This is a genomic window from Actinoplanes sp. SE50/110 (assembly GCF_900119315.1).
In the GTDB taxonomy this organism is placed as follows: domain Bacteria; phylum Actinomycetota; class Actinomycetes; order Mycobacteriales; family Micromonosporaceae; genus Actinoplanes.
The window spans coordinates 4968443-5190021 of record NZ_LT827010.1 but is presented as its reverse complement, the minus strand read 5'-3'; the positions used below and the strand labels follow the sequence as shown (position 1 = coordinate 5190021).

The 221579-nt window shown below is 72.1% G+C and carries 228 protein-coding genes, 1 tRNA gene, 7 pseudogenes and 1 riboswitch (2 of these 237 running past the window's edge); of the genes and pseudogenes, 122 read left to right on the top strand and 114 right to left on the bottom strand.

Features of this window, described 5'->3' with window-relative positions; genetic code table 11:
- The 4 genes and pseudogenes from ACSP50_RS45140 to ACSP50_RS23295 form a co-directional block, all read right to left on the bottom strand.
- Window positions 1-163: pseudogene (locus ACSP50_RS45140) on the bottom strand (DUF402 domain-containing protein) (its annotated part extends 179 nt beyond the left edge of the window); the annotation flags it as partial.
- 25 nt (window positions 164-188) lie between these two features.
- The gene (locus ACSP50_RS23305) at window positions 189-1787 is read right to left on the bottom strand and encodes a hypothetical protein (RefSeq protein ID WP_231956696.1); all 1599 of its coding nucleotides are present in this window, start codon (window positions 1785-1787) and stop codon (window positions 189-191) included.
- Window positions 1788-2004: 217 nt separating this feature from the next.
- Entirely contained in the window at window positions 2005-2244 is a 240-nt protein-coding gene (locus ACSP50_RS23300; RefSeq protein WP_014691737.1) for a helix-turn-helix transcriptional regulator, read from the bottom strand.
- Window positions 2244-2747: a hypothetical protein gene (locus tag ACSP50_RS23295; protein ID WP_014691736.1), complete on the bottom strand. Its 504-nt coding sequence runs from the start codon at window positions 2745-2747 to the stop codon at window positions 2244-2246. Before ACSP50_RS23295 ends, ACSP50_RS23300 begins: the two co-directional genes overlap by 1 nt.
- Window positions 2748-2835: 88 nt before the next feature.
- Between ACSP50_RS23295 and ACSP50_RS23290 the strand changes: the two genes are divergently transcribed.
- Window positions 2836-3636: a GNAT family N-acetyltransferase gene (locus ACSP50_RS23290; RefSeq protein WP_014691735.1), complete on the top strand. Its 801-nt coding sequence runs from the start codon at window positions 2836-2838 to the stop codon at window positions 3634-3636.
- A 9-nt stretch (window positions 3637-3645) separates the two neighbouring features.
- The gene (locus ACSP50_RS23285) at window positions 3646-4131 is read left to right on the top strand and encodes a hypothetical protein (protein ID WP_014691734.1); all 486 of its coding nucleotides are present in this window, start codon (window positions 3646-3648) and stop codon (window positions 4129-4131) included.
- A gap of 4 nt (window positions 4132-4135) precedes the next feature.
- On the opposite strand, the gene ACSP50_RS23280 is transcribed toward ACSP50_RS23285, so the two are convergent.
- Entirely contained in the window at window positions 4136-4591 is a 456-nt protein-coding gene (locus ACSP50_RS23280; RefSeq protein WP_014691733.1) for an SRPBCC family protein, read from the bottom strand.
- 65 nt (window positions 4592-4656) lie between these two features.
- Complete coding sequence (locus tag ACSP50_RS23275; protein ID WP_014691732.1) at window positions 4657-6273, bottom strand: xylulokinase; 1617 nt, start codon at window positions 6271-6273, stop codon at window positions 4657-4659.
- 397 nt (window positions 6274-6670) lie between these two features.
- On the opposite strand from ACSP50_RS23275, the gene ACSP50_RS23270 reads away from it, so the two are divergent.
- Window positions 6671-8554, top strand: coding sequence for a VCBS repeat-containing protein (locus tag ACSP50_RS23270; protein WP_014691731.1), 1884 nt, complete (start codon window positions 6671-6673; stop codon window positions 8552-8554).
- A 121-nt stretch (window positions 8555-8675) separates the two neighbouring features.
- Here ACSP50_RS23270 and ACSP50_RS23265 read toward each other — a convergent pair whose 3' ends face one another.
- Entirely contained in the window at window positions 8676-9161 is a 486-nt protein-coding gene (locus ACSP50_RS23265) for a hypothetical protein (RefSeq protein ID WP_014691730.1), read from the bottom strand.
- 164 nt (window positions 9162-9325) lie between these two features.
- On the opposite strand from ACSP50_RS23265, the gene ACSP50_RS23260 reads away from it, so the two are divergent.
- Window positions 9326-10177 carry a helix-turn-helix domain-containing protein gene (locus tag ACSP50_RS23260; RefSeq protein WP_014691729.1) on the top strand — a complete coding sequence of 284 codons (852 nt, stop codon included), beginning with the start codon at window positions 9326-9328 and terminating at the stop codon, window positions 10175-10177.
- A gap of 20 nt (window positions 10178-10197) precedes the next feature.
- Window positions 10198-11241: an NAD(P)-dependent alcohol dehydrogenase gene (locus tag ACSP50_RS23255; protein WP_043515178.1), complete on the top strand. Its 1044-nt coding sequence runs from the start codon at window positions 10198-10200 to the stop codon at window positions 11239-11241.
- A 48-nt stretch (window positions 11242-11289) separates the two neighbouring features.
- Here the strand turns inward: ACSP50_RS23255 and ACSP50_RS23250 are convergent, their stop codons facing one another.
- Window positions 11290-12489: an acyl-CoA dehydrogenase family protein gene (locus ACSP50_RS23250; protein WP_014691727.1), complete on the bottom strand. Its 1200-nt coding sequence runs from the start codon at window positions 12487-12489 to the stop codon at window positions 11290-11292.
- Window positions 12490-12512: 23 nt separating this feature from the next.
- Window positions 12513-13844 carry a PLP-dependent cysteine synthase family protein gene (locus tag ACSP50_RS23245; protein ID WP_014691726.1) on the bottom strand — a complete coding sequence of 444 codons (1332 nt, stop codon included), beginning with the start codon at window positions 13842-13844 and terminating at the stop codon, window positions 12513-12515.
- A gap of 131 nt (window positions 13845-13975) precedes the next feature.
- On the opposite strand from ACSP50_RS23245, the pseudogene ACSP50_RS45135 reads away from it, so the two are divergent.
- Both ACSP50_RS45135 and ACSP50_RS45130 read left to right on the top strand, forming a co-directional pair.
- Window positions 13976-14476 (top strand): annotated as a pseudogene (locus tag ACSP50_RS45135) (ABC transporter substrate-binding protein); the annotation flags it as partial.
- 152 nt (window positions 14477-14628) lie between these two features.
- Window positions 14629-14901, top strand: coding sequence for an NAD(P)H-dependent oxidoreductase (locus tag ACSP50_RS45130; protein ID WP_014691725.1), 273 nt, complete (start codon window positions 14629-14631; stop codon window positions 14899-14901).
- A gap of 312 nt (window positions 14902-15213) precedes the next feature.
- Here ACSP50_RS45130 and ACSP50_RS23235 read toward each other — a convergent pair whose 3' ends face one another.
- Window positions 15214-15792, bottom strand: coding sequence for a redoxin domain-containing protein (locus ACSP50_RS23235; protein ID WP_014691724.1), 579 nt, complete (start codon window positions 15790-15792; stop codon window positions 15214-15216).
- Window positions 15793-15900: 108 nt separating this feature from the next.
- Between ACSP50_RS23235 and ACSP50_RS23230 the strand changes: the two are divergent.
- From ACSP50_RS23230 to ACSP50_RS23205, 6 genes and pseudogenes are all read left to right on the top strand, one after another.
- A pseudogene (locus tag ACSP50_RS23230) lies at window positions 15901-16221 on the top strand (PadR family transcriptional regulator); the annotation flags it as partial.
- A gap of 140 nt (window positions 16222-16361) precedes the next feature.
- Window positions 16362-17378 carry a hypothetical protein gene (locus ACSP50_RS23225; protein WP_014691722.1) on the top strand — a complete coding sequence of 339 codons (1017 nt, stop codon included), beginning with the start codon at window positions 16362-16364 and terminating at the stop codon, window positions 17376-17378.
- Window positions 17379-17632: 254 nt separating this feature from the next.
- Window positions 17633-18772: a glutamate--cysteine ligase gene (locus ACSP50_RS23220; protein ID WP_014691721.1), complete on the top strand. Its 1140-nt coding sequence runs from the start codon at window positions 17633-17635 to the stop codon at window positions 18770-18772.
- A gap of 16 nt (window positions 18773-18788) precedes the next feature.
- A pseudogene (locus ACSP50_RS45125) lies at window positions 18789-19816 on the top strand (M20/M25/M40 family metallo-hydrolase).
- A 34-nt stretch (window positions 19817-19850) separates the two neighbouring features.
- A complete protein-coding gene (locus tag ACSP50_RS23210; RefSeq protein WP_014691718.1) occupies window positions 19851-20549 on the top strand; it encodes a GNAT family N-acetyltransferase in 699 nt (232 codons plus the stop codon).
- 113 nt (window positions 20550-20662) lie between these two features.
- Window positions 20663-22234, top strand: a complete 1572-nt coding sequence (locus tag ACSP50_RS23205; RefSeq protein ID WP_155123597.1) for a hypothetical protein — start codon at window positions 20663-20665, stop codon at window positions 22232-22234.
- Here ACSP50_RS23205 and ACSP50_RS23200 read toward each other — a convergent pair.
- Both ACSP50_RS23200 and ACSP50_RS23195 read right to left on the bottom strand, forming a co-directional pair.
- Window positions 22231-22854: a hypothetical protein gene (locus ACSP50_RS23200; RefSeq protein ID WP_014691716.1), complete on the bottom strand. Its 624-nt coding sequence runs from the start codon at window positions 22852-22854 to the stop codon at window positions 22231-22233. The two genes, ACSP50_RS23205 and ACSP50_RS23200, sit on opposite strands and share 4 nt — an antisense overlap.
- Window positions 22855-22977: 123 nt before the next feature.
- Window positions 22978-23271, bottom strand: a complete 294-nt coding sequence (locus ACSP50_RS23195; RefSeq protein WP_014691715.1) for a DUF1330 domain-containing protein — start codon at window positions 23269-23271, stop codon at window positions 22978-22980.
- 159 nt (window positions 23272-23430) lie between these two features.
- On the opposite strand from ACSP50_RS23195, the gene ACSP50_RS23190 reads away from it, so the two are divergent.
- From ACSP50_RS23190 to ACSP50_RS23175, 4 genes are read left to right on the top strand one after another with little or no spacing between them, the layout of a single operon-like run.
- Window positions 23431-24384, top strand: a complete 954-nt coding sequence (locus ACSP50_RS23190) for a MetQ/NlpA family ABC transporter substrate-binding protein (protein WP_014691714.1) — start codon at window positions 23431-23433, stop codon at window positions 24382-24384.
- Between the two features lie 33 nt (window positions 24385-24417).
- Entirely contained in the window at window positions 24418-25407 is a 990-nt protein-coding gene (locus ACSP50_RS23185) for a methionine ABC transporter ATP-binding protein (RefSeq protein ID WP_014691713.1), read from the top strand.
- 1 nt (window position 25408) lies between these two features.
- Window positions 25409-26068 (top strand): methionine ABC transporter permease, encoded by a 660-nt coding sequence (locus tag ACSP50_RS23180; protein ID WP_014691712.1) that lies wholly within the window; start codon window positions 25409-25411, stop codon window positions 26066-26068.
- Window positions 26069-26106: 38 nt separating this feature from the next.
- Window positions 26107-27687, top strand: coding sequence for an MFS transporter (locus ACSP50_RS23175; RefSeq protein ID WP_014691711.1), 1581 nt, complete (start codon window positions 26107-26109; stop codon window positions 27685-27687).
- Here the strand turns inward: ACSP50_RS23175 and ACSP50_RS23170 are convergent.
- A complete protein-coding gene (locus tag ACSP50_RS23170; protein ID WP_014691710.1) occupies window positions 27684-28364 on the bottom strand; it encodes a DUF6348 family protein in 681 nt (226 codons plus the stop codon). The two genes, ACSP50_RS23175 and ACSP50_RS23170, sit on opposite strands and share 4 nt — an antisense overlap.
- Window positions 28365-29021: 657 nt before the next feature.
- Here ACSP50_RS23170 and ACSP50_RS42180 point away from each other — a divergent pair.
- The 5 genes from ACSP50_RS42180 to ACSP50_RS23150 all read left to right on the top strand — a co-directional run bounded on the left by ACSP50_RS42180 (window position 29022) and on the right by ACSP50_RS23150 (window position 34141).
- A complete protein-coding gene (locus tag ACSP50_RS42180) occupies window positions 29022-29558 on the top strand; it encodes a hypothetical protein (RefSeq protein ID WP_155123596.1) in 537 nt (178 codons plus the stop codon).
- Window positions 29559-29884: 326 nt separating this feature from the next.
- Window positions 29885-30220: a hypothetical protein gene (locus ACSP50_RS42175; RefSeq protein ID WP_155123595.1), complete on the top strand. Its 336-nt coding sequence runs from the start codon at window positions 29885-29887 to the stop codon at window positions 30218-30220.
- Between the two features lie 1034 nt (window positions 30221-31254).
- Window positions 31255-31914, top strand: coding sequence for a YdcF family protein (locus ACSP50_RS23160; protein ID WP_014691707.1), 660 nt, complete (start codon window positions 31255-31257; stop codon window positions 31912-31914).
- Between the two features lie 10 nt (window positions 31915-31924).
- On the top strand, window positions 31925-32647 hold the full coding sequence (locus tag ACSP50_RS23155; RefSeq protein WP_014691706.1) for a glycosyltransferase family 2 protein: 723 nt from the start codon (window positions 31925-31927) through the stop codon (window positions 32645-32647).
- Between the two features lie 147 nt (window positions 32648-32794).
- Window positions 32795-34141, top strand: a complete 1347-nt coding sequence (locus ACSP50_RS23150) for a neutral zinc metallopeptidase (protein WP_014691705.1) — start codon at window positions 32795-32797, stop codon at window positions 34139-34141.
- On the opposite strand, the gene ACSP50_RS23145 is transcribed toward ACSP50_RS23150, so the two are convergent.
- The 4 genes from ACSP50_RS23145 to ACSP50_RS23130 all read right to left on the bottom strand — a co-directional run bounded on the left by ACSP50_RS23145 (window position 34142) and on the right by ACSP50_RS23130 (window position 38763).
- Window positions 34142-35551 (bottom strand): arabinofuranosidase catalytic domain-containing protein, encoded by a 1410-nt coding sequence (locus ACSP50_RS23145; RefSeq protein WP_043512007.1) that lies wholly within the window; start codon window positions 35549-35551, stop codon window positions 34142-34144. It abuts the gene before it with no gap.
- Window positions 35552-35654: 103 nt separating this feature from the next.
- The gene (locus ACSP50_RS23140; RefSeq protein WP_014691703.1) at window positions 35655-37199 is read right to left on the bottom strand and encodes an alpha-L-arabinofuranosidase B; all 1545 of its coding nucleotides are present in this window, start codon (window positions 37197-37199) and stop codon (window positions 35655-35657) included.
- Between the two features lie 169 nt (window positions 37200-37368).
- Complete coding sequence (locus ACSP50_RS23135; protein WP_014691702.1) at window positions 37369-37557, bottom strand: hypothetical protein; 189 nt, start codon at window positions 37555-37557, stop codon at window positions 37369-37371.
- A gap of 81 nt (window positions 37558-37638) precedes the next feature.
- A complete protein-coding gene (locus ACSP50_RS23130; protein ID WP_014691701.1) occupies window positions 37639-38763 on the bottom strand; it encodes a Vms1/Ankzf1 family peptidyl-tRNA hydrolase in 1125 nt (374 codons plus the stop codon).
- 107 nt (window positions 38764-38870) lie between these two features.
- Between ACSP50_RS23130 and pip the strand changes: the two genes are divergently transcribed.
- The 5 genes from pip (at window position 38871) to bluB (ending at window position 43235) form a co-directional block, all read left to right on the top strand.
- Window positions 38871-39872, top strand: coding sequence for a prolyl aminopeptidase (gene pip / locus ACSP50_RS23125; protein WP_014691700.1), 1002 nt, complete (start codon window positions 38871-38873; stop codon window positions 39870-39872).
- A gap of 95 nt (window positions 39873-39967) precedes the next feature.
- Complete coding sequence (locus ACSP50_RS23120; RefSeq protein WP_014691699.1) at window positions 39968-40837, top strand: GNAT family N-acetyltransferase; 870 nt, start codon at window positions 39968-39970, stop codon at window positions 40835-40837.
- A gap of 86 nt (window positions 40838-40923) precedes the next feature.
- Window positions 40924-41676, top strand: a complete 753-nt coding sequence (locus tag ACSP50_RS23115) for an SIMPL domain-containing protein (RefSeq protein WP_014691698.1) — start codon at window positions 40924-40926, stop codon at window positions 41674-41676.
- A 64-nt stretch (window positions 41677-41740) separates the two neighbouring features.
- On the top strand, window positions 41741-42340 hold the full coding sequence (locus ACSP50_RS23110; RefSeq protein WP_043511999.1) for a hypothetical protein: 600 nt from the start codon (window positions 41741-41743) through the stop codon (window positions 42338-42340).
- 10 nt (window positions 42341-42350) lie between these two features.
- Window positions 42351-42554, top strand: a riboswitch (cobalamin riboswitch).
- Window positions 42555-42608: 54 nt separating this feature from the next.
- Entirely contained in the window at window positions 42609-43235 is a 627-nt protein-coding gene (gene bluB, locus ACSP50_RS23105) for a 5,6-dimethylbenzimidazole synthase (protein ID WP_043511996.1), read from the top strand.
- 64 nt (window positions 43236-43299) lie between these two features.
- On the opposite strand, the gene ACSP50_RS23100 is transcribed toward bluB, so the two are convergent.
- Window positions 43300-43728, bottom strand: coding sequence for an MmcQ/YjbR family DNA-binding protein (locus ACSP50_RS23100; RefSeq protein ID WP_014691695.1), 429 nt, complete (start codon window positions 43726-43728; stop codon window positions 43300-43302).
- Between the two features lie 123 nt (window positions 43729-43851).
- Between ACSP50_RS23100 and ACSP50_RS23095 the strand changes: the two genes are divergently transcribed.
- Window positions 43852-44805, top strand: coding sequence for a beta-ketoacyl-ACP synthase 3 (locus ACSP50_RS23095; RefSeq protein ID WP_043515167.1), 954 nt, complete (start codon window positions 43852-43854; stop codon window positions 44803-44805).
- 34 nt (window positions 44806-44839) lie between these two features.
- Here the strand turns inward: ACSP50_RS23095 and ACSP50_RS23090 are convergent, their stop codons facing one another.
- Window positions 44840-45454, bottom strand: a complete 615-nt coding sequence (locus tag ACSP50_RS23090; RefSeq protein ID WP_014691693.1) for a PilZ domain-containing protein — start codon at window positions 45452-45454, stop codon at window positions 44840-44842.
- 167 nt (window positions 45455-45621) lie between these two features.
- Complete coding sequence (locus tag ACSP50_RS23085) at window positions 45622-46032, bottom strand: hypothetical protein (RefSeq protein WP_014691692.1); 411 nt, start codon at window positions 46030-46032, stop codon at window positions 45622-45624.
- 275 nt (window positions 46033-46307) lie between these two features.
- Here ACSP50_RS23085 and ACSP50_RS23080 point away from each other — a divergent pair, with 275 nt between their 5' ends.
- The gene (locus ACSP50_RS23080; protein ID WP_014691691.1) at window positions 46308-47777 is read left to right on the top strand and encodes an arabinofuranosidase catalytic domain-containing protein; all 1470 of its coding nucleotides are present in this window, start codon (window positions 46308-46310) and stop codon (window positions 47775-47777) included.
- 75 nt (window positions 47778-47852) lie between these two features.
- On the top strand, window positions 47853-49301 hold the full coding sequence (locus ACSP50_RS44845) for an aminotransferase class I/II-fold pyridoxal phosphate-dependent enzyme (protein ID WP_014691690.1): 1449 nt from the start codon (window positions 47853-47855) through the stop codon (window positions 49299-49301).
- Here the strand turns inward: ACSP50_RS44845 and ACSP50_RS23070 are convergent.
- The gene (locus ACSP50_RS23070) at window positions 49270-50745 is read right to left on the bottom strand and encodes an ATP-binding protein (protein ID WP_155123594.1); all 1476 of its coding nucleotides are present in this window, start codon (window positions 50743-50745) and stop codon (window positions 49270-49272) included. The two genes, ACSP50_RS44845 and ACSP50_RS23070, sit on opposite strands and share 32 nt — an antisense overlap.
- Window positions 50746-50846: 101 nt before the next feature.
- Between ACSP50_RS23070 and ACSP50_RS23065 the strand changes: the two genes are divergently transcribed.
- From ACSP50_RS23065 to ACSP50_RS23045, 5 genes are all read left to right on the top strand, one after another.
- A complete protein-coding gene (locus ACSP50_RS23065; RefSeq protein ID WP_014691688.1) occupies window positions 50847-52364 on the top strand; it encodes a S8 family serine peptidase in 1518 nt (505 codons plus the stop codon).
- Window positions 52365-52430: 66 nt separating this feature from the next.
- Window positions 52431-54881 (top strand): bifunctional diguanylate cyclase/phosphodiesterase, encoded by a 2451-nt coding sequence (locus ACSP50_RS23060; RefSeq protein ID WP_014691687.1) that lies wholly within the window; start codon window positions 52431-52433, stop codon window positions 54879-54881.
- Window positions 54882-54913: 32 nt separating this feature from the next.
- The gene (locus tag ACSP50_RS23055) at window positions 54914-55447 is read left to right on the top strand and encodes a hypothetical protein (protein WP_014691686.1); all 534 of its coding nucleotides are present in this window, start codon (window positions 54914-54916) and stop codon (window positions 55445-55447) included.
- A gap of 53 nt (window positions 55448-55500) precedes the next feature.
- Complete coding sequence (locus tag ACSP50_RS23050; RefSeq protein ID WP_014691685.1) at window positions 55501-56562, top strand: DUF6183 family protein; 1062 nt, start codon at window positions 55501-55503, stop codon at window positions 56560-56562.
- A 415-nt stretch (window positions 56563-56977) separates the two neighbouring features.
- Window positions 56978-57169, top strand: coding sequence for a hypothetical protein (locus ACSP50_RS23045; RefSeq protein WP_014691684.1), 192 nt, complete (start codon window positions 56978-56980; stop codon window positions 57167-57169).
- On the opposite strand, the gene ACSP50_RS23040 is transcribed toward ACSP50_RS23045, so the two are convergent.
- The 3 genes from ACSP50_RS23040 to ACSP50_RS23030 all read right to left on the bottom strand — a co-directional run bounded on the left by ACSP50_RS23040 (window position 57156) and on the right by ACSP50_RS23030 (window position 58678).
- On the bottom strand, window positions 57156-57356 hold the full coding sequence (locus tag ACSP50_RS23040) for a hypothetical protein (protein ID WP_014691683.1): 201 nt from the start codon (window positions 57354-57356) through the stop codon (window positions 57156-57158). The two genes, ACSP50_RS23045 and ACSP50_RS23040, sit on opposite strands and share 14 nt — an antisense overlap.
- A 93-nt stretch (window positions 57357-57449) precedes the next feature.
- The gene (locus ACSP50_RS23035; protein WP_014691682.1) at window positions 57450-58247 is read right to left on the bottom strand and encodes a cytochrome c oxidase assembly protein; all 798 of its coding nucleotides are present in this window, start codon (window positions 58245-58247) and stop codon (window positions 57450-57452) included.
- A complete protein-coding gene (locus ACSP50_RS23030) occupies window positions 58244-58678 on the bottom strand; it encodes a DUF2243 domain-containing protein (protein ID WP_014691681.1) in 435 nt (144 codons plus the stop codon). The genes ACSP50_RS23035 and ACSP50_RS23030 overlap by 4 nt, the downstream gene beginning before the upstream one ends.
- A 125-nt stretch (window positions 58679-58803) precedes the next feature.
- On the opposite strand from ACSP50_RS23030, the gene ACSP50_RS23025 reads away from it, so the two are divergent.
- On the top strand, window positions 58804-61482 hold the full coding sequence (locus ACSP50_RS23025) for a TIM-barrel domain-containing protein (RefSeq protein WP_014691680.1): 2679 nt from the start codon (window positions 58804-58806) through the stop codon (window positions 61480-61482).
- Here the strand turns inward: ACSP50_RS23025 and ACSP50_RS44645 are convergent.
- Window positions 61469-61666 (bottom strand): hypothetical protein, encoded by a 198-nt coding sequence (locus ACSP50_RS44645; RefSeq protein WP_014691679.1) that lies wholly within the window; start codon window positions 61664-61666, stop codon window positions 61469-61471. The genes ACSP50_RS23025 and ACSP50_RS44645 overlap by 14 nt on opposite strands.
- 175 nt (window positions 61667-61841) lie before the next feature.
- A pseudogene (locus tag ACSP50_RS44840) lies at window positions 61842-61982 on the bottom strand (transcriptional regulator); the annotation flags it as partial.
- Window positions 61983-62062: 80 nt separating this feature from the next.
- Between ACSP50_RS44840 and ACSP50_RS44135 the strand changes: the two are divergent.
- Window positions 62063-62446 (top strand): Ltp family lipoprotein, encoded by a 384-nt coding sequence (locus ACSP50_RS44135; RefSeq protein WP_014691678.1) that lies wholly within the window; start codon window positions 62063-62065, stop codon window positions 62444-62446.
- 128 nt (window positions 62447-62574) lie between these two features.
- Here ACSP50_RS44135 and ACSP50_RS42165 read toward each other — a convergent pair whose 3' ends face one another.
- Both ACSP50_RS42165 and ACSP50_RS44130 read right to left on the bottom strand, forming a co-directional pair.
- Window positions 62575-63474, bottom strand: coding sequence for a hypothetical protein (locus ACSP50_RS42165; protein WP_157432795.1), 900 nt, complete (start codon window positions 63472-63474; stop codon window positions 62575-62577).
- 481 nt (window positions 63475-63955) lie between these two features.
- Window positions 63956-64549 (bottom strand): hypothetical protein, encoded by a 594-nt coding sequence (locus ACSP50_RS44130; RefSeq protein WP_231956694.1) that lies wholly within the window; start codon window positions 64547-64549, stop codon window positions 63956-63958.
- A 128-nt stretch (window positions 64550-64677) separates the two neighbouring features.
- On the opposite strand from ACSP50_RS44130, the gene ACSP50_RS23000 reads away from it, so the two are divergent.
- Window positions 64678-65223 (top strand): DinB family protein, encoded by a 546-nt coding sequence (locus ACSP50_RS23000; protein WP_043515147.1) that lies wholly within the window; start codon window positions 64678-64680, stop codon window positions 65221-65223.
- A 478-nt stretch (window positions 65224-65701) separates the two neighbouring features.
- Here the strand turns inward: ACSP50_RS23000 and ACSP50_RS22995 are convergent, their stop codons facing one another.
- From ACSP50_RS22995 to ACSP50_RS22985, 3 genes are all read right to left on the bottom strand, one after another.
- A complete protein-coding gene (locus ACSP50_RS22995; protein WP_155123593.1) occupies window positions 65702-66301 on the bottom strand; it encodes a hypothetical protein in 600 nt (199 codons plus the stop codon).
- 133 nt (window positions 66302-66434) lie between these two features.
- Window positions 66435-67790, bottom strand: a complete 1356-nt coding sequence (locus ACSP50_RS22990) for a hypothetical protein (RefSeq protein WP_014691673.1) — start codon at window positions 67788-67790, stop codon at window positions 66435-66437.
- On the bottom strand, window positions 67769-68788 hold the full coding sequence (locus ACSP50_RS22985) for an NAD(P)-dependent oxidoreductase (RefSeq protein ID WP_014691672.1): 1020 nt from the start codon (window positions 68786-68788) through the stop codon (window positions 67769-67771). The genes ACSP50_RS22990 and ACSP50_RS22985 overlap by 22 nt, the downstream gene beginning before the upstream one ends.
- A 132-nt stretch (window positions 68789-68920) precedes the next feature.
- On the opposite strand from ACSP50_RS22985, the gene ACSP50_RS22980 reads away from it, so the two are divergent.
- From ACSP50_RS22980 to ACSP50_RS22950, 7 genes and pseudogenes are all read left to right on the top strand, one after another.
- Window positions 68921-69580, top strand: coding sequence for a glycosyltransferase family 2 protein (locus ACSP50_RS22980; RefSeq protein WP_014691671.1), 660 nt, complete (start codon window positions 68921-68923; stop codon window positions 69578-69580).
- Window positions 69577-70182, top strand: a pseudogene (locus ACSP50_RS22975) (TIGR04282 family arsenosugar biosynthesis glycosyltransferase); the annotation flags it as partial. The gene ACSP50_RS22980 and the pseudogene ACSP50_RS22975, both read left to right, overlap by 4 nt.
- Window positions 70183-70376: 194 nt before the next feature.
- Window positions 70377-71057, top strand: a complete 681-nt coding sequence (locus ACSP50_RS22970; RefSeq protein ID WP_231956693.1) for a methyltransferase domain-containing protein — start codon at window positions 70377-70379, stop codon at window positions 71055-71057.
- Window positions 71021-72442 carry a molybdopterin-dependent oxidoreductase gene (locus ACSP50_RS22965; protein ID WP_014691668.1) on the top strand — a complete coding sequence of 474 codons (1422 nt, stop codon included), beginning with the start codon at window positions 71021-71023 and terminating at the stop codon, window positions 72440-72442. Before ACSP50_RS22970 ends, ACSP50_RS22965 begins: the two co-directional genes overlap by 37 nt.
- Window positions 72439-72843: a hypothetical protein gene (locus ACSP50_RS22960; RefSeq protein WP_014691667.1), complete on the top strand. Its 405-nt coding sequence runs from the start codon at window positions 72439-72441 to the stop codon at window positions 72841-72843. Before ACSP50_RS22965 ends, ACSP50_RS22960 begins: the two co-directional genes overlap by 4 nt.
- Before the next feature lie 9 nt (window positions 72844-72852).
- Complete coding sequence (locus tag ACSP50_RS22955; protein WP_043515139.1) at window positions 72853-73548, top strand: response regulator transcription factor; 696 nt, start codon at window positions 72853-72855, stop codon at window positions 73546-73548.
- Complete coding sequence (locus tag ACSP50_RS22950) at window positions 73541-74554, top strand: sensor histidine kinase KdpD (protein ID WP_014691665.1); 1014 nt, start codon at window positions 73541-73543, stop codon at window positions 74552-74554. Before ACSP50_RS22955 ends, ACSP50_RS22950 begins: the two co-directional genes overlap by 8 nt.
- Before the next feature lie 419 nt (window positions 74555-74973).
- On the opposite strand, the gene ACSP50_RS44125 is transcribed toward ACSP50_RS22950, so the two are convergent.
- From ACSP50_RS44125 to ACSP50_RS42155, 3 genes and pseudogenes are all read right to left on the bottom strand, one after another.
- Window positions 74974-75375: a Mov34/MPN/PAD-1 family protein gene (locus ACSP50_RS44125; protein ID WP_043515136.1), complete on the bottom strand. Its 402-nt coding sequence runs from the start codon at window positions 75373-75375 to the stop codon at window positions 74974-74976.
- A gap of 267 nt (window positions 75376-75642) precedes the next feature.
- A pseudogene (locus ACSP50_RS44120) lies at window positions 75643-76182 on the bottom strand (caspase domain-containing protein); the annotation flags it as partial.
- Entirely contained in the window at window positions 76179-76526 is a 348-nt protein-coding gene (locus ACSP50_RS42155; protein WP_014691663.1) for a hypothetical protein, read from the bottom strand. The gene ACSP50_RS42155 and the pseudogene ACSP50_RS44120, both read right to left, overlap by 4 nt.
- A 554-nt stretch (window positions 76527-77080) precedes the next feature.
- Here ACSP50_RS42155 and ACSP50_RS22940 point away from each other — a divergent pair.
- The 4 genes from ACSP50_RS22940 (at window position 77081) to ACSP50_RS22925 (ending at window position 79770) form a co-directional block, all read left to right on the top strand.
- On the top strand, window positions 77081-77719 hold the full coding sequence (locus ACSP50_RS22940; protein WP_014691662.1) for a TetR/AcrR family transcriptional regulator: 639 nt from the start codon (window positions 77081-77083) through the stop codon (window positions 77717-77719).
- A 109-nt stretch (window positions 77720-77828) separates the two neighbouring features.
- Window positions 77829-79016, top strand: coding sequence for a cytochrome P450 (locus tag ACSP50_RS22935; protein WP_014691661.1), 1188 nt, complete (start codon window positions 77829-77831; stop codon window positions 79014-79016).
- Complete coding sequence (locus ACSP50_RS22930; RefSeq protein ID WP_014691660.1) at window positions 79013-79213, top strand: ferredoxin; 201 nt, start codon at window positions 79013-79015, stop codon at window positions 79211-79213. Before ACSP50_RS22935 ends, ACSP50_RS22930 begins: the two co-directional genes overlap by 4 nt.
- Window positions 79214-79335: 122 nt before the next feature.
- The gene (locus ACSP50_RS22925) at window positions 79336-79770 is read left to right on the top strand and encodes an SPW repeat protein (protein WP_043511991.1); all 435 of its coding nucleotides are present in this window, start codon (window positions 79336-79338) and stop codon (window positions 79768-79770) included.
- 242 nt (window positions 79771-80012) lie between these two features.
- Here ACSP50_RS22925 and ACSP50_RS22920 read toward each other — a convergent pair whose 3' ends face one another.
- Complete coding sequence (locus ACSP50_RS22920) at window positions 80013-80267, bottom strand: CDGSH iron-sulfur domain-containing protein (RefSeq protein WP_014691658.1); 255 nt, start codon at window positions 80265-80267, stop codon at window positions 80013-80015.
- Window positions 80268-80318: 51 nt separating this feature from the next.
- Between ACSP50_RS22920 and ACSP50_RS22915 the strand changes: the two genes are divergently transcribed.
- Window positions 80319-81278, top strand: a complete 960-nt coding sequence (locus ACSP50_RS22915; RefSeq protein ID WP_014691657.1) for an iron-containing redox enzyme family protein — start codon at window positions 80319-80321, stop codon at window positions 81276-81278.
- A 59-nt stretch (window positions 81279-81337) separates the two neighbouring features.
- On the opposite strand, the gene ACSP50_RS22910 is transcribed toward ACSP50_RS22915, so the two are convergent.
- The 5 genes from ACSP50_RS22910 to ACSP50_RS43490 are packed head-to-tail and all read right to left on the bottom strand — an operon-like array spanning window position 81338 to window position 85368.
- The gene (locus ACSP50_RS22910) at window positions 81338-82423 is read right to left on the bottom strand and encodes a glutamate--cysteine ligase (protein WP_014691656.1); all 1086 of its coding nucleotides are present in this window, start codon (window positions 82421-82423) and stop codon (window positions 81338-81340) included.
- On the bottom strand, window positions 82417-83340 hold the full coding sequence (locus tag ACSP50_RS22905; protein ID WP_014691655.1) for a class I SAM-dependent methyltransferase: 924 nt from the start codon (window positions 83338-83340) through the stop codon (window positions 82417-82419). The genes ACSP50_RS22910 and ACSP50_RS22905 overlap by 7 nt, the downstream gene beginning before the upstream one ends.
- On the bottom strand, window positions 83337-84122 hold the full coding sequence (locus tag ACSP50_RS22900; RefSeq protein ID WP_014691654.1) for an SDR family oxidoreductase: 786 nt from the start codon (window positions 84120-84122) through the stop codon (window positions 83337-83339). Before ACSP50_RS22900 ends, ACSP50_RS22905 begins: the two co-directional genes overlap by 4 nt.
- The gene (locus tag ACSP50_RS22895) at window positions 84119-85144 is read right to left on the bottom strand and encodes a DJ-1/PfpI family protein (protein ID WP_172898789.1); all 1026 of its coding nucleotides are present in this window, start codon (window positions 85142-85144) and stop codon (window positions 84119-84121) included. The genes ACSP50_RS22900 and ACSP50_RS22895 overlap by 4 nt, the downstream gene beginning before the upstream one ends.
- A complete protein-coding gene (locus tag ACSP50_RS43490) occupies window positions 85144-85368 on the bottom strand; it encodes a helix-turn-helix domain-containing protein (RefSeq protein WP_014691652.1) in 225 nt (74 codons plus the stop codon). The genes ACSP50_RS22895 and ACSP50_RS43490 overlap by 1 nt, the downstream gene beginning before the upstream one ends.
- A 139-nt stretch (window positions 85369-85507) precedes the next feature.
- Between ACSP50_RS43490 and ACSP50_RS22885 the strand changes: the two genes are divergently transcribed.
- Complete coding sequence (locus ACSP50_RS22885; RefSeq protein ID WP_014691651.1) at window positions 85508-85960, top strand: DUF4383 domain-containing protein; 453 nt, start codon at window positions 85508-85510, stop codon at window positions 85958-85960.
- Between the two features lie 154 nt (window positions 85961-86114).
- Window positions 86115-88232 carry a glycogen debranching protein GlgX gene (gene glgX / locus ACSP50_RS22880; protein ID WP_014691650.1) on the top strand — a complete coding sequence of 706 codons (2118 nt, stop codon included), beginning with the start codon at window positions 86115-86117 and terminating at the stop codon, window positions 88230-88232.
- A gap of 61 nt (window positions 88233-88293) precedes the next feature.
- Here the strand turns inward: glgX and ACSP50_RS22875 are convergent, their stop codons facing one another.
- Both ACSP50_RS22875 and ACSP50_RS22870 read right to left on the bottom strand, forming a co-directional pair.
- A complete protein-coding gene (locus ACSP50_RS22875; RefSeq protein ID WP_014691649.1) occupies window positions 88294-88551 on the bottom strand; it encodes a hypothetical protein in 258 nt (85 codons plus the stop codon).
- Between the two features lie 5 nt (window positions 88552-88556).
- Window positions 88557-90818, bottom strand: coding sequence for a bifunctional diguanylate cyclase/phosphodiesterase (locus ACSP50_RS22870; protein WP_014691648.1), 2262 nt, complete (start codon window positions 90816-90818; stop codon window positions 88557-88559).
- 168 nt (window positions 90819-90986) lie between these two features.
- On the opposite strand from ACSP50_RS22870, the gene ACSP50_RS22865 reads away from it, so the two are divergent.
- On the top strand, window positions 90987-92906 hold the full coding sequence (locus ACSP50_RS22865) for a helix-turn-helix domain-containing protein (protein WP_014691647.1): 1920 nt from the start codon (window positions 90987-90989) through the stop codon (window positions 92904-92906).
- Between the two features lie 102 nt (window positions 92907-93008).
- On the top strand, window positions 93009-94391 hold the full coding sequence (locus ACSP50_RS22860; RefSeq protein ID WP_014691646.1) for an MFS transporter: 1383 nt from the start codon (window positions 93009-93011) through the stop codon (window positions 94389-94391).
- Between the two features lie 135 nt (window positions 94392-94526).
- Here the strand turns inward: ACSP50_RS22860 and ACSP50_RS44115 are convergent, their stop codons facing one another.
- Window positions 94527-94868: a hypothetical protein gene (locus tag ACSP50_RS44115; RefSeq protein ID WP_231956692.1), complete on the bottom strand. Its 342-nt coding sequence runs from the start codon at window positions 94866-94868 to the stop codon at window positions 94527-94529.
- Here ACSP50_RS44115 and ACSP50_RS22855 point away from each other — a divergent pair.
- The gene (locus tag ACSP50_RS22855) at window positions 94780-95436 is read left to right on the top strand and encodes an MFS transporter (protein WP_231957049.1); all 657 of its coding nucleotides are present in this window, start codon (window positions 94780-94782) and stop codon (window positions 95434-95436) included. The two genes, ACSP50_RS44115 and ACSP50_RS22855, sit on opposite strands and share 89 nt — an antisense overlap.
- Before the next feature lie 190 nt (window positions 95437-95626).
- Window positions 95627-96712, top strand: coding sequence for an alpha/beta fold hydrolase (locus ACSP50_RS22850; RefSeq protein ID WP_197688079.1), 1086 nt, complete (start codon window positions 95627-95629; stop codon window positions 96710-96712).
- A gap of 48 nt (window positions 96713-96760) precedes the next feature.
- Here the strand turns inward: ACSP50_RS22850 and ACSP50_RS22845 are convergent, their stop codons facing one another.
- The 4 genes from ACSP50_RS22845 to ACSP50_RS22830 all read right to left on the bottom strand — a co-directional run bounded on the left by ACSP50_RS22845 (window position 96761) and on the right by ACSP50_RS22830 (window position 100766).
- Window positions 96761-96991, bottom strand: coding sequence for a hypothetical protein (locus ACSP50_RS22845; protein WP_014691643.1), 231 nt, complete (start codon window positions 96989-96991; stop codon window positions 96761-96763).
- A 105-nt stretch (window positions 96992-97096) separates the two neighbouring features.
- Window positions 97097-97915, bottom strand: coding sequence for a hypothetical protein (locus ACSP50_RS22840; protein ID WP_014691642.1), 819 nt, complete (start codon window positions 97913-97915; stop codon window positions 97097-97099).
- 28 nt (window positions 97916-97943) lie between these two features.
- On the bottom strand, window positions 97944-99869 hold the full coding sequence (locus tag ACSP50_RS22835; protein ID WP_014691641.1) for an acyl-CoA dehydrogenase family protein: 1926 nt from the start codon (window positions 99867-99869) through the stop codon (window positions 97944-97946).
- Window positions 99870-99971: 102 nt separating this feature from the next.
- Window positions 99972-100766 carry a hypothetical protein gene (locus ACSP50_RS22830; RefSeq protein ID WP_085945588.1) on the bottom strand — a complete coding sequence of 265 codons (795 nt, stop codon included), beginning with the start codon at window positions 100764-100766 and terminating at the stop codon, window positions 99972-99974.
- A gap of 160 nt (window positions 100767-100926) precedes the next feature.
- Between ACSP50_RS22830 and ACSP50_RS22825 the strand changes: the two genes are divergently transcribed.
- Both ACSP50_RS22825 and ACSP50_RS22820 read left to right on the top strand, forming a co-directional pair.
- The gene (locus tag ACSP50_RS22825) at window positions 100927-101877 is read left to right on the top strand and encodes a GNAT family N-acetyltransferase (protein WP_172898787.1); all 951 of its coding nucleotides are present in this window, start codon (window positions 100927-100929) and stop codon (window positions 101875-101877) included.
- A 9-nt stretch (window positions 101878-101886) separates the two neighbouring features.
- Window positions 101887-102318: a hypothetical protein gene (locus ACSP50_RS22820; protein ID WP_014691638.1), complete on the top strand. Its 432-nt coding sequence runs from the start codon at window positions 101887-101889 to the stop codon at window positions 102316-102318.
- Between the two features lie 125 nt (window positions 102319-102443).
- Here ACSP50_RS22820 and ACSP50_RS22815 read toward each other — a convergent pair whose 3' ends face one another.
- Window positions 102444-103343, bottom strand: a complete 900-nt coding sequence (locus ACSP50_RS22815) for a LysR family transcriptional regulator (protein ID WP_014691637.1) — start codon at window positions 103341-103343, stop codon at window positions 102444-102446.
- Between the two features lie 115 nt (window positions 103344-103458).
- On the opposite strand from ACSP50_RS22815, the gene ACSP50_RS22810 reads away from it, so the two are divergent.
- Together ACSP50_RS22810 and ACSP50_RS22805 are read left to right on the top strand one after the other, a co-directional pair.
- Window positions 103459-104328, top strand: coding sequence for an NAD(P)H-binding protein (locus ACSP50_RS22810; RefSeq protein ID WP_014691636.1), 870 nt, complete (start codon window positions 103459-103461; stop codon window positions 104326-104328).
- A 42-nt stretch (window positions 104329-104370) separates the two neighbouring features.
- Entirely contained in the window at window positions 104371-105117 is a 747-nt protein-coding gene (locus ACSP50_RS22805) for a Sir2 family NAD-dependent protein deacetylase (protein ID WP_014691635.1), read from the top strand.
- 115 nt (window positions 105118-105232) lie between these two features.
- Here the strand turns inward: ACSP50_RS22805 and ACSP50_RS22800 are convergent, their stop codons facing one another.
- Window positions 105233-105544: a cold-shock protein gene (locus ACSP50_RS22800; RefSeq protein ID WP_014691634.1), complete on the bottom strand. Its 312-nt coding sequence runs from the start codon at window positions 105542-105544 to the stop codon at window positions 105233-105235.
- A gap of 273 nt (window positions 105545-105817) precedes the next feature.
- On the opposite strand from ACSP50_RS22800, the gene ACSP50_RS22790 reads away from it, so the two are divergent.
- Complete coding sequence (locus ACSP50_RS22790) at window positions 105818-106759, top strand: inositol-3-phosphate synthase (RefSeq protein WP_014691633.1); 942 nt, start codon at window positions 105818-105820, stop codon at window positions 106757-106759.
- Here ACSP50_RS22790 and ACSP50_RS22785 read toward each other — a convergent pair.
- A complete protein-coding gene (locus tag ACSP50_RS22785; protein ID WP_014691632.1) occupies window positions 106756-107448 on the bottom strand; it encodes a TetR/AcrR family transcriptional regulator in 693 nt (230 codons plus the stop codon). The genes ACSP50_RS22790 and ACSP50_RS22785 overlap by 4 nt on opposite strands.
- Before the next feature lie 114 nt (window positions 107449-107562).
- Here ACSP50_RS22785 and ACSP50_RS22780 point away from each other — a divergent pair, with 114 nt between their 5' ends.
- The 4 genes from ACSP50_RS22780 to ACSP50_RS22765 all read left to right on the top strand — a co-directional run bounded on the left by ACSP50_RS22780 (window position 107563) and on the right by ACSP50_RS22765 (window position 111063).
- Window positions 107563-108810, top strand: coding sequence for a saccharopine dehydrogenase family protein (locus tag ACSP50_RS22780; RefSeq protein WP_014691631.1), 1248 nt, complete (start codon window positions 107563-107565; stop codon window positions 108808-108810).
- A 45-nt stretch (window positions 108811-108855) separates the two neighbouring features.
- Window positions 108856-110022, top strand: coding sequence for a class I SAM-dependent methyltransferase (locus ACSP50_RS22775; protein WP_014691630.1), 1167 nt, complete (start codon window positions 108856-108858; stop codon window positions 110020-110022).
- 120 nt (window positions 110023-110142) lie between these two features.
- Window positions 110143-110814: a methyltransferase gene (locus tag ACSP50_RS22770; RefSeq protein WP_014691629.1), complete on the top strand. Its 672-nt coding sequence runs from the start codon at window positions 110143-110145 to the stop codon at window positions 110812-110814.
- 45 nt (window positions 110815-110859) lie between these two features.
- Window positions 110860-111063 carry a cold-shock protein gene (locus tag ACSP50_RS22765; RefSeq protein WP_014691628.1) on the top strand — a complete coding sequence of 68 codons (204 nt, stop codon included), beginning with the start codon at window positions 110860-110862 and terminating at the stop codon, window positions 111061-111063.
- A gap of 50 nt (window positions 111064-111113) precedes the next feature.
- On the opposite strand, the gene ACSP50_RS22760 is transcribed toward ACSP50_RS22765, so the two are convergent.
- From ACSP50_RS22760 to ACSP50_RS22750, 3 genes are all read right to left on the bottom strand, one after another.
- The gene (locus ACSP50_RS22760; protein WP_014691627.1) at window positions 111114-112463 is read right to left on the bottom strand and encodes an FAD-dependent oxidoreductase; all 1350 of its coding nucleotides are present in this window, start codon (window positions 112461-112463) and stop codon (window positions 111114-111116) included.
- Between the two features lie 197 nt (window positions 112464-112660).
- Window positions 112661-113110 (bottom strand): response regulator, encoded by a 450-nt coding sequence (locus tag ACSP50_RS22755; protein ID WP_014691626.1) that lies wholly within the window; start codon window positions 113108-113110, stop codon window positions 112661-112663.
- A gap of 48 nt (window positions 113111-113158) precedes the next feature.
- Window positions 113159-113806 (bottom strand): NUDIX domain-containing protein, encoded by a 648-nt coding sequence (locus ACSP50_RS22750; RefSeq protein ID WP_014691625.1) that lies wholly within the window; start codon window positions 113804-113806, stop codon window positions 113159-113161.
- Window positions 113807-113864: 58 nt separating this feature from the next.
- On the opposite strand from ACSP50_RS22750, the gene ACSP50_RS22745 reads away from it, so the two are divergent.
- From ACSP50_RS22745 to ACSP50_RS22735, 3 genes are all read left to right on the top strand, one after another.
- Window positions 113865-114623, top strand: coding sequence for a DeoR/GlpR family DNA-binding transcription regulator (locus ACSP50_RS22745; RefSeq protein ID WP_014691624.1), 759 nt, complete (start codon window positions 113865-113867; stop codon window positions 114621-114623).
- Between the two features lie 232 nt (window positions 114624-114855).
- Window positions 114856-115815, top strand: coding sequence for a LacI family DNA-binding transcriptional regulator (locus ACSP50_RS22740; RefSeq protein ID WP_099343846.1), 960 nt, complete (start codon window positions 114856-114858; stop codon window positions 115813-115815).
- Between the two features lie 71 nt (window positions 115816-115886).
- Window positions 115887-117020: a hypothetical protein gene (locus tag ACSP50_RS22735; RefSeq protein WP_014691622.1), complete on the top strand. Its 1134-nt coding sequence runs from the start codon at window positions 115887-115889 to the stop codon at window positions 117018-117020.
- Between the two features lie 53 nt (window positions 117021-117073).
- Here the strand turns inward: ACSP50_RS22735 and ACSP50_RS22730 are convergent, their stop codons facing one another.
- On the bottom strand, window positions 117074-118528 hold the full coding sequence (locus ACSP50_RS22730; RefSeq protein WP_099343845.1) for a dolichyl-phosphate-mannose--protein mannosyltransferase: 1455 nt from the start codon (window positions 118526-118528) through the stop codon (window positions 117074-117076).
- A gap of 87 nt (window positions 118529-118615) precedes the next feature.
- On the opposite strand from ACSP50_RS22730, the gene ACSP50_RS22725 reads away from it, so the two are divergent.
- On the top strand, window positions 118616-119329 hold the full coding sequence (locus ACSP50_RS22725) for a hypothetical protein (RefSeq protein ID WP_014691620.1): 714 nt from the start codon (window positions 118616-118618) through the stop codon (window positions 119327-119329).
- Between the two features lie 9 nt (window positions 119330-119338).
- Here the strand turns inward: ACSP50_RS22725 and ACSP50_RS22720 are convergent, their stop codons facing one another.
- Window positions 119339-120877: a UxaA family hydrolase gene (locus ACSP50_RS22720; protein WP_014691619.1), complete on the bottom strand. Its 1539-nt coding sequence runs from the start codon at window positions 120875-120877 to the stop codon at window positions 119339-119341.
- Between the two features lie 164 nt (window positions 120878-121041).
- Between ACSP50_RS22720 and ACSP50_RS22715 the strand changes: the two genes are divergently transcribed.
- Together ACSP50_RS22715 and ACSP50_RS22710 are read left to right on the top strand one after the other, a co-directional pair.
- On the top strand, window positions 121042-124797 hold the full coding sequence (locus ACSP50_RS22715) for a HEAT repeat domain-containing protein (protein WP_014691618.1): 3756 nt from the start codon (window positions 121042-121044) through the stop codon (window positions 124795-124797).
- Between the two features lie 55 nt (window positions 124798-124852).
- Window positions 124853-125377: a hypothetical protein gene (locus tag ACSP50_RS22710; RefSeq protein ID WP_155123591.1), complete on the top strand. Its 525-nt coding sequence runs from the start codon at window positions 124853-124855 to the stop codon at window positions 125375-125377.
- A 213-nt stretch (window positions 125378-125590) separates the two neighbouring features.
- On the opposite strand, the gene ACSP50_RS22705 is transcribed toward ACSP50_RS22710, so the two are convergent.
- Both ACSP50_RS22705 and ACSP50_RS22700 read right to left on the bottom strand, forming a co-directional pair.
- On the bottom strand, window positions 125591-126199 hold the full coding sequence (locus ACSP50_RS22705) for a hypothetical protein (RefSeq protein ID WP_014691616.1): 609 nt from the start codon (window positions 126197-126199) through the stop codon (window positions 125591-125593).
- A 66-nt stretch (window positions 126200-126265) separates the two neighbouring features.
- Window positions 126266-126958, bottom strand: coding sequence for a hypothetical protein (locus tag ACSP50_RS22700; protein WP_014691615.1), 693 nt, complete (start codon window positions 126956-126958; stop codon window positions 126266-126268).
- 154 nt (window positions 126959-127112) lie between these two features.
- On the opposite strand from ACSP50_RS22700, the gene ACSP50_RS22695 reads away from it, so the two are divergent.
- A complete protein-coding gene (locus ACSP50_RS22695; protein ID WP_014691614.1) occupies window positions 127113-127292 on the top strand; it encodes an antitoxin in 180 nt (59 codons plus the stop codon).
- 334 nt (window positions 127293-127626) lie between these two features.
- Here ACSP50_RS22695 and ACSP50_RS22690 read toward each other — a convergent pair whose 3' ends face one another.
- The 3 genes from ACSP50_RS22690 to ACSP50_RS22680 form a co-directional block, all read right to left on the bottom strand.
- Window positions 127627-128394: a hypothetical protein gene (locus ACSP50_RS22690; protein ID WP_014691613.1), complete on the bottom strand. Its 768-nt coding sequence runs from the start codon at window positions 128392-128394 to the stop codon at window positions 127627-127629.
- A 274-nt stretch (window positions 128395-128668) separates the two neighbouring features.
- A complete protein-coding gene (locus ACSP50_RS22685) occupies window positions 128669-128968 on the bottom strand; it encodes an STAS domain-containing protein (RefSeq protein ID WP_014691612.1) in 300 nt (99 codons plus the stop codon).
- Window positions 128968-133008, bottom strand: coding sequence for a SpoIIE family protein phosphatase (locus ACSP50_RS22680; RefSeq protein ID WP_014691611.1), 4041 nt, complete (start codon window positions 133006-133008; stop codon window positions 128968-128970). Before ACSP50_RS22680 ends, ACSP50_RS22685 begins: the two co-directional genes overlap by 1 nt.
- A gap of 324 nt (window positions 133009-133332) precedes the next feature.
- Here ACSP50_RS22680 and ACSP50_RS22675 point away from each other — a divergent pair, with 324 nt between their 5' ends.
- Together ACSP50_RS22675 and ACSP50_RS22670 are read left to right on the top strand one after the other, a co-directional pair.
- On the top strand, window positions 133333-134853 hold the full coding sequence (locus tag ACSP50_RS22675; protein WP_014691610.1) for a DUF6345 domain-containing protein: 1521 nt from the start codon (window positions 133333-133335) through the stop codon (window positions 134851-134853).
- 142 nt (window positions 134854-134995) lie between these two features.
- Window positions 134996-137179 (top strand): ricin-type beta-trefoil lectin domain protein, encoded by a 2184-nt coding sequence (locus tag ACSP50_RS22670; RefSeq protein WP_014691609.1) that lies wholly within the window; start codon window positions 134996-134998, stop codon window positions 137177-137179.
- Between the two features lie 17 nt (window positions 137180-137196).
- Here the strand turns inward: ACSP50_RS22670 and ACSP50_RS22665 are convergent, their stop codons facing one another.
- Both ACSP50_RS22665 and ACSP50_RS22660 read right to left on the bottom strand, forming a co-directional pair.
- Window positions 137197-137607: an arsenate reductase ArsC gene (locus tag ACSP50_RS22665; protein WP_014691608.1), complete on the bottom strand. Its 411-nt coding sequence runs from the start codon at window positions 137605-137607 to the stop codon at window positions 137197-137199.
- A 40-nt stretch (window positions 137608-137647) separates the two neighbouring features.
- A complete protein-coding gene (locus tag ACSP50_RS22660) occupies window positions 137648-138379 on the bottom strand; it encodes an MIP/aquaporin family protein (RefSeq protein WP_014691607.1) in 732 nt (243 codons plus the stop codon).
- On the opposite strand from ACSP50_RS22660, the gene ACSP50_RS42150 reads away from it, so the two are divergent.
- On the top strand, window positions 138378-138533 hold the full coding sequence (locus tag ACSP50_RS42150) for a hypothetical protein (RefSeq protein ID WP_155123590.1): 156 nt from the start codon (window positions 138378-138380) through the stop codon (window positions 138531-138533). The genes ACSP50_RS22660 and ACSP50_RS42150 overlap by 2 nt on opposite strands.
- Before the next feature lie 13 nt (window positions 138534-138546).
- On the opposite strand, the gene ACSP50_RS22655 is transcribed toward ACSP50_RS42150, so the two are convergent.
- Window positions 138547-138912, bottom strand: a complete 366-nt coding sequence (locus ACSP50_RS22655; protein WP_043511970.1) for a metalloregulator ArsR/SmtB family transcription factor — start codon at window positions 138910-138912, stop codon at window positions 138547-138549.
- A gap of 138 nt (window positions 138913-139050) precedes the next feature.
- Here ACSP50_RS22655 and ACSP50_RS22650 point away from each other — a divergent pair, with 138 nt between their 5' ends.
- Window positions 139051-140586 carry an FAD-dependent oxidoreductase gene (locus ACSP50_RS22650; protein ID WP_014691605.1) on the top strand — a complete coding sequence of 512 codons (1536 nt, stop codon included), beginning with the start codon at window positions 139051-139053 and terminating at the stop codon, window positions 140584-140586.
- Complete coding sequence (locus ACSP50_RS22645) at window positions 140583-141863, top strand: MFS transporter (RefSeq protein ID WP_014691604.1); 1281 nt, start codon at window positions 140583-140585, stop codon at window positions 141861-141863. The genes ACSP50_RS22650 and ACSP50_RS22645 overlap by 4 nt, the downstream gene beginning before the upstream one ends.
- 21 nt (window positions 141864-141884) lie before the next feature.
- Here the strand turns inward: ACSP50_RS22645 and ACSP50_RS22640 are convergent, their stop codons facing one another.
- From ACSP50_RS22640 to ACSP50_RS22620, 5 genes are all read right to left on the bottom strand, one after another.
- Window positions 141885-142562 (bottom strand): hypothetical protein, encoded by a 678-nt coding sequence (locus ACSP50_RS22640; RefSeq protein WP_014691603.1) that lies wholly within the window; start codon window positions 142560-142562, stop codon window positions 141885-141887.
- A 134-nt stretch (window positions 142563-142696) separates the two neighbouring features.
- Entirely contained in the window at window positions 142697-143746 is a 1050-nt protein-coding gene (locus ACSP50_RS22635) for an LLM class flavin-dependent oxidoreductase (protein WP_014691602.1), read from the bottom strand.
- Window positions 143747-143757: 11 nt separating this feature from the next.
- Window positions 143758-144477: a trans-aconitate 2-methyltransferase gene (locus ACSP50_RS22630; RefSeq protein ID WP_014691601.1), complete on the bottom strand. Its 720-nt coding sequence runs from the start codon at window positions 144475-144477 to the stop codon at window positions 143758-143760.
- Between the two features lie 69 nt (window positions 144478-144546).
- A complete protein-coding gene (locus ACSP50_RS22625; RefSeq protein ID WP_014691600.1) occupies window positions 144547-145326 on the bottom strand; it encodes a hypothetical protein in 780 nt (259 codons plus the stop codon).
- A gap of 48 nt (window positions 145327-145374) precedes the next feature.
- The gene (locus tag ACSP50_RS22620; RefSeq protein ID WP_014691599.1) at window positions 145375-145809 is read right to left on the bottom strand and encodes a PPOX class F420-dependent oxidoreductase; all 435 of its coding nucleotides are present in this window, start codon (window positions 145807-145809) and stop codon (window positions 145375-145377) included.
- 121 nt (window positions 145810-145930) lie between these two features.
- Between ACSP50_RS22620 and ACSP50_RS43090 the strand changes: the two genes are divergently transcribed.
- From ACSP50_RS43090 to ACSP50_RS22595, 6 genes are all read left to right on the top strand, one after another.
- Window positions 145931-146179, top strand: coding sequence for a hypothetical protein (locus ACSP50_RS43090; protein WP_014691598.1), 249 nt, complete (start codon window positions 145931-145933; stop codon window positions 146177-146179).
- Window positions 146176-147540, top strand: coding sequence for a PrsW family intramembrane metalloprotease (locus ACSP50_RS22615; protein ID WP_157432793.1), 1365 nt, complete (start codon window positions 146176-146178; stop codon window positions 147538-147540). The genes ACSP50_RS43090 and ACSP50_RS22615 overlap by 4 nt, the downstream gene beginning before the upstream one ends.
- Entirely contained in the window at window positions 147537-148820 is a 1284-nt protein-coding gene (locus ACSP50_RS22610; RefSeq protein WP_014691596.1) for a hypothetical protein, read from the top strand. Before ACSP50_RS22615 ends, ACSP50_RS22610 begins: the two co-directional genes overlap by 4 nt.
- Complete coding sequence (locus ACSP50_RS22605) at window positions 148817-149332, top strand: DUF6301 family protein (protein ID WP_014691595.1); 516 nt, start codon at window positions 148817-148819, stop codon at window positions 149330-149332. Before ACSP50_RS22610 ends, ACSP50_RS22605 begins: the two co-directional genes overlap by 4 nt.
- A complete protein-coding gene (locus ACSP50_RS22600) occupies window positions 149329-149760 on the top strand; it encodes a hypothetical protein (protein WP_014691594.1) in 432 nt (143 codons plus the stop codon). The genes ACSP50_RS22605 and ACSP50_RS22600 overlap by 4 nt, the downstream gene beginning before the upstream one ends.
- A gap of 155 nt (window positions 149761-149915) precedes the next feature.
- The gene (locus ACSP50_RS22595) at window positions 149916-150236 is read left to right on the top strand and encodes a hypothetical protein (RefSeq protein WP_014691593.1); all 321 of its coding nucleotides are present in this window, start codon (window positions 149916-149918) and stop codon (window positions 150234-150236) included.
- 46 nt (window positions 150237-150282) lie between these two features.
- Here the strand turns inward: ACSP50_RS22595 and ACSP50_RS22590 are convergent, their stop codons facing one another.
- Entirely contained in the window at window positions 150283-151176 is an 894-nt protein-coding gene (locus ACSP50_RS22590; protein WP_052311687.1) for an alpha/beta fold hydrolase, read from the bottom strand.
- Window positions 151177-151216: 40 nt separating this feature from the next.
- Here ACSP50_RS22590 and ACSP50_RS22585 point away from each other — a divergent pair, with 40 nt between their 5' ends.
- From ACSP50_RS22585 to ACSP50_RS22575, 3 genes are all read left to right on the top strand, one after another.
- The gene (locus ACSP50_RS22585; protein ID WP_014691591.1) at window positions 151217-151561 is read left to right on the top strand and encodes a cyclic-phosphate processing receiver domain-containing protein; all 345 of its coding nucleotides are present in this window, start codon (window positions 151217-151219) and stop codon (window positions 151559-151561) included.
- Window positions 151562-151702: 141 nt separating this feature from the next.
- The gene (locus ACSP50_RS22580; RefSeq protein ID WP_014691590.1) at window positions 151703-152197 is read left to right on the top strand and encodes an LURP-one-related/scramblase family protein; all 495 of its coding nucleotides are present in this window, start codon (window positions 151703-151705) and stop codon (window positions 152195-152197) included.
- Between the two features lie 8 nt (window positions 152198-152205).
- A complete protein-coding gene (locus ACSP50_RS22575; protein ID WP_014691589.1) occupies window positions 152206-153858 on the top strand; it encodes a diguanylate cyclase in 1653 nt (550 codons plus the stop codon).
- On the opposite strand, the gene ACSP50_RS22570 is transcribed toward ACSP50_RS22575, so the two are convergent.
- Window positions 153826-155025 (bottom strand): MFS transporter, encoded by a 1200-nt coding sequence (locus ACSP50_RS22570; protein ID WP_014691588.1) that lies wholly within the window; start codon window positions 155023-155025, stop codon window positions 153826-153828. The genes ACSP50_RS22575 and ACSP50_RS22570 overlap by 33 nt on opposite strands.
- A 56-nt stretch (window positions 155026-155081) precedes the next feature.
- Here ACSP50_RS22570 and ACSP50_RS22565 point away from each other — a divergent pair, with 56 nt between their 5' ends.
- Window positions 155082-156041 (top strand): DUF5937 family protein, encoded by a 960-nt coding sequence (locus ACSP50_RS22565; protein ID WP_052311686.1) that lies wholly within the window; start codon window positions 155082-155084, stop codon window positions 156039-156041.
- Here ACSP50_RS22565 and ACSP50_RS22560 read toward each other — a convergent pair.
- Window positions 156027-156710 (bottom strand): alpha/beta fold hydrolase, encoded by a 684-nt coding sequence (locus ACSP50_RS22560; RefSeq protein ID WP_014691586.1) that lies wholly within the window; start codon window positions 156708-156710, stop codon window positions 156027-156029. The two genes, ACSP50_RS22565 and ACSP50_RS22560, sit on opposite strands and share 15 nt — an antisense overlap.
- 63 nt (window positions 156711-156773) lie before the next feature.
- Here ACSP50_RS22560 and ACSP50_RS22555 point away from each other — a divergent pair, with 63 nt between their 5' ends.
- Genes ACSP50_RS22555 through ACSP50_RS22545 form a run of 3 tightly spaced genes read left to right on the top strand, consistent with a single transcriptional unit; the run spans window position 156774 to window position 158660 of the window.
- On the top strand, window positions 156774-157763 hold the full coding sequence (locus tag ACSP50_RS22555; protein WP_014691585.1) for a YafY family protein: 990 nt from the start codon (window positions 156774-156776) through the stop codon (window positions 157761-157763).
- Window positions 157764-157776: 13 nt separating this feature from the next.
- Window positions 157777-158103 (top strand): hypothetical protein, encoded by a 327-nt coding sequence (locus ACSP50_RS22550; protein WP_014691584.1) that lies wholly within the window; start codon window positions 157777-157779, stop codon window positions 158101-158103.
- Window positions 158103-158660: a hypothetical protein gene (locus ACSP50_RS22545; RefSeq protein WP_014691583.1), complete on the top strand. Its 558-nt coding sequence runs from the start codon at window positions 158103-158105 to the stop codon at window positions 158658-158660. The genes ACSP50_RS22550 and ACSP50_RS22545 overlap by 1 nt, the downstream gene beginning before the upstream one ends.
- A 139-nt stretch (window positions 158661-158799) precedes the next feature.
- Here the strand turns inward: ACSP50_RS22545 and ACSP50_RS22540 are convergent, their stop codons facing one another.
- Window positions 158800-159627 (bottom strand): MerR family transcriptional regulator, encoded by an 828-nt coding sequence (locus ACSP50_RS22540; protein WP_052311685.1) that lies wholly within the window; start codon window positions 159625-159627, stop codon window positions 158800-158802.
- 210 nt (window positions 159628-159837) lie between these two features.
- Between ACSP50_RS22540 and ACSP50_RS22535 the strand changes: the two genes are divergently transcribed.
- From ACSP50_RS22535 to ACSP50_RS22525, 3 genes are read left to right on the top strand one after another with little or no spacing between them, the layout of a single operon-like run.
- Window positions 159838-161169: an extracellular solute-binding protein gene (locus tag ACSP50_RS22535; protein ID WP_014691581.1), complete on the top strand. Its 1332-nt coding sequence runs from the start codon at window positions 159838-159840 to the stop codon at window positions 161167-161169.
- Window positions 161166-162146 carry a carbohydrate ABC transporter permease gene (locus ACSP50_RS22530; protein ID WP_014691580.1) on the top strand — a complete coding sequence of 327 codons (981 nt, stop codon included), beginning with the start codon at window positions 161166-161168 and terminating at the stop codon, window positions 162144-162146. The genes ACSP50_RS22535 and ACSP50_RS22530 overlap by 4 nt, the downstream gene beginning before the upstream one ends.
- Entirely contained in the window at window positions 162143-162970 is an 828-nt protein-coding gene (locus tag ACSP50_RS22525) for a carbohydrate ABC transporter permease (protein WP_014691579.1), read from the top strand. Before ACSP50_RS22530 ends, ACSP50_RS22525 begins: the two co-directional genes overlap by 4 nt.
- Before the next feature lie 349 nt (window positions 162971-163319).
- On the opposite strand, the gene ACSP50_RS22520 is transcribed toward ACSP50_RS22525, so the two are convergent.
- Window positions 163320-164912 carry an ATP-binding protein gene (locus ACSP50_RS22520; protein WP_014691578.1) on the bottom strand — a complete coding sequence of 531 codons (1593 nt, stop codon included), beginning with the start codon at window positions 164910-164912 and terminating at the stop codon, window positions 163320-163322.
- Window positions 164913-165081: 169 nt separating this feature from the next.
- Here ACSP50_RS22520 and ACSP50_RS22515 point away from each other — a divergent pair, with 169 nt between their 5' ends.
- On the top strand, window positions 165082-167250 hold the full coding sequence (locus tag ACSP50_RS22515) for an ATP-binding protein (RefSeq protein ID WP_014691577.1): 2169 nt from the start codon (window positions 165082-165084) through the stop codon (window positions 167248-167250).
- Window positions 167251-167280: 30 nt separating this feature from the next.
- Here ACSP50_RS22515 and ACSP50_RS22510 read toward each other — a convergent pair whose 3' ends face one another.
- Window positions 167281-167979 (bottom strand): SDR family NAD(P)-dependent oxidoreductase, encoded by a 699-nt coding sequence (locus ACSP50_RS22510; RefSeq protein WP_014691576.1) that lies wholly within the window; start codon window positions 167977-167979, stop codon window positions 167281-167283.
- 103 nt (window positions 167980-168082) lie between these two features.
- Between ACSP50_RS22510 and ACSP50_RS22505 the strand changes: the two genes are divergently transcribed.
- A complete protein-coding gene (locus tag ACSP50_RS22505) occupies window positions 168083-168952 on the top strand; it encodes a helix-turn-helix domain-containing protein (RefSeq protein WP_043511954.1) in 870 nt (289 codons plus the stop codon).
- 41 nt (window positions 168953-168993) lie between these two features.
- Here the strand turns inward: ACSP50_RS22505 and ACSP50_RS22500 are convergent, their stop codons facing one another.
- The 4 genes from ACSP50_RS22500 to ACSP50_RS22485 all read right to left on the bottom strand — a co-directional run bounded on the left by ACSP50_RS22500 (window position 168994) and on the right by ACSP50_RS22485 (window position 172561).
- On the bottom strand, window positions 168994-169614 hold the full coding sequence (locus tag ACSP50_RS22500) for a hypothetical protein (RefSeq protein ID WP_014691574.1): 621 nt from the start codon (window positions 169612-169614) through the stop codon (window positions 168994-168996).
- 211 nt (window positions 169615-169825) lie between these two features.
- Complete coding sequence (locus tag ACSP50_RS22495; RefSeq protein ID WP_014691573.1) at window positions 169826-170659, bottom strand: alpha/beta fold hydrolase; 834 nt, start codon at window positions 170657-170659, stop codon at window positions 169826-169828.
- Between the two features lie 43 nt (window positions 170660-170702).
- On the bottom strand, window positions 170703-171725 hold the full coding sequence (locus ACSP50_RS22490; RefSeq protein WP_099343844.1) for a 5'-3' exonuclease H3TH domain-containing protein: 1023 nt from the start codon (window positions 171723-171725) through the stop codon (window positions 170703-170705).
- Window positions 171726-171763: 38 nt separating this feature from the next.
- The gene (locus ACSP50_RS22485; protein ID WP_014691571.1) at window positions 171764-172561 is read right to left on the bottom strand and encodes an SDR family oxidoreductase; all 798 of its coding nucleotides are present in this window, start codon (window positions 172559-172561) and stop codon (window positions 171764-171766) included.
- 77 nt (window positions 172562-172638) lie between these two features.
- Between ACSP50_RS22485 and ACSP50_RS22480 the strand changes: the two genes are divergently transcribed.
- Complete coding sequence (locus tag ACSP50_RS22480) at window positions 172639-173358, top strand: hypothetical protein (RefSeq protein ID WP_043511951.1); 720 nt, start codon at window positions 172639-172641, stop codon at window positions 173356-173358.
- A 55-nt stretch (window positions 173359-173413) separates the two neighbouring features.
- On the opposite strand, the gene ACSP50_RS22475 is transcribed toward ACSP50_RS22480, so the two are convergent.
- The 3 genes from ACSP50_RS22475 to ACSP50_RS22465 all read right to left on the bottom strand — a co-directional run bounded on the left by ACSP50_RS22475 (window position 173414) and on the right by ACSP50_RS22465 (window position 180641).
- Window positions 173414-175213 carry a hypothetical protein gene (locus tag ACSP50_RS22475; protein ID WP_014691569.1) on the bottom strand — a complete coding sequence of 600 codons (1800 nt, stop codon included), beginning with the start codon at window positions 175211-175213 and terminating at the stop codon, window positions 173414-173416.
- Between the two features lie 317 nt (window positions 175214-175530).
- Entirely contained in the window at window positions 175531-176391 is an 861-nt protein-coding gene (locus ACSP50_RS22470; protein ID WP_014691568.1) for an aminoglycoside phosphotransferase family protein, read from the bottom strand.
- Window positions 176392-176534: 143 nt separating this feature from the next.
- Window positions 176535-180641, bottom strand: a complete 4107-nt coding sequence (locus ACSP50_RS22465; RefSeq protein WP_014691567.1) for a PAS domain S-box protein — start codon at window positions 180639-180641, stop codon at window positions 176535-176537.
- Window positions 180642-180719: 78 nt separating this feature from the next.
- Here ACSP50_RS22465 and ACSP50_RS22460 point away from each other — a divergent pair, with 78 nt between their 5' ends.
- The 5 genes from ACSP50_RS22460 (at window position 180720) to ACSP50_RS22440 (ending at window position 184219) form a co-directional block, all read left to right on the top strand.
- The gene (locus ACSP50_RS22460; RefSeq protein WP_014691566.1) at window positions 180720-181976 is read left to right on the top strand and encodes an aminotransferase class I/II-fold pyridoxal phosphate-dependent enzyme; all 1257 of its coding nucleotides are present in this window, start codon (window positions 180720-180722) and stop codon (window positions 181974-181976) included.
- A gap of 13 nt (window positions 181977-181989) precedes the next feature.
- The gene (locus ACSP50_RS22455) at window positions 181990-182835 is read left to right on the top strand and encodes a dihydrodipicolinate synthase family protein (protein WP_014691565.1); all 846 of its coding nucleotides are present in this window, start codon (window positions 181990-181992) and stop codon (window positions 182833-182835) included.
- Between the two features lie 103 nt (window positions 182836-182938).
- On the top strand, window positions 182939-183367 hold the full coding sequence (locus ACSP50_RS22450) for a hypothetical protein (protein ID WP_014691564.1): 429 nt from the start codon (window positions 182939-182941) through the stop codon (window positions 183365-183367).
- Between the two features lie 16 nt (window positions 183368-183383).
- On the top strand, window positions 183384-183743 hold the full coding sequence (locus ACSP50_RS22445; RefSeq protein ID WP_014691563.1) for a metalloregulator ArsR/SmtB family transcription factor: 360 nt from the start codon (window positions 183384-183386) through the stop codon (window positions 183741-183743).
- Entirely contained in the window at window positions 183740-184219 is a 480-nt protein-coding gene (locus ACSP50_RS22440) for an SRPBCC family protein (RefSeq protein WP_014691562.1), read from the top strand. The genes ACSP50_RS22445 and ACSP50_RS22440 overlap by 4 nt, the downstream gene beginning before the upstream one ends.
- Here ACSP50_RS22440 and ACSP50_RS22435 read toward each other — a convergent pair.
- The 3 genes from ACSP50_RS22435 to ACSP50_RS22425 form a co-directional block, all read right to left on the bottom strand.
- Entirely contained in the window at window positions 184210-184701 is a 492-nt protein-coding gene (locus tag ACSP50_RS22435; RefSeq protein WP_014691561.1) for a glyoxalase/bleomycin resistance/extradiol dioxygenase family protein, read from the bottom strand. The two genes, ACSP50_RS22440 and ACSP50_RS22435, sit on opposite strands and share 10 nt — an antisense overlap.
- 67 nt (window positions 184702-184768) lie before the next feature.
- On the bottom strand, window positions 184769-185578 hold the full coding sequence (nadE, locus tag ACSP50_RS22430) for an ammonia-dependent NAD(+) synthetase (protein ID WP_014691560.1): 810 nt from the start codon (window positions 185576-185578) through the stop codon (window positions 184769-184771).
- 9 nt (window positions 185579-185587) lie between these two features.
- The gene (locus ACSP50_RS22425) at window positions 185588-186160 is read right to left on the bottom strand and encodes an ABATE domain-containing protein (RefSeq protein ID WP_014691559.1); all 573 of its coding nucleotides are present in this window, start codon (window positions 186158-186160) and stop codon (window positions 185588-185590) included.
- A 72-nt stretch (window positions 186161-186232) separates the two neighbouring features.
- On the opposite strand from ACSP50_RS22425, the gene ACSP50_RS22420 reads away from it, so the two are divergent.
- Entirely contained in the window at window positions 186233-186961 is a 729-nt protein-coding gene (locus tag ACSP50_RS22420; RefSeq protein ID WP_014691558.1) for an MBL fold metallo-hydrolase, read from the top strand.
- A gap of 16 nt (window positions 186962-186977) precedes the next feature.
- On the opposite strand, the gene ACSP50_RS22415 is transcribed toward ACSP50_RS22420, so the two are convergent.
- On the bottom strand, window positions 186978-187259 hold the full coding sequence (locus ACSP50_RS22415; RefSeq protein ID WP_014691557.1) for a hypothetical protein: 282 nt from the start codon (window positions 187257-187259) through the stop codon (window positions 186978-186980).
- A gap of 579 nt (window positions 187260-187838) precedes the next feature.
- Window positions 187839-188906 carry a MerR family transcriptional regulator gene (locus ACSP50_RS22410; protein ID WP_014691556.1) on the bottom strand — a complete coding sequence of 356 codons (1068 nt, stop codon included), beginning with the start codon at window positions 188904-188906 and terminating at the stop codon, window positions 187839-187841.
- 169 nt (window positions 188907-189075) lie between these two features.
- Between ACSP50_RS22410 and ACSP50_RS22405 the strand changes: the two genes are divergently transcribed.
- Window positions 189076-189837 carry a hypothetical protein gene (locus ACSP50_RS22405; protein WP_014691555.1) on the top strand — a complete coding sequence of 254 codons (762 nt, stop codon included), beginning with the start codon at window positions 189076-189078 and terminating at the stop codon, window positions 189835-189837.
- Window positions 189838-189875: 38 nt separating this feature from the next.
- Here the strand turns inward: ACSP50_RS22405 and ACSP50_RS22400 are convergent, their stop codons facing one another.
- Both ACSP50_RS22400 and ACSP50_RS22395 read right to left on the bottom strand, forming a co-directional pair.
- Window positions 189876-190199, bottom strand: coding sequence for a hypothetical protein (locus ACSP50_RS22400; RefSeq protein ID WP_014691554.1), 324 nt, complete (start codon window positions 190197-190199; stop codon window positions 189876-189878).
- Window positions 190200-190208: 9 nt separating this feature from the next.
- Entirely contained in the window at window positions 190209-191132 is a 924-nt protein-coding gene (locus ACSP50_RS22395) for an SPFH domain-containing protein (protein WP_197688077.1), read from the bottom strand.
- 791 nt (window positions 191133-191923) lie between these two features.
- On the opposite strand from ACSP50_RS22395, the gene ACSP50_RS43485 reads away from it, so the two are divergent.
- Window positions 191924-192397: a hypothetical protein gene (locus ACSP50_RS43485; protein ID WP_197688076.1), complete on the top strand. Its 474-nt coding sequence runs from the start codon at window positions 191924-191926 to the stop codon at window positions 192395-192397.
- Between the two features lie 129 nt (window positions 192398-192526).
- On the opposite strand, the gene ACSP50_RS22385 is transcribed toward ACSP50_RS43485, so the two are convergent.
- Window positions 192527-193084 (bottom strand): YbhB/YbcL family Raf kinase inhibitor-like protein, encoded by a 558-nt coding sequence (locus ACSP50_RS22385; protein WP_014691552.1) that lies wholly within the window; start codon window positions 193082-193084, stop codon window positions 192527-192529.
- A gap of 112 nt (window positions 193085-193196) precedes the next feature.
- On the opposite strand from ACSP50_RS22385, the gene ACSP50_RS22380 reads away from it, so the two are divergent.
- The 3 genes from ACSP50_RS22380 to ACSP50_RS22370 all read left to right on the top strand — a co-directional run bounded on the left by ACSP50_RS22380 (window position 193197) and on the right by ACSP50_RS22370 (window position 195055).
- Window positions 193197-194027: a helix-turn-helix transcriptional regulator gene (locus ACSP50_RS22380; protein ID WP_043511949.1), complete on the top strand. Its 831-nt coding sequence runs from the start codon at window positions 193197-193199 to the stop codon at window positions 194025-194027.
- Window positions 194024-194428, top strand: coding sequence for a DUF4279 domain-containing protein (locus ACSP50_RS22375; protein WP_014691550.1), 405 nt, complete (start codon window positions 194024-194026; stop codon window positions 194426-194428). The genes ACSP50_RS22380 and ACSP50_RS22375 overlap by 4 nt, the downstream gene beginning before the upstream one ends.
- Before the next feature lie 147 nt (window positions 194429-194575).
- Window positions 194576-195055, top strand: a complete 480-nt coding sequence (locus tag ACSP50_RS22370) for a hypothetical protein (protein WP_043511947.1) — start codon at window positions 194576-194578, stop codon at window positions 195053-195055.
- A gap of 64 nt (window positions 195056-195119) precedes the next feature.
- On the opposite strand, the gene ACSP50_RS22365 is transcribed toward ACSP50_RS22370, so the two are convergent.
- Entirely contained in the window at window positions 195120-195413 is a 294-nt protein-coding gene (locus ACSP50_RS22365; RefSeq protein ID WP_014691548.1) for a sulfurtransferase TusA family protein, read from the bottom strand.
- A gap of 212 nt (window positions 195414-195625) precedes the next feature.
- On the opposite strand from ACSP50_RS22365, the gene ACSP50_RS22360 reads away from it, so the two are divergent.
- Window positions 195626-196306, top strand: a complete 681-nt coding sequence (locus ACSP50_RS22360) for a VanZ family protein (RefSeq protein WP_231956689.1) — start codon at window positions 195626-195628, stop codon at window positions 196304-196306.
- 12 nt (window positions 196307-196318) lie between these two features.
- On the opposite strand, the gene ACSP50_RS42145 is transcribed toward ACSP50_RS22360, so the two are convergent.
- Complete coding sequence (locus tag ACSP50_RS42145) at window positions 196319-196504, bottom strand: hypothetical protein (RefSeq protein WP_014691546.1); 186 nt, start codon at window positions 196502-196504, stop codon at window positions 196319-196321.
- A gap of 152 nt (window positions 196505-196656) precedes the next feature.
- Here ACSP50_RS42145 and ACSP50_RS22350 point away from each other — a divergent pair, with 152 nt between their 5' ends.
- Window positions 196657-197037, top strand: a complete 381-nt coding sequence (locus ACSP50_RS22350) for a VOC family protein (RefSeq protein WP_014691545.1) — start codon at window positions 196657-196659, stop codon at window positions 197035-197037.
- A gap of 104 nt (window positions 197038-197141) precedes the next feature.
- On the opposite strand, the gene ACSP50_RS22345 is transcribed toward ACSP50_RS22350, so the two are convergent.
- Both ACSP50_RS22345 and ACSP50_RS22335 read right to left on the bottom strand, forming a co-directional pair.
- The gene (locus tag ACSP50_RS22345) at window positions 197142-197726 is read right to left on the bottom strand and encodes a TetR/AcrR family transcriptional regulator (RefSeq protein WP_014691544.1); all 585 of its coding nucleotides are present in this window, start codon (window positions 197724-197726) and stop codon (window positions 197142-197144) included.
- 331 nt (window positions 197727-198057) lie between these two features.
- Entirely contained in the window at window positions 198058-199119 is a 1062-nt protein-coding gene (locus ACSP50_RS22335) for a YafY family protein (protein WP_014691542.1), read from the bottom strand.
- Window positions 199120-199173: 54 nt separating this feature from the next.
- Here ACSP50_RS22335 and ACSP50_RS22330 point away from each other — a divergent pair, with 54 nt between their 5' ends.
- Window positions 199174-199545 carry a VOC family protein gene (locus tag ACSP50_RS22330; RefSeq protein ID WP_014691541.1) on the top strand — a complete coding sequence of 124 codons (372 nt, stop codon included), beginning with the start codon at window positions 199174-199176 and terminating at the stop codon, window positions 199543-199545.
- A gap of 278 nt (window positions 199546-199823) precedes the next feature.
- On the opposite strand, the gene ACSP50_RS42140 is transcribed toward ACSP50_RS22330, so the two are convergent.
- Together ACSP50_RS42140 and ACSP50_RS22325 are read right to left on the bottom strand one after the other, a co-directional pair.
- A tRNA-OTHER gene (locus ACSP50_RS42140) sits at window positions 199824-199918 on the bottom strand.
- Between the two features lie 22 nt (window positions 199919-199940).
- Complete coding sequence (locus ACSP50_RS22325; protein WP_043511938.1) at window positions 199941-200672, bottom strand: hypothetical protein; 732 nt, start codon at window positions 200670-200672, stop codon at window positions 199941-199943.
- A gap of 81 nt (window positions 200673-200753) precedes the next feature.
- Here ACSP50_RS22325 and ACSP50_RS22320 point away from each other — a divergent pair, with 81 nt between their 5' ends.
- Complete coding sequence (locus tag ACSP50_RS22320; RefSeq protein ID WP_043511935.1) at window positions 200754-201359, top strand: hypothetical protein; 606 nt, start codon at window positions 200754-200756, stop codon at window positions 201357-201359.
- Here ACSP50_RS22320 and ACSP50_RS22315 read toward each other — a convergent pair.
- Entirely contained in the window at window positions 201307-202305 is a 999-nt protein-coding gene (locus ACSP50_RS22315; protein ID WP_231956688.1) for an LLM class flavin-dependent oxidoreductase, read from the bottom strand. The genes ACSP50_RS22320 and ACSP50_RS22315 overlap by 53 nt on opposite strands.
- 93 nt (window positions 202306-202398) lie before the next feature.
- On the bottom strand, window positions 202399-202902 hold the full coding sequence (locus ACSP50_RS22310; RefSeq protein ID WP_197688075.1) for a GNAT family N-acetyltransferase: 504 nt from the start codon (window positions 202900-202902) through the stop codon (window positions 202399-202401).
- Here ACSP50_RS22310 and ACSP50_RS43480 point away from each other — a divergent pair.
- On the top strand, window positions 202798-203415 hold the full coding sequence (locus ACSP50_RS43480) for a hypothetical protein (protein ID WP_197688257.1): 618 nt from the start codon (window positions 202798-202800) through the stop codon (window positions 203413-203415). The two genes, ACSP50_RS22310 and ACSP50_RS43480, sit on opposite strands and share 105 nt — an antisense overlap.
- A gap of 7 nt (window positions 203416-203422) precedes the next feature.
- On the opposite strand, the gene ACSP50_RS22300 is transcribed toward ACSP50_RS43480, so the two are convergent.
- Window positions 203423-203632 carry a DUF2283 domain-containing protein gene (locus ACSP50_RS22300; protein ID WP_197688074.1) on the bottom strand — a complete coding sequence of 70 codons (210 nt, stop codon included), beginning with the start codon at window positions 203630-203632 and terminating at the stop codon, window positions 203423-203425.
- Window positions 203633-203644: 12 nt separating this feature from the next.
- A complete protein-coding gene (locus ACSP50_RS22295; protein ID WP_155123588.1) occupies window positions 203645-204013 on the bottom strand; it encodes a hypothetical protein in 369 nt (122 codons plus the stop codon).
- A 107-nt stretch (window positions 204014-204120) separates the two neighbouring features.
- On the opposite strand from ACSP50_RS22295, the gene ACSP50_RS22290 reads away from it, so the two are divergent.
- Window positions 204121-205125, top strand: coding sequence for a zinc-binding dehydrogenase (locus ACSP50_RS22290; RefSeq protein WP_014691534.1), 1005 nt, complete (start codon window positions 204121-204123; stop codon window positions 205123-205125).
- Window positions 205126-205149: 24 nt separating this feature from the next.
- Window positions 205150-205644, top strand: coding sequence for a hypothetical protein (locus ACSP50_RS22285; protein WP_014691533.1), 495 nt, complete (start codon window positions 205150-205152; stop codon window positions 205642-205644).
- Here ACSP50_RS22285 and ACSP50_RS22280 read toward each other — a convergent pair.
- Complete coding sequence (locus ACSP50_RS22280) at window positions 205631-206239, bottom strand: NAD(P)-dependent oxidoreductase (protein ID WP_014691532.1); 609 nt, start codon at window positions 206237-206239, stop codon at window positions 205631-205633. The genes ACSP50_RS22285 and ACSP50_RS22280 overlap by 14 nt on opposite strands.
- A 63-nt stretch (window positions 206240-206302) precedes the next feature.
- Here ACSP50_RS22280 and ACSP50_RS22275 point away from each other — a divergent pair, with 63 nt between their 5' ends.
- On the top strand, window positions 206303-206671 hold the full coding sequence (locus tag ACSP50_RS22275) for a helix-turn-helix domain-containing protein (RefSeq protein WP_014691531.1): 369 nt from the start codon (window positions 206303-206305) through the stop codon (window positions 206669-206671).
- A gap of 452 nt (window positions 206672-207123) precedes the next feature.
- On the opposite strand, the gene ACSP50_RS22270 is transcribed toward ACSP50_RS22275, so the two are convergent.
- Entirely contained in the window at window positions 207124-207600 is a 477-nt protein-coding gene (locus ACSP50_RS22270; protein ID WP_014691530.1) for a GNAT family N-acetyltransferase, read from the bottom strand.
- A 218-nt stretch (window positions 207601-207818) separates the two neighbouring features.
- On the opposite strand from ACSP50_RS22270, the gene ACSP50_RS22265 reads away from it, so the two are divergent.
- The gene (locus ACSP50_RS22265; protein ID WP_155123587.1) at window positions 207819-208166 is read left to right on the top strand and encodes a hypothetical protein; all 348 of its coding nucleotides are present in this window, start codon (window positions 207819-207821) and stop codon (window positions 208164-208166) included.
- 133 nt (window positions 208167-208299) lie between these two features.
- Here ACSP50_RS22265 and ACSP50_RS22260 read toward each other — a convergent pair whose 3' ends face one another.
- Window positions 208300-209169, bottom strand: a complete 870-nt coding sequence (locus tag ACSP50_RS22260) for an SDR family NAD(P)-dependent oxidoreductase (protein WP_014691528.1) — start codon at window positions 209167-209169, stop codon at window positions 208300-208302.
- 14 nt (window positions 209170-209183) lie between these two features.
- Between ACSP50_RS22260 and ACSP50_RS22255 the strand changes: the two genes are divergently transcribed.
- Window positions 209184-209726, top strand: a complete 543-nt coding sequence (locus ACSP50_RS22255) for a MarR family winged helix-turn-helix transcriptional regulator (protein ID WP_014691527.1) — start codon at window positions 209184-209186, stop codon at window positions 209724-209726.
- Here the strand turns inward: ACSP50_RS22255 and ACSP50_RS22250 are convergent.
- Genes ACSP50_RS22250 through ACSP50_RS44110 form a run of 3 tightly spaced genes read right to left on the bottom strand, consistent with a single transcriptional unit; the run spans window position 209693 to window position 211539 of the window.
- A complete protein-coding gene (locus tag ACSP50_RS22250) occupies window positions 209693-210337 on the bottom strand; it encodes a response regulator transcription factor (RefSeq protein ID WP_014691526.1) in 645 nt (214 codons plus the stop codon). The genes ACSP50_RS22255 and ACSP50_RS22250 overlap by 34 nt on opposite strands.
- Window positions 210334-211197 carry a sensor histidine kinase gene (locus tag ACSP50_RS22245; RefSeq protein ID WP_014691525.1) on the bottom strand — a complete coding sequence of 288 codons (864 nt, stop codon included), beginning with the start codon at window positions 211195-211197 and terminating at the stop codon, window positions 210334-210336. The genes ACSP50_RS22250 and ACSP50_RS22245 overlap by 4 nt, the downstream gene beginning before the upstream one ends.
- A gap of 3 nt (window positions 211198-211200) precedes the next feature.
- Complete coding sequence (locus ACSP50_RS44110; RefSeq protein ID WP_014691524.1) at window positions 211201-211539, bottom strand: hypothetical protein; 339 nt, start codon at window positions 211537-211539, stop codon at window positions 211201-211203.
- A gap of 328 nt (window positions 211540-211867) precedes the next feature.
- Between ACSP50_RS44110 and ACSP50_RS22240 the strand changes: the two genes are divergently transcribed.
- Together ACSP50_RS22240 and ACSP50_RS22235 are read left to right on the top strand one after the other, a co-directional pair.
- Window positions 211868-212506 (top strand): tol-pal system YbgF family protein, encoded by a 639-nt coding sequence (locus ACSP50_RS22240; RefSeq protein WP_014691523.1) that lies wholly within the window; start codon window positions 211868-211870, stop codon window positions 212504-212506.
- 139 nt (window positions 212507-212645) lie between these two features.
- The gene (locus ACSP50_RS22235) at window positions 212646-213125 is read left to right on the top strand and encodes a hypothetical protein (RefSeq protein ID WP_014691522.1); all 480 of its coding nucleotides are present in this window, start codon (window positions 212646-212648) and stop codon (window positions 213123-213125) included.
- Between the two features lie 75 nt (window positions 213126-213200).
- On the opposite strand, the gene ACSP50_RS43085 is transcribed toward ACSP50_RS22235, so the two are convergent.
- Window positions 213201-213659, bottom strand: coding sequence for a thioesterase family protein (locus ACSP50_RS43085; RefSeq protein WP_014691521.1), 459 nt, complete (start codon window positions 213657-213659; stop codon window positions 213201-213203).
- A gap of 210 nt (window positions 213660-213869) precedes the next feature.
- Here ACSP50_RS43085 and ACSP50_RS44640 point away from each other — a divergent pair, with 210 nt between their 5' ends.
- Window positions 213870-213992 carry a hypothetical protein gene (locus tag ACSP50_RS44640; protein WP_255344698.1) on the top strand — a complete coding sequence of 41 codons (123 nt, stop codon included), beginning with the start codon at window positions 213870-213872 and terminating at the stop codon, window positions 213990-213992.
- 9 nt (window positions 213993-214001) lie between these two features.
- Here ACSP50_RS44640 and ACSP50_RS22225 read toward each other — a convergent pair whose 3' ends face one another.
- From ACSP50_RS22225 to ACSP50_RS22200, 7 genes are all read right to left on the bottom strand, one after another.
- Window positions 214002-215219 carry a TIGR00374 family protein gene (locus ACSP50_RS22225; RefSeq protein ID WP_014691520.1) on the bottom strand — a complete coding sequence of 406 codons (1218 nt, stop codon included), beginning with the start codon at window positions 215217-215219 and terminating at the stop codon, window positions 214002-214004.
- A 98-nt stretch (window positions 215220-215317) separates the two neighbouring features.
- The gene (locus tag ACSP50_RS22220) at window positions 215318-216103 is read right to left on the bottom strand and encodes an ABC transporter permease (protein WP_014691519.1); all 786 of its coding nucleotides are present in this window, start codon (window positions 216101-216103) and stop codon (window positions 215318-215320) included.
- Entirely contained in the window at window positions 216100-217047 is a 948-nt protein-coding gene (locus ACSP50_RS22215) for an ATP-binding cassette domain-containing protein (protein ID WP_043515071.1), read from the bottom strand. The genes ACSP50_RS22220 and ACSP50_RS22215 overlap by 4 nt, the downstream gene beginning before the upstream one ends.
- A 76-nt stretch (window positions 217048-217123) precedes the next feature.
- Window positions 217124-217969 carry a DUF4097 family beta strand repeat-containing protein gene (locus tag ACSP50_RS22210; protein ID WP_014691517.1) on the bottom strand — a complete coding sequence of 282 codons (846 nt, stop codon included), beginning with the start codon at window positions 217967-217969 and terminating at the stop codon, window positions 217124-217126.
- Between the two features lie 26 nt (window positions 217970-217995).
- A complete protein-coding gene (locus tag ACSP50_RS22205) occupies window positions 217996-218529 on the bottom strand; it encodes a hypothetical protein (protein ID WP_014691516.1) in 534 nt (177 codons plus the stop codon).
- 47 nt (window positions 218530-218576) lie between these two features.
- Window positions 218577-218708, bottom strand: coding sequence for a hypothetical protein (locus ACSP50_RS44635; RefSeq protein WP_014691515.1), 132 nt, complete (start codon window positions 218706-218708; stop codon window positions 218577-218579).
- Window positions 218705-218956 (bottom strand): hypothetical protein, encoded by a 252-nt coding sequence (locus ACSP50_RS22200; RefSeq protein WP_014691514.1) that lies wholly within the window; start codon window positions 218954-218956, stop codon window positions 218705-218707. Before ACSP50_RS22200 ends, ACSP50_RS44635 begins: the two co-directional genes overlap by 4 nt.
- A 60-nt stretch (window positions 218957-219016) precedes the next feature.
- On the opposite strand from ACSP50_RS22200, the gene ACSP50_RS22195 reads away from it, so the two are divergent.
- Window positions 219017-220471 (top strand): GGDEF domain-containing protein, encoded by a 1455-nt coding sequence (locus tag ACSP50_RS22195; protein ID WP_014691513.1) that lies wholly within the window; start codon window positions 219017-219019, stop codon window positions 220469-220471.
- A gap of 648 nt (window positions 220472-221119) precedes the next feature.
- Window positions 221120-221242: a hypothetical protein gene (locus ACSP50_RS44630; protein ID WP_014691512.1), complete on the top strand. Its 123-nt coding sequence runs from the start codon at window positions 221120-221122 to the stop codon at window positions 221240-221242.
- Window positions 221243-221288: 46 nt separating this feature from the next.
- Here the strand turns inward: ACSP50_RS44630 and ACSP50_RS43080 are convergent, their stop codons facing one another.
- On the bottom strand, window positions 221289-221579 hold the 3' portion of the coding sequence (locus tag ACSP50_RS43080; protein ID WP_172898785.1) for an RDD family protein. It continues 489 nt past the right edge of the window; 291 of the gene's 780 nt are visible here — the last part of the coding sequence; its start codon lies beyond the right edge, outside the window — the gene reads right to left on this strand; the stop codon is at window positions 221289-221291.

The following is a 221579-nucleotide window of genomic DNA, read 5'->3' as shown; positions in this document are numbered from 1 at the left end:
AACCGGCCGGCCCTCGCAGCCACGTACCGTCACTGTCCTGCCCGGCCTTCTGAAGGTCGTACCAGAAGACGCCACCAGGACGCTTGATCTTGTTGAGACGGACGCCGTCGGTGGCCACCTGGATCTTCACGGACGCACCGTAGACCGGGTGCCCAGCCACCATGGGCGTGGTCGAGCGGATCCGAGTCTCACCGCGTCAATGCCTCCGTGGTGGGGGTGGTGTGGAGCCAGGTGGCGAGTCTGTCCACGGTGTCGGGCCGGAGGGCCGGCGCGGCGTGGTGGAGCAGGGCGGTGAGTTCGGTGCGCTCGCGGGTCGTGATGACCAGCTCGGGTGTTGCGCCGGCGCGCCAGGCCGATGCGGTGGCGTCGCGGGCGAGGCGCGTGACGTCGGCTCGGGCCCGCGCGGCAAGCTTCGGGTCCGGATCAGCTGCGGCGATGAGTCCGGCTCGCAGGCATGTTGCGACGGTCCCTGCGGTGAGCAGGCGGTAGCCGCCGCGGCGCTGGGCGGTCCCGGCGTCGGTGAGCAGCTGCCAGAGAAGGTCCGCGTCGACCAGCTTCACTATCGGCCGCAACGCGACGACTGCTTCGCGGATCACCTGCGCGGACGGATCGTGCAGCAGCGGTATGACCCGTGCGGCCTCGGTCGCGTCGAGCTGACGCAAAGCCCGTACCGCCGCGGCGCGGATCTTCGCCTCCGGATGGTTCAGGAGGGGGTGGAGCAGCGCCGATTCCCGCGCCGGGGCGGCCTCGGCGAAACCGGCGATCGCCGGTGGCGTCGGTGCGTCGAGCACGGCGGAGCGGTACCACGCGACGGCGTCGACGCCGGCACGGCGGGCCGCGTCGCGTGCCAACGCCCGTGCCAGCGGTGCCGGATCGGCGAGGTGCGACGCCACGTCGGCGTCATTGCCGGTGCGGATCAGTCCGGTCAGCGCCAAGGACCGCACCTCTGGCCGGCGGCTTCGGGCCAGTCGGTGCAATGCGGTCAGGCGGCGCCGCCAGACGGCATCGCGGCAGGCCGCCTCGGCAGCGCGAGCCCGTACCGGCGCGTCCGGGCCCGACTCGGCAAGGTCTAGCAGTTCCGGTGGGGAGAGCAAGCCCCCGTCGAGGGCGAGGTGGCAGGCGAAGCGCCGGGAGGCGAGGGGGGATGACGCCATCAGAAGCCGCCGGTCGGTGGGCGATGCGGCCGAGAAGGCGGCCTTCACCTGGGTCACGACGAACGCACCACGGCAGCGTTGGTCGATCGCTGTCGTCACCGGCAGCACGGCGCCCAGATACCTGGCCGGATCGTCGGCGAGCAGCAATGCCAGACCGGCACGGGCCCGGTCACGCACTGAGCGAACCCAGTCACCGGTCCGCAACACCAGCAACGGCATCAGTTCCACCGACGGTGTGGCCAGCATCGCGGTAACCGCCCGCTCGCGGACCCGTCCGTCACCATGAGTGCTGGCCAGTGCCACCGCGAGCGGAGCCTCGTACGCGCCGGCTATCGCCCGGGTGACCACCCGTTCAGCCGGCGATGCCGGAAGCGGCTGGCGCCACCACGCGCGCCGTGCGTTCTCATCCAGCCGCACCACGACGCGCGGCCACCCGGCGAGGACCGCCAGCGCCGCGCAGCCCGACTCCCGGTCACCGGTGGCGGCAACCTCCGCGAGCAACGTCGTGAGATGGCCGACCGGTTCCCACCCGCCACGAGCGGCTTCCGCAACGGCCGCCCGCACCGGATCGGCCGCCGGTGGATCCGCCGGCGCAGGAACAGACTTCCGGTCTCGCCACCACGACTTGATCACCGCGTCATCGTGCCCCAGCCGCGACGAACGCACCGCATGATTTCACCCGCACTCGCAGCCTGCGCCGTACTCACCAGGCGGCAGAGACCCGCCGGCATCCGCTTCTGCCGCCGATGGTGCCCGGCGGTGACCCTGCACGTACGGCCTCGACCGAAGTGCGCCGCTTCAGATCCTGGCTCTCCCCGTGGGAGCAGGGCATTCAGGTGGCAGGTGACGATCAGGTGTCGCCCCACAGGGCTTCGACGGTGACGCCCAGCGCTTGGGCGATCTTGATGGCCAGGTAGACCGACGGGGCGTAGTCGCCGGTCTCCATCGCGATGATGGTCTGCCGGCTCACCTTCACCTCCGCCGAAAGTCCCTGCTGGGTGAGTCCTGCCTCGCGGCGCGCCAGGCGGATGCGGGCGCCGGCCGCGCCGTCGGTCGCCGCGGCGCGGACCGGGCCGGACGGTGGTGCCATCAGTCCTCGTCCTCATCGGCGGCGAGTGCCTCGGCGGCGGCGAGTGCCTGCCGCCGTCGCGCCCTGCCCAGCATCAGGAGGCATAGCATGGCGCCGAACCCGCTGCCGACGATCGCACCGATCCAGGCGTCACCCGCGGGATCGAAGGCATACATCGCGCCGACGACGAACACGGCGTACGGAGTCACGCTCAGCGTCGCGATCAGGGTCCGTTTCGCACTCCAGCCGCGCGGATCGACGCCCGCCTTGCGCCGAGCCACATAGGCGGAACAGAGCACCATCGGCGCCCAGAGCAGGAACAGGACGACCGCGAGGGGCAGCACGGCCGGCCGGCCGAGCGGCCACACCATGATGCCGGCCGCCCAGGGGATGAGGATCGAGTGCAGCGTGGCGGCGGTGACGATCCCCTCGTAGGAGCGGTAGCGCTCGCGTTCGTCGCCGTACAGCTGGCCGTCGATGTCGAGGTTCCACCGCACGACGCGGTCAACCAGTGAAGCCGTCATACCGCCATCATCATGTTAAGTCCTCTTGACGTCAAGAGGACTTAACATGGGCCCGCGGGCGAGGGGCCCGGCATGACATCGTGTCGCCATGGTCGACACCGATGCGCTGCTGGCCGCCTACGACGCTCACATGCGGTTTCCGACCGGCGCCGTCCCGGCCGGGATGAGACACGAGTACGACGGGGTGCTCCTGCGGATCGTCGGCGGGCATGTCGGGCGCATCCGGGCGCCGCGCGACGTCGGTGTCACCGGCGCCGGGCTCGACCGCCTGATCGCCCGTCAACGGGACTACTTCCGGGCCCGCGGTGAAGGCGTCGAATGGAAGGTTCGCTCCCACGACCGGCCCGCAGATCTTCCGGAACGCCTGGTGGCAGCCGGGTTCGTGGCGGGGGAGCCGGCATCGGTGCTGATCGGCTCCGCCGAGGAGATGGCCGGCGATCCGGTCCTGCCGGACGGTGTCGTGCTGCGCCGGATCAGCGCGGCCGGGGACCTGCGCCGGATGGCCGAGCTGCAGAGCGAGGTGCTGGGCGAGGACTGCTCCTGGGTGGCCGCCCATCTCGCCGCCCGGGTGTCAGCCGATCCCGATCAGCTCACCATCCTGGCCGCCGAAGCCGGTGGCCGGTTCGTCTGCACCGCCCTGGTGGAGTACTGCCCGGGCACCGACTTCGGGGCACTGCTCGGCGGCGCGACCCTGCCGGACTGGCAGGGGCGGGGGCTGTACCGGGCCATGATCGCCGCTCGGGCGCGGGAGGCCGTCGCCCGCGGATTCCGGCTGCTGCATGTCGACGCATCCGCGGCCAGCGCGCCCATCCTGCGTCGGTGCGGCTTCCACGAGATCGCCGTCTCCCGGCACTACCAGTGGACGCCGGAACACCCGGAAGCATCGTAGGATCGATGAATGGACGAGGCTTCGTGGTACGGCCCGCCGCGGGACGTCCTGGGCCGGACGGTGCCGGTCCAGCAATTCGTGGTCCGGACCGGGCACGTGGTCGTCGCGGTGCCGCACCTGGTCGCGTTCCGCGAGGGCTGCCTCATCGTGCTGCTGGTGACCGTGCGCCGCGGGGGGCTCCCGATGGCGGCCTGGGACAACCGGCTGGGCGGTCACCGCGCCGGAATGCCCGACCCGGAGGGCCTGACCTGCGAGATTCACCTTCGCGGCGGTACGTCGGAGCCTTCCCGGCTCGTCGAAGCCGGCGCCGAGTCGTCCAGCGACGACCGGGAGTACCGCGGCGAGCTGAGATTCTGGCTGCGGCCGCTCCCGCCCCCGGCGCCGTTCGACCTGGTCGTCGCCGGGCCGGGCATGGGTGTCGACCGGAGCGTCGTCACGCTCGACGGCGGGGCGGTCGTCCGGGCGGCCGCCCGCGCCGCGCCGTTCTGGACCTGACCGGTCACGCCTGCGCGGCGGCGCGGAGCCGGGCCAGGGTCTCGGTCATGGTGCGGCGGTTGTGGGCGTCGCGGTCGGTGATGCCCAGCGCCGCGATGCCGAACAATTTGAGGGCCGGGCCCCGGCGGTCGGTGTAGGTCTCGGTCACCTCGCAGCCGCCGTCGACCGGGCGGAACGTGTACGTCCACCGCGCCACGGCGAGGAAACCGGCGCCGACCACGTCGAAGCTGAACTCGCGACCGCGGTCGGCCGCCACCACGGTGCACACGGTGCGCCACCGGCGGCCGCGGTGGGCGTTGGCGCCGGTGAACCGGGCCCCCACGCGCGGGCCGGGCGGTTCGGTGAGCCAGCGGCACCGGGTCGTCTCCGGGCTCCACTGGCCCATCCGGGTGATGTCGGCGACGAGATCCCAGACTGCCTCGGGGGCCGCCGCGATGCGGGTGGTGACGGTGACGGGCATGCCGCCATCCTGCCCTACCCCGGCCGGCCCGCGGGTGGGCGGACCGGCCGGGAGCCGCGGGGTGTTCAGCTGTGCTCGACGGCGGCCTGCTGAATCGGGAGAGCCGCCACGTACCGCCGCAGGAAAGCGTCGAATCCGGCGACGTCGGCCGGATCGGGGGTGGCGGTGTCCAGGCGGGCGTCGGCGAAGACCGCGGTGGCCAGATAGTCGTCGAGGGTCTGTCCGTCGGCGCGGCCGGTCAGGAAGGCGGCCAGGATCGCGATGCCCCAGGCGCCGCCCTCGCCGGCCAGGTCACCGACCGAGACCGGGGTGTCGATCGCGGCGGCGAGCAGGTTCTGCGCGACGCCCTCGGTCTTGAACAGACCGCCGTGCGCGAACATCCGGTCGAGCTGGACCGCCTCCGCCTTCTGCAGCACGTCCATGCCGATGCGCAGGGTGGCGAGCGCCGCGTACAACTGGGTCCGCATGAAGGTGGCGAGCGTCAGCGAGCTGCCCGGCTCGCGCAGGAACAGCGGGCGCCCCTCGTGCAGCCTGGTGATCGGCTCGCCGGAGAGATTGTTGAAGGCCATCAGGCCGCCGCCGTCCGGGGCGCCCTTCAGCGCGGCGCGGAACAGGGTCTCGAACACCTTGCCGCTGTCCGCCGGGACGCCGAGGGCGGCGGCGAACTCGGTGAACAGGCCGGCCCACGCGTCGAGCTCACTGGCGCCGTTGTTGCAGTGGACCATGGCGACCAGGTCGCCGGCCGGGGTGGTGACCAGGTCGATCTCGGGGTGCACGCGGCTCAGCGGGCTTTCCAGCACGATCATGGCGAAGATGCTGGTACCGGCGCTGACGTTGCCGGTGCGGCGGGCGACCGAGTTGGTGGCGACCATGCCGGTGCCGGCGTCCCCCTCGGGCGGGCAGAGCGGGATGCCGGGCTGCAGGGCGCCGGTCGGGTCGAGCAGCCGGGCGCCGGCCTCGGTCAGCGTGCCGGCCCGCTCGCCGGCGGGCAGCACGGCGGGCAGCAGGTCGCGCAGGGGCAGCGGCAGGCCGCGGCCGGCGGCCAGGGTGTCGAACTGCTCCAGCATCCGGGCGTCGTACCCGCCGGTGGTGGTGTCGATCGGGAACATGCCGCTGGCGTCGCCGACGCCGAGCACCTTCTCCCCGGTGAGCTTCCAGTGCACGTATCCGGCGAGGGTGGTGAAATGCGCCAGCCGGCCGATGTGCTCCGCACCGTTCAACACCGACTGGTACAGGTGGGCGATGCTCCAGCGGTGCGGGATGTTGTACGAGAAAAGCTCGCTGAGTGCCTCGGCGGCGTCCCCGGTGTCGGTGTTGCGCCAGGTGCGGAACGGGGTGAGCAGCTCCCCGTCGGCGTCGAAGGCGAGGTAGCCGTGCATCATCGCGGACACCCCGAGCGCGCCGGTGGTGCGCAACTCGACGCCGTGGCGCTCGCGGACGTCGCGGGCCAGCGCCGCGAAACAGTCCTGCAGGCCGGCCCAGACGGCCTCCAGCGAGTACGTCCACGTGCGGTCGACGAACTGGTTCTCCCAGTCGTGGCTGCCGGTGGCGATCGCCGCATGGCCGGGGCCGGTCAGCACCGCCTTGATCCGGGTCGACCCCAGCTCGATGCCCAGGGCCGTGCGGCCCTGCTCGATCGCCTCACGCACGCCGGCCAGGGGCCGGTCCACCGTCTCCGTCATGGTGATGTTTGTACCGCAGTCGGTGCGGTCTGCGAAGACCGGAGTCGGTTAACGCTAACTTCCAGATGGCGCTGGGTGCTGAACCGATCAGTTTGTTAACGCTAACCCGGTCGGCGACGCGGCTCTCCGAACCGGGCCGCGGCGCCGCGCGAAGCGGGCACGGGCGGTGCCGGCCAGCGACGGCGGTGGCGATGGTCTATATTCTCCGGAGTCGTTCAGCGGCGTGGTGTCCACGGGGGGATCGCCACGTCACGCCCGCCGTTCCCGCGGGTTTCGACAGCTGTCGCGCGCCGCCGGTTCCCCGATGCGTTCTCGCACCGGTCTGCGCCCATAGTGAACGTCCGTCCATCGGACACGGGGGAGCTGCATAGTGCTGTCAATCAGATCTGGTCGATCCATGGGCGTCGGGGCCCTGGTCGCCGGCCTCACCACCACGATGGTGTTCTGCGCCACGCCGACGGTGCCGGTGCTCGCGGCCGGGTCGGCCGCCACGGCCGCGGCGTCCGCCGTGGATGATCACACCAACGTCGCCACGGACGAGGACAAGGTCAAGGCGGCCGCCGCGATCGGCGTCAACCCGGGCATCGACCTGCTCGTCCTGGACGACCAGGGCTTCGTCTTCGCCATCTACCAGCGCGCCGAGGCCGGGCCGTACGTGAAGGCCGAGGCGCTGCGCACCTACCTGTCGTCGGACCCGCACGCCGCCTACGACTTCATCGTCCGCGGCATCTTCGTCGCGGCCGGCGACGACGCCCAGGCCAAGATCGCCGAGACGGCCGCCCGGGCCCGCCGGAGCTCGGTGGCGGTCACCGTCGGGCTGGACTCGTCCGACATCGCGCTGATCGAGAAGAACGACCGCGACTTCATCTTCGCGGTGTGGCAGCGGGTCACCGCCGGCAGCCACGTCTGGACCGCCGCGCAGACGGCGATCGCCGACGGCACCGGCCAGGCCGAGTGGGACGCCTTCCTGAACACCGGGGCGGCGGCCGCCGCCGAGCAGGATCTGCGCGACGTGATCATCGACGGCGACGAGGCGCAGGCCGCGAAGCTGCGGGCCGCGCGACTCGTCACCGCCAAGAAGGCGCTGCTGCAGCTGTTGCTGTTGCCGGTGACCGACGAGGTCGTCAACGCGCCGGACCGGCAGTACGTGCTGTTCGTCCACAACAACGCCAAGGGCACCGAGGTCTTGCTGGCCTCGCAGGCGGCCCTCAACGCGCCGGACGACAAGCTGGCGCAGGCGCTGACCGACTTCATCTTCACCGGCGGCGCGGCCGCCAACAAGCGGGACGAGGACGCCGCCGCCGCCAAGGAGCTGGCCGGCTACCGCGACCGCGTCACCGCCATCCGGGACGCGGCCAAGGCCGACGGTTTCCAGCCGAACCTGGTCGACGCCGCCAACCGGGCGCTCACCGACGGCACCCTGCTCACCCTGCAGACCTTCCTGCTCAAGGGCCAGGACGAGCCCCGGGCCACGGACGAACAGTGGCGCGCCACCTTCTTCAAGGATTTCAACGGCGACCGTAAGGCCGACCTCGCGGGTATCACCAGCGGCGGCAACCTGTTCCTCTACACCGGCAGCGGTGCCGGCAAGCTGACCGCCGGCGGTGCCATGTGGGCCACCGACGGCAGCTGGGGCCGGATCAAGGCGATCGCCGCGGCCGACTTCAACGGCGACCGCAAGACCGACGTCGCCGCGATCAACAGCGTCGGCAACCTGGTGCTGTACGCCGGTAACGGCGCGGGCAAGCTGACCAACGCGGGTGCCATGTGGGCCGCCGACGGCAGCTGGGGCAACTTCAAGGCGATCGCCGCGGGTGACTTCAACGGCGACCGCAAGACCGACATCGCCGGCATCAGCGGCGGCGGCAACCTGATCCTCTACGCCGGCGACGGCGCCGGCAAGCTGACCAACGCGGGTGCCATGTGGGCCACCGACGGCAGCTGGGGCCGGATCAAGGCGATCGCCGCGGGCGACTTCAACGGCGACCGCAAGACCGACCTCGCCGCGATCAACAGCGTCGGCAACCTGGTGCTGTACGCCGGCGACGGCGCGGGCAAGCTGACCAACGCGGGTGCCATGTGGGCCGCCGACGGCAGCTGGGGCAACATCAAGGCGATCAGCGCCGGCGACTACAACGGCGGCGGGGCCGTCGACCTCGCCGCGATCAACAGCGCCGGCAACCTGGTGCTGTACGCCGGCAACGGCGCGGGCAAGCTGACCAACGCGGGCGCCATGTGGGCCACCGACGGCAGCTGGGGCGGCATGAAGGCGATCAGCTGACCGCCGGGTGAGATGACGCTGCGGGCCGGCCTCGATCGGAACTTTCCGGTCGAGGCCGGCCCGCGGCGCCTTGCCCGGTCCGGAAGCGGGGTTCAGCAGCGCGCCCGCGAACGCCGACCGTTCAGTATGGGCGGCATTCGATGAGCAGCAGGCGCTGCGGCCCCAGCCGGGCGGAGATGGCGGCGGTGGCCGGATCGCCGCACCGGGACCTCTCGGCGGTCCACCCGTTGACGTCGAAGGTGTAGAACCGGGTCGCTCCGGTACCGAGGCTGCAGCTGTCGTAGTCGCAGTCCACGTGCGCGTTGACACCGTCGATGCGCCAGGTGCCCGGGTCGAGCCAGTTGCCGGTGGTCGAGTGGCACCACCAGCGGATGAAGGTGTGCCCGGCGACCGGCATGGGGGGCGACCAGGGCGTGAACGCCTCGCCGGAGCGTTTCAGGTAGATGCCGCCGGCCGGCGGAAACCGGTCGTTGTAGGCGGAGGAGATGTAGACGTCACCGCTGCACCGCTCGACCATCATCTCGTTGCCGGCGTACGCGGGTCGCGTGCCGGCGAACGCGGCCAGGCAGGCCAGGACCGCGGTGACCGGGATCTCGCGCCGTAGCATCGGGTGCCTTCCTCGAGTCGGCCGGGAGGCTGGTGGAACGCCCCGATTCTCCCCGCGGGTGCGGGCCGGTCGGCGGATATGGACGAAGTTCATCGGTGTGGCCCGGGTGACAGGTGTACTCGTAGTGCATCCCAGCGGCCCCGGCGGCGACGTACGGTCGTGGCGTGGACAACCGATCCGAGGTGCGGGACTTCCTGACGTCGCGCCGCGCCAAGATCTCACCGGAGCGGGCCGGCATTCCCGGGGGTGGGCAGCGCCGCGTGCCGGGGCTGCGGCGCAGTGAGGTGGCGGCGCTCGCCGGGATGAGCGTGGAGTATTACGCGAAGCTGGAGCGCGGCCAGCTGGCCGGGGTGTCGGCCGGCGTGCTGGAGGCGATCTCCCGGGCGTTGCAGCTCGACGACGCCGAGCGGGTCCACCTGCTGCGCCTGGCGCAGGCGGCGAACGGCAGCAGCCGGTTGGTCCGGCCGCAGCGCCGGCCGAAGGCGTGGGTGGTGCGGCCGAGCCTGCAGTGGTCGATCGACGCGATCACCGTGCCGGCGACGGTGGCCAACGGGCGGCAGGACGTGCTGGCCGCGAACCATCTGGGCCGGGCGATGTTCAGTGACCTGTTCGCCGATCCGGTCAGCCCGCCGAACTTCGGGCGGTTCATCTTCCTGGACAGCGCGGCCCGGCGGTTCTACCCGGATTGGGATCTGGCCGCGGACATGCTGGTGGCGAACCTGCGGACCGCGGCCGGCAAGGATCCGCACGACGGCGAGCTGCACGAGCTGGTGGGGGAGCTGTCGACCCGCAGTGACGAGTTCCGCCGCCGGTGGGGTGCCCACAACGTGCGCACCCACGGAACCGGCGTCAAGCAGTTTCGGCACCACATCGTGGGGGATCTGAGTCTGGCGTACGAAAGTCTCGACCTGCGCGCCGAGCCGGATCTGACGCTGACCGTCTACTCCGCGGAGCCGGGGTCCACGACCGCGCACGCCCTGACGCTGCTGGCGTCGTGGGCGGCGACATACGTATGAACAGCACACCGGAGGGCATCATTCTCACCGTCAACGCGATCGCCGCGACCTCGGCCACCGACCCGCTCGTGCGCACCACCGTCGAGCGGCGCGACCTGGGGCCGCGCGATGTACTGATCGAAATCCGCTACGCCGGCATCTGCCACTCCGACATCCACACCGTGCGCGGGGAGTGGGGTGACGTCGCGTACCCGCTGACCGTGGGTCACGAGATCGTCGGCCGGGTCGCCGAGGTCGGTGCCGAGGTCAGCCGCCACCGGGTCGATGACCGGGTCGGCGTCGGCTGCATGGTCAACTCCTGCCGGGAGTGCGACAACTGCAAGGCCGGCCAGGAGCAGTACTGCACCGGCGGCAACGTGGGCACGTACGCCAGCGTCGACCGGGACGGCACGATCACCCAGGGCGGCTATTCCACGCACGTGGTGGTCGACGAGGACTTCGTGCTGCGGGTGCCGGAGAGCATCCCCTACGAGGCGGCGGCTCCGCTGCTCTGTGCCGGGATCACCACGTACTCCCCGCTGTCGCACTGGAAGGCCGGGCCGGGCAAGAGGGTCGCGGTCGTCGGCATGGGCGGTCTCGGTCACATGGCCGTGAAGATCGCCGCGGCGATGGGCGCCGAGGTCACCGTGCTCTCACAGACGCTCAGCAAGAAGGACGACGGCTTGCGGTACGGGGCGCAGCACTACTACGCGACCAGCGACCCGGCCACTTTCGAAACGCTCAGCGGAACCTTCGACCTGATCATCAACACCGTCAGCGCGCCGATCGACATGGGCGCGCACCTGCGCCTGCTGCGCCTGGACGGCACCCTGGTCAGCGTCGGGGCCCCGCCGGAGCCGCTGCCGGTGCCGGTGTTCTCGCTGTTCGGCGCGCGGCGTTCGTTCGCCGGGTCGAGCATCGGCGGGATCGCCGAGACCCAGGAGATGCTGGACTTCTGCGCCGAGCGCGGGATCGCCCCGGAGATCGAGCTGATCGGCGCCGACCAGGTCAACGAGGCGTACGAGCGGGTGCTGAAGTCGGACGTCCGCTACCGCTTCGTGATCGACGTCGACACCCTGCGCTGACCGGGCAGGCGGCTCACCGAGCGGGTGAGCCGCCTCTCCCCCCGTACGTCAGGGCAGCGATCCGACCGCGGTGCGCCCGACGACGTCGAGGATCGCGTCGCTGTTCGGCGGGTGCAGGGTGCCGGTGCGCACGTCGCGGTACAGCCGTTCCAGCTCGTTGGTCCGGCTGACCGCGGACGCGCCCGCCACCTGTACCGCGATGTCCACCACCTGCCGTGCCGTGCCGGTGGTGAACTCCTTGGCGGCGAACAGCCGGGACGTCCACCAGTCACCGTGGTCGACGCCGGCGTCCAGGTCGGCGGTGGTCTGCTCGAGCAGCGCCCAGGCCGCGTCGAGCAGGATCTCGGCCTGCCCCAGTTGCCGCTGCACGGCCGGCTTGTCGGCGTGCCGCTGCCCGGGCAGGGCCAGCGACCCGCGCTCCTGGGCGGAGAGTTCGGCCAGGTCCAGGGCCCGCCGCGCGATGCCGAAATAGACGTTGGCCACCAACGGCAGATACCACTGCAGGATGCCGAGGATGTACGGCGGATAGGGCTGACCGATCGCGTGCGCGCCGACGAACTGGGCGGCCGGCACCCGCACGTTCTCCAGGATCGTGTCATCGCTGGCCGTGGCCCGGACGCCGAGCGCGTCCCAGGTCCTCTCGGTGCGCACCCCGGGCGCGTCCCGGTCGACGAACAGGTGCACGATCCGCGGGTGTTCCGGGTCGGAGTCGTCGCGGGCGTGGATGCCCAGCTTGTCCCAGACCGGGGAGAGCGAGGTGAACGTCTTGCGTCCGGTGACCAGCCACGACCCGTCCTCCTGCGGCACCGCGAGGGTGGTCGCGTCGTCGAGTCCCAGGTCGTTGCCGCGCTCGCCGTGCCCGGCCGCCAGCACCTTGCCGTCCGCCACGTCCCGCAGCAGCCAGCCCAGGTCCTCGACACCCGCGGCGGTCACCGCGGTGGCCGGCCCGGTCCAGTACAGGTGCATGGTGACCGCGAGCGCGGTGGCCGGCGCCCAGTAGGCCAGCCGCCGCTGCTCGCGGGCCAGCGCCGCGAAGCCCAGGCCGCCGCCCCCGAGCGCGGCCGGGATCGCGGCCCGCAGATAGCCGCGGGCGCGCAGGTCCTCGAAGTCCTCGGTGAAGAACCGGTTGTCCCGGTCGTATCCGGCGGCCCGTTCGTGGAAGCGCCGGTAGTCGTCGTCGCTGAAGTAGGCGGACGGTTCCGCCTTCTCGAACAGCGGCGAGGTGGAACTCGCGATCCGCTGCGTCATGCGGTGGCTCCGTTCTGCACGGTTTAGGTGGTGGCGGGTGCCGGGACGGGTCGTGGGGTGAGGCCGGTGATCCGGCCGTCGGTGAGCACGGCGAGCCAGCCGGCCTCGGGCGGGGTGCGGCCGATCGCCTCGGCGACCGGCTCACCGGCGCCGACCGTGGGCAGCGGCTGGGCGAAGGCGGCCAGTGGCGCGTCCGGTGCGGCCCCGGCGACCGCGACGGCCGGCACGACGCCGAGCACGTCCCCGGGCGACGGGTGCGGGGTGGTCTGCCCGGGGCGCGGGAGGACCAGCAGCGCGACCGGGGCGCTGCCGAGGTCCCGTACCCGGGAATCGGCCGGTAGGTGAAGCGGGACGGCGAGCGGCAACCCACCGGCCAGCGGGCCGGGTGCGGTCGGCGCCGGGAAGCCGGCCCGGCGCAGCCAGCCGTCGTCGAAGTACTTCGACAGGTAGGCCCGCCCGGAGTCCGGGGCCAGCACCACCACCAGGTCGTCCGGCCCCAGGTCGCGGGCCACCCGCAGGGCCGCGGCGACCGCCGTGCCGGTCGACGCGCCGGCCAGGATGCCCTCTTCGCGGGCCAGGCGGCGGGTGGTCTCGATCGACTCCCGGTCACTGATCCGCTCGATGCGGTGCACGACCTGCCGATGGTACGACTGTGGCCAGACGTCCTCGACCGTGTCCGGGTGCACGTAGTGGCCGATGCTCTCCACGTAGTACGGACTGCCGTCGCCCCCGCCGTAGACCGAGTTCTCCGGGTCGGCGCCGATCACCGTGACCGGGCCGGCCGAGCGCAGGTACGCCCCGGCGCCGCTGATCGTGCCGCCGGTGCCCACCCCGGCCACGAAGTGGGTGATCCGGCCGCCGGTCTGCCGCCAGATCTCCGGGCCGGTGGTGGCCAGGTGCGCACCCGGGTTGGCCGGGTTGTCGTACTGCCCGGCGAGCCAGCCGCCCGGGGTCTGCTCGGCGAGCCGGGCGGCGACCTGCGAGACGTGCCGCGGGTCCTCGCGGGTCACCCCGCCGATGGTGATCACCACCTCGGCGCCGTAGGCGCGCAGCGTCGCGATCTTCTCGGCGCTGCTCTTGTCGGGCACCACAACGACCGCCCGATAGCCGCGCTGCGCGGCGATCATGGCGAGCCCGACCCCGGTGTTGCCGGAGGTGCCCTCGACGATCACCCCGCCCGGGCGTAGCTCGCCGGACGCCTCGGCGGCCCGCACCATGGCCAGCGCGGCCCGGTCCTTGACGCTGCCGCCCGGGTTGAGGAACTCCGCCTTGAGATGGACCTCGGCGGTCAGGCCGGCGGTGATCCGGGTCAGCCGGATCAGCGGGGTGTCGCCGATGGCATCGAGCACACTCATGCCAATAACCTAGCAAACACATAGGGGAACTAGGCTGTTGAGCATATTAAGCCGATAGGCATTCTAGTCCACTTTCGACAGGCGTTACGGTTCGCCGAAAGCGGTCCCCGCCCGGCAAGAAGGTATCCACGATGACCGATAGCCTCAGTTCGCAAGCCCCGACCGGCGAGCCGGGCGACGACGCCCCGGTCGAGGCGAACGTCGACCTCGACGTGCCGGCCGGCCTGTCCCGGCGGCGCCTGTTCACCTCCGCGGCGGTCGGCGCCGGCGTCCTGGCCGCCGGTGGCCTGGCCGGGTGGGCCGTCCTGCGCGGCCGCGACGAACCGCAGCCCGCCGCGGCCGGTGGCCTGACCGTCACCCGGTCCTGGGCCGGGCAGCAGCTCACGCTCACCACCCCCAGCGGCGCGTGCGACGCCCCGCTGGTCGCCGCATACGAGAAGGGCTTCTTCACCAAGGCCGGGCTCGACGTCGTGCTGAAGAAGGCCGGCACCGACGAGGACATCACCGCGGCGGTCGGCTCCGGCAAGTACGTCGCCTCCAACGGCATCTTCTTCAACTACCTGGGCCCGATCTACAACGGCACCCCGGTCAAGCTCAGCGGCGGCCTGCACCTCGGCTGCCTCGACCTCTACGTCCGCAACGACGGCTCGGTGGCCTCGGTCGCCCCGCTCAAGGGCCGGAGGATCGGGTCAGCAACCTGCAGGGCTCGGCCACCTACTTCTTCTCCCTCGACCTGCTCGCCACCAGCGCGGCGCTGCTCGAGGTCCAGGATGCGGCGATCCTCGTGGTCGCCACCCCGGCCGCCCGCGGCGCCTACTCCGGAGCCCTCAAGGTGCTGCTCGACCACCTGCCGGCGAACGCGCTGGCCGGCGTGGTCGCGGTGCCGGTCGTCGCCGCGGAGGCGCAGACCCAGGCGGACGCCGCCGAGGCGGTCCTGGCCCGGCTGCTCAGCGAACTGGGCGCGGACGTCGTCGACTTCGGCCTGACCGCCGTCGGCCCGGAACTCACCGAGCCCGCCTCGGTCGCCGCAACCTACGCCGCGGCCATCATCGGCTGACCAGCCCGCGGCCGCTCCGGACCGTCGGCGGCCGCGCGTTGGGCCGCTCCGGACCGTCGGCGGCCGCGCCCTACCGGCCGTCCCGCGCCCTACCGGCCGTCCCGCGCCCTTGCCGCCTTGCGCCTTTCGGCGGGCTCGCGGTCCGTCCGCGCTCGCGGCCCCATCGCGCCTGCGGCCATCCACACTCCCTGTTTCGACTGCTTCCGTGGCGTCGGCGTCGGCGTCCGTGCGGCCGCGCGCGTCGTTTCGGCGCCCGTCTTCGGCGGTCGGGGTCTCCTGCCGTTCGGGGGATGCGTGGCTGGCGGGTGGTGGTCAGCGGGTGGTCAGGGGTGGGCGAAGCGCTTCGATGATGCGGTGGGGGGCGGTGGGCGTGGACCAGTCGGCGTTGATCTCGGCGAAGCGGATGACGCCGGTGCGGTCGGCGACGACCGTGGCGGCGAACGGCAGGACGGAGCGGCCGGTGCCCAGGATCGGTTGCGCGTCGGGGCTGCGGAAGCCGATGTTGAAGGCGTCGATCAGCGTGTGCCGGGGGTCGGCGGTGACGAAGAAGTCCAGCTCGTGGCGGCGCTTGACGGCCTCCAGGCGGCCGGGCTCCTGCGGGCTGACGGCGACCAGGTGGGCGTCCAGCGGGGTCAGGGCCGGGACGAGCGCGTCGCGGTAGGTGTGCAGGGCGGCGTCGCACTCCGGGGAGCTCGCGTGCCGGAAGAACAGCAGGACGACCGGGCCGGTGTCGCGCAGTCGGTTCAGGTGGATCGGGCCCAGGTCCACTTCGAGCAGTGGCATGTCGGGGAGGCGGTCGCCGGGGGTGACCATCCGGTTCCAGATGGCGTTGCTCTCCAGCTGCAGCCGGAACTGCTGATCGTCGGTGCGACGTCGCACGGTGGTGGTCATGCGCCGATATTACCTACTGCAACCATAGGAATTCTAGTTGACCTCTGTGAATGTCTTGTCACCATAGTACGTTTGACGTTATATGTCGGGGCCCGTAGTCTGCCGATCATGCAGGAACCGACGTTCTTGATCCTCACCGCCCTGGCGGCCGAGCCGGCACACGGCTACGGCGTGATCCGGGCCGTGCGGGAGCTGTCCGAGGGTGAGGTGGTGCTGCGGCCCGGCACCCTCTACGGGGCGCTCGACCGGCTCACCGAGCAGGGCCTGATCGAGGTCGACCGGGAGGAGGCGGTGGACGGCCGGCTGCGCCGCTACTACCGGCTCACCGACAGCGGAACCGCCGCGCTCGCCGGCCAGGTCCGCCGCCTGCGCCGCAACGCCGACGCGGCCGCCGCCCGCCTGCGCCTCGCGCCCGGCGGCGGAACGGGCCCGCAGGTCGCTCCCGGCACCGGCCCGCGACTCGCCTTCGGCGGCGCTGCGTCCGCTGCTTCCGGTCGCCCGCGGCTGGGCTTCGGTGACGGTGGGTCCGCTGCTTCCGGCCGTCCGCGGCTCGCCTTCGGTGGTGGGCTGTGAGTGATCGGCTGGAGGCTCACTATCGGCGGCTGATGTGGGCATATCCGCGGGACTACCGCGAGCGGCACGGCGTCGAGGTGATCACCACGTTGCTGGACATGGCGGCGGACGAACGGCATCGGCCGAGCCCGGGGCAGGCGCTGCACCTGATCCTCTGCGGTCTCCGCCAGCGGTTCCGGCTGCCGGCCCGGCGTCCGCTCGCGCTGGCCGGAGCCCTGCTCGCCGCGGTGATCGTGGGCGGGTTCGGCGGGGTGGCCGGCACCTGGTTGGGCTGGCGGACGGCCGCGGGGATTCCGGCCGAGGCCGCCCTGCGATCCCTCAACACCGCGATGATCGGCACGTCGACGCCGGCCGAGGTCCACCCCGAGGAGTCGGCGATGAAGGGGCCGGGGGTGGCGCTCATCACCCACGGGGGCAGAGACTATTCGCCCGGGCGCATCCGGGCCGCGCTCACCGCCGCCGGGTGGCGGACAACGGCGTACCGGGAGTTTCCCGTCGGCGAGCACGAGCACCTCTTCACCTTCGCCGCCACCAGGGGCCGGCTGAAACTCGACGGCAGCGGCCTGGTGGTCGACAGTGCCGAGGGCGCCTTCCAGAATTCGTACCGGACCGACGTGTGGCCGGTGGAGCCCGCGGTGGTGCGCCCGCTCACCGTTGCCGGCATGGCCGGGGGAGCGGTCGTCGGGTGGCTGGTGGCCGCGGCTCTCGCCTACCGGGTGCGGCGGGGGACCCGGGCCCGGCGGCTGTTGGCGAGCGGCTCCTCGGCGGTCGCGCTCTCGGCGGCGGCGGTGCCCGCGTTCGTGCACGGCTGTGCGACCTGTCAGGTGCTCGTCTATGCCGAGGGCTCGCCGGTTCCGTACATCACCTACGGTCCGGGCGACGGCATCCCGGCCTGGCCCGGGACGATCGTCGCCCTGATCGCCCTGGCGGCCGCCCTGGGCGTGACGTGGCGGCGTCGCGGCGCCGCGGCGTCCGTGGCCGGCCCGGCCGGCATGGAGGAGGCGGCCGGCTGAGGTCCGCTCGGCCGCTGTCGAGGTGGGCCGGCCGCCGCGGGCCACGTGGCGGGATCGGCGATGGGCGGTCAGTCGATCTGCGGGCGGGTGAGCGCGGGGTGAGGCGGCCGGTGAGGCGCTCGGCAGGTGGCTGGCTGCCGGGTGAGGCGCTCGGCAGGTGGCTGGCTGCCGGGTGAGGCGGTCGGTCAGGCGGTCGGCAGGCGGGTGGCTGCCGGGCGAGGCGGGCCGGGTCGGGCGGTCATAGAGTTGGCGGCATGCGTATCGACTTTGCCCGATCGGTCAGGTCGCGTCTAGGGATCGAGTGGGAGATCGCGTGCGTCGACCGCCGCAGTGGCGAGCTGGCCGCCGCGGCCCCCGAGTTGCTCGCCAAGGTCGGTGGAGCGGCCGGTTTTCCGCACGTCACCGGGGAGCTGCTGACGAACACGGTGGAGGTGGTCAGCGCCCCGCACCATCGGGTGGCTCGCGCGGTCGACGATCTGGACCGGCTGGTGGAGCAGCTCGCCGGGGTCGCCGAGCCGATGGGGGTCGACCTGATCTCCTCGGGCACGCACCCGTTCAGCCAGTGGTTCCGGCAACGGGTGACGCCCGGCAAGCCGCGCTACGACACGCTGATCGACCGCACCCAGTGGTGGGGCCGGCAGATGATGATCTGGGGTGTGCACGTGCACGTCGCGGTGGAGGACCGGCGGAAGGTGCTGCCGATCGTGGACGGGCTGCTGACGTACCTGCCGCATTTTCAGGCGTTCAGCGCGTCGAGTCCGTTCTGGGCGGGGGAGACGACGGGGTACGCCTCGAATCGCGCCCTGATGTTCCAGCAGTTGCCGACCGCCGGGCTGCCGCCGCAGCTCGCCGACTGGGCGGCCTACGAGGCACTGGTCGCCGACCTGCGGCACACCGGGGTGATCGAGGAGCTGAACGAGTTGCGCTGGGACATCCGGCCGGCGCCCCGGTGGGGCACGATCGAGGTGCGCACCTTCGACGGTATGCCGACGCTGCGCGAGATCGGTGCGCTCGCGGCGCTCACCCAGTGCCTGGTGGAGTTCTTCTCCCGGGAGCTGGACGCCGGGCGGACGGTGCCCCGGTTGCAGCCGTGGTTCGTGCGGGAGAACAAGTGGCGGGCCGCCCGGTACGGGATGGAGGCCATCGTGATCCGCACCGCGGCCGGGGACGAGCGGCTGGTCACCGAGGATCTGGTGGGTGAGTTGCTGCCGCGGCTGGCGCCGGTGGCCGAGTCGCTGGGGTGTGTGGCGGAGCTGGCCGGGCTGGCGGAGATCGTCGAGCACGGCGCCAGCTACCAGCGGCAGTTGCGGGTGGCGGCGGCGAACGCGGGTAGTTTGAAGGCGGTCGTGTCGTCGCTCGTCCGCGAACTGCGTGACAACCTCCTGCATCAGTAGGGTTTACGGAGGGAAGATGGCGTACGCGTACACCGCCGTGACGGCGGAGAGCGAGGTCGCCGCGCTCACCGGTGACCTGATCCGGTTCGACACCACCAATGCCAGTGACGACGGCGGCCCGGGCACCGAACGTCCGGCCGCGGAGTACGTCGCGGAGAAGCTCGCCGAGGTCGGCTATGAGGTGACGTACGTCGAGTCGGGCGCCCGTGGCCGCGGCAACGTGATCGCCCGGCTGACCGGATCCGATCAGCAGCGAGGGGCGCTGCTGGTGCACGGTCACCTGGACGTGGTACCGGCCGATGCCGCCGAGTAGAGCGTGCACCCGTTCTCCGGGGAGGTCCGCGACGGGTACGTGTGGGGCCGCGGCGCGGTCGACATGAAGGGCAGCCTCGCGGTCAGCCTGGCCGTCGCCCGCCGGCTCAAACGGGAGAACGTGACGCCGCCGCGGGATCTCGTCTTCGCCTATGTCGCCGACGAGGAGGCCGGCGGCTTCCACGGCGCCCGCTGGCTGGCCGAGCATCGCCCGGAGCTGTTCGACGGGGTGACCGAGGCGATCAGCGAGGTCGGCGGCTTCTCGGTGACCGTCGGGGACGGCGCCCGGGCGTACCTGGTGGAGACCGCCGAGAAGGGGGTCGCGTGGATCCGGCTGCTGGCCCGCGGGACGGCCGGGCACGGCTCGCTGCTGCACGACGACAACGCGGTGGCGAAGCTGGCCGCCGCGCCGTGCTCGGCCCGGGGATCGACGTACGGTGGGACAGTCTTCCCGGGGTCGAGACCGATTTCCGCGGTACGTTGGTGGATGCGATGGCCGCGGCGATCGGCGCCGAGGACCCGGGGGCGCGCCTGCTGCCGTACATGCTGTCGGCCAGCACCGATGCCAAGAGCTTCCAGCGTCTGGGCATCCGGCATTTCGGGTTCGCCCCGCTGCGCCTGCCCCCGGAGCTGGATTTCACCGCGCTCTTCCACGGCGTCGACGAACGGGTGCCGGTGGCCGCGCTCACCTTCGGCACCCGGGTGCTGGACCGCCTGCTGCGTAACTCCTAATATCCCGTCGGTTTAATAGGATATACTGCCGGGTGTGCCGAAGAATTCCCATGTGCTCGATCAGGCCTCCTGGGCCTCCTTGACCGGGCCGCACGCCCACTTCGCGCAGGGCGACGGGCGGGCGCTGCGCTACCCGGCCGAGGTCTCCGGGATCACCGCGGCGCCGCCGGTGCAGGACGACCGGGTCTGGGCCGACCTGGCCGCCCTGGTCGGCCCGGCCGGGGTGGCCCGGTTGTCGTGCGACATCGCGCCGCCACCGGCCGGGTGGACCGTCGAATACCGCGGCGAAGGCGGGCAACTGGTGGCCACCGACGCGCTGCGCTCCGAACGCGCCCCGGAGGTGGTGACGCTCGGCGCGGACGACGTACCGGAAATGCTCGACCTGGTCGCCCGAACCCGGCCCGGCCCGTTCGAGCCCGGCACCCACCGTCTGGGCGTCTACCTGGGCATCCGGCGCGGCGGCCGGCTCGTCGCGATGGCCGGCGAACGGGTGCACCCGCCGGGATGGACCGAGATCAGCGCCGTCTGCACCGACCCGCGACACCGCGGGCAGGGCCTGGCCGGCGTGCTGGTGCGGGCGGTGGCGCACGGCATCCGTGAGCGCGGGGAGACGCCGATGCTGCACGCCTCCGGCGGCAACGTCGACGCCATCCGCCTCTACCTGTCCCTCGGTTTCGCACTGCGCCGCACCCGGCAGTTCACGGTGCTGCGCGCCCCGCGGGACGCCGGCTGACGACTGTCCGATCCGGACGATCCGACCACCGGCCGCGGGCGTTGCCCCGGGGATGGCAGCCGTCAGCCGATAGGGTGATGTATTGGCTCATCAGCCGCGGTTAGCCTGCGGTGATGTCGACGACCGGGCTCTGGGGTGTGCCGGGCTGGTGGATTCCTCTCGTGATCACGGTGAGCGTCCTGTCGGCCTCCTCGTCAGGTTTACGAGTGTGGTCTCACCATCGTCCAACGGCTGCCGCTGTCATCGTCGTTGCGGGGTGTGCGGCAGCCGCGGCCGTCATGGTCACCGAAAACGATCCGCGGCGAGCGCTCGTCGCGTATCTCGGCCTCGCTGTGGTCAATGCCGCCGCTGTCATGGTCGTTCGGTTCCGATCGCATGCCGGCTTCGAGCTGAAGGAACTGGTGGCCGGCGCCATTCTGGCCGTCCTTCTCCCCGGCCTGGTCTCCCTCGCCACCCGGGCCTGGCAGGCGAGATGGGATGTCGGTAAAGACAAGACGATCTTGTACATCCTGGTCGGGTCAGCGGCGTTGATCTGTTACGTCGGTAAACCGGCGTATCGGATGATGGCCGCTGCCGAACGATCGGCGAACCCGCGGGCCGGCGTGAGCCTCATGGTTCTGCCCATCGCCCTGTTCTGCGCCTTCCTGCTGACGGGCACGGCGGTGCTGTTGCTTCTCGGCACGAGGATCGGCTTCGAGCCCGCGCACAGCGGAGCGCCGCCGTCGGCGACGTACGCGCGGACCTACGTCTTCGTCGCGTGCGCACTGGTCGCGCTCGTGGCTGTTTCGGCCGCGCGGTTGAGCCAACCGACCGCTACCTGTAGTGACGCCTGGAAACCGAATCCCGCCGCCCTCGCGCTGATGTCGATGGCCGTGGTGTCCGTGATCGTGGCGGTGGCATGCGAGACGGCGGTCGCGCGGACGCCGGTGGCATGGCCGCTTCGCCTGTATTTCTTCGTCCTCTCCGCGGTCATCGGGCTCCTGTACGGCGAGGAGGTGGTCAGCACGCCGGTGCGACTGCACGTCCTTCGGCCCGAATGGCCGAGCTGGGTGCTCGGAAGCGCATGCGGAGCGATGATGGGGTCGTCCTGCTACTGGTTGGCCTGCTATCGGATGTGGACCTCCGGCGGCCACCTGGCCGACATCTCCTCCGCGGTGGGGGCCCTCGGCGTACTGTGGCTCGTGTTCGTGGTCGCCGCCGCGGTGGTCTACGTCTTCGCCTTCGCCTCCGATCCGTCGCATCAGCAACTGACCGCGAAGAGCGCTGCGAGCAACACCTTTCAGGGGCAGGCGCTGTACGCCGGCCTCGTCACCGTCGTGCTGTTCGTGCCCAGTCAGATCGGTGGTCGGCTCGGCGGAGACATGTTGGCCGATCTGCCGGCGATAGCGTCTTTTTGTGGATTCGCGGCACTCCTGTGGGGAGTCTACTCATTCACCACCAAGCGCAACGGGGAACATCTGGCGTCGGAGATGACGCGCACGATTCCCCAGGCCGGCATGAGAACCGGCACTGCCGCGGAGGCGGCGGAGCTGACGGCGAAGTTCCGGCAGCGCTTGGCGGAGCACCTGAACTGGCAGAACCACCTGGGCCGCGCGATTCTGATCCTGTCCCTGGTGGGCATCGGAGCCGCTGTGCACCGCGTCAAGGAGGAGGTCGCCGCGGAGGCGGGACTCGACACGACCTAGCCGCGGGCGTTGCCGGTCCGGTTCCCACTCCGTCGCATCGACACGAGGGCCAGCACGGCGAGCCCCGCGGCGCCCGCCAGGCCTGCCGCTCCGGTGAATCTCGAAGCCGCGGTAGATCTCGTCGCGACGTTGTCGTAGAGGACGAGGCCGGCGAACGCAACGGTTGCCGCACCGGCAGAGATCAGTGACCTGCGCACGGACGGTGCCACGGCCGGCGACCGGATCGCCCTGGTGAGGGCGAGTGCCGACGCGCCGGCGAAAGCGGCCGCCGCGCCCGAGAGAAAAGCCGCGTGGTACCAGCCGGCCGCAGTGAAGTGATGCGGTCGAGGAAGGGTCCAGTTCAGCGCCGGGTGGGGGTCCATCAGCCAGCCGACCTGACTGGCGACCCCGATGGAGAAACCGAATACCGCCCCCATGCCGGCGATCGCCCTTTCGTGCCGTGCGGCGGCCAGGCCGGAGAGCGACAGCGACAGGCAGGCGGCCATCGTCGGGAGCAGCACGGCGTCTCCCCAGGTCGCGGACTCGTAGGTGAACAGGCCGCGAAGCTCGTGGGGGCCGTCCGCGCACAGGTGAAAGCCGTACATGGCACCGAAGCCGGCCAGAAACGTCCCGGCGGCCACGACGGCCGCCCTCCGTACCTCAGGTCTCATGGTCGTCCTTCGTGGCGCGAAGGGGTGGGGGAGCGTCCGCCGTCCCCGCTGGCGATCCTCGCTGCCGGCCTCGACCGAGGCAAGCCTCGATCGTCAGTCGAGGCCCTCGACGATGCGGAAGTCCCGCTCGACGCCGTCCGCGAGGGCGGCCAGCGCCTCCTGGTAGGCCGCGCTCTCGTGGGCGGCGACCGCCTGCTCGTAGCTGTCGAACTCGACCAGGACGGTGCGCTCGGCCACCCCGTCGTCGTGTGCGGCGACCCGGCCGCCGCGGACGAGGGTCCGCCCGCCCGCGGCCCGGACGGCGGGCCCGGCCAGCTGGTTGTAGGCGGCCAGCTTCGCCGGGTCGGCGATGGTGCGGTAGGCGCTGACCCAATAGCCCTTGGCCACGGTTCCTCCTCTGCTCGGCGACGACGCCAACGTACGCCCCGAGCCCGGGCCGAGCCCCGGTGGGGCACCGCGGCTAGACGTACGACACATTTTTCCTATCGAAGTTGTGGGGTATGGTGATGGCCTTCCGCACCTCTCGATCATCATCCGGAGCAACAGATGTCAGACCAGTCCGCCCAGCCGGTTCTGCCCACCCGTAAGCGCAGCCGCTGGCCCTGGATCGCCGCTGCCGCCGTCGTCGTCGTGGCAGCCGGCGTGGTCGTCGGAATCGTCGCCACCAAGGACGACTCCGCCGACGCCACCACCGGGGGCACCAAGGCGCAGACCGTGCGCATCGGTGTCGCCGACGCGTCCGCGCCGTACTGGAAGACCTACACCGACCTGGCGAAGCAGAAGCTGAACGTCACCGTCGAGCTGGTCAACTTCAACGACTACAGCCAGCCGAACCCGGCGCTCAAGCAGAAGCAGCTGGAGCTCAACCAGTTCCAGCACATCCAGTACCTGGCGAACTACAACGTCACCGCCAAGGACGACCTGCAGCCGATCGGCGCCACCGCGGTCTACCCGCTGCCGCTGTACTCGCTGAAGTTCACCAAGCCGGCCGACTTCCCGGCGGACGCCAAGGTGGCCATCCCGAACGACGCGATCAACCAGGCCCGCGGCCTGCTCGTGCTGCAGGCGGCCGGGCTGGTCACGCTGAAGAACGGCGGCAGCGCCTTCTCCAGCACCGCCGACGTCGAGTCCAAGAAGGTCGACGTGGTCACCCTGGACGCCTCGCAGACCGCGGGCGCGCTGCAGAGCGGCTCGGTGGTCGGCGCGATCGTCAACAACAACTACGCCACCAGCGCGAAGCTGCCCCGCACCAACGCGATCTTCCAGGACGACCCGGCCAGTGACAGCGCCGCGCCGTACGTGAACATCTTCACCGCCCGGGCCGCCGACAAGGACAACCCGACCTACCTGAAGCTGGCCGAGCTCTACCACGACCCGTCGGTGGAGAAGGGCGTCCAGGAGGCCAACGGCGGCGTCGCGGTGCTGCGCACCGTCCCCGCCGCCGACCTCCAGGCGCTGCTGAAGAAGGTCCAGGACCAGGCCGTCGCCGCGGGCAAGTAATTCAAGATCGTGACTTATGTACGTCTTCAGCATGTGACCAAGACGTTCACCCGGGGCCGCCGCGGGCCCCGGGTGGCCGCCCTCGACGATGTCAGCCTGGAGGTGGCCAAGGGTGAGGTGTTCGGCGTCATCGGCCACTCCGGGGCCGGCAAGAGCACGCTGATCCGGCTGATCAACGGGCTGGAGACACCGACCAGCGGGCAGGTCTGGGTCGGTGACCACGACATCGCCGCACTGTCCGAGAAGGATCGCCGTGGCGTGCGCCGGGAGATCGGCATGATCTTCCAGCAGTTCAACCTGTTCCGGTCGCGCACGGTGGCCGGCAACGTGGCATACCCGCTGAAGGTCGCCGGGGTCGAGAAGGCCGAACGTGACCGGCGGGTGGCCCGGCTGCTCGACTTCGTGGGCCTGCTGGACCGCGCCCACGACCACCCGGAGCAGCTGTCCGGCGGGCAGAAGCAGCGGGTGGGGATCGCCCGGGCGCTGGCTACCGACCCGGCACTGCTGCTCGCCGACGAGGCGACCAGCGCGCTGGACCCGAAGACCACGGCCGAGGTCCTCGACCTGCTCCGGCGGGTCAACAAGGAGCTCGGCGTGACCATCGTGCTGATCACCCACGAGATGGACGTGATCCGCGCGGTGGCCGACCGGGTCGCGGTGATGGACGCCGGCCGGATCGCCGAAAGCGGGCCGGTGTACGACGTGTTCGCCGAACCCGCCAGCACGACGGCGGCCGACTTCGTGCACGACGCGCTGCGGGACCGTCCTTCGGAGCGGACGCTGGAGCGATTGCGGCGTACCCACCGGGGCCGGATCGTGACCGTGGCGGTCCGTGACCGGACCGCCCTGTCCCGCGTCTTCCTCGACCGTCAGGTCGCCGCGGAGCTGATCTTCGGCGGCATCAGCGAGCTGCAGGAACGGGCGGTGGGCAGCCTCACCTTCGAGCTGACCGGGTCCGCCGACGGGATCGACGGGGCGCTGGCCGACCTGCGCGCCGCCGGCGTCTCGGTGGAGGAGCACTGACGTGGACGAATTCCTCACCAACCTGCCGGTCTTCCGGGAGGCGATCGGGCAGACCTTCTACATCGTGAGCATCTCGGTGGTCGCGGGTGGGCTGCTCGGCCTGGCGCTCGGACTGATCCTGTACGCCACCAGGCCCGGGAGCCTGCTCGCCAACCGGGCGGTCTTCCTGATCGTGAACATCCTGGTCAACATCGTACGACCGATTCCGTTCGTGATCTTTCTGACCGCGATCCAGCCGCTGATGCTCGCCACGATCGGCACGACGATCGGCACCGACGCGGTGACCTTCGCGCTGTCGCTGGCGGCGGCGTTCGCGGTCAGCCGGATCATCGAACAGAACCTGCTCGCCGTGGAACCCGGCGTGATCGAGGCGGCCCGGGCGGCCGGCGCCCGGCCGATCAGCATCCTGCTGACCGTGGTCGTGCCCGAAGCGCTCGGGCCGGTCATCCTCGGCTACACGTTCATCTTCGTCGGGGTGGTCGACATGTCCGCCCAGGCGGGACTGTTCGGCGGCGGCGGGCTCGGTGACTTCGCGGTCACCTACGGGTCGCAGCGGTACAACTGGCCGGTCGTCTACATCACGGTCGCGACGATCATCGTGATCGTGCAGGCCGGGCAGTTCCTCGGGAACTTCCTGGCGCGGCGGGCGCTGCGCCGATAATCCGGTTCAGTCACCCGGGTGGCGGGTAGTCGGGGTCGGTGACCACCGAAGGACCCGCCGCCTGGGCGCCGCTGCGGATCGCCGCCTTCCGCGCGCTCTGGCTCGCGCTGCTGGCCAGCAACATCGGCACCTGGATGCAGACCGTCGGCGCCCAGTGGCTGCTCGTCGAACACTCCGGCTCCGACACGCTGGTCGCCGTCGTGCAGACCGCCAGCACCCTGCCGATCGTGCTGCTCGCCCTGCCGTCCGGGGCGCTCGCCGACACCTTCGACCGGCGCCGGCTGCTGATCTTCGTGCAGATCTTCCTGGCCGCCGTCGGCGTGCTGCTCACCGTGCTCACCCAGGCCGGCCGGATGCCGCCCAGCCTGCTGCTCACCCTGACCTTCGCGCTCGGCGCCGGTCAGGCCATGACCGCGCCCGCCTGGCAGGCGGTCATCCCCGAGATGGTGCCGCGCAGCCAGCTCGCCTCGGCCTCCGCGCTCGGCGCGATCAGCATGAACCTGGCCCGCGCCGTCGGACCCGCGGTCGCCGGCGTGCTGATCGCGCAGACCGGCACCGCGGTCGTCTTCGGGCTCAACACCCTGTCGTACGCGGTCTTCGCCCTGGTCCTCGTGCGCTGGCGCCCGGCCGCACCGGACCCGGCCGCCGTGCCCGAACCGTTCGGCGCGGCGATGCGGTCCGGCAGCCGATACGTGCGCCATTCCCCGGTCGTACGGCGCATCCTGCTCCGTGCCTCGCTGTTCCTGGTGCCCGGCAGCGCGCTGTGGGCGCTGCTGCCGCTGGTCGCCGAACGCCGCCTCGGCCTCGGCTCCGGCGGTTACGGCGTCCTGCTGGCCGCGGTCGGCGCCGGAGCGGTGGTCGGCGCCCTGCTGCTGCCCCGGATGCGGGCCCGCTGGTCGATGAACCGCCTGCTGCTGATCGCCGGTGTCGTCTTCACCGCGATCCTGGCCGTGCTCGGCCTGGCCCGCTCCGAGATCCTGGTGATCATCGTGCTGGTGCCGGCCGGGATCGCCTGGGTGATGGTGCTGTCCAACGTCAACGCGGCGATGCAGCTCTTCCTGCCGAACTGGGTGCGTGCCCGCGGGCTGGCCGTCTACCAGATGGTGTTCGCCGGCGCGCAGGCCGTCGGCGCGCTCGCCTGGGGCGCCCTGTCCGACGTGACCGGGCTGCCCGCGACGCTGGTCGCTTCGGCGGTGCTGATGCTGGCCGGGGTGGCCACGCTGGGCCGCTGGCCGATGCGCGACACCAGCGGCCTCAACCGGGATCCGGCCGTGTACTGGCCGGAGCCGCACCTGGAACTCGACCCCGACGAGCACGACGGACCGGTGCTGGTGATGGCCGGTTACCCGATCAGCCCGGACCGGGAGACCGAGTTCGTGTCGGCGATGCACGACGTGCGGCGCAGCCGCCTGCGCACCGGCGCGGAACGCTGGGGCCTGTTCCGCGACGGCGAACGGCCCGGCCGGTTCGTCGAGGTCTATCTGGTCCCCAGCTGGGACGAGCACCTGCGGCAGCACTCCGGCCGGCTGACCGGCACCGACCAGGCCATCGAGGAGCGGGCGCTGGCCCTGGCGGACGGTCCGCCCGAGGTCAGCCACCTGCTGTCCGAGGACGTCTAGTGCTGCCCCACCAGCAGCAGGAAGGTGCGAGCCAGGCCGAACTGCTCGGTGCGCGGCCAGTCCAGCGCTGCCAGGGCGGCCTCGGCCGGCTCGTGGCGGCGGCCGTTGATCCGGACCTCGCATTCGGTGAAGTCACCGCCCTGACCGATCAGCAGGCGGATGCCGTTCAGGTGCGGCCGGTCCAGCGCCGGCGCGATGATCGGGGCCAGCGCCGACCACGGCATCTCGTCGGCGATCCACTGCTGCTTGACCGGTGAGTCGTCGACGGACCAGCCGGTGATTCCCCCGACGATGGTGTGCCAGCCGGGGAAGGCGCCCTCCTCGTCGGCGGCGATGTGGGTCGCGAGCCGGCCCTGCTGCTCCACCATCTCCAGCACGGTGACCACAGTGGTCGCGATCCACGCGCCGATCGCCTGCCGGGCTCCCTCCACCGGATCCGCGGCGAGACCCAGGGTGCAGTCGGTGATCGTCGGCACGTCCGGGCGGTCGGCGTTCAGCAGGATCTCCAGGTCCAGATGCCTGGGGTCGGCGTTGTCCGCGGGCAGTAGCCGGACACCCATCGACCCGGAGCGCAGCATCGGACCCTCGGCGAGTCGCCAGTTCCCGCCCACCTCGTTGAGCATCGGGGCGGCGATCTCAAGTACACGTTCGGCCGGGAGCGGCTGCGAGTTGATCATCGGGGCAATCTACCGCCCCGCGACCGGCCATCCGGTCACGGACAACGGCTGCGAGAGGCGGGGGCCCATGCCGGAACCGTCGAGGTCCTTCTGGTGCTGATCTGGGCCGGGCATCTCCGGCAGCACTCCGGCCGGCTGACCGGCACCGATCAGGCGATCGTGGAGCGGGCGCTGGCCCTACTTGTTCGGCGTGCGACTGACAATGGGACTCGCCCGGCCGCTAGGGCTATCGCGGAGCGTGGATTCGGCTCAGGTGATTGGTGATGTCGCGGGCAAGCTCAAGCTCGGCCAGCTCCCTTCTCCTTCTATCCGCGGCTATGAGAGTGCGTCGTTGGTCTCTGGTTAGCGTGTGCACGTCTTTCCGGGAGAAACCGCTCGCGAGCATATGGTGCACCAGGTTGCGGGAACCGTTTCGTGGCCCACCGCGGCATAGACGGTTGGATTGGCAGCAGCTGCCAGCTGCGGTGTTCTGGCGAAGTAGCGCACGGTCCAGCGGTCCCGTTCTGCGGGCCATCCGGTGAGTTGTGCTTGAACGGCGACGTCACGGTCATACCACCAAGACTCCGCTGGGCCCGCGGCATCGAGGACCGGCGGTGGCAACGACTCCTCATGCGTTATCGGCAGGACACCCGACGGAGTGCTGCACTCGAAGGTCCTATGGAACCAAACCTCGACCTCGGCCAGGAGCGCGTGTCGCTCAATCCTCTGATCGACGCTTCGGTCGATGACACGGTATGGCCACTGACCGGGCTCCATCGCGGTGCGCCCATCGAGAAGAACGTCGAGATCCCAAGTCCAGTCGCCGTCCAGGACCCCGGTGAAAGCCAGCCCGAGCGGGCCGTGACGGACTATCGGAAGGCCGTCCAGACCGTACTCCATGTGGTTGCCACCGAGGACGCGGTAACGCAGGCCGCCATAGCGTTGTTCAAACCTGACCATCGCCTCGAGGAGTTCTTCGGGAGCCGGTCCTTCGTAGGTTCTAATCCAGGCCGGGGCCGACGACCGGATCGCCGACTCGGTCATATGCCGGCCGCGGTGCGAACGGTCCCGCAGGAATCCGTGTACACGGTCTGTCAGGCCAAGATCATCAGCGATGTATATACGATCAACTTAGCATCGTTCACCGGCCGCTCGGTGATGGGCGCCTACCGAATCAGCGCACAACTCGGCAGATCAAGGCGTCAACGTGGGTAAGTCACGGAGCGTGACGCCTCCCGGTTGGCCAACGCGCACGATCGGCGGCAGAAGAGTGGCCCGGGCTGAGATGGAGTTCGTATAGCAAGAGGAGCACTTTGGTCGAATCAGTTCGACATCCCGGGTTCGACTCAGGTACTCAACACGCGTAGTGAAGAATCAGCGGGTCCACCGATCAGGGCGCGCGGACTAGGAGAAACGAGATGGCGCACCAGGGATTATTTCCCGCACACCGCTGGATACTCGCTGCTTCCTGTTGCCTGGCCTGGGCCGCTCTCGGTGGTTGTACCGGCGACGACAAATCAGTCTCCGCGCCAGCACCTTCGGTGACCACCGTCCCGGTGGAAGCTACGTTGCCCAGCCTGGCGCCGGCTGGCCTGAAGCAGCAGGCCATCGGTCATGACAACGTCACCGGCGGCTGGACCGCCGACTTGGCCGGGGACGGCCCTGTCGACATCACCATTGTCTGTATCGGCGGTGGTGACCTAGCCGTCAACTATCACAACCCGTCACGCCCTCTAGGGTCATTCAAACTGCCCTGCGACGGAACGACGTCGAAAAACTACGATGATGCCGCACCGTCGGGCCCCATCACCGTGACGATCAAACCTGATGGCGACCAGCGTTGGTCGGCGCGCCTCGCCAGAGGGCCGAGATCGTGACGAACCTTTTTCGGGCGGAACAGGCGGCCTCGTGCGAGCACACTCCCGACTCGCTGGTCTCGGCATGTCTGGGCGTCGGCTGACCGACAGAGACGCTACCAAGCGTGACAGCTCGTCCACGGCCGGCGCGGTGGCCGTTGCGGCGGGCGCGACCGGCGGTTCCGGCCGGTCCAGGCGACCGGGTTCTGCTTGACCGGCGTCCTGATAATGGGGGTGCTTTGCGGCATGGGCGCCAAACTCGGGGCTCGCGCCGCCGACCGCGCCGACGGATGACCTATGTGGAGTGGCCCAGAAGCCAGATCCAGACAGTGATCGGCACACTGGCCGCCGCCACGGAAACGAACGGACCATGACGTCATCAAACCGAACTGAGAGCGGTTCACTACGCATCACGGTGCGAGGACACTGGGTTAACCGTTGGTGGTTGGTAGCCTTCACCAGGCCGTACGTTCGCGTGGACGGGCATGAGCACCAGGTCGCCTGGGGACGCGAGCAGACGTTACCGCTATCGGTAGGCGCGCATTCCCTGGAAACATTCATCCGCTACCGGGGAATACGCGCCGACCTGGGCGCCGGGCGACTCGACTTCACCGTGACACCCGGGCAGGAGGTCTGTGTCGAAGCAATCAACGGGGTGACCAATGGCACGCCCTTCACCCCGCGGATGCTGCCTCGAAGTTAGCCACACTCCCTCTGGCGACCCGTTCCGAACCAGATCGCTGCTGGCGGCGCTTGCCTGGTTTCGTCTGCTGCCCTGATCGACTGGCCGCAACGTCGACGCCGGCCAACGTCCGACCCACGGCCAGATCCGTGCACTCGACGGGCTCGTCTCCCACTCGCTGGCTTGTGACTGAGGCGGGTGCCCGAGCGCCCACATCTCCGGCGCGGGCATGGGTGCGGCAGGCGGGCGAGCAATACCGCTTGCGCCGGCCCGGCAGGTTCGGCCGGGAGCGGCTGCGAGTTGATCATCTGGGAGTCCACCGCCCGTCGGCCGGCCATCGGGTCGCGGACAATGGCTGCTACAGGAGGTGACCATGCCGGAACCGGCCAGGGTGCTGTTGGTGTTCGGGCGCGGGGTGGTGCGTACCGCGAGCGGTTACACCCTCACCCCGGGCGGGGACGCGCGGGTGCGCGCGGCCACCGCCTACGTGGCGGCCCACCGCGCGGCGCTGCCCGGTGGCGACCGGATCCGGGTCGTCTTCACCGGCGGCTGGCCGGAGGCGAGCGCCGGAGCCGCACCACCGCCGGTCGGCGCGCGCGAGGGGGATCTCATGCTGCGGGCCGCCCGCGCGGCCGGCCTGGACGAGCACGCTGAGCTGTACGCGGAGACGCGCTCGCGCAGCACCCTGGAGAACCTGCTGCACACCGTGGAGGACGGGCTGCTGAGTGGATACGCCTTCGACGCCCGGGCTCCGCTCGGTCTGGTGACGCACGCCTGGCACCTGCCGCGCGTCCGCTTCCTGGCCGGCCGGGTGCTGGGACTGACCGGCCCGGCGCTGCGCGACGTCCCGGCGCACGGCGGCGAGGTGCACGACGACCGGGGCGCGCTGCTGCTGGCCCGGCTGGGCTTCGCCGGCGCCCGCGCCGACCGGCTGTTGCGCCGCGAACGGGGGATGGTCGCGGTCGGCCGTCTGGCCCGGCGGGTGATCAATGGCCGGCCTGGGTATAGACGCCGCACCGTCGGACAGCAGTGAAGGAGACCCGGTGCCGTACGTCGTTCTACTCCCGGTGTTCAAGCCGGGACCGCACCTGTCCGAACTGGTCACCGCGCTGCTGGCCGACGGCCCGCGGCCGGCGGAGGTGGTGATCGTCGACGACGGGACCGGTCCGGCCGCCGACGCCCGGCTCGCGGAGCTGGCGGCGCGGGGCTGCACGGTGCTGCGGCTTCCGGCGAACCGGGGCAAGGGCGTCGCCCTCAAGACCGGGTTCCGGCACATCCGCTCCCGGTTTCCCGAAGCGGATGTGGTCTGCGCCGACGGCGACGGCCAGCACAGCGTCGCCGAGATCCGCGAGGTGGCCGACCGCTGCCGGCCCGGCCGCGTCGTCCTGGGCGTGCGCCGCTTCGACCGGATGCCGCCGCGCAGCCGGTTCGGCAACACCGTGACCCAGGCCGTCTTCCGGGCGGCGACCGGCCGGACCGTCTCGGACACCCAGACCGGCCTGCGGGCCTACCCCGCCGACCTGATCGGGGACCTGTGCGCCGTGCCGGGGGAGCGCTTCGAGTACGAGATGAACGTGCTGCTGCACTGCGCGGCGACCGATCACCCGATCGACGAGGTGCCGATTCCCGCCACGTACCTCGACGACAACGCCGGCTCGCATTTCAGCGGGCTGGCCGACTCGGCGCGGATCTATGTCCCGCTGCTGCGTTATGCCCTGCTCAGCCGGGTGGCCCCGGCGAGCACGGTGCCGGCCGAGCGCCGGTAGCAGCGGCGGGGCCACGACCCACACCCGCGTGGCGTCCCGAACGGTCGCCCGTCCATAATGGCAGCCCGCCGGGGGGCGACCCGACGCATAACCGCCGGCCGGTGGGGGTAGACCGGCATCGAGGCAGTCACATGGATGGAGGCGGCGATGGTGGATGCGCAGTGGCCGGGGATCCGGCGCAGCCGTGCGGCCGTTCCGTTGCTGGTGTTACTGCTGGCCGTGCTCAGCGGGTGTGTGGCGGTGCGGGTGTCGAGCGGGCAGGACGACAGCGGTGCGGCGCCGGCTGCCGGGTCCGCCGATGCGGACGCGCTGGTGACCAAGGCGGTCAAGGACGTCGAGCGGTTCTGGACGGCCAAGTACCCGTCGCTGCGCCGCGGCAGGGCGTTCGAGCCGATCACGGGTGGGCTGCACCCGTACACCCGATCGGATCCGCCGCCGCCCTGCGGCGGTGCGCAAACGGCGTATCAGCCGAACGCCTTCTACTGCCCGGACGGCGATTTCATCGCCTGGGACGCGCAGACGCTGATCCCGCGGCTGCTGCAGCAGTTCGGGCCGCTGCTGGTCGCGGTGGTCTTCGCGCACGAGTACGGGCATGCCGTGCAGAGCCGGCTGGGTGTCACCGGGCAGCCGACCGTCGTGCTGGAACAGCAGGCGGACTGTTTCGCCGGGGCGTGGACGGCGGACGCGCTGGCCGGCCGGTCGCCGGCGTTCACCGGGATCACCCCCGAGCAGTTGGACAACACGGTGGCCGGGCTGCTGCTGCTCCGCGACCAGCCGGGGACCTCGGCGGCGGCCGAGCAGGCGCACGGCAACGCGTTCGACCGGATCCGTGCCTTCCAGGACGGGGTGGAGAAGGGCGTGGCCACCTGCGCGGGATACGACGCCGACACCATTCCGGTGACCGAGGTGCCGTTCAAGAGCCGGCGCGATGCCGCCAACGGCGGTGATCTGCCGTACGCCGATGCCGTCGCCGACCTGGCCGACGACGCCCAGCAGTACTGGTCGCGGACCTTCCCGCAGCTCGCCCAGGCGCAGTGGCAGGCGGTGCGGGTGGAGCCGTTCGAGGGCACGCCGCCGCAGTGCGCCACGCCGGACAGCACCGCGGGCGGGTCGGCCTTCTACTGCCAGGACGGGGACTTCGTGGCTTTCGACAACGCCCGGCTGGGGCCGCAGCTGTACCGGAACATCGGCGACAACGCGATCGGCATGCTGCTCGGTGACCTGTTCGCCCGGGCCGCCCAGGATCGGCGGGGGCGCAGCACCACCGACCGGGCCGGGCAGCTGGCGGTGGACTGCCTGGCCGGGTCGTGGACCAACGACCTGCTCAGGCGCCCGGAGGGAGCGAGTCTGACCCTCTCCCCGGGTGACCTGGATGAGGCGGTGGCGGCGTTGCTGGCCCTCGGCCGAGCCGGTGGGAAGTCCGGGACCAGCGCCTTCGACCGGATCGCGGCGTACCGCAGCGGGGTGCTGCAGGGGGTGTCCGCCTGTAGCTGATCATCGGTAGCCGGCGGTGACGATGCCGGCCTGGACCGCGTTGTCGGTGGCGTCGCTCGGGTATCCGGCGACGATGGCGCCCTCGTAGAAGGTGCCCGCGCTCTGGTTGGTGTTGTCGATGCAGCAGTCACCGCCGCTGCCGAGGATGATCGCGCCCTGTTTGCGCATCGGGCTGTAGCCCGCGGGCAGGGCGCCGTCCCAGAGCGTGGTGAGCGCGCCGGACTGGGCGTTGCTGCCCTTGATGGCGAACCGGGAGGTCCCGTTGTTCTTCAGCATCGCGGTGACGAATCTGCTCGGGAAGGCCCGCTGATGGGGATTCCAGGTCCGGCTGCCACCGGGGTACAACCCGTATTCGAGGTCGGCCTGGACCCACGGCCCGGTGCCGGAGCAGCCACCGAACCAGCAGCTCGTACCGAAGTAGATGGCGTCCATCGCGCCGGCGCCGTCGGCCCGCCGGGTGGTCTCGCTGTTGCCGTAGTCGAAGCAGCAGCCCCCGTTGACGTGCGTGCCGCTGGTGACCAGGTAGATGCCCTCGGGGGCGCTGCCGGTCGGGATCCCGGACGCCGACCCGTTGCGCCAGTAGCTGTTGCCCGCGTTGATGTAGAGCGAGTAGACCCTGCTGCCGCCGACCGTGACCGCCTCCCGGGTGGCGCCGGCCGCGGTGTCCGCGCCGCCGATTCCGCCGGTCCCCTGGTAGCCCAGGTTGTTGCCGTGCCCCGACTGGTCGTAGAGGACGGTGATCACGCAGGACGTGCCCGCGCAGAAGGTGTCCTGCGCCGCCGCGTCGGCCGGGCCGCCCCGGCTGACCACACCGATGTCCCGGGTGGCGTGGTCCGACGCGCGCCGGACCTGATAGAGCGCGCCGTTGTAGGTGCTGAGCAGGGCGCGGGTGGTGCTGTGCGCCGCCACGCAGGGGGTGCCGCCCGCGGCGTACAGGTCACAGGGCAGCCCGCCGGGTGACGTCGGGGGCGAGGCCGACGGTGACGCCGAAGGTGAGGTCGAGATCGACGGGACGGTCCCGGTGCAGGTCGTGCCGTTGAGGGCGAACGACGCCGGCGCCGGGTTGCTGCCGCTCCAGGCGCCGTTGAACCCGAACGACGCGGTTCCGCCGGTGGCGATCGTGCCGTTGTAGCTCGCGTTGGTGACGGTGACCTGGGCGCCGGACTGGCTGACCGTGCCGTTCCAGAGCTGGGTGACGCTCTGCCCGGCCGGGAAGGTCCAGGTCAGCTGCCAGGCGGTGACCGGGTCGCCGAGGTCGGTGACGGTCACCGAGGCCCCGAAGCCGCCCTGCCACGAGTTGGTGACCTGATAGTCGGCGCGGCACCCGGCCGCCGCCCGCGCCGGCGTCGCCGCCGTCACCGCGACGGCGCCGGCCGCGCCGGCCAGGATGATGCCGAGGAGAACGGGCATGCCCTTCACCGGGCCTCCTTTTTAGAGAATGGCGGGGTACGGGGTGGGAGCCCGGTCCGTCCCCTCGGTTTCCGGGCTCCCACGCCGTGGGCGAACCGCCGGGTCAGGGAGTCCAGGGGGTGCTGACCACCCAGCTGACGTCGTCGGTCCACGAGGTGGCGGAATCGAACGCGTTCGTGCCGCCGTTGCTGGCGATGTAGACGTTGTTCGCGTAGTGCCGGATGAACCGGTCCGGGTAGTTGACCGAGGCGAACGAGTTGCCCTGCCCGTTGCGGCCGGCCTGCGGGCAGAACGTGGCGTCCTGGCTGAACAGCGCGCTGCCGTCGTTGGCGGCCAGTGTCAGCTGGTAGTTGCGGTGCCGCAGGTAGTTCCCCGAGGTGTTGCGCGACTCGAACGAGACGCAGGAGCTGTTGGCCAGGCCGGCCCGGACGATCCAGGAGGCGTTGGCCTTGTCGGCCGCGGCGCTGCCGGAGGTCACCACGGCGGTGTTGACCGTGCTGCCGCTGTGCGAGATGTAGCGGGTCGTGCAGCACGCGGTGGTGGCGCGCAGCGAGATGGTCGAACCCGGGGTGATCACCGGGCCACCCCCGGAGCCGGAGGTCGCGTACCCGGCCGCGGCGATGTTGGCCTGGACCGCGTTCTCGGTGGCGTCCGACGGGTAGCCGGAGGTCATCACGCCCTCGTAGAAGGTGCCGGCCGCGCCGTGGCTGTTGTCCCCGCCGATGCCCAGGATGATGGCGCCCTCCTTCTTCATCGGGTTGTAGCCGGACGCGTTCGGCCGGCTCCCGTTGTAGTAGGTGGACAGGCCGCCGGACTGCGCGTTGCCGGCGCGGATCGCCCAGTGGTTGGGCTCGCCTTTGATGATCGCGGTCAGGAAGCGGTGGCTGACGCTCGGGTCGTTCGCGTTGTAGCCGGGGTTGGCGCCGGAGAACAAGCCGTTCTCCAGGTCGGCCATCACCCACGGGCCGGTGCCGGTGCCGTAGCCCCAGACCTTGATGTTGCCGAAGTAGATGGCCTCCATCGTGCCGTTGCCGTTGTCCCGGCTGTTGCGCTCGGCGTTGCCGTAGTCGAAGCAGCAGCCGCCGTTGTAATGGGTGCCGTCGAAGATGGCGTACATGCCTTCCGGCTGATCGCCGGTGGCCACCCCATTGGTGGTGTTGTTGCGGTATCCGGTGCCGGGGGCGACGAACACGCCGTACGCCTTGTGCCCACCCACCGAGATCGGCGCGGTGGTCGCATTGGCGAGATTGTCGTAACCGCCGGCCGCCGGCCCCTGGAAACTACCGGGCGGGGCCTGGGTGAGCCGGTTGTTGCGCCCGGTCTGGTCGTAGATGACGGTGATCAGGCAGGTGCTGCCGGCGCAGAAGGAGTCCTGGGCGGCGGCGTCGGCCACCCCGCCCGCGGTGAGCGGCGCGATGTCGCGGGTGGCGTTGTCCGACGATCGGCGTACCTGATAGAGCGGCCCGGTGTAGGCGCCGTAGAGGGCCCGGGTGGTGCTGTGCGCGGCGACGCAGGGGGTGCCGCCGGAGGCGTAGATGTCGCACGGCCCGGTGGTGGCGGCCTGCGCCGGGGCGATGCCGGTGATCATCGCCGCGAGCAGGCCGCCGACGGCGGGCAGAATGCCTCGCAGACGCGGTCGTGATGCCATGACCTCTCCTTTACGGGGTGCCGGGGAATGGCGGTGGGGAACGCGTGTGAACGCTAACACGCGCGCAACATCGTCGATATATTCCAGCGCCGCGGTGACGGAGAATGGCTTTTCACATGCCGTGGAAAATTGGCGTCGGCGAATTGTTACTTCGCCCGGCCCCGCCGGGTCACGAGCCGTCGTCGGCCGTCTTCCCGGACGGTCCGTACGGCGAGGTCTGCCCCGCGGGCGTCGCCCGGTTCCCGGATTTGTCGTGGCTGCCGTGCGGAGCCTCGGTCGGGTGCGCGTCCTCGGTGCGCTGCTTGGTGGTCGGGGACTCGCCGCTGCGCCGCAACTCCGGCTGCTGAACGTTGGTCATCGCAGTGTCCTTCCTCTGGCGAATGGTCCGAAGCGCCGCATACCCAGGCACTCGCCGGATATGTCCACCCGGGCGGCCGGGTCATCGCGCGGCGCTGCCGGCATCCGCGTACCGCAGCACCGCACCGATGCCGTGCTCCAGCGCCACCTCCTCCGGCGCCACCAGCACCAGGTCCGCGCCGGTCGCCGCGATCGCACGCAGCAGCCCGGCGTCGGCCCGCACCCGCTGCGGGCTCGGCACTCCCGCCTCCCGCAACGGGTGGTCGTCGACCGAGATCAGCGTCGGATCGTCCGGCGAAACCCACACCGTGTCGGTCGACGAGGCGTCGTCGACCAGCAGCACGGTGTCCACCTGCCCGCGCTGCAGCCGGGTCACCACGTCGGTGAGGCCGGCGCCGGCCGTGCCGTCGCCCCGCTGGGCCAGGTACCGGTCGACCGCCTCCCGGGTGTGCCGGTCGGCGACCTCGGCGATCGCCTGGATCGTCACGTCGTCCAGCGGAGACTCGTCCGCCCCGGCGTGCCGCGACCCGGCGTCGGTCCGCACCACCCGGTCCTGCCAGCGCCGGGGCAGCCGCCCCGCGAACGTCTGCACCGCGCGCACGTCACCACCGACGACGATCACCTCGGCGCCCGCGCTGTCCGCCAGATCGGCCGCCGCGGCCGCCACGTCACCGGCGTTACGCTTCCAGGACTCCTCGGCGGCCTGGTGGTAACGCCGGTGCGACCAGCCGCCGGCCTGCACCTTGCGCAGCGGGAAGGTGGCGCCGCCGGTCACCTCGCGGTGCCGTGTGGCCCCGCCGACCGACAGCGCGTCCAGGTCGGCGCCGGTGCGGTCGGTCAGCACCCGGACGTACGGGATCTGTTCACCGCGCTGCGCGATCAGCGGCATCAGGTGCGGCAGCGCACCGGTGACCGCCTCGTCGACGGGCGGCGGAGCCGGCGTCGTCTCCACCATCGCCACCTCGCCGTCGCGGGCGAACACCGCCAGACCGTACCGGCCCGGCTGGTACGGATGATCCTTGACGGCCGCCTCCACGGCGTCCAGGGTGGCGCTGTCGGCGCCGTCCCCGGTCAGCCGCTCGCGCAGGGCGCGCCAGCGCAGCCCGACCTCGTGATCGGCGTTCTCCCCGGCGCGGGTCGCGTCCAGATAGACCGACACCCATGAGCCGGTACGGTCGACGAGCGGACGGACGAAGTCGAGTTTCATGATGGGCACACCTTCCGGTGATCGTGGTGCGGGGCAGGGTCGTGGCCGCATACCCGTGATCACGGTGCGTACGCTCGTCAGTCGACCGTCACGACCGAGGAGACGCCATGGCACATCCGCCGATCGAGCCGTACGCGACCGGAATGCTCGACACCGGGGACGGCAACGCCGTGTACTGGGAGACCTGCGGCAACCCGGACGGCCTGCCCGCGCTGGTGGTGCACGGCGGGCCCGGGTCGGGATGCTCGGTGGGCATGCGCCGGTCGTTCGACCCGCAGCGGCACCGGATCATCCTGTTCGACCAGCGCAACTGCGGGCGCAGCACGCCGCACGCCAGCGACCCCGCGGCGGACCTGAGCCGGAACACCACCGAGCATCTGATCGCCGACATGGAGCGGCTGCGGGAGCACCTCGGGGTGCAGAAGTGGCTGGTGTCCGGCGGCTCGTGGGGGGTCACGCTGTCCCTGGCGTACGCGCAGCGGCACCCCGACCGGGTCAGCGGGCTGCAACTGGTCAGCGTCACCACCGGGCGGCGGTCCGAACTGAACTGGCTCTACCGGGGAATCGGGCGGGTCTTCCCGGAGGCGTGGGCGCGTTTCCGCGACTTCGCCGGGGCTGCGGAATACCGGCTGCCGACCGACACCGAGCCGCCGATCGAGGGGCTGCTCGCGTCGTACGCGCACCTGCTCGAAGATCCTGATCCGCACGTGCGCCAGCGGGCCGCGACCGAGTGGCTGGCCTGGGAGGACGCGGTCATCTCGATGGAGCACAACGGCAAGCCCGGCCAATACAGCAACCGGCTCGACGACGCGAAGGTCGCCTTCGTCCGGATCTGCTCGCACTATTTCGCCAACGGCTGCTTCCTCGACGACGATGTCATCCTGCGTGACGCAGGCAGACTCGCCGGCATCCCCGGTGTCCTGATCCACGGCCGTGCCGACCTCGGCAGCCCGGTGCTGACCGCGTGGGAGCTCGCCCGGGCCTGGCCCGACGCGGAACTGATCGTCATCGAGGACTCCGGGCACACCGGCAGCACCGGCATGCAGGAGGCGCTGCACGCCGCCGCCGACCGGTTGCACGAGCGGATCACCACGCCGGTGCGGGCATAGCGCGGGCGAGCCCCGGGCCGCCGGCCTGCGGTACGGTGTGGGGGTACCGCTCGGTCGCGGATCGCCCCCTTCGTCATGCGCCGGGAAGGTCCGCCATGCAGATCCGTCCGTTCGCCCGCGGTGATCGCGAGCAGGTCACCGCCCTGGTCAACGCCCACGTCGCCGCCGTCGTGCCGGGGCTGTCGGTGTCCGTGCAGACCCTGCTCAGCCAGCTGGAACGCGAGCCCGGCGAGACCGTGGTCGATCCGTGGGTGACGGCGCGGGTCACGATCGTCGCCGAGGAACGGCAGCGGGTGGTCGCGGCCGCTCATCTGCTGCGGTACGACGGCGCCGGCGACTACCGGGACGCCGGTGAGATCCGCTGGCTGGTGTGTCGTCCGGAGCACGTGGACGCGGGGGACGCCCTCGCGCTGGCCGGGCACGCGCTGTTCCGGCGGTGGGGGGTGGCGCGGCGTCTGGCCGACGGTGGGTTGCCCGCCCCGGGGGTGTACGGCGTACCGGCGCAATGGCCTCATGTGCGGGGAATCTATGAGCGGGCCGGTTTCCGGCAGACCGGCCGCACCGAGACCGTGCACCTGGCGCGGGTCGCGGACCTGGCCCGGCAGGCCGTGCCGCTGCCCGGCCTGACCACCCGACGCACGGTCGGCGGGACCGGCACCCGGATCGCCGCGCTGCGCGGTGCGGAGCAGATCGGCTACATCGAGGTGGACACCGACCTGGACGGCGGACCGCGGATGTCCCGGGCCGGCTGCTGGGCCGACGTCGGGAACCTGTGGATCGAGCCCGCCTGCCGCCGTCGGGGGGTCGGCAGCTGGTTGCTCGGGCAGGCCGCCGACTGGCTGGACCTGGGCGGGACGACCCGGCTGCTCGACTACGCCGACGAGGGGGAGGACGGGTACGCCGGCTTCCTGACCGCCGTTGGGTTCACCGTCCTGACCAGCACCGGCCGGCGCTTCACGGCTTGACGCAGCCGGCGACCCGCCTGCCTTCGATTGGGTGAAGACCGTTCGATCGGCGTACGACCGGTGCCGTCCGCCTGAAGAGTGGCGAGATGATCAAGTCCCGCTTCGTGATCCCGGCCACCGTCCTGGCGCTCACCGGCATGCTGCCGGCCGCCCCGGCGTTCGCCTCGGCATCCGATCCGTCCTGGGAGAGTGTCCAGGTCACCGGCGTCGGTGAGGTGTACGGAGAGCCCGACCTGCTGACCGCCAACTTCGGTGTCGAGACCACCGCGCCCACGGTCGCCGCCGCGCTGGACCGGGCCGACACCGCCGCCACCCGGATGCGCGACGCGCTCCTGCGTGCCGGACTGACCCGCACCGACCTGCTGACCTCCAGCGTTGACGTCAACCAGGCGCGCGACAACGACGGCAAGGCCACCGGCTACACCGTGGACCAGGGGATCACCGCGGAAATCCGCGACCTGCCGAAAGCCGGGGCGATCCTGTCCGCGACCATCGCCGCCGGCGGTGACGCGGCCCGGCTCAACGGCGTCTCGTTCAGCATCGAGAACGACAGCGCGCTGCTCGCCACCGCGCGCAGCAGGGCGTTCGCCGACGCGAAGGGGAAGGCGGAGGCGTACGCGAAGCAGGCCGGCCGGCCCCTGGGCCGCGTCGTCAAGGTCACCGAGTCGGCCCCGGACCTGCCGGCCCCCGGCGACCAGATCCGGGCGGTCAGTTCCGCCATGTTCCCCGCCGACTCACCGGTCCCGATCGAACCCGGCCGCCAGCGGCTGTCGGCCACCGTGACGGTCGAGTGGCTCTTCGCCAGGACCCCGGCCCCGAAGGTCGCCGCCCGAGGGTGACAGCCCGGTCGGACCCACGGCAAGCCGGCACCGGCCGCGAAGTCGTCAGTCGACGGCGCGGCCGGTGACACGCGATCCGATCACGACCACCGCTGTCCTTGACCGGCACCAGGGTCTGCACCGGGGGATGCGCCGGGCCCGGCGGCACCGCGCCGACGGTGACCGGGAAGGCGACGCCGGGTCGGGGAAAGTGCGGTGGCCGGTCGGCGGTCAACGCCGTCCGGGCGTCCTGACCGAGGTGTGGGACCGGGACGACGTGCTCAGCAGGATCGGGTACCCGCTGCCGGTCGCCGTCCGGCAGCCGGTCACCGCCGACTGGTCCGTCGAGCGCACCGCGGGCCTGCGGGTTCAGGCGGCCGACGTCCTGCGCTTCGTCGGGCCGGGCCGGACGGTGCAGGTGGAGCCGTTCACCCTGCCGGCCGGGCTCGCCCCGGACACCGGCATCGCCGAGATGAGCGGGATGCTGCCGGACGAGCGTGCGGGTGAGCTCACCGAGCGGGACGGTGAGGTGGTCCGTCGCGCGTTCTGCCTGGATGCCGGCGAGCAGCACGAGTTCTACGGTTACGTGGCGAAGCCCGGTCATCTCATCGCCGTCACCTGCAGGTATGACGACCCGGCCGACCGGGACTGGGCCGAGCGCGTCTGGCGGTCGGTGGGACGGTAGCGTCTCGGGTGGCACGAACTTGTTGCGAGGTGCCCCACCGGCGACGGCGGGGAGAATCTGGGAAGCCGGTGTGAATCCGGCACGGGCCCGCCGCGGTGACCGGGGAGCCGCCGCCCACGCGCGTGAGCGCAGCCACTGGCCGGCCGGCCGGGAAGGCGGGCGGTGAGGCGTCGATCCGGGAGTCCGAAGACCGGCCTCGCGCCCATCGGCCCCCTCCGGGCCTGAGCAGCGGGAGCCTGCCCACATGCACGATCAAGATCAACTTCCGATGGCGCTGTACGACGTGATCCACCGCCGCCGCGACGTCCGCGCCGAGTTCACCGGTGACCCGGTGCCGCCGCCCGTGCTCGACCGCATCCTGACCGCCGCACACGCCGCCCCCAGTGTCGGCCTGTCCCAGCCGTGGGATTTCCTGATCGTCCGCGACCGCGCCCTGCGCGAGGCGTTCCACGAACACGTGTGTCACGAGCGTGAGGTGTTCGCCGCCACCCTCGACGGCGCGGCCGCCACCCGCTTCGCCCGGATCAGGATCGACGGGATCCTGGAGTCCACCCTGTCCGTCGTCGTCACCTACGACCCGCGGCGCGGTGGCCCGGCCGTCCTGGGCCGCCACGCGATCGCCGACGCCGGCCTCTACTCGGTCTGCCTGGCCATCCAGAACCTGTGGCTGGCCGCCACCGCCGAGAACCTGGGCGTCGGCTGGGTCTCCTTCTACCGCGAGCCGTTCCTGCGGGATCTGCTCGGGATCCCGCCCGCCGTCCGCCCGGTCGCCTGGCTCTGCCTCGGCCCGGTCAGCCGCCTGCAGGAGACCCCCGACCTGGAACGCCACGGCTGGCGCCACCGCCGCCCGCTGGCCGACGCCCGCCACGAGAACCGCTGGCGCGCCTGCTCCTGAAGTCGCGGGCAGTGGATCCGTCGCCGGCCTCAGGCGCGCGGCCCAAACCAGGGGGACCGCCTGCTCACACCGCCGGGCGGGGCGCCCCGCCCGGCGTGACCCGGGCGGCCAGGAACTTCGGGGCCTGCTCGCCGTAGCTGTCGGTGAGCAACTCGGCGATCTCGTCCCAGTCGGTGTGCTCCCCGAGGACCGCGGCCGCGACGTTGGCCCCCCAGGGGGCGCGCAAGTACGGAAAGCCCGCCGCGGTCAGGCCGAGCAGATCCGCGGCGGGCACCCGGAACGTGATCACGGTCGGCGCCTCGCCGCCGACGGCATGCCGCGCATAGGCCGGGTTGCGCTCCAGGTCGGGCACGTAGACGTGCGCGACCGTCCGGCTGCGGACCCGCCAGCGGACCCCGATCCAGGCCGGCTCCTCATACGTCTCGGGCAGCCCCCGGCAGATCGCCCGCAGCCGCCCGAGAATCTCCGGTGGCACGTCTGCGGGCTCGGACATGGACCCGACCCTATCCGAGCCCGGCACCGGTCTGCGCGCACCGCGCCTGCTGGAACGCCTGGTTACCGGCGAGGAACTTCTCAACCGGAGGGCACCCAGCCGGACATGCTTGGATTGCTGGTCATGGCCCCACCTTTGCAGCGCCGTGCCGGAAATCCCGGATCGCGCATCCTGAGCGTCGCCTCGTATCGCCCGCGCACCGAGGTGGGCAACGAGGCGATCGCCGCCCTGATCGACTCGAGCGACGAGTGGATCCGCCGCCGCTGTGGCATCGAGTCGCGCCGCCGCGCCGCTCCCGACGAGGACCTGGTCATGATGGCCGCGGCGGCCGCTTCCAAGGCCCTGGCCGGCGCGGGCGTCGATCCGTGCGACGTGTCGGCCGTCCTGGTGGCGACGATGTCCCACCGCGGCCGCGCGGCCACCGTGGCACCCCTGGTCGCCGACGCGCTGGGAGCCACCCCGGCGGCCGCGATGGATCTGGCAGCGGCCTGCGCCGGATTCCCGTACGCGCTGGCGACCGCCGACGCGCTCGTCCGCAGCGGCTCCGCCGGCTACGTGGTCCTGGTCGGCGCCGAACGCATGACCGACATCGTCGACGAGCATGACCGCGGCACGGCGTTCCTCTTCGGCGACGGCGCGGGCGCGGTGGTCATCGGTCCGGCGCAGACGTGCGGGATCGGCCCGGTGGTGTGGGGCGCCGACGGCTCCGGAAGCGCGTTGCTGCAGTACGACGAGGCAGGCATCCTGCGCATGGCCGGGCCCGAGGTCTTCCGCTGGGCGACCGCCGTCGTTCCCGACCTGGCCCGGCGCGCCCTGGACGCGGCGGGCATCTCGGCGGACGACCTTGCGGCGTTCATCCCGCACCAGGCGAACCTGCGCATCATCTCGGCCACCGCCAAGGCACTGGAACTCGGCCCGCACGTGCGGGTGGCCACCGACATCACGACCAACGGCAACACCGGCGCGGCCTCCATCCCGCAGGCCATGGCGGCACTGCCGGACACGACGGGTCCCGCCCTGCTCGTCGGCTTCGGCGCCGGCCTCTCGTACGCCGCGCAGGTCGTCACCCTGCCCTGACCCGCGGTCGCGAGTCCACCGGCGTCCGCCGGAGTCACTGGGTCTTCTGGAAGGCGTCGAGCCGGCGGTGCACCTCGGCGTCCACGTCCACGAACACCAGGCGGACGTCGCCGGGTTCGTCGCTGCCGCGCACGTGACAGTTGATGTCCGCGGGGCCGTCCGGCAGCAGCATCTCCAGGGTGACCGACTGGCCGGGGGCCAGCCCGTCCACCATGTCGATCAGCGCTTCCTCGCCGAGGTCGTCGACGTCGAGATCGACGATGACGCGTGCCCCGCCCAGGGACAGGTCGATCGCCAGACCGGGGAACATCTGACCCGACGGCAGGATCAGCACGACCGGGACCTGCACCGAGACGCGCCGGGAGCGGCGCCGGTCGACAGCGCCCATGTTCGTGTCCACCCGCATGTACACGCCGGGCACGGCGCCGGCGGGCGGGGGCACCACCGTGCCGATGATGCTGAAGCCGGCACCGTTCTGTGTCCAGAGCAGGGCCACGTCGACACCGATCATGGCGAACCCGGTGAGGCTCAGCCGGAGCGTGCCGTCGCTTTCCCGCGAGACCCGGCAGGTCCGGGCCGGGCCGCCGCCGAGCGACGCGCTGGCGGTCGCGGCGGTCCACGGCTGTGGTTCCTCGGTGGTCTTGACCATCGTTGTCGGATCTTTCTGGGCGTGCCGGTCGCGTTCCGTCGAATCGTCTCCACAGCGACAGTACCGTCGCGATCGGCCCTTCAGGTGCAGGTCAGCACGTCAGGCCGGGCAGCGGGGAGAGCAGCCGACCGGCCCGGCACCTCGCCGGCGCCGATGCGGCGGACGGGCTAGCCGGTTCCGCCAGGGATCGACAGGTCGTCGCCGCTCACGATGAGGCAGCCGAGGATCCCGGCCAGGACGCTGCGCTGGCGGTGCGTCAGGGTGTTCACGAAGACCGCGGCGTCGATGTCCGCCTCCGCGCACGCCCGGGCGATCTCGCGGACCTTGCCGTGGGTCAGCAGGGTACGGCGGGAGAACGGCTGGGACATGCGCCGCGACCCGCCGGGACGCCGCTTCCACCGGTCGGAGGCGCCCCGGCGCTGGACGTACCGGGCCACCACCCGGCCACCGCGGGCCTCGACCAGGGCGGCGATCTCGTCGAGCGTGGTCTCGTACCGTTTCTCCCTGGCCGAGAACAGACCGATGAGGACGACGTCGGCTCCGTCGAGAGGGTCGCCGAGGTCCCGGTACTGCTTCACGCTGTCATGATCGCTTCGGGTGCGCCGGCGGGCCACAGGTTTTCATCGGTGCCCGCCGCGGCGATCGCAGCACCCTCGTCGTCGACGATCTCCGGCCGCGGAAGCGCTCTCTGCCGTTAACGCTCACATTCGTACCGAGTCCAGCCGGAAAAATGCCCCTTGACATCGCCGTAACACCCATGAAAATCGATGTTAACTTTCACAACCCCGTGATCCCCGGCGACAGTGGCAGGTGACTGGCCGCTGCCGTCCACGTACGCGAAAGGTCCGTCCTCATGCTCCGAAGACTGCTGACCGTCATGGCTGCGGCCGTTCTCACCGCGACCGCGCTGGTCGCCGGCCCCGGCACGGCCAGTGCCGCCGGCACCCTCCCCTGTGACATCTACGCCGGCGGCGGAACCCCCTGTGTCGCCGCGCACAGCACCACCCGCGCGCTGTTCGGCGCCTACAGCGGCCCGCTCTACCAGGTGAAGCGCTGGTCCGACGGGGCGACCGGCACCATCGGTGTGCTCGGCGCCGGCGGCTACGCGAACGCCGCCGCGCAGGACTCGTTCTGCTCCGGCACGTACTGCACGATCGTCAAGATCTACGACCAGACGTCGAAGCACAACGATCTGACCATCGCCCCCGGCGGCGGTGCGAACCCGACCGCCGACCAGGGCGCGAACGCGGCCGCGCTGCCGATCACCGCGGGCGGCCACCAGGTGTACGGCATCTACCTCTCGGCCGGCAACGGCTACCGCAACAACGCCACCAGCGGCGTCGCCACCGGCAGCCAGCCGGAGGGGATGTACATGGTCACCGAGGGCACCCACGTCAACGATCGGTGCTGCTTCGACTACGGCAACGCCGAGACGAACAACAGGGACACCGGCAACGGTGACATGGACGCGATCAACTTCGGCACCGAGTGCTGGTTCACGCCGTGTGCCGGTGGCCCGCGGGTCCAGGCCGACCTGGAGAACGGCCTCTTCGCCGGCGGCAACGGTGTCAACACGACCAACACCGGGCGCGGCAGCGCGTTCGTGACGGCGATGCTGAAGAACAACGGCACCACGACGTACGCGATCAAGGACGGCAACGCGCAGTCGGGCAGCCTGGCGACCCGATACAACGGCTCGCTGCCCACCCAGGCGGGCTACCAGCCGATGACCAAGCAGGGCGCGATCATCCTGGGCATCGGCGGCGACAACAGCAACGGCTCGGTCGGCTCGTTCTTCGAGGGCGTGATGACCAGCGGTTACCCGAGTGACGCCACGGAGAACGCGGTCCAGGCGAACATCGTCGCGGTGGGCTACACCAAGAGCGTGACCTTCCCGGTGAGCGGCTCCAGCTACCGGCTGACCAACGTGACCAGCGGCAAGGTGCTGGACGCGACCAACTGCGGCACCGCGAACGGCACCCCCGTGCGGCAGTGGACCTCGCTGGGCAACACCTGCCAGCAGTGGCGGTTCACCAGCGTCGGCGCCAACCGGTGGACCATCACCAACGTCAACGCCGGCAGGACCCTGGACGCGGTCAACTGCGGCCAGGCACTGGGCACCGCGGTCGACCTGTGGCAGTCGCTGGGCAACACCTGCCAGCAGTGGGCGGTCATCCCGGCCGGCAACGGGAAGTACGAACTGGTCGTCGAGAACAGCGGCATGGTGCTCGACAACCAGAACTGCGGCACCGCCGACGGCACCCCGGCCCGGCTGTGGATGTGGCTGAACAACACCTGCCAGCTCTGGTCGATCACCTCCTGAGCACCGCGACGGGCCGGTCACGGGTTTCCGCGGCCGGCCCGTTTCACCCGCTCACGGCATGGTATCCGGGATGCCATGGATCAGGACGAAGCACCGGTTCTCGCGGCGATCGAGCAGTACCGGGACGCCGGCGACATCACCTTCGCGCTGCCCGGCCACCGGCTCGGCCGCGGCATCGACGAACGGACCGCGGGGGTGCTGTCCCGCGGGGCCTTCGCGGCCGATGTGATCACCGCGAAGGAGGCGGCCGGCGCGGCCGAGACGTTGTACGCCGACGCGGCCGGCGCCCGCGACGCGGTCTTCACCACCTGCGGGTCGAGCATCTCCATGCACACCGCGGTGCTCGCCATGACCGGCCCCGGCCGCAAGGTCCTCACCGACCGCAACGTGCACAAGTCGGTGGCGGCCTCGTTGATCCTGGCCGGTGCCGAACCGGTCTGGCTGCGCCCGCGCTGGGATCACCGGCGGCAGATCGCGCACCCGGCCACCACCGGGGACGTCCGGGCCGCCCTCGACGCCGACCCGGAGATCGGTGCCGTACTGATCATCACGCCGACCGAGTACGGGTGCGGGGCCGACGTCGGCGGCATCGCCGCACTCTGCCGCGAGCGGGGCATCCCGCTGCTGGTCGACGAGGCCTGGGGCGCCCACTTCGCCTACCACGACGGCCTGCCGACAGCGGCCGTGCGGGCCGGCGCCGACCTCGTCGTGCAGAGCCTGCACAAGGCCGGCGGCGGCCTCTGCCAGGCCTCGGTGATCCTGCTCGGCGGCGACCTGGTCGACCCGGTCGACGTGCGGCTGCGCCTCGACCTGATCACCACGACCAGCCCGTCCGCGCTGCTCTACGGCTCGATCGACGGTTTCCGCCGGCACATGGTGGCCAGCGGGGAGCGGATCCTCGACGCCGCCCTCGACCGGGCCGACCGGCTGCGCGAACGGTTGCGGCAGACGCCCGGCCTGACCGTGATGGACGCCTCGATCGTGCACGAGGACGGGGTGGCCGAGTGGGATCCGCTCAAGCTGAGCGTGGACGTGTCCGGGCTCGGCATCACCGGATACCAGGCGCGGGACTGGTTGCAGGCGGAGAAGCGGCTGACCGTGCAGCTCGGGGATGCCCGCCGGGTGGTCTGCTCGCTGACGTACGCCGACGACGACGCCGCGATCGACCGTCTCACCGAGGCGCTGGAAGAGCTGGCGGCCAAGCCACCGGCCGCGGATCGGCCCGCCCCGCACCTCCCCGACCTGGAGAAGCTGAACCTGGAGCAGGCGATGGGCCCGCGGGAGGCCTATTTCGCCCGCACCGAGCAGGTCGCCGACCCGGCCGGGCGGATCAGCGCCGAGATGATCAGCCCCTATCCGCCGGGCGTCCCGGCGGTCCTGCCGGGCGAGCGCTTCACCCCGGAGGTGGTCGACTATCTGCGGGCCGGCCTGGCCGCCGGGATGACCCTGCCCGACGCCGCCGACCCGACGCTGGCGACCTTCCGCGTCGTGGTCACTCCCCGGCCCGGTCCCGGCGCAGCGTGACCACGAACCGGGCGCCGTCGCGGTGCTCCGGGTCCAGGGCGATCGTGCCGCCGTGGAACTCCGTCACCTTCTTGCAGATGGCCAGGCCGATGCCGGTGCCCGGATAGGCGTCGCGCTGATGCAGCCGCTGAAAGATCACAAAGATCTTGTCGGCGTACGACGCGTCGATCCCGATCCCGTTGTCGGTGACGGTGAACGCCCACAGGTCGCCGTCCGGCTCGACGGTGATCTCCACCCGCGGCGTCCGGTCCGGGTGCCGGAACTTCACCGCGTTGCTGATCAGGTTCTGCCACAGCATGCTCAGCAACGTGCTGTCGCCGGGCACGGTCGGCAGCTGTGGCCGGACGATCTGCGCCCCGGTCTCGCCGATGGTGATCGCCAGCGCGTCCTCGGCCCGGTCCAGCACCGTGTTCAGGTCGATCGGCTCCCACCCGTCGTAGACCCGGCCGATCCGGGAGAAGGTCAGCAGGTCGTTGATCAGTCGCTGCATCCGGGTGGCGCCGTCGACCGCGAACTCGACGTACCTGCGGCCACGCTCGTCCAGGATCTCCCCGTACCGCCGCTGCAGCATCTGGCAGAAGGAGGCCACCTTGCGCAGCGGCTCCTGCAGGTCGTGCGAGGCGACGTAGGCGAACTGCTCCAGGTCGGCGTTCACCCGGCTGAGCGTGACCTGCTGCTGCCGGCTCTCGGCGAGCGCGTCGGCCAGCCGCTCCCGCATCGCCTCCACGTCGTGCCCGAGCGCGACCACGTCGGCCGGCCCGCGCGGGGTCACCCGGTGCTCGAAGTCGCCGCCGGCCACCCGGCGCACCTCGCCGCCGAGCCGGGCCAGCGGGCCCAGCACGATCAGCCGCAGCAGCACCCCGATCGCCACGATGAACAGCAGGAGCCCGCCGATCAGGGTGAGGAAGACGTCGTCGCGGATCCGGCGCGACTCGCTCAGCGCGTCCCGCCCGGCGGCGCGCGCCCCGACCAGGCGGTTGTCCAGGTCGGTGAGGCGGGTCCGGACCGAGGTGAACGCCGCCCGGGCCCGCACGGCGTCGCCGGTGCCGGTCGTGGCCGCCTGCATCAGCGGCTCGGCGACCGTGGCGCGCCAGGTGGCGGCCTGCTCCTCGACCGCGGTCAGGTCGGCCAGCGCGGCCGGCTGGTCGTCGATCAGCTCCCGCAGCCGCGCCTCGTCCTGCCGTTCGGCACCGACCGCCTGCTGATACGAGTCGGCGAAGTCGGTGACGCCGCTGAGCAGGAAACCGTGCACGGCCGCCTCCTGCTCGCGCAACGCCCCGTCGAGCTGCACCACCGCGGTGCGGGCCGGCGAGATCCGGTCACTGAGCCGGTTGGAGACCGCGGCGGTCCGGTTCAGCAGGTGCGCGCCGACCACCGAGGCGCCCAGCACCAGCACGACCATGGCGACCAGGACGGAGGCGAACCAGCGCTGCGTATTCCACACACCGGCACGGTAGATCACATTCGATTTTCGGGAAAATCGTCAGGTTCGCCCGGCACCCGCCGATGCACCCCGACGCGTCATCGGAGGGAAGGAACTCAATCGTGGAGATTGCACAGCCCGGCCGCGGTGCCCGGCGACTCGGTTTCGGGATCGCGGCGGCACTGCTCACGACCGGGCTCATGGGAACCGGGCCGGCACACGCCGCCACGCCGGTGCCGCCACCCGGCCCCGGTTGGCTCGACGCCGGCGGTGCGAACGTCGCCGTCCCGGTGATCAAGGACGCGGCCGGCGCCAAGCTGAAGACCACCAAGGTCGACACGGCAAGCCTGACCGGTGCCGGGATCGGCGTTGCGCTGATCGACTCCGGAGTCGCGCCGGTGCCCGGACTGAGCCAGCCCGGCAAGGTCATCAACGGGCCGGACCTCTCGTTCGAGTCGCAGACCCCGGGCCTGGAGCACCTGGACACCTACGGCCACGGCACCCACATGGCCGGGATCATCGCCGGTTCGGACCCGGCCAACGGGTTCGAGGGCATCGCCCCCGGGTCGCACCTGATCAGCCTCAAGACCGCGGCCGCCGACGGTGCGGTCGACGTCTCGCAGGTGATCGCGGCGATCGACTGGGTGGTCACGCACCGCAACGACCCCGGCATGAACATCCGGGTGATCAACCTGTCCTTCGGCACCGACTCGGTCCAGCCCGAGCTCGTCGACCCGCTGTCCTACGCGGTGGAGTCCGCCTGGCGGCAGGGCATCGTCGTGGTGACCAGCAGCGGCAACGACGGCGCGGCCCGGATGACCATGCCGGCCGCCAACCCGTACGTGATCTCGGTCGGCGCCGCGGACACCAACGGCACCGCCGACCGGTCCGACGACACCGTCGCCTCGTTCAGCAACCGCGGCACCGCCACCCGGCACCCGGACCTGGTGGCCACCGGCCGTTCAGTCGTGTCGCTGCGCGATCCCGGCTCGTACATCGACACCACGTACCCGACGGCCCGCGTCGGCGACCGATTCTTCCGCGGCAGCGGCACCTCGCAGGCCGCCGCGGTGGTCTCCGGTTCGGTCGCCCTGCTTCTGCAGCAGCGCCCGGCGCTCACCCCGGACCAGGTCAAGCGCCTGCTCATGCAGACCGCCGACCCGCTGGCGGTGGCCGACCCGATCGGCGGCGGCGCCGGTCAGCTGGACGTCGCCGGAGCGGCCGCCGCCGACGTGCCGCGCACCGCGGACGTCACCCAGGCCTGGCCGGCCGCGACCGGGCTGGGCTCGCTGGAAGCCTCCCGGGGCACCGCCCACGTCGTGGACGGCGTCACCGGCCTCGCGCTCACCGGCGAGCGGGACATCTTCGGCATGCCCTGGGTACCGGCGACCTGGGCGGCGACCGCCCGGATCGGTAGGGCGTGGACCGGCGGCACCTGGAACGGCGCGGTCTGGACCGGCACCGGCTTCGTCGGTAGCACCTGGCCGGTGACCACCTGGACCGGGCGGTCCTGGGCGGGCCGCTCCTGGGCCGGCTCGGACTGGGCCGGGCGCTCCTGGGCCGGCGGCACCTGGACCGGCCGTTCGTGGGCCGGCGGCACCTGGGCCGGACGGTCCTGGGCCGGTCGCAGCTGGGCCTGATGCCCGACTTGTCTCAACCTTCCGGGCGGACGGCCGACTGGTAGGACGACGGCGAGAGGAGGACCGATGGCGAAAAGGCGGCGACTGACGCCGAACGCTGCGGTCCTCACCCTCGTCGCGGTCCTCACCATCGTGGTCGCCTTCGGAGAGGCCGCCGCCTGGCTGCTGTTCGGCCCACCCACCCCCGGCGGCCTGCACGTCCCGCTGCTGATCACCCTGACCGTGCTGTTCGCCCTGGTGGAACGCTTCACCGTCACCTTCCCGGTGCGCCGCGGCGCGCACGCGATGACGCTGAGCGAAATCCCCCTGGTGCTCGGCCTGTTCCTGGTCCCGCCGGTGCTGTTGATCCCGATCCGGCTGGTCGGGGCGCTCGCCGGTCTGATCCTGCTGCGCGGGCACCGGGGCGGCAAGCTCGCCTTCAACACCGCGCTGTACCTCACCCAGGCCACCGTGGCCGGCGTCGTGTTCCACCTGATCCGGGCCGGCACCGCACCGTACGGCCCGGTCGCCTGGGGCGCCGCCTTCGCCGCCGCCTTCGCCGCCGACGTGGTGTCGATCGTGCTGGTCACCGCGGTCATCGCGGTGCACGACGACAGCCAGGAGTGGCGCCGGCTGCTGACCGCCGACGTCAAACAGGTCTTCCAGATGCCACTGGTCGCGGTCACCACCACCCTCGCGCTGGTCACCGTGCTGCTGGTGCGCGAGCAGGTCCTGGCCGTGCTGCTGCTCGGCGTGCTCGCCTTCGCCGCCCAACGGGTCTTCCACCGGTACGCCCAGCAGAGCCGCACCCACCAGCAGGTGGAGGACCTCTACCGGTTCGCCCAGTCACTGGACGGCCTGACCGGCGCCGACGAGGTGGCCCGCGCCGTCCTCGGGCAGGTCCGTGACCTGGTCCGGGCCGAGGAGGCGGTCCTGATCGTGCCCGGCCCGCAGTCCGAGGTCTGGACGAGCATGCGGTTGTACGGGCGGGACCGCTACCGGGTCGAGGCGACCCCCGCCGACGCATGGTGGCTGCCCGCCCGCTCCGGCACCCCGGTGGTCCGGGACACCGCGATCGCGGTGCCGCTGCGCCTCGACGAATCCACCGGCGTGCTGCTGGTCACCGGCCACATGTCGGAGATCCCCGCGTTCACCGCCGACCACGTGCTGCTGCTGCAGGCGATGTCCTCGCACGCCGGCGCCGCCCTGTCCGCCGTCCGCCTGCTGGACCGGCTCACCCACCTCGCCTCCCACGACGCGCTCACCGACCTGCCCAACCGCCAGCGATTCCAGGCCGACCTGCAGGCCGCCACCGAAGCGGCCGGCGCGACCGGCGGCACGGTCGGCGTCCTGCTGATGGATCTCGATCGGTTCAAGGACGTCAACGACGCGCTCGGCCACGACATCGGCGACGACCTGCTGCGCCGGATCGGCCGGCGGCTGCGCGACTCGTTCGCCGGGCTCGGCGTCGTCTCCCGGTTCGGCGGGGACGAGTTCGCGCTGCTGGTGCGCGACGCCGGCAGCGAGGCGGAACTCGTCGCGCTGGCCGAGGAGGTACGCCGTACCGTCGAGAAGCCCGCGGCCGTCGGCGATCTGATCCTCGCGGCGCAGGTCAGCATCGGCGTCTGTCTCGCGCCCGAGCACGGCCGGGACGCGGCCCGCCTGCTGCGCCGCGCCGACCTGGCGATGTACGCCGCGAAAGCGGCGCAGGCCGGCGTGCGCGTCTACCGCCCCGACGACGACCGGGACACCGCCCGCCGTCTCACCCTGATGGCCGGCCTGCGCACCGCCGTCGACAACCACGAACTGTCCGTCGTCTACCAGCCGAAGGTCGACCCGCGCACCGGCCGGGTGCTGGGCGCCGAGGCGCTCACCCGCTGGCAGCACGACGGCCGCCCGGTCCCGCCTGACGAGTTCATCCCGCTCGCCGAACGCTGCGGCCTGATCGGCCCGCTCACCCGGCACGTCCTGGAAACCGCGCTGACCGAATGCGCCACCTGGCGCGCCGCCGGCCACGACCTCAGCGTCGCCGTCAACCTGGCCCCCGGCCTGCTGTCGGTCCCCGACCTGACCGACCGCGTCGACCAGGCCCTGCGCCGGCACGGGCTGCCACCGTCCGCGCTCACCCTCGAGATCACCGAGAACGGCATCATGTCCGAACCCGAACACGCCCGCCGCGCCCTGGACGCCCTGGACCGTCTCGGCGTCAAGCTCTCCATCGACGACTTCGGCACCGGCCACTCGTCCCTGGGCCGCCTCGCCCACCTGCCGATCCACGAGGTGAAGATCGACAAGAGCTTCATCCGCCACATCGACACCGACCGCAACCGTCGCGCCGTCACCGACGCGGCCCTGCAACTGGCCCGCGCCCTGGATCTGCAGGTCGTCGCCGAAGGCGTCGAGGTGGAGGCGGAACTGGACTATCTGCGCCGCAACGGCTGCGACGCGATCCAGGGTTACCTGATCTCCAAGCCGATCTCGGCCCCGGCCTTCCTCGACTGGCTCACCGTCACGGTCCCGACCTCGCTGGCGGTCTGACCGTTCTTGACACCGTCGGGCAGAATCCCACCATGGATCTCGGCGTCAGCAGGCGTGGCTACGGCTACGACAGAGGCGCGGCGACCCTCTACATGTTCGGCATCATCCTGGTGCCGTTCCTGATCTTCATGACCCTCGCCGGCGCCGTCGTCGCCTTCGTCCCCGCCGAGCAACGCCAGGACGGCGGCGGCGCCATCCGCTTCCTGCTCCTGCTGCTGTGCTTCGGCAGCCTGCTGGTCGGCGGTTACTCCGTGTGGTTCCTGCGCGTCGCCGGCACCGACCGGGTCGCGCTGTTCACGGTCTTCGACAACGGCCTCGCCTACGGCCACGTCGCCGACCCCTTCACCATGCGCCTGGCCGCCCCGCACAGCGTCCTGATCCCGTGGTTCGACATCACCGAACTCCGCGAACGCGGCCCCGGTTCCAGCGTGCTCCGCGCCCTGCTGCCCCCGGGCCGCCGCTACCGCCTCGACATCGTCACCCGAGACCACCGGGTGCTGACCCTCACCGGTGCCATCCAGAACGCTCGCGAACTCGCCACCGTCCTGCGCTCCCACGTCGGCTGAGCCACCGGGAAACCCGGCTGCATGGAGCACCGTCCCCTGGCTAAAGTGCGCCGGTGAACGGTGACATCGACAGCATGGTGGCCGAGCTTCCGCGGATGGACAGCGTGACGCCGATCTTGCGGGTCGCCGCGGCGCGTCTCGACGACGGCGACGCGGCTTTCGTCGCCGACCTCGGCATCGCGCTGTGGCTCCGGTACCGGTGGGAGACCGCCCCGCCGCAGGTCACGGAGGCCTTCGAGCAGCTGCTCCGCCTGCTGCTCGGGCGGCCGGGCGTCCTCGACCAGGCCGTCCGCCTGCTGTGCGTCGCGGGGGACCGCCGCACGGAGCGGGTTGCCGCGTCAATGATCGCCGCCCGGCAGCCCACCGCGGACCTGGGCGTGGTGTTCCGCGCCGATGCGCCGGCGGAGTTGCGCGCCTGCCTCGCGCAGGAGCTGGTGCTGCGCGGAGCCGAGATCGACCCTCGATGGGTCGACCCCACCCACCCGCTCGGATGGCTTCCGCCGTCCTTGACATCTCTCGACGCGTCTCCTGCTCTTCCGGTGCACCAGGACGGCCGCGTTCACCTCGAAACGCCCGAACTGGAGGGCGAGCGCGTGCACGGGCACGGTGGGGTGCCGGAGTGGCGGGAGACGACGACCTCCGACCGGTCGGCCCTGCTCGGCGCGGCGGTGGCCGGCTGGGTGCGGCGATCCAACGGCCGCATCGAGGCGCGGACGTTCGCCTTCGACCGGGCCCTGTCGCCGGACGCGGCCGCCGGCGCGCTGGTGAGCATCGGCTTGCACAGCACCGAGGGAATGACGGCGGGCCTGCTCACCTGCTCGCCGTCGCAGGCCTGGGAGCGGTTGTTCATCGCCGCCGCGTACGGCGCCGCCTACGAACCCGGCGAGGCGGGAGCGTACGGCCGGCTGTACGCCTGGCGGTCGGTCGCCGGCCTGGTCGGCGCACCGGCTGACACGCCGGTCCACGAGGTCGCGGCGGTGGCGCACGGCTGCTCCTGGTATTCGTTCGCCGGCGCGACCCGCTGGTTCGAGGACGTCGTCGGGGACCTCGGCCTGGCGGCGGTGGCACCGGACCGTCGGGGCCTGGCGGTGCTCGCCGCCACCGACACCGACTGACGGTGCTGATCGACCACCCCGCGCCACCGGGGTGCCGTGCCCGATGCCCTGTACCCGGTAGAGCGAGACCGCCGCCCGGCCGGTCCCGTCGTCGTAGTACTCCACGGTGGCCCCGTCAGCCGCCGGCCGCATCGCCCCGCGGTCGGCCGATCCCGGCCGGCGGGCGGCGGGGCATGCGTGATCCCGCAGTAGACCCTGCTGAGCGTCATCCCGCCCGTTTCCACTCCACCGTCTCACCAGCGCACCGGACCGCGAAAACCCCGCCGGGTCACCATGATCGGCTCACGCGGATTTCGCTGGCAGATCTCCGAAACGGCCGGATCGGTGCTGATCACTCGCCGGCCCGGCTCTTCCGCTCGGCGGCGCCGACCCCTCACGATGGACGGTGACGTGACTCGACATCCCGGAGGCGGGCATGACCCCGATCGGCGGCGACATCCCCAAGTTCCTTTCGGTGGTGGAATCCGCCGACGACCGGGTCCGGGTGGAGGTGACCAACCCGCACCTGGTCACCATCGGCGAGCTGACCGCCGAGATCCGCGACGGCAAGATCGTCATCACCACCGCGTCGGCCGATCACCTGGAGTTCGTGGTCATCCGGCCGTGATCCGCGGCCGCCGGGTCGCGACCGCGATCACGCCCAGCGCCGTCGCGGTCCGGGCCGCGAGGACGATGACCGGGATGTACGGGTCGATGACCTCGTGCCGGCTCGCGGTGACCCGGTGGCCGGGCAGTGCGTGCGGCGTGAGATCCGGGATGAGGGTGTCCGGCCCCCAGCGCGCCAGCGCCACCACCCCGGCGAAGGTCAGGGTCAGCGTGGTGACGGTCGCGATCCGCCGAGCGTCGCGAGCTCACCGCGAGCGCACCGATCAGGAGGCCGGCGCCGATCACCCCGAACGGGAGCTAGCTAGACTTCGGCTCGGCATCGGCCGTTCAGCCGGGAGCCGCCACGCCGCCGGCGCCGGCGGCCGCGGCCACCGGCGTCCACTGTCGCCGGCGCGATACCACTGCCACCAGAAGATGACGATCAACGCCAGGTCGATCAGGTCCCCGCCGTAATACATCACCTCGGCGCCGGTGCGGGCCTCCCGCAGGAGCACCCCGGCCGGCGGATGCGCGTACAGGAACTTGGCGAGAATCGCGTGCGCGGTGAGGAACCCGATCAGGGCGGCCGCCCGCACCGCGCGCCCCGGCCGGTGCGGCGCCGGGTCCACCCCGACGACAGCCGCCGCGAACAGGTAGCCGGCGCCCAGAATGTGGAGCTGCACCAGCCCGGGATGGCGACCCGCCAGGAGCCCGGTGCCGTAGAGCAGCCACAGGCCGCCGGCGTCCAGCACCGCCGCGGTCACCGGATGGGTGACCACCCGGACCGGCCGGCTCCGCAGTGCCCGGGCCAGCCGTCGCGCCCACCGCGCCGGCAGTGCCCGGAACGCCAGCGTGACCGGTGCGGCCAGCACCAGCAGCAGCGGCGCCGCCATCCCGAGTAGCAGGTGCCCGGCCGCGTGCGCGGCGAAGTCGTGATGCCCGGCCGCGGCGACCGGCCCGATCAGCGCGATGCCCGCCGCGGTCAGCCCGGCCAGCCAGCAGGCGGTCCGCTCGTCCGCCCAGCCCCGGCCGCGCCGCCGACCGGCCCGGACCGCGGCCAGGTAGGCGACCGCGGCGGCGACGAGCAGCGCCGCCGTCATGCCGGGACGACCCGGCGGCGGGAGCGCGCCAGCAGCACCACGCCGGCCGCGAGCAGCAGGACCGCGATGATGTTCCAGGCCCAGTCGTACGGCGTCAGGTTCACGTCGTAGCGGATCTGGTGCAGGCGCATGAGCTTGTGCTGCACCGTGCCGTCGTACAGCTGGAAGGCCCCCGTCCCGGTGAGCAGCCCGCCCCACCACGATCGCCGGTCGAACGCCGCGCGCCGACGCAGGTCGGCGAGCAGGAACAGCGCCGCCACGGTGCAGAACCAGCTGGCCGCGTGGAACAGCCCGTCGGACACCAGCCCGACCGCCGGCGTCGACCGGTCGTAGAAGTGGTGCCAGTGCAGCAGCTGGTGAAACACCGTCTCGTCGGCGAATCCGGCGACACCCAGTCCGAGCAGCGCCCCGGAGAGCACGGTGCGGGACATTCAGAACCTCCAGTGGTAAGGGGATTCCCGCATTCCCCCCGGCCCGCCGGCTAATCGTGAGGTTTATTGACGAATGTCACTGGCCTGTGAGAGCGTTCTCTCCAGTCGTCCCCAGGAGCGTGATCATGCCGCTGCGCAGCGTCGCCGTCCTTGCCGCCACCATCCTCTCGCTGCCCGGCGCGCTCCCGGCTCACGCCGCTGCCGCCGCCGCGCCCACCACGATCACCGTCGGGAACGCACGCTTCCAGGTGCTGTCGCCGACACTGATCCGCACCGAATACTCCGCCGACGGCCGCTTCACCGACGCGGCCACCTTCACCGTCGTCGGCCGCGGCGCGTTCCCGCGGGCCGCCACCGTCGTCCGCAGGTCGCTCGCGGACGGCTGGCTGACCGTCGACACGGGCGCTGCCACGCTGCGATACCTGGTCGGTTCCGGGCCGTTCTCGCAGGACAACCTGGTGGTCCGCCTCAAGTCCGGCCAGCAGCAGGTCGACGCGGCGCCGTGGGCCGGCCCGTCGTGCGCGCTCGGCGTGCTGTGTGAGGCGGAGACCCTGCGGGCGCCGGCCACCGCGACCGACCACGGCGGGTACACCGGAACCGGGTTCGCGGCCGGTTTCGGCGCCGTCGGGGACGGGCTCGCGTTCACCACCGCGGCGACCACGGCCGGGACCTACCAACTGGACCTGCGCTACGCCAACGCACAGGGCGCCGACGGCCAGAACACCACCCGCACGCTCAGCGTGATCGTCGACAACGGCGCCGCCCAGCGGGTCACCCTGCCGCCGACCGGTTCCTGGGACACCTGGCAGGTCGCCACCGCCGCGATCACCCTCGGCGCCGGGCACCACCAGATCGCCATCGCGCACACCGCGGCCGACTCCGGCCAGGTCAACATCGACAGCGTCGCGATCGTCCGGCCCGGCGACGCGTACCCTCCGGTGCCGACGGCCACCGCCTCACCGTGCGCCTACGGCAGCCTGTGCGAAGCGGACACCGGGGTGCTGACCGGTGGCGCGAAGCATGCCGCCGACCACAACGGGTACTCCGGCGCGGGTTTCCTGGCCGGGCTGGAGCACGCCGGAGCGGGCGCCGCCTACACGATCACCGGGATCCCGGCGGCCGGCGACTACACGGTGCAGCTGCGGTACGCCAACTTCGAGGCCGGCAGCCAGCCGGTCCAGTCGCGGACGGTGACCGTCAACGGGACGTCGGCGACCCTGCCGGCGACCAGCGGCTGGGACTACTGGCGCACGGTGGCCATCCCGGTGCGCCTCAAGGCGGGCACCGACACGGTGACGCTGGGCTGCCCGACCGACGCCAGCTGCAACATCAACGTGGACACGATCGCGGTGGCCGCGACGGGCACGCCGCTGAAGGCCCCGCACGCGCCGCTCGGCGGATACCGTCGCGGTCTCGACGGGGTGGACGGCGGCGCGCTGACCGCGGCGGGACTGCTGTACGCCGACGGTTGGGCGCTGCTCGACGACAGCGCCTCGGCGCGCGCGGTGCCCGAACAGGACGGCTACGTCTTCGCGTACGGCAAGGACTTCGCCCGTGGTCTTCGCGAACTGGGCACCCTCACCGGACCGACCGCGCTGCTCCCGGAATGGGCGTACGGCGTGTGGTACTCGGAGTACTACGACCGGACCGCGGCCGACTTCCAGCAGCGGATCGTGCCGCGCTTCAGGTCCGAGGGCGTGCCGCTGGACGTGCTGATCGTCGACACCGATTTCAAGTCGCCGGACACCTGGAACGGGTGGGAGATCGACCCGGCCAAGTTCCCCGACCCGCAGGGCTTCCTCGATTGGGTGCACGGGCAGGGCCTGCACCTGTCGTACAACATCCACCCGAGCATCAAGGACACCGACCCGAAGTACGCCCAGGCGCAGGCGATCGCCCAGAACAAGATCAAGAACGGGGTGTTCGACTGGGGTGACCCGGACCAGCTGGCCGCGTACCTGTGGCTGCACAACGACCTGAAGCAGGACTTCGCCTGGCTCGACTGGTGCTGCGACGGCTCGTACTCGTCCAAGGCGGGCGTCACCCCGGACTCGTGGATCAACCAGCAGTACGCCGGCCGCTACGGTTTCGCGTTCTCCCGCGGTTACGGCTCGCTGCAGTCCGGCGGTTACAGCAACCCGGCCGCGGTGCCCACCGGACCCTGGGCCGAGAAGCGCACCACCCTGCACTTCACCGGCGACGCCATCTCCGACTGGCAGACGCTGCGCTTCGAGGTCGGTTACACCCCGGGCGAGTCGGCGGCGACCGGGCTGGCCGCGGTCAGCCACGACATCGGCGGCCACACCGGCGGCCTGCAGCAGCCGGGCAGCGAACCGGGCAGCACCAGACTGCCCGACGACCTGTACGCCCGATGGGTGCAACTGGGCACCTTCCAGCCGATCGACCGGCTGCACTCCAACCACAGCGACCGGCTGCCCTGGCAGTACGGGCCGGACGCGGCGGCCTCCGCGAAGAAGTTCCTGCAGCTGCGGGAACAACTGCGCCCCTACACCTACGCCGCGGCGCAGACGGCCAACCGGACCGGGATGCCGATCAACCGGGCGCTCTACCTCGCCTATCCGGACAGCGCGGAGGCGTACGCGTACGCCGGCTCGGAATATCTCTTCGGCTCCGACTACCTGGTCGCGCCGGTGACGACGGCCGGCACCACCGCGACCACCACGGTCTGGTTCCCGCCCGGCAACACCTGGACCGATTACTTCACCCATCAGACGTACGCGGGGGGAACGACCGCGCAGATCACCACCACCCTGTCCACCATGCCGGTCTTCACGCGCGGCTGAACGGCTCGGTGCCAAGCACGGTCAACAGTCTCAGCCTGCTCTCGTCCTCACTGCGCGGCGCCGCGGTGAGGACGAGCAGCGACTGCGACCCGTCCTCGGTCAGCAACACCTGACAGTCGACCTCGATCGCCCCGATCCGCGGATGCAGCAGCACCTTGTGCTCCTCGAACCGGCGGCCGACCACCTGTGCCTCCCACAACCGGGCGAACTCGGGACTGCGGGACAGCAGGTCGCACCATCTCGCCGGCCCGCGACGCCGGACCCGGCAACCCGTGGGCGGCCCGCAATGACGCCACCTGCTCCGGATAGACCGGGCGCTCCCGCTCCGGATGCCCAAACCAGCGCCAGATCCCGCTGCGCTCCATCCCGGTGAACTCCGCCGCATCACCGAACAGGGCCCGGGCCGGCTCGTTCTGCACCAGGGTCTCGCCGAGCGCGTTCAGCACCAGGGCCGGCGTGTCCGCCAACCGGTCGAAGATCCGCAGCAGGCCGGGGGCCATGTCTCTTAAGTCCGGCGACGCTGTGCCGATCACTGGGGCCGGAAAGATGTCCCGCAGCTCGGGTCCCGAAGGATGCGCCGATGAAGAAGGTCCTTGTCGCCGTCTCCTCCTCGCTGATCTCCTTCGGCACCGCCGCGCCGGCCGAGGCCCGGCAGGTCGCCCGGCCCGCCGTCGCCGCGGAGTCCCGCTCCGCGGCGGGTACCCGGGCGGCGGCATACCTGCGGTCCCAGGCCTTCTCCCGCTCCGGCCTCATCGAACAGCTGAAGGACGACGGCTTCAGCACCGGCCTCGCCGTCCACGGCGTGGACGAGCAGCACACCGACTGGAACCAGCAGGCCGCCTGGATGGCCATGGAATACCTGGAAACGGAGGCCTTCTCCCGGTCGGCCCTCGTCGAGCAGCTGGAATACGAGGGCTTCACCTCGGCCCAGACCGCGTACGGTGTCAGGGCGGCGGGACTGTAGCCGGCCCGCGGGCCGCCGAGCACGCCTGCACCCGCCGCGACGCCGGTTCAAGCCGGGGATCGGGGCCGATCCGGATACCGACGGCGATGGCGGTGGCCGCTTCGCACGTCGCGACTCCGGACCGTGGATCATCGCTCCTGTTCCAGCGGGCTGCCGGGGGCGAACTCGGCCACCAGGTGATCCCACGTGGGGCGCCCGCCCAGCATCGGCCATGCTCGCGTGCGTCCCTCGGTCAGGGCGATGCGGCTCAGGTTCGCGGCGAGGCGGTGACCTGCGTGCGCGATGCCGTCGCCGGTGAAAGGATCGGTGGGGCCGTTCCGCAGATGTGCGATGCGCTGCTCATATTCCCGGATGGGGTGGCGTTGAACGGCCGAGACCCATCGTGGATCAGCGGTGGGCGCGAGGACGACAACATCGGGAACGGCGCCTTCGGCCAGCGCCGCGGTGAGCCGGTCGTGGCCGTCGACGACCAGGAGCGTGGCCAGCCCGCTGACCCACCACAACAGGACCGGCGGCAGGATTCCCTCGCGGTGCTGCCGCCGGTATGCCTTCACCCGGTCGGCGTCAACGGCGGACAGGCGTCGCAGCGGCAGGATGTCTCGAGCGTCCTCCGACGGATCGCCGTAGCCGAACCAGGTAATGTGGCCCTGGTCCGGGTCGACATCGTGCAGACGGCTCCAGTGTCCCGGGACCGTCCACTCCGGCATGCCCCAGGCGAGTGTCCAGGAGCCGGCATGCAGCGGGCCGTAGAACGCGGTCCGTAACCAAGCTGCGTACCGGTAGGTCCAGCGTGCTGCCCACCAGCCCGATTCATTGCCGGCCTGCCACCGCCCGCGGGCCTGCCGAGCGGTGATCGGCGGCAGCGGCGACTCGTACCGCCCTGTTCGGCAATAGTGCACGCCGCGATGGTGTGCCCGCTGGCGGCCGAGAAGGACCACCCGATCGCCCTGGCGCAGGAGAAGACGCCGTCCTGCCGTCACCTCGACCCGCAGCCCGGGCCGGCGGGGTTCCGCGACATGGAGGTTCATGGCGACCCGATCGTTGCTCCGGGTGAGCGGGTGGGGGTGCACCCCGCCATGATCCAACGGCACCGTTCGCGGAGCAAACGATCTCCGGGAGACGGACGACAGCTCGCGGAATCAGGGCAAGGGAAGCGGGAGACTCACCCCCCTGAAGGCCGCCGCCCCGCAATCCCTGATCGCCGCCCGCTGACCCGGCCCGGCGCCGGCGGACCTGAATCTGGAGCAGGCGATCAACCCGCGCGACGCGTTCTTCGCCGACACCGAGCAGGTCGCCGACCCGGTCGGCCGCATCTCCGCGGAAATGATCAGCCCTACCCGCCGGGCGTCCCGGCCGTGCTGCCGGGCGACCGCTTCACCGAGGCCGTCGTAACCTATCTGCGCGTCGGCAAGGACTCCGGCATGACCCTCCCGGACGCCGCGGACCCGGAGCTGAAAACCTTCCGGGTGGTACGCGGTCGGCCTGCGCGTCGATCCCCGCGGCGGGGCTTCACCCGTGGTCGGCCGGCGCGTCGTTGTCGACGAGTGAGGACAGGCGCTCTTCCTCCTGCTCGTCAGCGGTCGCGACGCGGAATCCGGGTATCCCTCGCTCTTCCGGCCAGCGCAGCTCCTGAGAAAGGCCGTTCAGCGACGCGGCCACCCTTTCGCCGATCAGTCGTGCGCGGCTCTTCAACGGAGTCCACGAATCCGCCGTGTCGGGAGAGTGGACGATATCCGCGATATCGTCGTCCTGCAGTCGCATCTCCTGATTCCGGAAGTGATCCTCGTCGAACTGCGGCGGAGTAGCGTGACGACAGAGACCGTCGAGATTCGACCAGGGATTCAGAGTCGAGAACAGGATTCCACGTGCACTCAACGGACGTGACGGCTCGTCTCCGCCGATCGTCAGGGCGATTTCGACGGTGATGCTCTGATAATACTTGATCAGCGTGATGTCATCGCCGAACAGGAATCTCCTGGCACGCATCAGGCACTCGCGATCATCAGGACTTCCGCGGCGTTCGTCGAACAGTCCGTCAAGGTACCGGTCGAGCGACTCCCGATACGGGAAATCGCCGAGTGCCGCCACCTCTGCCAGGCGCACTACGCAGAGCGCTCCATACATCCGGAGCTGCCGCGTATTTCGCATGCTGTCCAGCCGGGGCAATATCATCGCAGTTTCACCATAGCTGCAAGAATGGCCATGTGGACGGTCGCCGCTACAGTCACGCCGTGGATGTTGACTGGAATGCGGAGCTGGTCGACCAACTGGAGTCGCACTGGCATGCTCAGCTTCGGCCCCGGCTGAACGGACTGACCGATGATGAGTACTTCTGGCAACCCGTTCCCGGTTGCTGGACGCTCAGTCGCCGCGGCTCCGAGGAGTTCGTCCTGGACTATGCCCACCCGCTGAACGGCCCCGCGCCGGTTACCACCATCGCCTGGCGGCTCGCGCACCTCCTCGACGTGTTCGGGCCGCCGGCCACGCCTCACTTCGAGGGCTCACCTGGGGGCCAGACTGCCATGACCTACCCAGGGACGGCCGCGGCAGCGCTACGCCAACTCGACGGGGGGCACGATGCGTGGGTCCGCGACCTGCGCAGTCTCGGAGCGACGGGCATCATCCGGGCGCAAGGCGCAATCTCACCGCCTGAGTACGCGGAGGCGCCGATGGCAAAACTCATCCTGCACACCCATCGCGAGGTCATCCACCACGGCGCCGAAATCTGCCTGCTGCGAGATCTCTACCTTGGGAAAGGTGGCCTGAGCGGTCTATGACCGCAGTTCTGCTGCTTCGATCCAACGGCCCCGCGCACGGGCGGCCAGCAGAGCCAGATCGCGACCGTTTCACGTCCGCGCCGGCCTCACGCTCGCGGTCGGCACTGTCTCGATCGCATAGCGGCGGAGGAGCATTCCGGAGACTGATGGCGGCGATCGGTTCCGCTGTCGCCGGGGCTCCGGATCCGGTCCAAGCGCGGCGATGCGTTCCCGGGCTCGCGCCGCCACCGTCGCGCGGTCTGCGCAGCTCAGGGCACGGTGCGTCATCTCGTGGACCACGACAATGCCGGTCTGCTCGGCCGGCTACCGGGCGGCCTCGGGACCCCACCGGCCGGTCATGTCGTCCTCGTGGTCGCCGGTCTGTTCCCTGCCGGTCGCGCCGGCCGTCGGCCCGGTCACTGAACGTCCGCTCTCCCGAAGCAGCGCAGCGCGGGCCCGCCCGGCGGTGGGGCAGGGCGTACGCTCGCCGGATCCGCGGTCAGGGCTGGTAGACCTCGTCGGCCTTGGTGATGTCGCCGTTGGTGACGGTGAAGACGAACAGGCCTCCGTTCGCCTTGAGCGATGTCTGGAACTTGCCGAGGTCGGCGGTCACCAGATGAACGGGGCCGTGGCTCATGTCGATCACCCTCAGCGGCGCGCCGGACTTGACGTGCAGGGTCCGGAGCTTGTGGCTGTTGTTGCGGTAGTAGTACCCCACGCACCAGTCGTTGGCGGTCTCCGTCACTCCGTCCTGCTTGCATGCCGACTTCGCGGCGGCGCCCTCGAACCAGTCGACGAGATCGAAGGTGATCGTGTGTTTGGCGGGATCGACCGCGGTCAGGAACGCGTGGTGGGTGCCGGTGAGCGCCGCGGTGGTGGTGCCGCCCGCTTGCGCCGAGCCGGCGGAACCATGACCGGAGGCCGGCTGCGTCTTCGCGGCCGGGATCACCTTCGTCGCGGTGGCCGCGCTCGACGAAGCACCCGGCTCCGGTGTCGCTGCCGCGCCGGTCACCTGTCCACATGCCGCCAGCGGGGCGAGCACCAGGGGGATGAGGAGGAAACGTCGGAACACAGGGCTCTCCAGGTCGGTCGTCGTCACGTGGACGACCTCATGCTGCGGCCCCGGCGAGCCCGCGGCGGGCGGCGCGGGCCGGAAGTGGCACGAAGGCGGGACCAGGCACCGCGACACCGCGGGGCGACCTCGCGCATCGACCGAACGGGCGCCCACCGGGTCACCACGTGGTGAGGATCAGATGGTTGACCAGGAGGGCGGTGGCGGCCTGCAGGCACATCCAGAAGCGACGGTCGCGCAGGGGCAGCAGGACGGCGGCGGCCGGGAGCCAGACGGCGAACGGCAGCCAGATGCGTTCGGTTTCGGCCTTGCTCAGGCCGGAGATGTCGGCGGCCAGGGCGGCCGCCAGCCCGCCCAGGCACAGCCACGCCGCCGGCCCCCGGGCGGCACGGAGCGCAAGGGCGGCGCGGCGCAGCATGGGTGCCGCGGCCGGGCCGGCGACGCAGGCCAGGGAGGCCAGGTTCGCCCAGATCCAGTAGGCGTACGGGCGGGCGGTCGCGATCCCCTGGTAGTAGCGGATCTTGACCAGGTGGTAGCCCTCCCACCAGGCGAAACCGTAACCGGTCAGGGCGGCGACGACCGCGGCCGCGCCGAGGATCGGCCAGATCAGCAGCGGCCACCTGCGGTGGCGGCCCACGAGCAGGGTCGCGGCCGGCAGGACCAGCAGGACGAGGCCGTACGACAGGTAGGCGCACCAGGCGAGCAACGCCCCGCCCAGCAGCAGACGCCGGCGGGACGGCCGGGCGAGGCCGGCCGCGAGCAGCGCCACGGCGGTGGCCCCGATCCCGGCGAACATGCCGTCGGCGGAAACGCCGATCCACACCGCGCCCGGGAACAGCACCAGGAAGGGGACCGCGGCCCGGGCAGCGGTTTCCGCACCGTCGGAGTCGAGGGAGCGCAGCGTGCTCGGGACGGCCACCGTGATCAGGCAACCGACCAGGATGCACACCGTGGCCGCCCAGGCACCCCCGCCCAGCCCGATCCGGTCCAGCCAGACGAAGGTCAGCAGCACACCCGGCGGGTGCCCGGACACGTGCTCGGCCCAGTGGTCCGGCGAGTTGAGCAGGATGTGGCTGGTGAAGCCGCGCAGCATGGCCGGGATGTCGGTGACCCGCGGCACCTCGCTCAGGTATTCGAACTGCGTGGTCAACCGCCCGGCCACCCCCCGCTGCCAGCCGTCGATCAGCGCGAGGGAGAACGTCCAGGCGACCGCGGCCAGCCAGGCGCCGACCAGCAGCCGCCGCCACGGCAGGGTCGCCGCCAGGGCCGGCCCCCAGCGGATCACCGCGATCGCGACGGCCAGGGCGAGCGGCGTTCCCGGCCCGATGTGCGGCCGCACGTGCCCGAAGATCGGCGCGGCCGGCGCGAGCACGGGATGCCCCGCCCCGCCGAGTGCCGCCCCGACCACCGCGGCCGCCGCGACCAGGCCGAGCACCCCGGCGAGCGCCCACCGATCGCCCCGCGGAAGACCATGGAGACGGACCGGCCCGGAAGTCAGCCGCGCAGCGGGGCGCACGCGAACTCCTTCAAGCCGACAGACGGCAGGACGGCCGCCCGGAAGTCCAGCTCCGCAGCCGCCCGGGCCGGCGACGCCACCACATGGCGCACGTCCCCGAGCCGGAACTCGCCGGTCACCACCGGCCCCGGCCCGCCGAAGGCCTCGGACAGCGCGGCAGCCACCGCGCCGATGGTGATCGGATGCCCCGAGGCGATGTTGTACGCCCGGAATCCCGGCCGCTCCGCCCGCAACGCCGCCACGTTCGCCGCCGCCACGTCACCGACGTGGACGAAGTCGCGCCGCTGCCCGCCGTCCTCGAACACCCGCGGCGCCCGGCCGCCCTCCAGCGCCGACCGGAACATCGCCGCCACCCCGCTGTACGGCGTGTCCTTCGGCATCCCCGGCCCGTATACGTTGTGATACCGCAGCGCCGCCACCGAAGCGCCGCACTCCCGCGCCCACACCCCGGCCAGCAGTTCCTGGCTGAGTTTGGTCACCGCGTACACGCTGCGCGGATCCATCACGGCGTCCTCGCCGACCAGCCCGTCCAGCAGCGGCCGGCCGCATCGCGGGCAGGACGGCTCGAACCGGCCGGCGGCCAGATCCCCGGCCGCCCGCGGTGCGGGGCTCACCGGTCCGTGCGTCGTGCACGAGTAGGCGCCCTCCCCGTACACCACCATGGAGCTGGCCAGCACCAGCCGCCGGACCCCGGCCGCCGCCATCGCCGCGAGCAGCACCGCGGTGCCCAGGTCGTTGCTGCCCACGTAGTCCGGCAGGTCCTGCGGCCCGACCCCGAGCCCGACCAGCGCCGCATGGTGCACCACGGCGTCCACCCCGCGCAGTGCGGCCCGCACCGCTTCCGGGTCCCGGACGTCGGCCCGGTGCAGCCGCACCCCGGCCGGCACCTCGCCGGGACCACTGTCCAGCACGGATACGTCATGGTCTGCCGCCAGCAGCGCTGCGGTCACGTGGGAGCCGATGAACCCGGCCCCGCCGGTCACGAGAATGTGCGTCACGGCAGCGACGCTAGGTCCGCGAGCCGCCGTTGACACCGGCCCGCGCCGATCCGTCAGCGGTTCGTAAGAACTGTCGGCGACGTCCGCACTTCGTAAGATTTCCGGGCCCTGACCAGCGCTAACTTTCCGGCCATGACCGATGTGGTGCTGCCCTGCCTGAACGAGGCCCCGGCCCTGCCGTGGCTGCTGGACCGGATGCCGCCCGGCTTCCGCGCGATCGTCGCCGACAACGGGTCGACCGACGGCTCCGCGGACGTGGCCCGCCGGCTCGGCGCCCGGGTGATCGACGTGCCGCACCCCGGCTACGGCGCGGCCGTGCACGCCGGGCTGCTCGCCGCCGACCCGGCCGACGGGGTGGTGTGCGTGATCGACGCGGACGGTTCGCTGGATCCGGCCGAGCTGCCGCTGCTCGCCGACCGGGTCCGCGCCGGCGAGCTGGACCTGGCCTGCGGACGCCGCCGGCCGACCGTGCCCGGCGCGTGGCCGGCCCACGCCCGGCTGGCGAACGCGGTCCTGGCCCACCGGATCCGCCGGGACACCGGCCTGCCGGTGCACGACATCGCCCCGGCCCGGGCCGCCCGCCGTGACGCGCTGCTCGCGCTCGACCTGCGCGACCGGCGGTTCGGCTACCCGCTGGAACTGCTGATCGGCGCGGCCCGGGCCGGCTGGCGGGTGGCCGAGACGGACGTCTCCTACCGGCCGCGGGCGGCCGGCACCCGCTCGAAGGTGACCGGCTCGGTCCGCGGCACGCTGCGCGCGGTGCACGACATGCGGGCGGTGCTGGCCCGATGATCCAGCTGCTGGTGATGGCGAAAGCCCCGGTGCCCGGCCGGGTCAAGACCCGGCTCTGCCCGCCGTGCACCCCGGAGCAGGCGGCGGCGATCGCGGCCGCCGCGCTGGCCGACACCCTGGCCACGGCGTCCACGCTGCCGGCCCGGCGGCACACGCTGGTGCTCGACGGGGAATACCCGGTCCCGCCGGGCTGGGCGTGTGTCCGGCAGCGCGGCGACGGCCTGGGGGAGCGGCTGGCGAACGCGTTCGCCGACACCGCGCTGCCCGGCGTCCCGGCCCTGTTGATCGGCATGGACACCCCGCAACTGACCGCTGCCCTGCTGCGGGCCGCGGCCACGAGGTTGCGCAACGAGGGCGCGGTGCTCGGCCCGGCCCGCGACGGCGGCTGGTGGGCCCTCGGCTTACCGATTGCGGCGTACGCCACGGTCCTGCCCGCCGTGCCCATGTCCACCGCCGAGACCGGCGAGCTGACCCTGGCCGCCCTGCGCGCCCGCGGCGTCGAACCCACCCTGCTCCCGACGCTGCGCGATGTCGACACCGCCGCGGACGCCACCCTGGTCGCCGCCCTGTGCCCGCCCGGCAGCCGCTTCCCCGCCGCCGTCACCACGGCGGGCCTCACCGCGGTGGGCCTCACCGCGGCGGGCCTCACCAACGCGGGCCTCACCGCGGCCCCCGGCCGGGCCGCGGCCTCCCCCGCCGGCGTCGGGGCGGACGACGAACTCGGCGGAAGCCGGATCGCGGACGGTGCGGGATCCGGCGGGGACCGGGCTTGCGCTGCTACGACTGGGGTGCCGGCGTGACCGCCCCCGCGATCGCCTGTCCACCGGCCGCCCTGGACATCTACGACCGGGCGCTGGCCCGGGCCGCGACCGGCGCCGGGACCACGCTGCTGGTGCGCGACCCGGCCGGCCGGACGACCAGGTTCGACGCCGCCGACTGGTGCCGTGACCACCGGCCCGGCGACACCCGCCTGCTCGACCGTTGCACCGGCGCGACCCTGGACGTCGGTTGCGGGCCGGGCCGGCTCACCGGCGCCCTGCTGCGCCGCGGCCGGGCCGCCCTGGGCATCGACGTCAGCGCGGCCGCGGTCCGCCTGGCCCGCGCCCGGGGCGCCCTGGCGCTGCGCCGTGACGTGTTCGCCCCGCTGCCCGGCCACGGCCGCTGGGACCACCTGCTGCTCGCCGACGGCAACATCGGCATCGGCGGCGACCCGGTCGCCCTGCTGCGCCGCTGTCACGAGCTGCTCGCCCCGGCCGGCCGGGTGCACGCCGAACTCGCGGCTCCGGGGACCGGCAGCTGGTCCGGCGCGGCCACCCTGCACACCCCGGGCGAGCCGGCCGGCGCCCCGCTGCGCTGGGCCCAGGTCGCCGCCGACGACCTGGCCGCCGTCGCCCGCGAGGCCGGCCTGACAGTCCTCAGCACCTGGACCGAGGAGGGACGATGGTTCGCCTCACTGACCGGTCGGGGCGCCCGGTGAACCGGTTGCCGCGCCCGCCGGAGCCGCTGCGACGTGCCGTGGCCTGGCTCCTGGCGCCACCTGCCAGCCTGCGCCGCGGCCCTTTCCGCCCGGACGCCTTCTCCGGCGATCGGCGTTCCACCAGGCTGACCGGCCAGCTCGGGCTGCTGCTCGGCGCCGCGTTCGCCATCTGCTTCGTGACCGGCCTGCTCAGCCACCTGGCCCAGCATCCGAACCGGTGGTTGCCGTGGCCGCCCGGCCCCGCCGGGCTCTACCGCTGCACGCAGGGCCTGCACGTCGCGACCGGGCTCGCCACCGTCCCGTTGCTCGGCCTCAAACTGTGGTCGGTCTATCCGCGGCTGTTCCAGTGGCCGCCGGTCCGCGGCCTCGGCCACGCCGCGGAGCGCGCCTCGGTCGCCGTCCTGGTCGTCGCCGCGCTGTTCCAGGTGCTCAGCGGTGTCCTGAACATCGCGCACTGGTACGCCCCGATGCCGTTTTTCTTCACCACCGCCCACTACTGGATGGCCTGGCTGGCCGCCGGCGCCCTGCTCACCCACATCGGCGTGCAACTCCCGATCACCCGCGAAGCGCTCCGCCGTCGCCGCAGCGACCCGGCGATCCCCGTCGGCGCCGCCGACTCCGGCAGCCCCGTCGACTCCGTCGACTCCGGCAGCCCCGTTGACGCGGCCATCCCCGGTGGCGCCGCCGGCCCTGTCCACCCCGCCGGCCCTGTCCACCCCGCCGGCCCTGTCCACCCCGCCGGCCCCGTCGACTCCGCCAGCCCCGCCGGCCGCACCGACGCCGCCGGGCGCCGTGAGGTTCTGGTGGCCGGTGCCGTCGCGGCCGGCGTGATCACGGTCGCCACCCTGGGGCAGACGGTCCGGCCGCTCGCCGGGATCTCGCTGCTCGCGCCACGGCGCCCGGGCACCGGCCCCCAGGGACTGCCGGTGAACAGCACCGCCCTCGGCGCCGGGGTTCGCGACGCCGCCCTGGACCCCGGATACCGGCTGACCGTGACCGGTTTCGATCGCACGGTCTCGCTGAGTCTGCCCGACCTGCATGCCCTCGAACTGCACACCTCGGTCCTGCCGATCGCCTGCGTGGAGGGCTGGAGCTCCACGGGCACCTGGACCGGCGTACCGCTGATTGATCTTCTTGCAATGATCGCCGTGACTCCGGACGGGTGCGAGGCCGTCGTCGAGTCCCTGCAGAGCGGTGGCCGCTATCGGACATCGATCGTGCAGGAGGGGCATCTCGCCGACCGCCGGACCCTGCTCGCGCTCCGCCTCGGCGGCGAACCTCTCGCCCCGGATCACGGCTTCCCGGCCCGGCTGATCGCCCCGAACCGGCCCGGCGTGCTGCAGACCAAATGGGTCAACCGGATCACCGTGCGGAGGGCCGGATGAGACGTGTGCTGATCGCTGGCGGTCTGATTCTCATGGCGTACGCGGTGGGCGGCGCACTCCTGGACGACCAGGTGGACCTGGCCGGCATCGCGGTGTTCGGCCTGGCGGTTCTCATCCTGCACGACGTGGTCTTCCTGCCACTGGTGCTGCTGGCCGGCCGGCTGCTGCCCCGGCTCACCCCGACGCTGCGGATCATCACGACCGCCTGGCTGGCCGTGACGATCGTCGCGCTGCCGCTCGTGCTCGGATTCGGACGCGACCCCGGAAATCCGACGATCCTGCCCAGGTCGTACGGCACCGATCTGATCGGGATCCTGATCGGGACGGCCGTGACCGTCCTCGCCTGCCGTAAGGGAATCGAAAGACTCTCGGACGGGCGCCGCCGGCGTCCGCCTGGGTAGCCTGCGGTGGTGACCCACCAGGTGCTGGTCGTCGACGACGACCCGACGGTCAGCGACGTCGTGCGCCGCTACCTCGAACAGGACGGCTGCCACGTGCGACTGGCCGCCGACGGACTGTCCGCGCTCGCCGCCGTCGACGCCCAACGCCCCGATCTGGTCGTGCTCGACCTGATGCTCGGCGGCCTCGACGGCCTCGAAGTGTGCCGCCGCCTGCAGCATGACCAGCCCGGACTCCCGGTCGTCATGCTCACCGCGCTCGGCGAGGAGAGCGACCGGGTGCTCGGCCTCGAGGTCGGCGCCGACGACTACGTGACCAAACCGTTCAGCCCGCGCGAACTCACCCTGCGGGTCCGGTCGGTGCTGCGCCGCACCGCCCCGGCCGCCGCCCCGGCCCCGGCCCTGCTGCGCGACGGCGACCTGGTGGCCGACACCGGCCGGCGCACCGCGCACCGCGCCGGGCAGCCGCTCGCGCTCACCGTCCGCGAATTCGACCTGCTCGAATTCCTGCTGCGCCACCCGGCCCAGGCGTTCTCCCGGGCGCAACTGCTCGACCGGGTGTGGGGCTGGCAGTTCGGCGACCAGTCCACGGTCACCGTGCACGTCCGGCGGCTCCGGGAGAAGGTCGAAGCCGACCCGGCCCGCCCGGCGCGGCTGGTCACCGTGTGGGGCGTCGGCTACCGCTGGGAGCCGGCCGCCGATGCGTGACATCCTGCTGATCGGCCTCTACTCGCTGGCCGCCGGCACCGCCGTCGGCGTGTGCGGCGCCGGCCTGCTCCGGCTGCTCCGCGGCCGATCGATCGCCGTGCACGTCTGCGTGCTGCTCGGCATCACCATCACCGCGGTCGTCGCCGGGGTCACCACGGTCGCCCGGGCGATGTTCCTGTCCGCCCACGACATGCAGGTCGTGCTGCTCACCGTCGCCGCCTCGGCCCTGGTCAGCCTGGCTTTGGGCATCGTCTTCGGCCGGCGCCTGGCGGCCGCCGCGGTGTGGGCCGCCGAAGCCCGCGAACGGGAACGCCGGATGGAAGCCGGCCGCCGCGAACTCGTCGCCTGGGTCTCCCACGACCTGCGCACCCCGCTCGCCGGCCTGCGCGCGATGACCGAGGCCCTGCAGGACGGTGTCGTCGCCGACCGGGCCGGCGTCGCCGAATACCACCGCCGGATCGCGGCCGAAACCGATCGGATGAGCGGCCTGGTCGACGACCTGTTCGAACTGTCCCGCATCCACGCCGGCACGCTCCGGCTGACCCCGGCCAGCCTGCCCCTGCGGGACGTGGTCTCGGACGCGGTCGCCGCGGTCGGCCCGCTCGCCGCCGGCCGCGGCATCCGGGTCGTCGCCGCCTGCGACAGCTGGCCCACGGTGACCGGGGGAGTGGCCGAACTCAACCGGATCGTCAGCAACCTGCTCACCAATTCGGTCCGCTACACCCCGGCGAACGGCATCATCGAGATCTCCGCCGGCGGCGACACCCGCGAGGTGTGGTTCGCCGTCTCGGACAGCTGCGGCGGCATCCCCGAGGAGGACCTGCCCCGCCTCTTCGACGTCGCCTTCCGCGGCAGCCGCGCCCGCACCCCGGACGACGGCGCGACCGGCGCCGGCGGCGGCCTCGGCCTGGCCATCGTCCGCGGCCTGGTCGAAGCCCACGGCGGCCGGGTCGGCGCCCACAACATCACCGGCGGTTGCCGCTTCGAGGTCCGCCTGCCCGCCTGACGGCTCTCGGCAGCCACACAGCCCGACCCGGCGACCGGGCTCCTAGATGCCCGGGAAGCCGGTAACTTTTTCAGGTGCCTCACGGTCGATCGTGTCCACGCCGCCGGCCGGCGGCGGTGACCGGTGCGTTCGGGGGTCAGCTCACGATCGCGCGGCTGCTCCTGGGCATGATGGCGGCGACCATGACCGCTCTGGTCCTGGCGGGGCAACCGGTCGACGATGTGGTGTCCGCTTCCGTCGGCCCGGCCGGAGTGTTGCTCGTCCTCGCCGTCCGGCTCGCGGCCTGCGCGTTCGGGTTGCGCCGCGGCAGTCGCATCGCCTACCGGCCGAGCCTACCCGGGACGCTCTGCGCGGCAACTGACATGCCTCACGCCCGAACCGTCGAGTCACTTCCGACACGCACTACTGGAGTGCCGAGATTAGATCACCTCGACAGGCTCCTCGGTTACCTCACCGTCCCGGATCAAAAACGATCGGAATTGGACGGCGTCGGGATCGCGGGTCGACACGATAATGTAGTGCGCGTTCTTCTCGCCGGCGAACGCGACAGTGGTTCGTGATGGGAAGGCTTCCGTAGCGGTGTGAGAGTAGTAGATCGCTACCGGCTCCTCATCGTTGGCATCCATCTCTCGCCAGACGGCAAGCTGCTGGTGCGGATCGAACTCGTAGAATGTCATCGATGCGGCGGCGTTCCACATCGGAATGAAACGTTCCGGCCGGTTCGAACCGATCGGGCCCGCGACCAGGCCGCACGCTGTGATGGGATGAACCGCCAGGCAATGCGCCACGATGCCGTCGAATACTGCCCGGCGGATTCGCAGTCCGCCTGCGCCTGTCTTGTACGGATGGGCCGGCCTCGAGCCGATGGCCGGGCCGGCAGCGCGGTCCTGCCATGCATTCTGGGTCAGCGCAAGCTGGTCGATGGTGCCGGTTCCCCGCTGGCCCGGGACCGGAAGCCCCCGGGCCAGCATGGCTGTCAGCAGGTGCCGAAAGATTTCGGCGAACGTGAGTAGGCGGGGGGCCTCCGGCACGCCGTTGACGAGCAGCCGCAACAGTTCACCTGTGAAGGCCGTGTATCGCGCACCGGGCGGGGCGAGCGCCGGGGCATTTCGTTCGGTGGAGGTGAGAATGTAGGTGCCTTCGATGCCGACCTGGCCGAGGACCGTCGCTGCCGGGTTGCCCGCCATGTCCTGCACGGCGAGCCCGGAGAAGCAGGTGTCGAGCACGACGACCCGGTTGCGGGCTGGGCTTTCCCTGACCAGTTGGCGGACCACGTCGTAGGCGATAGCGCTCACCGGCAACTCGTCTGGATGTGTTTCGCTCAGACTCAGGTAAAGCTCGTTACGGTCGCCGGTGAAGCCGTGGCCCGCGAAGTAGAACAGCAGGGTGTCTTCGGCGCGGGCGGCGTATTGCCGCAGTTTCCGGAAAACTCCGCGCGCGTCGCGCGGGTTACGGACGGTGATGCAGTGTTCCGCGGGCAGCCCCGTCCGGTCGGGATCGGTCAAAACCCTTCGCAGCGCAGAAAGGTTGTTCTCCACCGCGGGTAGGTCGAGGATCTCATCCGCGTCGTAGGACCAGACGCCGACCAGGACGGCATAGGAGCGCTGGGGATCCGGTAGACGGATCACTGCGATTCCGCGCTCGCGTCGAGCACTTGGCGGACAAGTGCCTCCGGGTCCTTGGTGCGCTTCGCGTTGACCTGTATCTTGCGGCCACCCGGACCGGTTATCGTGATCGTCACATCGGAGCGTCGCTGCAGGAGCCAGACGGAGAGTGTCCTGGCCAGGGTGGCCCACACGGCGCCGGCGCTGACAGCGGCGCTGACCACGTATTCAATTTGGCCGCCCATCTCGCCCACTCGGGAAATGGCTTCCCGCCTCACCCTGCCGCGCAGTTCACGTTCATTGAGCAGCCAGTCCCAGAGGGCAATTCGGTCGTTATCCGAGCCATTGATCGCGATGCGGGCATCCACAGGCGTCCTTCCCTGCCGCAGAACTCCGGCCAAGGATCGTAGCAAATTGCAGCACGGACGGGAACCGGCTCCACCCTGGCGTGAAAGCCGTATGGAGGCTGCCGGAAGCGCTGCTGCACCATGCGGCACCGGTGCCGGCTCGCACCCCGTCCGCACAAGTCGGCGGCAGAACAGTGACCCCGGGCGGGCGCATCCCGTCACTTCGCCGTTCCCCAACCATGATGCCTTTGGTGAGACAGGCCTTGAAGTCGAAGAAATGCGGCCCGTCCACCGAGACACCTGGTTGGATTTCCTGCAACGTCCAGGCGTGATCGATGTAATCGTCGAACACCCTTCATCGGTAGATCCGAGTACGCGCATCGCCCTCGGGACACCGATGGTGACCGCCTGGGCATCGAGAGGACGACATGATGCCGGCGCTGGGGACCGGTAGGCCGCCGGTGACGGTGATGGGGTGGGCAACAATCCTGCCCGAATGCCGCCGGCTGCGGACGGGCAGCCGGTGGCCGGCACGACCGCGCCCGGCTAATCTGCCGGGAACGCGGGAGGATTCGATGAGGGCCGAGACAACACGACTGCGGGCCGACGCCCAGCGCAACCGCGACCAGATCGTCGCCGTGGCCCGCGTCGTGTTCGCCGAGATCGGCCCGGGGGCGCCGATGGACGAGATCGCCCGGCGGGCCGGGGTCGGCGTCGGCACACTCTACCGCCGCTTCCCTGACCGGGGGGCTCTGCTGCGCGCCGTGGCCCTGGAGAGCCTCGCGGCGGTCCTGGCCGACGCCCACGCCGCGATCGAGGAGGAGCCGACCGCCTGGGACGCCCTCACGCGGATCGTCCGCCGGGCCGTCGACCTGCGGTTCAGCACACACGTCACCATGATGGACGAGCACACGCGGCAGGCCCTGCGAGAGGCACCCGACTTCCGGCACACCCGCGCCGCGGTGCTCGGCGTGGTGGAGCACCTGGTCGAGCGGGCCCAGGCCGAGGGCTCGATGCGCTCCGACGTCGGCGCCGGTGACGTGTTCGCGGTGGTGTCTCTCCTGCTCAAACCGCCACCGAGCCGGTCCGCGGAGATGTCCGACCTGCTGATGCGGCGCTGCATGACGCTCATCCTGGACGGCCTGCACTCCGGCGGGCAGAGCGTGCTTCCCGGCGACCCGATCAGCGTGACCGACCTCCACCTGGATTCCTGACGACCTCGAAGCCGACTCTGGACGAATGTCCGGATTCGGAGCTATTCTCGGCCAGGAAACGGAGGATTTTATTCCGCTTAAGGTCGACTGTGACCGATGGAGGTTCTCGGTGACTGCTCCCGCCCTGCAGACCACCCGACGCTGCCCGTATGCGCCCCCGGACGAGCACACCCGCATCCGGGACACCGGATCCGGAATCTCCCGACTCACTCTGCCCAGCGGCCAGGTCGCCTGGGCGCTGAGCCGGCTCGAACACATCCGCGCCATGCTCACCGATCCGCGGTTCAGCTCGGACCGTCAGCATCCGAACTTCCCCCGGTTCACCCGCGAGCAACCCGGCTTCGACCTCATGCGCCCATCGATCATCCAGCTGGACCCGCCCCAGCACGGTCCCGCCCGCAAGGCCGTGGTCGGCGAGTTCACCGTGCGTCGCATGGCCGCCCTGCGCCCCCGCATCCAGCAGATCGTCGACGACCACATCGACGCCATGCTGGCGGGTCCGCGTCCCGCCGACCTCGTACCGGCCCTCGCTCTGCCGGTGCCGTCGCTGGTCATCTGCGAGCAGCTCGGCGTTCCGTACCGTGACCACGAGTTCTTCCAGAGCCACAGTTCGGCCCTGCTGAGCCGCGCCGTCACGGCCGAGTACCGGCGGCAGGCGGCCACGGAGCTGCGCGACTATCTCAAAGACCTGATCGCCGAGAAGGCCGCCGACCCGCCCGACGACCTGCTGGGCCGTCAGCTCGCCCAGGGCAACGACCCCGAGGACGTGCTGTCGCTGGCCTTCCTGCTGCTGATCGCCGGCCACGAGACCACCGCCAACATGATCTCGCTCGGCGTGGTGACACTGCTGGAGCGCCCGGCGGACCTGGCGGCACTGCGCGAGGACCCGGCGCGTACGCTCCCCGCGATCGAGGAGTTGCTGCGGGTCTACACCATCGCCGAGTTCGCCAACTCCCGCGTCGCGGTCGAGGACGTACCGATCGGCGGCGTGACCATCCGGGCCGGCGACCCCGTCCTGGCCCTGAGCAACGCCGCCAACCACGATCCCTCGGCCTTCGACGAGGCCGAAGAGATCAAGCTCGACCGGGGCGCCCGCAACCACGTCGCCTTCGGCTTCGGCATCCACCAGTGCCTGGGCCAGAACCTGGCTCGCATGGAGTTGCAGATCGTCTTCGACACCCTCCTGCGCCGGATCCCGACGCTGCGGCTCGCCCAACCCGCCGACCGGCTGCCCTACAAGGACGACGCCTTCATCTACGGCATCCACGAGGTGCCGGTGACCTGGGAGGACGCATGACCACGATCGTGGCGGACCTCGACCGCTGCGTCGGAGCGGGCCAGTGCGTCCTGACCGACCCCGACGCCTTCGACCAGAGCGAGCAGGACGGCACCGTCGTCGTCCTGCGGGACACCCCGGCGGACGACGAGGCCGTCGAGCGGGCACGGACAGCCGTCGACATCTGCCCGAGCCGGGCCCTGTCCCTGACGAATTAGCCGCCGGCACGCCACGCGGCCGAGATCGCTCACCCGGCCGCGGCCCGCCGGACGCCGGGCCGCGGCCTCCGCGTCCGGCGAAACGGCCTGGCGGGCCGGTGGGGCGTGGGATCCTCGACCCCATGCATCTGAGCCCACCCCTGCGGCACTGGCATCCGGCCCGCGACAGCAAACGGTTGATCTCCGAGTTCCTGCACACCCCCAGCGAGCTGATGGTGCTGGCCGGGGTCTGGCTGACCGCCGCGCCGCTGCTTTTCGACCATCAGGCGGCGGTGGTGGCGTACGCCGGTTGGAGTGATGTCCTGTCGGGCCTTGCCCTGGTCGTCCTGGCCTATGTGCGCGCCGTGGATCCGTTCGGCACCGACTGGGTCAATGCGGTGACCGGGCTGGTCGCGGTCTGGGTGATGGTCTCGCCGTTCGTGCGGGGGTACACCGGTTCGACGACGGCGACCTGGAACGATCTGATCACCGGCGCCGTGGTGATCGGGTTGAGTGCCGCGAGCTGGCACTTCCGGCGCAGCGAAGCCCGTCGTCAGGGGATGGAGCCGCCGGAATGAAGCGCCGTGTCGCGGGTGACCGCGCCGGATGGCTGACAGCGTTCACGAGTTCATCACCGCGCACACCGGCGAGCTGGTCCGGGAGCTGACCGACTGGCAACGCCGGCAGCGGCCCGGCCGACCTGCTCGCCGGTCGGCTCGGTGCCCCGTTGCTGTTCTTCGGTACCGGGCTGCCCGAGGACCGCTGGCACGACAGCGACGAGCGGGTCGCGGTCAGCATGCTGACCGGGGGAGCGGCCGCCCTAGCGCCCTTCTGGAGCCGGCTGGCCGCCCTGGGTCAGCAGCGCCGGCGGGTCGTTGTCGCGTCCGGTTCCGGCCCGGAACCGGAACGTCTTGTGGGTGCCGTCGCAGAACGGCTTGTCCGCCGACTTGCCGCACCGGCACAGCGCGATCGTGGCGCGCGCCGGGTCGATCACGTCGCCGTCCGGGGTGCGCAGCTCGAAGTCGCCGCGCACGATCAGCGGGCCGTCCTCGTACGGGGTGATGGTCGATGTCATGGCGTGCGTGATCCCCGTTTCGGCCCGCCGCAAACGGGAATTCGAGCGCCCATGAAACTGCCGTCCCCACGCGGATCCCTGTCCAGCGCCCTGATCGACACCCTCGGCGGCGTCACCCGGGACCTGACCGCCGAACCGGACAGCGACGAGGACCTGCAGCTGTCGCTGTTCGTCTGCTACGAGCTCGCCTACCGCGGCTGGGACGGCGTCGACGACGCCTGGGAGCACGACCCGGACCTGCTCCGGCTGCGCACCGATCTGGAGAGCCGCTACGCGGACACCCTGCACGCCCTGGTCGGCGCCCCGGAACCGGCCGACCCGTCGACGGTTCCGGCGCAGCTGGCGGCGATCGTCGCGGCCGACGACGGCCCGTCGCTCTCCGGCTATCTGCGCGGCCGGGCCACCCGCGAGCAGTTCCGCGAGTTCGTCGTGCACCGCTCGATCTACCACCTGCGGGAGGCGGACCCGCACAGCTGGGCGATCCCGCGGCTGGGCGGCCGGGCCAAGGCGGCGCTGATCGAGATCCAGCTCGACGAGTACGGCGGCGGCGTCACCGGCCGGATGCACCAGGAGCTGTTCAAGCAGACGATGAGCTGGTTCGGCCTGGACCTGGGCTACCACGCCTACCTGGACGCGGTGCCGGCCGCGACGCTCGCGGTGAACAATCTGATGTCGTATTTCGGCCTGCACCGGGCCCGCCGCGGCGCGGTCCTCGGCCACCTGGCCGCCTACGAGATGACCTCGTCGCTGCCGAACCGGTCGTACGGCAACGGCCTGCGCCGGCTGGGCGGCGACCCGGCCGCGACCGCCTTCTACGACGAGCACGTGGAAGCGGACGCGGTGCACGAGCAGATCGCCGCCCACGACATGTGCGGCACGTTCGCCCTGGCCGAGCCGGAGCTGGCCGGGCAGGTGCTGTGGGGCGCCCGCTGCGCGCTGGCCGTCGACAACCTCTGGGCCACCGCGGTGCTCGACGCCTGGGCGGCGGGCCACACCTCGCTGCGCGAGTGAACTCCCACAGCTCGACGACGACCCTCAGGGCGAGGGCCGCGGCAGCCTGACCCGGCCGGTCAGGCCGTCGCCGGACGGTCTCCGGGCGACACGCTGAACGCCCGCAGCATCGCCGGGATCGTCGTGCCCGGTGCCGCGAGCAGACGCCGTTGCCGGTCCGCCCCGGTCCCCTCACGCCGGATCCGGTCCAGCCCGGCGACGACCGCGTCGAGATCCCCCGCCTTGCGCAGGGCCGGCGCGATCCGGTCCACCATCTCGCCCACCAGGTCCCACGCCGGGCGCGCCCGCCCGGTGCGCAGACAGAGCAGCGTGCCTCCCATCCCGCTGCGCGCCGCGTTCCCGTGCGCCGCGGTCAGCAGCAGATCGCTGACCATCGGCCCCTCGGTGGACGTCTCCACCAGCCCGCGGACCAGCATGGCGAGCAGCACCGCGTCGGCCGGTGCCGGGCCCACGTCCGCCACCCGCACCTCGACCGTCGGAAACGTCCGGGACGGCCGTGCCCACCACAGCTCCATGCTGGCGTCCATCATCTCGCCGGCCGCGACCAGCGCCGCCACCGTCTCCTCGACCTCCGCTACCGACCCCGCGTGCGGCCACGGGCCGAGTGCCGGCCAGCGCCGCAACTGGACGCTGCGCCAGCTGGCGTACCCGGTGTCGGCTCCCTCACAGAGCGGCGAGTTCGCCGACAGGGCCTGGATCAGCGGCAGGTCGGGGCGCAGTCGGTTGCACACCTCGACGGCGTGCTCCGGATCGTCGACGCCGACGTGCACGTGGCAGCCGCACAGCGCCGGGTCCCGGGCGACCGGGCCGTAGAAGTCGGTGATCGCCCGGAACCGCGGGTCGTCGTCCGGTTCCCGGTCCGGCTCGGCGACCGGGCTGGCGCCGACCGCGACCAGCAGGACCCCCGCGGTGGCGGCCGCCGCGCCGGCCGCGCCCCGGTTCTGGGCCAGTTGCCGGGCCAGGTCGTCGGCCTCGACGCAGACGTCCGAGACCATCTCCAGCATGCTGGGCCGGAATTCGCGGCGGCTGCGCCGACGCAGCGACTCCGGCAGCGCGGCCACCACCCGACCGGCCACCGGCAGGTTGACCCCGGTGGCCGGGTCGAGCAGGAGGAACTCCTCCTCGACCCCGACCGTCCTCACCATGGGCGGGTGGCGGTCAGCAGCACCACCGCGATCCGTTCGGCGTGCGCGTAGGCCGGGCCGTCCAGCTCCTCGCCGTACACGTCCGGATCGACCTCCCGGTACGTCCAGGTCAGGTCGGTTCCGGACAGCCGTTCGGCGGCGGCGGTGTGCAGCGGGTCCCGGCCGCCGACGATCCCGGTGCCGCTGAACAGCACCAGCGCGCCGCCCGGGGCGAGCCGTTTGGCGGCCGCGTCGACGATCCGCAGGCTCAGGTCGTTGCCGTCGGCGCCACCACCGTCGCGGTAGGTGCGCCCGGCCGGGTCGACCATGAACGGCGGGTTCGACACGATCAGGTCGAGGTCGCCGTCGACGTGGTCGAGCAGGTCGCTGCGCCGCGGCGTGACCCCGGGGGTGCCGGCGAGGCGGGCGTTGATCTGCGCGTACCGCAGCGCCGTGTCGTTGATGTCGACCGCCAGGACCTCGGCCCCGGGCGCCCGCTTCGCGATCGTGATCGCGCCCGCGCCGGTGCCGCAACCGATGTCCACCGCCCTGGCCACCGGTTCCGCCCGGCTTTCCAGGTGGGCGGCGACGGCGTCCGCCATGCGGTAGGTGTCCGGGCCGAAGAACACCGAGTCCGCCGCGTCGGTCGGAAAGGCGGAGTGCAGGAACAGATCGCCGTCGTACGTCGAGAACCGCACCCGGCTGCGCAGCAGTTCCCCATCCGCCTCGACGGCGTCGGCCGCCCGCAGCAGCTCCAGCAGGCCGGCCGGCAGCACCGCGGGCCGGAACGGCCGGCTCCAGCCGAACACGTCCCGCAGGTCGTGCGCCTCCGCGTTGGCCGGCCGCGCGTTGACCCGCGCGTGGGTGGCCGGCGTGACCGTGGTGAACTCGTAGCCGGCCGCTTTCAGCGCCTGCCCGAGTTCCAGCAGTGCGGTCACGATCCGGAGCCCGGCTCGGCCATCCGCCGGTGCATCTCGGCCTTGGCGCTGTCCGGCATCACCTTGCTGGCCACCGCCTGCGCCCGGGTCTTCAGCGAGCCGGCGTTCACCTTCTCCCGACCCTCCAGCAGCGCCCGGATGCCCTGTTCGGCGACCTGTGCCGGGTCGTCCTTCGGGCTGGATCCGACCCGGGTGTCGTCCATCTCGGCCCGGTGGAAGAAGTTTGTCTCGGTCGGCCCGGGCATCAGCGCGGTGACCGTCACCCCGGTGTCCTTGAGTTCGGCGCGCACCGCCTCGGCGAACGACTGCACGAACGACTTCGACGCGTTGTACACCGCCTGGTAGGTGCCCGGCATCATGGACGCGATCGACGAGGTGAACAGCACCCGGCCGGAGCCGCGGGCGACCATCCCGGGCAGTGCCAGTTTGGCCAGGTGCACGGTGGAGGTGACGTTCACGTCGATCACGTTCAGCTCATCGGCCAGCTCGGTGCCGCCGACGAACTCTCCGCCGATGCCCCGGCCGGCGTTGAGGGCCAGCACCTCGACGTCCCGGCCGGTCGCCTCGACCGCCGCCCACGCCTGCGCCACGCCGGCCCGGTCGGCAAGGTCGGCGCGGACCGCGGTGACCTGGTTACGCCCGTCCCGGCGCAGGTCGGCCGCGGCCTCCTCGATGCCCTCATCCTCGGCGATGATCAGCAGGTCGTAGCCGTGTTCGGCGAGTTGCCGGGCCAGTTCGTAGCCGATTCCACTGGACGCTCCGGTCACCACTGCGAAAGTCATGCGGCCCGGATGCCCTGCGTCGCCCGCTTTATGCGCCATCGACCGGCCGCAATCGCGATCACGACGGTGACCAGCGCGAACGTGAGCAGGATGAGCCGCCACGGGCGGCCGGAGGCGGGCAGGTCGGGCACCGGGTATTCGATGTACTTGGCGGCCGTGACGGCGGTCGCCCGGCCGTCGGTGCGGGCGATGTCGCGCAGGACCGGGTCGAACGCCGAGTCGCCGGGCCGGGCCGCGGTCCGCGGCAGGAAGGTGGGGGCGCCGGTCAGCGTCGTCGCGGTCACGCCCGGCACGATCAGCCGGTCCAGGTGGGGCGCGTCGCCGATCGGGGTGGCGACCAGCCGCAGGCCGTGTGCGGTGGTGACGATGCGGTGGTCGCCGACCGGGACGACGCGGGCGGTGAAGCCGACGCCGCCGTACAGCTCGGCCGCCGCGGCGGTGTCTGTTTCGGGCACGCCGTCGGTGAGGCCCAGGCCGTAGGTGGGCTGGAACCAGGGCAGCACCGCGTGCAGGCCGTACGGGTAGTCGGCGAGCGAGAGGTGGCGTCCGGGAACCGGGGCGTCCGGGTAGTGGAGGCGGGCGGTGATCCGGGCAGCCTCGGCGGGACCGGCGTACCGGTCGACCAGGTGCAGGGCGCCGAGGATGCCGGAGCTGACGCCGGCCGTGGTCAGCACGCTGCCGTCCTCGACCCAGCGGGTGCCGGCGAGCCAGGTGGTGGCCGGGTGGTCGTGGCGCAGGCCGGGCAGGTCGGCCCAGAAGGATGTGGCCCGGCGGCCGTCGAGGAGGCCGGTCGCGGCCAGGACCTTGGCGCCGGAGCAGACGCTCATGACCAGACCACCACGACGGTGTACGCGGTTCACCAGCTCCCGCAGGGGGGCCTCCGCCGCCGCGGCGGGATCGGTGAACGCCGGGACGACCACGATCTGTGGCTCCGGAGCCGTGGCCACGGCGTAGTCCGGGATCGCGATGAGGCCGCCGGAGAGGGCGACCAGAGCGAGCACGATCCGCAGCAGGCGCCGCATCATGCCACCGCCGCCCGGAACGCCCGCGGCGACACCCCGTACCGATGGGTGAAAAGCCGCCGAAAATGCCGCGGATCCGCATATCCGCAGTCCCGCGCCACCTGCTCCACCGCCCGGTCCGTGGTGGCCAGCGGCAGCTCGGCGTGCCCCATCCGTAGATCCTGTTGGTACTGCAGCGGTGTCACCCCGGTCGCCGCCACGAAGGCACCGGTCAGGGTCCGCACCGAGACGTGCGCCAGGCGGGCGTCCGCCAGGGGCAGGAGCGCTCCCCGAGGTTGCGGGCGGTAGCGACGGAGTTCGATCGGCGGGTTTACCGGGATCCGCGTCGGGCATGCGGGCCGTCCCCTTCCGGAAGGATCTCCCATGGTCACCCACCGCAGCGGCGCCGGCGATGCCCTGGCGGCCCGCAGTCCGCTTCGTACCGCGGCCCTCGTCGTCTCCGTCGTCTTTCTGCTCGTCGGCGTGCTCGGCTTCGTCCCGGGCGTCACCACCGACTACGGCGACATGACGTTCGCCGGGCACCACTCGGACGCGCACCTGCTCGGCGTCTTCCAGGTGTCGGTCCTGCACAACATCGTCCACCTGCTGTTCGGGCTGGCCGGTCTGGCGCTGGCCCGCACCGTCCCCGGCGCGCGCCGGTTCCTGATCGGCGGCGGCGCGATCTACCTGGTCCTCTGGGTGTACGGGCTGGTCGTCGGCGACGACGCCGCGGCCAACGTCGTGCCGCTCAACAACGCCGACGACTGGCTGCACCTCGGCCTCGGGGTCGGCATGATCGCTCTCGGCCTGCTGCTGTCCCGCCGCGCCGAGCGCTGACCGGGCTGCCCGGGACCCCGCGGGGTCCCGGGCTCGCATTTCCCTCGTTTCGGACATATCGCACCGGGTATCTCCCCTCTCCGCAGCGCCGGGCGCTGCATCGGGGGAGTGGTCCGGGCGTCCAGGCGGCGTCCGGCGTCGACGGGGGCGTCACGTGGTGCAAGAGATCTGGCCGGGCAACAGCTATCCGCTGGGCGCCTCCTACGACGGGACGGGCACCAACTTCGCGGTGTTCAGTGAGGTCGCCGACGGGGTGGAGCTCTGCCTGTTCGACGACGCCGGCACCGAGACACGGCACCGGCTGTGCTCGGTGGACGGCTTCGTCTGGCACGGGTACCTGCCCGGCGTCGCCGCCGGCACGCGGTACGGATACCGGGTGCACGGCCCGTACGACCCGGCCGCGGGGCTGCGCTGCAACCCGGCGAAGCTGCTGCTCGACCCGTACGCCAAGGCCATCGACTCGGACATCGACTGGGACGAGTCACTGTTCGGATACCGCTTCGACGATCCCGAGGCGCGCAACGACCTCGACAGCGGCCGGCACATGATGAAGGCGGTGGTGGTCAACCCGTACTTCGACTGGCGCAACGACCGGCCGCCGCGCATCCCGTACCACCAGACGGTGATCTACGAGGCGCACGTCAAGGGACTCACCCGGCTGCATCCGGGGGTACCCGAACACCTGCGCGGCACCTACGCCGGGCTCGGCCACCCGGCGGTGATCGAACACCTGACCCGGCTGGGCGTCACCGCGGTCGAGCTGATGCCGGTGCACCAGTTCGTGCAGGACCACCACCTGGCCGAGCGGGGCCTGAGCAACTACTGGGGCTACAACAGCATCGGCTTCTTCGCTCCGCACAACGCGTACGCCGCCTGGGGCCAGCGCGGCGAGCAGGTCCAGGAGTTCCGGGCGATGGTGCGCGAGCTGCACGCGGCCGGCATCGAGGTGATCCTCGACGTGGTCTACAACCACACCGCCGAGGGCAACCACATGGGCCCGACGCTGAGCTTCCGCGGCCTGGACAACGGCGCCTACTACCGGCTCGTCGACGACGATCCGCGCTATTACATGGACACCACGGGCACCGGCAACAGCCTGCTGATGCGCAACCCGCACACGCTGCAGCTGATCATGGACTCGCTGCGGTACTGGGTGACCGAGATGCACGTCGACGGCTTCCGCTTCGACCTGGCCGCCACGCTGGCCCGGCAGTTCCACGAGGTCGACAAACTGTCGGCGTTCTTCGACCTGATCCAGCAGGACCCGGTCGTCTCCCAGGTGAAGCTGATCGCCGAACCCTGGGACATCGGCGACGGCGGCTACCAGGTGGGCAACTTCCCACCTGCCTGGACCGAATGGAACGGCAAGTTCCGGGACACGGTCCGCGACTTCTGGCGCGGCGAACCGGCCACCCTGGCGGACTTCACCTCCCGGCTGACCGGGTCGGCCGACCTGTACCAGGACGACGGCCGCCGGCCGGTCGCGTCGATCAACTTCATCACCGCGCACGACGGGTTCACGCTGCACGACCTGGTGTCGTACAACGACAAGCACAACGAGGCCAACGGCGAGGACAACAACGACGGCGAGAGCCACAACCGGTCCTGGAACTGCGGCGTCGAAGGACCGGCCGACGACCCGGACGTGGTGGCCCTGCGGGCACGCCAGCAGCGCAACCTGCTGGTCACCCTGATGCTGTCGCAGGGGGTGCCGATGCTGCTGGCCGGCGACGAGTTCGGCCGCACCCAGGGCGGCAACAACAACGCCTACTGCCAGGACAACGAGATCTCCTGGGTCGACTGGTCGCTGGCCGAGTCGAACGCGTCCCTGCTGACCTTCACCCGCCGGCTGATCATGCTGCAACGCCGGCACCCGGTCTTCCGCCGCCGCCGGTTCCTGCGCGGCGCCCCGGTGCACGAGGCCGGCGAGGCGCTGCCGGACATCGCCTGGTTCACCCCCGACGGTACCGAGATGGCCGACGAGCACTGGGAGGCCGGCCACGCCCGGACCGTCACGGTGTTCCTCAACGGCGACGCGATCACCGAGCAGGGCCGGCGCGGCGAACGGATCGTGGACGACTCGTTCCTGCTGATGTTCAACGCCCACCACGAACCGCTGCGCTTCACCGCCCCCGACCCCGGGTTCGGCAAGGAGTGGGCCGTCGAGGTCGACACCGCCGACCCGGCCGCGGACCACGACGAGACGCTGACGGCCGCCGAGGGCGTCGACCTGCCCGGCCGCAGCATCAAGGTCCTGCGCCGCCGCGTCTGAGCCCCGGGCCGGGACCCGTGGCCGCGCGGGGACAGCGCCCCGATGAGCTCAAGCGTCTCGATCACGGTCGCCGGCTCTGCCACCCGCCCACCGGATCCCGCGGCCGGTGATCGTGCGGCGCGGCCTCCTGCTCGGCGGTGAACCGGGCGCCGGTCCAGCACTGGACGATCAGGTCGTAGGCGACCGGGTCGCGATAAGCGTCCAGGGTGTCGGCGACGCGTACGTCACAGCCGTGGTCGTGCAGGAGATCCAGGAACGAGTCGGTGGTGGCGGCCGGCTCGTGGCCCGCCCAGCCGCCCCGGACGATCAGCGTGCGCACACCGCTCAGCCTACGGCCGCCAGCAGGGACGCGTCGATGTCGGCGGCCGGCGCCGGCCGGGCGAAGTGGAAGCCCTGCGCGTAGCGGTAGCCGAGGTCGAGCAGCCGGTCGGCCTGCTCCTGCGTCTCCACGCCCTCGGCCACCGCGCCCAGCCCGAGGGTGGTCGCGATGCCGCTCAGCGACGCGGCGATCGCCTCCTGCTGCGGGCTGCCGTTGAGCTCGTCGATGAACGACTTGTCGACCTTGAGGGTGGTCACCGGGCAGGTGCGCAGCAGGGTCAGCGACGAGTGCCCGGTGCCGAAGTCGTCCAGGGCGATGCCGACGCCCAGGCCGCGCAGCGCGGTGACGGTGTGCAGGGCCGGGCCGCCGGCGAACACCGCGGTCTCGGTGATCTCGCAGGTGACCTGGTCCGGAGCGAGGCCGTGCCGGTCGAGCACGGCGGCGACCAGGGCCGGCAGTTCCGGGTCCAGCAGCTGGCGGGCGGAGACGTTGACGCTGATCCGCGGTGCGGCGGCGCCGTACCGGCGCTGCCAGACGGCCGCGTCGGCGCAGGCCGTGTCGAGGATCCAGGCGCCGAGTTCGACGATCATGCCGGTCTGCTCGGCGACCGGGATGAACTCGGCCGGCGACACCGGCTTGCCGCCGTCCGGGTGCCAGCGGACCAGCGCCTCGACCGCCCGCAGGGTGCCCAGCGGCAACTCCACGATCGGCTGGTAGACCAGCCGGAACTCGCCGCGTTCCAGGCCGCGACGCAGCGCGGCGGCCAGGTCGGCGTGGTGCTGGGCGGAGGCGTCCAGGTCGGGCGTGTGGTGCTGGTGCCGGTTGGCGCCGACCCGCTGCGCGGCCTGCAGGGCGAGCTCGGCCCGGCGCAGCAGGTCGGGGACGGCGGCACCGCGGCCGCCGGCCGACCCGACGGTCACCGTGACCAGCAGGTCGTGCAGCGGCGCCTGGAAGGCGTGCAGCAGCGCGGTGGCCAGGTCGTCGCCGTCCGCGAGCGGGTGGCCGGCCGGCAGCAGCACCCCGAACTCGTCGCCGAGCAGCCGGGCGACCAGCGCCGTACCGCCCACGGTCAGGGTGATCCGCTCGGCGGCCTGCCGCAGGATCGCGTCGCCGGTGGCGTCACCGAGCCGGTCGTTGAGGGCGGCGAAGGCGTCCAGGTCGCAGACCGCGACGGTGGTGTCGCCGGTGCGCCCCTGCAGGGCGTCGACGAACGCCCGGCGGTTCGGCAGTCCGGTGAGGTCGTCGAGCCTGGCCTGGTCGGCCAGCCGGACGGCGAGCACACTGTTGTCGCGCAGCGCCGCGTGCTGACGGACGAGGACCAGCACGATCAGCACCACCGCGCCGGCGGCCAGCCCGGCCGGCAGGTAGCCGGTGCGCAGCGTCACCGCGAGCAGCATGATCACGGTGGCGCCGACCGCAACGTACGGGACCCGGCTGATCCCGGCGCGGCGGGCGACCTCGCCCGGCGCCTCCCAGGTGTCGGGGGTGTCGGAGCACGTCAGGTTGGCCCGGGTCTGTGCCGCGGCGGACAGGGTGATCAGCACGCCCAGCGGCAGCACCGCGGCGACCGTGCTGTTCAGGTGCGGCCAGGACCGGAACGCGGCGGCGAGCACCAGCGAGACCGGCCCGAGCAGGCCGGCCGGGGTGAGGAACCAGAGTGCCGCCCGGGGCACCGCGCCGGCGCCGGTCAGCCCGGCTTTGACGATGGCCAGCACCGCGGCGCTGGCCACCGCGGCCACGATCACCCGCAGCGTGGTGGCCAGCGGCCCGTCCGGCACCGGGGACGGCAGAACGATCAGGCCCTGCACCACGATCATCCCGGCGGCGGCCGAGACGATCGCGATGTCCAGCCAGACGGCGACCGACGCGCGCCGGCTACGGACCGGGCCGGGCAGCCGGACCAGGGCGACCACGGCGAGACACACCGCGGCGGAGTACAGCGCCCCGGTCAGCGGACCCATCGCGATCACCTGCCCGGGGTGCTGCACCGCGTCGCGGGTCTGGCTGATGACAGCCAGCCCGAGCAGGGTGAACGCGATCGACAGCCGGCGCCAGAAGAGGCGGCACGCCCCGACCCCGGTGGCCGCGGCGAGCAGCGCGGCGACGACCTGGGTGGCCACCGAGGCGACCCCGATCGGCCACAGCCCCCAGACCGGCACCGGCATGCAGACCCCGGCGACCCCGAACACCACACCGGCGAGCAACCACAGCCCCGCGGCGGCGACGAGCAGCCGCGCCGCGCGGGTGGAGCGGGACTTCAGGCGCATCGGGCGTGCCGTTCTTCTCGCAGGGCGGGTCCGGAAGTCACCATCGGCCTCGCCCGGGGTGGCGTGAGGAAAACTCCGACCGATGTGTCGGACCTCCACCCGCGGCGCTCGCGGCATGGGAAGAACACCCATGTGACAGGTCACCACCCGGGCCATAGGGTGGCGCACATGTCGCGGGGACTTGCATATCTGGATCTGCTCGCCCGCGAGGCCGCCCTCGTCGAGTTCGAGCGGCCGCTGATCGCCGCCCGGGCCGCCGGTGCCCCCGCCGCCGAGCTCGACGACCTGGAGCAGGCGAAACTGCTCGCGCTGCGGGTGCGGGCACTGCTCGAACGCCGCCGCCGGCGCGAGGAGGAGCTGTCCGCGCTGTACGACACGGCCGGCGACCTGGCCGGGCTGCGCGACGTCGACGCGGTGTTGCGGGCCATCGTGCACCGGGCCCGCACCCTGCTGAACGTCGACGTGTCCTACATGACGCTCAACGACCAAGAGCGCGGCGACACGTACATGCGGATCACCGACGGGTCGGTCGCCGCCAGCTTCCAGAACCTCCGGCTGCCGCCCGGCGCCGGCCTGGGCGGGCTGGTCGCGCTGACCGGCACCCCGTACGCGACGGCGAACTACCCGACCGACGCCCGGTTCGCGCACACCACCGACATCGACATGGGGGTCGGCGACGAGGGCCTGGTCGCCATCCTCGGCGTGCCGATGCGGCTGGGCTCCACGGTGATCGGCGTGCTGTTCGCCGCCAACCGGGCGGAGCGGCCGTTCGCCCGCGAGGAGGTCGCGCTGCTGCTCTCGCTGGCCGCGCACGCCTCGGTGGCGCTGGACACCGCCCGGCTGCTCAGCGAGACGCAGACCGCGTTGGCCGAACTGTCCGCGGCCAACGCCACCATCCAGGCGCACAGCGCGTCGGTGGAACGGGCGGCCGCCGCGCACGACCGGATGACCGCCCTGGTGCTGCGCGGCGGCGGGGTCGACGACGTGGCCGCCGACCTGGTCGACGTACTCAGCGGCGCGCTGCTGGTGATCGACGCGCACGGCCGCACGCTGGCCACCGCGCGCACCCGGGGGGTCGCGGCGACCCTGCCCGAGCCGGACGGGAGCACGGTGGACGAGGCGGTGGCGGCGTCGCGCGGGGAGGGCCGCAGCGTACGCCGCCATGATCTGGTCATCGCGGCGGTCGTGGCCGGCGCCGACAACCTGGGCGCCCTGGTCTTCCGCCCCGACCCGGGCCCGCTCGCCGCCGCCGACCAGCGGATCCTGGAACGCGCCGCGCAGGTCACCGCGCTGCTGCTGCTGTTTCGCCGGACCGTCGCGGAGGCCGAGGCGCAGGTCCGCGGCGACCTGCTGGACGACCTGATCAGCCGGCCGGTGCGCGACCCGGACGCGGTGCGCGACCGAGCCGGACGGCTCGGGCTCGACGTCGACGCGCCGTACGTGGTGGTGGTGGCCGGCGAGGACACCGGCGACGGGCTGCGGCAGCGCGCGGTCTCCTGGGCGCGCACCTTCGCCGCGGGGCGGCGCGGGCTCGCGATGAGCCGTGACGCCCGGGTGACGCTGATGCTGCCGGGGGAGGATCCGGCCGGCACCGCCCGGCAGGTGGCCCGCGAGCTGAGCCGGGCGCTGGGGCGGCCGGTCACCGCGGGCGGGGCCGGCCCGGTCCGCGGCGCCACGGCGGTGGCGCCCGCGTACCGCGAGGCCGATCAATGCCTGAGCGCGCTGATCACCCTCGGCCGGTCCGGGACCGGCGCGGGCACCGAGGAGCTGGGGTACGTCGGTCTGCTACTCGGCGAGCGCCGCGACGTGACCGGCTTCGTGCACACGGTGCTCGGCCCCGTCGTCGAGTACGACGAGCGCCGCGGCACCGCGCTGACCACCACGCTGGAGGTCTACTTCGACTGCGGTGGCGGGCTGGCCCGGGCGGCCGACGCGCTGCACGTGCACGTCAACACGGTCACGCAGCGGCTGGACCGGGTGGCGCAGCTGCTCGGCGACGACTGGCAGCATCCCCGCCGCGTACTCGATCTGCAATTGGCTCTTCGTCTGCATCGCCTGCGCGCGCCGCTGGCGGTCGACCACACCTAGCCGCAGGTGGATGTGTGGATCGCTGCCATGGGCTCGGTGACGTGCGAGGACGTAGCGTCCCGTTACCTACGTCACACACCCTCGCGCTGGGAAAGGATGCACATGTCGACCACCACACGTGCCCCGATCGTCAAGGTCGTCTTCGCTTCGCTGGTCGGCACGGCCGTGGAGTGGTACGACTTCTTCCTCTACGGATCCGCCGCCGCCCTGGTCTTCGGCACCCTGTTCTTCCCCAAATCCGACCCGGTCACCGGCACCCTGCTCGCCTTCGGCACCTACGCCCTGGGCTTCGCGGCCCGCCCGCTCGGCGGGGTCGTCTTCGGACACTTCGGCGACCGGGTCGGCCGCAAGAGGATGCTGATCGTCTCGCTGATGCTGATGGGCGCCGCCACCGTCGCGATCGGTCTGTTGCCCACTTACCCTCGCATCGGCGTCGGCGCCCCGATCCTGCTGCTCATCTGCCGGCTCGCGCAGGGTTTCGCGGTCGGCGGCGAATGGGGCGGCGCGGTGCTGATGGCCGCCGAACACGGCGACGACGCCCGCCGCGGCTTCTGGTCCTCGTGGCCACAGGCCGGTGTGGCGCTCGGCAACCTGCTCGCCACCGGCGTGCTGTGGCTGCTCGCCCTGGTCCAGTCCGACGAGGCCTTCAAGAGCTGGGGCTGGCGCATCCCGTTCCTGCTCAGCGCGGTGCTCGTACTGGTCGGCCTGTGGGTGCGGCTGAGCATCGAGGAGTCCCCGGTCTTCCGGGAGGCGCTCGCCGCCCGGGCGGACCGACCACACCGGCCGCTGCTCGAAGTGGTCCGGAGATACCCGCGGGAGATCCTGCTCGCGATGGGCATGCGGCTCGCCGAGAACATCGGGTACTACCTGGTCACCGTCATCTCGATCACCTACCTGACCACGTTCGCCGGGACCTCCGCGGACAAGGGCAAGATCCTCACCGCGCTGCTGATCGGCTCGGCCGTCCAGTTCGTGCTGGTGCCGCTGCTCGGCGCGCTCTCCGACCGGATCGGGCGCCGCCCGCTCTACCTGGCCGGCGCGATCGGCATGGCGATCTGGTCGTACGTCTTCTTCGGGCTGGTCGGCAGCCGCAGCGAACCGCGGATCGTGCTGGCGATCCTGGTCGGCCTGATCCTGCACAGCCTGATGTACGCCCCGCAGGCCGCCTTCTTCGCCGAGCTGTTCGGCACGTCGGTCCGCTACACCGGCGCGTCCGTCGGCTACCAGCTCGCCTCCATCCTGGCCGGCGCGCTGGCCCCGATCATCGCCCTCACCCTCCTCGGCGACGTGCACCACCCGAACACCACGGCGGTGGCCGTCTACATGACCGTCGCCTCGGTGCTCACCGTGATCGCGGTCCTCGCCGCCAAGGAGACCGCCCGCAGTTCGCTGAGCCACGATCGCGGTTTCGAGGAGGCGCCGGCGCCGGCCTCCCCGGGGGTGCCGGCCGGCAGCACGGTACGGGGGTCCGGCAGCCGGTGGTAGCGTCGCCCAGTGCGTGACCCGGACCTCCGCGGCCTCCTCATCGGATACGCGGTGAGTTCGGCGGGCAGCGGGATCGGCGCCGGGGCACTGCCCGTCGTCGCCATGCTCGTCCTGCACGCGTCACCGCTGCGGGTGTCACTGCTGGCCGGGCTCGCGAGCCTCACCGCGGCGGCGATCATGCTGCCGCTCGGCGCCCGCATCGAGTACCGGCGCAAACGACCCGTCATGATCGGGGCGGACGTGGTCCGGCTCGTCGCGCTCGCCAGCGTGCCGATCGCCGACGCGGCGCACCTGCTCACCTACCCGCAGCTGGTGGCGGTCGGCGTCCTCACGACGGCCGCGACGATCGCCTTCACCGCCGCCACCGGCACGCTCGACGGACTCCGGGATCCGGGCGGGGTGGCGATACATCCTCACCCATCGCGGACTGCGGGCCCTGTTCGGCAACGCGATGCTCTTCGGCGGCCCGGTCGTCATGGCCGGGCCGCTGCTCGCGGTGCTGATCGTCGACGGGCTCGGGCTGCCGCCGCCGGCCTACGGGCTGGCCCTGGGGGTGCCGTGCGTCGGCGGGATCGTCGGATCCCGGCTGGCACCGGTGCTGGTGCGCCGATTCGGGCAGCGGCGGGTGTTGCTCGCCGCCGGGGTGCTGCGCACCCCGTGGATGCTGCTGTATCCGCTCGCGCGGCACGGGACCGCCGGTCTCGCGATCGTCATGGTCGCCGACACGCTGACGCTCACCTGCGCGGGAGTCTTCAATCCGGTGTTCGCCACCTATCGGATGAACGTGACCGCCGACGCGTACATGACGCGGGTACGGACGGCATGGGGGGTCAGCGCCAAGACCGTGCAGCCGCTGTGCGTCCTGGCCGGCGGTGGGCTGGCCGCACTCGTCGGTGTGCGGACCACGCTGTTCCTCGCCGGGCTGGCCTGCCTGGCGAGCGGCGTGCTGCTGCCGTTCCGTTCACTCGCCGACGACGGGGATCACCGGGCCGGCGGCGCCGGTCTCTCGGTCCCGCGGAGGTGTCGTACCCCCGGGGCAGGATGACTTCCCGCCGGGCTCGCCGGCCGGCTGGACGGGTTGCTCAGCAGCGGCGCTGGTCATCCGGGCTGATGTCGGCCCGACCGGGCTCTCCGCCTTCATCGCCTGGCCGGGCACCACGACGAAGGGACCGAAGCAGGGTCCGGAATCAGCCGTTAGCCCACTTCCGGGGCTGAACCCTCCTATCTTTCAGGGCATGAGGATGCACCGGCGACACCCGACGACGGCTGCCGGCCTGATCGCCGCCGCCATCGTCAGTGCCATCGTGTCGGCGCCGACCCGGGCGGCGGCCGCGGACCCGCTGGTGCCGGCCACCGACCGGCAGGTGACGTTCGTCGTCGACGGCACCACGACCTACGGCACCGTGCACGTTCCGGCGCACCATGCCGGGAAACGCCTGCCGGCCGCCCTGCTGCTGCCCGGCAGCGGACCGACGGACCGTAACGGTGACCAGCTGCCGGCTTTCCCCGTGCACACCCTGACCCGGATCGCGGATGTGCTGGACACCCAGGGCGTCATGTCGTTGCGGTTCGACAAGTACGGGACCGGGCAGACCGGTCTGGGCGCCTTCACCGGCCGTCTCGGAGAGCTCGACTACCCGGCGCAGCTCCGCCAGGCCGCGGCCGCGTACGCACTGTTGCACGGTCAGCCGGAGGCGGACCGGCATGCGATGCTGCTGTTCGGTCACAGCGAAGGCGGCCTGTCGGCGCTCCTGCTCGCCGCAACGGTGCGTCCGCGGCCGAGCGGTCTGGCCTTACTGGAGCCGCTGGACCAACGCTTCCTCGACCGGGTACGCGGTCAGCAGTGGTGGAGGATCGACCAGGCTCGCGCCGCCGGCGAGATCACGCCCGAGCAGGCGAGGCAGGACAAGGCCGGGGTCGCTCGCGTCATCTCCCAGTTTCGGGCCGGCCGGCCCGTCGACTTCGGCGGCCTGGATCCCGGCCTGGCCGCTGAACTGAAACTGTTCGTGACCGGGTATGTCGAGCGGTACATGCGGTCCATAGACGCCATCGATCCCGCCCAGGTCGCCGGCGACCTGCCGCACCACCTGCGCACCCTGATCACCTGTGGCACCGACGACGTGAACGTGCCGTGCGAGTCCACCGGTGCCCTGGTCGCCACCCTGCACAAGATCGGCAGCACCGGGCCGGGCCTGGTTACCCTCCCCTCCGTGGATCATGAGCTGCACACCCCGGGCGCTGCCGTGGACGGGCCGCTGGCACCTGCCGCGGTAGCGGCGATCACCACCTTCACCGCCCGGTGGTCGCACCAGGAGTGCTGACCGGCGGGTCGCGTCACGAGCTTGGTGAGCGGGCGCCGCCGGGCGGGCTCAATGCTGCGCGTCGGCCAGCAGCAAGCCGACCAGGATGGCCGCGGCCGCCAGCGCGAGTAGCCCGACGCCGATGGTGACCACCGCCTTGCGCCAGCCGTGCCTCGGCACCTTCAACCCGGCGGCGATCTTCGTCGCCTGCTCGATCTCGCCCAACGGCGTCAGCCCGCTGTGCAGGGTCTGGGGAAGGCCAGCCGTCATCCGGGAGGTGGCTCTACCGTCGAAATCCATCCCGACAGTATGTCCCTCGAAGCCGGCGGCCGCTGGCGAATCGGCGAGACCGCGGCGCCGGCCGGTGCGGCCTCCCGGATCAACCGGTGGCGTCCGCGCCCTGCCCTACAGGCAGCTGAAATAGCGCAGCGTCAGGTCGCTCTTGGTGTGCTGCGGCTCGACCGGGGTGATGCCGTGCGCCGCGAGGACGTCGGTGAGCCGGGCCGCCACCTCGGGCGCCTTGCCGACCGGGCAGCGCGTGGACAGCTCCAAAATCGTGGAGCCGTCCGGGAAGGCCCACCGCTCCGCGCACAGTTGACGGTCGAAACCGGCCGGCTGGAACTTCTGCTTGCGGACCTCGACCGGACCGAGGACGACCAGGTCGCCGAGGGACACCCCGTCCGGCCCGCAGGCCGACAGCAGCCGCCGCTGCGGCTGCGCCAGCAGCTTGGCCAGGGGACGCCCGGCGGCGACGGTGCGGCTGACCACGTCGCGGCCCAGCCGGACCTTGAGCGAGCCGGAGCAGACCCGCCGACCCGGCATCGCGTCGATCTCGACCTCGAGACGGTTGGTGCGGCGCAGCCATTTCGGCAGCGTGTGCGCGCCCATCGGGCGCAGTTTGACCACCGCGTCGTCCGGCCGGCCGCCGAGGTCGCGGATCCGGACGATCAGGCCGTGCCGGTCGAGGGCCAGGTCGGGCGTGTCCAGGAAGTAGACCCGGCGGGTCTGGCCGGCGTGGCGTTCCAGGTCCAGCCTGCGGCAGGCGCGCTCGGTGGCGACCACCTTCAGTTCAACGCGTTCCGCGTCGAGGGCGACCTTGACGGTACGACCGGAGCGGTCCACCGGCGGCGTCCAGAGACCCCACGTGCCGGGCGGGCGGGCATGCTGGCGGCCGGGTGGGCGGAGCCGCCGGGTGTAGGACGCAGACTGTTCCGACTTTCCCACCCCGGCCGACTCCCCGTTCCGCTGCGCGCTATGCCTCCTGAACATTACCTGAGGTCGCGGGCGGGATCCGGCGTCGCACGTCATCGACGGTGGCGGCGCCGGGCTGCCACGGAGCGACCCAGGCCGCGTCCGAGGCCGGGTTGACCACACCCTCCTCCAGGAACGCGTAGCGTCCGTCGAGCACCCGCCGGGCGGCCTTCACGTCCAGCGTGTCGGTGTTGTCCCACAAAGCGGCGAACAGCGCCTCGGCGCGCAGCCGCGCCTGCCGGCAGAAGAGGTCGGCCAATTCCAGCCCGGCCGGCTGCCGGTCCTTTTCCGCGTGGGCCCGCACGCAGGTCGCCGACATCGCGAACAATTCGGCGCCGATGTCCACGATCCGGCCCAGGAAGCCCTGTTTACGCTCCAGTTTCCCCTGCCACCGGGACATTGCGTAGAACGTGGACCGGGCGAGTTTGCGCGATGCCCGCTCCACGTATCTCAGGTGCGCGGCGAGCGGGCCGTAATCCGCGTACTCCATCGGATTCTGCCCCCGGCCGACCGCCAGAGTCGGCAGCCACCGGGCGTAGAACCTGCCGGCGCGCGCCCCGGCGCGGGCCTTGCGGGTCAGGCCGGCGTCCGGGTCGATGATGTCCCCGGCGACCGACAGGTGCGCGTCGACCGCCTCCCGCGCGATCAGCAGGTGCATGATTTCGGTCGAACCCTCGAAGATGCGGTTGATCCGCAGATCACGCAGGATCTGCTCGGCTTCCGCGCCGCGCTCGCCGCGGGCCCGCAGCGAATCGCCCGTCTCGTAACCGCGCCCGCCGCGAATCTGGATGAGCTCGTCGGCGATCTGCCAGGCCATCTCGCTGGCGAACAGTTTGACCAGCGCTGCCTCGATCCGGATGTCGTTGCGCGCGTCGTCGGCGATCAGACAGCAGAGATCCAACATCGATTCCATGGCGTACGTCGTTGCCGCGATGAACGCGATCTTCTTCGCCACCGCCTCGTGGGTGCCGACGGCCCGGCCCCACTGCACCCGGTCCGCGGACCATTCCCGGCTGATCGCCAGCGCCCGTTTCCCGGCGCCGACACACATCGCCGGAAGCGACAGCCGCCCGGTGTTCAGCGTGGTCAGGGCGATCCGCAGTCCCTTGCCGAGGCCGCCGATCACGTTCTCCTCCGGCACGAACACGTCGTGGAACCGGGTGACGCTGTTCTCCAGGCCGCGCAATCCGAGGAACGCGTTGCGGCGTTCGACGGTGATCCCCGGCGCATCGCCCTCCACGACGAAAGCGGTGATGCCCTTCTCCGGCACGCGGGCCATCACCACCAGCAGGGTCGCGACCGTGCCGTTGGTGGCCCACAATTTCACCCCGTTGAGCCGGAAGCCGCCGTCCACCGGGGTGGCGGTGGTGCCCAGCCGGGCCGGGTCGGAGCCGACATCCGGCTCGGTGAGCAGGAACGCCGACACCTCGCCCGCCGCCAGCCGGGGCAGGAACGCCTTCTTCTGCGCGGCCGAGCCGAACAGTTTCAGCGGCTGCGGCACGCCGATCGACTGGTGCGCGGACAGCAGCGCGGCGGTCGCCCCGTTCACCGAACCGACCAGGGTCAGCGCTTTGCAGTAATGCAGGTTGGACAGCCCGAGCCCGCCGTAATCCTTGTCGATCTTCATGCCGAACGCGCCCAGCCGCCCCAATTCCTGGAACACCTCGTCGGGAATGCGCGCGTCCCGTTCGATCTGCCCGCCGTCCATGTCGTGGCGGACGTAGGCGTCGAGTTTACGGAGGAATTCGTCGGCGTCGGGCCGGTCCGGCGCGGCCGGCCACGGATCGATCAGGTCCAGCTGGAAGCGGCCGAGAAACAGTTCCTTACCGAAACTGGGCTTGCGCCACTCGGATTCGCGGGCGGCCTCGGCCACCTGCCGCGCCTGCTTCTCCGAAACCTCTGCCGGTTTCCCATCCGTCGTGGTCATCAGAATCCCACCCCTCCGACGTCGGACGCGCTCAGCCGTCACGCTACGCCGCGGTTATTACCCAGCGGTAGGCCTCGGTAATGATCGACATCAATGGTCGATCTAGTGGTCGCCGGCCCGAATCGCCGCGGCGAACGGCTCCAGCCCGGCGATCAGCTCGTCCAGCTCGTCCGCGTCGAGAACGTCGTACGCCGGTGCCGCCAGCTCGTCGGTGACGATCTCGATCCGGTCCCGGAGCTGACGCCCCGCGTCGGTGAACCCGCCGGCCGCGGTCACCAGGCCACGCTCGCGCAGCCCGTCGACCACCGCGGCGAGCTGCGCGCCGGGCAGGTGGTGGAGCCGGCCGAACTCCCCGGCCCGCATGCCGAGGGTCAGCGCGAGCAGCACGTGCGCCTCGGTGCCGCCGATCCCGTGGGCCAGCAGGGCGGCGTTGTGGCCGTCGCCGCGATGCTCGCGCAGCAGCGTCCCGAGATGCCACAGCCGGGCGACCGGCTCCCGCGGCACGGCGAGCGCCCTGAGCCCGGCGTACAGCGGCCGGCCGGCGACCGGCGCGCTCAACGCCGCCCGCTCGGCCAGCTCGTTGACCCGCGGCAGCGCGGGGGAGTGGGCGAGCTCCCCGATCAGTCCCCGCAGCGCGGCGGCACTGCCCCGTTCCCGCAGGACCAACGCCTCCTCCGGGCTGACCTTCCCCCACACCCACGGAATGTGCCGCGCCACCTCGCCCTCGGCGAAGTTGTAGAAGACGGCGTGCACCACCTCGGCCGGCGCCCGCCCCAGCGGCGCGGCCCGGCCGGCGAAGTAGCCGTCCCAGTAGTTGCGCATGCCGACGGCCAGGAACTCCTCGTTCGGGATCGCCGAGAAGGTCACCGTCCCGATCGGCTCGACGAGCTCGGACATGCGGCGGATCATGCTCAACGGGTGTGGCATCGGTCAGCTCTCCTACGGTCCCGGCGGTGCCGTCCGGCCCGCCTCTCGCCCCCGCTACGAATGCTCCGCCCCGCATCCGACAACCGCCGGCCACTTCTTTGTCCGACCACCCCCGGGTAGCCTGCGGTCGATGGCCGGATCTGATCGTCCAGGGCGGGAAACGCAACCGCTGACGCTGCGGGTGATGACGCCGGAGTCGTTCCGGCGGCGCCGCGCCGAAATGGTCATGCGGTATGCCGTGGCGGGCGGCGAAGCAGCGGAGGCGGCCGCCGCCCGCCAGATCGACGCGGCGCTCCCGGGCGGTCCGGACACCCCCGGGGAGTTGCTGCGGTCAGCCTGGTCCGGGCCGCACGAGGTCGGCTGGATCTGGGCCTCGATGCCGGGCCGGGTGGTGCCGGACCTGGCCTGGATCGACGAACTGGTCGTCGACGAGGGCTTCCGCCGGCGCGGATTCGGCGAGGCGATCATGCGGGCGACGGAGGCCGCGCTGGCGGCCGGCGGCGCCACCCGGGCCGCCCTGAACGTCTTCGGCGGCAACGACGGCGCCCGGCGGCTGTACGAGCGGCTCGGCTACACGGTCACCCTCCAGGAGCTCACCGCCGTCCCGTACGCGTCGCCGCCCGGCCCGGTCACGCTCGTCCCACTGGCCGGCCCGGCCGCCCGGATCGAGGCGTCCGTCGCCGCGACAGCGGCGGAGTTCGGCCTCGGCCCGGTCCAGGCCCGGGAGCGGGTCATGGCCCGGCAGACACCGGCGACGGTCAACGCCGCGGTGGTGGCCGGCGGGCGGGCGGTCGGCTGGGTCTCGTACAGTCCGCGACACTTCTCCCGGCCCCGGTCCGGCGGCATCTACCGGCTCGACATCGACCCGCCGTACCGATCCGTCGGCTACGGGACGGCCGCCGTCCGGGCCGTCCTGACGGAACTCGCCGGCCTGCCCGGGGTCCTGACGAGCGTGCCGCGGCCCGCCGTCTGGCTGCACCGGCTCGGATTCCGGCTGTCGGCCCAGCACATGGCCCACGAGCTGCCGACGGGCGGAAAGCGGCGACGCCGGGCCGGGTCGGCGGGTGAATCGTGCACATAGGGTGTCGGCATGTCGCTGAGCCAGATCATCCTCTCGTGCGGACGGGCGATTCAGCTCACCGAGCTGCGGATGTCTTCCACCTACGCAACGATGCTGGAGGGCTATCCGTGCCGGCCCGTCAACGACATGAGAGTGAGCGGCCTCCGGCAACAGGCCGAACGTGCGTTTCCCGCCACGCCGGTCCACCTGGTTCCACCCTCCCGCGACTACCCGGATCAGGCAGCCGGCGCCTTCGGCCCCGTCGAGGTGTTGCCTTCCGTGGCCTGTCTCGGCGCGTTCCGCTCGACGGCGATCGCCGCCGAGCTCGACCCCGCGCTGCACCGGTCCGCCCTCATCGTGGTCTGGTTCCAGGCCGTCCCGGATGTCCCGTCCGGAGAGGACGCCGACCCTGCGCTTCGCGGCATCCGCTGGGCGGAGGTGGCTGAGGACTACGAGCTCTAGGCCGCAGTCGTCGGGGTGAGTGACCGCTGGCGAGGCCTGTGGCGCGAAGGTGAACCCCGAACATCTGCGCCGCCGTGGTGTCGCCGCCATCGACGCGTGGCTCTGAGCGACCCACGAAGAACGGTCTAATAGCGGTCCCGGCGGACCACGTGGGCGGCGACCAGGTCGAGGAAGGCGCGCAGGGCCGGGGTCGCAGTGGGGTTGCCGAGGCTGGCCGCGGCCAGGGTCCAGGGCGCGGCCGGTGGGTCCAGGTCGATCGCGGCGACCCGGCGGCCGACCTCGGCGGCCAGCGGCGGCACCAGGGCGACGCCGATGCCGGCCTCGACGTACCCCGGAATGGTCGTTATGTCGCTGACCTCGACGGCGATCGTGCGGGCGATGCCGGCCCGGCGGAAGTCGTGGTCGGTGCGGATGCGGTTGCAGAAGCCGGGTGGCAGGTCGATGAACGGCTCGTCGGCGAGCCCGGCCGGGGTGACCGTGCCCGCCCCGGCCAGCGGGTGCCCGGCCGGGACGAGGACCCGCGGCTGGAAGGTGGCGATCGGGTCGAGCTGCAGGTCGGGGACGCTCGCCGTCTGCACGCCGACGAACGCGACGTCGAGGTCGCGGGCGCGGACCGCGGCGAGCAGCCCGTCGGTGCCGCCGGCGGCCATGCTCAGGCTCAGCCGCACGCCGGGATGCCGGGTGCGGAAGTCGCTGACCAGGGCCGGCAGGTCGATGGCGGTCAGGCCGGACAGGGTGCCGACGCGCAGGCTGCCGGTCAGCCCCGCGCGCAGGCCGGTAACCGTGGCGCGGGCCTGGTCGAGGGCGTCGAGCGCCCGCCGGGCCTCGGGCAGCAGCGCCTTGCCGGCCGCGGTGAGGGCGACGCGGGTGGTGCTGCGGTCGAACAGGGGCGCGCCGAGATGACGTTCGAGCGCGCGGACGCTGGCCGAGACCGTCGACTGGACGGCGTGGGTGCGCTGGGCGGCCCGGGTGAAGTTGAGTTCCTCGGCGACGGCCACGAAGTATTCCAGTTGGCGCTGTTCCACCCGGCCAGAGTAATCGCCTTTGGCGATGGAACGAATCGGAACTGTTCGTTGGTGGCGAACGCTGAGGCGCGGCAGGCTGTGGGGCGAGACATCGGATCGACTGAGGAGCTCCACCATGAAGGTCTTCCTGACCGGCGCCACCGGGCACATCGGCTCGGCGGTCCTGCCCGCCCTGCTCGCCGCCGGCCACACCGTCACCGCGCTGGTCCGTTCGCCGGAGAAGGCCGCCCCCGGCGCCGAGGTGGTCGTCGGTGAGATTCAGGACCACGAGGGGGTACGTCGTTGGGCGGCCGCCGCGGACGCCGTGATCGCCACCGCGTCGCCGGGTGACGCGTCGAGCAGCACGGTGGAGACGGCGTTCGCCGAGGCGGTCCTCGACGGTCTGCGGCCCGGCGCCACGTTCCTGCGCACCGGCGGCGTCTGGGTGCACGGCTCGGCGCCGGACATCACCGAGGACACCCCGCGCAACGCGCCGGACCTGGTCGCCTGGCGGGAGAAGCTCGACTCCCGGGTGCTGGCCGCGCCCGGCATCCGGTCGATCCTGATCGAGCCGGGTCTGGTCTACGGCAACCACGCCGGCATCCCGAACGTGGTGTTCGCCGGTGAGCGCGCCGGCGACCCGCCCGCGCTGCGCCTGGTCGGCCCCGGCACCCAGCACTGGACCAGCATCCACGTCGACGACCTGGCCGAGCTGTACGTGGCGGCCCTCGACCGGGCGGCGAGCGGCTCGGTGTATCTCGGCGTCAGCGGTGACAACCCGACGGTCCGTGAGCTGGGCGAGGCCGCGTCCCGGCGGCTGGGCCTCGACGGCCGGGTGGTCGCCGAGGAGCCGGCCGCGCTGGTCGAGCGGCTCGGCGGATTCGGCGCGGCGCTGCTGCTGGACCAGCAGGCCACCGGTGCGAAAGCGCGTCGCGAGCTGGGCTGGAAGCCGTCGCGCCGGACCCTGCTCGAGGAGATCGCGGCCGGCGGGTACGACCCGGCGTAATCGGCTCGCCGGCCTGCCGCCACCCGCCTACCATCGACGACCATGATCGGGAACTGGGTCGACGGCGTGGAACGGGTGGCGGTGCTCACCGGTGCGGGGATCTCGACGGATTCCGGGATCCCCGACTACCGGGGGCCGGCCGGCGTCTGGACCCTCGATCCGGCGCTGGAGAAGGCGTTCACCTACCGGTCGTTCCTGGCCGATCCGGCCGCCCGGGCCGCGTTCTGGCGGGCCTACCGCGGGCACCCGGCCTGGCGGGCCCGGCCGAACGTGGCACACCGCGCGCTCGCCGGCCTGGAACGCTGCGGTGTCGCGGTGCGCGTGCTCACCCAGAACATCGACGGCCTGCAGCAGCGTGCCGGATCCAGCCCGCGCAAGGTGCTCGAGCTGCACGGCAGCATGCACGAGGTGGTCTGTACCGGCTGCGGCGTGCGCACCCCGAGCGGGCCGACGATGGCCCGGGTGGAGGCCGGTGACACCGATCCGCGGTGCACCGCCTGCGGGGCGGTGCTGAAACTGGCGATCGTGTTCTTCGGCGAACACCTCGACCCGGACACCACCGGGCTCGCCGAGCGGATCGCCGCGAACGCCCAGCTGATGCTGGTCGTGGGCAGTTCGCTGCGGGTCGAGCCGGTCGCCTCGCTGTGCGCGGTCGCCGCCAACGCCGGCCACCGGGTGGTGATCGTCAACCGCGATCCGACCCCGTACGACGACCTGGCCGTCGAGGTCATCCGCGAACCGATCGGCACCGCCCTGCCGGAGATCTGCGCCGCCCTCCGCGGGGCCTAGGATCTCCCGATGCCGGGCTCGCTCGCCGGATACGAGATCGCCCGGGTTCCGTTCCCCGGATGACCGGGCGACCCGGAGCGGGTGATCATCGTGCGTGATCGGCGGCGCACCGCGGTCAGCGCGGGTCGGCGGGCGGGTCGAAAGTCAGGGTCAGCCGGCTGCTGTAGGCGGCCGACCCGCCCGGGGCCGGCTCGGCGTCGGCCGGCTCGGCGCCGTCGAGCCAGACCTTCACCGCGCGGAACGCGAAGCCGTCCTGATCGGCCGCCTCGGCCCGGAAGCGGACCTGCCGGCCGGGCACCAGCACGCGCTCGCCGTCCATGGCGAGGGCGGAGAAATGTACCCAGCACCCGCCCGGCACATCCGGACCGTCGATGACCCCCCAGCCTTCGTCCGCGTCGAAACCGCGCACCGAACCCACACTTGTCATGAGGCCACTGTCCCACCGGCGCCGCACCGGGGTGACCGGTTCGGTGCCGGGCCGACCACCCTGTCGTGGGCTGCCGCCCGGCGCCGGGCTTCCCGGGCACGGGTCTCCCGCCGATCGGATCTCCGGCCGATCGCGTCTTCTCGCCGATCGCGGCGAAGAGCTCAGCCGCGGGTCACCGGGCGGGGATCGCCGCCGCCGGGTCGCCGTCGGCCACCTCGGCGTCGGCCGGCGCCGCAATCGACGGTCATTGACGGCTCTGGCTAGGCTGCGAGCGTGATCGAGCGGGTGCGGGTTGCGGTGGTCGGGGTGGGGAACAACACCTCGGCGCTGGTGCAGGGGATCAACTTCTATCGGGCGACCGGGAGCCTGACCGGTCTCTGCCGCCCGCACATCGAGGGGCTCGGTGTCGGGGATGTCGAGGTGGTCGCCGCCTTCGCGATGTCCGACGCCAAGGTGGGCGCCGACCTGCACGACGCGATCTTCGCGCCGCCGAACAACTTCCCGCGGATCGGTGGGGAGCTGCCGCCGTCCGGGGTGACCGTCCAGCGGGGGCTCACCGGTGCGGACGGGATCGAGCGGATCGCCGAGGCGGTGCGGGGCGCCGAGGTGGTGCTCTATTCGGCGCCGAGTGGCCGGGCGGGGGTGGCCCTCGCGTACGCCGAGGCCGCGCTGGCCGCGAAAGCGGCGTTCGTCAACACGACCGCGGATCCGGTGGCCCGCCACCCGGAGCTGCTGCACCGGTTCAGCGCGGCCGGTGTGCCGCTGATCGGGGACGACCTGGCCAGCCAGTTCGGCACCTCGGTGCTGCACCACGCGCTGCTGCGGCTGCTGGACGAGCGCGGGTTGACGTTGGACAGCTCCTATCAGGTGAATCTGGGCGGCACCGAGGACTTCCGCAACCTGGTGGACAACCCGGAGAGCAAGCTGCGGTCGAAGACGAACGGCATCGGCACCGGCCGGGTGGCGATCGCGCCCCTGGGATACCTGCCGCACCTGGGGGCGGAGAAGGTCGCCCACCTCAACATCGAGGCGCGGGGGTGGGCGGGGACTTCGGTGAGTGTCGACGTACGGCTGAAGGTCAATGATCCGAGCGGCGCCGCCGGTGTCAACATCGACCTGGTGCGGCTGGCGGCCCTGGTCTCGCGGCGGGGCCGCGGGGGTTTCCCGGCGGAGGCGGCCGGGCTGCTGAAGTCGCCGCCCGGGACGGCCGTCTAGAGGCGGGCTTCGACGGCGTCCAGCAGCAGGTCCAACGCGGACGGATAGGCGCTGGTCACCATCTCGGTGGCCAGTAGCGGACCGGCCTCGGCCAGGTGCGGGTGGCTGGCCGCGGGCACGTGACCGTAGGTGGAGCGCCACACCTCGTCCTCGGCGCGCAATGCGGCGTTGGGCAGGGCCAGCGACGCGGCGTCGAGGGCGGCGAAAGCCAGCGTCTGGTCGATGAAGACGTGATAGGCCCGGACCGCTTCGGGCACCGGGAGGCCGGCGGTCCGCAACACGCCGAGCACCGCCTCGTCGGCGGCGAGCTCGTTGGCCCGGCCGGTGACCCGGCTGGTGGTCAGCACGGCGGCCTGCGGGTGGGCGACATAGGCGGCGTGGATGCGCAGGCCGAGCCGGCGCAGGTCGGGGCGCCACTGTCCGGTGGGACGCCAGCCCTCCAGGGCCTGCCCGATGAGGGTGTCGCCGATCGCCAGGGTGAGGTCGTCCATGCCGCGGAAATACCGGTACAGCGTGCTGGGGTCGCAGTCCAGGGCCAGGCCCAGCCGGCGGGCGCTCAGGGCGGCGCTGCCGTGCTCTCTGAGCAGGCGTAACGCCGTATCGATGATCAGTTGTTCGGACAGAACGCGACCACTGCGGGTGGGCCGCCGGCGACGCCGCCGATCCTCGCTGACCACCGCTTTCGGCATCACTCACCCCGGATCTCTTATGCCAACACGGTTGACCTTACGGCACGGGAACACGTTTGATCTGTCCCAGGGGCCCCTGAACCTCATTCGTGAAAGGCAAGGAAGGAGCAGGTCATGCGTGTCCTGCTGGTGGGAGCAGGCGGCGTCGGCACGGCGATCACCCGGATCGCGGCGCGGCGCACGTTCTTCGACGAGATGGTGGTCGCCGACTACGACCTGGGCCGCGCGGAGGCCGCGGTCGGTTCGGTGGGTGACCCGCGGTTCCGGGCGGCGCGGGTGGACGCGTCCGACCGGGCGGCCGTCGTCGAGCTGCTCGACCGGACCGGTTGTGACGTCCTGCTCAACGCCACCGACCCGCGGTTCGTGCTGTCGCTGTTCGAGGCGGCGCAGGACGCCGGCATCACCTATCTGGACATGGCGATGTCGCTGTCCCGGCCGCACCCGGAAGCGCCGTACTCCAAGACCGGTGTCAAGCTCGGCGACGCGCAGTTCGCCGAGCACCCGACGTGGGCCAGCAAGGGTGCGCTGGCCCTGGTCGGGATGGGTGTCGAGCCGGGACTGTCGGACGTGTTCGCCCGGTATGCGGCCGACGAGCTGTTCGACGAGATCGATGAGATCGGCGTCCGTGACGGGGGCAACCTGACCGTCGACGGCTACGATTTCGCGCCCTCGTTCAACATCTGGACGACCATCGAGGAGTGCCTCAACCCGCCGGTGGTGTGGGAGGCCGGCCGCGGCTGGTTCACCACGCCCCCGTTCAGCGAGCCGGAGGTGTTCGACTTCCCCGAGGGGATCGGCCCGGTGCAGTGCGTCAACGTGGAGCACGAGGAGGTGCTGCTGATCCCGCGCTGGGTCGGCGCCCGCCGGGTGACCTTCAAGTACGGCCTGGGCGAGGACTTCATCCGGACCCTGCGCACGCTGCACCAGATCGGGCTGGACTCCACCGACGGCGTGATCGTGCCCGGCCCGAACGGCCCGGTCACCGTCTCCCCGCGCGACGTGGTGGCGGCCAGTCTGCCCGACCCGGCCACGCTGGGCGACCGGATGCGCGGCAAGACCTGCGCCGGCACCTGGGTGCGCGGGGTCAAGGACGGCGAGCCGCGCGAGGTCTACCTGTACCACGTGGTCGACAACGAGTGGTCGATGGCCGAGTACGGCAGTCAGGCCGTGGTCTGGCAGACCGCGATCAACCCGGTGGTGGCCTGCGAGCTGCTGGCCACCGGCGCGTGGACCGGCGCCGGCGTGCTCGGGCCGGAGGCGTTCCCGCCTCGCCCGTTCCTCGACCTGCTCACCGAGTACGGCTCCCCGTGGGGTCTGCGTGAGCAGGCGGTGTCCGCACCGGTGGGCGCCACGGTCCACTAGAGATCGACGGGTGTGCGGCGCGGCGTTTGGTGGGAGGATCACCCCATGAGGCGGCGTTCCCTCGCCGACGTCTTCAGCCGGCGTTACGACGAGTTCTTCCGTGACCGCACCCCGATTCCCTTCGAGATCCTGACCCGCGACGGCGCCACCCTCGCCTACGGCGCCGGCGGGTCCACTCCGGCCGAGTTCCGCATCGTGGTCCGTGACGACACGGGCCACGATGCGCTGGCCTCCCTGGACCAGTTGCAGGTCGCTCTGGCCTACCTGCGCGGAGACATCGACATCGAGGGCGACCTCGCGGCGGCGCTGACCATGCGCCGGTTCTTCTCCGACATCCATCCGGTCGCCTTCGTGGGCCGGTGGGCCCCCTCGCTGTGGCACGGCAAGGCCGGCCACGACCGGCGGGCCATCTCGCAGCACTACGACGAGGAGTCGGACTTCTTCCTCACCTTCCTCGACGAACGGCACCGCTGTTACACGCAGGGCGTCTTCCACGGCGACGACGAGCCCTTGGAGGACGCGGTCACCCGCAAGCTGGACATCGCCCTCGACGACATCGGGGTGAAACCGGGCGACCGGGTCCTCGAGGTCGGCGGCGGGTGGGGCGCGTTCTCCGAGCACGCCGCCCGTCGCGGCATCGACGTCACCACGGTCACCCTGGCCGTGGAGTCCGAGCGGTTCCTCAAGGACCTCTTCGAGCGGGAACGTCTTCCGGTCACCGTCGTCCGGGAGCACATTCTGCAGTTCCGATCCGATCAGCGGTACGACGCGATCGTGAACATGGGTGTCACCGAGCACCTGCCCGACTACGGCGCCACCCTGAAGACGTACGCCCGGCTGCTGAAACCCGGTGGCCGGGTCTACCTGGACGCGTTGGCGATGCGCCGCAAGCACACCGCCTCCACCTTCTTCAAGCAGTACGTCTATCCGGGCCGGTCCGCCCCGCTGCTGTTGCACCAGTATCTGCAGCAGGTGGCCCGGTCCCCGTTCGACCTGCTCAGCGTGCAGGACGATCGGCACAACTACTATCTGACCTGCCGGGAGTGGGCGAAACGCCTGGACGCCCGGCGGGAGGAGATCGTCGCCCGCTGGGGTGAGGAGCTCTACCGCCGGTTCCGGATCTTCCTGTGGGGCTCGGCGTCCGGGTTCGACACCCGGCTGGTGCAGGCCTACCGGTGGACGCTGCAGTACAACCCGTCGGCGACCGCCTGACCACTTTCGGGCGACGGTGGCTCGCGTCACCCTGAGCGAGCCACCGCGCCGATCCGTCCGGTCGCGTAGTGTCGGACGAGCCGTTGTCGCGTTCACGGCCCTCGACGATCGGAGAGCGCCGTGCCCGGAGCCACTGGACTGCCGCTCGCCCCCTTCCTGGCGTCCCGCGCCGACAACTACGACGGGTTGCGCCTGGTCCGCCCGTCCTTCGTGCCGGAGCTGGTGCTGCACCTGGCCGACGACGCGATCGTGCTGGAGGCCCGGCTCGAGGCGCAGGCCGGTACGTCGTACCACCCGTTCTGGACCAACGCCTGGGCCGGCGGTCAGGCGCTGGCCCGCTACGTCCTGGACCATCCGCGCCTGGTCGCCGGCCGGCGGGTGCTCGACGTCGCCTGCGGCGGCGGCGTCGCGGCGATCGCCGCGGCCAAGGCCGGCGCGGCGAGCGTGACCGGCAACGACATCGACCCGTACGCGTGTGCCGCGGCCGCGATGAACGCCGACGCGAACCGGGTGCGGCTGGCCACGGTCGAGGGTGATCTGCTCGGCGGGGACGCCGGTGACGCCGAGGTCGTGCTGGTCGGGGACGCCTTCTACGACAGCGCCCTGGCCGACCGGATGGGCGCCTTCCTGCGCCGGGCGGCCGATCGCGGCGCGGAGATCCTGGTCGGCGATCCCGGCCGGGGGCACGTGCCGGCGTGGCTGCGGGAGCTGACCACGTACCGGATCAGTGGGCTGGGCGCCGCGCAGGACGCCGCGATCACCGAGGTTTCGGTGCTCGGCGTGTTACGGTGACGCTGCGCCCACCGGGCGTATTATTTTTGCGGCAAGGAGATTCCGATGGCCACCGGCACCGTCAAATGGTTCAACAGCGACAAGGGCTTCGGCTTCATCACCCAGGATGACGGCGGCCCGGACGTGTTCGCGCACTTCTCCGCGATCGCCACCTCCGGCTTCCGCAGCCTGGAGGAGAACCAGCGGGTGGAGTTCCAGGTCACCCAGGGCACCAAGGGACTGCAGGCGGAGAACATCCGCCCGCTCTGACCCCTGCTCAGTGGGTGGCCGGCCGCACCATGTCCGGCCGGCCCCCGCTCTCAGGAGTTGTTGCAGATCCCGGTCATCTCGTCGCGCGCGACGACCTTGATCCGCTTGCGGCCGTGCGGCTCGCCCAGCGCGATCTCATGCGCGTCCAGCCTCTGCCAGCCGGCCCACGTGGTGTACGGCAGCCCGCGCTGCTCCAGGTAGGCGACGACCTCGGCCGGATCGTGCTGCGGCGCCGCCGGCAGCGAGTCGAGGTCCGCCAGGAGGCTGGCCACGGTCTCGCCGGCGTCACCCTTGGTGTGGCCGATCAGGCCGACCGGGCCGCGCTTGATCCAGCCGGTCACGTACATGCCCGGGATGTGGTCGCCGTCGAGGTCCAGCACCCGGCCGGCGGCGTGCGGGATGGTGCCGGTCTTGGTGTCGAACGGCAGGTCCGGCAGCGCGCTGCTGAGGTAGCCGACCGCCCGGTACACCGCCTGGACGTTCCAGTCGGTGAACTCGCCGGTGCCGCGGACCCAGCCGTCGCCGGTCAGCTCCTGCGTCTCGGTGCGCAGGCCGACCACCCTGCCGTCCTCGCCGAGCACCTCGACCGGGGCCTGCAGGAAGTACAGGTGCAGGCGGCGCGGCCGGTCCCGCGGGTCGCGGACCGCCCAGTTCTGCAGGATGTCGACGCACATCTTGACGTGCCGGGTCTGGCGCATCGCCTCGAGGCTGCCCTCGTCGAACTCGATGCCCTCCGGGTGGACGATCACCTCGACGTTCGGCGAGTGGTCGAGCTCGCGCAGCTCCTGCGGGGTGAACTTGACCTGGGCCGGGCCGCGCCGGGAGAACAGGTGCACGTCGGTGACCGGGCTGCGCTCGAGCGCCTGGTACACGTTGTCCGGGATCTCGGTGACCAGCAGTTCGTCGGCGGTCTTGGCGAGGATCCGGGCCACGTCGATGGCGACGTTGCCGGCGCCGATCACCGCGACCTCCCTGGCCTCCAGCGGCCAGTCGCGCGGTACGTCCGGGTGGCCGTTGTACCAGCTCGCGAAGTCCGCGGCACCGTAGCTGCCCTGCAGGTCGATGCCCGGGATGTCGAGTGACCGGTCCTTCTCCGCGCCGGTCGCGATGATCGTCGCGTCGTAGAAGCGGTTGAGTTCCTCGGGCTTGACGTCGATGCCGTACGCCACGTTGCCGATGAACCGGATGCGCGGGTTGTCCATGATCCGGAACAGCGCGGTGATGATCTCCTTGATCCGCGGGTGGTCCGGCGCGACGCCGTAGCGGATCAGCCCGTACGGCGTGGGCAGCTTGTCGAGGATGTCGACGGTGACGTCCGGGTTGGCTTTGATGAGGTGGTCGGCGGCGTAGATGCCGGCCGGGCCGGCTCCGATGACGGCAACCCTCAGGGGGCGGTCCATGGTCGCGTTCCCTCGCTCACTCGTAGCAACGAATCCCGCCCCAGCCAAGATCGACCTCCGGGCGAACAGGAACTCTAAAACTTCAACCTAGGTTGAGATCAAGTTTCGGGTTCCTGGCCCGGAGGTGACCTGACGGATGTTTTCGCAGCTCAGAGCGGCGGTTAGGGGAACCTAACCAAGACGCGGAGTGAGGTGTTTCACGATTCCTTGTCCCCCGGAAGGACCGCGGTCTCGCCGTAGAACTTCCTGATCTTGCGAACCGCGGCCTCGAAACCGTCGAGATCCATCGGCTTGGTGACGAACGCGTTCGCGTGCCGGGCATAGCTCGCGGTGATGTCCGGCAGTGCGTTCGACGTGGTCAGCACCACCACCGGGATGCTCTTGAGCGCCTCGTCGTTCTTCACCTCGGCGAGCACCTCGTGCCCGCCCATCCGCGGCATGTTGAGATCCAGCAGGATCAGGTCGGGGCGGCGGGCGTCCGCATAGGGCCCCTGGCGGCGCAGGTAGTCGATCGCCTCGCTGCCGTCGGAGACCCGGTGCACGGCCGGGGCCGGCTCCACGTCGAGCAGCGCCTCCTCGATCATCAGGGTGTCGGCGTCATCGTCATCGACGATCAGGACATCCAGGACGCGCTCGGTGTTTGCCATGCGGCAAATACTATGGGACCCCGCACCGTGTCGGTCGATCACGGTAGCCTATCGTTTCCGCAGCGCGAACCACTGCAACAGCAAGATCGTCTTCGCGTCGGCGATCTCGCCGGTCCCGATCATCTCCAGCGCCTGTCCGAGGGCGAGCTCCACCGCCGCGATGTCCTCCCCGTCGTCGGCCAGCCCGCCACCCGGCCCCACCCGGGACGCCGCGGTGTACGGCGCGGCGAAACAGTGCAGCCGCTCGGTCACCGACCCCGGGCTCGTCCACACCGCGAACACCCGCTCCAGCTCACCGATCGCCACTCCCAGCTCCTCGGCCGCCTCCCGCCGGATCGCCGCCGCCGGATCGTCCCCGTCGAGCAGCCCGGCCGCGGTCTCCAGGAACATCCCGTCCGGGTGGCCGCTCACGTACACCGGATAGCGGAACTGCCGGGTCAGCAGCACCGTCTCCCGCTCGTCGTCGTAGAGCAGCACGGTCGCGCCGTCCCCGCGGTCGTACGTCTCCCGCTGCTCCCGGCTCCACGTGCCATCCGAGCGACGGTAGTCGTAGGTGGTGCGACGCAGCACGTGCCAGGCGGTCGCCAACACCTCCACGTCCCGCACCACCACGTCGGGGTTGCCGGTCAGGTCGCGCCCGATCCGGTCGAGGCCGGTGCGGCCGCGGGCGTCCGGGATGTCGATGCCGGGTCTCATGGACGGTAAGCTACCCGGCGAAACGCGCAACAGTCGACAAGAATGAGGAGAAACACGGATGCTGGCGGCGGAGCGACGCGACGTCCTGCTGCACCGGCTGCGGACCGACGGCAAGGTGGTGGCCAAGGAGGTCGCGGCCGCCCTCGGCGTCCCCGAGGACACGATCCGGCGCGACCTGCGGGAGCTGGCCGCGGCCGGTCTCTGCCAGCGGGTGTACGGGGGAGCCCTGCCCGTGTCGCCCGCCCTGGCCGACTACGCGACCCGCACCACCCTGGCCACCTTGAGCAAACAGCGGGTGGCGGCCGCCGCGGCCGCGCTGATCCGACCCGGTTCCACGATCCTGCTCGACGGCGGCACGACGGCGCTGGCGGTGACCGCGGCCCTGCCCGCCGACCTGCGCGCGACGATCGTGACCCACAGCCCGACCGTGGCGGCCGCCCTGGTCGCGCACCCGGCGGTCGACGTCCACGTGCTGGGCGGGCGGCTGTTCAAGCACTCCGCGGTGACCTGCGGCGCGGCCACCGTGGCGGCGGCACTCGCGGTGACCGCCGACATCTTCCTCCTCGGCGTCACCGGGGTCCACGAGGCGGCCGGGCTGACCACCGGCGACCCGGACGAGGCGGCACTGAAACGGATCCTGGCGTCGCGGGCCGCCGAGACGTACGTGCTGGCCAGCTCGGAGAAGATCGGTGCCGCCTCGCCGTTCACGGTGCTGCCCACGTCGGCGGTCGGCGGCATCATCACCGACGCCGCGGCGTCCCACCCCACCCTGCAGGCCCTCCGGGCCGCCGAGGTGGCCATCCTCGCCGCACCGTGAGGCGATCCTCCCCACGCGACGTCCGAGGCGCCATCGGAATGGCCTCGACGCCGATCCGTCCCCCGACTGTGGGACCTCTTGCCGCCGACTCGAAAATGCCGTTCACGGGGCCCGTGAAGCTGTTTCCGGCCGGGGGGGTGGACGGTCGGCGTGCCGGGACGCGGCGCGGTGCGGGCGGGAGGTGGTGACCGGTCCGGGGAACAGGCCGACGCTATGCTGGCGCGGGCCGATGATGGGGGCGGGATTGGCGCGGACGACGGTGCAGGATGTGGCGCGCGCGGCCGGGGTCTCCGTGTCGACGGTGTCGCGGGCGCTGAGCGGTGGGACGGTCAGCGCGGAAACGCGGGAGAACGTCATCGAGGTGGCGGCGCGGCTCGACTACCGGGTGAATCGGGCCGCCCGGGGGCTGATCACCGGTCGTACCGGCAATATCGGGTTGATCGTCCCCGACCTTCGGAACCCGTTCTTCGCGGATGTGGCCAAAGGGGTCAGTGCGCGGGCCCGGGCCGCCGACTGCGGAGTGTTCATCACCGACACCGACGAGGACCCGGTGGCCGAGCTGGAGGCGATCGCGACGCTCGGGCGCAACACCGACGGCCTGCTGCTCTGCTCGCCGCGGGCGGCCGACGCGGATGTTCTCGCCGGCGCCGACCCGGCGACGACCGTGGTGCTGCACCGGCGGATCGCCGGGATGAACGCGGTGGTCGCGGACATCGGCGACGGCATCCGGCAGGCGCTGGTGCACCTGCAGGCTCTGGGACATCGGCACATCGCGTACGCGGAGGGACCCGCCGGTTCCTGGGCCGCCCGCGAAAGGGTTGCCGCGCTCAGCGGAGCGAAGTCCCTCGGCCGGGTGGCGCCCACCTTCGAGGGCGGTCTGCTCGCCGCGGACCTGCTGCTCGCCACCACCGCCACCGCGGTGATCGCCTACAACGACCTGGTCGCGCTCGGTGTCCTGCACCGGCTCGCGGCTCGCGGGGTGAGCGTTCCCGGGCAGCTCAGCGTGGTCGGCTTCGACGACGTGAGCCTGGCCACGATGAGCCACCCGCCACTGACCAGTGTGGCCGTGCCGAAGGACCGGGCCGGCGCGATCGGTCTCGATCTGCTGCTCGGGCGCAGCGGGGTCGGCGGCGACGTGGTCCTGCCGACCAGCCTGGTGGTGCGGGCCTCGTCCGGCGTCGTTCCCACTTGATCTCCACTTGCCGTTAGCATGCCCGGGTGCGACGTAGACGGGGTCTTCTGGCCGGGGCGCTGAGCCTGCTCATGGTGGGTGCGTGCTCATCACACCCGGACCCGGCGCCGCCCGCCTTCGTGGCCGCGCCGGGCGCCTCCGGCTCCGCGCTGCCCGAGTCGGCGCCGGTGTTGGTGGCGCCGTCGGCGGCGGTGTCGCCGTCCCCGTCCACCGCGGTCAAGGGATCGACGCTGCCGAAACCCGGGAATCCCGCCGGCCGGGCCGCCGTTCCGGCAGCGGCCAAGGCGGTCGACACGAGCCGGCCGGACCGTACGATCGGCTCGGGCACCCCGGCGAGCTGCACCTCCGCCGCGGTCGTCGCCGCCGTCGCGGCCGGCGGGATCGTCACCTTCAACTGCGGTCCGGCGCCGGTCACCATCACCATGACCGCCACCGCCAAGGTGAAGAACGCGCACACCGCCCTGGTGCTCGACGGCGGCGACAAGGTCACCCTCAGCGGCGGCGGCAAGCGGCGGATCCTCTACATGAACACGTGCGACCGGGCGCAGGGCTGGACCACCTCGCACTGCCAGGATCAGGACACGCCGCGCCTGACCGTGCAGAACATGGCGTTCACCGGCGGGAACAGCACCGGGGACCGGACCGAGGGCGGCGGCGGGGGAGCGATCTTCGTCCGCGGCGGGCACCTGAAGGTGGTCAACTCGCGGTTCACCGGCAACAGGTGCGACCGGACCGGGCCCGACCTGGGCGGCGCCGCGATCCGGGTGCTCGACCAGGGCGGTGACACCCCGGTGTACGTGGTGGGCAGCACGTTCACCGGCGGCGTCTGCTCCAACGGGTCGGCGCTGAGCAGCATCGGCGTCTCCTGGACCGTGCTGAACAGCTGGTTCTCCGGCAACGCGGCGGTCGGCAAGGGCGCCAACCCGGCCCGCTCCGGCACCCCGGGCGGCGGCAGCGGCGGCGCCATCTACAACGACGGCGACCGGATGACGCTGACCATCGACGGCACCGTCATCGAGAACAACCGGGCCGCCGAGGGCGGTGGCGCCGTCTTCTTCGTCAGCAACGACCGCACCGGCACGGTGGTCATCCGCAACTCCCGGTTGCACGGCAACCCGAGCGCCGGCTTCGAGACCACCGGCCTGCCCGGCATCTTCTACCTCGGCTCCGGCAACCCGAAGATCTCCGGCTCGAAGCTGTCCTGACCGGCTACCGCCGGCTCGACTTCTGGTTGTCGGCCGCCCGGCACGCGCCCGGGTCAGATCCAGCGGTTGCCGAGCCACATGCGGTCGGACCAGCTGTCGTACGGGATGGGCTGGTCGGTGAAGATCGGCCAGAAGTAGGCGAAGCAGACCGCGACCAGCACCACGTACGCCGCGGCCAGCGCGATTCCTGCGGCCCGCTGCGCCGCGACGATGGCGCCGAGGACGTAGACGACCGCGAGGATCAGGAACGGCAGGGCGGGCATCACGTAGAACGAGAACATCGTGCGGTGGTCGGTGGCGGCGAACCAGAACCACGGCAGGAGGCCGGCCGCGGTGACGGCCAGGATGGCGTACGCCCGCCAGTCGCGCCGGGCGACGGCCAGCCAGATCAGGGCGATCAGGGCCGGTAGGAACGACCACCAGAGCAGCGGGGTGCCCAGCAGCAGGATCTCGCGGGCGCAGCTGGGGGCGCCGCAGCCGGCCGGGGTGGTCCAGTCGAAGGCGACCGGGCGGCCCAGCAGCAGCCACTGCCACGGCCAGGACTGGTACGGGTGCGGGGTGGTCAGGTTGCTGTGGAAGCCGTACGCCTCCGAGTGGTAGTGCCACAGGTTGAGCAGGGCGCCGAGGAACGGCGGCTCGCCCATGCCGTTGGCGGCCCGCCAGTGCCGGTAGAAGCCGTCGTCGGTGACCAGCCAGCCGGTCCAGCTGGCCAGGTAGGTGCCGAACGCCAGCGCGAAGCTGAACACCCCCCAGCCGAGATCGCCGGCGATGCCGCGGCGGATCGGGCTGGTGCGGCCGGCGGAACGGCGGGCCTGGACCCGCCAGACGACGATCAGCAGCGCGAACGCCGGCAGGAAGAACAGGGCGCTCCACTTGACGGCGCAGGCCAGGCCGTACAGGACGCCGGTGGCCAGCAGCCACCACGGCGTGTACCGGAACGAGCCGGTCTCCAGCGCGCGCAGCTGGGCGCGGCGGTAGTGGTCCCGGTCGATCACCATGGCGCCGAACGTGGCCAGGATGAACAGGCCGAGGAAGATGTCGAGCAGCGACGTGCGGGACAGCACCAGCTGGAAGCCGTCCAGGGTCATCAGCAGCCCGGCGGCGCCGGCCAGCACCATCGAGTGGAACATCCGGTAGGCGATCCGGATCAGCAGCAGGACCATCAGGGTGCCGGCCAGCGCGGTCGGCAGCCGCCAGCCGAGCTCGGTGTTGCCGAGCACCTTCTCGCCCGCGGCGATCAGCCATTTGCCCAGGGGCGGATGAACGACGTACCCCGCGCTGTCGCTCTTCTCGTCCCATTCGACACCGTGGGTGAGCATGTCCCAGGCGTCGGTCGGATAGTAGATCTCGTCGAAGACGAGCTTGCGCGGCTGGGTGATCCCGGTCAGGCGCAGAATCCCGGCGACCACCGTGATCACCCCGGTGACCAGCCAGGAGTACGGGTCGATCCGGGTGTCCAGGGTGGACAGCCGCCGCCGGACGATATCGGGCACCATCGCCGTGATCATCCGGCGATCTTAGGGTACGGGCGACCGGTTGATCCGACCTGGCGCACCATCCGTTCCTTGGGGAGGAGGCCTGCGGAAGGAGATCGGGTGCCGGGAACGACGGTTCGGTGGGTCGTGGTGTGCACGGCGGGGTTGACGGTTCTGTCCGGGTGCAGTCCTTCCGGGGACGCGCCGCCGCGGCCGGTCTCCGGCGGGGCCACGGCCGGTAGCTCGGCGGCCGGTGGGTCGGCGGCCGCGAAGGCCGTCGACGCGGCCTGTACCCGGGCGGCGAAGGTCCTGATCGTGCGGACGGCCGCCGGGGAGGCGTTCAGCCCGGCCCGGCTGACCATCAGGCGCGGGGCCTTCCTGGCCTTCGTGAACCGGACGACGGCCGCGCATCCGCTGCGGTCCGCGCCGGATGCCGGGATGGTCACCAGCGTCGTCGACGCCGACGAGCGGCAGGTCGTGCAGTTCCCCAAGGCCGGCACCTTCACGGTGCACGGCGGGGGCGCGGCGCTGCGGCTCACGGTGGCGGGGGAGAGCGGGTGCGGCGCCCCGGAGCCGGCCCTCACGATCACCGCCGCCGGGCGGTTCACGCCGGCGGCAGCGGAGGTCGCCGCGACCGGGAACTTCGCGGTGGTGAACCGGTCCGGTGCGCCGCAGGCCTTGCGCTGCACGCCGGGGGCGAACAACGACCACACCCGGCTGGAGGCCGGCGAGACGCAGATCCTGGCGTTGGACGAGCCGGGGCGGTACCGCTGCGCCAGCGTGGAGCACCCGGCGGCGTCGGTGACGATCACCGTGACGGCCCCGGCCCGCTGAGCGACCCGGTCAGGTCACCGCCCCGAGCTGCCAGGGGACGAACTCGTCGCGACCCAGGTCCAGGTCCTCGCCGGCGGTCGGGCGGCCGGAGGCGACCGCCAGGATCGTCTCGAAGATCTCGGCGCCGGCCGCCTCGATGCTGGTGGTCCCGGTGACGATGCCGCCGGTGTCGAGATCCATGTCGTCGCGCATCCGCTCGAACGTCTCGCTGTTCGTCGCGATCTTGATGACCGGCGCCGGTTTGCCGCCGAGGACCGACCCGCGTCCGGTGGTGAAGCAGACCACCGTGGCGCCGCCGGCGACCAGCCCGGTCACCGAGACCGGGTCGTAGCCGGGGGTGTCCATGAAGGCGAAGCCCGGCCCGCTGATCCGCTCGGCGTACTCGTAGACCGCGGACAGCGGCGCCGCGCCGCCCTTCGCGACCGCGCCCAGCGACTTCTCCAGGATCGTGGTCAGCCCGCCGGCCTTGTTGCCCGGTGACGGGTTGTTGTCCAGGGTGCCGCCGCCGGCCTCGACATACGTGTGCCACCAGGCGATCCGGTCCAGCAGCCGCTGCCCCACCGCGCGGCTGACCGCGCGCCGGGTGAGCAGGTGCTCCGCGCCGAACACCTCCGGTGTCTCGGCCAGCACCGACGTCGCGCCCTGGGCCACGAGCAGGTCCGAGGCGTGCCCGAGCGCCGGGTTGGCGGTGATCCCGGAGTAGCCGTCGGAGCCGCCGCAGTTCAGGCCCAGGATCAGCTTCGACGCCGGCACGGTCGTGCGTCGCCGCTGGTCGAGGCGGTCGAGCATTTCCCGGACGACGCCGGCCCCGGCCCGCACGGTCGCCCGGATCCCGCCGGTCTCCTGAATGGTCAGCCGCTCGATCAGTGTGTCGGCCGGCGCGTCCAGCTCGCTCAGCAGCGTCTCGACGCCGAGCATCTCGCAGCCGAGACCGAGGACGATCAGCCCGCCGATGTTCGGATGGGTCGCGTAGCCGCGCAGCGTCCGCCGCAGGATCCGGCCGCCCTCACTGGCCGGCACCATCCCGCACCCGGAGTCGTGGGACAGCGCCACCACGCCGTCCACGTGCGGCCACGCGTCCATCACCGGCCCGCGGAACTGGTCGGCGATCATCCGCGCCGTCGACGCCGAACAGTTCACCGAGGTCACGATGCCGACGAAGTTCCGCGTCCCGACGGTACCGCCGGCCCGCTCGAACCCCTCGAAGGTGCGCACCGAGGACGCGCCGGGAAGGGCCGCCACCGCCGTCGCGAACTCGTAGTCGTGCTCGACCGCGTCCATGCCCAGGTTGTGCGCGTGTACGTGCTCCCCGGCCCGGATCGCTTCCGTCGCCCGTCCGATGACCTGGCCGTACTTGTGCACCTGTGTCCCGGCCGCCAGCCCGCGCAGGGCGATCTTGTGGCCGCGGGGAACGGCGGTGACGGCGATCAGTGCGGCGCCGGCGTGGTGGAACGTCTCGCCGGCGGTCAGGTCGCGGGTGGCCACCGCCACGTCGTCGCCCGCCCGCAGCAGCAGCGCCACCTCGTGCAGCGCGACAGCCTCCGCCATCGACGACCTCCCGACTCGGTACTGAAGATTGCTGGAAACGTTTGCATCGACATCCTGGCATGCTCGTCGCGGTCCCGTCGAGCGATCCGGGGACACGTCCCTTGCGCCGCGCGGGCGGCCCGCGCTTACCTGGTGGTGCCGGATCCGCGTGCGGAGGGAGCACCATGTCGGGTGTGCTGATCGGGATCGGTCTCAGCGCGTTGAGCAACGCGATCGCGGACGCCTTCGCGGCCACCGGCGCCTATCAGCACAACCGGCGTGATCCGGAACGGGTGGCGCTCAGCGCGGTCGCCGCCCGGGCGCTGTCCGCGGCGTTCGCCGACGCCCGACGCGCCGACCTGACCGCCTCCCCCGAGTGGATCTCCGCGGTGGCCGCCGAGTGGCGACCGGCGTTCTCGCCCGACGTCGTGGCCCGGTTGATGTCGGTGATCGCCACGCCGTCGGCCGCGAACCAGCACCGCTTCACCGAGGTCATCCGGACCGCCCTGACCGATGTCGGCTTCGACCTGGCCCTGCTGGAGCAGACGCTGTCGGTGGAGAGGTTCGCCGAGGCGCTTCCCCGGCATCTGTGGCCGGAGCTCAAGCGGGCCGCGATCGCCGGCGCCGCGCTGCGCGACCTCGTGCAGCAGTTGCTGAGCCAGCGGGCCGAGTATCGGGAGTCGGCGCAGGACGCGTCCGAGCCACGCGAGCACCGGCACGACATGCTGACCTATCTGCGGGAGACGCTGCGGGACGCGCGGGGAGCGGTTCCCGCGTTCCTGCCGGACGACCGCTCGGCAAACCTGCACCAGCGGGTCCGCGTGCGGCTCAAGACCCGGGTCGCCGGCCGGAACGCCGATCCGGACGGCGACCGCGCCTATCAGCCACCGGTGGAGTACGCCGGCCTCGACGAGCACGCTCCCGCGGCCGAACGGTCCTGGGACGAGGTGCGCACCTGCGCCGACCGGATCGTGGTGCTCGCCGACCCGGGACTCGGCAAGTCGTGGCTGGTGCGCACCGAGACGATCCGGCTGGCCATGGCGGCCCTCGCCGCCCTCGACGAGGACCACGCGGCGGTCATTCCGGTGCCGATCCGTGCGGACGCGCTGGCGGAGGGTCTCCGGTGGTCGATCGGGGAGGCGGCCGCCCGGCACTTCGCCGCCCGGGGACGGCTCGCCGAGCGGTCCCGGGCGTACTTCGCCGAGCAGGTCGACGCCGGCACCGTGCACCTGCTGATCGACGGGCTGGACGAACTGCCCGACGCGGCCACCCGGCAGCGGTTGCGCGCCGCGCTCAGCGACTGGTCCCGCCGTCCCGGCGTCCGGCGGTGGCTGGTGACGAGCCGGATCGCGGGCTACACCGGCCTCGACACGCGCGACACCGAGGAGATCGAACTGCTGGGGCTGACCACCGGTCAGGTCGAGACGTACGTGCGCGCCTGGGGCCTGCCCGAGGCACTCCGCGACCGGCTGCTCAAGGCCGTCGCCGATCCGGCGGTGTCCGGCATGGCGCGGATCCCGCTGCTGCTGGCCCTGCTGTGTTCGCTGGCCGGCGCGGACCAGGACATCCCGCGAACCAGGGTGGAACTCTACGGCCGGATCCTGCGGTGGTTCCTGCAGCGCCCGCACCGCGGCGCCGACCGGTCCGACCGGGAGAACCAGACCCTGTTGGACCTCGTGCAGGAGGTGGCCACCCACTTCGCGAATCGGGACGCGGGCTGGGCCGACCTGATGCCGCACGATGCGCTCACCAGGGTGATCCGGCAGTCGCCGAGACTCGGCGATCTCGCCTGCACGCCGGACCGGCTGATCGAGCAGCTGTCGGTGGAGCTGGGGCTGATCGTGCCGGAGGGCGACACCTCCCGGGGCCGCCGCGCCCGCTACCTGTTCGCGCACCGGACCTTCGCCGAGTACCTGGTGGCCTGCCACCTGGCCACCCTGGACGAGCAGGACCGATGGGCGATCATCGAACGGCACCTCTGGTTCGACCCGGAGTGGCTGCAGGTGATCTCGATGCTCGGGGGCCTGCTGGACGACGGTGGGACGCGCCGGCTGGTGGAGCGGTTGTGCCGGGTGGACGACGACGTCCTGCGACAGGGGTGGCTGATGGCGGTCCGGGTGGTCTCCGAACACCCGGAGGCCGACGGCGTTCTCACCGCGGAGAGCCGGCGGTCGTTGCGGCGCACGCTGGCCGCGGTGGTGCGCCATCCCTACCTGCGATGGTCGGCGGTGACCGCGCTGCGCGGCGTTCCGGTGCTCACGCCGGCCGCGGCGGCCGAACTGCTGGCGCTCACCGAGGCGGACGACCCGGATGTCCGGCACGCCGCCGTGCAGAGTGTCGCGAGCGTCGAGGATCCGTCACCGGTCGCGCATCTGCTCGCCCGACTCGACGACGAGGACGAGCATGTCGCCGCGGAGGCCGCCAAGTCCCTGGCCGGACGGCACTCGCCGGGGGTCCTCGACGCGCTGCTCGCCCGGGCCGGCGCCGACCGGCGCCGGGTCGCCCTGGCGTGCACGGAGTCGCTGCGGGCGCTGCCGGAGGCGGTGCGCATCGCCGCCGTCCGGCCGCTGCTGGCCGCGGGCCGGCCGACGGCCGTCCGGGCCGCCGGCTGTGCCGTTCTCCGTGGCGCCGGGCCGGCGGCCGCGGACCTGATCCTCGCGGGTCTCGCGGACGAGGACATCGACGTCCGGGCCGCCGCGGCGCAGGCGGTGACCGGCCCGCTGGATCCCCGGGTCGAAGCGGCCCTGCTGCGCCGCCTGGAGGCCTACCTGACCGAGTCCGCGGCGGGCGCCGACCTGACCGTGTGGACCGGCGACACCGGCTACCGCTCGGACCTGGACGCGCAGGCCGCCCGCGCCGCGCTCGACCGCTGCGCCTCACAGGCCCCCGGCTTCACCGCGGCCTTCCTCCGGCAGGTCGTCGACCGCGGCGACAGCGTCGACCGGTTCGGTCGGGACACCGGGCCCACCGCGCCCACGGCCGACCTGGTCGACGAGCTGGTGCTGCGCCTGAGCGACGGCGGCGCGCGGGCCGGGAGGGCGGCACGGCTGCTGCGGGCCATGCGGCCGGACGGCATCGACGACGCGCTGCTGCGCCTGCTCGACACCGGAAGTCCGGCGGTCGTCGCGGAGGTGCTGACGGCGGCGCGCGGCCGCCGCGACGAGCGCCTGCCGCACCGGGCCGCCGAGCTGCTCGCCCACCCGGACGAGACCGTCCGGCGCGCGGCGCTGGAGCTGGTCATCGACGCGGATCCGCCGGGCCTGGAGGACCTGCTGCTGCGTGGCCTGCGGGACGAGAGCCTCCGCATCCGGCACCTCGCCGCCGGCGGCTGCGCCGGCCGCCACGACGATCGACTGGTGTCCGCACTCCTGGAACGCGTGCGGGATCCCGACGAGGGGGCGGACGTCGTCGGGCCGGCGATCAGCGCACTGGGCGATCGGGAGGAGCCGGGCGTACGGGAGGCCCTGCTCGCCTGCCTGCGTGGGGAGACCGGGGGCGAACCCCGGCCTCGTCCGATGCTGTACCCCGGGCGGGCGGTCGACGTGACCGCGGCCGCCGTCCTCGCGGTGGCCGAGCCGGAGACCGTCCTGAGCGAGATGACGGCGCGCGCCGGGATCACCGACGGCTACCGGGGACGCGAGGTCGCCGGGGCCCTCCGGCGGTGTCCGGCGCCCGGCACCGTGGAGTTCCTGGTGCGGATGCGCCGCGAAGGGGCGCGGAAGACCCGGATCGCGGCGCACAACGCGCTGCTCGCGCGCCCCTACCCCGAGGACCTGGTGACGCTCGTCGACCTGTTGGACGGCATGCCGCCGGAGATGCGGCAGGACATGGTCGTGGTCGCGGCGGCGCTCGCCGCCCGGCACTACCGCAAGCTCGCCGACGCCGACCGGCGACGGGTGCGCGGGCGGTTGACGGCGGCCGTCGCGGCGGCCGCAGGATAGCCGTCGCTCCCGTCTATGATCAGCGCCGCCGGTGATCGGAACGGGGGAGAAGCACGTGAGGATGCCCAGGGCTCTGCTGACCTACGGCGGTCCGGCCGTGGTGGTCGGCCTGGTCGCGGCAGCTGTCGGCAGTGCGTTGCTGGTGCGTGACGACCGGGACCGCCACCCCGCGGAGTGCGGGCCGGACCCGGCCACCGTGCAGGCGATCGGCGGCGAGTCGATCCTGCGGCACCATCCGGAGGCCAGCCATCTCAACGAGCTCAGTCCGGACGGCTATCAGTGCGGGGACAGCCCGATGGCCGCGGTCAGCCGCAGCCTGATCGGTCCGCTCTCGCGGTCCGAGGTGGTCCGCTACTACGGACGGCTGGCGGAGGCGTCCGGCTGGAGACGTTTCGACGGGAGCCGGCAGATCTACTCGGCGTCCAAGACGACCGCCGGCGGCTGCCCGTGGTGGTTCGTGATCTCCCCGGGCCAGAACGAGTACCACCTCCAGGTGTTCTATCTGCCGGCCGGGATCCCGCAGGACAGGTGCGTGTGGAAGTCGCAGGAGCCGCTGCTGCTCGGCCTCCCGCCGAAGTAGGCGCCGCGGAACCGGCCGGGGCCGGCGGGGCACCGGTGCCCGACCGGTTCCTCGGCGCCACCGGCCGTATGGGATCGGGATGACCGCGCCCGGGGCGGCCCGGCCCGTGGGCTGACATGGCGCGACGGCCGCCGGCTGAGGCCGGCGGCCGATCGTTGCAGAGCACCGGTGGAGCGGGCCGCACCGTACGAGCAACAGCCGATCGTGACCTTCTCAGTGGGCCGCCATCATCGGGGCGGGAGCGAGTCGTGCCCACTCGACGGTCGCGCGGTGCGCGTAACGGTAGATGTCCCCCTCGGTCACCGAGCGGCCGTACGCGTGCTCGTGCGCGTGCTGCTCGGCGGTCGCCACCAGCCGGATCAGGTCGGCCACCGAGCCTGGGTGCTCCCGGCAGAGCCGCGCCGCGACCGCCACCTGCCGGTCCGAGACCTTGTTGAGGAACTCCGGCATGCCGGCGCGCCACGCCGCCGGGTACACCAGGTAGCCGGCCGGCAGGTTGCCCGGGCCGCCGAGCACGTCGAGGATCCGGATCGGGTCGACCTTCGGCGCCGGGGCGTTCATCCCCGCGTACATCAGGCCGCTGCCGGCCAGCAGCACCACCACGACGATCGCCAGCAGCGGGTTGCCGGTGCCCGTCGACATGATCACCCCGAGGATGATCAACACGATGACGCCGCCGAAGAACGCGGCCATGCTGCCGGTCTCGGCGTTGCGACGGTACGCCTGCTCGATGCACTTGTGGATCAGGCCGTTCAGCACCTCATCCTGAGGCCGCCAGGCATCGGCACGAGCCGGCACCCGGCGGGGCGCAACCTGCGACATGTTCCCTCCCTCCGTGGACTGCCGCGAACATCGGCTCACGGCCGTCCCGGTTGAGGAAACTCCGCCTCACGCCAGCAGGCACTCGCGCATCTGCTTGCCGGGGTTCCACTGCCCGACGATCCGGCTCACCGTGGGATCGAGCACGTTCACACTCCGGTTGCTGCGCATCTGCGTCCGGGCCGGCTGCGGCAGCGGCGGCGGATCGGACATCTCCCCACGGATCGCCGTCGCACCCTGGATCAGGTTGACCGCCAGGGTGGCGCCGTCGACATCGACCAGCACCCGGCCGAACTCCCAGCCGGCCAGCGTCAGATCGAGGACCTCGAACATGTGGGTCAGCAGCGGCAGGGGATCGACCAGTCGGACCGTCTGCGCGGCCTGCCCGCCGACCACGCTCACCGCGGCGGCGACGTGCACATAAGGGTGAAAACCGGCCAGGCCGGTGAACAACGGCGACCTCAACCGCTTCCCGGCGGCCTCCCACACCGGCCGGTAGTTGCGCCGATCCGGCGTCAGCCCCAGCGCCGCGGCCTGCTGAGCCACGTCGGCGAACGCCGCGTCGGCGAACTCGCGCAACACCGTCGCCGCCACCACCAGCCCGTCCGGCCCGGCCAGCAACGCGGCCGCCTGCTCCGACTGGGCCGCGAACCGGCGCCCCGCATGCGGGCCGAACCGCTGCCGCAACTCCCGCAGCATCACCTGCTGCTGGGCGGGATCCTGCGGAATCCGTCGTTTCCCGATCCCTCGGAGCCAGCGCATGTCGCCTCGTTTCCACCCGCGTGCCGAACCGCCGCAATGCTAGAGGGCGGCGGCACCGGCGTTTCTGTCACCCTTGTTATTGCGTACGCCATCAACGGCGCGTCCGGTCGCCGCCACGCGGCGTGCACGGTGGAACAGCTGAGGGGGATGCACGATGAGTTTCCTGGACAAGGCGAAGGACTTCCTCGACAAGCACGACGAGCAGGTCGACAAACTGCTGGACAAGGCCGGGGAACAGGTGGACCGGCGGACCGGCGGCAAATACAGCGACCAGATCGACAAGGCGGTCGACGAGGCCCAGCGCCGCACCGGCGCCGGCGACACCCAGCCCTGAGCACCCCGGGCCCACCCCGTGGCCCGGGGTGGGCCCGGGCCGCCGGCCCGGGTGCGCGACGGCAGGAACCTCAACGGCAGGGTCACTGGGCTGCTGCCCGGATCGGTGGTCAAGGGCGCGCTGGGCAAGGCGCTGCACAGCACGGTCAAGGCCGATCGAGGCGCGGTACGTCACGGCGGGCTGCAACCGCGCCGCGTCGGCGGGTGTGGCGGTGCGGGTGTCAGCGGGTGTGGCGGTGCGCGGTCCGTGGGTGTTGCGCCGTGCGCGTCGGCGGGTGTGGCAGTGCGCGGTCCGTGGGTGTTGCGCCGTGCGCGCCGGTGGGTGTGGCGCCGCGTCAGTGGGTGTCGCGGCGGCGGGTCAGGGCGCGGCCCCGGGCCTTGCGGGTCGGGGTGGCACGGGAGTGGTCGCCATGGCAGCGATGCGGGCGGGCGACCGACGGGCCGGCCAGCGCGTTCAGGCCGAGGCCGGCCAACGCGTCCGGGGGAGGCCCGGGCGGGGCGATGACCAGCGCGTAGCGGAAGGCGATCGTGCGGTCGACGCCGACGACGACGCCGGTGGCACCGAACGGGGCCGGGCTCAGACCGGCCGACCAGCGTGGCGGATGCTGCAGGTTGGCGGCGTCGTCGACGGCCACCAGGGTGAAGTCGTCGCCGTGGGCGGCATGCCAGGCGGTCGGCGCCGCGGCGGGCGCGGCGAGGGTGGGCATGGCCAGGGAGCGGCCGTCGAGGAGCAGGCGGCGGCCGGAGACGTTGGTGACGGTGTTCTCGAAGAGCAGCGTCCAGGCGCCGGCGCCGGACAGCGAGGCGGTCAGTGAACGCCACTCGTCGAAGGCCGGCCAGCGCAGGTGGTGGGCGACCGTCGCGCTGTCGTCGGAGGACGACAGGTCGGTGATCGCGACGTGGGTGGCGGCGCCCGGGGCGGCGTGCGGCGGCGTCCAGGTGACCGCCGAGGGGAGCGCGGCGCCGTCGAGGGTGCGCAGGTCGCGCAGCTCGGGCTGGGCGGCGCCGTAGGAGTAGGTGAACAGCGGCACGTCCCCGGCGGAGAGGGTGACCGATCGGCCGGCCGTGAGGGCTGCGCGCAGCCGGTCGGCGAGGGGGTGCATGCATCTCCTCCAAGCGAGTTCGAGCGCACAAATTCCGACGGAATCGCTCATGAACAGGCAGAGTCAACCCGGCCCGCAGAGGTCCCGTCAAGCCGAGGCAGGTTAACGGGTCCATAACGGGGGCGGCGTCACCCATGGTGAGCATGCGAATTCGCACACATGTGAACACGCGCCGGTGTCCACCTCCGAACCGCCCGGCAGCGCGGTCGCTGTGGCCGGAGGCGGTGTCGGTGGCCCGGGACTGTGCCGGGGGTCGCTGTGGCCGGAGAGGGCGTCAGCGGCTGTGGACCGTGGTGAGGTCGCCGAGGCCGGAGACGGCGAGCAGCGGGGCCAGCAGCGGGCCGGTGACGACCTCGATCCGGTCGGCGTGGCGGAACAGGGCGGCCAGGCCGGCACTGTCCAGATATTCGACCGCGGTCAAATCCACCAGCAGCGGACGGCCGGCCGCCGGGGCCGAGGCGCTCAGGGCCGCGGCGAAGGTGTCCGCGTTGCTCATGTCGATCTCACCGGCCGCGGCGAGCAGCGGCGCGCCGTCGGGTTGCTGCCCGGTGGTCAGCGTCAGCGCGGTGGTCATCACACGATCCTTGTCTGCATGTCGATGATGGTCCCGGCGGTGCCGGTGGTGATGGTGACCTCGCCCATGAAAGCGCGCATAAGCATGATGCCGCGGCCCCGGTGGGGATTGTCGTCCGGCTGGGGGACCCGCCAGCGACCGGTGTCCGACACGATCAGGCGCAGCGCGTCGGCGGTGACCGCGGCGCGCAACCGGATCAGGCCGCCGGTCAGGTCGCGGTGGCCGTGCTCGATCGCGTTGGCGCACGCTTCCCCGGCGGCGACCAGCACGTTCTGCGCAGTGACCGGGTCGATGCCGCAGCGGTCCAGCCAACCGCGCAGAGCGCTGCGGATCGGGGCGAGCCGGGACGACTCGGCCGGAAACTCGATCTCCAGCGGGCCGGGCTGGCGGTACAGCAGCAGGGCCACGTCGTCGTCGTAGCCGCCGGCCGGGGCGAGGCGTTCCATCACCTCGGTGGCCAGCTCCTCGACCGGAGTACGCCGACCGGTCCGGACCGCGTCGGCGACCCGTTCGATGCCGGCGGTCAGCGGCTGCCGGCGGCGCTCGACCAGGCCGTCGGTGTAGAGCAGCAGGGTGGAGCGGGGCGTCATCGCGTATTCGGCCTCGCGCCGCTCGTCCTGCGGGCGGATCCCGATCGGCCGGGCCCGGCCGCCGTCGAGCAGCTCGACGGTGCCGTCGGCCAGCGCCACGATGGGCGGGGGGTGGCCGGCCGCCGAGTAGGTCAGGTGCCCGTTCGCCGGGTCGAGCACCCCGCAGAACACGGTGGCGCAGCTGGCGCCGGGCAGCAGGGCGGCGAACCGGTCCAGAGCCTCCAGGGCGCGGGCCGGGCGGGAGTCCTGCAGCAGCAGGGCACGGCAGGCGGAGCGGAGCTGGCCCATCACGGTGGCGGCGCGCAACCCGTGGCCGACGCAGTCACCGACGACGATGCCGATCCGGCCGTCGGGCAGCGGGACGGTGTCGTACCAGTCGCCGCCGACCTTGAGCGGCCGGGTGGCCGGCTCGTAGCGGACCGCGAAGCCGGCGGGCAGTTGCGCCGGGCCGAGGATGGCGCGCTGCAGGGCGAGCGCGGTCTCCCGTTGCTGGTCGATCTGGTGCACCCGGCGCAGACCCTGACCGAGGTGCCCGGCGAGCAGCGCGAGCAGGGTCTCGTCCTGCTCGGTGAACGGGCGTCGCGGGCCGAGCCCGATCCAGACGACCAGGGTGCCGTCCGGGTGCTCCAGGGCGATCCCGGCGCCTTCGGTGGGGGTGGCGACCGCGGTCAGCGGCGGCCCGTCGCGCAGCGCGACGATCCGGTCCTGCGGGGCGCCCGCCCAGGTGACCGCCGGGTCGGTGGTGGTCAGCGCGGGGGTGGCGTCGCCGGTGAAGACGGCGCCGAGCACGACCGACGCCTGCCACAGCCCGCGCAGTTCGTCGAGGGCGCCGGTGAGCGCGTCGGACAGGTCGTCGGCGCCGGAGAGCCGCATGCTCAGCGCGGCCAGCGCGGTCTCCCGCTGGATCGCGTAGTGCTCGTCGGTGACGTCCCGGAAGGTGCCGACGATGACCCGCCGCCCGCTTTCCGGGTCGCGCACGTGGTTGAACGAGGCGGCCACCCACAACCGGTGGCCGTCACGGTGCTTGACCGGGACCGTGTATTCCCCCTGGTGAGCCTGCATGAGCAGGTGGAAGGCGTCGGCGACCTCGGCGTACGCCTCCGGATCGGACTCCCGGTCGGGCCACCACGGGTGGACCGGCGCGTACGGCAGATCCTCCGGACCGAAACCGATCATGTCGGTGAAGGCCGTGTTGATCTCGATGACCGCGCCGTCCTCGTCGCAGACGAAGAACGCCTCCTGCAGCGAGTCGACCAGCGCGGTGCGCCAGCGGGCGTGGTGGTTGCGCAGCCGGGCCAGCTCCACGTTGGCGCGGACCCGGGCCAGCAGCTCGGCCGCCGAGAACGGTTTGAACAGGTAGTCGTCGGCGCCGGCCTCGAGACCCTCGATCGAGGCCTCCTCGCCGGCCCGGGCGGAGAGCAGCAGGACCGGCACCCCGGCGGTACGGTTGTCCGCCCGCAGCGCCGTGACCAGCTCCAGTCCGGTCATCCGGGGCATCATCACGTCGCTGACCACCAGGTCGGGCGCGTCGGTGCGGATCGCGTCGAGCGCCTGGCGGCCGTCGCCGACCGCGGTGACCCGGTGCCCGGCCGAGCGCAGCAGCCGGGTCAGGTAGTCGCGCATGTCGGCGTTGTCGTCGGCGACCAGGACGTCGGCGGTGGCCCCGTCGAGCCGGGTGATCGGCGTCTCCTCGGGTGGCGGGTCACCGGGCAGCCAGCGGTTCGCCTCCTGCAGGAAGGGCTCGACCGTGGTGGACGGCGCGGCCGCCGAGCCGGACGCGACCACGGCGTCGGCCGGCAGGTGCGCGGCGCCGAACGGCAGCCGGATGGTGAAGGTGGTGCCCCCGCCCGGTTCGCTGTCCGCGGTGACGGTGCCCCGGTGCAGTCCGACCAGCTCCTTGACCAGGGCCAGGCCGATACCGCTGCCCTCGTTGGACCGGGACCGCGCGGTGCCGATCCGGTGGAAGCGTTCGAACAGCCGGGGCATCTCCTCGGGTGCCACCCCGATGCCGGTGTCGGCCACGGTGATCACGGCCGCGTCGTCGCCGGCGGCGACCGTCACCCGGATGGCGCCCTCGAAGGTGAACTTGAGGGCGTTGCTCAGCAGGTTGAGGATCACCTTCTCCCACATGCCGCGGTCGAGAAGGACCGGCTCGGGCAGGGGCGGGCAGTCCACCTCGAAACGCAGCCCGGCGCGTTCGATCGCGGACCGGAAGACGCTGGCCAGTTCGCCGGTGGTGGCGGCGAGGTCGACCGGCTCGAAACGGGCCTGCATCCGGCCGGCTTCCAGCCGGGAGAAGTCGAGCAGCGCGGTGACCAGTTTGCCGAGCCGCAGCCCGTTGCGGTGGATCACGTCGAGTTCGTCGCGGATCGGCTGATCGGCGCCGGCCAGCCGGGTGCGCAGCTCGTCGACCGGGCCCATGATCAGGGTGAGCGGGGTGCGGAACTCGTGGCTGATGTTGGAGAAGAACGTGGTCTTCGCCCGGTCCAGCTCGGCCAGTTCCTCGGCGCGCCGCTGCTGGGCCTGGTAGCTGCGGGCGCTGCCGATCCCGGCCGCCACGTGCCCGGCGGCCAGCTCGACGAAGCCGCGGTAGGGCTCGTCGATCGGCCGGTAGCGGTTCAGCGCGGTGACCATGAACCCGAACGGCTGCAGCGGCACCACCAGGGCCTGCTCGGGTGGGGCGGTCCAATCGCCGGTGGGCAGGCCGGCCCCGGTCAGCGGGACCAGCCGCGACTCGGTGGCACCGGCGTACGGGTGGTCCGCCTCGACGGTTTCCGGCGCGGCCGGGTGGCCCGGCTCGATCCCGGTGGCCGCGCGCAGGTGGGCGCGGCCGGCCTCGTCGTACAGGTAGGTGAGGGTGAACGGCAGGTCGCGGCGGTTGCGGTCGAGCTGGCGGGCGGCGAAGGCCAGGGTCTCCTGCTCGGTGCGGATCACACTCGGGTCGGAGCCGAGGTCGCGCAGCGTCGCCATCCGCCGCTCGGCGATCACCCGGTCGGTCTCCTCGCTGACCACGCAGAGCATGCCGACCAGCGCGCCGGCGTCGTCGCGCAGCGGGCTGTAGGAGAACGTGTGGTAACTCTCCTCCGGGTAGCCGGAGCGTTCCAGGAACAGCAGCAGGTCCTCGTCCCAGGTGGCCTGACCGGTGTCGAGCACGTTCTGGATGCGCGGGCCGATGTCGGGCCAGATCTCGGCCCAGACCTCCCGCGCGGACCGGCCCAGCGCCCACGGATACTTGCGGGCCAGGGTGTCGCGGCGGTAGGCCGCGTTGCAGAAGAAGGTCAGCTCGGGACCCCAGGCCATCCACATCGAGAAGCGCGACGACAGCAGGATGCTGACCGCGGTGCGCAGGCTCTGTGGCCAGGCATCCGGCGGCCCGAGCGGGGTGGCCGCCCAGTCGACTGCGGCAAGATCCCGGCCGACCTCGGCGTCCGCTGCGAAGACGTCGCTCACCGTACGAAGTTCCCCTCACCCGCACAGAACGGTTCTCAAAGTACGCGTCCGCTCTACCCACATGGCGCGCGGTCTACCCCGGTGGGCCGTGGTGCCGCGCGCCACCGGGCGCGGTGCGACGATCACCGCACGCTCGATGACCGGCGACGGTCGAGCAGTCGGCGAGCAGCCGCGTGACGTACCAAATCATGTTTTAAAGGGGTGTGCCTTTCTCGTGGGGTAGGCCGATCGGCCGGTCGTCCGCACCGATCGTGCCACCGCGGTATCTGCCCGCCGGAAAACGGCTCCTTCCTGTGTGTCCGACCGCAGAACAGGAGCTACGGAATGAGCGAGCTGATCGACGCCCGGCTGGTCTCCGGGACCGACCCGAACGGCGGCTCCGGCGAGGCCACCAAGGGGACCCAGCAGGACATCTATTTCTTCACCTCGATCGAGGATTTCCCGCCCGGCGTCGGTGATCTGAGCCTGACGCACGACGATGCGCAGGGATTCTACGACTACGTGAAACAGTTCAACACGCCCAACGGCTGGTACAGGGACGCCAGCGTGGGGCAGTGGATCTACGAGGAGACCTACGACAACTACCTGGACGACTACGGCTTCGACGCGGCCAAGGTGGTCTATCACTCCGGGCACGGCGGAATGGCGAGCAACGGGGTGTTCTCCATTCCGGTCGGCAACGACTGGGGCGGCGACCACTGGACCAGTTCCAATGACATGCGGCTGGGCAACGAATACGCCCGTTACGTGTTCTGGTCGACCTGCGAATCGGTGCGGGTCAAGGGCGGGCAGTCGCCGATACGGACCTGGCAGACCGCCAACCTCGGGCTGCGGATGATTTTCGGATACGAGACGGTCAGCGTCGACAACGGCGACTACGGCCGTTTCTTCTTCCAGGAGTGGAACAAGAACAAGTCGTTCAGCACCGCGTTCCTCGACGCGTCCTGGCGGATCAGCCACGGCCAGGAGCCGGCGGTGACCGCGTGCGGCGCGACCCAGGCCGAGGCCACCGATCGGCTGTTCAACGAACGGCTCTTCGACGCCGGCCGGGCCAGCACCACCTGGTGGTGGTGGCGCTGGTACGACCGGGCCAGCCTGCGTGCCCGCAGCCTGGACGTGCCGGCCGGGGTCCGCTCGGCGAAGTTCGCCGCGGCCAGCGCGCGTGACCTGGCCGGCGCCTGGACCGACCGGTTCGGCGGCGAGGCCCGGCTGGTGCTCGGCGCGAACGGCGCCCGCGAGGTCACCCTGGCCGGCACCGCCGTCAGCGACGCGCGGCTCACCGACGAGCAGGCGGTCGCGGCCGCCCGGCAGGCGATCGAGCGGTACCGGCTGGCCGAGCATGCCGACCTGGCGCTCGACCACATCCGTTACGACCGGCACGCCGGGGCCAGCGCCGACGAGCAGGTCGACGAACAGGTGCGCGAGCGGAGCGTGGGCTTCGTGCAGCTGATCGACGGGGTGCCGGTGGTCAGCCCGGACGGCGGGCGGCTGCACGTGCGGGTCGACAACGAGGGCACGGTCACCGGGATCGCCGACTCCACCCGGCCGGTCGCCGACCTGCGGGACGCCTCCGCGGCGCCGCCGCGGCCGGTGCCCCGGCAGCGGACCGGCGTCGACGCGGTGTCGAACCTCGACGAACTCTTCGGCGAGTCGCTGCAGCGGCGCCTGCGCCGGGCCGCGGCCGGCGGGCGGGTGCCCAGCGCGGTGCGGGTGGTGCCGGACTCGACCGAGGTCGGCTACGCGGTGCACGGCGACGGCGCGGTGCTGGTGGCGCGGCGCGAGGTCGAGGTCGACTTCGGCGGCGGGCTGGCCAAGCGGTACGTGCTGGAGGAGCCCGTCAGCTGATCTCCGGGCCGCTGTGGGGCGGGGCCGGGCACCGATGAGTTGCCCGGCCCTTTCATCGATGCTTGACACGTTCCGTTCACAAGGAAACACTGAGGAAACATTTGTGAGAGCGCTCTCTCGTCTTCCCCCGTAAGGACGGCCCATGAGACTCGTCCCCCGCCTGCTGTACGCAACCCTGGCCACCGTCGTGCTCGCCGTCATCGGCACCCCCGGCACCGCCTCCGCGGCCATCACCGGCACCACCATCGCCGCACCCGGCGGCACCTGCGTCGACGTCAGCGGTGACGACACCGGCGTCAACGGCACCGCCGTCCAGCTCTGGGCCTGCCAGAGCACCAGCGCCGACCAGCACTGGACGTGGAGCGGCACCGCGCTCACCACGATCGGCCGCTGCCTCGACATCACCGGCGGCGGCACCGCCAACGGCACCGCACTCCAGCTGTGGGACTGCAACGGCACCGGCGCGCAGCAGTGGACCCCGCAGGCCGACGGCAGCCTGAAGAACCCGCAGTCCGGCCGCTGCATGGACGCGCCCGGCGGGGCCACCGCCAACGGCACCCGGCTGCAGATCTGGGACTGCAACGGCACCGGCGCGCAGAAGTTCACCGTCGGCACCCCCAATCCGGGCACCTGCCCGACCTACTCCGACACCCCGGACCTCGGCGCCAACGTGCACATCTACGACCACTCGATGACCGACGCCGCCATCCAGGCGTCGCTGGACAGCGTGTTCAACGCGCAGAAGGACACCAACACCGCGCAGTTCGGCACCCGGCGCGACGCGCTGGTCTTCAAGCCGAGCACCACGCCGTACAACGTCGGTGCGAACATCGGCTTCAACACCTCGATCCTCGGCCTCGGGCAGAACCCGGACGACGTGCGGATCAACGGCGCGGTGACGGTCGACGCGTTCAACGCCGGCGACGCCGGCAACGCCACCCAGAACTTCTGGCGCTCGGCCGAGAACCTGTCGGTCAACACCAACGGCGGCACCAACCGGTGGGCCGTCGCGCAGGCCGCGCCGTACCGCCGGATGCACGTGATCGGCGGACTCAACCTGTTCCCGGCCAGCTACGGCTGGGCCAGCGGCGGCTACATCTCCGACACCAAGGTCGACGGCACCGTCGAATCCGCCTCCCAGCAGCAGTGGTACACCAAGGACAGCACGCTCGGCTCGTGGAGCGGCTCGAACTGGAACATGGTGTTCTCCGGTACCAACGGGGCGCCCGCGACCCACTTCACCACCGACCCGGCGTCCGGCCCGCGCTACACCACCCTGGCCACCACGCCGGTCTCCCGCGACGTGCCCTACCTGTATCTCGACGCGGCCGGGAGATACCGGGTCTTCCTGCCCTCGCTGCGCACCAACGCCAGCGGGCCCAGCTGGGCCGGCGGCAGCACCCCGGGCAGCTCACTGCCGATGAGCAACTTCTACGTCGCCAAGCCCACCGACTCGGCTGCGACGATCAACGCGGCGCTCGCCAACGGCTGCAACCTGTTCTTCACGCCCGGCGTCTACCACGTCAACCAGACGCTGCACGTGACCAGGGCCGGCACCGTGGTGCTGGGCATCGGCTACCCGACGATCATCCCGGACAACGGCGTCACCGCGATGGACGTCGCCGACGTCGACGGGGTCCGCCTCAAGGGTCTGCTCTTCGACGCCGGCACCACCACCAGCGACACCCTGCTCAAGGTCGGCCCGGCCAAGTCGGGGGTCGCGCACGCCGGCAACCCCACCACGGTCCAGGACGTGTTCTTCCGGATCGGCGGGATGGCCGCCGGCAAGGCCACCAACAGCCTGGTCGTCAACACCAACGACACCATCGTCGACCACACCTGGGCCTGGCGCGCCGACCACGGCCAGGGCATCGGCTGGACGGTCAACACCGCCGACAGCGGCCTCCTCGTCAACGGTGACAACGTCCTGGCCACCGGCCTGTTCGTCGAGCATTACCAGAAGAACGAGGTGGTCTGGAACGGCGCCAACGGCAAGATCGTCTTCTTCCAGAACGAGATGCCGTACGACCCGCCGAACCAGGCCGCGTGGATGAACGGCAGCCAGAACGGCTACCCGGCGATCAAGGTGGCGAACGGCGTCACCACGTTCGAGGCGTGGGGCCTGGGCAGCTACTGCTTCTTCAACGTCAACAACGCGGTGGCGTCCGCACACTCCTTCGAGGTGCCCGCGGTCGCCGGCGTGCGGTTCCACGACATGGCGGCGGTCTCGCTCGGCGGGGTCGGCACCATCTCGCACATCATCAACAACACCGGGGCGGCCGCGAACTCCGCCAACAACAACTCGTACCTGGTCAGCTTCCCGTAACGACGGGCGGGCCTCCCTCAAGCGGCCGGGAACAGGTCTGTCAGCAGGGCTTCGACGCGGGTCTTGATCTCGTCGCGGATCGGGCGGACAGCGGTGACGCCCTTGCCGGCCGGGTCGTCGAGCTTCCAGTCCTCGTAGCGCTTGCCGGGGAAGACCGGGCAGGCGTCGCCGCAGCCCATGGTCACGATGACGTCGGACTCCCGGGCGGCGTCCCAGGTCAGCTTGGTCGGGGTCTGGTCGGTGATGTCGATACCGACCTCGTTCATCGCTTCGACGGCGGCCGGGTTGATCGTCCCGGCGGGGGCGGAGCCGGCGGAGCGGACCTCGACGCGGTCGCCGGCGAGGTGGCGTAGCCAGCCGGCGGCCATCTGGGAGCGGCCGGCGTTGTGGACGCAGACGAACAGGACGGTGGGCTTGGTGTCGCTCATGATGTCCTCGCGGTGGTGGAGGGGAGGGGTGGAAGCCGGCTCAGGGCGCGGTGGCGGGGTGGTCGACGACGATGTCGTCCGCCGCCCTGCCGGCGTCGGGGTACAGGGCGAGCAGCAGGCCGACGCCGACGAGCAGGCCGACGAGTTGGAAGGTGACGAACCCGGGCACGGAGGCCGGGGCGATGCCGGCGAACGTGTCGGTGAAGGCGCGGCCGATGGTGACGGCCGGGTTGGCGAAGCTCGTCGACGAGGTGAACCAGTAGGCGGCGCCGATGTACGCGCCGACCGCGGCGGGGGCCACGGCGGCTCTGCCGGACCGGCCGAGCGCGAAGATCAACAGTAGCAGGCCGGTGGTGGCGACGACCTCGCCGAGCCACAGGTGCCCGGCGGCGCGGCTTCTGGCGGAGAAGGTGACCGGGGCGAGGTCGAACATCAGGTTCGCCAGGATGGAGCCGCCGATCGCACCGAGGATCTGAGCGATGGTGTAGCCGGCCAGATCGGCGCCACTGATCCCGGTGCGGGTGCGCCGTCCCAGCCACCAGTCGGCCGCGGATACGACCGGGTTGAAGTGGGCGCCGGAGATCGGGCCGAAGGTGAGGATCAGCGCGGCGAGCGCGAACGCGGTGGCGACCGAGTTCTCGAGAAGCTGCAGGCCGACGTCGCCTGGCGAGAGCCGGGACGCCATGATGCCGGAGCCGACGATGGCGGTGACCAGCAGCGCGGTGCCGAGGAACTCGGCCAGCAGCCGCCGCCAGGGTGCGAGAGAAGGCATGACAGTGCAGCTCCGGGTGTGGTGGGTGGTCAGCCCTGCATCGATCCTGCGGGTTCCGGGTCGTGGGTGTGCGGGAGGCATCGGCCGGCACGCGGCGCAGGGTGGTCGGTGGCGCGACGTCGTCTTCATCGAGCGCCGCAGCGCCCGCCTGTGACGGGTGGTCGGGATCAGGCCGGCACGGATTCGTCGACCGAGAGCAGGGTCGACAGCTGTCGCATCAGCTCCGGGCGGGGGCGGTAGTAGACCCAGCTGGCGCGGCGTTCGCCGTCGATCAGCCCGGCTTCGCGCAGCACCTTCAGGTGGTGCGAGATGGTGGTCCCGGAGATCGTGAAGGCCGGGGTGAGGTCGCAGACGCAGATCTCCCCGCCCGGCGCCGAGGCGATCATCGACATCAGCTGCAGCCGGATCGGGTCGCCCAGCGCCTTGAATGCCTGCGCGAGGGTGGCGGCGGCGGGGGCGGGGATCCGCTGTTGCGCCATCGGCGTGCAGCAGGGCGTCTGTGGGGCGACGGACACGACCGGTGGTTTCGACATGGGTCGAGGTTGACAGATATCGAAGCCGCGTGCAACCTTGGCTTCGACAGTCATCGGATTCGACACGTTTCGAATCCGTGTGATGAGCTCGACGAAACCGCCATCCGACTCGGCCTTCATTCACCAGGAGTACCCGCGATGAGTAGCGACACTTCCGACACCGCCCCGACTGCCACCGGGCAGGACCCATGCTGTGGCACCGTCGAACAGGCCGCAGCCGCCGACGCCTGCTGCGCCCCGGACGCCAAGGCGGAGGCGGTCGCCGACGGCGCCGGCTGCTGCGGTCCGGCCGCACAGGCCGCACCTGTGCAGGCCGACCCCGCGGCCGGTTGCTGCGGGCCGGCCGCCACGGTCAGCGCGGTGGACCTGGCCCTCATCCCGGCAGCGCCACCGGCCGGCGTAACCGCGCGGAAGCCGGGGGATCTGCCGGTCGTGGTGATCGGCGCCGGACCGGTCGGTCTGGCCGCCGCCGCCCACCTGCACGAGCAGGGCCTCCCGTTCCTGGTGCTGGAAGCCGGTGACCAGGTCGGCGCCTCGATACAGCAGTGGGGCCACGTCGGGGTGTTCAGCCCCTGGCGTTACGACATCGACCCGGCCGCGCGCCGGCTGCTGGACGCCGCCGGCTGGGCCGCGCCGGACGACGACGGCCTGCCCACCGGAGCCGAACTGGTCGAGACCTACCTGCAGCCCCTCGCCAAGCTGCCGGCGATCGCCCCACACCTGCACCTCGGCGCCCGGGTCACCGCGATCAGCCGCCTCGGCGTCGACCGCGTACGCACCGCCGGCCGCGCCGACCTGCCCTTCGTCGTGCGGCTCGCCGACGGCACCGAGATCACCGCCAGCGCGATCATCGACGCGTCCGGCACCTGGCGCACCCCCAACCCCCTAGGAGTGAACGGGCTGCCCGCCCACGGCGAGCCCGACGCCGCCGACCTGATCGAGCACGCCCTGCCCGACGTGCTCGGCACCGACCGGCGGCAGCATGCCGGCAAGCACACCATCGTGGTCGGGTCCGGGCACTCGGCCGCCGATACCCTGCTCGACCTGGCGCGGCTGGCCGAGACCGAGCCCGGCACCCGGATCACCTGGGCCGTGCGCGGCGGCTCCGCGCAGCGGGCTTTCGGCGGCGAGGGCGCCGATGAGCTGCCGGCCCGCGGCGCGCTCGGCTCCGGCCTGCATGCCCTGGTCGACACCGGCAGACTCACCCTGGTCACCGGGTTCGGCGTGCAGACCGTGCGCCGTGATGCCGCCGGCATCACCCTGGTCGCCGCCGACGGGCGCACCCTGAGCGCCGACCGGGTCGTGTCCGCGACGGGCTTCCGCCCGGACCACAGCTTCGCGAGCGAGCTGCGTCTGGACCTGGACCCGATCCTGGGCTGCACCCGCACCCTGGCCGACCTGATCGACCCGAACCGGCACTCCTGCGGCACCGTCGCCCCGCACGGCTACCGCGAGCTCGGCCAGCCCGAGCCGGACTACTACGCCGTCGGCATGAAGTCCTACGGCCGGGCGCCGACCTTCCTGATGGCCACCGGCTACGAGCAGGTCCGCTCCATCGCCGCCGCCCTCGCGGGCGACTTCGCCGCCGCCGACGACGTGCAGCTCGACCTGCCCGAGACCGGGGTGTGCAGCTCCAGCCGGGTCGCCGGGAACGCCGCCCGCTTCGGCTCGTGAAGCACCCCGCCGGCTCATCGGTGCCCGCCGACCGGCGCGCCGGCGGGCACCGACGGTCGTCACCGCCCGGTAACCGGACCCTGGTCCCGGCATTGGCGATCACCCAGACCATCGGCTACGGCACCCTCTACTACGCCTTCGTCGTGTTCCTCGTCCCGATCGCTGCCGACCTGCACACCTCCACCACCGCCGTGACCGGCGCGTTCACCGCCTCCGTGCTCACCTCCGCGGTGCTGGCCGTGCCGCTCGGCCGCCGGCTGGACCGCCACGGCGGCCGCACGCTGATGACCTGCGGTTCCCTGCTCGGGACCATGCTGCTGGTGGGGTGGTCGCACGTCGGCCAGGTGTGGCAGCTGTACGCCGTGCAGATCGGCATCGGCGTCGCGTCGGCGGCCAGCCTCTACGAAGCCGCCTTCGCCGTGATCATCGCCTGGTGCCGGCCGGAGCGCCGCTCGCGGGCGCTGCTTACGCTGACCGCGGTCGCCGGATTCGCCAGCACCATCTTCCTGCCCCTGACCGGTTGGCTCACCGACCAGCACGGCTGGCGCACCACCCTGCTGATCCTCGCCGGCATCCACGCCATCACCGCGCCACTGCACGCCGCCACCGTCCGACGGCCACCAGCAGCCACGAACCTGGTCACCCGGCACCGCGACGTCGATGCCTCAGTCGTTCGGGCCGCGCTGGCCGATCGCGCATTCTGGGTGCTGACGGCCGGATTCACCACGCATGCCATGGCGATCAGTGCCTACACCGTACTGCTGGTCGCCGCCCTCACCACGTGGGGCCACCCACCCGCCTTCGCCGCCACCATCGCCGGACTCCTCGGCGTCCTGTCCGTCACCGGACGGCTGATCACCACCAGCCTGCAAAGCCGCTACCGGACCACCACCATCACCGCCGGCATCTTCGCGATCCAGGCCGCCGCGGCCCTGCTACTGCCCGCAGTCGGCGCCAGCACCGGTGGCGCCATCGTGGCGGTGGTCGGGTTCGGCCTCGGCTTCGGCGTGGCCACCATCGCCAAACCCGTCATCCTCGCCGAGCGCTACGACACCCGTCGCTACGCCACTCTCGCCGGCGTCCTGGTCGCGCCGATGACCCTCGCCAAAGCCGGCGCACCGCTGGGCGCGGCCACCCTGCACCGCACCACAGGCGGGTACACGTCCGTGTTCACGGCCATCGCCGTCTGCTGTGCCGTGGCGGCTGCCGCAATCGGAGTCTGCTTCCCGGGTCCCCGCGATCATGACATCGGCGGGGACGGCGTCCACGACGAATAGCGCCCACCGCCCGGCCGGGCGTCACCCGATGCTGATCCTCGCCCGGGTCAGCGTGATGTACCAGTCGGAGCCGGTGAAACCCGCGCCGGTCTCCGGGCCGATGTAGGCGTCGATGTGCTTCGACCCGCCCAGCCCCGGCGTGAACTCGTCGGTGACCTCCCAGGCGCCGTCCCGGAGCGCGGCGCAGACCGCCTCCTGCGGGGCGGAACCGTCATCCTGCGAGCCGCAGTCCTCGATCGTGAAGCGGGTGCCGTGCGGCAGCACGTTCGGATCGGCGGCCGCCGACACGAACGGTCGCAGCCGGTCCCCGTCGGTGTCGCGCGGTTCGCTGTCCAGCCAATAGCCGACGTCGTACGACCAGTTCAGGTAGTGACCGTCGGCGGTCTGGCCGGTGCCCTCGTCCTTGACCGCCTGCACGAAGTCGGCCGGGTAGGAACCCAGGTCGTCCTTGCCGTTCGAGCAGTCCAGCCGGTCGCAGCCGGTTACCCGGGTGGGCGCGCCGGTGTGGAAACGCTGCACCGCGGTGTAGTAGACGGTGATCTCCCACCCGGTGCTCACCCCCGGCGACACCGGTACCGACGTGCTCACCCGGGGGCTGGCCGCCGGTGTCAGCCCGGCCGGCTTCACCGCGCCGGGCGCGGTGCCGCACCCGCCCACCACGACCAGGATCGAGGCGGTGGTCAGCAGGCGGGCGCGCATCTTCCGAGCATTCCAACCAACGCCGTGTCGCGGCGGGGAAATCGGGCTATGCGGCGAGCGCCGACCCCGCGTCGCGGCGGGGACATCGGGCTATGCGGCGAGCGCCGGTCCCGCGTCGCGGCGGGGACATCGGGCTATGTGGCGAGCGGCCCGGACCCGGTGAGCATGTCCCGGACCATCGGGATCACCTTGGCGCCGAACAGCTCGACGGCGCGCAGCCGGGCGCCGACCGGCTGGGCGCCGACCGTGTAGACCAGGTCGAAGCGGCCCACGTCCAGCGCCCGGATCGCGCGGCTGATCTTCCGGGCGACGGTGTCCGGGCTACCGACGTACAGGGAACCGTCCTCGATCTCCGCCTCGAATTCCGCGCGGCGCAGCGGCGGCCAGCCGCGGGACGCGCCGATCCGGTCGCGCTGCACCCTGTAGTGCGGGTAGAACAGCTCGCGGGCCTGCTCGTCGGTGTCGGCCAAGAAGCCCGGCGAGTGCATGCCGACGGGGTGTGCGACCGTGCCGAGCTGCGCGGTGGCCCGCCGATAGAGGTCGACGAACGGCGCGAACCGGTCCGGCGGCCCGCCGATGATCGCGAGCATCAGCGGCAGTCCGTGCCGGGCGGTGCGGACCACCGACTGCGGGGAGCCGCCGACCCCGACCCAGGTGTCCAGGCGGCCCGACTCGGTCCGCGGGAACACGTCCGCGTCGACGAGCGGCGCGCGGGTCGTCCCGCTCCAGGTCACCGGCTTCTCGTCGAGCAACTGGACGAACAGCTCGAGTTTCTCCTCGAAGAGCACGTCGTAGTCGCTCAGGTCGTACCCGAAGAGCGGGAAGGACTCGGTGAACGAGCCGCGGCCCAGGATCGCCTGGGCCCGTCCGCCGGAGACCGCGTCGAGCGTGGCGAAGCGCTGGAAGACCCGGACCGGGTCGTCGGAGCTGAGCACGGTGACCCCGGAAGCCAGCCGGATCCGTTCGGTGCGGCCGGCGATCGCGGCGAGCACGGTCTCCGGGCTGGTGATCGAATACTCCGGGCGGTGGTGCTCGCCGAGCGCGATCACGTCGACGCCGAGCTGGTCGGCGAGCACCGCCTCGTCGACGACCCGGCGGAGGGCGGCGGCCTGCGAGAGCGGTGCGCCCGCGTCGTCCTGCGGCACGTCACCGAAGGTGTCCAAGCCGAAGATCACGTCTGTCATTGCCACGTCAACTATCCCGTCGACACGTTTATGCCCGTCGGTCCGCGCCCGGCGAACCGGTAGTACGAGTCCACCGCCGGCTGCCCGGTGTAGTTGGCCCCGGCCCGGTCGTCGGCACCCAGATACTCGCCGGGAATCTCCCACTTGCGCGGCCCGGTGCAGCTGATCCGTCGGCGGCGGCCGTCGTAGTCGAAGCCGGCCTGCCGCAGCCGCCCGACGAGCCGGCGCCCGGCCGGCCGCCCGTCCGCCAGCCGCACGCCGCCCAGATCGAGATCGGCGACGAACCGCCCACCCGGCGCCAGCCAGCGGGCCACCCGGACCAGCATGCCCAGCTTGTCGCCCACGTAATGCAGCCCGTGCACACAGGTGATCAGGTCGAACGCCCGGTCCGGCGCCCAGTCCTCCAGCGGCGCCGCCACGAACGTCACCCCGTCGGCGGCCCCGGCGAAGGCGTCCACCAGATCCACGCCGATCAGCGTCGCCGCGCCCCGGAGCCGGCCGGCGGCCTGCAGCAGCGCCCGGCCGCTGCCGCAGCACAGGTCCAGCCAGGCGGGGTCCGGCCCGGTCAGGTGGCCCACCGGATCGAAGCCGAGCACCCGGGCGTAGCTGTTGACGCCGGTGAGCCGACGGTCCCGGTTCATCGCGTTGTTCGCCCCCACCGAGGAGGCGTGCAGCGCCCGCTGATCGAGCAGTCGCGCCCTCGCGGTGTCACCGGCCGGGAACTCGCTCATGTACCGATCATGACGCAGGGATCGGCGGGGCCGGCATCGGCGTACCGCCGCCATCGGGTGGTGATCCGGTCAGACGGCGGCGAAGCGGGCGGCGAAGGCGACCGCCTTCATGTCGCCCTGCCGCAGCCGGGCGGCGATCTCCGTCTCGCCGATCGTCTCCAGGGTGCGGGCCGCGGTGGTGATCGCCGCCGGTTCGCCGCGCAGCAGGCTGCGGGCGAAGCGGGCCTGGGTGGAGCGCAGCGTGGCGAACGCGCACATGTCCAGGGCGGCGACGAAGTCGTCGTTCAGCGTGCCGGCCAGCGCGTGCTCGACCACCAGGTCCCGCAGCCACTCCGGCCAGTAGCCGTAGCGGCCGAGCAGCCGGCCGGCGTGGATCGCCTCGGTCGGGGTGCGGCCGGCGTTCAGCAGATTCGCGGTGACGTTGACGTCCAGCTGCGCGACCCGCAACGCGGACACGAAGATGCGCAGCAGGACGACCGCGCCGACCCGGGGTTCGATCTCGGCGGCCGCGCGCGCGTAGTCGCCGCCGATCACCCAGGACACCGCCTCGGCCTCGAGCAGGGTGGCCCGGTCGACGTCCCGGTCCGCGAGCCGCTCGATGGTCTCGCGGAGCCGGGCCGCCGCCTTGTCGTAGCGGTCGCGAAGGCCCTCGCTGCCCGGTCTGTTGCGGTACGCGATGGCGATGTCGGAGGCGATGTCCGCCTCCCGCTGCAGCAGCTGCGACACGATCTTGGGCAGCAACAGCTCGGTCAGGCCGGTGGTCAGGATGGCCTCGTCGAACCGCTCGGTAGCGGTCTGGAACTGCTGCCACCACTCGACCGGATGCGTCGCGGACTGCTCGATGGGCATGACCGCTCCATCGGCCGCCACCCGGGCGTCCCAAGCGTTTCCCGGGGCTCAATCCGCGGTGATCGCCTGTCCGTAGACGTGCGTCACCCTCAGCGCGAGCAGCACCCGCCGGTCGTCGACCATTACCCGCCGGTACTGCGCCCAGTCCGGGTGCTCGCCGGCCGCCCGGCGGAAGTAGTCGACCAGCGCCTCCACCTCCGGGCCGTGCGGGTCGGTGCCCGGGCCGATCAGCGTGGCGACCCCGTCGGCGGTCGCCCAGGACCGGCCGTCGGCGCTGGTCACCGAGATCGACCCGCGCGGGTCGCGGCGCAGGTTGGCGGTCTTGGCCCGGCCCTCGGTCATCGACACGAAGATCGTTCCGGCGTCCCGGTCGTAGAAGGGCAGGATCGGCGACAGCTGCGGGCGGCCGTCCCTGCGCAGGGTGGCGAGAATCCCGAGGCGGCTTCCCGCGATCAGCGCGTGCGGATCGAAATCGGTGGTCATGTCTGTCGCCAAGTCGCGGCGCCGGGCCGGTATTCCGGCATGGGACAACGTGATGCGTCGATGTCCGGTATGGTCCGGGACCTGTGTTCCGGTCTCGGGCAGAAGGGGACTGTGTGGCGCGATGGACATCGACAACCGCAAATCCTGGCGCACGCTGCTGGTAGCGGGCGTCGTCGGCCTGGTGGCCGCCGCGATCGGGGTGGGCGTCGGGGTCGGCGTCGAGCCGCACCGGCCGACCGCGGACGACCTGTCCCGCATCCCGGGCCTGCCGTCGTTCCCGGCGCTGCCCAGCGGATTCCCCACCGACTTCCCGAATCTGCCCGACCTCCCGAATCTGCCCGACCTCCCGAACCTCCCAGGTGGATCATGAGGATGCTCCCGTTGCGCTTCCTGCAGGCGGTGGCCGTTCTCAACGGCATCTACGCCGTGCACGTGCTGATCGACGCGCTCTCCCCGCACGCCGACGGCGACCCGGCCATCGGCATCCTCGGCGACCTGTGGCCCACCCTGCTCAAAGCCACCTTCTGGGCGGCCGTCACCGGCTGGGTCGTCGCGGGTGGCATCCTCGTCTGGGCGCGCTCACGCGGCCCGGTCGGCCCCCGCGAGCAGTGGATCGCCGCCGGCGCGCTGATCCTGCCGTTCGCCGTTTACACGCTCGGCATCGTCGCGCCGCACCCGGGTACGCTGCTGCTCTGCCTGCCGAGCACCGCGTTCGGGCTGTGGACCGCGGTCCGCTTCCAGCGCTGGCGGCGGCTGCCGCTGCGCCTCGTGCTCGCCTGCTTCGCCTGGGGTGCGGTGATCGCCTCCGGGTTCGCCGCGGCGTGCAACACCCTGGTGATGGAGTACCTGGTCGACTACGTCGGCGGCCTCGACATGATCAAGACGATGCACGACGTCTATTTCGGGCTGTTCCTCAACGCCGGCTTCGGCGAGGAGTTCGGCAAGGGATGCGCGCTGTTCCTGGCGTATGTGCTGTTCCGCAGCCGCTTCGACGGGCCGGTCACCGGGGTGGTGCTCGGTGCCGCGGTCGGGCTCGGCTTCAACCTGTCCGAGACCGTGGAGTACATGACCCACCAGGGCGGCGCCGGATACCAGTACTTCGTCCGGCAGTCGGTCGGGCTGATGGCCGCGCACACCGCGTTCTCCGCGCTGCTCGGCGCCGGCTTCGGGGTGGCCGCGCTGCTCCCCGAACGCCGTGACCGCGCGCTCGCCATCGCCGGCGGCTACCTCGGCGCCGCCGGCTCCCACTTCATGAACAACGTGGTCTTCAGCGCGCTGTCCCGCGGCGACATCACCCTGCCGTTCACACCCGGCCCGACGGTGGCCCTGCTCCTGCTCACCCCGCTGTACCTGGCCGTACTGCAGGGGCCGGCCGTCGTGCTCTATCTGACCCTGATGCGGCAGGGGGTGCGCGGGCAGGGCAACCGGCTGCGCGGCCGGATCAGGGACGAGGCGCGGCAGCCGTACGGCGTGATCAGCGACCGGGAGCTGACCCTGCTGCTCGACCCGCGCAAACGGGGCTGGCTGCGGCTGACCACCCTCCGGCGGTACGGGTGGGCGGCGTACCGGGCGCTCGGGCAGTTGCAGGCCGCGCAGTACGAGGTGGCCGCCCTGCGCGACGAGCATCCCGGCGAAGCGAAGGAGCACCGGGCCCGGGCCCGCCGATTCCGGTCCGACCTGCGTGCCGCCACCGCGGTGCGGCGCGCCGAGCCCGCGGGAGCGCCGGCATGACGACACGGTTGCGGCGACGCCTGATGTGGTGTGCCGGGACGCTCGGCGTGTCCGGCTTCCTGCTGCTGATCGCGCCGACACCGGCGTACGCGGCCTGCGCGCCCTCGTATCAGGAGGTGCCGGGACAGCCGCCGGCCGGCGATGCGAGCTGCGGTGGCGACGCGGCCGCGGCGGCCGGCGTGGTGCTCCTGCTGGCCGGGGCGGTCGGCTCGGTCGCCGTGCCGCTCGCCCGGGCCGCGGGTCTGCAGGCCGGGGGTGATCCGCCGATGAGCGGCCCGGAGACCGCTTCCGAGCTGGCCCATGTGCTCGAAGGCACGGCCGAGCCGCCGCCGACCGTGCAGCTCAATAGGAGCGGTGACCCGTACGACAGCAGGACCGGCCGGTTCGTCACGAAAGAGACCGACGGCCGGCTGCGCAAGGCGGCTCCGGTCCGGGTGACGGCGTATCCGCGCCCCGCCGATTTCCCGATGATGGACCGGGCGGTCGACCGGTACGCCGTGGCCGACGGCGCCCGGACGGCGACCTACACCCGGCCGCTGCCGGCCGCCAACGGGGAGACGCTGGAGGGGCTCGGCCCGAAACTCGAGGCGATCCTCCGAGCCGCCGAGCCGGATTTCAAGGTCGACAAGACGGCCTACAGCAGCGGCCGGCGGTACGAGATGCTGAAGCAGGCGGCACGACAGCTGTTCAACAACGGCGACTACCGCACCCCCAACCGGGCCTTCGCCGCATTCCTGGAGGCCGCCGACCTGTTCCGCGAACAGCTGCAGCCCCTTTCCGAGGCCGGCACCGCGCTCGGCGTCGCCGGCGAGGAGTGGGTGGTGGCACAGGTGCTGAAGGTTCCGCCGATCACCGTCTCCGGCACCGGGACCGCGAAGTCACGGGAGTTCGACAGCGTCATCGTGAGTGACTGGCCCGAGGAGTGGGGTGCCACCTCGGCGGGGCCGGTCCTCATCCTGTGTGAGTCCAAGGGACCCACCCCCGGTCTCGGGGCGGCGAAGGTCCGACTGCCCGACGGTACGTGGACGCGTGCCCAGCAGGGCGAGGTGCACTATCTGGGTCGCACGCTGGCAGTCGACGCCAAGCTCGCGACCGCCCTGGACGCCGTCCCGGGCCGCCGGGAGCTGATCCAGCGGCTGGTCGACGCCCGCGCCATCCGGTACATCAAGGTGCGCACGCTGGAAACCGGCCGGATCGTCGTCCACGAGTTCACTCTCGATCCGGATGTTCTGCGATCCTTGGTGCTCAAGCTTCCCGAGACAGCGGAGTCCCCGTCATGAGTTTCACCCGGACCGACGATGCGGCCGTACGCGACCTGCTGACCGCCCTGCGTGACGTCCCCTGGCACTGGCGGCTCGACGAGCTCGACGACCTGGCCGCCCGACTCGGCTGGCAGATCACCGACCGCTGGGACAAGGGCGCCGAGTTCACCGTCGGCTGGCCGCTGCCCAGCCGGGGCGCGCTGCTCACCTTCTGGAAGGGCGGCGGCCGGCAGATGGACTTCGACCTGACCGCCCGCACCGACGACACCCCGGAGACCGACGCCGCCGCCGACGACGCCTTCGCCGACTTCGCCGCGATCGCCACCGACGTCCTGGGCCGTCCCGACCGGACCACTCCCGGCATCCACCCCAGCGTGGCGTGGCGCACCGCGGACTCCACCTTCGAGCTCGCCGTCTTCCTCGGCACCGTCACGCTGACCTGGTCGTCGAACGCCTACCAGCAGTTCCTCCGGGACACCACGGTGGCCGACCCGGCCGACGACGGGGACGGGGACGGGGACGACGAGTGACCGCCGACCCGTGGACCGCCCTGGCCGACCGCCTGGCCCGGCTCCTCACCCGCCGGGAAGCCGACGACTTCCTGATCCTGCACGCCGGCCCGTACTACGTGCAGTGCTATCAGGGGCCGGCCGAGTTGTACGCCGAGGCCCTCGCCAACCGCTCCGACTTCCCGCCGGTCCGCCTCCCTGCGGCCGCCGAGCAACGGCTGCGTGACCTCGGCTGGCAGCCCCCGGACGGCCCCGACGAGAACTGGACGACCCGCCTGCCGTTCCCGGCCTCGCACCGCCAGGCCCGCGCCCTCGCCGACCGGATGCTCACCACCCTGCGGGAGGTCTATCAGGTCGGCACCATCACCGACCTGCGGTACGAGGCCACCAATGCCCGCGCCGGGACACCGTGGAACGCCGCGCCCCTCGGCCTGCTCCCCGCCGGGTGATCACCGCGGCGCCCCGCACCGGAACTCTGACCGGCATCCGGCGCCGGGTGCCGGACCACCGTGCCCCGGACGTGCCTTCTCCGCGGCATTCGCCAGCAGGCCTGCGGATCGCCGATCTAGCGTGGGACTGTCAGTCGGCCTGCGTTGGAGGATCCGTGGAGTCGCTTCTGAGGACAGGGTCGCGCTTCCTTCTCGGCCTGCTGGAGGCCGCGACAGCGTACATCCTGGTATGGGCTGCGCTGGCAGCGCTGCACCGAGACGAGATAGGGCTGCCGGAATTCGGCGCCCGCCTGGAAATCCCCCTGGTGGCGCTCCTCAGTGCCGCCATCGCCGTGTTCGTCGGGCGGCGGCATGAGGACCGCGGGCATCGCAAACAGGCTGCGGGTGTGTTCTGGGGGGCCGCGCTGTTTCCTCTCGTCGTCATCCTGGTGGTCGTTCTACGCTGGTGGACGGCGTGGTCCCGAGGCGGGATCTGAACGGCGGACAGGCGCGGCCGGGGCACCGGCACCGCCCGGTGAGGGGTCACGTGGCCCGCAGGAAGTCGCGGATCCCGGCCAGCCACACCCCGGGGTTGTCGAAGTGTGCCATGTGCGCGGCCTCCGGCACCTCGACGAGGGTGCTGGCCGGCAGCGCGGCGTGCAACCGGCGGGCGACGCCGACCGGGAAGCCCATCTCCCGGGCGCCGTGCAGGATCAGCACCGGGCCGCCCCAGTCGCGCAGGACCGCCTCGGCGTCGTCGGGGCCGCCGGGCAGCAGCGCGCCCGAGGTGTACAGCCGGTTGTAGTCGCTGGTGAACCGGACCGCCGCGAGCACCCGGTGCCAGTCGTCGAGCCGGTCGAGCCGCCACACCTGCAGCGGGGCGTCGCCGTAGGCCATCGCGCGGCTCAGCGCGCCGTCCGGTCCGGTGACCAGCGGGTCGTCGAAGCCCACCGCGGTGCACAGCCGGCGCCGCGCCCGGTAGTCGGCGGACGCCGCCAACTCGTCGTCGAAGTCGGTGTACGCCGTGGTCGAGGCCAGCACGAGCCGGCGGACGACGCCGGGATGCTGCTCGACCACGCGCATCGCGATCCGGCCGCCCCAGGAGAAGCCGAGCACGTCGGCGGGACCGCTGCCGAGCGCCTCGATGAGCGCGGCGACGTCGTCGGCGAGCCGGGGCGGCTGCAGTGCGCCGTCGGGCAGGTCGCCGATCGGGGCGGTGCGCTGGCTGCGTCCGCAGCCGCGCAGGTCGAACAGGACGACGTGAGCCGTGTCGGCCAGGTCGGCGGCGGCCGGCAAAAGATAGCTGTGGTCCCAGGTGGGGCCGCCGTGGATGACCACCAGCGGCGGCAGGTCGCGGTCGCCGAACCGACGGACGAACAGGTCGACGCCGTTGAGGCGGACGACGGAACCCCGGTCGGTGACATCAGCCAGATTCACCACCGTGATCTTTCCACATCGGCCGCCGGATAATGACCGCATGATCGTGCTGATCGACGACCTGCGGTCGTTCGTGGACGGCCGGGCCGCCGAGGTGGCCCGCAGCAGCGCGGCCGGGGTGGCACTGCTCGACCGGCTCCGGGAACATCGCCTGGACGAGCTGTGGCTCGACCACGACCTGGGCGGGGAGGACACCATCTGGCCGGTGGTGGCGGTGCTGGAGCGGGCCGCCTTCGAGGAGCGGCCGTTCGACGTCGGCCTGATCCTGATCCACTCGGCGAATCCGTCCGGGGCGGCGAAGATGGGCCAGGCGCTGCGCCGCTGGGGCTATCCGGTGCGGCTGGCGGCCGGCTCCGCCGCGGTCGGCTACCGGGGCCACACGTGACGGAGGCCCTCACCCGGGGGTGGGGCCTTCGTCAGAACTCGACCGGGAACGCGGATCTCTGCCTGACGAACCCGGGCGGCTACTGCACTCGACAGTGCCCCGACGACCCCGGGGGTTAAACCCGGGGAGCACAATCGCGGGATGTATGTGATCAGGGAACGCTTCTTCGCCATCGGCGACGACTTCGACGTGCTGGACGAGAACGGCGCGAAGGTCTACCGGGTGGACGGCAAGGTGCTCAGCCTGCGCAACAAGGTGGTCATCGAGGATCCGGCCGGGGACGAGGTGGCCACGGTGCATCGGCACCTGGTGTCGCTGCGACCGACGTACGAGATCCGGATCGGCGGCGAGAAGGCCGCCGAGGTCCGCAAGAAGCTCTTCACCCCGTTCCGGGACAGATTCACCATCGACGTGCCCGGGCCGGACGACCTGGAGATGAAGGGTGACCTGCTCGATCACGAGTATGTGATCGAGCAGGGCGGCGAGGAGGTGGCCGCGGTCTCCAAGCGCTGGCTCACCATCCGGGACACCTATGCGGTCCGGGTGGCCGCGGGCATCGATCCGCTGCTTATCATCGGCAGTGCGCTGGCGCTCGATCTCGCGCTGGAGCGCGGTGTGCAGGACGACGAGGACTGAGCTCAAGGATGGCGGTCGCCCGGTCGATGAGCCAGGGCATGGAGGCCAGCGCAACGCCCGCCGGCGCCGCGGCGCGCGGCGCGGCGCTGGACCGCGCCCTGACCACGCTCGAGGAACAACCGCGGTACGGGATGAACCTCGACGAGTGGATCTCCCGGGCGATCGACCTGGAGGCCGCCGCCGACCGGCTGGGCCGCGCTGACCTGGCGTTGCGCGCGCAGCTGGTGCGGGCCGACATCGTCGGCCGGCGCGGCGACGTGATCAGCAGCGGACGGATCTGCCGGCACGTGCACCGATGGGCGGTCGAGCACGGCGACCAGCGTCTGCTCGCGCTCAGCCACCTGCGGCTGTCGCCGTATTTCGGGCAGCTCGGCGACTATCCGACCGCCCTGGAGCACGCGCTCGGCGCGAACCGGGCGACGTCCGCGCTGGGCGGGGCGGCCTCGGCGTACCTGCGATGGCGGTGTGCCATGGCGCTCGCCGACGCGCTGGCCGACGTCGGTGACCTGGACGGCGCCCGGGCGCGGTATGCCGAGGCGGCCCGGGTGTCGGTGATCCTGGGCGACATCCGGGCGCGGATCCGGGTGTTCAACAACCTGGCGTACACCGAGTTCCAGGCCGGTGGGACCGACGCCGCGCAGGAGGCGGTGGAGCGGCTGCTGCGGCTGGCCGCCGACCACGAGTTGACCCTGGACTACAACACGCTGGACACGGTCGCGTCGGTGCAGCTGGCCGCCGGTCGGTACGCGGACGCGATCGCCACCCTGCAGCCGGCGCTGGACGACGCCTTCGCCGCGGCGTACGAGGAGGCCGGCTCCCGCGCCCAGGGACTGGTCACGCTCTGCCAGGTGTATCGGCTGGCCGGGGATCTGACCAGCGCGCAGGACGCCATCGACCGGTGCCGGGCGCTGTGCGAGAGCCGCGGCCTGTCCGGGGTGGCCGTCGACGTGCGCCGCGAGCAGGCGGAGATCTGGGCGGCGGCCGGCCGGTTCGCCGAAGCCCTCGACGAGTACAAGCTGTTCCACGCCGCGGCGATGGCGTTGAACTCCGGGGAGCGGGACGCCCGGGCGCAGACCCTGCACGCGATGTACGAGGCGGACGAGGCCCGCCGGGCCGGTGCCCGGGCCCGGGAGCTGTCCCTGCGCGACCCGCTGACCGGCCTGTTCAACCGGCGGTTCGTCGACGCGGAACTCCCGGTGCTGCTCGCCCAGGCGATCGAGACGCGGACCCCGCTGTCGGTCGCGTTGATCGACCTGGACCACTTCAAACGGATCAACGACACCTGTTCGCACGAGGCCGGTGACCGGGTCCTGCGGATGGTCGCCGATCTGCTCACCGGGGTGGCCGGGCTGGCCCGGGAGGCGTTCGCGGCCCGGCTCGGCGGCGAGGAGTTCCTGCTGGTGTTGCCCGGCGCGGCGGCGGGCAGCGCGTTCGCCTGGGCGGAACGGCTGCGCGAGGCGGTCCGCGGGCACGACTGGGCGCCGGTCACCGGGGACCTGCCGGTGACCGCGAGCATCGGGGTGGCCACGGTCGCGCCCGATCGGGACACCCAGGAGGCGCTGCTGCGCCAGGCCGACGTGCATCTGTACGCCGCCAAGGAGGCGGGCCGCGACCGGACCGCCGACGGCTCAGCCACGATGCCGGCCCGCCAGGCGTCCTGAGGCCACGCCCGCCAGCCGGTCGGTGCCGACGCCCGCGGTCAGGAACATCGCGGCGAGCAGCAGCCAGCCCGGTGCGCCGTGCGCGATCCCGGTACCGGTCACCACCAGCGGCGCGAGCATCGTCCCGGCCGCGAAACCGGTCTGGCTGACACCCTGGTAGCCACCCGGACTGGCCGGATCGGCGAGCTCGAACGCCAGCGACCAGGCACCCGCCTCGGAGAGCACCTCCGCAGCGCTCGCCGTCAGCACCGCCAGGATCAGCACGCCGACCGCGGCCGCCGCCGGCAACGGGCCCGCCGCGGCATAGAAGACGCAGGTCAGGACCAGGAGAACCGACGAGCACAGGACGGTACGCCCGGCCGTGCGCACGTCCGTGACCAGACGAGCCGCCGGTACCTGGAAGACCGCGACCAGGACCGTGTTGAGCACGAGCAGCAGCGCGACCGTGGCGGCCGGGGCGCGCGTGTGACCGGTCACCCAGAGTGGCATCCCGACGGTGAGCAGGCCGAACTGGACGGTCAGGAGCCCGTAGAGGGCGGCGATGACGACGTACCGTCCATCCTTGAGCGGTGTCCGCATCGACGGCCGGGAGGTGCTCGCGGCCCGACGTGGCGGCAGGCCGCGCAGCGGCATGATCGAAGCCAGCACCAGCGCGGACGCCGCGAGCATGGCGATCCGGTAGCCGGTGGCGGTGCCGTCGGCGAGCGCGGCGGTGGCGGCGGCCGAGCCGAGCCCGACGAAGACGTTGGTGACCACCCGCAGACGCGCCCGCACGGTGATCCTTTCCGGACCGGTGCAGTGCAGCGCGACGAGCGTCGCCTGCGCGGTCCGCTGTGCGCCCTGCGCGCCGACCGCGGCCGCGGCGACCACGAAGAAGGACATCGGGTTACCGGCTCGGCAGTACGCGGCGAGCGCCACGCCCTGCACCAGGGTGGCCGCCGCGAGGACCCGATGGGCGCCGGCCCGGTCGGCCAGCCAGCCGGCGCCGAACGCGGCGGCCATGCCGCACCCGCCGGCGAGGGTCAGGCCGAGGCCGACGGTGGCCGGGGACAGGCCGAGCACGGAGGTGAAGAACAGCGCGCTGACGGCGAACAACACCCCCTTGGCCAGCGAGGAAGCGGCGATCGAGAGGGTGAGGGCACGGACGATGGGAGAAGCGGGAGTCACGCACCGGTTGTCTCAGGCCCCGGCGGGTGGCCGCGAACGATGTAGCGTTCCGCTTCATGGTGGTGCGGTATCAGCTCGGCGGACGGGATCTCGGGCGGGTGCGGTTCGCGGTGTCGCCCCTGCACGAGCTGGTGCTGTCGCTGCACGCGTGGCGCGATCCGGGGCGGTATCCGCTGCAGCTGCCGTGGATCCGGGAGATGCGTGGGGCGATCGACGGGCTCGACGCGGAGCTCCTGATCCAGCTCGTCAATGATGAATTGTGGACACCGGATTTCCTCACGCCGCGTCCCTGGTCGCCCCTGACCCGGCTGGAGGACGAGTGGGAGGTGGTACGTCGTACGCCCGCCGTCGTTGTTGATCGTGAATTGCGCGCACTGCACGGAGGGTTGCCCGCGGCGTTGCGCGGAGACGACGTGCTCGCCCGGATCGTGGACGCGCTGACCGGATACTGGGAGATCTGCTTTGCGCCGCACTGGCCGCGGATGCGGGCGCTGCTGGAGGCGGACGTGACCTACCGCGGCCGGGAGATCGCGCAGCACGGGCTGGCCCGGATGCTCGGCGGGCTCGCCGGGCGGGTCCGGCTCACCGGCGACACCGTCGAGGTGTTCCCGCGCGCGGCGCTCGATTACACGGCGCCCGCGACCGACGGTCTGACGCTGGTGCCGACGATGTGGACGACCAGCGCCGCCGTGCCGTTGCGGGCCGACCGGCCACCGATGATCAGCTATTTGGCGCGGGGACTCGGCACCCTGTGGGAGCCGCAGCCGCTGCCCGCGCCCGGAGCACTCGCCGGGCTGATCGGGGTGCCCCGTGCCGGGCTGCTGGTCCAGCTCGCGGTACCCGCGTCGTCGACCGAGCTGGCGGCGCGGCTCGGCGTGACGGTGCCCGCGGCCAACCAGCATCTGCGGGCGTTGCGGGCAGCCGGGTTGCTGGTCAGCGCCCGGCACGGGCGGTCGGTGCTGTATCGGCGGTCGGACCTCGGGGACCGGCTGGTGGCGTCCTCAGCCGCCGGCTAGGAGGGCGGCCAGCTCGGCCGGCCGGGTCAGCATCGGCCAGTGCCCGGAATCGATGTCGACCAGCTCGACGTGCTTGGCCCGGGCCAGCTCCGGCACCTCACCGGCGGCGATCCACTCCCGGGCCTGATCGGCGGTGAACTCGGGGCAGACCACGACCACCGGGACGTCGAAGCGGCGGTCGTCGGTGAGCCGGACCACGCCCCCGGCCACCGCCTCCGGGACCGGGATCGCGGCGGCCGCGAACGCCTGCCGGGCCGACTCGTCGAGGTCGGCGGAGTCCGGACCGTCGAACGCGGTCCAGCCGGGAAACGGCATGACCCCGTCGACGATCGGGAAGAAGTCGGCGTACGGCCGGTTGTCGGCGCAGGGGAAACCGCCGATCAGCACCACCCGGGACACCCGGCCGGGGCGGGCGTCGGCGGCCATCCAGGCCAGGGTGCAGGCCGCGGAATGGCCCACCACCACCGAACGGCCGGGTGCCGCGTCGACCGTGGCCAGGACCGCGGCCAGCTGATCGGCGAGGGTCGCCGAGCTGTTGCCGTCGCCCTGACCCGGCAGGGTGACCGGCACCGGGTGACGGCCCCGGGCCGTCAGGCCGGCGGCGACACCGGTCCACGCCGTCGGGTCGAGCCAGAGACCACCGAGAAGCACGATCTGATCCGCATTCATGGAGGCACCGTAGAGGGGATTCCGGACGATCCGCTTCCGGTACCGTCCTCTACTGTTCTCGTTGTGCCGACCGGACCCGGCCCCACCGCGCGGGCCCTGCGCACCCTGGAGATCCTGCAGGCACGTCCGGGGATCACCGCCGGCCGACTGGCCGCGCTGCTGGGGGTGACCGATCGGGCGGCGCGGCGCTACGTCGAGATCCTGCGCGAGGCGGGCATACCGGTCACCTCCGTGCGCGGGCCCTACGGCGGGTACCGGCTCGGCCGCGGGACCCGGCTGCCGCCGGTCGTGTTCACCCAGGAACAGGCACTGGGGCTGGTGATGGCGGTGCTGGACGGGCAGCCGGCGGCCATCGACGCGGACGACCTCGTGGGGGAGGCGCTGAGCAGGGTGATCCGGGCGCTGCCCGGGCGTGTGGGGGAGCAGGCGGCGGCGTTGCGGGCCTACGCCTCGGCGACGCCGGACCGGAACGCGGTGCGGGCTGACCCGGCGATCACCGGCGAGCTGGTCGCCGCGGTGGCCGAGCGACGGCGGGTGCTGGTGGGCTACCGGAGTGAGCGTGGGCGGGAGCAGGAGACCGAGGTCGACCCCTGGGCGGTGGTGGTCCGGTACGGGCGCTGGTATCTGCTGTGCCACTCGCACCGGGCCGCGGCCACCCGAACATTGCGGATCGACCGGTTGTTCGCGGTCGAGCGGTTGGAGCGGGGATTCATCCCGCCGGAGGGGTTGGATCCGGTCGCGGCGCTGGAGGCGAACCTGGGGGCCGGGTGGAAATATCCGACATGTGTGCGGTTCCATGCGTCGCTCGCGGAGGTCGCCCCGTGGATCCGGGGGCCGATGGGACGCCTGGAAGCGGACGGGGACCGGTGCGTGCTGATCGGGACCACCCGGAATCCCGCGATGTACGCACAGGAGTGGCTGGCGGCCATTCCCTTCGACTTCACCGTGGAGGGTGGTCCTGAGCTGCAGGCCGCGGTGGCCGCGGTCGCCGCGCGGTTCGGTGCGGCCGTCTCGCCGGCCGCCGCGCCCGGCGAAAATGTCGGGGGGTCCTGAGAGGATTTCTCACGTGCAGACACCAGCGATGGTCGGCGCGGCGCGGGAGCGTGCGCGCGCGGCCGGATTCACGATGTCGTCCGAGGACGGCTGCGGGCGGTTGCTCGCCGGGGCGGTGCGGCGCGGCGGGAGATGGATCGATCTGGACAACACCGTCGCGGCGTCGACGCCCGGCGGTGTGCTGCTGGTCGACGACCTGCAGCCGGAGCAGTGGGGGAGTGCGGATCATGAGCGGTTCACCGGTGAGGTGGCGGCGGCGTTGCGCGGGCATCCGGGGCTGACCGCGGTGGAGATCTCCTGGAGCAGTGGTGTGATCCTGTGCTCGCGGCGGGGTGCGTGATGGTCGGGTTCGAGATGGACGCGGGTGCGCTCAGTGAGGACGAGCGGGCTTTCGTGGCGACGACGCGGTCGGCGCTGTCTGCCGACGTGTCCGGATTCGTCGGGCGGGTCGGTGGGCGGCTGCTCGTGGGGGTGTCGGTCGTCGACCGGATCCCCGGGCGGCATCCGGTGACCGTGCTGATGATCGGCGTGCACTACGGCGACGGGCAGGTGCTCGGCGGTCGGCTGGATCACGAGGACTACGCACTGCTCGGCGAGGCGCGCTTCGAGGCGGGCGGTCCGGCCGGTGAGCTGGGGCGCGCGGCGGGCGAGTGGTTGGCTGACGTGCTGGGCCGGCCGGTGGCTCTGTACTGCTGGATGCGGGACGGGCAGGCGGTCGCCTGTCAGTACCGGTTCGCGGACACCGGCGAGGTGCTGCTGCGGTCGGGGACGCCGCGGCCGGGGGCGCCCGACATCGTGGTGCCGATCCGCGGCGATGTCTCGGGCATTCCGCTGCCGGTGGGTGCCGTGCTGTCCGGGGAGCGGCCGGCCGTCACCGGGGTCTGGCGGGAGGGGTGATCGCCCGGCATTGACCCGGCCTGGCCGCGCGGGAGGGAGCCGGGATCGCCGCCCGGCCCGCTCACGACTTCGGTCTGGTCGGCGCCGTCGCCTGCCTCCACGCCGAGGCGGTCGACGGGCGCGGCGGGTGTCGGGTCGGTCAAGGGATGGGCAGGGTGTCGACGTCGGCCATGACGACCTTGCGATCTTCCGGGTCGCTGATCCTGTCGACCAGGGCGAGGGCCCGGGCGCGGGAGTCGCGGGCGGCCGGCAGGTCCCCGGCGATCGCCTGGGCGCGGGCAAGAGCCTCGTGGGCGCTCGCCTGCAGCCACATCTCGGCGCCCGGGCGGTCGGCGTAGGTCAGGCACCGCTGGGCGTGGTAGAGGGCGGGCTCGGCCCGCCCGAGAGTCGCGTAGACCCGGGAGCACTGCCATTCGCCGATCGCCCGGTTCTGGTCGTCGCCGGCGTTGTCCCAGTGGAAGCGGGAGGCGTGCGCCATGTGGATCATGCGGTCGTCCTCGGCGGGGGAGCGGGACTCCTTCTCGATCAACGACCAGGTGTCGTTGAACAGGGTGCGCGCCAGCTCCCGCTCCTCGGTGACGGTCGGCGGCTGGGGTGCGGTCATCGCCATGGTGATTCCTCGTTCGTCGTCGAGCAGGTGGTCGAGGGAGTGCAGGGATCGGCGGATCCGGTCGGCACGGGCCTGCAGCGCCGCGCGGTGCCGGGTGAGCAGGCGCCGGGCCTCCTGCTCGCCGGCCCCGGTCAGCAGGGCCCGGATCGCCTGCAGCGGGACGTCGAGCGCGCGCAGCCGGGCGATGGTGACGGCGGTCGCCACCTGGCTCTCGGCGTACCACCGATAGCCGTCGGCGGAGACCATCCGCGGCACGAACAGGCCCAGCCGGTCGTAGTTGCGCAGCACCTTCGTGGTCAGCCCGGCGCGGCGGGCGACCTCGCCCACCGACAGCATCCCGGCGTCCCGCGTTCCCATGCCGATCACGCTACGAGGTTGCCCCGGGGCAAGGTCAACACCGCCCCGCACACCCCGCGGGCGCGTCGGCGTATCGAAACATGCAAAGACTTGTTGACGCGAGCGGGCGGCGGTCGTAATTTTCATCAACAACGACCGACAATGAAAAGGATGACCGGCCGCAGGGCGGGCTCCTTCGCTCCTGATCGATGAGTACCCGAGGGGTAAGCCATGGATGAACGCCGCTATCTCGCCGCCGCCGCCGTGTGCGCCGCGACGCTGCTCGCCGTCACCGCCTGCGGTGGCGGCGGCAGGTCGGCCACCGGCGACGACGGCAAGCCGAAGACCGTGCCGACCACCCGCGGGGAGGGTGCGACCCTCACCGTGTGGGTGATGGACGGCGACTACACCGACGCCACCCTCAAGGCGATCAACAACCAATTCACCCAGGCGACCGGGGCCCGGGTGGACCTCCAGATCCAGCAGTGGGAGGGGGTCACCACCAAGATCAGCACGGCGCTCTCCACCACCGGCACCCCGGACGTGCTCGACCTCGGCAACACCCAGGTGCCCGGGTTCGCGGCCAACGGCGGCCTGCTCGACCTGACCCCGTACGCCGCCGACCTCAAGCAGGGCCACCGGTGGCTGGCCGGGCTGGAGGAGCCGGCCACCGTCGACGATCACCTGTACGCCGTGCCGGGCTTCGCCGGGGCACGCGCGGTGATCTACAACAAGAAGACCTGGGCGGCCGCCGGCGTCACCGCGGCGCCCACCACGTACGCGGAGCTCACCGCTGCGCTCGACAAACTCGGGGCGGCCAACCCGGCGGCCGACTTCTCGCCGTTCTACCTGCCCGGGCAGTACTGGTACGCGGGCATGCAGTTCATCTGGGACGCCGGCGGCGACATCGCCGGCGACGAGGGCGGCACCTGGAAGGGCGGCTTCTCCAGCCCGGCCGGGCAGAAGGGCCTGGCCGACTTCAAGACCTTCCAGAACACCTACTCCAGCAAGGCTTCACAGGCCCTGGACACGATCACCCCGGACCAGAACCAGGTGTTCGCCGACGGCAAGACCGCGACCATCCTCTCCACGGCCGGCTCGATCGGTCTGATCCAGAAGGACAACCCCAAGATCAAAGCCGAGGATCTGGGTACGTTCCCCCTGCCCGGCGTCTCGGGCCGAGCGCAGCCGGTGATGCTGGGCGGCTCCGACTGGGGCATCGCCACCAAGAGCGACGCCGCGGATCTCGCCCTGCAGTGGGTGAAGATCGCGTCCAGCCCGTCGGTGCAGGACAGGTACGTGTTCGGCAACGACGGCTGGATCCCGAACAGCACCGAGGGCATCCAGGCCGCCCAGCCCGGCCTCAAGGAGCAGCAGAAGGGCTTCTTCACCGCGGCGCTGACCTCCAAGGCCACCCCGGCCGCCGCCCAGTGGCCCACCCTGGAGGGCGACAAGAGCATCAACCAGGTGTTCGCCACGGTGGTCTCGGGCGCCAGGTCGCCGGCCGACGCCGGCCGGGAGTTCGACGCCCACCTGGAGTCCACCCTCGCCGGCGGCAAGTGACCGTCGTGCCCGTCACCACCGTGCTCCAGGACGCGGCCGGCGCCACGCCGGCCGCACCACCCCCGCTCGCCGCGCGCCCGGCCCGACGGCGGCGCACCCTGGCCCCGTTCTGGCTGCTCAGCCCGGCCGGCCTGGTGCTGGCCGCGGTCACCCTCGCGCCGCTCGGCTTCCTGATCTTCACCTCGTTCACCGACTACGACCAGCGCACCCTGTTCACCGGCACCTACCACTTCGTCGGCGCGGACCAGTACGCCGAGCTGCTGGCCGACCCGGCGTTCTGGACCTCGCTGGTGCGCACCGTGCTGTTCACCGTCGCGATGGTGGCCGGCAGCGTGCTGATCGGGATGGGCGTCTCGCACCTGCTGACCCGGCTCGACCGCGGCTGGCGCCACACCGTGACCGTGGTGCTGATCGTCGCCTGGGCGATGCCGAACGTGGCCTCCGCACTGGTCTGGAACTGGCTCTTCCAGCCCGGCTACGGCGTGCTCAACTGGGCGCTCGGCCAGGCGCGGGTCTTCGGCGACACCACCGATCTCAACTGGGCACAGGACCCCGCGTTGGCGTACACCGCGATCTGGCTCTTGATCGTCTGGCAGGCGGTGCCGTTCATCGCGCTCACCGTGAACGCCGCGGAGACCCAGGTGCCCCAGGAGCATCTCGAGGCGGCCCGGCTCGACGGTGCGGGTGAACTCGCGGTGTACCGGATCGTCACCCTCAACCACCTGCGGCCCACCCTGCTGCTGGTCACCATCCTGTCGGTGATCTGGGACTACAACGTGTTCAACCAGATCTGGCTGTTCTCCCGCGGCGGACCCGGCGACGACACCGCCACGCTCGGCGTCTTCACCTACAAGACGGCGTTCGTCGGCTTCCACATCGGTCAGGGCGCGGCCATCTCGGTGGTCACCACGGCGCTGCTGCTCGCGCTGACCGCCGTCTACATCCGTGGCCTGCTCCGCTCGGGGGAGGACCTGTGAGCCACCGCGGACGCCGGATCGTCACCACCCTCGCGGCGGTCTTCTGCCTGGTCTGGATCTTCCCGGTCTACTGGATGGTCAACACCGCGTTCAAGCCGCGCTCCGAGGTGAGCACGACCACCCCGCACTTCGTGCCGATGCACCCGACCCTGGCCAACTTCAGCCGCGCGCTGGGTCAGGACCAGTTTCTCACCAACCTGCGCAACAGCGTCATCGTGGTCGCGGTGACCGTGCTGCTCTCGGTCGTGCTGGGCACCTTCGCCGCGGCCGCGCTGTCCCGGTTCCGGTTCGCCGGCCGGCGAACCGTCATGGTGGTCATCCTGGCCGTGCAGATGCTGCCCGGCACCGCGCTGCTGATCCCGATGTTCGCCATGTTCAACAGCGTCGACCTGCTCGGCACGTATCTGGCGCTGATCCTCGCCTACGTGGCCACCGTGCTGCCGTTCTCGATCTGGGTGATGCGCGGCTTCTTCGTCGCCGTCCCGGCCGAGGTCGAGGAGGCCGCCCACCTCGACGGCGCGTCCACCTGGCGGACCCTGGTCAGCGTGCTGTTCCCGCTGGTCGCCCCGGGCGTCATCGCGAGCAGCATCTTCGCGTTCATCGCCGCCTGGAACGACTACCTGTTCGCCTACACGTTCATGCAGGACCAGAGCCGGTACACGCTGCCGGTCTGGCTGGCGTCGTTCAGCAATCCGCACACCGGCACCGACTTCGGCGGGCAGATGGCCGCCTCGGCGGTGTTCTCCGTGCCGGTCGTCGTGTTCTTCCTGTTCATCCAGCGCAACCTGGTCGCCGGAATGTCCGCCGGCGCCGTGAAGGGCTAGGTCCCCGCCTTGCTGATCCCACGCCCCCTCGCCCTGACCGCCTCGCCGGGAGAGTTCGTCCTGGACCGGACCACGACCGTCGCGGCGCCCGAGCAGCTCGGCGGGGTGCTCGCCGCGCTGTGGCAGGCGCTGCGCGCGGCCACCGGCCTGCCCCTGCGCGAAGCGCGGCGGGGTCCCGGAGATCGAGTCGCCCGGCCACGCGCAGGCCGCGCCGGCCGGCTACCCCCACCTCGGGGTCACCGGACGGTCGCTGGAGCTGCACACCCGTCCACAACGCACAGACGATCAAGCGGTGGCCGTCCTCGTTCCCGCGGGATCGGAGGTCACCTCACGAATGGCGGCTGCCGTACTAGCCGGGGGCCGGTTTGACCGGCAGCTCGATGGCGAAGGTGGTGCCCGGGCCGCTGTGGTCCGCGAGGGTGATGGTGCCGCGGTGACGTTCGACGATCGCCCGGGCGATGACCAGGCCCAGGCCGGTGCCCGGGATGCGGCGGTCCAGGGCGGTGGAGGCGCGGTAGAAGCGGCGGAACAACCGGGGCCGCTCGGCCGACGGGATGCCGATGCCGGTGTCGGCGACGGTCCAGGTGACCGTCTCCGCACTGTCGTCCATCGCGGCGGTCACGGTGACCGTCCCGCCCTCGGGGGTGTATTTGACGGCGTTCGACAGCAGGTTGTCGGCGACCTGGCGGAGCCGGCCCGGGTCGGCGTACAGGTCCAGGCGTTCCGGCAGCCGGGCGACGATCGTCAGGTCCTTGTCCGCGGGGGTGACCGCCTGCAACGACTGCCGGATGATCTCGCACAGGTCGGTGCCGACGGGGCTGATGCCCAGGCTCCCGGACTCCAGCCGGGCCAGATCCAGCAGGTCCTCGGCCATCACCGACAGGCGCTCGGCGTTCCGGGTGATCATCCGCAGGTAGTGGTGCCGCTCGTCGGGGCTCAGGTCGTCGATCTCGTCGTCGAGCAGGCTGGCGGTGCCGGTGATGGCCGCCAGCGGGCTGCGCAGCTCGTGGGTGACCATGGCGAGGAACTCGTCCTTGGTACGGGCCAGCTCGATGGTCAGCTCCTCGGCGCGGCGCCGCTGCACGTACTGCCCGATCTGGGCGGCGAGGCCGCTGAGCAGGGCGATCAGGGTGTCCTCGGGATCCTCGACCCGGTTGCCGTAGACGCAGAGGGCGCCGAACACGTGCTGGCCGGTGCAGAGCGGGACGCCGACGGCCACCCGCAACCCGATGCGGGCGCCGGCGCGGCTGCGCAGCGAACCGGTGTCGGCGGTCAGGTCGGGGATCCACTGCGGAGTGCCCTCGGCGCAGACCCGGCCGGGCAGCGCGACGCCGAGCTCCAGCGTGTCGACGGCGAAGTTGTGCAGCCGCCGGCCCGGCTCGACGTGCCGGGCCAGACAGTTCAGCAGCTGCCTGTCGTCGTCGACCACCCACAGCTCGGTCACCGGCCAGCCCATCTTCACGCCGAGGGCCTCGACCACCCGCTCGGCGGCCGTGTCGCTGGAGTCCGCCTCGGCGAGCCCGCGGGCGACGGCGGCCTCCACCGCGGTGAACCGGCCGGCCCGATGCTCGGCGGTGATGTCATGGGCGAAGATGTGGAACAACCGGCCGGTGGCCGAGTCGGTGGCGGTCAGCGTCATCTCGATCGGAATCTCGTGGCCGTCGGCGTGCCAGGCGGACCATTGCCGCCGCCGGTTACGGGTCTGCCCCGGCTGGCCGCTGGTCAGCAACGCGAGCTCCGCCCGGCCGGCCTCGCGCGCCCCGGGGGCCACGATCAGCTCCTCGATCGAGCGGCCGACCGCCTGCGCCCGCGGGTAGCCGAACGTCGTCTCGGCGGCCGGATTCCAGGCCACCACCCGGCCGGTGGCGTCGAAGGCCAGGTAGGCGTCCAGGGCGGCGGCCAGCACGGCCTGGGAGTCGGGTATTTCCGTGTCCGCTGACATCAGTCACCCCCGGTGGTTTTGGCGGACGCCGATCCGGGGGAAACGGGCGGTGCGGCTCTCTCCAGGCTAACCGGGTCCGCTGCCCGCGCGGCGTGTTGCAGAACTTTTCCGGGTACGGGCTCTACGATCGCACAAATTGTCCGGTAAGTCCTAATTTTTGGTGGTAAAAGTGCCGGAACTCGACGTCGCGGTGCTGACTTCGCCGCAACGGCTGCGAGCCGTGGCGAGCGCACGCCGGGAGTTGCCGGTCCTGCCGGTGCCGCTGGACGGCATGGCCCGGATGGCGGCGCGGATGCTGCGGACGCCGATGGCGGTCGTCACCCTGGTGCAGGGCGGCGAGGAGGAGTTCCTCGGCCTGTTCGGACTGCCGGAGCCGTTCGCCGCCACGCGGCGCGCCGCACTGCAGTTCTCCCTCTGCGCGTTCGTGGTCTGCGCCGACGACGTGGTCGCGGTGGACGACACGCTCGCCGAGGAAAGGTTGCGCGAGCATCCGGTGGTCCGGCAGTGGGGGGTCCGGTCCTTCGCCGGGATCCCGCTGCACGACACCGACGGCCAGCCGGTCGGTGCGATCACCGTCATCGACATCGCGCACCGCTCCTGGACCGCGCCGGACCTGACCCGGCTCACGTACATCGCCGACATGCTCGGCCCGATCCCGGCGGGCACCCCGTCCGCCGAGGCGGCCATGGACCTGCTGTGCACCGACCACCGCGGCACCGGCCCGCAGCCGGCCGCCGGCGTCGCGGCCCAGGCCCAGGTGCAGCAGGCGTTCATCGAGGCGCTGCTCGACAGCCTGCAGGTCGGCGTGGTGGCCTGCGACCGCGATCGCCGCCCGGTCGTGGTCAACCGGATGATGCGGCACCTGTTCGGCCTGCACGACGGCATCTCCCGGGAGGAGGCACTGACCGCCGGCCTGGCCCGCGTGCACCACCTCGACGGCACTCCGATCGCCCCCGACGAACTGGTGGTGACCCGGGCGCTCAACGGCGAGACGGTGCGGGACGCCGCATCGATGCTGTGCACCCCCGGCGCACCGGACCGCTACCTGTTGGTCAACGGGCAACCCCTGCACGACCACGACGGCAACCGTCTCGGCGCGGTCTCCACCGTCCTGGACATCACCGGCCGGCGCCGCAACGAACGCTTCCGCGACTGTCAGCTGCGGGTGGCGCGCATCCTCAACAGCAGCGACACGGTGGAGCAGGCGGCACCGCGGCTGCTGTCGGCCGTCGGCGAGGCGCTGGGCTGGCAGCACGTCGGACTCTGGCTCATCGACGACGTCGCCGACGTCGCCCGCCCGGCCGGCCACTGGGAGGCCCCCGGCGTACACATCGAGGATCTGATCCCGCAACGGCTCACCCGCAACGACCCCGGCCTGGTCGGCACCGCCTGGGCCACCGGCCGGCCGATCTGGATCGCCGACCTCGCCACGACCACCTCCACCGACCCGCGGCTGCGTGACTTCATCGCCGCCGCCGTCCACCGCGACCTGCGGACCGCGGTGGCGATCCCGATCTGCGAGAACGACACCGCCCTAGCCGTGCTCGTCTGCCTGAGCGCCCTCGGCGAGCACGACGACGCGCCGCTGATCGGCCTGCTCACCGACATCGCCGAACAGATCGGCCGGCTCCTGGCCCGCCGCCGGGCCGCCGAACTCGACCTGCAGCTGGCCAGCGCCAAGGACGACTTCCTCACCCTGATCAGTCACGAGCTGCGCACCCCGCTGACCACGGTGCTGGCCTGCACCAGCATGCTCGCCGACGACCCGCAGGTCGACCCGGACACCCGGCAGATGCTGGCCACGGTCACCCGCAGCACCACCGCGGTGCAACGCATCATCGACGAACTGATCGACCTGGCCGGCATCGAATCCGGCCACCACCCGCTCCACAAACGCGCCACCGACCTGGTCACCGTCGTCACCGGCGCGCTCGCCGCCGCCCCACACCCCGACGACATCGAGATCCACACCGATCTGCCGCCGTCCCTGGTCGTCGACGGCGACCCCGGCCGGCTGCGCCAGATCGTCGACCATCTGCTGTCCAACGCGATCAAGTACAGCCCCCGCGGCGGCGACGTGCGGATCTCCCTGTCCGCCGACCGCGGCGACGTCGCCGAACTCGCGATCACCGACACCGGCATCGGCATCCCCGAAGCGGACCGCGCCGGCCTGTTCACCCGCTTCCACCGGGCCGGCAACGCCCGGCACACCGCCGTCACCGGGACCGGGCTCGGCCTGGCCCTGGTCCGGGCGCTCGTCGAAGCCCACGGCGGCACCGTCACCCACGACCCGGCGCACCACCCCGGCACCCGGATCACCGTGCGTCTGCCCCGCTGAGCCGGCCGGTGCTCGCGGTCCCGCCGAAGGTCAGGACCAGGTGATCTCACCGTGCCGGTCGACGAACCGACCGGAACCGTGCCCCGGACCCTCGGTGGCCAGCGCGACGATCGCGTCCGTGCCCTCGGTGACCGTCTGCGGGCCGCTGTTGCCGTTGAGGTCGGTGGCCGTGTAGCCGGGATCGGCGGCGTTGATCCGGATGCCGGGCAGGCCCTTGGCGTACTGGGTGGTCAGCATGGTGAGCGCCGCCTTCGCGGACGTGTACGCGGGAGCCACCACACCCGCCTCCGGTCGTGCCGGGTCGTGGGTGGCGGCCAGCGAGCCCATCGCGCTGCTGACATTGACGATCACCGGGTCCGGCGAGCGGCGCAGCAGGGGAAGGAACGCGGTCGTGGTGCGGACCACGCCGAACAGGTTGACGTCGAAGACGCCCAGCATGTCGGCGGCGGTCAGGGCGCCGGGATCGCCGACCGGCCCGTGCACCCCGGCGTTGTTGATCAGGACGTCGATCGAGCCCTCGTGCTGTTCGACGGCCGCCACCGCGGCGGCCACCGACGCGTCATCGGTGACGTCGATCTGGACGAACCGGGCGCCCAGTGCCGCGGCGGTCGCGGCGCCGAGCAGTGGATCACGGGCGCCGACGATGACGGTGTGTCCGAGTTCGAGCAGGCGGCGGGCGGTCTCGCGGCCGAGGCCCCGGTTGGCCCCGGTGATGAAGGTGATCGTCATGGCGTCGATGATTCGCCGGGCGGCCCGACGGCAGCCAGGGACGTCGCGACGGTAGGACGATCAGTACCACCCTCGTGGCGGTGCGGTGCGCGACGATGGGCACATGACGACGGAGGGGGCAGGGCTCGGCGCGACGATCCGCGCCTGGCGGAACCGGCTGTCGCCGGCCGCGGCGGGGCTGCCGGCCCGGCGGGCGCGCCGGACCGCCGGGTTGCGCCGCGAGGAGCTGGCCGAGCTGGCCGGCCTGTCGGTGGACTATGTCGTCCGGCTGGAGCAGGGTCGGGCGACCACGCCGTCGTCCCAGGTCGCCGCGGCCCTGGCCCGGGCGCTGCAGCTCAGCGTCGCGGAGCGGGACCATCTGTTCCGGCTGTCGCGCCTGGCGCCGCCGGCGGACGACCGGATCAGCGACCACATCCCGCCGGGCGTGCAGCGGGTCGCCACCCGGCTCGGCGATGCCGCCACCGCCATCTTCGCCGCCGACTGGCAGCTGATCTGGTGGAACCGCGGCTGGGCCGCCCTGTTGGGCGATCCGGCGGCGGTGCCGCCGGCCCTGCGCAACTTCGCGCTCGACACGTTCCCCACGGCGCCCGGCGCGACGCCACGGCTGTCCCGATGGCCCGTCCTCTCCCGCGACGGCGACGCCACGAAAGCGGCGATCGTGGCCGACCTGCGCGGAGCCACCGGCCGTTTCCCGCGTGACCGGAGGCTGGCGCATCTGATCCGGGACCTCACCGGCGGCAACCCGGAATTCGCCGAGCTGTGGGCGTCCGGCGCGGTCGGCGCCCATCGGGAGGACCGCAAGACCGTTCACCATCCCACGGTCGGCCCGGTCACGGTCGACTGTGATGTTCTCAGCGGCGGGGGGACCGGCCTGAAGATCGTCATCATGACCGCCACGCCGGGCAGTCCGGACGAGACGAAACTTCGCTTGGCCGCGGTTGCCGGCTCGCAGCTGGAGGACTCGCACCGGTAGCAACGGCCGAACCCCCACCGGGGCGCCCGGCCGGACGCCGGTCAGGCCGCGGAGGAGGAGGTGGCGCAGGAACCGATCTCCGCCTTGAGGGACTTGATCGAGGCCGTGGCACTCCTGACCTTCGCCGTCCCCTCCTCGATGAGCGGTGTCGCCGTGTCGTAGTCGCCGTCGATCAGGTAGGACATCGCCTCGGCCGTCAGCTTCCCCGCCTCCGCCAGGGTCTGGCCCGCCGTCAGGAGGCCGGTCACCGCGTGCTGGCAGTCGCCGATCTGACTGGATGCCGAGCTCAGCTTGGCCTGGGCGGATTTCAGCTCACTCCTGGTCGATGCCAGGTCGTCATTGGCGGTCTGCAGATCGTCCTTCGTGCTCGTCAACTGCGTCTGGGTACTCGCGAGCTCCTGCTCGGTCGCGTGCTTCTGCTGGGCGAGCACGGTGCTCTGCGCGACGAGACCGTTGTTCTGGTCCGAGAGCCTGCCGTTGTCGCCCAGGGCGCCCGTGTACAGAACGGACAGCGTGACAACGGCTGCCAGCGCCACGCTGCCGAGGCCGATCAGGAACGGCCGCTTCTGATACACCTTGAGCGGCTCGGCGCTGACCGGTGTGCGGTAGGGCGCAGCGGGGGCAGGCGACTCATCGACGACCGAGTCCAGATACGTGTACACGACAGTGGTGCCTCTCTAGCGACTGATGACTGCCTGCCCGCTTACCGTTGCGACCAGCCGGCGTTCCGGCAGCACCTCCAGTCGGCGGCGCGAACCGCCAGTTGAGGCTTCCCCCGAGGACTCGATCAGGGGACCGCCGGCGCCGAGGCGCCCGAGCCGCGGCAGACGCTGACCGCCGGGACGAGACCGGGCACGCGCCGCGGCACGGATCTCAGGTGGTGGCGACGAACTCACGCAGGTGGGCGGCGCACCGGGTGGGCTGGTCCTCCGGGATGAGGGTGAACGCGTCCGGGACCTCGACCAGCCGGCCCCGCGGCAGGATCTCGGCGAGGCGGGCGCCGTTGGCCGCGCGCATCATCCGGGACTCCGGCGCCCACAGGACCAGGGCCGGATGGTCGACAGTGGACAGCAGCGCGGCCGCGTCGAGATACTCGGCGGCCCTCGTCGTACGCAGGTATCTGTGAAGATCGCGCCGGATCGGCCGGGAGGTGCGGGACGGCCGCAACCAATCGTCCATGATGTCGGCCGGGACCGGGCGTTTCGACATGAGGCCGAAGTTCATCGGGGAGCGGCGCAGGCCGCGGATCCGCAGCGTCTGCAGGGCCAGGAAGGTCGCGCCGGGGATCCTCGACGACTGGTGGAGGGCCTTGCCGGGCAGGCCGGGCGGGAAATTGTCGAACGACTCCTGCGGCAGCAGCACCAGCCGGGCCAGGCGGCTGCTCAAACCGTACCCGGCGACCAGCTGCGCGCCGCCCCAGTCGCAGCCGATCAGGGTCACCCCGCGCAGGTCGAGGGCGTCCAGGAACTCGGCGACCAGGCCGGCCAGGCCGCGGGAGCTGAGGTCGGCGTCCGGGTTCATCGGCAGGCGGTGGGCGCCCAGCGGCACCTCCAGGACGACACAGCGGTGATCGGCGCGCAGGTCGGCGACGACATGCCGCCAGAGGGTCGCTCCGACCAGGATGCCGGTGAGGAAGACCAGAACCGGGCCGGCGCCACCGCTGTCGTCGTACTCGACGGTGCCGGAGCGGAGAGGGACGGTACGCATCGGCGAGCCCCCGTTCGTCACCGCCGACGGTAACCCGCCCGGCTCAGAAAAGCGCGGTCTGGCCCGGGATGGGGTCGCGGCGGCCGGACATCGAGCCGTGCAGAACCCGCGGCTTGAGGGTGGCGGCCCAGGCGGGCGGCGGCTCGGGCGGCTCCTGCTCCAGCAGCGACGGCGCCGGGGCGTCGCCGCCCACCAGGGCCCACAGCGACGGGCCCAGGTTGATGCCGTGCTCGCGCAGGGCGCGGCGGATCACCAGGTAGTCCAGCGGCAGCCGGGCTGTCTCCAGGCTGGGCACCGGCAGGTCGTGGCGCATCCGCATCAGTCGCCTGTTCCGGTCGACGGCCTCCCGGGCGGCCGGCTCCAGCAACGCCGTCGCGGCCAGCTCGCCGACCGCCTCGCGGAGCGCCGCGACGTCGGCCTGCCACGCCGCGTCGACCGAACCGAACGCGGTGAGCAGGCGGGCCGCGGTGCGAGCCCCGAAACGGCGTACGCCGGGAAGGTTGTCCGAAGGGTCGCCGCGGAGGGCGGCGAAGTCGGTGTACTGCCACGGGTGCACGCCGTACGCCGCGGCCAGCGACGCCGCGTCGACCAGGACCGACCGGTCGAAGCCGCCGTTGCGGATGCGCAACACCGAGGTGGTGTCGTCGATCAGCGCGAACGCGTCCCGGTCGCTGGTCATCAGCACCGACTGCCAGCCCAGCGAGCGGGCCAGGGCGGCGCTGCTGGCCAGGACGTCGTCCGCCTCGTAGGCCGGCGGCACGACCGTGCCGACTCCCGCGGCCCGCAGCAGGTCGGGGGCGATCTGCAGCTGGCGGGTCAGCTCGGCCGGTTTGGCCGGGCGGTGCGCCTTGTAATCCGGGTGGTCGGTGCGCCGGGCCGAATCGTGCGGGCAGTCGAAGCCGACCAGGACCGCGTCCGGCCGAAGCTGGGCGGCGGCCCGCGCGAGATAGCCGACCAGGCCGCGCAGCGCCGGCGCCGGCTCCGGCGAACCGTCACTGGCGTGGTAGGCCCGGTGCACCAGGCTGTTCCCGTCCAGCACCAGCAGCAACCCACCCGTCCGCGACACCCTGGAAGTCTGCCACCCGGCGGGGCGGAATCCAAAGGTCAGCGGCGCAGGTCGTGCCTACGGTGGGTGATGGTCTCGACCAGGCGGGCGGGCACCAGGCGGCGCAGCGCGAAGACCAGCGGGGCGTTGCTGCCCACCGCGTACCGCTGCCGGGGTCTCTCCGCCTCGATCGCGGTGAGGATGGTCGCGGCGACCGTCTCCGCGGAGATGCCGGCCTTCTCGTTGCGATCCAGCGCGGTCAGCATCCGGTCGAAGTCCGCCCGGTGCGGCGAACCGTCCGCCACGTGCCTGGTGCGCCGCTCGCTGATCCCGGTGTTGATCGAGCCGGGTTCGACGGTGGTCAGCCACACCCCGAACGGCGAATACTCGTGCCGGGCCGCGGTCGCGAAACCTTTCACGGCGGCCTTGGTCGCCACATACGACGACCGGTAGGCCAGCGGGAACGAGGCCAGCATCGATCCGACCATCACCACCCGGCCGTAGCCGCGCCCGCGCATCCCGGGCAGCGCCAGCTGCGCCAGCCGCACCGGGCCGAGCACGTTCACCTGGAACAGCCGGCGCAGCGCGTCCATCGGCAGCTCCTCGAACGGGCCGGACTGGCTCTCCCCGGCGTTGTTCACCAGGACGTCGACGCCGCCCAGCAGATCGGCGAGCGCTGCGATCGAGGCGTCCGAGGTGAGATCGAGGGCGACATATTCGACACCGGCCGCGGGCTGGGTCACCGTGGCCGGGTCGCGGCTCGTGCCGAGCACTCGGTAACCGCGCTTGACCAGGGCGGATGCGGTGGCGAGGCCGATGCCGGAGGAGGCTCCGGTGACCAGGGCGGTGCGCTGCACCGAAACACGATAGCGGCCAAGATCTGCCGAACGCTACAGTGCGCGTGCCCTATCGCCTGAAACGGGGAAGAATCACTGTGAAGCTCATCAAGACGACCACCGTCGCGGTGGCCGCCGGCATGCTCCTGCTCGGAGGGTGCGGCGACAAGAAGACCGACGCGCCGAAGGCGGACGCCACCACCACGGCCTCCGCTGCCACCGACCTCACCGCGCTGTCCGCCGACGAGATCCTGACCCGAGCCACCAAGGCGGTTCACGACGCCAAGTCGTTGCACATCAAGGGCATCGAGAACGGCGAGGGCGGCGAGAAGATCGCGATCGACATGAAGCAGTCCGGGAAGAACGTGCTGTCTCGGTTGACCGTCAACGGCATGAACGTCGAGTTCCTGGTAGTCGACGGTGTGCAGTACGTTCGTCCCGATGCGAAGATGTACAAGACGCTGAACCTCAAGTTGCCGGCGGCCGTCACCGCCAGACTGGCCACGATGTGGATGAAGCCGACCGCCGGGGACAGGGTCTTCGCCCCGATGGCCGAGGGCATGACCATGGACAATATGCTCAAGCCGGACGGCACGGTCACCAAGGGCGAGACCACCACGGTGGACGGCAAACCTGCGATCGCCCTCAAGTCGGCCGACGGCGATCTGCTGGTCGCGACCACCGGCGAGCCGCTGCCGCTGAAACTGATGGGCGGCAAGGACGGCGGTGCCATCACCTTCAGCGAGTACGGCGCGGACTTCCCGGAGATCAAGGCGCCGGCCGCGAGCGAGGTCTACAACCTCCCGAAGACGAGCTGACCACATGGTCCGGTGCGGGTGGTGCCCGCACCGGACCGCGATTGCCGTTGTACGTTCAGAGCGTGACCGTCCTCCCCCCGATGGTCACCAGGAGCCCCCCGGTCGCGCTGAACGACCAGGCCAGCGCCCCGCTGTAGGTCGCGCACCGGGAGCCGTTCGTCCCCGACCAGAACTGGTTCGAGCTGTCCGAGTCGCCGATGATCCGGTCGTTCGTGCCACTGCTGAACCGGCACGACGTGTTGTTGCGGAACACCGACGTACCGCCGTCGAAGTTGAAGTTGCGTGCGCCGTTGTCGATGCTCAGGTTGTTCGAGATGGCCAGCGAACCGGGGTTGCTGTTGAACGTGAATCCGTGCTTGCCGTTGTGGTAGGCGATGCTGCGCCGCACGATGTGGTCGACCGCGATGCTCTCGCCGCCCAGCTTGTAACCGTTGCGGTCACCGGCGGCAGCCTGGGTGCCGTCGGTCAGCGTGCCGTTGTCGTACGACAGTGAATTCTCGATGGTGACCGGGCCGATCGGGCCGGTGGCGGTCTTGGTGAACAGATCCCAGCCGTCGTCGATGTTGTTGTGCGACACCGCGTAGCGGAACACGTTGCCGGTGCCGACGGTCAGTTTCGCCGCGAAACCGTCGGCGTTCTCACCACCGGCGTCCACGTTGTCGTGCGATTCGGAGCTGAGCACCAGATTGTTCGACGGCCACTGGGCGGCCGGCGTGTCCGATGCGATCCGGGAGATCTGCAGCCCGCTGTCCCGGTTGAACCGGGTCACCACCCGCTCGATGGTGTTGTTGCTGCCGCCGACGAAGACGCCGTTGTCGCCGGCCCGTTCCACCACTATTCCGTACAGGTGCCAGTAATTGCCGTTCAGCGTCAGCCCGCGATTCGCCGGATTCTCGGTCTGCGCCGAGAAATTCAACACCGGAACCTCACCGGGGTACGCCGAGAGCGTTTTCGCCGCGGCCGCCGTACCGTTGTTGCCGGGCGGGATCACGACCGTCTGCGCATAGCTGTAGGTGCCGCCGCGCAGATAGATCGTGCCGCCCGCGCCGATCCGTCCGATCGCCGAGGTGAGCGTGGTCGGCGAGGACACCGTGCCGGCCGCCCCGTCGGTCCCGTTCGGGGCGACGTACAGCGCCCCGGTCACCGGCGGCGTGCTGGTGCCCGGGCTCGGCGCGGGACTGCTGCCGGACGGGGCCGGGCCGCCGCTCGACGGCGTCGAGGACCCGCTGTCGTCGACCACGATGTCGTCGAACCGGCCGGCCGCGTGCTCGGTGAGCAGTCCGATCCGCCCGCCGGCGATCGACGGGTCGGTGACGCTGCCGACGCTGGTGCCGTTCACCGTGCCGCTGATCGTGGTCCCGCTGACCGTCAGCCGCAGCGTGTAGAAGGTGCTGGTCGAGATGGTCTGGGCGAGGCTGGCCAGGACCGTGACGGCACCGCCGTTCATCGCTTCCAGCTGCACCCGGTTCGACCCGGTCAGCGACAGCCGGTACATCCTGGTGGCGCCGGCCGCCCGCGCGGTCAGCGCGACCACGCCGGCACCGGTGCCGAACGCGGTCGCCTTGACCCGCGCCTGCACCGCATAGTCGGTCCACGAGCCGGTGCCGCCGAACTCGCGGGCCCGCTCGCTGGTGGTGTCGGACTGCTGCAGCACCTTCGACCCGTCGGTGACGATCGACCAGGTGCCGCCCGACTTCGACCAGCCGCCGGTCGACCCGGACTCGAAATCGGCGCTGAACAGTGTCGCCGCCTGCGCGGTGGCGACCGTGACGGCGAGCCCGGCGATCACCGCCGCGGCCAGCGCGCCGGCGCCGGCCAGGCGGCGGGCCCGGCGAGCGCGTGGGGATGGGGACATACGGATTTCTCCCTGTCGAGAATGAGCTCCCGCCGGCAATTCCTCGCGCAGCACAATGCAATGCGCGGCCTGGGCCCGGGGATGGGAACGCCGGCCGGTATCGGGGAACGAACTGTTACCGCAACCGAATCTCCCACCGGCGTGAGAGCCGCGTCAACGATTCTCATTTGCAGGTTTGTTGCAGAAACGCGGGCGCCGGGCCTTCCCCCGATGGCGGGCGACACCACCGGGGTCGCCCCGCTCAGGACGCCGAAGCCCAGCGGCGGACGCTCCGGCTCGTTCTCCCACCGGCGCCGGCTGGCCCGCTGGTGCGACCGTCAGCGGTCACGGCACCGGCCGGGGTCCTCAAGCCAGGCGATGACGGACCGGACGAAGCCGTCGACGTTCGACAGGGGTCGGCCGCGGAGGATCGCGTGGAGGTGCCCGGCTCCGACGGCTGCGTCCCACGCCCCGGCGCGCCGGTAGATCTGCTCGTCGGTCGCCGCGCGGAGCATGTGCCAGCCGTGCCAGGTCGCGACCAGCGCCGCGTCGATCGCCGGGTCGGACAGGATCGCCATGTCCCAGTCGAGGACCCCGGTCAGTGTGCCGTCCGCGCCGAAATGGACGTTGCCGCCGCCGAGGTCGCCGTGGACGAGGCTGGCCGGGACCTCCTCGATCGCCAGAAGTTCGTCTGATCGCTGCCGGACCCTGTCCCGCCACCTCGCCGGCAGCCGTGGTATGACCTGGTTGTTCAGGATGTCGGCCCAGCCTGAACCGTCATCGGCGCGCCGGCGTGGCCGGTGGAGCGCGGCTTCGAGCTCCGGCGAGATCCTCACCTCGCGGAGCGCGTCCAGTAGCGGACCGAACACCGTCGGATCTCCGGTGCCTTCCGGCAGGGACGCGCCGTCGATCCAGGAGACCGCGACGGCCGCCCGTTCGCCGAAGGTGGTGACCGCGGTCATCGGCTCCGGCACGGCGAACGGCATGCCGGCCGCCGCGACAGCGTGAAGTATGCCGACCCGGCGCGGCAACTCGGCGGCAGCACCGGCCCGCTTACTGACGCGCACAGCGGCGATGCCGGGAAGCAGCACCACGTGGTGCATGTTCCCGTGCTCGGCGAGGCGTGCGGAGTCGAGCGGGGCGCCGGGGAGCAGCGCATCGGTGATTTCCAGTAGGTCGGCGGGGACCGGTCGGGACATCCGGCAATTCTGTCGGACGCCGCATCCGGGAGCGGGTCAGGCCACCGATCCGGGCAGCAGGTACCGGTAGTCGCAGCCGGCGAGGTCGGGTGGGAAAGGGCGCATTCAGCCGCCGGCCCTTCCGGATCGCCGGACGCCACCTTTCACGCAGCGGTCGCAGACTCCAGGGACAGGATGAAGCGGGAACCGCCGGACGGGTTCGGTTCGTGGCGGATGTCGCCGTGGTTGGCCTGGGCCAGGCCGCGGACGATGTAGAGACCCAGCCCGGTCCCCTTCACCGTGGTCGCGTCGCGGTCCGCCCGGGCCAGGCGTTCGAAGAGCCGCGACCGGAATTCGCCGGGCACCCCCGGCCCGTCGTCCTCGACGGTGATCTCCACCTGGCCGCCGGTCTCGGCGACGCGGACGGCGGTGGCCCCACCGCCGTACTTGCGGGCGTTGGACAGCAGGTTCACCAGGATCTGCTGCAGGTGCCCGGGGTGGCAGAGCACGACGGCGTCCGGTCCGGACACCGGCACCGGTTCGCTGCCCTGCGCCGCCCACTGGGCGCGGTCGATCTCCTCGCGGGCCCGCAGCGCCCGGCGATCGGCGCGGATCTTGCCGGACTCGATGGTGACCATGGCCAGGACCTCCTGGACGATCTCGTCCAGTGCGCCAGCCTGCCGGGCGATCGCCTCGATGGCCCGGCCGCGGCGGTCGTCGGTGAGCGCCGGCCAGTCGTCGGTCAGGATTTCCGCGTTGCCGCGGATCGAGGTCAGCGGGTTGCCGATCTCGTGACCGAGCATGCCGATGATGTCGAGTTTCAGCTGGTTGGCGGCTTCGAGTTCGGTGTTGCGTTCGGCCAGGGCGGCGGAGGCGGCGTCGCGGGCCTGTTCGGCGGCGCGGCGGGCGGTGATGTCGGCGAGCACCCCGACGATCAGTTTCGGGTGCCCGGCCGGGTCGCGGACCAGGGAGATGGTCGCCTCGACCGGCACCCAGTGTCCGTCGGCGTGGGCCAGCCGGGCCTCGGTGGTGTAGGACTCGCTGTCGCCGGCGAACAGGCCGGCCAGCAGGCTCCGGTGGGTGACCAGGTCGTCCGGGTACAGCAGCTCGTCGTACTGGGCGGGGAGCTCGTCGTCGGTGCGGCCGAGCATGGTGGCGTACGCCCGGTTGGCGCGGATCAGCGCGCCGTCCAGGGCGACGATGATCTGGCCGACGCCGGTGTTGGCGAACTGGGCGCGAAGCCGCTGCTCGCTTTCGGCCAGGGCCTGTTCGGCGGCCCGGGCGGCGGTCACGTCCGAGCTGACCTCGAGCACCTGCGCGTGATCCGGGTCGAGGTGGTGCAGGACCTGACGGCTGAGCACGGTGACCGTCCGGCCGTCCGCGGTGATGTGGTCCAGCTGGCCGTTCCAGTAACCGTCGCGGCTGAGCGCCTCCTGCTGCTCGGCCACGCTGCCCCCGTACGGGAAGGTGGTGTGCAGCAACCGGTGGGCCCGCTTCCCGGCGGCGGCGGGCAGCGGCCAGCCGTAGAGACGCGTCGCGCCGTCGTTCCACCAGCGGATCGTGCCGTCCGGGTCGCGGACGACCACGGCGGCCGGAATCAACTCGAAGAGCCGGGCCGAGCGGCGCAGCTGCGCGTCGACCTCACGGGCCGCGGTCACGTCCTCGACCTGGATGACGACGTAGCGGGCGTGGTCGTCGTCGTTGACGATCAGCGCGACCCGCAGCGCCACCCAGACGGTGTGGCCGTCGCGGTGCACGTAGCGCCGCTCCATGCCGGCCGATTCGATCTCACCGGCGATGAACCGCCGCGCGTAGTCGCGGGTGCTCGCCACGTCGTCCGGGTGGGTCAGCTCGGCGAACGTCATCTGCCGCAGCTCGTCCTGGGTGTATCCGGTGATCGCGGTCATCGCCGGGTTGGCCTGCAGGTACCGCCCGAAGTCCTCGGTGCGCAGGCTGCACAGGGTGAGGCCGAGCGGCGAGTTGTCGAAGATCAGCCGGAACCGCCGCTCGCTGATCTCCACCCGGCGCAGCGCCTCGGCATTGCGGGTGGCGTCGTCGGCGTGCCGCAGCGCCGCGCTCAGGCTGTCGGCGAGCAGGGCCAGCTGCTGCTCGTCGGTGTCGTCGAAGACGTGCGCGGCCGCGGCCGACACCTTGAGGACGCCGATCACCTCGTGTTCGGCGTGCAGCGGCGCGATCAGCATGCTGCCGATACCCAGTTTGGCGCACATCGCCTGGTTGACCCGCGGGTCGGTGGTGGTGTCCGGGCAGTGCGCGGGCGCGTCGGTGCTCAGCGCGATGCCGCTGAGCGACCCGGACCGCGGGATCCGGGTGCCGGTGAACGGGGTCAGCGTGCCGGCGGTGGCCACGTACGCCAGCTGGTCGCCGTCGATCAGCTCGACCGCGGCCCCGTCGGCGGCCGGGAACAGTTCGACGGCCCGATCGGCGACGACCCGTACCGCCGCCGCCCGGTCGGTGGCCGCCTCGGTCACCGCGCGTTGCACGGCCAGGGTGGCCCGCAGCCGGCGGACCTCGCGTTCGGTGCTGCGTCCGGCGGCCCGTTCCGCGGTGACGTCGAGCAGCTGGATCACCACGGTGGCCGGGCCGTTCTCGTCGGTGATCACCGACGAGTGCGCGGTGACCACCAGCGGGGTGCCGTCCTTGCGGTGCAGCACCAGTTCGCGGGCGCCGCGCGGATAGTCGCCGGCGGCCATGATGTCGAGGCTGCGCTCCAGGTCGGCGTCCGGGCCGCCGAGCAGCACCTCGAAGTGCATGCCCAGCGCCTCCGCGTCGGGATAGCCGAAGAGCAGGCAGAACGCCGGGTTGGTGAGCAGGATCCGGCCGCGTCTGCCGGCGCGCAGGCCGAGCACGATCCGGGCGATCGGGCTGTTGTCGGCGACCTCGGCGAACTGGCGTTCGCTGCGGGCCAGGCGTTGCTGCTCACGTTCCAGGGCGGCCAGCGTCGCGGCCCGCGCCGCGGTGTTCTCGGCGTGCCGCAGCGCGCTGCCGATCGAATCCGCCACCAGGGTCAGTTGCCGCTCGTCGCCGTCGTCGAACGCGTACGGCCGGTCGCTGCCGACCATCAGCACGCCGAACGGTCCGGCGCCGGGTGCCCGCAGCGGCGCGATCACCAGCGAGCCCATCCCGGTGGCCCGGGCGATCACCGGGTTGACCCGCGGGTCGCCGGCGGTGTCGTCGCTGCGCACGGTGCCGCCGGAGGTGAGCGCCACGCCGGCCAGCGACTCGGTGACCGGCACCGCGGGCAGCGTCATGCCGGCGTCGGCCACCGGGCGCAGCATCCCCGAATCGTCCTCCAGCAGGTGCACCGAGGCGCTGCGGCCGGCCGGGATGACCTGCAGGATCCGGTCGGCGATCAGCCGGACCAGGGCGTCCCGGTTCTCGGCCACCGCGTTGATCTCCCGCTGCACGGTGATCGTGGTGCGCAGCCGGCCGGCCTCACGCGCGGCGGCCTGCTCCGCCTCGACCAGCAGTTCCTGGCTGCGCCGCTCGGCGGTCACGTCGGCGAGCTGGGCGAGCAGTTCCAGCGGGGCACCGGACTCGGCGTGCAACGGGGTGACCGTCAGCCGGCACCAGAGGACCCGGCCGTCCTTGCCGACGTACCGGAAATGGCCCTCGAAACCCGGTCGCGCGCCGCGGGCCAGGTCCCGCAGCATCGCCGCGCAGTCCGCCCGCTCGTCCGGGTGGGTGAGCCCGCCCAGGGTGAGCCCGGCCAGCTCGGCGCCGGTGTAGCCGAGGATCGCGGAGACCGCCGGGTTGACCCGCAGCCACGCGCCGTCCGGGTCGAGTACCGCCATCCCGATCGGTGACGAGTCGACCAGCGTGCGGAACCGGGCCTCACTGCCGGCCAGCGCCGGTCGGCTGCTGCTCTCGACGATCTCGGCGACCAGGCGGGGGTGGTCGTCCCGATCGTGGACCAGCACGTTCTGGCTGACGATCCACACCCGCGAGCCGTCGCGGCGGATCAGCACCCGCTCCATCGCCATCACGCTCAGCTCGCCGCGCACCATCGCGGCGAACAGTTCGGTGACCGGGCCCAGGCCGTCCTGGTCGAGAAGCATCAGGCAGGACTGGCCGAGCAGCTCCTCACGCGGGTAGCCGACCAGCTCGCAGAAGGCGTCGTTGACCGCGCTGAACTGCCCGTACTCGGCCTCGGTGAGGCTGAGCACCAGCTTCGGGACCGGACTGCGGTCGAAGGCGCGGGCGAGCAGCTCCGTCGGCTGGTCGTCCAGCCGCGCCCGGTGCCCGACATTCATACCGTCATGATCGGCCGATGGTGCGGAACAATGAGCGCCCGTATTTTGTCCTAGGACATAACTGGTAGGGTGCGCGGTGTGATCGAGGGGAACACCGCCGCGGAGATCGCCGGCTCGGTGCGCGCGCTGATCCAGACCGGGGCGCTCAGCGAGGGCGACGCGCTGCCCGCCATCCGCGACCTGGCCGCCCGCGCCGGCGTCAACCGGAACACCGTCGCGGCCGCCTATGCCCAGCTCGCGGCCGCCGGGGTGGTGCAGACGCGGCGTCGCGGCGGCACCGTCGTGCTGGGCGTGCCGCGGTCCGCGGGGGAGGGGCACGCCGCCTCCGACGCCGCGATCAATCTGGCGAGCGGCAATCCGGACCGCGCACTGCTGCCCTCGCCCGCGGCGGCGATCGCGGGGTACGCGGCGCCGCTCTACGGCGAGCCGGAGGTCGACCCGGCACTGGACCCGCTGGCCGCCGACGGCATTCCCGCCGGCCATCGCCTGGTGCTCACCCACGGCGCGGCCGACGGGATGGAACGACTGCTCCACCTCTACCTGGCGCGCGGCGACCGGGTCGCGGTGGAGGACCCGGGATACCTGGCCGCGATCGGCATGCTGCGGGTCAACGGATACCGGGCCGCCCCGGTGCCGGTCGACGCGGCCGGGATGTCGGCGGCCGGGCTGCGGGCGGCCCTCGACGCCGGCGCACGGGCGGTGATCTGCACCCCCCGCGCCCACAACCCGACCGGTGGTGGCGTCACCCGGGAGCGGGCTGCCGAGCTGCGGGCGGTGCTCACCGCGTACCCGGCAGTCACGGTCATCGAAGATGATCATTTTTCGATGATCTCGGCGCGGCGGTATCACCGGATCACCCCCGAGGGTCACCCGCGCTGGGCGGTGGTCCGGTCGGTCGCCAAGTTCCTCGGGCCCGACCTGCGACTCGCCCTGGTCCGCGCCGACCCGGTGACCGCGGATCGGCTCGCCGCCCGCCTGGCGGCCGGCTCCGGTTGGGTCAGCCACCTGCTCCAGCACTGCGTCGCCCGGCTGTGGGACGCGGTGCCGTTCGACCGGGTGCGCGACACCTATGCGGGGCGGATCCGACTGCTCACCGACGCGCTGGGCGAGCGCGGCATCGGTGTGGACCCGCGCACCGACGGGCTCAACGTGTGGATCCCGGTGCCGTCCGAGGCCGAGGTGGTCGCCGGGCTGGCCGCCCGTGGCTGGGTGGTCCGGCCCGGCCGGGACTTCGCGGCCGGCGGCGCCGTCGCGCCGGCCATCCGGGTCACCACCTCGACCATCACCGCGGCGCAGGCCACCGGTTTCGCGGCCGGCCTCGCCACCCTCCTCTGAAAGGCTCGCCACCATGTTCCACGGGCTCAGCGCCTTCCCGCTCACGCCGATCGCCGACGACCGGGTCGACGCCGACGCGTACACCGGGCTGGTCGCCCGGCTCGCCGCCGCGCGCGTCGACTCGATCACCGCGCTCGGCTCGACCGGCAGCTACCCGTACCTGACCCGGGCGGAACGCGCCGCGACGGTGCGGCTCGCGGTAGCGGCCGCGGCGGACATCCCGGTCTTCGCCGGGATCGGAGCACTGCGTACGTCGCAGGTGCTGGCCGCCGCGGCCGACGCCCAGCAGGCCGGCGCGGCGGCGGTGCTGCTGGCGCCGATGAGCTACCAGCCGCTGACCCCGGACGACGTGTACGGGCTGTTCGAGGCGGTCGTCGCGGAACTGTCGGTGCCGCTGATCGTCTACGACAACCCGGGAACGACCCACTTCACCTTCACCGATCAGCTGTACGCGGACATCGCCGCCCTGCCGCGGGTGGCCTCGATCAAGATTCCGGGGCCGGCCTCCGCCGCGCGGGTGGCCACCCTGCGCGGGCTGCTGCCGCCGCACGTGGCGATCGGGATCTCCGGGGACGCGCACGCGGCGGCCGGGATCGGGAACGGGTGCGACGTCTGGTACTCGGTGCTCGGCGGGACGCTTCCCCGGGCGGCGCAGTCGGTGCTCGCCGGCGGATCGGACCGGCTGGCGCCGCTGTGGGACCTGTTCGCGGCGCACGGAAGTCTGCGGGTGATGGCGGCGATCGCCGAACAGCTGGGGCTCGCCCGGCGCTCCTGCCTGCCCCACCCGCTGCGCGGGCTCGACGACGCGGCCCGCACCCGCGTCGCCGCCGTGGTGGACGCATTGGACCTCGCCGGGTGACCGGTCCCTCGCCCGGTGGCGTGCTCGCCCGGCGCGGCGGTCTCGCCCGCTACGTCCTGGCCGCCACCATGGCCCGGTCGGCCGACGGGGGCCGGGCGGCACGGTGGGGCCGACCGTCGTGGCCGCGGTCTCGGCGTGGTCCGGCCCGGCCGCGGCGGCACTGCTGCTGGCCGGGGCGACCGCGCTGGCCGCGGTGCTGGTGCGGATGCTGCTGTACGCGCCGCCCGCCGGGACGCCGTCCGAGGTGCCCCGGCCCGGGCGGACACTGACCCTGATGGTCCGGTCGGGCACCCTGCGACGCACCCTGTACCTGACCGTGACGGTCGCCTTCGCCCTGGCCGCGCTGCCGGTCACCGCGGTCGCGGCGGCGCCGATGTACCGGGTCGCCGCGGCGGCGGCCGGGGTGCTGACCGCCGCCTACGGGCTCGGCAATCTCGCCGGGTCGGCGGCCGGGGTGCTGACCGCCGCCTACGGGCTCGGCAATCTCGCCGGGTCGGCGGCGGACCGCAGGCTTGCCAGACGCGTAACCTGATGGTTACGCTTCCGGTGTGGACGAGGTGGCCGGGGCGATCGCGGATCCGGTGCGGCGGGAGATCCTGCTGATGCTGCGCGCCACCCCGCTGACCGCCGGGCAGGTCGCCGACCGGTTTGCGATCAGCAGGCCGGCCGTGAGCCGGCACCTGCGGGTCCTGCGGGAGGCGGGACTGGTCCGCGACACCGTCGAGGGCCGCCGGCGGGTCTACACGCTGGTCACCGAGCCGCTCGACGAGCTCGCCGGCTGGCTCGCCCGGCTGACCCGCCCGTCCGGCTGGCAGCACCGGCTCGACGCCCTGGAGACCGAGGTGCACCGCACCCGGCGCGAGCGGCGCGCCGCCACACCCGACCGTTCCGCGAAGGAGTCCGCATGAGCCCGACCCCGACCGGCCGTCTCCTCGGCGACGACCTGGTGCTGACCCGCACGTTCCGGGCGCCGATCGACGACGTCTGGGCCAGCATGACCGAATCCGATCGCACCGCCCGATGGTTCGGCCCGTGGCGGGGTGAGCCCGGCCCGGGCCGTGTCATCAAGGTGCAGATGGCTCACGAGGAGGGCCGGCCGTGGATGGACATGACCATCGACGCCTGCGAGCCGCCCCGCCGCCTCGCCGTCTGCGCCGGCGAGGAGACCGACCGCTGGCGCCTGGAAATGACCCTGGCCGAGGCCGCCGGCGTCACCACCCTCACCTTCACCCAGCACCTCACCACGCTGGACGGTGTCGGCGAGGTCGGCCCCGGCTGGGAGTACTACCTGGACGCCCTGGTCGCCGCCCGTGCCGACGCGCCGATGCCGAGCTTCGACGACTACTACCCGTCCCTGAAGGAGCACTACGAGTCTCAGCGCTGACCGAGCCCCTTCAGGGCACGGTCCAGGGTCCTGAAGACCGTGCCCGGGCCGCCCGCCCAGGCCGGCGTGGGGTCGGGCTGCCCGGGTGCCGGCTCGTACAGCCACCAGAGGTTCTGCCAGGGATCGAGCATCCGGGCCAGGGTCCGCTCACCGTAGAACGGCGTCGGCGGCGTGACGGCTTCGGCGCCGCGGGCCGCACCGCGGCGCAGGACCGCGGCGGCGTCCCGCACCCACAGCTGGAAGAGCCCGGGCCGGGCCGGCCAGCCGTCGAGCCGGTCCGCCACCATCAGGTCGACCACCCCGAGGCGCACCTCGGCGTGGATCAGCCTCCCGTCCGGCATCCCGGTCCGGGCCGCCACCGTCTCGCGCACCCCGAAGGTCGCCACGACGAACGCGACGAACCCGGCCGCGTCGTCCACGATCACGAACGGGTTGAGTGCCGCGCCGCCGCCCGGCGCCGCCGCCAGGATCTCACTGTCCATACCGCCAGCCTGGCAGCCATTGCGGTCAGTTTCCGGCCGCAGCATCGAGCCGGACGGGCCGGCGGTGTCAGGCCGGGGCGGCGGGGAGCCGGCGCTTGTGGGCGGTGAGGTGGAAGCGGGTGGTGATCGCGTCGGCGATCTCCGGCTTGACCTCGGCCCCTTCCAGGAAGTCGTCGATGTCGTCGTAGGTGAATCCGAGTGCGTCCTCGTCGGCCAGCCCGGGGCGCAGCGTCTCCAGATCGGCCGTCGGGACCTTGCGCACCAGCGTGTCGGGCGCGCCGAGCGCCGCCGCCAGGGCACGGACCCGGCGTTTGGTCAGGCCGGTCAGCGGCACCAGGTCGGCGGCGCCGTCACCGTGTTTGGTGAAGAAGCCGGTGACCGCCTCCGCCGCGTGGTCGGTGCCGACGACCAGCCCGCCGACCGCCGACGCCACCGCGTACTGCGCGATCATCCGCTCGCGGGCCTTGATGTTGCCGTGCACGAAATCCTGCTGGGCGTGGTCCCGGGTGGTCATCCCGCCGGCCAGCAGGGCCTGCAGGGCGGCGTCGGCGGCCGGGCGCACGTCGACGGTCAGGACCCGGTCGGGGCGGATGAAGGCGAGCGCGGTCTGGGCGTCGGCCTCGTCGAACTGCACACCGTAGGGCAGCCGCATCGCGATGAACTCGGCGTCGTGGCCGGCGGCCCGGGACTGCTCGACGGCGAGCTGGCAGAGCCGCCCCGCGGTGGACGAGTCGACGCCCCCGCTGATCCCCAGCACCAGGGCGCGGGTGCCGCTGGCGGCGAGCGCACCGGCGAGGAACGACACCCGGCGGGTGATCTCCGCGGTGGCGTCGAAGGTGGGGGTGACCCCCAGTTCGCGAGCGATGTCCTGACTCATGCCGGCAGCCTACCGACCGGCGCGGCGGGCGTAGGCGCGAGCGGCGCGCGCCCGGTCCCCGCAGCGCACCGAGCACCACTGCCGCCGCCCGCTGCGCAGCAGGTAACGCTGGCAGGGGCTGGAGTCGCAGGCGGTCAACCGGTCCGCGTCCGGGCCGGTCAGCAGGTCGGCGGCGTCCGCGGCCAGGATCCCCAACGCGTGGTCCACCACCTGGTCCGTCGGGTGCGGCGCCGACCGGTGGAGCCCCCGGGCGGAGCTCCACCGCAGCTCCTCCGCGGTCGGCACCCGGGTGATCGCCGCGTTGATCGCGTCGAGGGCGGCGCGGGGCGGCTCGCCGCCGCGCACGGATGCGTCCAGCAGCTCCCGGACGGCCCCGCGCAACGCGCGCAGCCGGCCCGCGCACACCTCCTGCAGTCGTGCCCCGGCCGGCGCCAGCCCGCGCGCGATCAGCCAGTCGCCCGCCTCCGCCGGCGTGGCCAGCAGATCGGTGACCACCCCGCCCGGGGCCACGAGCCGGCTGTTGGCCAGGTCGAGCCCGGGATGCAGGTCGGCCCCGGGCGCAGTGTCGATCACGTTTCTCACGGTACCTCTTGCGTCTATCCGTGACAAACTCTAGCCTCACGGATATCACTACTGTTATCCGTGAGGTGCGACATGATCAACGTCCAGACGGCCGGCGGCCCGACCGCGCTCTTCGAGTACGCCGGGCTCCGCCTGCTCACCGACCCCACCTTCGACGAGCCGAAGAGCTACCTCTCGCCGAGCGGCACCCGACTCACCAAACTCGCCCCGGCCAGGATCCGGCCCGCCGCCCTCGGCCGGATCGACGCCGTGCTGCTCTCCCACGACCAGCACGCCGACAACCTCGACGACTCCGGTCGCGCCCTGCTCGCCGACGTCCCGGTCACGCTCACCACCACCGATGGCGCCCGGCGGCTCGGCGGCACCGCGCGCGGCCTCACCCCGTGGGAGTCGGTGACCATCGGCGACGTCACGATCACGGCGGTCCCGGCCCGGCACGGCCCGGAGGGCTGCGAGCCGGTCACCGGCCCGGTCATCGGCTTCGTGCTGACCGCGGAGGATCAGCCCAGCGTGTACGTCAGCGGCGACAACGCGGCCCTGGAAATCGTCGAGCAGGTCGCCGACCGGCTCGGCCCGATCGACGCCGCGATCCTGTTCGCCGGCGCGGTCCGCACCGACCTGTTCGGCGGCGCCCTGCTCACCCTGGACAGCGAGCAGGCCGCCGAGGCGGCCCGCATCCTCGACGCCCGGCAGGTCGTGCTGGTGCACCACGACAGCTGGGCGCACTTCACCGAGGGTCGCGACGCCCTGGAGAAGGCGTTCACCGCCGCCGGCCTGCGCGACCGGGTGCAGTTCGGCTGACCGGCCGGCATGCCGGTCAGACCCCCTTGACCCGCCAGGCGCCGTTCAGCAGCGGCAGCAGGACATGGCGGTCCGGGGCGGCGGCGGTCGCGCGGTGCAGCTCCGCGATCGACCGCGCCGACTCCTCCGGGGTGGTGATGCCGTGCGCACACGCGACCGGCAGCAGGCTGCGGTAGACGCTCTCCAGGATCGGCGTGTCCTGCCCGACCGGGAGCCGCCGGCCGGCCACGTCGGTGCCGTCCGGCGCGCCGATCCCGGCCTTCGCCATCAGGTACGGCAACCGGCTGCCGGCCCGCACGTCGCAGCCGGCCGCCCGAACGCGTCCACCACCACCCGGGTCATCGCGTCCACCACGTCGAGCGGCGGCAGCACGCCGACCGTACCCAGGTCGTAGTCCTGCAGGAGCAGACAGCCGTCCGGTGCCTGCCCGGGTGTCTGCGGTCCGCGTTCGGTGCCGCGCGGTCCAGCTACTCGCGGTATCCATGCAGGCGGCGTTCCTCGGCGCGCCGGGCCTGGCGGGCGATGTCTCGTGCGCTACGCGGTGCTCGGTCGCGCCGACGTTCGTGGCTGCGGACAGGCCATGGAGTCGGTGCGGTCAGTCGGTCAGGCTCGTGGCTCATGGATCACTTCCCTGAGTGCGGGGTGCGGAGGGATCGATGTCGTGGTCAGTGCCGCCACCCCGGGACCCGACGTCGAAGGCCCGGGTTTCCGGTGGTGGGCGTGTGGAACCGTCGTGCGGGAGGCGGAGCAGCGCGTGGACGGGACGGTCCGGCCGCCCGGGCCGTGCCGCCGGTGGGGTGAGGTGGTGGCGGCCCGGGCTGACCTGCCGGGGGTACCGGCGCTGCCGTGGTTGCCGGCCAGGAACCGGCCCGAGCCGTCAGGTGGTGATGACGTCGGCGATGAGGCAGGCGATGTTGTCCGGGGCGCCCGCCGCGTGGGCGAGGTCGATGAGGCGGTCGACGGCCGGTTCAGGGGTGGCGGTTTCGGTCAGTGTGGTGTGCAGGTCGTCGTGGCCGATGACGGCGGACAGGCCGTCGGAGCAGAGCAGGTAGCGGTCGCCGGCCTGGACGGTGCGCAGGGCGAGGTCGGCTTCGACCGGCTGGGGGCCGCCGCCGAGCGCCCGGGTGAGCAGCGCGCGTTGCGGGTGGGTGGCGGCCTGGGCGGGGCTGAGTCTGCCGGCCGCGACCTGGCTCTGCACCCAGGTGTGGTCCTGGGTGAGCTGCGTGAGTTCACCGCCGCGCAGCAGGTAGGCCCTGGTGTCACCGATGTGCACGAGGGCGAGTCGGGGGCCGGCGAACAGCAACGCGGTCAGGGTGGTGGCGGGCCGGTCGTCGGCGGTGCCGGTGGCGCGGATCGCGCGGTCGACGCCGTCCACGGTTGCGGCCAGCAGCGCGAGCAGTTCGGCGGCGGGCCGGCCGGCCGGGTCGAGGCTCTTCAGCGCGTCGACGGCGGCGGCACTGGCGGCGGCGCCGGAGCCGCGGGTGCCGTCGGCGACGGCGAGCAGCCGGTCGTCGGCGTGGGCGACGTCCTCGTTGGTGTCCCGGACGTGGCCCTGGTCGCAGCGTACGGCGTAGCGGATGGCCGGCGTGGAATGGGTGTTCGGCATGGTGACGCCCTCCTGGGACAGGTGCTGGACGAGGCGGGCGACGTGGTGCGCGCGGGCCGCGGTGTCCGCGGTGACCTGTCGCCAGTAGGCGGTGACCGCGTCGGCCGCCGCCCCGGGTTCCAGGTCGGACACCGTCCGGATGCCGGCCAGGGGCATCCCGATGCGGCGCAGCCGGGCGATCAGCCGGGCCCGGTCCAGCTGGTCCGGGTGGTAGAACCGGTAGCCGGATTCGGGATCGACCGCCCTGGGTGGCAGCAGGCCGACCTCGTCGTACAGCCGCAGGGCCTTGGGTGTCAGCCGCGCCGCCCGGGCGAACGCGCCGATCGTCAGCAGCTCCACGGTGTCATCCTCCTCGTGCCGGCCCGGTGGCCGGCACGGACCACGGTGGGCCTTGCCCCAGGGGCAAGGTCAACAGCCACGACGCCGCGGGGTGACCGGAAGTCTCCCGCGGAACCGACCGATCATGCCGAATCCGACGCGCCTCCGACGGCTGCGACATAATCCGGCGATGCGGGAAAGATCGAAGTGGATCGTCGTCGGTGCGGTGTTGGTGGTCCTGGGTGGCGCGGCGGCCGGCACCTGGCGATACCGGCAGCACGTCCAGCGTCAGCCGGACTGGCAGATCCACCACACGGCGGTGCCCGACGCGGCGAAGAAGGTCGACGACGTGCTCGCCGGGTTCGACCGCGACCACCTCTACCAGGCCGCCGACTACCTGCACTCGGCCGGCCGGCACCCCGGCGTGCAGGTCCTGTCGGTCACCGGGCAGACCCACTGGCAGACCGGTGTCACCCTGACCCTGCGGGTCACCGGCCACGGCGTGGCCCGCGGCTTCGACCAGGTCATCCTCCAGCAGCGCGACGTGCCGATCTGCTTCCGCCTGACGATGGGCCCGAAGGACGACAGCCGGGACGACGACATCGACTGCCCGACCGGACCGCCGCTGGCAGTGCCGCGGGACCCGACCCTGGACGGCGTCGACCCGCGCCTGCAGGCGGCGCTGAACCCGGTCGGCCCGGACGAGCCCGCCGTCCGGGCCGCGGTCGCCGGCCTGAAACTGGACCCGGGCATCCGGCAGGACTTCGCCGCCCACGACGGCGTCGTGGGGGTGGCGCTGCGCGCCGGCCGGTACGACTGCGTCGTCGCCCGGGTGGTCGCCCGGGGCGACGTCACCCTCTGGCGACCGTCGCCCACGCAGCTGGCGCCGGGGGAGCTGGACTGCTCGGCCGGGCTCGCCATGACCAGCGGGTTCAACACCTCCCCGCACTGAGTGACCCGCCGCCGGCGCGGCCGGACGGTGGGTGCCGGCTACCGCCGGCCGGTATCGGCGCTGTTGAGGTGGAACGCGCGTTCCTCCGCCACCTGGTGAGCGCGGAGGAACCGGTCGGTCCAGTCGGGTTCCGCGGCCGCGATGCGCTCCACGACGTACTCGTCGAGTATCCGCCCGTCGAGAGCCACCAGGCTGACGGTGACCACCGTGGTGCCGTCCCGGCCGAAGTGGCGCGGCCGCCACCGGGCGGCGCGGACCGCCCGGCGACGGGCCGCGCGCCCGATCGCGGCCACCAGTGCGAACGTGAGACCGGCCACCAGCACGGCGACGGCCAGAGCCAGTAGCAGCGCGAAGCCTCGCACGGCGGCCGGCTACTTCAGCGGTACCGCGGCGCCCGCGCCGGGCGCATAGGTCGTGACGCCCGGCGGCAGCGCCTTGATGATGTCGATCTGGGCGCACGCCGAACACGCGTTGTAGCCGAGTTGGCGGGTCTTGTTGGCGTCGGCGTCGGCCTTCGCCTGAGCGACCCTCGCCTGAGCCTCGCTCACCGCGGCGTACGCGGCCTGCGCCTTGTTGACCGCGTCCTGCACGGCGGCCGGCAGGGTCACCCGGGCCAGGTTGAACTTGATGTCCTCGAAGAAGGCGCCGCCCAGCATGTCCGCCAGATCCTTCGCCAGGCTGCTGTTGACCGCGTCCTGCACCTTGGCGATGTTCGAGTTGTTGTTCTGCCCCGTGGCGGCCGCCGGCGGCGTCCCGACGTTCGCGGTGCCCTGAGCGCCGTTCTGCACCAGCGCGCAACTGGAGACCAGTTCGGCGCATCGGAAGCCGCTGATCTGGATCCGCAGGTCGTTGTCGATCACCGGCCGCACGATGGCGTCGAGGAAGCTGCTCCAGCCCTCGTCACCGTCGTACGCGTACCGCAGGGTGCCGTCGGTGCCGCGGAACTGCCGGGTGCCGAACTTGTTGTCGAAGGTGGTCATCGTCGTCGGGTCCAGGTTCAGGGTGAAATAGACGGTGCCCTCGATGCCCATGTCCACGCCGTCGCCGGACGGGGTGTTCACCACGTCGACCCCGGTGCGGTCGCCGCGCCGGGCGTCCGAGGTGATCGTGTAGAAGCGCTGCTGAGCCGGGTACTTGTGGGTGGTCGAGTACAACCCGGTCCAGGTCAGACCCGAAGCGGGCTGGATGACCTGACGTACCCGGTTGTTGTCGAACCAGCCGCCGTTGCGGACGACCCCGACCTCGCCCCCGGTGGTCTTGTCGAATCCGCCGAAGGCGGCCGTGAGAGCCACCACCAGCACCACCATTCCGACCACTCCGGCGCTGACGAGCGGCGCGATGCGCCTCGCCGGCTGGCCGTGTCCCCGCTGTGTTGCCATGGCTTCGCTCCCGAGATCCCGACGGTCGAACCGGCTGTCAGGATCCAGGCTCGCACGCCTGGTCCACCCGCCTCCGCTGCCCTCCGGCCGGCCGCCCGTGAGCGGCTGAAGCGGGGTTCGAAGACAGCTTCTCGATTCGTTCGACCTCCCGGCTGAGATGCAGAGCCGCTGCGGTTCAGGCCGGTACGTGCAACGCGGATCGTGGCTACGTCGGCTTTTCGAACGTCAGTCCCAGAAGTTGAACACCGTTTCGCCCACACTTGCCGGTCGCCACGAAGCAATCCGGCTCCCGGACGGTCCGGCACCTTGGTGGAGCGGAAACCCGTCGCTCCTCGTTCCAGCCGAAACACCACATCATTCTGTTCGCGCCCGATGCGACGATACGACGGCCCGAAAGGACCGGCTCGACGCCTCTCCTCGGCAGCAGTACGAATGTGAACACCAGCTCGTGGACACGGTTAATGGCCACGGCGCTGGTCGACGCGCGCAGTCTGCGGCAGGAGGATGCACCGAGCGACCCATCATGCTTACGTTTCAGCTGCCACATTTGGACCACTATTCGTCTATCTCGTGGCGGTATATCTCCGTGGATCTCGTACATCTCGCAATAGGATGACGGCGTGGCGACATGGGATGTGCTGACGGACCCTGAGCGGATTTCGTGGGAAGGGTCGCCGCTCAGGTCAGTCGGGCCCTTGGTGTTCGGCATGACCCCCGAAGAGACTGAATCAGCAGTTCGAGGGAAACTTCGGCGCACCGCCACGATGCACGCGGCAGACGTGGGGATCGGCGCCATGCATTTCTGCCTCGACGTGTCCGGCGGCGCGCGTTTCCCCGGCAGCGCGGTCGCCGCATATTTCAGCAGTACGGCCGGGCTGAGCGGGGTCGCCGTCGATGCACGATGGGGACCCCAGGTGGCGCTGGCGGGAATCCCACTCGTAGGTCGAACCCCGTCACTATTGGCGGCTCAATTCATTGGCTACCTGACAACGCTCGACCATCAGATACGCTATTCCGGTGAGGGTGAACCATGCTCACCGGACCTCGGAGTGGGCCTGCGGGTGCAACGAGCCGGTGATGTGGTGATCAGTCGACCGATCATGGTGGCAGAGGTCTGGACCGATCGGTGCTGGGACGGCCACGAAGGCCACCTTCCGAAAGAGGAGTGGTGCACCTTTTAGAGGCATGCCGCGAGGCACTCTTCTCGGAGGCGTTGTGGTGCGTCGAGAAGCCGGGTCAAGACGCCCGTCGGGTTGTCAGTGGCGCCGGGGCACCACCGCCGCCACGGTGCCATGTGCCGACCGGCGAGCTCAGCGCCTCGCGGTGACGGTGATGGCGCCACTGGCGAGGATGTGGCTGCTCATGGTGAACATGGCGACCGCCGGCGGCGTGGTGGCGGGCAGGGACAGGGTGGGGACGTCCAACGCGTACACCGTCAGGCGGTAGTGGTGCGGGATGTCGCCGGTGGGCGGGCACGGACCCAGGTATCCGGTCCTGCCGGCGTCGTTGGTGCCGGTGACCGCGGCGGAGGGGAGCGTGCTGCCGGCGGTGTCGGTGGTGGCCGGCAGATCCCATGCCAGCCAGTGCCAGAAGCCGCTGCCGGTCGGGGCGTCCGGGTCGTACATGGTGACGGCGAAGCTGCGGGTCGCGGCCGGGGCGGCGGACCAGGTGAGGCGCGGCTGCACGTTGTCGCCGGCGCAGCCGAAGGCGTCGGCCAGGTAGGCAGGCGGGAAGCTGCCGTGGACGTCGGGGCTGGCGACCGGGAAGTGGCCGGCCCGGTGCGGAACGGCGTCGCGGACCTGGTGGTAGCCGTAGGCGCCGGTGGCCACGGCGATGGTGCAGGCTGCCGCTGCGATGTGTCGGATCATGCCGATGACGATCTCTGGTGCGGGCGGCGGCAGGGAGGCCGCCGCGAGCCTGGTATCCACAGTGCCAGGATTCGGCATCGACACCCGGCGGGCGGCTCGCCATGATGGGGCGGTGACGGGTGAGCGGCGGGTCGAGCTGGCCGGTTTCCTGCGCGCCCGGCGGGGCGGGCTGACCCCGGCCGACGTGGGCCTGCCGGCCGGGCCGCGCAGGCGCACGCCGGGGCTGCGCCGGCAGGAGGTGGCTCAGCTGGCCGCGGTCAGTGTGGAGTGGTACACGCGGCTGGAGCAGGGCCGGGTCGGGATGCCCGGCGCGGCGGTGCTCGATGCGCTGGCCGGTGCGTTGCGGCTCGGCGAGGCACAGCGACGACACCTGCACCTGATCGCCCGCGGCGAGGCGCCGGTGCAGCGGCACGAGGCGGCTCCGGTCAGTCGCTCACTGCGGGTGGTGCTCGACGGGATGCCGCTGCTACCCGCGTACATCATCGATTTCCGTTTTGATGTTCTGGCCTGTAACGCCGCGGCGAGGGCACTGTTCGGCGACCGGTTCGGGGCGGAGAACGTGGCGCGCCAGGTCTTCCTCGACGCCGGGCTGCGCACGTCGCAGCTGGACTGGGCGCAGATCGCCCGGGAGATGGTCGGCAACCTGCGGGCCAACCAGGCGCGGCACCCGCGGGATGCCCGGCTGCGCGAGGTGATCGACGGCCTGCGGCGGGAGAGCGCCGAGTTCGCCGGCTGGTGGGGTGATCAGACGGTGGTCGAGCGATCACACGGGCGCAAACGGATCCGGCATCCGGTCGCCGGGGTGATCACGGTCGACTACGACGCGCTGGCGACCCGGGACGGCAGCGGCCATTCGCTGTTCACGGTGACCCCGGCCGGCCCGGCCGACGAGCGGGCACTGCGCCTGGTGATCGGGCAGCACAGCCGGGCGTTGCTGGCGTGACCTCGGCGTATGTGTGCTTTGCGCTGATCTCGGCGAGCGTGCCGGCGGCCCGGATGACCGCGCGGCTGGGTGTCGAGCCGGATGAGGTGCGGGTGCGGGGCAGTGAGCAGACCGCGCCGATGGTGGTGCCGGTCGCGCACAGCTGGGAGGTGCACTGCCGCAAGCCCGATCTGACCGTGGACGAGCAGATCGGGCTGATCGTCGACCGGCTGTCCGATCATGCCGCCCGGATCGGTGACCTCGCGGCCGAGCTGGCTGAGCGGGACGGTGACGAGGGCGGGAGCCTGCTGCAGGTGGTGCGGTGCGTGACCGGCGGTGATCCGCTCGGCTGGCATCTGGATGCGCGGCTGCTGGAGTTCCTTCGTCTCACCCGGGCCGAGTTGGACGTCGACGAGTCATAACCAGGCTTCACTACTGGGAGTGACCGAATGAACGGGTTATCACTATGCAGTGGCCTGGTTTACGAGGACAGATCGGACGTTCGGTATGTCACAGTCCGCTACCCCGGACAGCGTGACGGCTACTCGCGGCCGGTAGCCTCCCGCACCATGCGTGGATCCACCATCGCAGCTGTCGCCACGTTCACCCTTCTGGCGATCACCGGCTGCGCGAACAGTGACAACACCCCCACCACCGCCACCGCGGCCGGGGCGGCGAACACCGCGGGCCTGGACAAGGGCTCCGCGGGCGCGTGCACGGTGGCCGATCAGGCCACCCGCGGCGAGAACGGGCGCGACCTCGACCTGGCCACCGCCAAGGACATCGTCGCCTTCGGCCGCACGTCGCGCAGCACCATCGTGACCGCGGCCACCGACGTGCTCAGCGCCGCGCTCGACAAGGCGCAGGCCGCTGCCGGTGAGCCGGACGAGCTGGTGCTCAAGGCCGAGGTGGGCAACGCGATCCTCAAGGTGCAGACGGTCTGCAAGGACCCCGACGCGGTCAAGGCGAGCATCACCACGCCCAGCACCGGCGGCGCGGGCGGCTCCAACGAGCCGACCAGGTCGGTCAAGGACGGCCAGATCAAATAGGTTCGCGGTAGCCGCTTCGGGCCGGGACGCTTCGACGCTCCCGGCCTCTTTCCTTTCTCGGGAGCTACCCCGCCTCCGGGTGCCAGGGACGGGTGGCGTCGGTGGACGTGGCGTGGGCGGCGACCTCGACGGCGTAGGTGGGGCGGTCGCCGGGGACCGGGCCGAGGTAGGGGTGACCGGTCAGGTGACACCAGGCCGGCAGGTCGAGCGGGGCGGCCGGGTCGGTGGCGATCAGGTGCACGACGGCGCCCGCCGGCAGGGTCGCGATCAGCCGCCGCAACTCGATCAACAACAGCACGCAGCGGCGGTCGCCGCCGTCGAGCACGACCGGGGTCACCTCAGTCTCCACGGGAACCATCCTCCCCCTCCCGGACGGTGATCCGCGGGCGGCCCCGCCGCCGGCCGGGCGGGAGCTCCGGTGGTCGTGGCCGGCGGCTGGACGGGTCCGCGTCGAGCAGGCCGGCGACGACCGGACCGCTCGGGCCGCCGGGGGCACCGCCGCCCAGCCGACGCGGACCGAGCTGGACGGCCTTTATGCCGCCGCTACTCCCGATCGGCTTCACTGACCGCGTGGACAACCAGCAATCCGGCACCCGGATCACCAGCATGGACAGCGAAGTCGGCCGGAGCGGACGCGTCCGCGTCGCGGTCCTCGCCGGCGCGGCGATCCTGGCCCTGGCCGGCGCCCTCTACGTGCTGCGCCGCCCGCTGATGATGGTCGTCCCGGCATGCACCGGCGGCCAGTGGACCATCTGCCTCACCACGGTGAACGGCGACCTGCTGCTCACCGTGGCCGCCCTGCCGGTGGCCCTGCTGCTGGTCGCCGCGCTCGCCCACCGCCGCCGGCTCGCCGGCACTCCGGCCGCCTGGCGGCTGTCGCTGGCCGAGGTCGGCCTCGTCTACTGGACCGTGCCGTGGGTGTGGCTCACCCTGCAGCCCGGCCCGGGTGCCGGCGTCGTCCCCGGCCGGGTCAGCCTGGTGCCGCTGCGTGACCTGCTCACGATGGACACCGGTCAGATCGTCGGCAACCTGCTGATCCTGGCCGGCCTGGGCTTCTTCGCCCCGATCCGGTTCCGGGCGCTGGCCTCGGCGCCGCGGATGCTGGCGCTGGGCGCGGCCTGCTCGGCGCTGATCGAGACCGCCCAGTACGCGTTCCAGCTGGACCGGGTCTCGTCGATCGACGACGTGCTGCTCAACGCGACCGGCGCCGCCCTGGCCGCGCTGGCGTCCCGGCGCTGGTGGCGCGCCTGAGCGGGCGGCCGGTCAGACCACCACCACCTCGGTCCCGGCCCGGCGGATCATCGTGGCGTTGGTGTTCGCCTCGATCTCGTCGTGCGTGGTCAGCCCGCCGCGGGCGCTGATCCCGTCGACGCCGACCACCGCGACCGCCATGAACCGCTCGCCCAGCTGCTGCCGGCACAGCGGTTCGCCGTCGCCCTGGCCGCCCACCGCGGCCTCGATCCGGACCCTTCCCGGCTGCTCACCGGTCCGTGGTCCGCACCTGAGGGGGAGCTGGCAGGTCGGCCGCCACGGTGGTTCCGTCGACTCGGGCGTGTCCGCCGGCTGTCCCGGGAGCGGGATCGGGCATAGGGTCATGATCCATGACGAGCCGCATCGGGGACATCATCGTCGACTGCCGGGATCCTGAGCTGCTCGCCGGTTTCTGGTGCGGCGTGCTGGGCTACCGGATCTTCGCCCGCGATGCGACCGGCGTGGCGATCCGCGGGGCGACGAGCAGCCCGGACATCCTGTTCCTCCACGTCGGCGACCGGAAGGCGACGAAGAACCGCCTGCACTTCGACGTCTGTCCCACGGACCGCGGTCAGGACGAGGAACTCACCCGGTTGCTCGCGCTCGGCGCCCGGCGGTCGAGCATCATCGGCAGCGGCTCCTGGGTGGTCCTGGAAGATCCGGAAGGCAACGAGTTCTGCCTGATGGCCAAACGGATCGCCGCCGAGCCTGCTCCCTTCCACGACGCCTAGCCGACGCTCGACCTCGGACACCCGGTGGGGCCGGGCCGGCATCCTCCCGGCGATGGTGCCCGTCGCGATTCCGGCCGCCCCGCTGCGGGGAGTGTCGACCGGGCTCAGGCCACGGTCGCGACCATCGCGGTGACCTTGCGGAAAGTTTCCGGCAGCGAGGTCTCCGGATGCTCCATCCAGTACTGCACGCTGGACCGGAACGCCGTCATGAACTGGGCGACCAGGACCCGGGCGCGCAGGTCGGCGTCCGGCCCGGTCACCCGGTCGGCGATCAGGGCGGCGAGCTCCTTCTCGATCGCCGTGTACGCGGCGATCTGGTGGGCCAGGTGGTGCGGGTCCCGGTGCAGTTCGCGGCGCTGTTTCAGCCACAGGTCGGAGGGGTCCGTGGCGGCCTCGGTCATCAGCTCCAGGGCGGCGCCGGTCAGCACGGTCCACGGGTCGCCGGTGGGCTGGGCGCTGATCGAGGCGCACAGCCGGCGCATCCGGTGGGCCTCGCGGTAGTAGAAGACCTCCTCCTTGTTCGCGAAGTAGTTCGTGAACGTTCGCCGGGAGACCCCTGCCGATTCCGCGATGGCGTCGATGGTGACGTTGTCCGCGCCGCGCTCGGCGGCCAGCCGGACGGCGGCTTCGTGCAGCGCCATCCGGGTGGCCATCTTCTTGCGTTCGCGCAGCCCGAGGTTCTCGTCCACCCCGCAACTTTAATGCGGATCTCTCACTTCGCGAACGGCAAATTTGCCTAAAGTGCAGCGCCCGAGGGCGGCTGGATGAGCGTGTCGCGTTTCCGGAACGGCGTCCCTGTCGCGGTCGCGGCGGTCGCCGTGTGGCTCACCGTCCGCGGCCGGCTTCCGGATCCGGCCTCGATCGGGACGATGCTGCGTACGTCGGATGGCCGCCGGGCCGTGGCCGCCCAGGGTCTTTCGCCATGCGCGTTCGCCCCGCGGCGGCGCCGCCTGCTCGGTCCCGCCGGAGTGTCGATCACGCGGGGCGTGGCGACCGCGGTGACCGTGGCCCGGTCGGCGATCAGTCCGGCCCTGCCGGCCGGGGCCGCGATGCCGGGCTGGTGGAGCCCGCGGCCCACCCCGGCAGCGGAGACGAGACGCCCGACCCGGTCTGATCGGCGGCGTCTGACCGGGGCCGGCGTCGGGCCGGCGTGACCGGACGTGGATGCTCCGGCCGGCGGGAGGCGGCGGCCAGCCGGTCGGCCAGCTCGGCGACCAGGATGCGCAGCTCCGGCGGCTGCTCGATGATGAACGGGCGGTCCACGGCGGCCAGCAGCGCCGGGACCCAGTCGAGGCGCTCGGCGTGCAGGTCGACCCGTACCCAGTCGGCGCCGTCGTCGTGGATCACCGCGAGGCCGGCCGGCAACCGGGAGCGCAGATGGTCCGCGGTGGCCTGGACGCGCACGCGGACCGCGTGCCGGTAAGCGGCCGTGGCGAAGCCGGCCAGCAACCGCGCGGCCGGGTCGAAATCGGAGGGTGGCGGGAAGGTGCCGGGCAGCGGGCGGGCCGCCTCGACCCGATCCAGCCGGAAGGTGCGCTCCGCGCCGATCTCCGGGTCGAGGCCGCTGACATACCAGCGGTCATGGTGCCGGACCAGGCCGTACGGGTGCAGCGTGCGCTCCCGGCCGCCGTAGGTGATCCGGATCGGCTGGTGGTCGCGCAGCGCCGCCGACACGGTCAGCAGGATGGTGCCGTCCGGGGCGGCCGCGGCCGGCGTGGTGACGGTCAGTGACTCGCGGACCGCGTCGAGCTTGCGCTGCAGTGGCGCGGGCAGCACCCGGCGCAGCTTGGCGGCCGCGGTGGCGCTGCTCGTCGAGTCGCCGGACAGGCCCAGCAGCACGGCGAGTGCCTCTTCCTCGGTGAACATCAGCGGCGGCAGCCGGTGCCCGCGGGCCAGCCGGTAGCCGCCATGCCGCCCGCGCACCGACTCGACCGGGATGTCCAGGTCGACCAGGTGCTGGACGTAGCGCCGGACGGTGCGCGCGTCGACGCCCAGGCGCTCGGACAGGTCGGCGAGGGTGCGCAGGCCGCCGGACTGCAGCAGCTCCAGCAGGGTCAGCACGCGGGCGGTGGGCCTGGTCACGCCCTTGACAATAGTGGGCGGAAGCTGTCCAGTATCGGCCCTAGCCTGCTCGGCATGAACCTCGTTTCGCAACGCGTGATCACCGCCGACGTCGCCCGGCTCATCGACTTCTACGAGAAGGTCACCGGCCTGCCCGCGCACCGGATCACCGCGGACTTCGCCGAGATCGTCACCGGCAGCGGCACCCTCGCGATCGCCGGCGCCGCGACCGTGCCACCGTCCATCCGGGCGGGGGAGCGGATCACCGAATTCCTGGTCGACGACGTCGACGCCGTCCCCGCCGCCGGCGAGGTGCTGCTGGCGCCGACCACCATGCCGTGGGGCAACCGGTCCACCCTGCTGCGCGACCCGAGCGGCGGCCTGGTCAACCTGTTCACCCCGGTGACCCCGGCCGCGATCGAGAAGTTCGCCCGGTTCCGCGGCTGACATGTGGCGGGTCCCGGCGGAATGGCCATCCACCGGGACCCTCTTTACCACTGAATTGCACACACCAGCACGTTTAAGAGCGGGATCAGTCTGAAGACAACGTGTTTTGCCTTTAAACTACCGCCGTTCGAAGCACGGCGGACTGGAGTTGAACCAGCATCCGCAGTCGTGGTCCCGGCCCCCTCGATCTGGTGATCAGTGGTGAATGCTGACCTTGGAGCGAGAATCTGAGTGTGATACCGGCTGCCTCTGCCAGGCTTGGGCTACCCCCGCGCGCCTGGTGCGGGGGGCAGGATTTGAACCTGCACTGTGACCGGTGGTGTCAGCTTCAACTTCAGGTGTCAGCTTCACGCCGTCGCCGGCGCATCCCCGCGCTCCCACGGGGAGTCTGTGTGTTACCCGAACAGGTATCCGAACACGGCCGCGCCGACCCGCTGGTCGACGGCCTCGGTGTTGTTCGCCTCCTCGCGGGCGAACTTGACCGCGGTCTGCAGGGCCAGGACCCGGTCGAGGATCTCGTTGACCCGCTTCGCCGGCAGCGCCCCGGAGAACTTCACCGTCGTCCAGTAGCCGACGGTCACATCCTCGTAGTACACCTCGACCTGGGCCGGGTGCTTGTCGGTGGCCTCCGCCTTGACGTGGTTGCGCGGCACCTTCTTGGTCCGGTTGGTCCGCACCGGCTCGGTCCGCCAGCTGTCCGTGGAGTCGTCGCGCAGCCACGACTCGGCGGCGTCCAGCACCGGCAGCTTCTTGACGAACGTGTGCAGGTCGACCAGCTGCTTCTCGAGGAACAGCAGATAGGTCACCGGGACCTGGGCGGCGATCGTCCGGCCGTCGACGACCACGTCGGCGCGGGCCACGCCGTTCGTCCAGTCCTTGGTGGCGGTCACGTCGAAGAGCCGGGTCAGCGTGGCGCCGACGTCGCGCAGGATCTCCTCGGCCTTGATCTGCACCCGGGTCGACTCGGCGGGCAGCTGCTCGCCCTCCTCGTCCTTCGGCTGATAGGTGCGCGAGATGCCGGCCAGCGGCCCGGTCTTCTGCACGGCGTGGTGCGCGTCGCTGAGATCGGCGAAAGCCTTGCTCTTGACGCCCTTCTCCACCGCGATGATCTGATTCAGCTTCGGCACTGGACTCCCCCTTAAGCGCCGGAACCCTAACATCCACCGGCCACCGCGAACGATCCATTAACCGCCTGTAGTCTCTCGGCCATGCGACGAGGACGGCTTCTCACCTGGATCGGTCCGGCGGTCGTCATCGTGATCGTCGCTGTCTATGCCGGTGGCATGCTGCTCGGCCGCTGGCGCAGCCCGGCCGATGCGCACGCGGCCGGCAGCCGCCAGGCGTGTCCGGAGTCGACCGACCCGGGGCACCGCAAAGCGGAGACCGAGCTGTGCCCGCTGATCAACCGGCCCGAGATCCTCACCCTCGTCGACGCGTCGGGGACGGTCAAAGGCATCAGCACGTCGTACGACCCGCACGGCGAGTGGTACGAGTGCACGGTGACACTGCCGAGCGGCTCGCTGCGCCTGAACGTCTGGAAGGGTCGCACCCGGCTCGCGGACTACCGGAAACTGATCCCGGAGGCGCAGCCCCGCACCGTGCTCGGCCGCCCCGCCGCCTGGTGGCCCGACTCCGCGGCCATCCAGGCCATCCCGGTGAAGGAGTCGTCGGTGCTGGTGGCCTGGGACCGCGCCGACACCGGCGGGATGGTGGAGATCTCCACCATCCGGACCGAGCTCGATCCCGCCGACCAGGCCCCGCTCACCCGGATCGCCGAGCGTCAACTCCCCGGCCTGCCGGGCTGGCCGGCCTGACCGGCATCGCGGCCCGGATCGTCGCCTCCATCCGCGGCCACGGCAGGCCCGGCGGCAGCACCACCACCGTCACGTCGGAGATCTCGTCCCAGCGGGCCAGGTCCGCGGCCACGGTCTCGGCCGTGCCGTAGGAGGTGAACTCGTCGAGCAGCGGCTGCGCCTGCGCCGGGACGACCCGGGTGGCGCGGACCGCGGCGACCTCGGCGGCCAGACCCTGCCCGGCGACCAGGCGGGGATAGATGTCGCCCATCGCGCCCAGATACAGCGCGGTGCAGGCCGCGGCGGCGGCGCGGGCGGCGTCCACATCGGGGTCGACGACGGCGAACGGCCCGGCCGTGACGGTCACCGGGCGGCTCGCGGTGATCGCCGGGCGCAGCTCGCGGATCCGGTCCCGGCGCAGATACAGCGGGAACCAGCCGTCGGCCAGCTCGGCGGTGGCGCGCAGGGTCCGCTCGCCGGTCGCCGCCAGCCAGATCGGCAGATCCGGCACGGGCGGCTGGCCCAACCGCAGCGGCCGGGCGCCGCAAGTCACGGCCCGCTCGCCCCGGAGCAGATCCCGGACCCGCGTCGTGACCTCGCGCAGCCGCGCGGCCGGATGCGTGTAGGGCAGGTCGTGCCAGCCCTCGACCAGCTGCGGGCTGCTCGCGCCGAGGCCGAGCACGAACCGGCCGCCGGACAGCTGGTGCAGCGTGGCGGCGGCCATGGCCAGCGTGGCCGGGGTCCGGTTCCAGACCGACAGGACCCCGGCGACCAGGGTGATCCGGCGGGTGACGGTGGCCAGCTCGGCCAGCACCGCGACCGCGTCGAGACCCCAGCCCTCGGCCACCGAGAACAGCTCGAAGCCCAACTCGTCGGCGAGCGTCGCGGCCCGCACGATGACGTCCCGGCGCGTCTCCATCGGGGTGATCCCGAGACCGCGCCGCATCGGTGGATCGGTGTTCGACATGCCTCGACGCTAGGTGCGCGGCCGGCTGGGCGAAGCGGTGTTTCTACCTAAGCCCGGCAGCCGGGCGGCGGTGCCGAACGGGGCCGGCGGCGGTCAGGCGGTGAGGTCGGCCGGGATCAGCGAATAGATCGCCAGGTCCACCCTGGCCCCGTGGACCATGCCGGCGTTGCGGGCGACGCCCTCGAAGGTGAAACCGGCCTTCTCGGCGACCCGGACGGAGGCCGCGTTGGCGGGCGCGATCCGCAGGACCACCCGCTCGAAGGCGGCCCCGGTCAACACCCAGCGGGACAGCGCGGCCGTCGCCTCGGTGATGACACCCTGGCCGCGGGCCGCGGGTGTCGCCCAGTAGCCGATCTCCGTCGCCCGGTGCCGCCAGTCGGTCTTCTTCAGATCGATGACGCCGGCCAGGACGCCGTCGCATTCGACCGCGCGCACCAGGCCCGCGCCGCTCGCCCGCGCCGCCGGCACGGTCTCGGCCACGAAGGTGACCGCGTGGCCGCGTTCGTACGGAAACGGAAGCGGCAGCCAGCGCTGCGTTTCCTGATCCGAGGCGGCGGCCGCGATCGCGTCGACATCACCCTCGTGCGGCGGGCGCAACGTCAGGCGGGCCGTCTGCAGGATGGCATCGGGGAACACGTTTCCGCTCACCCGTCGATCTTCACCCATGCAGACAAGCCGGCGGCCGACGCGCTGATCCGGCTCTGCCACGACGAGGACGACGAAACCCGCTACTACACCCTGTACGCGGCCACCCGCGAGCTTACGGGCCTGGACGTTCAGGCGGTCACCGACCTGACGGCACAGCTTGCCGACGATCCCGACGAGCAGGTCCGCGCGATGGCTGTCGACCACCACGAAGCCATCCATGAAATTCGCAGGCTACTCACCGACGCCTTCGGGTCCGGCGATACCGTCGGCTGCCACGACCATCTGATCGGACCCGTCCTGGTCACCCTCGCCGGGGCCGGCGCTGCCGACGACGCCCGGCTGTGGCTCGATGCCGAGATCCGCCGGCATCTCGGCGAGACCGCGGGACGGCTCGACACCGCAGACGTCGCGGGCCGGCTTGTCACCTGGTGGGCCGACCGGGAGAGCCGCAGGTGGGGCTGAACGGGCGTCACAGCCGGTCGGCGGCGTCCAGAACCGGTGCGCGGAGAAGTTCCGTGGCGCCGATGACCTCCAGGCCCAGCACGCGTCCGTCGGCATCGAAGTCGAGAACGATGTCGCCCCGGCCGGGGCGCTCCACGACGACGTTCTCGACGGCGGCGCCGTCGGCGATCTCATCGACCTCGAGGTAGGCGGCGTTCGCTTCGCTGTCGTACGTCACGCGCATGCGGACCTACCGATCTCGTGGTGGGTGGACGGTCGCGGGGTCCAGCGGTTCCGCGGCGGGTGGCGGTGGCGCGTACGCCGCGATCATGGGGTGGAGGAAGGCCGTCAGGCGGGCCGGGATCGTCTCCGGGGCGTTGCGGTCCGGGGCGTTGTGGTCGAGGCCGGGCAGGATCTCGTAGCCGGCGCCCGGGATGAGCCGGGCCAGCGGTGGCAGGATGTCGCGCAGGTAGGGCGGAGTGCGGCTGCCGGCCGGCAGCGCGGCCAGCCGGTCGTAGTGGTGGGCGCGGCGGTTGCTGCCGGGGACGACCAGCCCGGGGCCGGTACCGACGGTCCGGAAGGTGATCACGGTGCCGTCGTCCGAGATGCCGGAATCCATGGTGGGGAGCGTGACCCGCGCCTCTGGCATACCGCTGGTATCACCCTGACGCGGCCGATCCGTGATAGGCCTGATCATGAGATCCCCGACCTGAGGAGTGTTGCAGCATGCTCGCTGGCCGTCTGAACGTGTCGACCGGGACGTTCGCCGTGGAGGAGGTGGACGAGCCGCACGCCGGACCCGGGCAGGTGCGGATCGCGGTGCGGGCCGCCGGGGTGTGCCTGTCCGACGTGCACCTCATCCAGGGCATGCTCAAGCCGCTGCACCTGCGCGGGGACAGCGTCACGCTGGGGCACGAGACGGCCGGGGTGATCGACGAGGTGGGCGCGGGCGTCACCGGGCTGACCGTGGGGGAGCGGGTGCTGCTGCAGGCCGGCGAGTACGCCCCGGACGGCAGCGTGCTCACCCGCGGCGTCGACTACGACGGCGGCTGGGCGCAGTACGCGGTCGCCACGGCCGGCACCGTCGTGCCGATTCCGGACACCCTGTCGTACGAGCAGGCCTGCTTCATCCCCGACGCGGTGTCGACACCGTGGGCGGCGATCACCGCCACCGCCGCGGTCCAGCCGGCCCGATCGGTCGGCGTGTGGGGGGTCGGCGGGCTCGGCGCGCACGCGGTGCAGCTGCTGCGGGCGATCGGGGCGGCGCCGATCGTCGCGGTCGACCCGCTCGAAGCGGCCCGGGAGCGGGCCGTGCAGTTCGGCGCCGACCTGGCCCTGGACCCGAACGATCCGGCGTTCGCGGCCGCGATGGGCACCGCGACCGGCGGGGCGGGCCTGGCGTACGCATTCGACTTCGCCGGCGTCGCCCCGGTACGCGTGCAGGCCGCCCGGTCCCTCACCAAGGGCGGCAAACTGACCCTGGTCGGGCTGACCGACCAGCCGCTGACCATTCCGGACGGCACCCGGTTCAGCTACCTCTCGCAGGAGATCCGGGGGCACTACGGGTCCGGGCCGGAACACGTGCTGGAGTTGTTGTCGCTGGTCGCGCTCGGCCGGCTGGAATTCTCCCGGTCGGTGAGCGGTACCGTGCCGCTGGCCGACGCGGCCGAGGCCGTCCGGCGCCTCGACCAGAAGGAGGACAATCCGATCCGGTTGATCCTCGTGCCCTGAGCGGGAATACGCGACCATGGATCGGTGAGCAAAACCCGGTCGATCGGCTGCTACGGGGCACCGCCGCCGGATCATCCCGACCCCAGGCGGGAGATCTGGGCGTACGACGGTGCCCTCGCCATCCTGCTCGCCCAGCTGCTCCGCGACGTCGAGGGGATCCCGCCCGACCACCGTCCGCCGTGGTGGGATTCCCGCGTCGAGGAGCTGCGCACGCAGGCCATGTTCAGTGACCTGTTCTTCGACGTGGCCCTGGGCCTCGAACCCGGGCAGCGCGAGGAGCTGGCCGAGCTGTTCGAGGACAGCGCGGACCGGCTGGCCGAGCGCCAGCCCCGCACCCCGGGCCAGGTCGACGACTGGCACCTGGTGTTCCGCGGCGACCACGCCTACGACGTGGGGCCGATCGCCGAGCTCGGACGCGCGCTCGGCGAGCTGCTGCGCGGGACGCTGCCGGCGCCGCCGCCCGGCACCCTCTGGTTGTACGGGACGCCGGGCGGGCGGACCACGATCAGCCCGCGCTGACCACCGTGACCCGGGCGCCGTCCACGGTGGGACGCTCGATCTCGTCGAGCACGGCGATGGCGAGATCGGCGTACGACAGTCGGCCTTCGCTGATCGTCTCACCGCCCAGCCGGTAACCGCCCAGGCGGGGCAGTTCCGCCGACAGCAGCGCCGGCGGGGTCAGCATGACCCAGCCGCGGTCCGCCTCGCGCAGCCGCCGCAGGCCGGCGGCGTGCGCGTCGGCGAACGCCCGGAACTGCTCGGGCAGCGGATCGGCACCGTCCAGGTTGCTGACCAGTCCGATCGCGACGACCCGGGGGACGCCGGAATCGAGGAGCGCGCCGGCGGCCGTGGCGAAGAAGTCCGGATCCAGGTCGAGTGTCGCCAACTCCTCCGGGCCGGACGCGGGGCTCACCGCGTTCACCGCGGAGTCGTGCCCACGGACGATCGCGGCGACGCCCGCGGCGTCCGTGACGTCACCGGTCACGGCGGGAAGGTCGGGATGGCGGGCGGGGTCACGGACGACGGCGGTCACGGCCACCCCGCGGCGCCGGGCCTCGGCGGTGACGGCGCGGCCGGCGCGGCCACCCGCTCCGAAGACTACGATGCTGGTCATGTCGGGCACGGTAGGCGGCGCACCCCCGGTTACCGCAACGAAACCGGCGGTACGCTCGGGGTCATGACGGCCAGCCTCAGCCCGGACATGTTCGACCCGGCCTGCCCGACGACCGCGATGCCGCTGCAGATCGGTGACAAGTGGACGGCCATGGTCGTGCTGTGCCTGGAGCACGGCCCGCGCCGCTTCACCGAGCTCCGTGTCCCGCTGCGCCGCGTCACCCCGAAGGTCCTCGCCGAAACCCTGCGCGCGATGGAACGCGACGGCCTGCTCAACCGTACCGCCTACGACGAGAACCCGCCCCGGGTGGAGTACGCGCTGACCCCGCTCGGCCGCAGCCTGCTCACCCTGGTCGACGCCGCCCGCGCCTGGTGCACCGACCACTTCGACGACCTGCTCGCCGCCCGCACGGCCTCCGCGGCCGGTGCCTGACCGCCAACGCCGCCGAAGTTCGACCGCCAACGCCGCCGGTGCCTGACCGGCTCGCCCTCCGCCGTCGGTGTCTGGCGGGCTCGCCCTCCGCCGTCGGTGCCTGACCGCGGCACTCGCCCGCCGCCGAGGCCCCGCCGCGATGGCCCATCAGACGCCAGGCGATCCCCCGGCGGTCAGGGCCGGAGCTTGCCGGGCACCGGTCTGCCGTCCACCAGGGCGATCGTCACCATCCGCTGAGGGCGGCCGGTGGTGTCGGTGCCCTCGTCGAAGACGACCAGGTGCAGGCTGGTCGCTGGTCCCTGGTCCCTGGTCCCTGGGGCATGGCGGCGCGGCCGATGGTGACGACGCGGTCGCCGCCCGGCGGGTCCGTTGCGGGTGGTCTCGTCGAAGGCGGCGGAATCCGCGCGGCCGGTCGGCTCATGCCGCTCCTACGCCGGAGAGGGCGCTTGCGCTTACCGATCGAGTCGCAGCAGGGTCTCCTCGATCTCGGCGCCGCGCGCGTTCGCGTAGCCCCTCGCGCTGCCGACGATGTGGAAGCCGGCGCGTTGCAGGACCCGGAGGGAGGCGGCGTTGTCGCCGGCCACGCTGGCGTGCAGCGGGCGGGTGGGGACCAGGTCGAGGAGCTGGGCGAGCGCACGGCCGGCGACGCCCTGCCCCCAGACCGCACGGTCGATCCAGTAGGTGATCTCGGTGTCGCCCTCCATCGGGAAGCTGGAGATGCTGCCGACCAGGCGGCCGTCGAGGGTGACCGCGCGCAGGGTGACGCCCGGGGCGGTGCGGATTCTCGCCATGTGCGCGTCGAACGCGGCCCGGTCGTCCGGATCCTTCGCCGTGAAGGCGGCCATCCGCACCGCCTCCGGGTCGCGCATCATCGTGAACAGCGCGTCCAGGTCGGCGTCCGCGAGCGGCCGCAGTGCCACGACACCCATGTGAAGCCTCCTCCGATTGCCGGGTAGGGCGCGAACCTACCAACCACCCCCGACACTTTTCCGCTCGGCGACGACCGCGGCGGACCGGTCCGCACGGCCGCGACGACTCCGACGGGAGCATCCGGCGGGTGGCGATGCCGGTCAGAATGAGCAGGGCGGCCGCGGCGCAGAAGGCGTCGCGTACGCCGTAGCCGGCAGTTGACTGTCGCAGGTAGATCGTGCCGAGCACAGCGGTGCCCAGGGTGGCGCCCAGCTGCTGGACCGTGTGGAGCAGGCCGGTCGCCGAACCCGTCTCGGCCGGGCCGACCCGGTGCAGCGCGGTCGTGAAGAACGGCACCGCGAAACCGCCCGGCCCGGCGCCGAGGGCGGCGGTCGCGCCCTGCGCCACGCGGGCGGCGATCAGCAGGCCGGCCCAGGGGGCCACGGCGCACGCCACAATCCATCATCGCGGCCCGGCGGCGAGCCTCCAGCCGGGGCAGAGCGATGACCCGCAGCGCGACCCGGCGGCGAGCCTCCAGCCGGGGCAGAGCGACGACCCGCAGCGCGACCCGGCGCGCAGCCGCTGAATAGCGCCGGGCGACCGTCTGCGGCAACACGCCCGGCACCGCGCCGACCCGGCGCAACGCCACCCGGCCGTCCCGATGCGGCGCGTGCACCGGACCGCGGTCGACGTCATCCAGCACGACGGCGCCCCCCCGTTCAGCGACCCAGGACAGCGCCGCCGTTGAGGCCGATGATCTGGCCGGTCAGGTAGCCGGCCTCGGCGGAGGCCAGATAGCCGATCGCCGCGGCGACGTCGGCCGGGGTGCCCGGGCGGCCGACCAGGGTGTCGGCGATCTTGGCGGTGACGAAGTCGGGGGTGTCCCGGCCGTGGAAGATGCCGGTGTCCTCGATGTAGCCGGGTGCCAGCACGTTGACCGTGATGCCGTCCGGACCGAGCTGCCGGGCCAGGCCGAGCGCCCACCCGTGCAGGGCGGCCTTGGCGGCGGCGTACGACCCGGCGGAGTGCGGGCCGGAACCGCCGCGCTGGGCGGCGGCCGAGCTGATCATGATGAGCCGGCCGCCGGGCCGGGCCAGCCGCTCCAGCAGCGCGGAGGTGAGCAGAACCGCGGTGATCAGGTTGACGTCCAGGTCGTGGCGCCAGGCGGCGGCCAGCGCGCCGAGGCCGTCGCCGGCCGGCGGGGTGATGATCGCGCCGGCGTTGTTGACCAGGACGTCGACCGGGCCCAGCCGGCCGATCTCGCCCGCGACGCGCTCGACCTGATCGGGATCGGTCAGGTCGGCGCTGATCGGCAGCACGGCGCCGCTGTCTCCCGCGGCGGCCGGGCGCCGTACCGCGCCGCCGTTCTCTGCGGCGGCCGGAAGCCGCAGCGTTCCGCTGTCTTCGGTGGCGGCCGGGCGCCGCACCTCGGCGTTGATGGCGGCGGCGGTCCGGTGCAGCACCTCGGCGCGCCGCCCGATGATCACCACCCGGTCGCCCTGCGCGGCGAGGCGTCGGGCGACGGCCCGGCCGATGCCGGTGCCGCCGCCGGAGACGACCGCCAGCCGGGCGGGACTCGATGGATCCACGCCCGTCAGGATAGGTGCTGGGTGAGGAACAGGGCGGCCCGGTCGAGCGCCACGTCCGCTTCCGGCAGGTGCCCGGCGAAGGCCTGGAAAACGTGCGGCACCCCGGCGACCGGCGGCGCGCCGCCGACGGGGTCTCATTGGGGCAGTTCGAGTTGCTGCGCTACCTGCGCGAACACCCCCGGTCCCGGGTGGCCGACCTGGCCGGCTGGTTCGCCATCGGGGTCGGCGCGACCAGCAAGGGGGTCGACCGGTTGGAGGCGCGCGGCTGGATCCGGCGTCTGCCCAACCCGGCGGACCGTCGCTCGTCGTTGCCGGAGCTGACCGAGGCCGGCGCCGGGGCGCTCACCGCGGCGGAGCGGACCTTCGAGGCCGAGGCCGCGCAACTGCTCGGCCTGGTGCTCACCCGGCGGCTCTGGCCGCGGCGGCCGCTGCCGTCGGCGTACTCCGCAAGGCTCTTGGGGAGCGAAATCTGGGTGCCCCGGTGGGCTGACCGCGAGCTCGCGCTTGTCGCTGACCTGCGGCGTCAGGCCGGCGCGCTCAGCAACCCCCGGTTGTAGCCGGCCGCCACCGCCGCCGCCCGGTCCTTCACGTTGAGCTTGGCGTAGATGTTGAGCAGGTGCGTCTTCACCGTCGCCTCGGTGATGAACAGCCGTGCCGCCGCCTCCCGGTTGGTGTTGCCGTCCGCTATCAGCCGCAGCACCTCCAGCTCGCGCGGGCTGAGCGGCCCGGTCGTCGGCGCCGGCGTCCGCACCCGGCTCATCAGCCGCGCCGCCACCGACGCGGAGAGCGCCACCTCACCCCGGGCCGCCGCCCGCACCGCCCGCAGCAGCTCCTCGCGGGGCGCGTCCTTCAGCAGATATCCGGTCGCGCCCGCCTCGATCGCCGGCAGCACGTGCGCGTCGGTGTCGTAGGTGGTCAGCACCAGCACGCGGGCCGGCACCCCGCGCCGGGACAGCTCGGTGATCGCGGTGACCCCGTCCATCCCGGCCATCCGCAGATCCATCAGGATCACGTCCGGCCCGACCGCCTCGGCGATCCGGACCGCCTCCGCGCCGTCGGCCGCCTCACCGACCACGGCGAACTCCGGGTCGCGGTCGAACATGGCGGTCAGCCCGTCCCGGACGACCGGGTGGTCGTCGACGACCAGCAGCTTGATCGGGTCACTCACGGGTGGACCTCCGCGGTCGTCAGGGGCAGGCAGGCGGCGATCCCGACGCCGGCGCCGGGGGCGGACTCGATCTGCAGTGTGCCGGACAGGGCCTCGATCCGTTGTCGCATGGCGACCAGTCCGAAACCCCCGCCCCGATGGTCCGGCGCCTGGTCCCGGTCGAAACCGGGCCCGTCATCGCGGACATCGAGAGCCACTTCGCGATCCATGTACGACAGGGTGAGACCCACCCGGGTCGCCCCGCCCGCGTGTCTGGCCACGTTGGCCAGCGCCTCCTGCGCGGTGCGCAGCAGCGCCACCTCCGCCTCGGGCCGCAGCACCATCGCCTGCCCGGTCACGGTCACCCGTGCCGGGATGCCCTGCCGCGCCGACCAGCGGGCCGCCACCTCGGTCACCGCGTCGACCAGCCGCCCGGTCTCCAGCGGCTCCGGCCGCAGCTCGTGCACCGACCGCCGGGCCTCGGCCAGACTCTCCCGGGCCAGCGCGGTCGCCGCCGCGTGATGCCGTCGCCACGCCGCCGGATCCTGCGCGGCGTGCTCGGCCGCCTGCAGCTGGGTGATGATCCCGGTGAGCCCCTGGGCGAGGGTGTCATGGATCTCCCGCGCCATCCGGGCCCGCTCGTCGAGCACCCCGGCCGCCCGGGCCTGCTCGACGAGCCGGTCCTGCAGGGCGGCGATCTCGGCCACCGCGGCCTCCCGGGCCCGGTGGTGTTGCGCGCTGATCTCCCCGATCCAGGACACCAGGATCATCGGCACGATGTTGGCGGCCACGACGGCGAGCCAGGTCAGCCAGCCGGTCACGGTGCCGTACTCAACGCCGGTGGCCTGCGCCGTCCCGGCCACCGTCGCGGCGCCGGCCACGAACTACAGCTCCTGCGGCCAGCCGATGATCCGGAAGGCGTAGAAGTACAGCGCCGGGGTGTAGAACCCCCACCACGGGTAGCGGGCCACCATGACCAGGCCGAAGAGGATCAGCCCGGCGAGGAACACCCCCATGATCACCGGACGCCGCCGCCAGCCGGGCCGCAGGGTGAACAGCACCAGAGTCCAGACCGCGGCCCCCGCGCCGAGCAGGAGATCGACCCGGACGTCCCGACCCAGCGCCACGGTCATCGCGGCCAGCACCGCCAGCAGCCCGTAGGGCACCACGGTGACCAGCGGCTCGAACCGCCGCTCCCAGGGTGGCGAATCCTGCGGCTCCACGCTCACTCCCCACGGTCGGCACTCGACACAGTCTCGCAAGCCGCCGCGCGTCCCGGGCTCCCTCATCCTCCCGACCCGGCGGCTGACCGCGCTCCACCGATCGGTGGAGCGATCAAGCCGCTACCCGCCCCCGCACCGCCTTTCCACCAGGGCGCCGATCCGCGCCGCCACCTCCTGCGTCACGTCGGTCAGGGCGAAGCCGGCGGCCCGCGAAGATGGACGTGTGCTGCGGGAAACTGAACCGGTCACCGCGGTCGTGCCGCCGAATCGCGCCCGCCAGCCGCGCCGGCGCCCGTAGGGTCGACACGGCCACGGCGAGAGGAGCGACATGCCGACCGACTGGTACCGGACGACGGAGTGGCACGAGTCGGCCCAAGCCGAATTCGAACGGCGTCTCGCGAGGGCGCGTCCGTCGAGCCGCGGCCAATACCTTCGGATCAAAGCCGTCAGCCTGGCCGAGGCCGGCATCGTCGACGGAGCGCGGGACCTCTATCGCCGCGTCGTGAAGGTCGACCCCGACGGCTCCTCGGCGGCGTCAGCCACCGAGCTGCTCGGCGACCTGGAACGTGCGCAAGGTAACGCTGCCGTGGCCGAACAGCACTACCGGACACTGCTCGACCGTTGGCCGACCCTGAACGGCACGAGCCGTCTGGCGGAACTTTCGCTTGCCGAGCTACTCACCGAACACGGCGACGCGCACCACTTGGCGGAAGCGGACAGGCTGCTGATCGCGTGCGCGGACCGTGGCCTGGCGTTCGACGACGCCATCTTCCGCTGGAACGTCGCACGTGCACGACTCGCCGACCGACTCGGCGACGACCAGTCCCGGGCAGCGGCTGCGACGACGGCGCTGGCCCTGGTCGGGAAAGGACCGCAGCTACCTCGCCATCCTGATGTCGGCCTGGTCCGGACCGACGAAGCCACGCTGCGTTGGCTGAAGCGACTGACGAACCGTCCCGGCGGGTAGCCCGACCGCCACGACCGCGGATCGCCATCCTCTGCTGGACCACCTGTCGCGCGTCACCCGAGCGACGCGCGCGGGTTCGTCATCCACATCACTGGTTTCGGGATGATCAGGCGTGCCCGCGCTCTCTAGGCTCACGGGCATGGCATCCCCTGTCGGAGCTTGTTGGAGCTCACCTCGGCGCTCGATCGCGGACGCGTCATCGTGCGTCTGGCTGTCCCTGCACCTGTTGCTCTATTTCATGCTCGACGTCGCCACGCTCACGGCTTTGAGCGCGCCGGAAGTCGGTGGCGGGCTTCACTTCGCATCGAAAGCCCTCTACCTCTTCGGTCTGGTCCTCACTTCTGTTCTCTGGCCGCTACCGTTGCAGAGCGCTGCGCTCCTGCTGGCCGTGGGCGCGTTGGCGATTCTGCGATCCGGTGCGGGTCTGCCGAGGCCCTGGTTCCGGATTGCGGCCGTCTCGGTGTTCCTGATACTCCCTCTGCTGCTGGCCCTTCTGCTGTCCCCGGGCGACTCCGCCCCCTTCCTGCAGGTGCTCCCGATGCACATCCTGATGGGCCTGTTGGTGGTGCAACCGCGATGGCCGAACATGGTCCCCTCCCGGGACCGGCATCGATGGTGACCTGCGTGCCGAAGTTTCGGGGGCCAGCGGTCTGAAGGGGGGTCAAGGACATGGTTCGGCCGAGGAGAGTGCGCGTCAAGAGGCCGGCGTTCCGGCATGCCGGCGTGCGGCCCGCAGCGGGCTTTCCGCACCGAGCGCCTTCACCAACGGATCGGGCAACTTCACGGTGCCGTGCCCCTGGGTGGAGACGGTGGCATAGACGATGCCGCCGCTGCAAACGGTTCGACCCTCTCGGCGGAAGGCAAAGTCCAGCGTAAAGCTTGTGGACCCGATCCGGGACGTACTGATCAGGACCTCGGTGCGCTCGTGGCGTCGGACTCCCGCGGCGAAGTCCATATCGACGTGTACGACATGCACGTCGAAACCCAGACCGTGCCATTGCTGGTACGGCAAGCCCCGGCCCTCGAAGAACACATCGACGGCCTCGTCGACATGACTCAGGTACCACATGTTGAACATGACGCCCTGGCCATCGATCTCATGGAAGCGAGGGCTGAAGGAGTAGACCGGTGCGACCGCATCCTGTGTCGTCATGACTTCCTCCCGGGTTCGCAACTGTCGCCATCCGGGACCGCACCGGCTGCGATCCGCCCGCACCGCCGCCGGACGATGACTCCTCGTCCGGCGCCTGTCAACAGTACGGGGCCGAGCCTTGAACCGGGCTCCCGCCTCGTGCGGGCCGAGGTGTGACCATGACGGTTGCCGCCCCTGGCCTGCGACCGTCGACGCCTGACGACGGTAACCGTGCAGGGCCGGATCCATCGGCTGCCGAACGGCGCCCGGCTGGTCGTGCTCCTCGACGAACCGGCCACCGTTGACGGGCGGATCTGTGCCGGCGTTCACGCCCGGTGGCTGCGCGCGACGTGAGGCTCGGGGTCAGGGGGTGCCGCTGGGGCGGGGCGTAGAGGGGCGACGCGGGTGGTTGCCGGTCCACCGGGAGGGGCGGCGGCGCCGCGGTGGGACGCAGCGCTCGGGGTGCGTGCGGTCGGCGGCCGTCCGATCGGGGTGTGCGCGGTCGGCGGCCGTGGGGGTGGCCAGCCGGCGGAGGCGGAGCCAGGAGAGCCAGCCCAGGCCGATGATGAAGCCGAAGCTGACGATGCGGTAGAGGACGACGGCGGCCACCGCGGCGGGGGTGGCGACGCCGCCGGTGATCAGGCCGAGGATCAGCGCGCTGTCGATGATGCCGAAGCCGCCGGGGACGATGGTGACGCCGCCGGCCGCCATGGCGGCGCAGAAGGCGAGCAGGGTGGCGGTGATCGACGGCGGGGGCTCGCCGATGGCGCGGAAGCAGAGCCACAGGCCGAGCGCGTCGAGCAGCCAGTTGAGCACGGCGAGCAGGGACGCGGCGAAACCCATCGAGGGGCGCAGCTGCGCGGTGCGCAGCTGACCCAGGAAGGCGGAGACACGGTCGTGGCCGTCGGTGGTGGGGCGGCGGCGCAGGCGGTTGAAGGCGGCCAGCGGCGTACGCACGATGTCGGGTTTGTGAGCCAACCGCCGGGCGCCGAGGATGAGCAGCACCGTGGCCATCAGCAGGCCGAGCAGGTGGCGCCAGTCGGCGTCGCCGCCGGCGGCGAGGGCGCTGCCGGCGGTGATCGCGGCGAGCGCGCAGGAGGACAAAATGCCGCTGAGCGCGATCACCCAGGAGGCGACCGCCGGGCTGGCGCCGAAGCGGCGCATCTGCTGGTAGTTGAGCCGGGTGGAGAAGGCGGCGCCGCCCGGCAGGGTCTCGTTGAGCGAGTGCGCGGCGAAGGCGAGCCGGACGGTGTCGACGATCCGGGCCCGGACGCCGGCGGAGCGCAGCAGGTGGCGTTGCATCCGGGCGTACGCGTTCATCGAGACGACCTCGGCGAGCACCGCGAGGGTGAGCCAGCCGGGGTGTGGCCGGCGCAGGTGGTGCAGTGCGCCGGCCAGCGAGCTCCAGCCGAGGAGGAGTTCGGTGCCGAACAGGGCGACCAGGGCGAGGACCGCGGCGATCCGTAGCCGGTGGCGGCGCTGCCCGGCGACCCGTGGGGGAGTGGCGTGGACCGCCCGGACCGGTACGCGGCGGGGACTGGCCGGGCTGGGCGCCGGGGCCGCGTAGGTGGGTGCGCTCACGGGCCGCAACCTCTCGGGAGAATGCTTGGTACAGCCAAGTATCGGCACAGGCTTTCCCATAGTGCAAGTTTTCCGGGGTGGAAGAGATCTACGCCAAATCACTTGCCAGCAGCGCGCTGGTTGTACTTACGTTTGGCCCACACGTATGACAGTGCGGAGATCACCGCGCACCAGCCCAGCGCGATCAGAGCGCTGTTCCCGATCCCGGAGCCGAGCAGCAGGCCGCGCAGCGTCTCGATGACCGGGGTGAACGGCTGATACTCGGCGAACGCGCGCAGCCCCGGCGGCATCGTCGCGGTGGGGACGAAGCCGCTGCCCAGAAACGGCAGCAGGCTCAGGAACATCGGGGTGTTGCTGGCCGTCTCCACGCTGTCGGCGGCCATCCCGAGCGCCACCGCCAGCCAGATCAGTGCGAACGCGGTGGCGAGCAGGACGCCCAGCACGGCCAGCCACTCGACCGGGGTGGCGGTCGGGCGGAAGCCGATCAGCAGGGCCACGCCGAGCACCGCCACCAGGGCGATGAAGATCTGCACCAGGCTGCCCAGCACGTGCCCGGTCAGCACCGACGCCCGGGCGATCGCCATGCTGCGGAACCGGTCGACGATTCCCTCGCTCATGTCCATGGCCACCGAGATCGCGGTGCCGGCCACCGCCCCGGCCACGGTGAACAGCAGGATGCCCGGGGTCAGGTAGTCGACGTACTCGGCGCGGCCGCCGCCCAGACCGGCGCCCAGGGTGCCGCCGAAGACGTACACGAAGAGCAGTAGGAAGATCACCGGCAGCCCGATCAGCATGATCGTCAGCGAGGGGTAGCGGCGCAGGTGCAGCAGCTGCCGGCGGAACATCGTGGCGGAATCGGCGAAGGTGGTGGCGAGGGTCGTCATCGGGACTCCTGGTGGCCGGTCACGGCGAAGAAGACGTCATCGAGATCCGGGGTGTGGATGGTGAGGCTTTCCGGTTCGGCGCCGGCCGCGTCCAGCCGGGCCAGCACGGTCCGCAGCGAGCCGACGCCGCCGTCGCTGGGCACCTGCAGGGTCAGCGCGTCGTCGTCGCGGTGCACGGTGGCCAGCACCGACGCCGCCGCCGCGAGCCCGGCCGGGTCGGCGAACCGCAGCAGCAGGTGCCCGCCGGGGATCTGCCGTTTCAGCTCCGCCGGGGTGCCCTCGACGACGATCCGGCCGTGGTCGAGCACCGCGATCCGGTCGGCGAGCTGGTCCGCCTCGTCGAGGTACTGCGTGGTCAGCAGGACGGTGACGCCCTCGCCGACCAGCTCGCGGACGATCTGCCACATGGCGTGCCGGCTGCGCGGGTCCAGGCCGGTGGTCGGCTCGTCCAGAAAGATCAGTCGTGGGCTGCCGACCAGCGTCATCGCCAGGTCCAGGCGGCGCTGCTGGCCGCCGGAGAGCAGCTGCACCGGCTTGCCCGCCGACTCGCCGAGGTCGAACCGCTCGATCAGCCCGGCCACCCGGCGGCCGCCCGCGCTCCGGCCGAGGCGATGCAGGTCGGCCATCAACTTCAGATTCTCCCGTACGGTCAGCAGCCTGTCGACCGCCGCGAACTGACCGGTCAGTCCGATCGCGGCCCGCACGCCGTCCGGCTCGCGGACCAGGTCGTGCCCGGCCACCCGGACCGATCCGGCGTCCGCGGCCAGCAGCGTGGCCAGGATCCGCACCATCGTCGTCTTGCCGGCGCCGTTCGGGCCGAGCAGCGCGAACACGGTGCCCTCGGGGACCGTCAGGTCGATGTCGTCGAGCACGAGCCTGCCGCCGAAGCTCTTGCGCAGGCCGGCCACCGAGACGGCGGGCCGGGTGGTGACTGTCGCTGTCATCCGGTTCTCCAGTTTCCGGGCAGGGTCCATCGCCGGCCGGGACATGTCGTCGCCGGCCGGGAGGCCAGGGGAGGGGTCAGGCGCGGTGGATCAGGATGTCGCCGAACGAGGTGCGGGCGCGGATCTCGGCCCGCTCGTCGGTCTCGGCCGGTCCGTCGGCCGCGGTCAATTCATTTCGGATCTTGCCGTACGAGGTGTGCACGTCGAGCCGCGCCGCGGTGCCCGTGCGGACCCCCACCTCGATCCGCCCCGCCGAGCTGCGCAGCGTGGCCACCCCGCGGACCAGCTCGCGCACCTGGATGTTGCCGTTCGCGGTGTTCGCGGTGACCGGGCCGGTCGCGTGGTCGGCGCCGATGTCGCCGTTGGCCGCGTTGACCCGCAGCTCGCCGCCGGCGTGCCCGACCCAGGTGTCACCGTTGCCGTTCTTCAGCACGGCCGGGCCGGTCACCGAGTCGACCCGCAGCTTGCCGGAGCCGGTGGTGAGGTGCGCGTCGCCGGTGACCGACTCGGCGGTGGCCAGACCCATGCCGGTGGTCATGCTGAGGCTCTCGGCCTGCTCGACCCGCAGGTCACCGGCGCCGCTCCGCAGCCGGCAGGCGCCGAACGCCCCGATGCAGCGGGCGCCGCCGACGCCGAGCTTGACCTCCAGGTCGGAACCGGTGGGCACCTCGATCACCACGTCGACGGTGCCGACCCGGCCGAAGATGCCGAAGCCGGCCTGCCGTGGGCCGCGCACGATGAGCGTGCCGGAGGCGAACTCGACCCGGGTCTGCTCGGCGGCCCGGACGTCCCGGTCCTCACCGGCGGAACCGGGGGTCACGGTGACCACGGTGTCGGCCCGGTCGGAGGCGATCACGTGCAGGTCGGCGGCGACCAGGTCGGCCGAGACGGCGATCGGACCGGGGGTGTCGAAGAGGGGCATGACAGGCTCCGTTCTCCTGGAGGGGGTCACCGGACCCAGCCGGTGTAACGCTGGCCGCCGGTGGTGGAGCCGCCGGTGGCGGGGCGGGCGGTCTCGCCGTCGGCCGCGGCGGCCGCGGCGCGGATCAGCCACGTGTTGATCGAGATGCCGGCCCGGGCGGCGGCCTGCTCGACCCGGCCCTTGAGGTGCTCGGGCAGGCGCAGGCTGATCCGGACGGTGGCCTCGTCGTCGCCGGGGGCCGGAGCCGCCGGCGGGGCGGGCGGCGGCCCGGGCGCGGCGGGCGGCTCGGGCACCGGCGGCTCCGACCACGGGTCGGCCGCCGGGGCGGTGACGACGAAGGTCGGCTCGCGGTGGCGCAGCCGCAGGTCGACCGAGCCGGGCGCGAGGTCACGGGTGATCTCGGCGGCCGCCTCGGACAGGGCGTCGAGCAGAGCGAGCCGGGTCGCGGACTCCAGCGGCGCGGTCAGCCGCTCGGCGAGCTCACGAGCCTCCTCGCCACCGGCCGCGGCGGCGACGGCGAGCTCGTGCCGCAGAGCGTCGATGTACGGGCGTAGTTCCATGACGCCACTATGACATCATAGTGATGCCACGCGCAACCGGGTTGGCGTCACCAGGTGCGTTCGCCTTCCAGGGCGGCGTCCACCCACCATGGCGCCTTCATGATCGGGGACGGCGGTGCCGGGGGGAAAGCGTGCAGGTCGACGCTGCCGTCGGTGGCCGGATCGGTGTCGGCCGTCATCCGGTGATGCCGGGTGGCATCACCGATGGCACCACGGCGAAATTCGTCACCCGACCCAGGCGCCGGGCCAGGTCGATGCCGCGCGCCGCCCGCTGCAGCGGGGTCTTCGATGCCTCCAGTGCGGCCAGCCGTCGCGTGGTGGCCGGCTCGGCGGCCGTCTTCCGGTGCTGGGCGCGGACCTGGCCGGCGCCCCCGACCGCGGTCAGCCGCGGCACCAGAACGACAACGACGATCGATACCCGCTTCACGATCCGGCACCGTAGTGCCCACTGGCTCAAGCCGCCGGACCGCACGCCGATAGAGACAGTGTGCGTCTACTCGCCCTCGGGGCCGCCGCGGTCCTGTCGGCGTGGTACCTGGCCGCCCCCGGACCGCTGACCGCCCAGGTGATCACCTGCTGGGTGGCGGTCGGCTCGTACGCGTCGATGATGTCGTACTTCGCCTTCCGGGCCGGCGCGCTGATGGACCGGGCCGACCCGCGCCGCCGCTTCTGGCGCTCCCTCGGGCTCGCGGCCGCGACCTGGGCCGCGGGAGAGTGGGCGCAGATCGCGACCGCGGTGGCCGACCCGGACTCGGTCGCCGCGCTGACCGGCACCGGCATGGTCCGCACCATCGCCCTGAGCGTGGGCTGCCTCGGCCTGACCGGGGTGGTGCTCACCTATCCGGTCGGGCACCGGTCGGCCCGGGCCCGGCTCTGCTACCTCTACGACCTGGCCACCGTCGTCACCACGGCGGGCGCCTACGGCCTGTGCTGGGCGGCCTCCGCCGGCGGAGGTTCGGGGTTCGCCTACGACATGTTCACCGTCGGCGCCGCCCCGGTGGTGGCGATGCTGACCGCGTTCGCGATCGGCCGGCTCTACCTCAGCGGGGCGGCCCCGTTCCGCTGGCCGCTCGGCGTGCTCGGCCCGTTCGCCGCCGGCGTCGAGGGACTCGCCCGCGGACTCGGCCCCGAACTGGTCAGAAGCGGGCACCCCGGGGTGATCTTCGCACTCACCGTCACCGCGCACGCGCTGCTGATGATGGCCGCGTGGGCGCAGTACCGGACCGTGCACGTGCTGCCCGACCGGGTGCGGGACCGCCCGTACAGCCTGCTGCCCTATGTCGCACTGGCCGCCGGTTTCGCCCTGCTGGTCGGCACGCTGGCGTTCGACGGCCTGGACCGGCGCGCCTGGATCGCGGTCGCCGGCGTGGTCATCGGCACCGGCATCGTGGTGGCCCGGCAGCTCACCGCGTTCGTCGCCAACGCCGAACTGCTCGCCGAACGCGACGCCCTCGCCGGCCGCCTGCACACCATGGCGTTCACCGACAGCCTCACCGGACTGAGCAACCGCGCCCTGTTCCTCGACCGGCTCGGCGCCGCGTCCCGGGCCGGCGTCCTGCTGATCGACCTCGACGACTTCAAACCCGTCAATGACGTGTACGGGCACGCCGCCGGTGACGCCGTCCTCGTCGAAGTCGCCGCCCGTCTGCGGGCGGCGACCGGCCCGGACCAGGTGGCGGCACGCTTCGGCGGCGACGAGTTCGCGGTCCTGGCCACCGACGCGACCGCCGGTGACCTGGCCGCGCTGGCCGAACGGATCGTCCAGGCGGTCGGCGAGCCGTGCCGGCTGCCGGACGGCCGACACGTGCGGGTGCACGCCAGCATCGGTGTGGCGACCGGCGACGGGCGGGACGCGACCGCCCTGCTGCACGCCGCGGACCAGGCGATGTATGCCGCGAAGTGCGGGGGCAAGGGCTCCTATCGGCTGGCCCCGACGGGCTGATCGTCGGCCGTCGGCGTTTCGTCGTCGGTCGGGGGCCGGCCGCCGCTTTCTCGTCGTCGGTCGGGTGGCCCGCCGCCGCTTTCTCGTCGTCGGTCGGGTAGCGGGCCGCCGCTTTCCCGTCATCGGTCGGTTCCAGGGTGTAGCGGCGGAAGACGAGTGCGGCGGGGGCGAAGCCGGCCAGCATCCAGGACGCCATCGTGAGCATCGTCGATGTGGTGGCCTGACCTCGCCGCCTCGCCGCCTCGCCGCCTCGCCGCCTCGCCGCCTCGCCGCCTCGCCGCCTCGCCGCCTCGCCGGCTGGCTGGATTGTTGCGTTCGCCGATCCGCCCGGCCGGTGCCGAGGGACCAGCGTCGGCCGGGTGGTGCCGAGGGATCAGCGCGCCGGCCGGCCGGTGTCGAGGGACCAGCGTCGGCCGGGTGGTGCCGAGGGATCAGCGCGCCGGCCGGCCGGTGTCGAGGGACCGGCCGGCCGGATCGGTAGGACGCGACTACTCGGTGCGCAGCGCGGTGGCGGTGCGGGTGCGGGCCGCCCAGCCCGCCGGGAGCAGGGCGGTCACGGTGGGCGGTCGTACACCGCAAGCATGGTGTCGGGCAGGTGCAGGCCGCCGCTGCCGGTCATGGCCGGGACGACCAGGATACCGGCCGTTCGTGCTGCTGGCGCCCCTGGTCGCGGCTCGGATCCTGGGGAAGGTGAGCCTGCGCGACCGGGTCGAGGCCGTGGTGACGGCATACGAGACGGGGCCGGTCAGCCCCGGCCCGCCCACGGAGTAGCGGCTTTCGGCCGGCCTGCGCCGCGATGGGCACAGGCCGGCCGGGATCAGCCGACCTTGATGACCTGGGTGCCGCCGGCGAACTTGTCGAACCAGTGCTGGCGCTGCGGGTCGCTGTTGATGCCGACCGCGGTCAGAACGGCCGCAGCGATCGCGGCCAGCACGCTGATGACGGGACCGAGGATCGGGACGATGTTCAGGATGGCGAGGCCCGCGTAGATGTTGCGGCGGATGGCCTGCTCCAACGTCGGGTTGCTGGCCCGGTCGGGACCGTACACCCGGAGCTTCATCACCTGCTTGCCGATCGTCTGCCCCTGGCTGGACTCCATGTAGGCGAA

What these genes read in the sequence shown, in the direction of transcription:
- ACSP50_RS23285 (WP_014691734.1), top strand. Translation starts at nt 3,646, where the DNA reads ATGGACGAGGCTTCGTGGTACGGCCCGCCGCGGGACGTCCTGGGCCGG.
- ACSP50_RS22675 (WP_014691610.1), top strand. Translation starts at nt 133,333, where the DNA reads ATGAGCGAGCTGATCGACGCCCGGCTGGTCTCCGGGACCGACCCGAAC.
- ACSP50_RS22695 (WP_014691614.1), top strand. Translation starts at nt 127,113, where the DNA reads ATGAGTTTCCTGGACAAGGCGAAGGACTTCCTCGACAAGCACGACGAG.
- ACSP50_RS22835 (WP_014691641.1), bottom strand. Translation starts at nt 99,869, where the DNA reads ATGACCACGACGGATGGGAAACCGGCAGAGGTTTCGGAGAAGCAGGCG.
- ACSP50_RS44135 (WP_014691678.1), top strand. Translation starts at nt 62,063, where the DNA reads ATGAAGAAGGTCCTTGTCGCCGTCTCCTCCTCGCTGATCTCCTTCGGC.
- ACSP50_RS22320 (WP_043511935.1), top strand. Translation starts at nt 200,754, where the DNA reads ATGCGACGAGGACGGCTTCTCACCTGGATCGGTCCGGCGGTCGTCATC.
- ACSP50_RS23250 (WP_014691727.1), bottom strand. Translation starts at nt 12,489, where the DNA reads ATGACGCAGCGGATCGCGAGTTCCACCTCGCCGCTGTTCGAGAAGGCG.
- ACSP50_RS22865 (WP_014691647.1), top strand. Translation starts at nt 90,987, where the DNA reads ATGTCGCGGGGACTTGCATATCTGGATCTGCTCGCCCGCGAGGCCGCC.
- ACSP50_RS43485 (WP_197688076.1), top strand. Translation starts at nt 191,924, where the DNA reads ATGACCCCCGAAGAGACTGAATCAGCAGTTCGAGGGAAACTTCGGCGC.
- nadE (WP_014691560.1), bottom strand. Translation starts at nt 185,578, where the DNA reads ATGAGTCAGGACATCGCTCGCGAACTGGGGGTCACCCCCACCTTCGAC.
- ACSP50_RS22575 (WP_014691589.1), top strand. Translation starts at nt 152,206, where the DNA reads ATGGCGGTCGCCCGGTCGATGAGCCAGGGCATGGAGGCCAGCGCAACG.
- ACSP50_RS23115 (WP_014691698.1), top strand. Translation starts at nt 40,924, where the DNA reads ATGATCAAGTCCCGCTTCGTGATCCCGGCCACCGTCCTGGCGCTCACC.
- ACSP50_RS22650 (WP_014691605.1), top strand. Translation starts at nt 139,051, where the DNA reads ATGAGTAGCGACACTTCCGACACCGCCCCGACTGCCACCGGGCAGGAC.
- ACSP50_RS22780 (WP_014691631.1), top strand. Translation starts at nt 107,563, where the DNA reads ATGCGTGTCCTGCTGGTGGGAGCAGGCGGCGTCGGCACGGCGATCACC.
- ACSP50_RS22455 (WP_014691565.1), top strand. Translation starts at nt 181,990, where the DNA reads ATGTTCCACGGGCTCAGCGCCTTCCCGCTCACGCCGATCGCCGACGAC.
- ACSP50_RS23060 (WP_014691687.1), top strand. Translation starts at nt 52,431, where the DNA reads ATGGCGAAAAGGCGGCGACTGACGCCGAACGCTGCGGTCCTCACCCTC.
- ACSP50_RS22900 (WP_014691654.1), bottom strand. Translation starts at nt 84,122, where the DNA reads ATGACTTTCGCAGTGGTGACCGGAGCGTCCAGTGGAATCGGCTACGAA.
- ACSP50_RS22615 (WP_157432793.1), top strand. Translation starts at nt 146,176, where the DNA reads ATGAGGATGCTCCCGTTGCGCTTCCTGCAGGCGGTGGCCGTTCTCAAC.
- ACSP50_RS22215 (WP_043515071.1), bottom strand. Translation starts at nt 217,047, where the DNA reads ATGACAGCGACAGTCACCACCCGGCCCGCCGTCTCGGTGGCCGGCCTG.
- ACSP50_RS23190 (WP_014691714.1), top strand. Translation starts at nt 23,431, where the DNA reads ATGTCAGACCAGTCCGCCCAGCCGGTTCTGCCCACCCGTAAGCGCAGC.
- ACSP50_RS22785 (WP_014691632.1), bottom strand. Translation starts at nt 107,448, where the DNA reads ATGCCGAAAGCGGTGGTCAGCGAGGATCGGCGGCGTCGCCGGCGGCCC.
- ACSP50_RS22910 (WP_014691656.1), bottom strand. Translation starts at nt 82,423, where the DNA reads ATGGTGAGGACGGTCGGGGTCGAGGAGGAGTTCCTCCTGCTCGACCCG.
- ACSP50_RS23025 (WP_014691680.1), top strand. Translation starts at nt 58,804, where the DNA reads ATGCCGCTGCGCAGCGTCGCCGTCCTTGCCGCCACCATCCTCTCGCTG.
- ACSP50_RS22895 (WP_172898789.1), bottom strand. Translation starts at nt 85,144, where the DNA reads ATGCGGCGCCTGCTGCGGATCGTGCTCGCTCTGGTCGCCCTCTCCGGC.
- ACSP50_RS22755 (WP_014691626.1), bottom strand. Translation starts at nt 113,110, where the DNA reads ATGGCAAACACCGAGCGCGTCCTGGATGTCCTGATCGTCGATGACGAT.
- ACSP50_RS22475 (WP_014691569.1), bottom strand. Translation starts at nt 175,213, where the DNA reads ATGTCCCCATCCCCACGCGCTCGCCGGGCCCGCCGCCTGGCCGGCGCC.
- ACSP50_RS22920 (WP_014691658.1), bottom strand. Translation starts at nt 80,267, where the DNA reads ATGACATCGACCATCACCCCGTACGAGGACGGCCCGCTGATCGTGCGC.
- ACSP50_RS23100 (WP_014691695.1), bottom strand. Translation starts at nt 43,728, where the DNA reads ATGTCCGAGCCCGCAGACGTGCCACCGGAGATTCTCGGGCGGCTGCGG.
- ACSP50_RS22740 (WP_099343846.1), top strand. Translation starts at nt 114,856, where the DNA reads ATGGGGGCGGGATTGGCGCGGACGACGGTGCAGGATGTGGCGCGCGCG.
- ACSP50_RS23170 (WP_014691710.1), bottom strand. Translation starts at nt 28,364, where the DNA reads ATGATCAACTCGCAGCCGCTCCCGGCCGAACGTGTACTTGAGATCGCC.
- ACSP50_RS22435 (WP_014691561.1), bottom strand. Translation starts at nt 184,701, where the DNA reads ATGGACAGTGAGATCCTGGCGGCGGCGCCGGGCGGCGGCGCGGCACTC.
- ACSP50_RS23295 (WP_014691736.1), bottom strand. Translation starts at nt 2,747, where the DNA reads ATGACGGCTTCACTGGTTGACCGCGTCGTGCGGTGGAACCTCGACATC.
- ACSP50_RS22930 (WP_014691660.1), top strand. Translation starts at nt 79,013, where the DNA reads ATGACCACGATCGTGGCGGACCTCGACCGCTGCGTCGGAGCGGGCCAG.
- ACSP50_RS22610 (WP_014691596.1), top strand. Translation starts at nt 147,537, where the DNA reads ATGACGACACGGTTGCGGCGACGCCTGATGTGGTGTGCCGGGACGCTC.
- ACSP50_RS22745 (WP_014691624.1), top strand. Translation starts at nt 113,865, where the DNA reads ATGCTGGCGGCGGAGCGACGCGACGTCCTGCTGCACCGGCTGCGGACC.
- ACSP50_RS42165 (WP_157432795.1), bottom strand. Translation starts at nt 63,474, where the DNA reads ATGAACCTCCATGTCGCGGAACCCCGCCGGCCCGGGCTGCGGGTCGAG.
- ACSP50_RS22370 (WP_043511947.1), top strand. Translation starts at nt 194,576, where the DNA reads ATGCGTGGATCCACCATCGCAGCTGTCGCCACGTTCACCCTTCTGGCG.
- ACSP50_RS22670 (WP_014691609.1), top strand. Translation starts at nt 134,996, where the DNA reads ATGAGACTCGTCCCCCGCCTGCTGTACGCAACCCTGGCCACCGTCGTG.
- ACSP50_RS22925 (WP_043511991.1), top strand. Translation starts at nt 79,336, where the DNA reads ATGCATCTGAGCCCACCCCTGCGGCACTGGCATCCGGCCCGCGACAGC.
- ACSP50_RS23290 (WP_014691735.1), top strand. Translation starts at nt 2,836, where the DNA reads ATGGTCGACACCGATGCGCTGCTGGCCGCCTACGACGCTCACATGCGG.
- ACSP50_RS22405 (WP_014691555.1), top strand. Translation starts at nt 189,076, where the DNA reads ATGCGGGAAAGATCGAAGTGGATCGTCGTCGGTGCGGTGTTGGTGGTC.
- ACSP50_RS23055 (WP_014691686.1), top strand. Translation starts at nt 54,914, where the DNA reads ATGGATCTCGGCGTCAGCAGGCGTGGCTACGGCTACGACAGAGGCGCG.
- ACSP50_RS22270 (WP_014691530.1), bottom strand. Translation starts at nt 207,600, where the DNA reads ATGGGTGTCGTGGCACTGCGGCCGCTCGCGGACGCCGACCTGGACGCG.
- ACSP50_RS22295 (WP_155123588.1), bottom strand. Translation starts at nt 204,013, where the DNA reads ATGGATTCCGGCATCTCGGACGACGGCACCGTGATCACCTTCCGGACC.
- ACSP50_RS23140 (WP_014691703.1), bottom strand. Translation starts at nt 37,199, where the DNA reads ATGGCATCACGACCGCGTCTGCGAGGCATTCTGCCCGCCGTCGGCGGC.
- ACSP50_RS22275 (WP_014691531.1), top strand. Translation starts at nt 206,303, where the DNA reads ATGACGGCCAGCCTCAGCCCGGACATGTTCGACCCGGCCTGCCCGACG.
- ACSP50_RS22510 (WP_014691576.1), bottom strand. Translation starts at nt 167,979, where the DNA reads ATGACGATCACCTTCATCACCGGGGCCAACCGGGGCCTCGGCCGCGAG.
- ACSP50_RS22825 (WP_172898787.1), top strand. Translation starts at nt 100,927, where the DNA reads ATGGCCGGATCTGATCGTCCAGGGCGGGAAACGCAACCGCTGACGCTG.
- ACSP50_RS23130 (WP_014691701.1), bottom strand. Translation starts at nt 38,763, where the DNA reads ATGAAACTCGACTTCGTCCGTCCGCTCGTCGACCGTACCGGCTCATGG.
- ACSP50_RS23080 (WP_014691691.1), top strand. Translation starts at nt 46,308, where the DNA reads ATGCTCCGAAGACTGCTGACCGTCATGGCTGCGGCCGTTCTCACCGCG.
- ACSP50_RS22560 (WP_014691586.1), bottom strand. Translation starts at nt 156,710, where the DNA reads ATGAATGCGGATCAGATCGTGCTTCTCGGTGGTCTCTGGCTCGACCCG.
- ACSP50_RS22765 (WP_014691628.1), top strand. Translation starts at nt 110,860, where the DNA reads ATGGCCACCGGCACCGTCAAATGGTTCAACAGCGACAAGGGCTTCGGC.
- ACSP50_RS22620 (WP_014691599.1), bottom strand. Translation starts at nt 145,809, where the DNA reads ATGACCACCGATTTCGATCCGCACGCGCTGATCGCGGGAAGCCGCCTC.
- ACSP50_RS23245 (WP_014691726.1), bottom strand. Translation starts at nt 13,844, where the DNA reads ATGAGTGTGCTCGATGCCATCGGCGACACCCCGCTGATCCGGCTGACC.
- ACSP50_RS22625 (WP_014691600.1), bottom strand. Translation starts at nt 145,326, where the DNA reads ATGCCCATCGAGCAGTCCGCGACGCATCCGGTCGAGTGGTGGCAGCAG.
- ACSP50_RS22660 (WP_014691607.1), bottom strand. Translation starts at nt 138,379, where the DNA reads ATGCCTTCTCTCGCACCCTGGCGGCGGCTGCTGGCCGAGTTCCTCGGC.
- ACSP50_RS22730 (WP_099343845.1), bottom strand. Translation starts at nt 118,528, where the DNA reads ATGATCACGGCGATGGTGCCCGATATCGTCCGGCGGCGGCTGTCCACC.
- ACSP50_RS22775 (WP_014691630.1), top strand. Translation starts at nt 108,856, where the DNA reads ATGAGGCGGCGTTCCCTCGCCGACGTCTTCAGCCGGCGTTACGACGAG.
- ACSP50_RS22850 (WP_197688079.1), top strand. Translation starts at nt 95,627, where the DNA reads ATGAGGATGCACCGGCGACACCCGACGACGGCTGCCGGCCTGATCGCC.
- ACSP50_RS22700 (WP_014691615.1), bottom strand. Translation starts at nt 126,958, where the DNA reads ATGCGCTGGCTCCGAGGGATCGGGAAACGACGGATTCCGCAGGATCCC.
- ACSP50_RS23120 (WP_014691699.1), top strand. Translation starts at nt 39,968, where the DNA reads ATGCAGATCCGTCCGTTCGCCCGCGGTGATCGCGAGCAGGTCACCGCC.
- ACSP50_RS23205 (WP_155123597.1), top strand. Translation starts at nt 20,663, where the DNA reads ATGTCGACGACCGGGCTCTGGGGTGTGCCGGGCTGGTGGATTCCTCTC.
- ACSP50_RS22690 (WP_014691613.1), bottom strand. Translation starts at nt 128,394, where the DNA reads ATGCACCCCCTCGCCGACCGGCTGCGCGCAGCCCTCACGGCCGGCCGA.
- ACSP50_RS22580 (WP_014691590.1), top strand. Translation starts at nt 151,703, where the DNA reads ATGTATGTGATCAGGGAACGCTTCTTCGCCATCGGCGACGACTTCGAC.
- ACSP50_RS22330 (WP_014691541.1), top strand. Translation starts at nt 199,174, where the DNA reads ATGAACCTCGTTTCGCAACGCGTGATCACCGCCGACGTCGCCCGGCTC.
- ACSP50_RS23275 (WP_014691732.1), bottom strand. Translation starts at nt 6,273, where the DNA reads ATGACGGAGACGGTGGACCGGCCCCTGGCCGGCGTGCGTGAGGCGATC.
- ACSP50_RS22540 (WP_052311685.1), bottom strand. Translation starts at nt 159,627, where the DNA reads ATGGGAACGCGGGACGCCGGGATGCTGTCGGTGGGCGAGGTCGCCCGC.
- ACSP50_RS22805 (WP_014691635.1), top strand. Translation starts at nt 104,371, where the DNA reads ATGATCGGGAACTGGGTCGACGGCGTGGAACGGGTGGCGGTGCTCACC.
- ACSP50_RS22465 (WP_014691567.1), bottom strand. Translation starts at nt 180,641, where the DNA reads ATGAATGTCGGGCACCGGGCGCGGCTGGACGACCAGCCGACGGAGCTG.
- ACSP50_RS22665 (WP_014691608.1), bottom strand. Translation starts at nt 137,607, where the DNA reads ATGAGCGACACCAAGCCCACCGTCCTGTTCGTCTGCGTCCACAACGCC.
- ACSP50_RS22235 (WP_014691522.1), top strand. Translation starts at nt 212,646, where the DNA reads ATGGCATCCCCTGTCGGAGCTTGTTGGAGCTCACCTCGGCGCTCGATC.
- ACSP50_RS22870 (WP_014691648.1), bottom strand. Translation starts at nt 90,818, where the DNA reads ATGCGCCTGAAGTCCCGCTCCACCCGCGCGGCGCGGCTGCTCGTCGCC.
- ACSP50_RS44115 (WP_231956692.1), bottom strand. Translation starts at nt 94,868, where the DNA reads ATGACGACCGGGCCGCCGAAGAGCATCGCGTTGCCGAACAGGGCCCGC.
- ACSP50_RS22385 (WP_014691552.1), bottom strand. Translation starts at nt 193,084, where the DNA reads ATGATCCGACACATCGCAGCGGCAGCCTGCACCATCGCCGTGGCCACC.
- ACSP50_RS22980 (WP_014691671.1), top strand. Translation starts at nt 68,921, where the DNA reads ATGACCGATGTGGTGCTGCCCTGCCTGAACGAGGCCCCGGCCCTGCCG.
- ACSP50_RS22470 (WP_014691568.1), bottom strand. Translation starts at nt 176,391, where the DNA reads ATGTCCCGACCGGTCCCCGCCGACCTACTGGAAATCACCGATGCGCTG.
- ACSP50_RS22810 (WP_014691636.1), top strand. Translation starts at nt 103,459, where the DNA reads ATGAAGGTCTTCCTGACCGGCGCCACCGGGCACATCGGCTCGGCGGTC.
- ACSP50_RS22290 (WP_014691534.1), top strand. Translation starts at nt 204,121, where the DNA reads ATGCTCGCTGGCCGTCTGAACGTGTCGACCGGGACGTTCGCCGTGGAG.
- ACSP50_RS22630 (WP_014691601.1), bottom strand. Translation starts at nt 144,477, where the DNA reads ATGAGCGAGTTCCCGGCCGGTGACACCGCGAGGGCGCGACTGCTCGAT.
- ACSP50_RS22545 (WP_014691583.1), top strand. Translation starts at nt 158,103, where the DNA reads ATGGTCGGGTTCGAGATGGACGCGGGTGCGCTCAGTGAGGACGAGCGG.
- ACSP50_RS23095 (WP_043515167.1), top strand. Translation starts at nt 43,852, where the DNA reads ATGGCCCCACCTTTGCAGCGCCGTGCCGGAAATCCCGGATCGCGCATC.
- ACSP50_RS23150 (WP_014691705.1), top strand. Translation starts at nt 32,795, where the DNA reads ATGGTGGATGCGCAGTGGCCGGGGATCCGGCGCAGCCGTGCGGCCGTT.
- ACSP50_RS22655 (WP_043511970.1), bottom strand. Translation starts at nt 138,912, where the DNA reads ATGTCGAAACCACCGGTCGTGTCCGTCGCCCCACAGACGCCCTGCTGC.
- ACSP50_RS23090 (WP_014691693.1), bottom strand. Translation starts at nt 45,454, where the DNA reads ATGGTCAAGACCACCGAGGAACCACAGCCGTGGACCGCCGCGACCGCC.
- ACSP50_RS22820 (WP_014691638.1), top strand. Translation starts at nt 101,887, where the DNA reads ATGTCGCTGAGCCAGATCATCCTCTCGTGCGGACGGGCGATTCAGCTC.
- ACSP50_RS22365 (WP_014691548.1), bottom strand. Translation starts at nt 195,413, where the DNA reads ATGGTTCCCGTGGAGACTGAGGTGACCCCGGTCGTGCTCGACGGCGGC.
- ACSP50_RS22965 (WP_014691668.1), top strand. Translation starts at nt 71,021, where the DNA reads ATGGTTCGCCTCACTGACCGGTCGGGGCGCCCGGTGAACCGGTTGCCG.
- ACSP50_RS22605 (WP_014691595.1), top strand. Translation starts at nt 148,817, where the DNA reads ATGAGTTTCACCCGGACCGACGATGCGGCCGTACGCGACCTGCTGACC.
- ACSP50_RS23300 (WP_014691737.1), bottom strand. Translation starts at nt 2,244, where the DNA reads ATGGCACCACCGTCCGGCCCGGTCCGCGCCGCGGCGACCGACGGCGCG.
- ACSP50_RS23135 (WP_014691702.1), bottom strand. Translation starts at nt 37,557, where the DNA reads ATGACCAACGTTCAGCAGCCGGAGTTGCGGCGCAGCGGCGAGTCCCCG.
- ACSP50_RS22315 (WP_231956688.1), bottom strand. Translation starts at nt 202,305, where the DNA reads ATGTCGAACACCGATCCACCGATGCGGCGCGGTCTCGGGATCACCCCG.
- ACSP50_RS23265 (WP_014691730.1), bottom strand. Translation starts at nt 9,161, where the DNA reads ATGCTACGGCGCGAGATCCCGGTCACCGCGGTCCTGGCCTGCCTGGCC.
- ACSP50_RS22585 (WP_014691591.1), top strand. Translation starts at nt 151,217, where the DNA reads ATGATCGTGCTGATCGACGACCTGCGGTCGTTCGTGGACGGCCGGGCC.
- ACSP50_RS22715 (WP_014691618.1), top strand. Translation starts at nt 121,042, where the DNA reads ATGTCGGGTGTGCTGATCGGGATCGGTCTCAGCGCGTTGAGCAACGCG.
- ACSP50_RS22720 (WP_014691619.1), bottom strand. Translation starts at nt 120,877, where the DNA reads ATGGCGGAGGCTGTCGCGCTGCACGAGGTGGCGCTGCTGCTGCGGGCG.
- ACSP50_RS22705 (WP_014691616.1), bottom strand. Translation starts at nt 126,199, where the DNA reads ATGTCGCAGGTTGCGCCCCGCCGGGTGCCGGCTCGTGCCGATGCCTGG.
- bluB (WP_043511996.1), top strand. Translation starts at nt 42,609, where the DNA reads ATGGCGCTGTACGACGTGATCCACCGCCGCCGCGACGTCCGCGCCGAG.
- ACSP50_RS44635 (WP_014691515.1), bottom strand. Translation starts at nt 218,708, where the DNA reads ATGACGGCCGACACCGATCCGGCCACCGACGGCAGCGTCGACCTGCAC.
- ACSP50_RS22635 (WP_014691602.1), bottom strand. Translation starts at nt 143,746, where the DNA reads ATGACAGACGTGATCTTCGGCTTGGACACCTTCGGTGACGTGCCGCAG.
- ACSP50_RS23235 (WP_014691724.1), bottom strand. Translation starts at nt 15,792, where the DNA reads ATGACCACCACCGTGCGACGTCGCACCGACGATCAGCAGTTCCGGCTG.
- ACSP50_RS22640 (WP_014691603.1), bottom strand. Translation starts at nt 142,562, where the DNA reads ATGCGCGCCCGCCTGCTGACCACCGCCTCGATCCTGGTCGTGGTGGGC.
- ACSP50_RS44845 (WP_014691690.1), top strand. Translation starts at nt 47,853, where the DNA reads ATGGATCAGGACGAAGCACCGGTTCTCGCGGCGATCGAGCAGTACCGG.
- ACSP50_RS43090 (WP_014691598.1), top strand. Translation starts at nt 145,931, where the DNA reads ATGGACATCGACAACCGCAAATCCTGGCGCACGCTGCTGGTAGCGGGC.
- ACSP50_RS42150 (WP_155123590.1), top strand. Translation starts at nt 138,378, where the DNA reads ATGACAGTGCAGCTCCGGGTGTGGTGGGTGGTCAGCCCTGCATCGATC.
- ACSP50_RS22950 (WP_014691665.1), top strand. Translation starts at nt 73,541, where the DNA reads ATGCGTGACATCCTGCTGATCGGCCTCTACTCGCTGGCCGCCGGCACC.
- ACSP50_RS43085 (WP_014691521.1), bottom strand. Translation starts at nt 213,659, where the DNA reads ATGACGACACAGGATGCGGTCGCACCGGTCTACTCCTTCAGCCCTCGC.
- ACSP50_RS42180 (WP_155123596.1), top strand. Translation starts at nt 29,022, where the DNA reads ATGGAACCAAACCTCGACCTCGGCCAGGAGCGCGTGTCGCTCAATCCT.
- ACSP50_RS22505 (WP_043511954.1), top strand. Translation starts at nt 168,083, where the DNA reads ATGACGACGGAGGGGGCAGGGCTCGGCGCGACGATCCGCGCCTGGCGG.
- ACSP50_RS23160 (WP_014691707.1), top strand. Translation starts at nt 31,255, where the DNA reads ATGCCGGAACCGGCCAGGGTGCTGTTGGTGTTCGGGCGCGGGGTGGTG.
- ACSP50_RS23145 (WP_043512007.1), bottom strand. Translation starts at nt 35,551, where the DNA reads ATGCCCGTTCTCCTCGGCATCATCCTGGCCGGCGCGGCCGGCGCCGTC.
- ACSP50_RS22520 (WP_014691578.1), bottom strand. Translation starts at nt 164,912, where the DNA reads ATGTCAGCGGACACGGAAATACCCGACTCCCAGGCCGTGCTGGCCGCC.
- ACSP50_RS22885 (WP_014691651.1), top strand. Translation starts at nt 85,508, where the DNA reads ATGGTCACCCACCGCAGCGGCGCCGGCGATGCCCTGGCGGCCCGCAGT.
- ACSP50_RS22940 (WP_014691662.1), top strand. Translation starts at nt 77,081, where the DNA reads ATGAGGGCCGAGACAACACGACTGCGGGCCGACGCCCAGCGCAACCGC.
- ACSP50_RS22220 (WP_014691519.1), bottom strand. Translation starts at nt 216,103, where the DNA reads ATGACGACCCTCGCCACCACCTTCGCCGATTCCGCCACGATGTTCCGC.
- ACSP50_RS22565 (WP_052311686.1), top strand. Translation starts at nt 155,082, where the DNA reads ATGGTGGTGCGGTATCAGCTCGGCGGACGGGATCTCGGGCGGGTGCGG.
- ACSP50_RS22535 (WP_014691581.1), top strand. Translation starts at nt 159,838, where the DNA reads ATGGATGAACGCCGCTATCTCGCCGCCGCCGCCGTGTGCGCCGCGACG.
- ACSP50_RS22440 (WP_014691562.1), top strand. Translation starts at nt 183,740, where the DNA reads ATGAGCCCGACCCCGACCGGCCGTCTCCTCGGCGACGACCTGGTGCTG.
- ACSP50_RS22210 (WP_014691517.1), bottom strand. Translation starts at nt 217,969, where the DNA reads ATGCCCCTCTTCGACACCCCCGGTCCGATCGCCGTCTCGGCCGACCTG.
- ACSP50_RS22240 (WP_014691523.1), top strand. Translation starts at nt 211,868, where the DNA reads ATGCCGACCGACTGGTACCGGACGACGGAGTGGCACGAGTCGGCCCAA.
- ACSP50_RS22735 (WP_014691622.1), top strand. Translation starts at nt 115,887, where the DNA reads ATGGTGGGTGCGTGCTCATCACACCCGGACCCGGCGCCGCCCGCCTTC.
- ACSP50_RS23045 (WP_014691684.1), top strand. Translation starts at nt 56,978, where the DNA reads ATGACCCCGATCGGCGGCGACATCCCCAAGTTCCTTTCGGTGGTGGAA.
- ACSP50_RS22760 (WP_014691627.1), bottom strand. Translation starts at nt 112,463, where the DNA reads ATGGACCGCCCCCTGAGGGTTGCCGTCATCGGAGCCGGCCCGGCCGGC.
- ACSP50_RS23030 (WP_014691681.1), bottom strand. Translation starts at nt 58,678, where the DNA reads ATGTCCCGCACCGTGCTCTCCGGGGCGCTGCTCGGACTGGGTGTCGCC.
- pip (WP_014691700.1), top strand. Translation starts at nt 38,871, where the DNA reads ATGGCACATCCGCCGATCGAGCCGTACGCGACCGGAATGCTCGACACC.
- ACSP50_RS22830 (WP_085945588.1), bottom strand. Translation starts at nt 100,766, where the DNA reads ATGTCCGAGCTCGTCGAGCCGATCGGGACGGTGACCTTCTCGGCGATC.
- ACSP50_RS23035 (WP_014691682.1), bottom strand. Translation starts at nt 58,247, where the DNA reads ATGACGGCGGCGCTGCTCGTCGCCGCCGCGGTCGCCTACCTGGCCGCG.
- ACSP50_RS22845 (WP_014691643.1), bottom strand. Translation starts at nt 96,991, where the DNA reads ATGGATTTCGACGGTAGAGCCACCTCCCGGATGACGGCTGGCCTTCCC.
- ACSP50_RS22350 (WP_014691545.1), top strand. Translation starts at nt 196,657, where the DNA reads ATGACGAGCCGCATCGGGGACATCATCGTCGACTGCCGGGATCCTGAG.
- ACSP50_RS22420 (WP_014691558.1), top strand. Translation starts at nt 186,233, where the DNA reads ATGATCAACGTCCAGACGGCCGGCGGCCCGACCGCGCTCTTCGAGTAC.
- ACSP50_RS22205 (WP_014691516.1), bottom strand. Translation starts at nt 218,529, where the DNA reads ATGGAACTACGCCCGTACATCGACGCTCTGCGGCACGAGCTCGCCGTC.
- ACSP50_RS22280 (WP_014691532.1), bottom strand. Translation starts at nt 206,239, where the DNA reads ATGACCAGCATCGTAGTCTTCGGAGCGGGTGGCCGCGCCGGCCGCGCC.
- ACSP50_RS22750 (WP_014691625.1), bottom strand. Translation starts at nt 113,806, where the DNA reads ATGAGACCCGGCATCGACATCCCGGACGCCCGCGGCCGCACCGGCCTC.
- ACSP50_RS22960 (WP_014691667.1), top strand. Translation starts at nt 72,439, where the DNA reads ATGAGACGTGTGCTGATCGCTGGCGGTCTGATTCTCATGGCGTACGCG.
- ACSP50_RS22860 (WP_014691646.1), top strand. Translation starts at nt 93,009, where the DNA reads ATGTCGACCACCACACGTGCCCCGATCGTCAAGGTCGTCTTCGCTTCG.
- ACSP50_RS23280 (WP_014691733.1), bottom strand. Translation starts at nt 4,591, where the DNA reads ATGCCCGTCACCGTCACCACCCGCATCGCGGCGGCCCCCGAGGCAGTC.
- ACSP50_RS23220 (WP_014691721.1), top strand. Translation starts at nt 17,633, where the DNA reads ATGCGTATCGACTTTGCCCGATCGGTCAGGTCGCGTCTAGGGATCGAG.
- ACSP50_RS22495 (WP_014691573.1), bottom strand. Translation starts at nt 170,659, where the DNA reads ATGCGTACCGTCCCTCTCCGCTCCGGCACCGTCGAGTACGACGACAGC.
- ACSP50_RS22915 (WP_014691657.1), top strand. Translation starts at nt 80,319, where the DNA reads ATGAAACTGCCGTCCCCACGCGGATCCCTGTCCAGCGCCCTGATCGAC.
- ACSP50_RS22800 (WP_014691634.1), bottom strand. Translation starts at nt 105,544, where the DNA reads ATGACAAGTGTGGGTTCGGTGCGCGGTTTCGACGCGGACGAAGGCTGG.
- ACSP50_RS23270 (WP_014691731.1), top strand. Translation starts at nt 6,671, where the DNA reads ATGGGCGTCGGGGCCCTGGTCGCCGGCCTCACCACCACGATGGTGTTC.
- ACSP50_RS22685 (WP_014691612.1), bottom strand. Translation starts at nt 128,968, where the DNA reads ATGACCACCGCGCTGACGCTGACCACCGGGCAGCAACCCGACGGCGCG.